This is a genomic window from Archaeoglobus sulfaticallidus PM70-1, from assembly GCF_000385565.1.
Taxonomy (GTDB): Archaea; Halobacteriota; Archaeoglobi; order Archaeoglobales; family Archaeoglobaceae; genus Archaeoglobus_A; species Archaeoglobus_A sulfaticallidus.
In genome coordinates this window covers 1,579,372-1,810,057 of sequence record NC_021169.1, presented here as the reverse complement: position 1 = coordinate 1,810,057, position 230,686 = coordinate 1,579,372, and the positions used below count along the sequence as shown (strand labels likewise).

The 230,686-nt window shown below is 43.0% G+C and carries 233 protein-coding genes, 3 tRNA genes, 1 other RNA gene and 5 pseudogenes (2 of these 242 running past the window's edge); 108 read left to right on the top strand and 134 right to left on the bottom strand.

All coding sequences use genetic code 11. The features are described from left to right. From ASULF_RS09735 to ASULF_RS09705, 7 genes are all read right to left on the bottom strand, one after another. Positions 1-162: the beginning of a metallophosphoesterase family protein gene (locus tag ASULF_RS09735; protein ID WP_015591562.1), read on the bottom strand. Its footprint begins 510 nt before the window's first position; 162 of the gene's 672 nt are visible here — the first part of the coding sequence; it begins with the start codon at positions 160-162; the stop codon falls past the left edge of the window. A 37-nt stretch (positions 163-199) separates the two neighbouring features. Beyond that, positions 200-544, bottom strand: coding sequence for a dihydroneopterin aldolase family protein (locus ASULF_RS09730; RefSeq protein WP_048098214.1), 345 nt, complete (start codon positions 542-544; stop codon positions 200-202). Next, positions 522-1,160, bottom strand: coding sequence for a CDP-diacylglycerol--serine O-phosphatidyltransferase (pssA, locus tag ASULF_RS09725; RefSeq protein ID WP_015591560.1), 639 nt, complete (start codon positions 1,158-1,160; stop codon positions 522-524). Before pssA ends, ASULF_RS09730 begins: the two co-directional genes overlap by 23 nt. A gap of 8 nt (positions 1,161-1,168) precedes the next feature. Then, the gene (locus ASULF_RS09720; RefSeq protein WP_015591559.1) at positions 1,169-1,984 is read right to left on the bottom strand and encodes a shikimate kinase; all 816 of its coding nucleotides are present in this window, start codon (positions 1,982-1,984) and stop codon (positions 1,169-1,171) included. A gap of 11 nt (positions 1,985-1,995) precedes the next feature. After that, complete coding sequence (locus ASULF_RS09715; RefSeq protein WP_015591558.1) at positions 1,996-2,766, bottom strand: NAD+ synthase; 771 nt, start codon at positions 2,764-2,766, stop codon at positions 1,996-1,998. Beyond that, entirely contained in the window at positions 2,767-3,681 is a 915-nt protein-coding gene (gene argF / locus ASULF_RS09710; RefSeq protein ID WP_015591557.1) for an ornithine carbamoyltransferase, read from the bottom strand. Between the two features lie 159 nt (positions 3,682-3,840). After that, on the bottom strand, positions 3,841-5,214 hold the full coding sequence (locus ASULF_RS09705; protein ID WP_015591556.1) for a cobyrinate a,c-diamide synthase: 1,374 nt from the start codon (positions 5,212-5,214) through the stop codon (positions 3,841-3,843). A gap of 170 nt (positions 5,215-5,384) precedes the next feature. Here ASULF_RS09705 and ASULF_RS09700 point away from each other — a divergent pair, with 170 nt between their 5' ends. The 4 genes from ASULF_RS09700 (at position 5,385) to ASULF_RS09685 (ending at position 7,659) form a co-directional block, all read left to right on the top strand. Then, positions 5,385-5,600, top strand: a complete 216-nt coding sequence (locus ASULF_RS09700) for a TRAM domain-containing protein (RefSeq protein WP_015591555.1) — start codon at positions 5,385-5,387, stop codon at positions 5,598-5,600. 137 nt (positions 5,601-5,737) lie between these two features. Beyond that, positions 5,738-6,208 carry an Lrp/AsnC family transcriptional regulator gene (locus tag ASULF_RS09695; protein WP_015591554.1) on the top strand — a complete coding sequence of 157 codons (471 nt, stop codon included), beginning with the start codon at positions 5,738-5,740 and terminating at the stop codon, positions 6,206-6,208. 223 nt (positions 6,209-6,431) lie between these two features. After that, positions 6,432-6,743, top strand: coding sequence for an H/ACA ribonucleoprotein complex subunit GAR1 (locus ASULF_RS09690; RefSeq protein WP_081623021.1), 312 nt, complete (start codon positions 6,432-6,434; stop codon positions 6,741-6,743). Then, entirely contained in the window at positions 6,670-7,659 is a 990-nt protein-coding gene (locus ASULF_RS09685) for a transcription initiation factor IIB (RefSeq protein ID WP_015591553.1), read from the top strand. Before ASULF_RS09690 ends, ASULF_RS09685 begins: the two co-directional genes overlap by 74 nt. On the opposite strand, the gene ASULF_RS12355 is transcribed toward ASULF_RS09685, so the two are convergent. The 4 genes from ASULF_RS12355 to ASULF_RS09670 all read right to left on the bottom strand — a co-directional run bounded on the left by ASULF_RS12355 (position 7,656) and on the right by ASULF_RS09670 (position 9,939). Beyond that, positions 7,656-7,784 (bottom strand): hypothetical protein, encoded by a 129-nt coding sequence (locus ASULF_RS12355; RefSeq protein WP_269077382.1) that lies wholly within the window; start codon positions 7,782-7,784, stop codon positions 7,656-7,658. The two genes, ASULF_RS09685 and ASULF_RS12355, sit on opposite strands and share 4 nt — an antisense overlap. After that, the gene (locus ASULF_RS09680; RefSeq protein ID WP_015591552.1) at positions 7,777-8,436 is read right to left on the bottom strand and encodes a cytochrome c biogenesis protein; all 660 of its coding nucleotides are present in this window, start codon (positions 8,434-8,436) and stop codon (positions 7,777-7,779) included. The genes ASULF_RS12355 and ASULF_RS09680 overlap by 8 nt, the downstream gene beginning before the upstream one ends. A gap of 101 nt (positions 8,437-8,537) precedes the next feature. Then, complete coding sequence (locus tag ASULF_RS09675) at positions 8,538-9,686, bottom strand: radical SAM protein (RefSeq protein ID WP_015591551.1); 1,149 nt, start codon at positions 9,684-9,686, stop codon at positions 8,538-8,540. 7 nt (positions 9,687-9,693) lie between these two features. Next, positions 9,694-9,939, bottom strand: a complete 246-nt coding sequence (locus ASULF_RS09670) for a hypothetical protein (protein WP_015591550.1) — start codon at positions 9,937-9,939, stop codon at positions 9,694-9,696. Positions 9,940-9,989: 50 nt separating this feature from the next. Here ASULF_RS09670 and ffs point away from each other — a divergent pair. The 3 genes from ffs to ASULF_RS09660 all read left to right on the top strand — a co-directional run bounded on the left by ffs (position 9,990) and on the right by ASULF_RS09660 (position 12,127). After that, an RNA gene (gene ffs, locus ASULF_RS11605) (signal recognition particle sRNA) lies at positions 9,990-10,302 on the top strand. 102 nt (positions 10,303-10,404) lie between these two features. Further along, positions 10,405-11,223, top strand: a complete 819-nt coding sequence (locus ASULF_RS09665; RefSeq protein ID WP_015591549.1) for an EamA family transporter — start codon at positions 10,405-10,407, stop codon at positions 11,221-11,223. Between the two features lie 40 nt (positions 11,224-11,263). Continuing rightward, entirely contained in the window at positions 11,264-12,127 is an 864-nt protein-coding gene (locus ASULF_RS09660; RefSeq protein WP_015591548.1) for a DMT family transporter, read from the top strand. A 144-nt stretch (positions 12,128-12,271) separates the two neighbouring features. On the opposite strand, the gene ASULF_RS09655 is transcribed toward ASULF_RS09660, so the two are convergent. Genes ASULF_RS09655 through ASULF_RS09645 form a run of 3 tightly spaced genes read right to left on the bottom strand, consistent with a single transcriptional unit; the run spans position 12,272 to position 16,134 of the window. Further along, positions 12,272-12,838, bottom strand: a complete 567-nt coding sequence (locus ASULF_RS09655; RefSeq protein ID WP_015591547.1) for a class II aldolase/adducin family protein — start codon at positions 12,836-12,838, stop codon at positions 12,272-12,274. After that, the gene (trmY, locus tag ASULF_RS09650) at positions 12,831-13,427 is read right to left on the bottom strand and encodes a tRNA (pseudouridine(54)-N(1))-methyltransferase TrmY (RefSeq protein ID WP_015591546.1); all 597 of its coding nucleotides are present in this window, start codon (positions 13,425-13,427) and stop codon (positions 12,831-12,833) included. Before trmY ends, ASULF_RS09655 begins: the two co-directional genes overlap by 8 nt. A 37-nt stretch (positions 13,428-13,464) precedes the next feature. After that, on the bottom strand, positions 13,465-16,134 hold the full coding sequence (locus tag ASULF_RS09645; protein WP_015591545.1) for an oligosaccharyl transferase, archaeosortase A system-associated: 2,670 nt from the start codon (positions 16,132-16,134) through the stop codon (positions 13,465-13,467). A 350-nt stretch (positions 16,135-16,484) separates the two neighbouring features. On the opposite strand from ASULF_RS09645, the gene argC reads away from it, so the two are divergent. Next, entirely contained in the window at positions 16,485-17,486 is a 1,002-nt protein-coding gene (gene argC, locus ASULF_RS09640; protein WP_015591544.1) for an N-acetyl-gamma-glutamyl-phosphate reductase, read from the top strand. Positions 17,487-17,587: 101 nt separating this feature from the next. Continuing rightward, positions 17,588-19,108, top strand: a complete 1,521-nt coding sequence (gene lysS / locus ASULF_RS09635) for a lysine--tRNA ligase (RefSeq protein WP_015591543.1) — start codon at positions 17,588-17,590, stop codon at positions 19,106-19,108. 58 nt (positions 19,109-19,166) lie between these two features. Here lysS and rbcL read toward each other — a convergent pair whose 3' ends face one another. Beyond that, entirely contained in the window at positions 19,167-20,411 is a 1,245-nt protein-coding gene (rbcL, locus tag ASULF_RS09630; protein ID WP_015591542.1) for a type III ribulose-bisphosphate carboxylase, read from the bottom strand. A gap of 157 nt (positions 20,412-20,568) precedes the next feature. On the opposite strand from rbcL, the gene glmU (ASULF_RS09625) reads away from it, so the two are divergent. The 5 genes from glmU (ASULF_RS09625) to ASULF_RS09605 all read left to right on the top strand — a co-directional run bounded on the left by glmU (ASULF_RS09625) (position 20,569) and on the right by ASULF_RS09605 (position 25,870). Next, positions 20,569-21,777: a bifunctional sugar-1-phosphate nucleotidylyltransferase/acetyltransferase gene (gene glmU, locus ASULF_RS09625; protein ID WP_015591541.1), complete on the top strand. Its 1,209-nt coding sequence runs from the start codon at positions 20,569-20,571 to the stop codon at positions 21,775-21,777. Next, positions 21,778-22,938, top strand: coding sequence for a bifunctional sugar-1-phosphate nucleotidylyltransferase/acetyltransferase (gene glmU / locus ASULF_RS09620; RefSeq protein ID WP_015591540.1), 1,161 nt, complete (start codon positions 21,778-21,780; stop codon positions 22,936-22,938). It begins immediately after the preceding gene. A 1-nt stretch (position 22,939) separates the two neighbouring features. Further along, positions 22,940-24,676, top strand: coding sequence for a glutamine--fructose-6-phosphate transaminase (isomerizing) (gene glmS / locus ASULF_RS09615; RefSeq protein WP_015591539.1), 1,737 nt, complete (start codon positions 22,940-22,942; stop codon positions 24,674-24,676). A gap of 19 nt (positions 24,677-24,695) precedes the next feature. Then, entirely contained in the window at positions 24,696-25,187 is a 492-nt protein-coding gene (gene mobB, locus ASULF_RS09610; RefSeq protein ID WP_015591538.1) for a molybdopterin-guanine dinucleotide biosynthesis protein B, read from the top strand. Between the two features lie 107 nt (positions 25,188-25,294). Beyond that, positions 25,295-25,870 (top strand): TIGR00288 family NYN domain-containing protein, encoded by a 576-nt coding sequence (locus ASULF_RS09605; RefSeq protein ID WP_015591537.1) that lies wholly within the window; start codon positions 25,295-25,297, stop codon positions 25,868-25,870. Here ASULF_RS09605 and ASULF_RS09600 read toward each other — a convergent pair. Next, positions 25,863-26,273 (bottom strand): arsenate reductase ArsC, encoded by a 411-nt coding sequence (locus tag ASULF_RS09600; protein WP_015591536.1) that lies wholly within the window; start codon positions 26,271-26,273, stop codon positions 25,863-25,865. The genes ASULF_RS09605 and ASULF_RS09600 overlap by 8 nt on opposite strands. A gap of 68 nt (positions 26,274-26,341) precedes the next feature. Then, on the bottom strand, positions 26,342-27,091 hold the full coding sequence (locus ASULF_RS09595; RefSeq protein WP_015591535.1) for a slipin family protein: 750 nt from the start codon (positions 27,089-27,091) through the stop codon (positions 26,342-26,344). Positions 27,092-27,177: 86 nt separating this feature from the next. Between ASULF_RS09595 and ASULF_RS09590 the strand changes: the two genes are divergently transcribed. Then, on the top strand, positions 27,178-28,389 hold the full coding sequence (locus ASULF_RS09590) for a hypothetical protein (RefSeq protein ID WP_015591534.1): 1,212 nt from the start codon (positions 27,178-27,180) through the stop codon (positions 28,387-28,389). 7 nt (positions 28,390-28,396) lie between these two features. On the opposite strand, the gene ASULF_RS09585 is transcribed toward ASULF_RS09590, so the two are convergent. The 3 genes from ASULF_RS09585 to ASULF_RS09575 are packed head-to-tail and all read right to left on the bottom strand — an operon-like array spanning position 28,397 to position 30,699. Further along, complete coding sequence (locus tag ASULF_RS09585) at positions 28,397-30,088, bottom strand: MutS-related protein (RefSeq protein WP_015591533.1); 1,692 nt, start codon at positions 30,086-30,088, stop codon at positions 28,397-28,399. A 2-nt stretch (positions 30,089-30,090) separates the two neighbouring features. After that, positions 30,091-30,372, bottom strand: coding sequence for a hypothetical protein (locus ASULF_RS09580; protein ID WP_015591532.1), 282 nt, complete (start codon positions 30,370-30,372; stop codon positions 30,091-30,093). Between the two features lie 21 nt (positions 30,373-30,393). Further along, entirely contained in the window at positions 30,394-30,699 is a 306-nt protein-coding gene (locus ASULF_RS09575; RefSeq protein WP_015591531.1) for a hypothetical protein, read from the bottom strand. A 139-nt stretch (positions 30,700-30,838) separates the two neighbouring features. Here ASULF_RS09575 and ASULF_RS09570 point away from each other — a divergent pair, with 139 nt between their 5' ends. Beyond that, positions 30,839-32,005, top strand: coding sequence for a geranylgeranyl reductase family protein (locus ASULF_RS09570; RefSeq protein ID WP_015591530.1), 1,167 nt, complete (start codon positions 30,839-30,841; stop codon positions 32,003-32,005). Between the two features lie 8 nt (positions 32,006-32,013). On the opposite strand, the gene ASULF_RS09565 is transcribed toward ASULF_RS09570, so the two are convergent. The 7 genes from ASULF_RS09565 to ASULF_RS09535 all read right to left on the bottom strand — a co-directional run bounded on the left by ASULF_RS09565 (position 32,014) and on the right by ASULF_RS09535 (position 37,635). Beyond that, positions 32,014-32,712, bottom strand: coding sequence for an MBL fold metallo-hydrolase (locus ASULF_RS09565; protein ID WP_015591529.1), 699 nt, complete (start codon positions 32,710-32,712; stop codon positions 32,014-32,016). 137 nt (positions 32,713-32,849) lie between these two features. Continuing rightward, positions 32,850-33,794 carry a methenyltetrahydromethanopterin cyclohydrolase gene (gene mch, locus ASULF_RS09560; RefSeq protein ID WP_015591528.1) on the bottom strand — a complete coding sequence of 315 codons (945 nt, stop codon included), beginning with the start codon at positions 33,792-33,794 and terminating at the stop codon, positions 32,850-32,852. 73 nt (positions 33,795-33,867) lie between these two features. After that, on the bottom strand, positions 33,868-34,272 hold the full coding sequence (locus ASULF_RS09555) for a hypothetical protein (protein ID WP_015591527.1): 405 nt from the start codon (positions 34,270-34,272) through the stop codon (positions 33,868-33,870). A gap of 61 nt (positions 34,273-34,333) precedes the next feature. Continuing rightward, positions 34,334-35,107, bottom strand: coding sequence for an NAD-dependent protein deacetylase (gene cobB / locus ASULF_RS09550; RefSeq protein ID WP_015591526.1), 774 nt, complete (start codon positions 35,105-35,107; stop codon positions 34,334-34,336). Between the two features lie 79 nt (positions 35,108-35,186). Further along, positions 35,187-36,116: an MBL fold metallo-hydrolase gene (locus tag ASULF_RS09545; protein WP_015591525.1), complete on the bottom strand. Its 930-nt coding sequence runs from the start codon at positions 36,114-36,116 to the stop codon at positions 35,187-35,189. 96 nt (positions 36,117-36,212) lie between these two features. Further along, the gene (locus ASULF_RS09540) at positions 36,213-36,410 is read right to left on the bottom strand and encodes a hypothetical protein (RefSeq protein WP_015591524.1); all 198 of its coding nucleotides are present in this window, start codon (positions 36,408-36,410) and stop codon (positions 36,213-36,215) included. A gap of 16 nt (positions 36,411-36,426) precedes the next feature. Then, positions 36,427-37,635, bottom strand: coding sequence for an ArsA family ATPase (locus ASULF_RS09535; protein WP_015591523.1), 1,209 nt, complete (start codon positions 37,633-37,635; stop codon positions 36,427-36,429). A gap of 307 nt (positions 37,636-37,942) precedes the next feature. On the opposite strand from ASULF_RS09535, the gene ASULF_RS09530 reads away from it, so the two are divergent. The 3 genes from ASULF_RS09530 (at position 37,943) to thsB (ending at position 42,478) form a co-directional block, all read left to right on the top strand. Next, on the top strand, positions 37,943-39,214 hold the full coding sequence (locus ASULF_RS09530; protein ID WP_144060538.1) for an RNA-guided endonuclease InsQ/TnpB family protein: 1,272 nt from the start codon (positions 37,943-37,945) through the stop codon (positions 39,212-39,214). 8 nt (positions 39,215-39,222) lie between these two features. Next, the gene (locus ASULF_RS09525; RefSeq protein WP_015591521.1) at positions 39,223-40,728 is read left to right on the top strand and encodes a Na+/H+ antiporter; all 1,506 of its coding nucleotides are present in this window, start codon (positions 39,223-39,225) and stop codon (positions 40,726-40,728) included. A 91-nt stretch (positions 40,729-40,819) separates the two neighbouring features. Beyond that, positions 40,820-42,478 carry a thermosome subunit beta gene (gene thsB, locus ASULF_RS09520; protein WP_015591520.1) on the top strand — a complete coding sequence of 553 codons (1,659 nt, stop codon included), beginning with the start codon at positions 40,820-40,822 and terminating at the stop codon, positions 42,476-42,478. 20 nt (positions 42,479-42,498) lie between these two features. On the opposite strand, the gene ASULF_RS09515 is transcribed toward thsB, so the two are convergent. Both ASULF_RS09515 and ASULF_RS09510 read right to left on the bottom strand, forming a co-directional pair. After that, positions 42,499-43,383 carry a carbohydrate kinase family protein gene (locus ASULF_RS09515; RefSeq protein ID WP_015591519.1) on the bottom strand — a complete coding sequence of 295 codons (885 nt, stop codon included), beginning with the start codon at positions 43,381-43,383 and terminating at the stop codon, positions 42,499-42,501. 369 nt (positions 43,384-43,752) lie between these two features. Next, on the bottom strand, positions 43,753-44,922 hold the full coding sequence (locus ASULF_RS09510) for a tubulin/FtsZ family protein (protein WP_015591518.1): 1,170 nt from the start codon (positions 44,920-44,922) through the stop codon (positions 43,753-43,755). A 118-nt stretch (positions 44,923-45,040) separates the two neighbouring features. Here ASULF_RS09510 and ASULF_RS09505 point away from each other — a divergent pair, with 118 nt between their 5' ends. The 3 genes and pseudogenes from ASULF_RS09505 to ASULF_RS09495 all read left to right on the top strand — a co-directional run bounded on the left by ASULF_RS09505 (position 45,041) and on the right by ASULF_RS09495 (position 46,664). Next, positions 45,041-45,541, top strand: coding sequence for an amino acid-binding ACT domain protein (locus ASULF_RS09505; protein ID WP_236609682.1), 501 nt, complete (start codon positions 45,041-45,043; stop codon positions 45,539-45,541). 209 nt (positions 45,542-45,750) lie between these two features. Beyond that, positions 45,751-46,341, top strand: a pseudogene (locus ASULF_RS09500) (hypothetical protein); the annotation flags it as partial. Positions 46,342-46,409: 68 nt separating this feature from the next. Further along, on the top strand, positions 46,410-46,664 hold the full coding sequence (locus ASULF_RS09495) for a winged helix-turn-helix domain-containing protein (protein WP_015591514.1): 255 nt from the start codon (positions 46,410-46,412) through the stop codon (positions 46,662-46,664). Between the two features lie 599 nt (positions 46,665-47,263). Here ASULF_RS09495 and ASULF_RS12350 read toward each other — a convergent pair. After that, positions 47,264-47,386 carry a hypothetical protein gene (locus tag ASULF_RS12350; RefSeq protein WP_269077381.1) on the bottom strand — a complete coding sequence of 41 codons (123 nt, stop codon included), beginning with the start codon at positions 47,384-47,386 and terminating at the stop codon, positions 47,264-47,266. A 303-nt stretch (positions 47,387-47,689) separates the two neighbouring features. Continuing rightward, positions 47,690-48,309 (bottom strand): annotated as a pseudogene (locus tag ASULF_RS11600) (IS6 family transposase). Between the two features lie 723 nt (positions 48,310-49,032). Between ASULF_RS11600 and ASULF_RS12485 the strand changes: the two are divergent. From ASULF_RS12485 to ASULF_RS09465, 6 genes and pseudogenes are all read left to right on the top strand, one after another. Further along, a pseudogene (locus ASULF_RS12485) lies at positions 49,033-49,341 on the top strand (hypothetical protein); the annotation flags it as partial. A 114-nt stretch (positions 49,342-49,455) separates the two neighbouring features. Further along, on the top strand, positions 49,456-51,654 hold the full coding sequence (locus ASULF_RS09485) for a PKD domain-containing protein (protein WP_048098211.1): 2,199 nt from the start codon (positions 49,456-49,458) through the stop codon (positions 51,652-51,654). Between the two features lie 39 nt (positions 51,655-51,693). Next, complete coding sequence (locus ASULF_RS09480) at positions 51,694-53,598, top strand: Ig-like domain-containing protein (protein WP_015591511.1); 1,905 nt, start codon at positions 51,694-51,696, stop codon at positions 53,596-53,598. 80 nt (positions 53,599-53,678) lie between these two features. Then, positions 53,679-54,389: a hypothetical protein gene (locus tag ASULF_RS09475; protein ID WP_015591510.1), complete on the top strand. Its 711-nt coding sequence runs from the start codon at positions 53,679-53,681 to the stop codon at positions 54,387-54,389. 286 nt (positions 54,390-54,675) lie between these two features. Continuing rightward, complete coding sequence (locus ASULF_RS09470; protein ID WP_015591509.1) at positions 54,676-54,903, top strand: hypothetical protein; 228 nt, start codon at positions 54,676-54,678, stop codon at positions 54,901-54,903. Beyond that, positions 54,890-55,087 (top strand): hypothetical protein, encoded by a 198-nt coding sequence (locus ASULF_RS09465; protein ID WP_015591508.1) that lies wholly within the window; start codon positions 54,890-54,892, stop codon positions 55,085-55,087. The genes ASULF_RS09470 and ASULF_RS09465 overlap by 14 nt, the downstream gene beginning before the upstream one ends. A gap of 179 nt (positions 55,088-55,266) precedes the next feature. Here the strand turns inward: ASULF_RS09465 and ASULF_RS09460 are convergent, their stop codons facing one another. From ASULF_RS09460 to gyrB, 7 genes are all read right to left on the bottom strand, one after another. Continuing rightward, positions 55,267-56,277 carry a TAXI family TRAP transporter solute-binding subunit gene (locus ASULF_RS09460; protein WP_015591507.1) on the bottom strand — a complete coding sequence of 337 codons (1,011 nt, stop codon included), beginning with the start codon at positions 56,275-56,277 and terminating at the stop codon, positions 55,267-55,269. A gap of 6 nt (positions 56,278-56,283) precedes the next feature. After that, entirely contained in the window at positions 56,284-58,326 is a 2,043-nt protein-coding gene (locus tag ASULF_RS09455; RefSeq protein WP_015591506.1) for a TRAP transporter permease, read from the bottom strand. Further along, on the bottom strand, positions 58,316-58,807 hold the full coding sequence (locus ASULF_RS09450) for a DUF1850 domain-containing protein (protein WP_015591505.1): 492 nt from the start codon (positions 58,805-58,807) through the stop codon (positions 58,316-58,318). Before ASULF_RS09450 ends, ASULF_RS09455 begins: the two co-directional genes overlap by 11 nt. Before the next feature lie 170 nt (positions 58,808-58,977). Beyond that, entirely contained in the window at positions 58,978-59,844 is an 867-nt protein-coding gene (locus ASULF_RS09445) for a peptidoglycan DD-metalloendopeptidase family protein (protein WP_048098209.1), read from the bottom strand. A gap of 71 nt (positions 59,845-59,915) precedes the next feature. Then, complete coding sequence (locus ASULF_RS09440) at positions 59,916-60,731, bottom strand: MBL fold metallo-hydrolase (protein WP_015591503.1); 816 nt, start codon at positions 60,729-60,731, stop codon at positions 59,916-59,918. 73 nt (positions 60,732-60,804) lie between these two features. Beyond that, positions 60,805-63,138, bottom strand: coding sequence for a DNA gyrase subunit A (gene gyrA / locus ASULF_RS09435; protein ID WP_015591502.1), 2,334 nt, complete (start codon positions 63,136-63,138; stop codon positions 60,805-60,807). A 13-nt stretch (positions 63,139-63,151) separates the two neighbouring features. Then, complete coding sequence (gene gyrB, locus ASULF_RS09430; RefSeq protein WP_015591501.1) at positions 63,152-65,026, bottom strand: DNA topoisomerase (ATP-hydrolyzing) subunit B; 1,875 nt, start codon at positions 65,024-65,026, stop codon at positions 63,152-63,154. A gap of 309 nt (positions 65,027-65,335) precedes the next feature. Here gyrB and ASULF_RS09425 point away from each other — a divergent pair, with 309 nt between their 5' ends. Further along, the gene (locus ASULF_RS09425) at positions 65,336-67,027 is read left to right on the top strand and encodes a long-chain-fatty-acid--CoA ligase (RefSeq protein WP_015591500.1); all 1,692 of its coding nucleotides are present in this window, start codon (positions 65,336-65,338) and stop codon (positions 67,025-67,027) included. Between the two features lie 65 nt (positions 67,028-67,092). Here the strand turns inward: ASULF_RS09425 and ASULF_RS09420 are convergent, their stop codons facing one another. From ASULF_RS09420 to ASULF_RS09410, 3 genes are read right to left on the bottom strand one after another with little or no spacing between them, the layout of a single operon-like run. Continuing rightward, positions 67,093-67,665: a pyruvate kinase alpha/beta domain-containing protein gene (locus ASULF_RS09420; RefSeq protein ID WP_015591499.1), complete on the bottom strand. Its 573-nt coding sequence runs from the start codon at positions 67,663-67,665 to the stop codon at positions 67,093-67,095. Next, the gene (locus ASULF_RS09415) at positions 67,655-67,969 is read right to left on the bottom strand and encodes a TIGR00304 family membrane protein (protein ID WP_015591498.1); all 315 of its coding nucleotides are present in this window, start codon (positions 67,967-67,969) and stop codon (positions 67,655-67,657) included. The genes ASULF_RS09420 and ASULF_RS09415 overlap by 11 nt, the downstream gene beginning before the upstream one ends. Positions 67,970-67,982: 13 nt before the next feature. Next, on the bottom strand, positions 67,983-68,183 hold the full coding sequence (locus ASULF_RS09410; RefSeq protein ID WP_048098208.1) for a TIGR00304 family membrane protein: 201 nt from the start codon (positions 68,181-68,183) through the stop codon (positions 67,983-67,985). A gap of 101 nt (positions 68,184-68,284) precedes the next feature. On the opposite strand from ASULF_RS09410, the gene ASULF_RS09405 reads away from it, so the two are divergent. Genes ASULF_RS09405 through ASULF_RS09395 form a run of 3 tightly spaced genes read left to right on the top strand, consistent with a single transcriptional unit; the run spans position 68,285 to position 70,189 of the window. Continuing rightward, positions 68,285-68,662: a hypothetical protein gene (locus ASULF_RS09405; RefSeq protein ID WP_015591496.1), complete on the top strand. Its 378-nt coding sequence runs from the start codon at positions 68,285-68,287 to the stop codon at positions 68,660-68,662. Position 68,663: 1 nt separating this feature from the next. After that, positions 68,664-69,950: an NfeD family protein gene (locus ASULF_RS09400; protein WP_015591495.1), complete on the top strand. Its 1,287-nt coding sequence runs from the start codon at positions 68,664-68,666 to the stop codon at positions 69,948-69,950. Between the two features lie 5 nt (positions 69,951-69,955). Next, complete coding sequence (locus ASULF_RS09395) at positions 69,956-70,189, top strand: DUF357 domain-containing protein (protein WP_015591494.1); 234 nt, start codon at positions 69,956-69,958, stop codon at positions 70,187-70,189. A gap of 46 nt (positions 70,190-70,235) precedes the next feature. Here ASULF_RS09395 and ASULF_RS09390 read toward each other — a convergent pair whose 3' ends face one another. After that, complete coding sequence (locus ASULF_RS09390; protein ID WP_015591493.1) at positions 70,236-70,871, bottom strand: phosphatase domain-containing putative toxin; 636 nt, start codon at positions 70,869-70,871, stop codon at positions 70,236-70,238. Between the two features lie 124 nt (positions 70,872-70,995). Between ASULF_RS09390 and ASULF_RS09385 the strand changes: the two genes are divergently transcribed. The 5 genes from ASULF_RS09385 to cysC all read left to right on the top strand — a co-directional run bounded on the left by ASULF_RS09385 (position 70,996) and on the right by cysC (position 75,613). Then, entirely contained in the window at positions 70,996-71,226 is a 231-nt protein-coding gene (locus tag ASULF_RS09385; RefSeq protein ID WP_015591492.1) for a ribbon-helix-helix domain-containing protein, read from the top strand. Between the two features lie 135 nt (positions 71,227-71,361). Continuing rightward, positions 71,362-72,768 (top strand): RNA-guided endonuclease InsQ/TnpB family protein, encoded by a 1,407-nt coding sequence (locus ASULF_RS09380; RefSeq protein WP_015591491.1) that lies wholly within the window; start codon positions 71,362-71,364, stop codon positions 72,766-72,768. Between the two features lie 6 nt (positions 72,769-72,774). Further along, the gene (locus ASULF_RS09375; protein WP_015591490.1) at positions 72,775-73,725 is read left to right on the top strand and encodes a DHH family phosphoesterase; all 951 of its coding nucleotides are present in this window, start codon (positions 72,775-72,777) and stop codon (positions 73,723-73,725) included. Further along, positions 73,707-75,068 carry an alkaline phosphatase family protein gene (locus ASULF_RS09370; RefSeq protein WP_015591489.1) on the top strand — a complete coding sequence of 454 codons (1,362 nt, stop codon included), beginning with the start codon at positions 73,707-73,709 and terminating at the stop codon, positions 75,066-75,068. The genes ASULF_RS09375 and ASULF_RS09370 overlap by 19 nt, the downstream gene beginning before the upstream one ends. Next, positions 75,065-75,613 carry an adenylyl-sulfate kinase gene (gene cysC / locus ASULF_RS09365; protein WP_015591488.1) on the top strand — a complete coding sequence of 183 codons (549 nt, stop codon included), beginning with the start codon at positions 75,065-75,067 and terminating at the stop codon, positions 75,611-75,613. Before ASULF_RS09370 ends, cysC begins: the two co-directional genes overlap by 4 nt. Positions 75,614-75,775: 162 nt before the next feature. Here cysC and ASULF_RS09360 read toward each other — a convergent pair whose 3' ends face one another. Both ASULF_RS09360 and ASULF_RS09355 read right to left on the bottom strand, forming a co-directional pair. Further along, a complete protein-coding gene (locus ASULF_RS09360; RefSeq protein WP_015591487.1) occupies positions 75,776-77,131 on the bottom strand; it encodes a hypothetical protein in 1,356 nt (451 codons plus the stop codon). 6 nt (positions 77,132-77,137) lie between these two features. After that, on the bottom strand, positions 77,138-77,737 hold the full coding sequence (locus ASULF_RS09355; RefSeq protein WP_015591486.1) for a hypothetical protein: 600 nt from the start codon (positions 77,735-77,737) through the stop codon (positions 77,138-77,140). 1,033 nt (positions 77,738-78,770) lie between these two features. Between ASULF_RS09355 and ASULF_RS12070 the strand changes: the two genes are divergently transcribed. Beyond that, a complete protein-coding gene (locus ASULF_RS12070; RefSeq protein WP_015591485.1) occupies positions 78,771-78,929 on the top strand; it encodes a hypothetical protein in 159 nt (52 codons plus the stop codon). A 350-nt stretch (positions 78,930-79,279) separates the two neighbouring features. Here ASULF_RS12070 and ASULF_RS09345 read toward each other — a convergent pair whose 3' ends face one another. The 7 genes from ASULF_RS09345 to ASULF_RS09315 all read right to left on the bottom strand — a co-directional run bounded on the left by ASULF_RS09345 (position 79,280) and on the right by ASULF_RS09315 (position 84,780). Further along, positions 79,280-79,630 carry a prefoldin subunit beta gene (locus ASULF_RS09345; protein ID WP_015591483.1) on the bottom strand — a complete coding sequence of 117 codons (351 nt, stop codon included), beginning with the start codon at positions 79,628-79,630 and terminating at the stop codon, positions 79,280-79,282. Between the two features lie 11 nt (positions 79,631-79,641). Further along, positions 79,642-79,890, bottom strand: coding sequence for a KEOPS complex subunit Pcc1 (locus ASULF_RS09340; RefSeq protein WP_015591482.1), 249 nt, complete (start codon positions 79,888-79,890; stop codon positions 79,642-79,644). A gap of 4 nt (positions 79,891-79,894) precedes the next feature. Then, positions 79,895-80,368 carry a Brix domain-containing protein gene (locus ASULF_RS09335; RefSeq protein WP_015591481.1) on the bottom strand — a complete coding sequence of 158 codons (474 nt, stop codon included), beginning with the start codon at positions 80,366-80,368 and terminating at the stop codon, positions 79,895-79,897. A gap of 422 nt (positions 80,369-80,790) precedes the next feature. Beyond that, the gene (locus ASULF_RS09330) at positions 80,791-82,863 is read right to left on the bottom strand and encodes a phytoene desaturase family protein (protein WP_015591480.1); all 2,073 of its coding nucleotides are present in this window, start codon (positions 82,861-82,863) and stop codon (positions 80,791-80,793) included. 212 nt (positions 82,864-83,075) lie between these two features. Next, positions 83,076-83,870 carry an SPL family radical SAM protein gene (locus ASULF_RS09325; RefSeq protein ID WP_015591478.1) on the bottom strand — a complete coding sequence of 265 codons (795 nt, stop codon included), beginning with the start codon at positions 83,868-83,870 and terminating at the stop codon, positions 83,076-83,078. Further along, entirely contained in the window at positions 83,809-84,228 is a 420-nt protein-coding gene (locus ASULF_RS09320; protein WP_015591477.1) for a hypothetical protein, read from the bottom strand. The genes ASULF_RS09325 and ASULF_RS09320 overlap by 62 nt, the downstream gene beginning before the upstream one ends. Positions 84,229-84,528: 300 nt before the next feature. Next, on the bottom strand, positions 84,529-84,780 hold the full coding sequence (locus ASULF_RS09315) for a hypothetical protein (protein ID WP_144060536.1): 252 nt from the start codon (positions 84,778-84,780) through the stop codon (positions 84,529-84,531). A gap of 394 nt (positions 84,781-85,174) precedes the next feature. On the opposite strand from ASULF_RS09315, the gene ASULF_RS09310 reads away from it, so the two are divergent. From ASULF_RS09310 to ASULF_RS09290, 5 genes are all read left to right on the top strand, one after another. Then, a complete protein-coding gene (locus ASULF_RS09310; RefSeq protein ID WP_015591475.1) occupies positions 85,175-85,363 on the top strand; it encodes a hypothetical protein in 189 nt (62 codons plus the stop codon). A 124-nt stretch (positions 85,364-85,487) separates the two neighbouring features. Then, positions 85,488-86,240 (top strand): transposase, encoded by a 753-nt coding sequence (locus ASULF_RS09305; RefSeq protein ID WP_015591474.1) that lies wholly within the window; start codon positions 85,488-85,490, stop codon positions 86,238-86,240. A 160-nt stretch (positions 86,241-86,400) separates the two neighbouring features. Then, positions 86,401-86,754: a hypothetical protein gene (locus ASULF_RS09300; protein WP_015591473.1), complete on the top strand. Its 354-nt coding sequence runs from the start codon at positions 86,401-86,403 to the stop codon at positions 86,752-86,754. Between the two features lie 21 nt (positions 86,755-86,775). Beyond that, entirely contained in the window at positions 86,776-87,738 is a 963-nt protein-coding gene (locus tag ASULF_RS09295) for a daunorubicin resistance protein DrrA family ABC transporter ATP-binding protein (RefSeq protein WP_015591472.1), read from the top strand. A gap of 6 nt (positions 87,739-87,744) precedes the next feature. Beyond that, positions 87,745-88,530, top strand: coding sequence for an ABC transporter permease (locus ASULF_RS09290; RefSeq protein WP_015591471.1), 786 nt, complete (start codon positions 87,745-87,747; stop codon positions 88,528-88,530). Here ASULF_RS09290 and ASULF_RS09285 read toward each other — a convergent pair. From ASULF_RS09285 to rplJ, 7 genes are all read right to left on the bottom strand, one after another. Next, the gene (locus ASULF_RS09285) at positions 88,495-89,847 is read right to left on the bottom strand and encodes an AIR synthase-related protein (protein WP_015591470.1); all 1,353 of its coding nucleotides are present in this window, start codon (positions 89,845-89,847) and stop codon (positions 88,495-88,497) included. The two genes, ASULF_RS09290 and ASULF_RS09285, sit on opposite strands and share 36 nt — an antisense overlap. A gap of 4 nt (positions 89,848-89,851) precedes the next feature. After that, a complete protein-coding gene (gene rlmB / locus ASULF_RS09280) occupies positions 89,852-90,544 on the bottom strand; it encodes a 23S rRNA (guanosine(2251)-2'-O)-methyltransferase RlmB (RefSeq protein WP_015591469.1) in 693 nt (230 codons plus the stop codon). Between the two features lie 18 nt (positions 90,545-90,562). Continuing rightward, positions 90,563-91,000 (bottom strand): NUDIX hydrolase, encoded by a 438-nt coding sequence (locus ASULF_RS09275; RefSeq protein ID WP_015591468.1) that lies wholly within the window; start codon positions 90,998-91,000, stop codon positions 90,563-90,565. Next, on the bottom strand, positions 90,997-91,638 hold the full coding sequence (locus ASULF_RS09270) for an NAAT family transporter (protein ID WP_015591467.1): 642 nt from the start codon (positions 91,636-91,638) through the stop codon (positions 90,997-90,999). The genes ASULF_RS09275 and ASULF_RS09270 overlap by 4 nt, the downstream gene beginning before the upstream one ends. A 4-nt stretch (positions 91,639-91,642) precedes the next feature. After that, entirely contained in the window at positions 91,643-92,611 is a 969-nt protein-coding gene (locus tag ASULF_RS09265; RefSeq protein ID WP_015591466.1) for a methionine synthase, read from the bottom strand. A 31-nt stretch (positions 92,612-92,642) separates the two neighbouring features. Then, positions 92,643-93,203, bottom strand: coding sequence for an MFS transporter (locus tag ASULF_RS09260; RefSeq protein WP_015591465.1), 561 nt, complete (start codon positions 93,201-93,203; stop codon positions 92,643-92,645). Between the two features lie 118 nt (positions 93,204-93,321). Continuing rightward, positions 93,322-93,846, bottom strand: coding sequence for a 50S ribosomal protein L16 (gene rplJ / locus ASULF_RS09255; RefSeq protein ID WP_015591464.1), 525 nt, complete (start codon positions 93,844-93,846; stop codon positions 93,322-93,324). A 206-nt stretch (positions 93,847-94,052) separates the two neighbouring features. Here rplJ and ASULF_RS12345 point away from each other — a divergent pair, with 206 nt between their 5' ends. From ASULF_RS12345 to ASULF_RS09240, 4 genes are all read left to right on the top strand, one after another. Continuing rightward, entirely contained in the window at positions 94,053-94,187 is a 135-nt protein-coding gene (locus tag ASULF_RS12345) for a hypothetical protein (RefSeq protein ID WP_015591463.1), read from the top strand. Then, positions 94,165-95,493, top strand: coding sequence for an RNA-guided endonuclease InsQ/TnpB family protein (locus tag ASULF_RS09250; protein ID WP_015591462.1), 1,329 nt, complete (start codon positions 94,165-94,167; stop codon positions 95,491-95,493). The genes ASULF_RS12345 and ASULF_RS09250 overlap by 23 nt, the downstream gene beginning before the upstream one ends. Positions 95,494-95,585: 92 nt before the next feature. Further along, positions 95,586-96,584, top strand: coding sequence for a rod shape-determining protein (locus ASULF_RS09245; protein ID WP_015591461.1), 999 nt, complete (start codon positions 95,586-95,588; stop codon positions 96,582-96,584). A 44-nt stretch (positions 96,585-96,628) separates the two neighbouring features. Continuing rightward, the gene (locus tag ASULF_RS09240; protein WP_015591460.1) at positions 96,629-97,147 is read left to right on the top strand and encodes a hypothetical protein; all 519 of its coding nucleotides are present in this window, start codon (positions 96,629-96,631) and stop codon (positions 97,145-97,147) included. A 4-nt stretch (positions 97,148-97,151) separates the two neighbouring features. On the opposite strand, the gene ASULF_RS09235 is transcribed toward ASULF_RS09240, so the two are convergent. The 3 genes from ASULF_RS09235 to ASULF_RS09225 form a co-directional block, all read right to left on the bottom strand. Continuing rightward, entirely contained in the window at positions 97,152-98,084 is a 933-nt protein-coding gene (locus ASULF_RS09235) for a DUF1152 domain-containing protein (protein WP_015591459.1), read from the bottom strand. A 9-nt stretch (positions 98,085-98,093) separates the two neighbouring features. Continuing rightward, on the bottom strand, positions 98,094-98,600 hold the full coding sequence (locus ASULF_RS09230) for a 3-isopropylmalate dehydratase small subunit (protein ID WP_048098205.1): 507 nt from the start codon (positions 98,598-98,600) through the stop codon (positions 98,094-98,096). Positions 98,601-98,804: 204 nt separating this feature from the next. After that, on the bottom strand, positions 98,805-99,224 hold the full coding sequence (locus ASULF_RS09225; RefSeq protein ID WP_015591457.1) for a secondary thiamine-phosphate synthase enzyme YjbQ: 420 nt from the start codon (positions 99,222-99,224) through the stop codon (positions 98,805-98,807). 211 nt (positions 99,225-99,435) lie between these two features. On the opposite strand from ASULF_RS09225, the gene ASULF_RS09220 reads away from it, so the two are divergent. Genes ASULF_RS09220 through ASULF_RS09205 form a run of 4 tightly spaced genes read left to right on the top strand, consistent with a single transcriptional unit; the run spans position 99,436 to position 101,889 of the window. After that, the gene (locus ASULF_RS09220) at positions 99,436-99,609 is read left to right on the top strand and encodes a ribbon-helix-helix domain-containing protein (RefSeq protein WP_048098204.1); all 174 of its coding nucleotides are present in this window, start codon (positions 99,436-99,438) and stop codon (positions 99,607-99,609) included. Positions 99,610-99,623: 14 nt separating this feature from the next. After that, positions 99,624-100,790 carry a cell division protein FtsZ gene (gene ftsZ / locus ASULF_RS09215; protein ID WP_015591456.1) on the top strand — a complete coding sequence of 389 codons (1,167 nt, stop codon included), beginning with the start codon at positions 99,624-99,626 and terminating at the stop codon, positions 100,788-100,790. Between the two features lie 43 nt (positions 100,791-100,833). Further along, a complete protein-coding gene (locus ASULF_RS09210; RefSeq protein ID WP_015591455.1) occupies positions 100,834-101,127 on the top strand; it encodes an MTH1187 family thiamine-binding protein in 294 nt (97 codons plus the stop codon). Between the two features lie 21 nt (positions 101,128-101,148). Beyond that, a complete protein-coding gene (locus ASULF_RS09205) occupies positions 101,149-101,889 on the top strand; it encodes an alpha/beta fold hydrolase (protein ID WP_015591454.1) in 741 nt (246 codons plus the stop codon). 21 nt (positions 101,890-101,910) lie between these two features. On the opposite strand, the gene ASULF_RS09200 is transcribed toward ASULF_RS09205, so the two are convergent. The 3 genes from ASULF_RS09200 to radA all read right to left on the bottom strand — a co-directional run bounded on the left by ASULF_RS09200 (position 101,911) and on the right by radA (position 104,179). Beyond that, positions 101,911-102,270 carry a hypothetical protein gene (locus ASULF_RS09200; protein ID WP_015591453.1) on the bottom strand — a complete coding sequence of 120 codons (360 nt, stop codon included), beginning with the start codon at positions 102,268-102,270 and terminating at the stop codon, positions 101,911-101,913. Further along, positions 102,267-103,118: an RAD55 family ATPase gene (locus ASULF_RS09195; protein ID WP_236609681.1), complete on the bottom strand. Its 852-nt coding sequence runs from the start codon at positions 103,116-103,118 to the stop codon at positions 102,267-102,269. Before ASULF_RS09195 ends, ASULF_RS09200 begins: the two co-directional genes overlap by 4 nt. A gap of 65 nt (positions 103,119-103,183) precedes the next feature. Further along, a complete protein-coding gene (gene radA, locus ASULF_RS09190) occupies positions 103,184-104,179 on the bottom strand; it encodes a DNA repair and recombination protein RadA (RefSeq protein WP_015591451.1) in 996 nt (331 codons plus the stop codon). 75 nt (positions 104,180-104,254) lie between these two features. On the opposite strand from radA, the gene ASULF_RS09185 reads away from it, so the two are divergent. The 12 genes from ASULF_RS09185 (at position 104,255) to ASULF_RS09130 (ending at position 112,575) form a co-directional block, all read left to right on the top strand. Beyond that, on the top strand, positions 104,255-104,536 hold the full coding sequence (locus ASULF_RS09185) for a hypothetical protein (protein WP_015591450.1): 282 nt from the start codon (positions 104,255-104,257) through the stop codon (positions 104,534-104,536). A gap of 487 nt (positions 104,537-105,023) precedes the next feature. Beyond that, positions 105,024-105,596: an Lrp/AsnC family transcriptional regulator gene (locus tag ASULF_RS09180; protein WP_015591449.1), complete on the top strand. Its 573-nt coding sequence runs from the start codon at positions 105,024-105,026 to the stop codon at positions 105,594-105,596. Positions 105,597-105,637: 41 nt separating this feature from the next. After that, on the top strand, positions 105,638-106,201 hold the full coding sequence (gene pgsA, locus ASULF_RS09175; protein ID WP_015591448.1) for an archaetidylinositol phosphate synthase: 564 nt from the start codon (positions 105,638-105,640) through the stop codon (positions 106,199-106,201). 42 nt (positions 106,202-106,243) lie between these two features. Beyond that, positions 106,244-106,555: a hypothetical protein gene (locus ASULF_RS09170; RefSeq protein ID WP_015591447.1), complete on the top strand. Its 312-nt coding sequence runs from the start codon at positions 106,244-106,246 to the stop codon at positions 106,553-106,555. A 19-nt stretch (positions 106,556-106,574) separates the two neighbouring features. Then, positions 106,575-107,390: a tRNA pseudouridine(38-40) synthase TruA gene (truA, locus tag ASULF_RS09165; RefSeq protein ID WP_015591446.1), complete on the top strand. Its 816-nt coding sequence runs from the start codon at positions 106,575-106,577 to the stop codon at positions 107,388-107,390. Positions 107,391-107,414: 24 nt separating this feature from the next. Continuing rightward, positions 107,415-108,209 carry an MBL fold metallo-hydrolase gene (locus ASULF_RS09160; protein WP_015591445.1) on the top strand — a complete coding sequence of 265 codons (795 nt, stop codon included), beginning with the start codon at positions 107,415-107,417 and terminating at the stop codon, positions 108,207-108,209. A gap of 80 nt (positions 108,210-108,289) precedes the next feature. Next, a complete protein-coding gene (locus tag ASULF_RS09155) occupies positions 108,290-108,787 on the top strand; it encodes an Lrp/AsnC family transcriptional regulator (RefSeq protein WP_015591444.1) in 498 nt (165 codons plus the stop codon). A 30-nt stretch (positions 108,788-108,817) separates the two neighbouring features. Further along, on the top strand, positions 108,818-109,981 hold the full coding sequence (locus ASULF_RS09150) for an aminotransferase class I/II-fold pyridoxal phosphate-dependent enzyme (protein ID WP_015591443.1): 1,164 nt from the start codon (positions 108,818-108,820) through the stop codon (positions 109,979-109,981). A 169-nt stretch (positions 109,982-110,150) separates the two neighbouring features. After that, entirely contained in the window at positions 110,151-110,792 is a 642-nt protein-coding gene (locus ASULF_RS09145; protein ID WP_015591442.1) for an energy-coupling factor ABC transporter permease, read from the top strand. 25 nt (positions 110,793-110,817) lie between these two features. After that, positions 110,818-111,093: a PDGLE domain-containing protein gene (locus tag ASULF_RS12230; protein WP_015591441.1), complete on the top strand. Its 276-nt coding sequence runs from the start codon at positions 110,818-110,820 to the stop codon at positions 111,091-111,093. A 13-nt stretch (positions 111,094-111,106) separates the two neighbouring features. Next, a complete protein-coding gene (gene cbiQ / locus ASULF_RS09135; protein ID WP_015591440.1) occupies positions 111,107-111,868 on the top strand; it encodes a cobalt ECF transporter T component CbiQ in 762 nt (253 codons plus the stop codon). After that, complete coding sequence (locus tag ASULF_RS09130; protein ID WP_236609680.1) at positions 111,859-112,575, top strand: energy-coupling factor ABC transporter ATP-binding protein; 717 nt, start codon at positions 111,859-111,861, stop codon at positions 112,573-112,575. The genes cbiQ and ASULF_RS09130 overlap by 10 nt, the downstream gene beginning before the upstream one ends. A gap of 40 nt (positions 112,576-112,615) precedes the next feature. On the opposite strand, the gene ASULF_RS11435 is transcribed toward ASULF_RS09130, so the two are convergent. The 4 genes from ASULF_RS11435 to hisG form a co-directional block, all read right to left on the bottom strand. Beyond that, a complete protein-coding gene (locus ASULF_RS11435) occupies positions 112,616-113,230 on the bottom strand; it encodes a 3'-5' exonuclease (RefSeq protein WP_015591438.1) in 615 nt (204 codons plus the stop codon). A 9-nt stretch (positions 113,231-113,239) separates the two neighbouring features. Beyond that, entirely contained in the window at positions 113,240-115,051 is a 1,812-nt protein-coding gene (locus ASULF_RS09120) for a DUF294 nucleotidyltransferase-like domain-containing protein (protein ID WP_015591437.1), read from the bottom strand. 5 nt (positions 115,052-115,056) lie between these two features. Continuing rightward, a complete protein-coding gene (locus tag ASULF_RS09115) occupies positions 115,057-116,121 on the bottom strand; it encodes an acyl-CoA dehydrogenase family protein (RefSeq protein ID WP_015591436.1) in 1,065 nt (354 codons plus the stop codon). A gap of 547 nt (positions 116,122-116,668) precedes the next feature. Beyond that, on the bottom strand, positions 116,669-117,598 hold the full coding sequence (gene hisG, locus ASULF_RS09110; RefSeq protein WP_015591435.1) for an ATP phosphoribosyltransferase: 930 nt from the start codon (positions 117,596-117,598) through the stop codon (positions 116,669-116,671). 131 nt (positions 117,599-117,729) lie between these two features. On the opposite strand from hisG, the gene ASULF_RS09105 reads away from it, so the two are divergent. The 5 genes from ASULF_RS09105 (at position 117,730) to ASULF_RS12105 (ending at position 132,606) form a co-directional block, all read left to right on the top strand. After that, positions 117,730-119,901: a S8 family serine peptidase gene (locus ASULF_RS09105; RefSeq protein ID WP_015591434.1), complete on the top strand. Its 2,172-nt coding sequence runs from the start codon at positions 117,730-117,732 to the stop codon at positions 119,899-119,901. A 225-nt stretch (positions 119,902-120,126) separates the two neighbouring features. After that, the gene (locus tag ASULF_RS09100; RefSeq protein ID WP_015591433.1) at positions 120,127-127,215 is read left to right on the top strand and encodes a CARDB domain-containing protein; all 7,089 of its coding nucleotides are present in this window, start codon (positions 120,127-120,129) and stop codon (positions 127,213-127,215) included. A gap of 4 nt (positions 127,216-127,219) precedes the next feature. Then, positions 127,220-128,035, top strand: coding sequence for a hypothetical protein (locus ASULF_RS09095; protein ID WP_015591432.1), 816 nt, complete (start codon positions 127,220-127,222; stop codon positions 128,033-128,035). A gap of 21 nt (positions 128,036-128,056) precedes the next feature. Then, a complete protein-coding gene (locus ASULF_RS12065; RefSeq protein ID WP_015591431.1) occupies positions 128,057-131,563 on the top strand; it encodes a PGF-CTERM sorting domain-containing protein in 3,507 nt (1,168 codons plus the stop codon). A gap of 56 nt (positions 131,564-131,619) precedes the next feature. Next, positions 131,620-132,606, top strand: a complete 987-nt coding sequence (locus ASULF_RS12105) for a hypothetical protein (RefSeq protein ID WP_179943721.1) — start codon at positions 131,620-131,622, stop codon at positions 132,604-132,606. Position 132,607: 1 nt separating this feature from the next. Here ASULF_RS12105 and ASULF_RS09080 read toward each other — a convergent pair whose 3' ends face one another. The 4 genes from ASULF_RS09080 to ASULF_RS09070 form a co-directional block, all read right to left on the bottom strand. Beyond that, positions 132,608-133,582 carry a transposase gene (locus ASULF_RS09080; RefSeq protein ID WP_052312095.1) on the bottom strand — a complete coding sequence of 325 codons (975 nt, stop codon included), beginning with the start codon at positions 133,580-133,582 and terminating at the stop codon, positions 132,608-132,610. Positions 133,583-133,590: 8 nt separating this feature from the next. Continuing rightward, positions 133,591-133,998, bottom strand: a complete 408-nt coding sequence (locus tag ASULF_RS12225; RefSeq protein ID WP_052312094.1) for a hypothetical protein — start codon at positions 133,996-133,998, stop codon at positions 133,591-133,593. A 223-nt stretch (positions 133,999-134,221) separates the two neighbouring features. After that, complete coding sequence (locus tag ASULF_RS09075) at positions 134,222-134,569, bottom strand: response regulator (protein ID WP_015591429.1); 348 nt, start codon at positions 134,567-134,569, stop codon at positions 134,222-134,224. Positions 134,570-134,686: 117 nt separating this feature from the next. Beyond that, on the bottom strand, positions 134,687-134,947 hold the full coding sequence (locus ASULF_RS09070; protein ID WP_015591428.1) for a UPF0147 family protein: 261 nt from the start codon (positions 134,945-134,947) through the stop codon (positions 134,687-134,689). Positions 134,948-135,003: 56 nt separating this feature from the next. Between ASULF_RS09070 and ASULF_RS09065 the strand changes: the two genes are divergently transcribed. Continuing rightward, positions 135,004-135,387 (top strand): Sjogren's syndrome/scleroderma autoantigen 1 family protein, encoded by a 384-nt coding sequence (locus ASULF_RS09065; protein WP_015591427.1) that lies wholly within the window; start codon positions 135,004-135,006, stop codon positions 135,385-135,387. Here ASULF_RS09065 and ASULF_RS09060 read toward each other — a convergent pair. The 7 genes from ASULF_RS09060 to ASULF_RS09030 all read right to left on the bottom strand — a co-directional run bounded on the left by ASULF_RS09060 (position 135,384) and on the right by ASULF_RS09030 (position 144,092). Continuing rightward, positions 135,384-136,574: an LUD domain-containing protein gene (locus ASULF_RS09060; RefSeq protein ID WP_015591426.1), complete on the bottom strand. Its 1,191-nt coding sequence runs from the start codon at positions 136,572-136,574 to the stop codon at positions 135,384-135,386. The two genes, ASULF_RS09065 and ASULF_RS09060, sit on opposite strands and share 4 nt — an antisense overlap. A 44-nt stretch (positions 136,575-136,618) precedes the next feature. Continuing rightward, positions 136,619-137,332 (bottom strand): ABC transporter ATP-binding protein, encoded by a 714-nt coding sequence (locus ASULF_RS09055; protein WP_015591425.1) that lies wholly within the window; start codon positions 137,330-137,332, stop codon positions 136,619-136,621. A gap of 11 nt (positions 137,333-137,343) precedes the next feature. Then, on the bottom strand, positions 137,344-138,078 hold the full coding sequence (locus ASULF_RS09050) for an ABC transporter ATP-binding protein (RefSeq protein ID WP_015591424.1): 735 nt from the start codon (positions 138,076-138,078) through the stop codon (positions 137,344-137,346). A gap of 13 nt (positions 138,079-138,091) precedes the next feature. Continuing rightward, positions 138,092-139,081, bottom strand: coding sequence for a branched-chain amino acid ABC transporter permease (locus ASULF_RS09045; protein ID WP_015591423.1), 990 nt, complete (start codon positions 139,079-139,081; stop codon positions 138,092-138,094). Next, the gene (locus ASULF_RS09040; RefSeq protein WP_015591422.1) at positions 139,078-139,974 is read right to left on the bottom strand and encodes a branched-chain amino acid ABC transporter permease; all 897 of its coding nucleotides are present in this window, start codon (positions 139,972-139,974) and stop codon (positions 139,078-139,080) included. The genes ASULF_RS09045 and ASULF_RS09040 overlap by 4 nt, the downstream gene beginning before the upstream one ends. A 39-nt stretch (positions 139,975-140,013) precedes the next feature. Next, positions 140,014-141,348, bottom strand: a complete 1,335-nt coding sequence (locus ASULF_RS09035) for an amino acid ABC transporter substrate-binding protein (protein ID WP_015591421.1) — start codon at positions 141,346-141,348, stop codon at positions 140,014-140,016. Positions 141,349-142,247: 899 nt separating this feature from the next. After that, positions 142,248-144,092 carry an aldehyde ferredoxin oxidoreductase family protein gene (locus ASULF_RS09030; RefSeq protein ID WP_015591420.1) on the bottom strand — a complete coding sequence of 615 codons (1,845 nt, stop codon included), beginning with the start codon at positions 144,090-144,092 and terminating at the stop codon, positions 142,248-142,250. Positions 144,093-144,238: 146 nt separating this feature from the next. Here ASULF_RS09030 and tatC point away from each other — a divergent pair, with 146 nt between their 5' ends. The 3 genes and pseudogenes from tatC to ASULF_RS09015 all read left to right on the top strand — a co-directional run bounded on the left by tatC (position 144,239) and on the right by ASULF_RS09015 (position 146,567). Next, positions 144,239-144,976: a twin-arginine translocase subunit TatC gene (gene tatC / locus ASULF_RS09025; protein WP_015591419.1), complete on the top strand. Its 738-nt coding sequence runs from the start codon at positions 144,239-144,241 to the stop codon at positions 144,974-144,976. A 552-nt stretch (positions 144,977-145,528) separates the two neighbouring features. Continuing rightward, positions 145,529-146,422, top strand: a pseudogene (locus tag ASULF_RS11590) (DDE-type integrase/transposase/recombinase). 71 nt (positions 146,423-146,493) lie between these two features. After that, positions 146,494-146,567, top strand: a tRNA-Thr gene (locus ASULF_RS09015). A 27-nt stretch (positions 146,568-146,594) separates the two neighbouring features. Here the strand turns inward: ASULF_RS09015 and ASULF_RS09010 are convergent. Then, positions 146,595-149,252 (bottom strand): UPF0182 family membrane protein, encoded by a 2,658-nt coding sequence (locus ASULF_RS09010; protein ID WP_015591418.1) that lies wholly within the window; start codon positions 149,250-149,252, stop codon positions 146,595-146,597. A 110-nt stretch (positions 149,253-149,362) separates the two neighbouring features. On the opposite strand from ASULF_RS09010, the gene endA reads away from it, so the two are divergent. Both endA and ASULF_RS09000 read left to right on the top strand, forming a co-directional pair. Further along, positions 149,363-150,310 carry a tRNA-intron lyase gene (gene endA, locus ASULF_RS09005; protein ID WP_015591417.1) on the top strand — a complete coding sequence of 316 codons (948 nt, stop codon included), beginning with the start codon at positions 149,363-149,365 and terminating at the stop codon, positions 150,308-150,310. Positions 150,311-150,389: 79 nt separating this feature from the next. Then, positions 150,390-151,661, top strand: coding sequence for a tryptophan--tRNA ligase (locus ASULF_RS09000; protein ID WP_015591416.1), 1,272 nt, complete (start codon positions 150,390-150,392; stop codon positions 151,659-151,661). A gap of 7 nt (positions 151,662-151,668) precedes the next feature. On the opposite strand, the gene ASULF_RS08995 is transcribed toward ASULF_RS09000, so the two are convergent. Further along, complete coding sequence (locus ASULF_RS08995) at positions 151,669-152,007, bottom strand: CGGC domain-containing protein (protein WP_015591415.1); 339 nt, start codon at positions 152,005-152,007, stop codon at positions 151,669-151,671. A 341-nt stretch (positions 152,008-152,348) separates the two neighbouring features. On the opposite strand from ASULF_RS08995, the gene ASULF_RS08990 reads away from it, so the two are divergent. Next, complete coding sequence (locus ASULF_RS08990; protein WP_015591414.1) at positions 152,349-153,200, top strand: DNA integrity scanning protein DisA nucleotide-binding domain protein; 852 nt, start codon at positions 152,349-152,351, stop codon at positions 153,198-153,200. Between the two features lie 119 nt (positions 153,201-153,319). Next, complete coding sequence (gene yciH, locus ASULF_RS08985; protein ID WP_015591413.1) at positions 153,320-153,628, top strand: stress response translation initiation inhibitor YciH; 309 nt, start codon at positions 153,320-153,322, stop codon at positions 153,626-153,628. Between the two features lie 18 nt (positions 153,629-153,646). On the opposite strand, the gene ASULF_RS08980 is transcribed toward yciH, so the two are convergent. Genes ASULF_RS08980 through ASULF_RS08965 form a run of 4 tightly spaced genes read right to left on the bottom strand, consistent with a single transcriptional unit; the run spans position 153,647 to position 158,019 of the window. Continuing rightward, positions 153,647-154,852, bottom strand: coding sequence for a TraB/GumN family protein (locus tag ASULF_RS08980; RefSeq protein WP_015591412.1), 1,206 nt, complete (start codon positions 154,850-154,852; stop codon positions 153,647-153,649). Positions 154,853-154,854: 2 nt separating this feature from the next. Next, a complete protein-coding gene (locus ASULF_RS08975) occupies positions 154,855-155,928 on the bottom strand; it encodes a CBS domain-containing protein (RefSeq protein ID WP_015591411.1) in 1,074 nt (357 codons plus the stop codon). A gap of 58 nt (positions 155,929-155,986) precedes the next feature. After that, entirely contained in the window at positions 155,987-156,778 is a 792-nt protein-coding gene (locus ASULF_RS08970) for an MBL fold metallo-hydrolase (RefSeq protein ID WP_015591410.1), read from the bottom strand. Positions 156,779-156,783: 5 nt separating this feature from the next. Beyond that, positions 156,784-158,019, bottom strand: coding sequence for an ATP-binding protein (locus ASULF_RS08965; protein WP_015591409.1), 1,236 nt, complete (start codon positions 158,017-158,019; stop codon positions 156,784-156,786). Between the two features lie 318 nt (positions 158,020-158,337). Between ASULF_RS08965 and ASULF_RS08960 the strand changes: the two genes are divergently transcribed. Together ASULF_RS08960 and ASULF_RS08955 are read left to right on the top strand one after the other, a co-directional pair. Further along, complete coding sequence (locus ASULF_RS08960; RefSeq protein WP_015591408.1) at positions 158,338-159,234, top strand: hypothetical protein; 897 nt, start codon at positions 158,338-158,340, stop codon at positions 159,232-159,234. A 192-nt stretch (positions 159,235-159,426) separates the two neighbouring features. Continuing rightward, on the top strand, positions 159,427-160,476 hold the full coding sequence (locus ASULF_RS08955) for a (Fe-S)-binding protein (protein WP_048098386.1): 1,050 nt from the start codon (positions 159,427-159,429) through the stop codon (positions 160,474-160,476). A gap of 143 nt (positions 160,477-160,619) precedes the next feature. Here ASULF_RS08955 and ASULF_RS08950 read toward each other — a convergent pair whose 3' ends face one another. After that, positions 160,620-161,567, bottom strand: a complete 948-nt coding sequence (locus ASULF_RS08950) for an FtsZ/tubulin family protein (RefSeq protein ID WP_015591406.1) — start codon at positions 161,565-161,567, stop codon at positions 160,620-160,622. Between the two features lie 130 nt (positions 161,568-161,697). Between ASULF_RS08950 and ASULF_RS08945 the strand changes: the two genes are divergently transcribed. The 3 genes from ASULF_RS08945 (at position 161,698) to ASULF_RS08935 (ending at position 162,878) form a co-directional block, all read left to right on the top strand. Next, a tRNA-Glu gene (locus ASULF_RS08945) sits at positions 161,698-161,772 on the top strand. Between the two features lie 137 nt (positions 161,773-161,909). Next, entirely contained in the window at positions 161,910-162,317 is a 408-nt protein-coding gene (locus tag ASULF_RS08940) for a DUF61 family protein (RefSeq protein ID WP_015591405.1), read from the top strand. 21 nt (positions 162,318-162,338) lie between these two features. Beyond that, positions 162,339-162,878 carry a DUF445 domain-containing protein gene (locus ASULF_RS08935; protein WP_015591404.1) on the top strand — a complete coding sequence of 180 codons (540 nt, stop codon included), beginning with the start codon at positions 162,339-162,341 and terminating at the stop codon, positions 162,876-162,878. A 52-nt stretch (positions 162,879-162,930) separates the two neighbouring features. Here the strand turns inward: ASULF_RS08935 and ASULF_RS08930 are convergent, their stop codons facing one another. From ASULF_RS08930 to ASULF_RS12055, 5 genes are all read right to left on the bottom strand, one after another. Further along, on the bottom strand, positions 162,931-163,599 hold the full coding sequence (locus tag ASULF_RS08930) for a PrsW family intramembrane metalloprotease (protein ID WP_015591403.1): 669 nt from the start codon (positions 163,597-163,599) through the stop codon (positions 162,931-162,933). Between the two features lie 43 nt (positions 163,600-163,642). Continuing rightward, complete coding sequence (gene ccsA, locus ASULF_RS08925) at positions 163,643-165,382, bottom strand: cytochrome c biogenesis protein CcsA (RefSeq protein WP_015591402.1); 1,740 nt, start codon at positions 165,380-165,382, stop codon at positions 163,643-163,645. A gap of 9 nt (positions 165,383-165,391) precedes the next feature. After that, complete coding sequence (locus tag ASULF_RS08920) at positions 165,392-165,757, bottom strand: cytochrome c maturation protein CcmE domain-containing protein (RefSeq protein WP_015591401.1); 366 nt, start codon at positions 165,755-165,757, stop codon at positions 165,392-165,394. Between the two features lie 103 nt (positions 165,758-165,860). After that, positions 165,861-166,244: a type II toxin-antitoxin system VapC family toxin gene (locus ASULF_RS08915; protein ID WP_015591400.1), complete on the bottom strand. Its 384-nt coding sequence runs from the start codon at positions 166,242-166,244 to the stop codon at positions 165,861-165,863. Next, positions 166,241-166,405 (bottom strand): hypothetical protein, encoded by a 165-nt coding sequence (locus ASULF_RS12055; RefSeq protein ID WP_015591399.1) that lies wholly within the window; start codon positions 166,403-166,405, stop codon positions 166,241-166,243. The genes ASULF_RS08915 and ASULF_RS12055 overlap by 4 nt, the downstream gene beginning before the upstream one ends. Before the next feature lie 116 nt (positions 166,406-166,521). On the opposite strand from ASULF_RS12055, the gene ASULF_RS12445 reads away from it, so the two are divergent. Next, entirely contained in the window at positions 166,522-166,689 is a 168-nt protein-coding gene (locus ASULF_RS12445; protein WP_394295718.1) for a type II toxin-antitoxin system CcdA family antitoxin, read from the top strand. Here ASULF_RS12445 and ASULF_RS08910 read toward each other — a convergent pair. Continuing rightward, positions 166,671-166,754: transfer RNA gene (locus tag ASULF_RS08910), tRNA-Leu, on the bottom strand. The genes ASULF_RS12445 and ASULF_RS08910 overlap by 19 nt on opposite strands. A 246-nt stretch (positions 166,755-167,000) precedes the next feature. On the opposite strand from ASULF_RS08910, the gene ASULF_RS08905 reads away from it, so the two are divergent. Next, positions 167,001-167,357, top strand: a complete 357-nt coding sequence (locus tag ASULF_RS08905; protein WP_015591398.1) for a YlbF family regulator — start codon at positions 167,001-167,003, stop codon at positions 167,355-167,357. A 78-nt stretch (positions 167,358-167,435) separates the two neighbouring features. Here the strand turns inward: ASULF_RS08905 and samp2 are convergent, their stop codons facing one another. The 31 genes from samp2 to ASULF_RS08750 form a co-directional block, all read right to left on the bottom strand. Further along, on the bottom strand, positions 167,436-167,648 hold the full coding sequence (gene samp2, locus ASULF_RS08900) for a ubiquitin-like small modifier protein SAMP2 (RefSeq protein WP_015591397.1): 213 nt from the start codon (positions 167,646-167,648) through the stop codon (positions 167,436-167,438). A gap of 2 nt (positions 167,649-167,650) precedes the next feature. Then, the gene (locus ASULF_RS12050; protein WP_169336404.1) at positions 167,651-167,824 is read right to left on the bottom strand and encodes a hypothetical protein; all 174 of its coding nucleotides are present in this window, start codon (positions 167,822-167,824) and stop codon (positions 167,651-167,653) included. A 112-nt stretch (positions 167,825-167,936) separates the two neighbouring features. Further along, positions 167,937-168,371 (bottom strand): YkgJ family cysteine cluster protein, encoded by a 435-nt coding sequence (locus ASULF_RS08890; RefSeq protein WP_015591395.1) that lies wholly within the window; start codon positions 168,369-168,371, stop codon positions 167,937-167,939. Positions 168,372-168,437: 66 nt separating this feature from the next. After that, positions 168,438-169,178 (bottom strand): UPF0280 family protein, encoded by a 741-nt coding sequence (locus ASULF_RS08885; RefSeq protein WP_015591394.1) that lies wholly within the window; start codon positions 169,176-169,178, stop codon positions 168,438-168,440. Between the two features lie 7 nt (positions 169,179-169,185). Continuing rightward, positions 169,186-169,575, bottom strand: coding sequence for a 4Fe-4S binding protein (locus ASULF_RS08880; RefSeq protein WP_015591393.1), 390 nt, complete (start codon positions 169,573-169,575; stop codon positions 169,186-169,188). Positions 169,576-169,579: 4 nt separating this feature from the next. Next, on the bottom strand, positions 169,580-171,067 hold the full coding sequence (locus tag ASULF_RS08875; RefSeq protein ID WP_048098201.1) for a homocysteine biosynthesis protein: 1,488 nt from the start codon (positions 171,065-171,067) through the stop codon (positions 169,580-169,582). Between the two features lie 95 nt (positions 171,068-171,162). Then, positions 171,163-172,053, bottom strand: a complete 891-nt coding sequence (locus ASULF_RS08870; RefSeq protein WP_015591391.1) for a CoB--CoM heterodisulfide reductase iron-sulfur subunit B family protein — start codon at positions 172,051-172,053, stop codon at positions 171,163-171,165. Positions 172,054-172,058: 5 nt separating this feature from the next. After that, complete coding sequence (locus tag ASULF_RS08865; RefSeq protein WP_015591390.1) at positions 172,059-172,586, bottom strand: 4Fe-4S dicluster domain-containing protein; 528 nt, start codon at positions 172,584-172,586, stop codon at positions 172,059-172,061. Positions 172,587-172,598: 12 nt separating this feature from the next. Further along, positions 172,599-173,435, bottom strand: a complete 837-nt coding sequence (locus tag ASULF_RS08860; protein WP_015591389.1) for an FAD/NAD(P)-binding protein — start codon at positions 173,433-173,435, stop codon at positions 172,599-172,601. Further along, positions 173,432-174,391 (bottom strand): 4Fe-4S dicluster domain-containing protein, encoded by a 960-nt coding sequence (locus tag ASULF_RS08855; protein WP_015591388.1) that lies wholly within the window; start codon positions 174,389-174,391, stop codon positions 173,432-173,434. Before ASULF_RS08855 ends, ASULF_RS08860 begins: the two co-directional genes overlap by 4 nt. A 5-nt stretch (positions 174,392-174,396) precedes the next feature. Further along, complete coding sequence (locus tag ASULF_RS08850) at positions 174,397-175,341, bottom strand: 4Fe-4S dicluster domain-containing protein (protein ID WP_015591387.1); 945 nt, start codon at positions 175,339-175,341, stop codon at positions 174,397-174,399. A 4-nt stretch (positions 175,342-175,345) separates the two neighbouring features. After that, the gene (locus tag ASULF_RS08845; protein WP_015591386.1) at positions 175,346-175,759 is read right to left on the bottom strand and encodes a hydrogenase iron-sulfur subunit; all 414 of its coding nucleotides are present in this window, start codon (positions 175,757-175,759) and stop codon (positions 175,346-175,348) included. 4 nt (positions 175,760-175,763) lie between these two features. Then, positions 175,764-178,748, bottom strand: coding sequence for a CoB--CoM heterodisulfide reductase iron-sulfur subunit A family protein (locus ASULF_RS08840; protein WP_015591385.1), 2,985 nt, complete (start codon positions 178,746-178,748; stop codon positions 175,764-175,766). 2 nt (positions 178,749-178,750) lie between these two features. Beyond that, entirely contained in the window at positions 178,751-179,662 is a 912-nt protein-coding gene (locus tag ASULF_RS08835; RefSeq protein WP_015591384.1) for a hydrogenase iron-sulfur subunit, read from the bottom strand. Between the two features lie 97 nt (positions 179,663-179,759). After that, entirely contained in the window at positions 179,760-180,404 is a 645-nt protein-coding gene (locus ASULF_RS08830; protein WP_015591383.1) for an eight-cysteine-cluster domain-containing protein, read from the bottom strand. A gap of 49 nt (positions 180,405-180,453) precedes the next feature. Then, positions 180,454-181,701, bottom strand: a complete 1,248-nt coding sequence (gene cbpB, locus ASULF_RS08825; protein WP_015591382.1) for a peptide-modifying radical SAM enzyme CbpB — start codon at positions 181,699-181,701, stop codon at positions 180,454-180,456. A 655-nt stretch (positions 181,702-182,356) separates the two neighbouring features. After that, the gene (locus ASULF_RS08820; protein WP_169336403.1) at positions 182,357-183,382 is read right to left on the bottom strand and encodes a HEAT repeat domain-containing protein; all 1,026 of its coding nucleotides are present in this window, start codon (positions 183,380-183,382) and stop codon (positions 182,357-182,359) included. Positions 183,383-183,396: 14 nt separating this feature from the next. Continuing rightward, positions 183,397-184,806: an NADH-quinone oxidoreductase subunit N gene (locus ASULF_RS08815; RefSeq protein ID WP_015591380.1), complete on the bottom strand. Its 1,410-nt coding sequence runs from the start codon at positions 184,804-184,806 to the stop codon at positions 183,397-183,399. Further along, a complete protein-coding gene (locus tag ASULF_RS08810; RefSeq protein WP_015591379.1) occupies positions 184,806-186,278 on the bottom strand; it encodes a complex I subunit 4 family protein in 1,473 nt (490 codons plus the stop codon). Before ASULF_RS08810 ends, ASULF_RS08815 begins: the two co-directional genes overlap by 1 nt. 15 nt (positions 186,279-186,293) lie before the next feature. After that, positions 186,294-188,072, bottom strand: a complete 1,779-nt coding sequence (locus tag ASULF_RS08805; protein WP_015591378.1) for a Na(+)/H(+) antiporter subunit D — start codon at positions 188,070-188,072, stop codon at positions 186,294-186,296. Further along, positions 188,065-188,322, bottom strand: a complete 258-nt coding sequence (locus ASULF_RS08800) for a hypothetical protein (RefSeq protein WP_015591377.1) — start codon at positions 188,320-188,322, stop codon at positions 188,065-188,067. Before ASULF_RS08800 ends, ASULF_RS08805 begins: the two co-directional genes overlap by 8 nt. Positions 188,323-188,324: 2 nt before the next feature. After that, entirely contained in the window at positions 188,325-189,776 is a 1,452-nt protein-coding gene (locus tag ASULF_RS08795; protein ID WP_015591376.1) for a monovalent cation/H+ antiporter subunit D family protein, read from the bottom strand. Positions 189,777-189,784: 8 nt separating this feature from the next. Beyond that, the gene (nuoK, locus tag ASULF_RS08790) at positions 189,785-190,087 is read right to left on the bottom strand and encodes an NADH-quinone oxidoreductase subunit NuoK (RefSeq protein ID WP_015591375.1); all 303 of its coding nucleotides are present in this window, start codon (positions 190,085-190,087) and stop codon (positions 189,785-189,787) included. Between the two features lie 2 nt (positions 190,088-190,089). Continuing rightward, a complete protein-coding gene (locus ASULF_RS08785; RefSeq protein WP_015591374.1) occupies positions 190,090-190,569 on the bottom strand; it encodes an NADH-quinone oxidoreductase subunit J family protein in 480 nt (159 codons plus the stop codon). A 1-nt stretch (position 190,570) separates the two neighbouring features. Further along, positions 190,571-190,963: a NuoI/complex I 23 kDa subunit family protein gene (locus ASULF_RS08780; protein WP_052312092.1), complete on the bottom strand. Its 393-nt coding sequence runs from the start codon at positions 190,961-190,963 to the stop codon at positions 190,571-190,573. A 6-nt stretch (positions 190,964-190,969) separates the two neighbouring features. Then, complete coding sequence (nuoH, locus tag ASULF_RS08775; RefSeq protein WP_015591372.1) at positions 190,970-191,944, bottom strand: NADH-quinone oxidoreductase subunit NuoH; 975 nt, start codon at positions 191,942-191,944, stop codon at positions 190,970-190,972. Continuing rightward, positions 191,941-193,044, bottom strand: coding sequence for an NADH-quinone oxidoreductase subunit D (locus tag ASULF_RS08770; protein ID WP_015591371.1), 1,104 nt, complete (start codon positions 193,042-193,044; stop codon positions 191,941-191,943). The genes nuoH and ASULF_RS08770 overlap by 4 nt, the downstream gene beginning before the upstream one ends. After that, positions 193,041-193,508: an NADH-quinone oxidoreductase subunit C gene (locus tag ASULF_RS08765; protein ID WP_015591370.1), complete on the bottom strand. Its 468-nt coding sequence runs from the start codon at positions 193,506-193,508 to the stop codon at positions 193,041-193,043. Before ASULF_RS08765 ends, ASULF_RS08770 begins: the two co-directional genes overlap by 4 nt. Further along, positions 193,480-193,971 (bottom strand): NADH-quinone oxidoreductase subunit B, encoded by a 492-nt coding sequence (locus tag ASULF_RS08760; RefSeq protein ID WP_048098381.1) that lies wholly within the window; start codon positions 193,969-193,971, stop codon positions 193,480-193,482. Before ASULF_RS08760 ends, ASULF_RS08765 begins: the two co-directional genes overlap by 29 nt. Before the next feature lie 8 nt (positions 193,972-193,979). Beyond that, on the bottom strand, positions 193,980-194,333 hold the full coding sequence (locus ASULF_RS08755) for an NADH-quinone oxidoreductase subunit A (RefSeq protein ID WP_015591368.1): 354 nt from the start codon (positions 194,331-194,333) through the stop codon (positions 193,980-193,982). Positions 194,334-194,700: 367 nt separating this feature from the next. Continuing rightward, entirely contained in the window at positions 194,701-195,516 is an 816-nt protein-coding gene (locus tag ASULF_RS08750; protein ID WP_015591367.1) for an amidohydrolase family protein, read from the bottom strand. Positions 195,517-195,892: 376 nt separating this feature from the next. Between ASULF_RS08750 and ASULF_RS11765 the strand changes: the two are divergent. From ASULF_RS11765 to ASULF_RS08735, 5 genes and pseudogenes are all read left to right on the top strand, one after another. Further along, positions 195,893-195,984 (top strand): annotated as a pseudogene (locus ASULF_RS11765) (IS5-like element ISArve1 family transposase); the annotation flags it as partial. 52 nt (positions 195,985-196,036) lie between these two features. Beyond that, positions 196,037-196,549 carry a GNAT family N-acetyltransferase gene (locus tag ASULF_RS11420; RefSeq protein ID WP_015591366.1) on the top strand — a complete coding sequence of 171 codons (513 nt, stop codon included), beginning with the start codon at positions 196,037-196,039 and terminating at the stop codon, positions 196,547-196,549. A gap of 246 nt (positions 196,550-196,795) precedes the next feature. Then, positions 196,796-197,050: a hypothetical protein gene (locus tag ASULF_RS12440; RefSeq protein ID WP_394295717.1), complete on the top strand. Its 255-nt coding sequence runs from the start codon at positions 196,796-196,798 to the stop codon at positions 197,048-197,050. A 126-nt stretch (positions 197,051-197,176) separates the two neighbouring features. After that, positions 197,177-198,283 carry a BMP family ABC transporter substrate-binding protein gene (locus tag ASULF_RS08740; protein ID WP_015591365.1) on the top strand — a complete coding sequence of 369 codons (1,107 nt, stop codon included), beginning with the start codon at positions 197,177-197,179 and terminating at the stop codon, positions 198,281-198,283. A gap of 30 nt (positions 198,284-198,313) precedes the next feature. Next, the gene (locus ASULF_RS08735; protein ID WP_015591364.1) at positions 198,314-198,622 is read left to right on the top strand and encodes a ribonuclease P protein component 4; all 309 of its coding nucleotides are present in this window, start codon (positions 198,314-198,316) and stop codon (positions 198,620-198,622) included. A gap of 53 nt (positions 198,623-198,675) precedes the next feature. Here the strand turns inward: ASULF_RS08735 and ASULF_RS08730 are convergent, their stop codons facing one another. Beyond that, entirely contained in the window at positions 198,676-199,149 is a 474-nt protein-coding gene (locus tag ASULF_RS08730) for a DUF1947 domain-containing protein (RefSeq protein WP_015591363.1), read from the bottom strand. A 95-nt stretch (positions 199,150-199,244) separates the two neighbouring features. Here ASULF_RS08730 and ASULF_RS08725 point away from each other — a divergent pair, with 95 nt between their 5' ends. From ASULF_RS08725 to ASULF_RS08700, 6 genes are all read left to right on the top strand, one after another. After that, on the top strand, positions 199,245-199,478 hold the full coding sequence (locus ASULF_RS08725; RefSeq protein WP_015591362.1) for an LSm family protein: 234 nt from the start codon (positions 199,245-199,247) through the stop codon (positions 199,476-199,478). A 20-nt stretch (positions 199,479-199,498) separates the two neighbouring features. Beyond that, positions 199,499-199,678, top strand: a complete 180-nt coding sequence (locus tag ASULF_RS08720; protein ID WP_015591361.1) for a 50S ribosomal protein L37e — start codon at positions 199,499-199,501, stop codon at positions 199,676-199,678. Positions 199,679-199,718: 40 nt separating this feature from the next. Beyond that, positions 199,719-201,080 carry an amidophosphoribosyltransferase gene (purF, locus tag ASULF_RS08715; RefSeq protein WP_015591360.1) on the top strand — a complete coding sequence of 454 codons (1,362 nt, stop codon included), beginning with the start codon at positions 199,719-199,721 and terminating at the stop codon, positions 201,078-201,080. A 75-nt stretch (positions 201,081-201,155) separates the two neighbouring features. Beyond that, entirely contained in the window at positions 201,156-202,487 is a 1,332-nt protein-coding gene (locus ASULF_RS08710; protein WP_015591359.1) for an ATPase domain-containing protein, read from the top strand. A 10-nt stretch (positions 202,488-202,497) separates the two neighbouring features. Beyond that, on the top strand, positions 202,498-202,803 hold the full coding sequence (locus ASULF_RS08705; RefSeq protein WP_015591358.1) for a DUF3227 domain-containing protein: 306 nt from the start codon (positions 202,498-202,500) through the stop codon (positions 202,801-202,803). 1 nt (position 202,804) lies between these two features. Then, the gene (locus tag ASULF_RS08700) at positions 202,805-203,470 is read left to right on the top strand and encodes a hypothetical protein (protein WP_015591357.1); all 666 of its coding nucleotides are present in this window, start codon (positions 202,805-202,807) and stop codon (positions 203,468-203,470) included. A 62-nt stretch (positions 203,471-203,532) separates the two neighbouring features. On the opposite strand, the gene ASULF_RS08695 is transcribed toward ASULF_RS08700, so the two are convergent. From ASULF_RS08695 to ASULF_RS08685, 3 genes are read right to left on the bottom strand one after another with little or no spacing between them, the layout of a single operon-like run. Beyond that, complete coding sequence (locus tag ASULF_RS08695; RefSeq protein WP_015591356.1) at positions 203,533-204,243, bottom strand: branched-chain amino acid ABC transporter ATP-binding protein; 711 nt, start codon at positions 204,241-204,243, stop codon at positions 203,533-203,535. Next, positions 204,221-204,997, bottom strand: coding sequence for an ABC transporter ATP-binding protein (locus ASULF_RS08690; protein ID WP_015591355.1), 777 nt, complete (start codon positions 204,995-204,997; stop codon positions 204,221-204,223). Before ASULF_RS08690 ends, ASULF_RS08695 begins: the two co-directional genes overlap by 23 nt. Further along, positions 204,978-206,279 carry an ABC transporter substrate-binding protein gene (locus ASULF_RS08685; protein WP_015591354.1) on the bottom strand — a complete coding sequence of 434 codons (1,302 nt, stop codon included), beginning with the start codon at positions 206,277-206,279 and terminating at the stop codon, positions 204,978-204,980. The genes ASULF_RS08690 and ASULF_RS08685 overlap by 20 nt, the downstream gene beginning before the upstream one ends. 51 nt (positions 206,280-206,330) lie before the next feature. Between ASULF_RS08685 and ASULF_RS08680 the strand changes: the two genes are divergently transcribed. Together ASULF_RS08680 and ASULF_RS08675 are read left to right on the top strand one after the other, a co-directional pair. Continuing rightward, positions 206,331-207,251 (top strand): branched-chain amino acid ABC transporter permease, encoded by a 921-nt coding sequence (locus ASULF_RS08680; protein WP_015591353.1) that lies wholly within the window; start codon positions 206,331-206,333, stop codon positions 207,249-207,251. After that, positions 207,227-208,282 (top strand): branched-chain amino acid ABC transporter permease, encoded by a 1,056-nt coding sequence (locus ASULF_RS08675; protein WP_015591352.1) that lies wholly within the window; start codon positions 207,227-207,229, stop codon positions 208,280-208,282. The genes ASULF_RS08680 and ASULF_RS08675 overlap by 25 nt, the downstream gene beginning before the upstream one ends. Positions 208,283-208,340: 58 nt before the next feature. On the opposite strand, the gene ASULF_RS08670 is transcribed toward ASULF_RS08675, so the two are convergent. Next, positions 208,341-208,490, bottom strand: a complete 150-nt coding sequence (locus tag ASULF_RS08670; protein WP_015591351.1) for a 50S ribosomal protein L40e — start codon at positions 208,488-208,490, stop codon at positions 208,341-208,343. Between the two features lie 138 nt (positions 208,491-208,628). On the opposite strand from ASULF_RS08670, the gene ASULF_RS08665 reads away from it, so the two are divergent. The 3 genes from ASULF_RS08665 (at position 208,629) to ASULF_RS08655 (ending at position 212,949) form a co-directional block, all read left to right on the top strand. Continuing rightward, entirely contained in the window at positions 208,629-209,555 is a 927-nt protein-coding gene (locus tag ASULF_RS08665; protein ID WP_144060530.1) for an MBL fold metallo-hydrolase, read from the top strand. A gap of 410 nt (positions 209,556-209,965) precedes the next feature. Beyond that, on the top strand, positions 209,966-211,180 hold the full coding sequence (locus tag ASULF_RS08660) for a hypothetical protein (RefSeq protein ID WP_015591349.1): 1,215 nt from the start codon (positions 209,966-209,968) through the stop codon (positions 211,178-211,180). A 5-nt stretch (positions 211,181-211,185) separates the two neighbouring features. Then, a complete protein-coding gene (locus ASULF_RS08655) occupies positions 211,186-212,949 on the top strand; it encodes a hypothetical protein (RefSeq protein WP_015591348.1) in 1,764 nt (587 codons plus the stop codon). On the opposite strand, the gene ASULF_RS11760 is transcribed toward ASULF_RS08655, so the two are convergent. Next, positions 212,921-213,130 carry a DUF5658 family protein gene (locus ASULF_RS11760; RefSeq protein WP_236609678.1) on the bottom strand — a complete coding sequence of 70 codons (210 nt, stop codon included), beginning with the start codon at positions 213,128-213,130 and terminating at the stop codon, positions 212,921-212,923. The two genes, ASULF_RS08655 and ASULF_RS11760, sit on opposite strands and share 29 nt — an antisense overlap. Positions 213,131-213,359: 229 nt before the next feature. Between ASULF_RS11760 and ASULF_RS08650 the strand changes: the two genes are divergently transcribed. After that, a complete protein-coding gene (locus ASULF_RS08650) occupies positions 213,360-214,085 on the top strand; it encodes an aldo-keto reductase family protein (protein WP_015591346.1) in 726 nt (241 codons plus the stop codon). Here ASULF_RS08650 and ASULF_RS08645 read toward each other — a convergent pair. From ASULF_RS08645 to purS, 5 genes are all read right to left on the bottom strand, one after another. Further along, a complete protein-coding gene (locus ASULF_RS08645; protein WP_015591345.1) occupies positions 214,057-215,202 on the bottom strand; it encodes a M20 family metallopeptidase in 1,146 nt (381 codons plus the stop codon). The genes ASULF_RS08650 and ASULF_RS08645 overlap by 29 nt on opposite strands. 58 nt (positions 215,203-215,260) lie before the next feature. Next, positions 215,261-216,085, bottom strand: a complete 825-nt coding sequence (locus tag ASULF_RS08640; RefSeq protein WP_015591344.1) for a sulfite exporter TauE/SafE family protein — start codon at positions 216,083-216,085, stop codon at positions 215,261-215,263. 114 nt (positions 216,086-216,199) lie between these two features. Further along, on the bottom strand, positions 216,200-217,015 hold the full coding sequence (gene purQ / locus ASULF_RS08635) for a phosphoribosylformylglycinamidine synthase subunit PurQ (protein ID WP_015591343.1): 816 nt from the start codon (positions 217,013-217,015) through the stop codon (positions 216,200-216,202). Positions 217,016-217,025: 10 nt separating this feature from the next. Next, positions 217,026-219,362, bottom strand: a complete 2,337-nt coding sequence (purL, locus tag ASULF_RS08630) for a phosphoribosylformylglycinamidine synthase subunit PurL (RefSeq protein WP_015591342.1) — start codon at positions 219,360-219,362, stop codon at positions 217,026-217,028. An 11-nt stretch (positions 219,363-219,373) separates the two neighbouring features. Continuing rightward, complete coding sequence (purS, locus tag ASULF_RS08625; protein ID WP_015591341.1) at positions 219,374-219,616, bottom strand: phosphoribosylformylglycinamidine synthase subunit PurS; 243 nt, start codon at positions 219,614-219,616, stop codon at positions 219,374-219,376. A gap of 222 nt (positions 219,617-219,838) precedes the next feature. Here purS and ASULF_RS08620 point away from each other — a divergent pair, with 222 nt between their 5' ends. The 8 genes from ASULF_RS08620 to purM form a co-directional block, all read left to right on the top strand. Continuing rightward, entirely contained in the window at positions 219,839-221,341 is a 1,503-nt protein-coding gene (locus tag ASULF_RS08620) for an AMP phosphorylase (protein ID WP_144060528.1), read from the top strand. A gap of 10 nt (positions 221,342-221,351) precedes the next feature. Continuing rightward, positions 221,352-222,875: an AMP phosphorylase gene (locus ASULF_RS08615; protein ID WP_015591339.1), complete on the top strand. Its 1,524-nt coding sequence runs from the start codon at positions 221,352-221,354 to the stop codon at positions 222,873-222,875. Next, a complete protein-coding gene (locus ASULF_RS08610) occupies positions 222,876-223,994 on the top strand; it encodes a citrate/2-methylcitrate synthase (protein WP_015591338.1) in 1,119 nt (372 codons plus the stop codon). Between the two features lie 126 nt (positions 223,995-224,120). Next, positions 224,121-225,290 (top strand): LL-diaminopimelate aminotransferase, encoded by a 1,170-nt coding sequence (locus ASULF_RS08605; RefSeq protein WP_015591337.1) that lies wholly within the window; start codon positions 224,121-224,123, stop codon positions 225,288-225,290. Positions 225,291-225,315: 25 nt separating this feature from the next. Then, on the top strand, positions 225,316-226,575 hold the full coding sequence (gene lysA, locus ASULF_RS08600) for a diaminopimelate decarboxylase (protein WP_015591336.1): 1,260 nt from the start codon (positions 225,316-225,318) through the stop codon (positions 226,573-226,575). A gap of 153 nt (positions 226,576-226,728) precedes the next feature. Then, on the top strand, positions 226,729-228,333 hold the full coding sequence (locus tag ASULF_RS11415; RefSeq protein ID WP_015591335.1) for a sensor histidine kinase: 1,605 nt from the start codon (positions 226,729-226,731) through the stop codon (positions 228,331-228,333). A gap of 140 nt (positions 228,334-228,473) precedes the next feature. Continuing rightward, the gene (locus ASULF_RS08590; RefSeq protein ID WP_015591334.1) at positions 228,474-229,694 is read left to right on the top strand and encodes an ornithine cyclodeaminase; all 1,221 of its coding nucleotides are present in this window, start codon (positions 228,474-228,476) and stop codon (positions 229,692-229,694) included. 15 nt (positions 229,695-229,709) lie between these two features. Further along, positions 229,710-230,686: the 5' portion of a phosphoribosylformylglycinamidine cyclo-ligase gene (gene purM / locus ASULF_RS08585; protein ID WP_015591333.1), read on the top strand. 10 nt of this gene lie beyond the right edge of the window; only the first 977 of its 987 coding nucleotides appear in the window; its start codon is at positions 229,710-229,712; its stop codon lies off the right edge, out of view.

Sequence of the window (230,686 nt, the reverse complement as noted above, 5' to 3'; positions counted from 1 at the left end):
TATTCTTTCCTTCCTGAATATTTCCACAACCTCATTGAAGTATGGGTAGTAGCCTACAACATCTCCAGCACAGATTATCTCATCACAGCCCTCAAGCCTTTCTAATACCCTCTCGAGAGCTACCAGATTGGAGTGAATGTCAGAGATTATCCCTATTTTCATGTGCTTTGGGTAGGGAGTAGGGTATAAAAGGGTTGAGTTAGATCAATCTCATCATTGGATACTTTTTCTCATCGTCCCAGTAGAGTTCGGCTCTCGCTAGGGTCTCGCCAACCTTGACAGTAACCCTTGCTCTGATCAACTCTCCACTCAGCGAGATGTAGCCAAATGAGGACACCATTTCTTTCAGCCTCTCCCTGTCAATTTTCACCTCAGCACTCACCACGAAGGGCTGAAGCCTCATACAACTTTCCATGGCCATTTCGAGAATTCTCGCATTCTCAAGACTGACTGGAGCACCCACAAACTGGTGGAACAGAGCTCCAAGCTTTATTCCAGCCTCAAAACAGGCAATTTTCTCTTCATTTACCACATCCTTCACCATATCCCCTCCTTAGTACTGGAGAAAAGAGGTACAGAACCATCAACGCCAGAAGTATGTATGCAGACTCCGGGATAAAAAATACGGAAACCATAACAACAGCAACCACACCGAGAACGATCTTATCCCTTACCTTGGGGTACCTAATATCGGATATCATCAATAAGGACAGCAAAACAGAGACGAATGCTATTGCCACAGCATTGAAGTCTATCAGCACCATAGCGCCAACGATTAAAGCGGAAGCTGTGATGGGAAATCCAACAAACTCATCCTTTATTTTCAGCAGATTGAACCTGGCAAGCCTGATCATCCCGCATATCAGGAACAGCCCTGAGATGCTGAAGTAGTACCACTCGTCCCCCAGAGAGATTATAATCAGGGCTGGAAGAACACCAAAGGAGATCATATCTGCGAGGGAGTCGAGGTTTTCCCCAAGCAAGCTCGTTTCAAGCCTCGCAACAGCACCGTCCACACCATCCATAATTGCAGAGGCTACCAGAAAGAGGGCTGATGCCCTTACATCCGTAAAGACGAAGTATATGCCAAGGATGCCGAATAGTGCGTTCAGGGCTGAAAAAATGTCCGCTATACGGATGTAGTTCAAGGCTCCAAACATGAAACCACCTATATTTTCACTGCCGGATCTGATGGTTCTGATATAGTCCTAGTCCTTATTATTTTTCCATAGCTCCTCCAGCTCTCTGCAAGTTCATCGATGTCCTTCTTTGGCCCGAATGCTATGTAGGACGGCCCATTTCCTGACAGCCCTGCTGGAATGCCTATATCTCTCGCATCCATCACCGGTTTTAACGGGTAATTCAGCACTTTGCAGTAGTGAAGGGAGTTATACAGCATTGCTAGCATGTAGTTGCCACTCTTAGCCTCCTCTATCGCTTTATCAACTATCTCAGCGTTTTTTCTGACACTTTCAACATCAACCTTTCTTTTTTTGCTGTCGGACAGGAGGATTAGAACATCTTGGTGTATACTCTCTCTTTTGATTATTTTTCTGTTAAAGTTATCTGTTATTACGATCCCGCCAAGTAGAGAGGCTGAAGCATCGTCGAAAGCCCCGGTATAGCTGATCTTGCTTTTCAACGCTATATCTGCATTCTCATTCAGAATTTTCAACGCATCGAGTTCCCATCCTCTGAACTTATAGATCGCAAGCAGGAGGGAGTTTAGAATCGCACTGCTGCTACCCAACCCGCTCTTTTTTGGTATGCTGCTCTCTACGACAACCCTTGCTTTAACACCAAACCTGTAAAGTACATTCTGAATTAACTGAGACTTTATTTTTCTATCTTTCTCGAGTATCTCTACATCTCTGCTCTCCTCCAGCAATACCTTTGTTCTCAGATCCACTCCAAAAGCACATCCGATTCCCCTAGCTACCGCGTTGACGATGGTTCCCGCCGCGTAGCTTTCCGCTGAGATCATGTAGTTGCCCGTTAATCTAGGAGGTCTCTTAAACTGACTGCCATTGGTAGGCTCCTCTTGTGCTCACTTCTGGCAATCATATCTCTAACTTTGTCAACACTGTCCTTTCCAAATTCCTCAATGGCCTTCTCGATCTCTCCTCTCTCTATTCTTTTGAGTATCGCATCCAGCACTTTATAGCTTATGCCCATCTCATCCTCATCCGTCTGCCCTACCCACAGCCCGGCAGAAGGTTTCTTTTTGATAACTCTTTCCGGAACGCCGAGATGCTCAGCAAGCATGAAAACTTCTGTCTTGTACAGATCCCCTATCGGCAGGAAATCGCATCCACCATCCCCATACTTTGTGAAATAGCCAACCATCAGCTCTGACTTGTTACCAGTTCCAGCAACAATCCTGTTGAGGCAGTTCGCATAGTAGTAGTTCAGAACCATCCTTATCCTCGGCTTGAGGTTAGCTAGAGCAATGTCTCTATCACAGGAAGAGATCCCTTTGAACTTCTGCAGAATATCGGAGATCTCAACAATCTTGTACTTTATTCCAGCTTTCTTGCAAACTTCAATCGCATCTTCTACATCTTCCTCTCTGGTAACCCCTTTCTCTGGCATTATCAATCCGAGAACATTCTCTCCACCCAGCGCTTTAGAGCAGAGAAAAGCCACACAGGCACTGTCAACTCCACCGCTAACTCCGAGAACAACCCCTTCGGCATTTGCGGATCTAACATAGTCTCTTATGAATTCCACTATCCTCTTTTCAACTTTCTCCATGCTCATACCCATCTAAAATTTTTCAGATATCAGGGTTAAAAGTATTGCCTTCTGAGCATGCAGTCTATTCTCCGCCTGATCATAGACGACAGAATTTGAGCTCTCGATAACCTCATCCGTTATCTCCTCACCCCTGTGAGCTGGCAGGCAGTGCAAGACGATGACATCCTCGTTCGCATAGCTCAGCAGGTTGGTGTTTACCTGATAGTCGGCAAAAACCTTAAGTCTCTTTTCTCTCTCAGCTTCCTGACCCATGGATGCCCAGACATCCGTGTATATAACATCTGCATCCTTAACAGCCTCTTCAGGCTCTCTGACATACTCGATACTTCCTCCGAGTTCGAGAGCCTTCTCAAGGATGCTCTGATCTGGTTCGTATCCTGCTGGTGTGGAATAGACCATCTTTATGCCCATTATCGCCGATGCAAGGATCAGAGAGTTGCACACGTTGTTTCCGTCTCCAACCCATACGAGCTTTATTTTGCTGAGAGATCTCTTATACTCTCTGATCGTCATTAAATCTGCCAGAATCTGACATGGATGCTCAAGATTACTCAGACCATTTATCACAGGTACGGAAGAATGCCTTGCAAGCTCCTCGATAATTTTATGGTTTCTCGCTCTTATCATGATTGCATGAACGTATCTCGAGAGAACCCTTGCGGTATCCTTTATCGGTTCTCCTCTTCCAAGCTGTAGATCATTCCAGTTCAGGTATAATGCATGTCCACCCATATCTGACATTGCTACTTCAAAAGAGACCCTTGTCCTTGTTGATGGAAGCTCAAAGATCATAGCCAGGCTTTTGTTCTTCAAGTAATCCGCAACAATCCCCTTGTATCTCTCCGATTTTAACCTGTCAGCGAGATCGAGGATTTTCTCAATTTCCTCCCTGCTCAAATCGGATATCGACACGAGGTGCTTCATGGCTAATTGATTGGGTGGAGAAAAGTTAAATAACTTTTTCCTTAATTTTCCACTTCGTTATCAAAATGGAGAATAATAAATTTTATATAAGATTGAATTGATACTCCATATCAAAAACTGAAGCTGTAGAGGATAATCAGTTAGAGATCAAAAATGTTTTTAAAATACAGTGTTTTTGGTTTTTATAGCAGATGCAATTTTAAACACGAATTTCGGATAGCTCAGAACATTCAAATGTTGGTAACAGGCAAGGGTGGATTTTTTGATTACACCATCAAACTCACCGTTTATCCCCTTACCCCTCAGGACTTTAAATGCGAAATCCAGCTTCCTTGAAGGTATAACCCTGGAGTAATGGAATTCGTGTCCCTTTATCTGATCTCCACGATCAAAAGCAAAAGTATCTTTTGCTACCTCACAAACAGTATAGCCGAGAGCATGGAATTTTCTGTTCATTTCTGTTTTGAAAGTTAGAAAACCAACCATTTCGTATTCTCCATCTGTTATTATGCTTTCTCCCAAGTACATCAGCCCCCCGCACTCTGCATAGACTGGATTGTTGTCATCACAAAACTCGTAAATATCTTTCCTGAGCGAATCATTTTTTTCAAGCTCTTCCACAAAGACTTCAGGAAAACCACCACCGATATACAGGAAATCGATTTCTGGAAGCTTTTTGTCGTTCAGAGAATCTATATATTTCAGCTCAATACCTCTGGCACTGAGAGCATCAAGGTTATCCTCATAGTAAAATGAAAAGGGCTTATCTTGGATTACTCCAGCCACTCCGACTCTTTTTTCCGCTGGAATGAAAAGTGGGTTTGGCTTCACATCTTCCAGGCTTTCAGCATTACAGCTGATCTCGATAATCCTATCCACATCGACATTCTTTTCCACGATATCAGCAAGTCTGTCAAAGAGCATCTCGTACTCCTGCCTTTCATGAGCTGGGATTAAGCCGAGATGTCTGTATGGCATGTCGATGTTCTCTCTTGGAATTGCTCCGATAACTCTAACTCCTGAAAGCTTTTCTACTGCCAGAACAACTCTTTTCAGGTGTCTAGGATTTCCTATTCTGTTCAGTATGACTCCTTCGATATTGACATACTTATCGAATTCTTTGTATCCGTATATCATCGCAGCAGCTGTTCTTGACATCCTTTCAACATCTGCAACGAGTATAACAGGACTTCTCAGAATTTTGGCGATATGAGCTGTACTGCCACGTTCATCTATGGCATCATGGGAATCAAACAATCCGGTTTTTCCCTCGATTATCGCAATGTCAGCACCTTTACAGTTCCTTTCAAAGGTCTCAATTATGCTGTAAGAATCCATCATGAAACTGTCGATGTTTCTCGATTTTCTGCCTGTAGCTATGTTGTGAAAGCCAGGGTCTATAAAATCCGGACCAACTTTGAATGGCTGGACTTTGTAACCTCTGTTTGTTAAAGCCCTCATAAGCCCAATTGAAATCATCGTTTTTCCGACCTTGCTCTTTATCCCGGCTATGACGATCCTTGGAATGTCCATCTGAGTTGGATTCTGTAGCTAAGTAGAAATATTTTTCCCATAAACCCTGCGATTCAGTCTGTTTGAGCCTAATTTTATAATTTTTCGGCCTAAATCGCCAGATGTTGAGGGAAACATTTAAATAATCTGAGAATAGACTTTTACGAACCAGAAAATTGGAGGGAATTTGTTTGAATAAATTTGAGTTTGGAATGGAAAGAAATCCGCCAGTAAATGTTGGCGATATTAGAACCGTAACCGTTGAAGCGATCGGTGAGAAGGGAGACGGAATTGCAAGAATCAGCGGATATGTTGTGTTCGTGCCAAATGTTGAGGTTGATCAGGAAGTAACCGTTAGGATAACAAAAGTACTGAACAAGTACTGTTTTGCCGAAGTAGTTGAATAGTCACTTCGGAAAAAAATTTCAATTTTTTGAGAAATCTGCACAAATATTAAATATTTTTAATTTTGTACATTTATCTAGGCAATATTTGGTTAGGTTAGGCCACTAAAATTAAAAAATTGTAATAAAGGGGATAGGTTATGGCCGAGAAACTCGATGATACGGATATAAAGATCCTGATAGAGTTGCAGGAAGACGCGAGAAAAAGTCTCAGAGAGATTGCTGAAAAACTTGGAGTTGCGGAGGGGACAGTTTACAACAGGATTAATAAGTTAAAGCGAATGGGCATAATAAAGAAGTTCATCCCGGTAATAGACCACTCAAAGCTTGGATTCAACATTATAGCGGTCATAGGTGTAACTGCAGAGGGTGGCTATCTTGTAGCGATAGAGGAAGAAATTGCAAAAGAACCACATGTGACTGCAGTTTATGATGTAACCGGCGAATTCGACATGATTCTGGTAGCGAAATTCATGGATAGGGAATCACTCAACAGATTCGTCAAAAAGGTTGCCGGAATGGAGCATGTTGTCAAAACATACACCATGGTTGTGCTGAATGTCGTTAAAGAAACACATGGCGTGGACATCAGCGAACTCATGAGTGAATAATCCGTACATTTTCTCGAACTTCGATCTCAAAAACTACCCAGACAGCTATAGGAATTTAAAATAATTGATTGTTTAAGTTCAGTTTTGATCTGAAAGTCACTACCCCGTCATTTTAATCTATTTTCAAACACACTGTTAACAGAAAAGTTTATTAATGAGAAAAGCTTAAATATTAGATTACAGAAGATAAAAAGTTTTCGCAAATCTTAAATTGAGGGGGATTATGCTGAAAGAAGCTGGAAAGGTCAGCCATGTCACAAAGAGGTTCGTCGTGGTTAAGGCGAACCCCAACAAGCTTCCAAAAATTGGATCACAGCTGGTTACAAGAAAACTCGAAATCGTTGGTAGAGTTTATGACATAATAGGTCCGGTCAAATCCCCGTTCCTGCTGATAAAACCCAAAAAGGGTCTAAATCTGGAAAAATTAGCAGATGAAATGTTATTTGTTAAAGGTGAGGATAATGGCAGAAATAGAAAAGGTAAAAGAAGTAGAAAGGAAAGAGCTAGAAAAAGAAGTAGAAAGGAAAGAAATTGAGAGGGAGGAGAGTCTCGACATCTGCCCTGAGTGTGGCAGCCCGAGATTGATCCGAGATTACAGAAGGGGAGAATTCATCTGTCAGGATTGCGGACTTGTTATTGACGATACTTACATTGATGCCGGTCCAGAATGGAGAGCATTTGATAGCGAGCAGAAAGAGAGAAGGAGTAGGGTAGGAGCCCCAGTAACATACACTATCCACGATAAAGGTTTGTCGACGATAATTGACTGGAGCAACAAAGATTTCTATGGTAAATCCATATCAGTCAGAAACAGGGCACAGCTTTTCAGGCTAAGAAAGTGGCAGAGGAGAATAAGGATCAGCAACGCTACGGAGAGAAATCTGGCTTTTGCATTGAGCGAGCTTGACAGAATGGCTTCTGCTCTCGGCTTGCCGAAGCCAGTTAGGGAGACGGCTGCTGTTGTTTACAGGAAGGCTGTTGATAAGAACCTGATAAGGGGCAGGAGCATAGAAGGTGTTGTTGCCGCAGCACTCTACGCTGCATGCAGACAGGCAGGAGTGCCAAGAACGCTCGACGAGATAGCAACATACTCGAGAGTTGACAGGAAGGAGATAGGCAGGACATACAGGTTCATAGCAAGAGAGCTTGGGTTGAAGCTGATGCCGACAAGCCCCACAGACTATGTCCCGAGATTCTGTGCAGCGTTAAATCTTAGCGGAGACATTCAGAAGAAAGCAATTGAGATAATCAAGAAGGCGGAAGAGAAAGAGCTTACATCGGGAAGGGGTCCAACTGGAGTAGCCGCTGCAGCCATATACATCGCATCAATTCTTGGTGGAGAAAGGAGAACTCAGAGAGAGGTTGCCGAGGTTGCTGGAGTTACTGAGGTAACGATCAGAAATAGATACAAGGAGCTTGCAGAAAAACTGGGGATAGAGATAATCCTTTAATTCTCAGCTTTGGATTCAATTAGTTTCTCCAATTTTTTCAGCTTCATGTATGTTAAAGAGAACAGTATCAGCCATGAGACCATAACAACCACAACGGCTATAAAAACGCTTGTGAAGTCATTCAAAGCTTTCACCTCCCGTAGATTCAAAATTCATCCTTTCTGCTTTACTCTCAATGAACATGTAGGCTATATACATAAGTATGAATCCGAGAAGCATTATGGTGAGGGTCATCCCAACATTTATACCGATTCTGAGTTCGCTTGTGGTGGGATGTAGCGAAAATCCTATTTTTGATGATAAATAAGACAGGGGAACTGTGGCATATCCAAAGATCGCGAGAACTGCTGAGTTCCTCGCTTTAGCTTCAATGTCATCAATTGAACTCCTCAGTGCGAAGTATCCTGCATAGACGAACCACAGTATCAGCACAGCGGTTTCTCTTGGATCCCAGTTCCAGTATGAGTTCCATGCTACCTTCGCCCATACGGATCCGCTGATGAGTGCGGATGTTATTAGAAATATTCCTGCCTTTGCGGATGTCACTGCATAAATATCGTACCTGATATCGTTTTTAGTCAGATAGATAATCGAGAAAATCAGCGTTGTTGTGAATGCGATGAATGAAGTTATCGCAGAGGGCAGATGGAAGAATATTATTCTGTAGTTGTTTGATAGTTGAGGCGTTGGTGATTCGGGCAGCATGAGCAGAGCATTATACGACCCGATGAGCATCAGTATAAGTGCTATGAGGAATGTAATCAGTACTCTTTTCATCGTGGCAACTGTACGGTTGTTATTATATGAAATTTTCCCTAGATTGGATGTTCTCGAATTATTTTTACTTTAAAGTATCTGACGGTGGTGGTTAGTCTCATTCAAACGACCTCTCCATAGAATATGCCGTCCTTATCCGCAGTTATTCTGAATTTAACATGATCGCCAACTCTTTTGTCGCATCTGATGGTTACAACCCTGTCCCTGACCGCAACCATCCTTTCACCAAACAGCCTCCCATTGGCAACAATTCTGCCAGAGTGCATCTCTCCCTTTTTTATCGGATGCGGGATTCTGCTTCTCTTATCCATTCCAAAATCTTCTGGCTTGAGTATCAGCTTTACACCATATTCTTCTTCCCACTTCCTGAGCCTGTCGTAGAACTCCTTAAAGGTCATGACTTTCTTCAGCTTCCTTCCGTACTTGTATGGTATGTACTTCTGGATTCCGAGAGGTGGAAATCTCTTGCCCGCATTTATCTCCAGCGCGAACTCTATGATCTTCTCGATATCTCTATCATTGATCCCCGGAACCCATACCGGGGCTATCAGGAGGTCTGCCTTGCTGTTTGCAATCATCTCGGCGTTTCTCGTCACCCTCTCTACAGGATACTTGATGCCTGACAGCCTGCTTGCGGTATCTCTGTCGAGGGAGCTTAATGAGAGGTTGAACCTCGTTACATATTCCTCGAGGGCAGATATCTTGCTCTCATTAAGCAGGATTCCGTTGGTTTGCATTGATATTATGCTAACACCCTTTATCTTTGAGATCTTCGATAGTAGATCTTCCATATATGGATAGAGCAGAGGTTCACCCTGACCATCGATGTGCACTTCAACTCCTTCCCCCTTGAACTCAACAACCTGCTTCAGCACCTCCACCAGATAGTCCGGATCCACAATGTAGTCCGTAGCTCTGGTTTTACTCTTCTTTCCTTCATCAACGCTGCAGAAGATACATCTCAGATTGCATCCGGTGATGGGCCTTACCTGAATTAAATTTGTACCCCTGTCGATCAAGCCAAAGCTTGAACTTCCCAAAAGAGGAATTCCACTCTCTTTCGTAACAAAAACGAGTTCTCTTTTTGTGATGTGGTTCAAAACCTTTCTTGGCTCACCAAAAGAGATTATGTACTCCTTATCTTTTCTCTTTATCAATCGCTCATAAGCTTTGATGGGTATTCTAACCTCAACTATTCCCCTCAACAAAAAAACCTTGTCTCCTCTTTCCTCGTACTCCTTCAGCATCATTTTCTACCTATCTCACACCCATTCTTGTCAGTTCCTGAGAGATTTCTTTCCCGTATTCCGTTATGGAGACATTATCCCCATTAATTGACAAAATTCCGTCAGCCTCCAGATCCTTAATCAGGGACTTTGCAATATTTTCCGGAACTCTCAGGTGCTTGGATATTGCTCTGATTGAGCTATCCTTCTTGTTCAAAATTTTAAGAATTCTGACCATGTTGTTGTTTGAGATTATCTTTCCAAGAGTTTCCTTCATATCTCAGATTTTATCGCAAAAGCTTAATATACCTGTCGGAGAGAGATATACGGTGGGATAGGCTGGGGGGTTCGGCGTCCCCTGTGACCCGAAACCGTCGATATGCGGGAGCCGAAGCCGAGGGAAGGTTCGTGGAGCGGAAAGCTGGACTCTCCTCCCCCTTGCAGAGTCTCCGTCCCGTCGGGCCGGCGGTTACTGCTGGGCTTTCTGGAGGGAATGTCCGCAGTATTCGCCGGAGGAACCGACTCAGGCCCGGAAGGGAGCAGGTCAACTCCGGACGATCGGCGCTGGCGGGGTAGCGGAGAGGAGAGGGTGAGGAGAGAGGCTTTCCGCAAAGCGAATCGACCCGAGGCGTTCCCACCTCATTTTGTTTTACTAACCACTTACTTGCCATGTTAGCTAATTGGCCAATTAGCTAACATTTCTCAAGATAGTTATTTTAACTGCAGTTTATCAAGCAAGGCTATGCAAAACGAAAGGCTTGGAGTACTGTCGGTAATCGCCGGAGCGATCATGATGGGTTCCCTCGTGATCTTCGTCAGGAACATAAACCTCAACGCAGTTCAGACATCATTCTTCAGATTCTTTTTCGGGTTCCTTTTCCTGCTGATCTTTTCAGTGTTATCTAGGAGGAAAATATCGTTCGAGAGGCCAAAAATGCTGCTTATCATGTCCCTGCTTAGCATTATGGTTGTGAACTTCTATATCGCATCGATCCAGCTAATCCCCGCCGGAACCGCTGCGTTGCTGCTTTACATGGCCCCGGTTTATGTTCTTCCCATTGCATACCTGAGCGGGGAGGTTATAAGCAGGAAGATATTCGTATCCATCCCGCTCAGCATCTCAGGACTCTACCTCATGCTCTCTCCGACTGGAGTTCTGAATGCGGGGATAATATTCGGATTGATCTCTGGATTCGTTTACGCATTATACTTCATGGTTATAAAGAGGATTAGAGATTACATGCAATCAATCGAGCTAACAACAGCCTATCTAGGTATATCTTCACTGATTTTGGCTCCATCTCTTGTGATCTACCCGATTGGTGAGGTAAATCTGATGTGGCTTATCGGTTTAGGCCTGATACCAACCGCTTTAGCGTTCACACTATTCAACTTCGGACTGAAATACTGCAAGCTTTCTGAGGGGCCAGTGTTTGCCCTTATCGAACCAATATCTGCTTCACTGTTTGGGCTGATGCTTTTTGGGGAGACATTTACACCCATCGAGATTACGGGTATGATACTTGTTTTAGCGGGGGTTGCGATAGCCTTGAAGGCCTGAATTGATAAAAAATTAATACCGAGCCTTGCACCGATCAAAAATGCAGGATAGGAAGGTAATAGCAATCATATCAATGACTGTCCTTTTCTGGGGATGGGCGTTTCTTGCAATTAAGGTAGCTGTCAAAGAGGTTGATGCATACAGCCTGACATTCTACAGATTTACAATAGCAAATGTTTTCCTGACAGCATATCTATTGCTGAAGAAAGCCGTTCCTGCAAAGGAGGACATACCACGAATTTTCGCATTAGGGTTTTTTGGCGTTACCGCATATCATGTTCTGCTGAACTTTGGCGAGATGTACATCTCTTCGGGACTTGCAAGCCTTATAATTGCCTTAGCCCCTGTATTTGTTTTCTTTTTCTCTATTTCGTTTCTTGGAGAAGATTTCACTATTAAAAAGTTTCTTGGATCCATCATAGCTTTATCAGGAGTCTTTCTCGTGATTCTTGATACATCAGACTTAAGCTTCTCGATGAATGAATCGATGGTGGGGGTTGCAGCCGTTTTTGTTTCAGCACTTTCTGCAACCTTTTACATCGTCTACGGCAAGGTTCTGTTTGAGAAATATGAACCACTAACGCTTACAGCATATGCCATAATTTTCGCAACAGTACCACTTCTCTTACTCATCCCGTTTGGGGTCATCAACTTTGAGTTCAATTTTTCAGCAGAAACAGCATACTCGATACTATTCCTCGGAATTTTCGCCACATTCCTTGGATACACCGGGTGGTACTATGTTCTTGATAAAATGCAGGCATCCCAGGCAAGCATTTTCTTACAGGCGATTCCTGTGGTTGCGGTTTTCTCAGCATGGTTTCTTCTTGGAGAGAAAATAACATTGCTGACAGTTCTCGGGACAATCTTTGTGGTCGTGGGGGTTTACTTCGTGAACAGATAAGGATTTTGTGGCTGAAACTAATAGCTCAGCGGATTGAGCATGGATTCAGCATTGTAATCTTGCTCTGGACAAACATAGATTTTTGAATTGGATTGTGAAAGATTGTCCAAAGATTGCAGTCAATCACAATTCACACTTGCAAACTCACAGACCCACCAGTCTAGCCAGATACAACACCTGACACGAATGCTCTATGTACTCAATAACATTAAACACCTCTCTGAAAGTTTTTCCCGCACAGTATATCCCGTGCCCCTTGACCACAGCAAACCCTTTCTTCGCAATCCCATCTGAGACCATTTCAGCATACTCTTCTGTCATGAAACTGGCATCTATAACCTCAATCTCACCAAGAAACAGCTTTCCTTCCAGATCAACAGGAACTATCTTATCATAAATCAGCGATAGAACAACATTGTAAGTCCCATGACAGTGCAGAATAACACTGTAATCGCTCTTTTGATACGCTTTTATGTGAAGTAGAGCATCAGATGATGCTGAAAGTGCCTTTAGCTTCTCTGCATCAGCATCAATTCTTACCTTAACAAACGATTCTTTGGTTAAATCATATAAGTTAACCCCTGTCTTGGTTATGAAAACATAATCGCCGTCTTTAAAGCTCAGGTTTCCACTCGCACCATCTATCAATCCCCTTTCATACAGCTTCCTGCCATACAGTGCTGCCTCTTCAAACACAGCTTCTTCAAACACGGCAACCACCTCTAATGCTAAATCTGTCCAGTATGTTGTGCAGTATAACAACACACTGATCGGCCTGAAGTGATATGGGAGATACCGATACCACACCATCTGCCCTCTTTAAAATTTCATCTTCCATATTCTCGCTAACGCCAAGATGGTCTCCCAGAACGAAAGCATAATCCCTTTCCTCTGCAACCTTGTGGAAGTCTTCTCCATCTTCTCTCAGATACAAAATCCTGTAACCTTCCAGCTCATCGAGTATTTCACCTATACCCTTCCTCGAAACATAAACTCCTGGACTGCCCTCCAACCACTCATCCGTAGCTTTAGCTTTCAATGCTTTCCTGATCAATCCAGCAACATTCCTTTCATCGGGAGACATATACTTTATGCTGTCTCCCTTAAACTTCAGACTTTTTTGTGGCCCTCCGAGCAAAACAGCTATTGCAGTGCTGTCCTTTCTCACACCATGAGAGACCAGAAGGGACTGGGCTATGAACCTGCATATAACATCCATTCTCCCTGCTCCGGGCAGATCGTTTAGGCTGAACTCTGAGGTTCTTGCTTTATTGCCAATTATAATAAAAACCCTTTTCATGATCTTTCCACAACAAAAAGAAAGTAATAAGTTAGATTTAAATCAGATCCAGAGTTATTATCTTCCCATTCTCAACATCCTCGTCACTGAGAGTCAGCGTTTTTGTTACATTTCCTGACTGTATTGTGTACTCCGAGGCTTTAACAGGATACTTCGTATTTTGGGCATATGGTAGAACAATTTCATAATGCCCATTCTCAACTTTTGCTTTCTGGATGTATTCAAATGTCCTGTTCTGATTTGTTGTGATATTGGCTTTAACTATGACCTCGCTACCACTCGCCTTTCCAGTCACTTTGACTCCCTTAACATACTCAAACACTTTTACATATCCTGTGGAAGTGACAGCCACGGGATGATCGGCATGGTTTGAGTTGTAGATGATCCTGTAGAGCGCTTCATAGGTCAGCTGATTTTTCGCCTCGAACTCGCTTTCGTAAACCATTCTGTAGTTTTGTAGACCACTACCATCCAGTATGTGAAGCCGGGCCTCCATTGTCTTGAAGTAGTTTTCACTTGGAACATTCATCGTTGCTATAACATTGGACCCAGCAGGAATGTTTAGAGTTGATAGAGATATTCCTATCTGCCCGTTCGGTGTTACGTAAACATAGCCCGGAGCCACATAGTATATTCTGTTCGCTTTCTCCAAGCTACCTTCAGCCCATACTGCCATCGCATAGAACTTTCCAGTAGCCATCTCAACATCACTGACAACATACTTGACATCGAGTTCGTCGGCAATCTTGTTTGCATAGCTCTCATTGAATGCTGTGAAGAAGGGTGCTGCTCCGGGAACGTTGTTGTATTTATTGCCAATTCCTTGCTGGAATGGATTTGCCACGGGAATTCTGTGTGCTATTGCTGTAATCCAGTGCCCGTAATCCCACCAGCTGATTATGCTGTAAACACCATCTGGATATGGGTATCTGTCTGATAGCTTATATCCCTCTGGTGGCTTGTACATTTCGTAGTAGAATTTATCGTAAAGTTCCTTTTCGGGCGTGTTATCTTTCATCCAGACAAGAGCATCGTACCACTGCTTGTTTATACCGCCTGCAGAATATTTCGAGTAGAGATTTGCATCGGAAAGCGTTGGGTAAAACAGCGCTAAAGCCGGGGCAACTATCAGAATTATAGAGATTACGGAAATAGCAGTTACTTTCTTTCCGCTTAGGAGGCCCCTTATCTTATCGACATGCAGCTCAAACGAGTTCGGGAAGTTGATCAGAATGTCTATAACAGCCGGAGCCAATGCTAAAAGGGCTAGGACATATATGTTCATAGTTGTCATGTAGTTGTAAACCAAAATGGCCAATGCAATTACCCATAGTGATGCGTGTATGACAATCCTTGTTGAGTACTTTTTATCTAAGAAGCCTGAGTATATCTTGATTATAGCATCCAAAAAGACCGCTGCGAATAAAGCCGATACTGCTCCAAAATAATATGCGAATCTGTTCTGCCCAGCTAAGGCTGCAAACATTGCCAGACCCCAGACGAGGATTAACAGATATTTGCTGTCCCTCTGCTTTATCAGGAGGTATGCAACATACAGCATTCCCGGCATGGCAAAGAAGAAGGTTATGCTGAAATGTCTCCATGCAGGGGTTAGGCTGGGTTCACCATACATCGAGAAGAATGGCTGAATCTCTGCAACAGTCAAAGCTCCTCCTTTCGGCTGAACGACTCCAACAATTCTGGTCAGGAGTTTGAGGAAATCTGGGGAGATTATTGCTACCCCACCAATAAACAGAACCACGATTACAACAATACTCAATGGGAATGCGTAGCTATCCTTAAGCCCAACTTTGTTGAAATGCCCCCTATTTTTGAGAATTTCTATACCACGGAATAAAAGAACTATTATTGCTGCTGCTAGTAAAACTATGAGCTGGAATGGAGAATATCTTGTCGTGCTAAACGATGGATACTTGAAAGCGAATGGCAGATATATTAAAGCCCCAACCAGAAAGACGATTGCCGAGATGTATGTGATCTTCTTCAGATCGACATCCAGATATGTCGATGTCAGATGTGCCAGAAATACATATCCCAGAATAATTAGAGCGATTATGAAGCCCGGTGCCCATGCTAGCAAATAAAGCCCGAGACATAAACCCGCAATAACAGGGTAAATGAAATGCTTCCTGACATCCTCAAATCTCTTTAAGGCAAATGCAAAGCAGGCAAGAGTGGAGAGCTGCCAGAAGACCTCCCATATATGGTGATCGTTGAAGCTCAGAACGCTTCTGGCCATTAACTGCCCCGGTATCAGAACTACCAGCAATGCCGATGCTGCACCAACCCTCTTATTGAAAATCGATGATCCGAGTATGTAAGCGGGTACAGCAAGTAATGATCCGGCTATAGCTGGGATGAACGCAATGGTTGTTCTAACTTCTGCCAAAGTTGCGGCTCCAGTGATCTTCACGGCTAAAACACTCAGATACACAAGGAATGGTCCAAAGTGTGTATATGTGCCATGAGGGTAATTTGTGAAAGCATCAAACCATATTCTGCCGGAGTTATGGAGAGCAGAATCGATAAGCCTGAAATAATACCAGGGGTCATTTCCACTCAGCCTTGCCCCATCCATCCACGAGACGAAAACCGAGTTCCAGGGATTTATAATTCTGATATATAGTCCGATGATGATTGCGGCAATAACAACAAACCATTGCCAGTAATCTTTTAATTTTGACATGAGGAAACGCTTCTATTGAAGGATTATAAATTTTTTGTGTTAAAAAACCAGAGCCCTGCTAACTTGTTGTTGATAAAATGAAGAATAAAAAATTATCTGGTTTGTACCTTTGTTTGCTGATCTTTGACTTGAAAAATTTGGTTGTACCTTCTATCGAATTTTTTCCAATTTCATTCACCATACTTTGGCAATTCAGGAATCGTCCATTTAAAGAGAGCTAGCCAAATTATAATTCATGGCTATCTCATAATTTTGAGCTTGATCGTGTAGAATGATTTCAATTTTCATAGCACAACTCTAACGAAGCCAAAATCAGAAAGAAATTTAAATAATCTGAATAATCTGCCAGTATGATTAAAGTCGGAGTAGTTGGTGGGAGCGGATACACTGGATCAGAACTCCTCAGATTGCTCGTAAACCATCCTGAAGTTGAAGTGAAAGTTGTAACTTCCAGAAAATATGAGGGAAAGAAAATATGGTCGCTCCATAAATTCTTGAAGGGTTTTTTCGATCTCGAATTTAAATCCCCAGATATTAGATATTTTGATGACTGTGATTTAGTTTTTCTTGCTGTACCTCATGGCGAGGCAATGAGATACGCCCCAGAATTTTTGGATGCAGGATTGAAGGTCATAGACCTGTCTGCCGATTACAGGCTCGATAAAAAAACTTTTGAAGAGGTCTATGAGAAAGAGCATATCGGATACAGAGAGGCTGTTTATGGATTGCCAGAGATTCACAGGGATGAGATAAAAAAAGCCGATCTTGTCGCAAACCCCGGATGCTACCCCACTGGAGCGATACTGGCTGTCGCACCACTTGCAGAAAAGGAGCTCATCGACAGAGTGGTTTTCGACTCAAAAAGTGGTATAACCGGAGCAGGTGTGAGCCCTACAGATTTCACACACTACCCAAACCTGCATGAGGCTATCGTTCCATACAAGGTAACGAATCACAGACACTACTGGGAGATGGTACAGGAACTTGGGAGATTTCAGGGAGACATAAAAATTTCCTTCACACCACAGGTGTTTCCGGGTTCCAGAGGGATACTGACCAATGCCCATACATTCCTGAGAGGAGAACTTGAGCTCGAAGAGGTAGCAGAAATATATGAGAGATTCTATGATGGCTGCCCGTTCATCAGACTTCAGGATTCGATAAGGCTCAGCTATGTGAGGGGCAGCAACTTCTGTGACATTGCATTCTTTGTTGGAACAGATAGGGTTGTAGTCTCTTCAGCCATAGACAACCTCGTCAAAGGTGCCAGCGGACAGGCAATTCAGAACATGAACATAATGTTCGGTTTGGATGAGAGAGCGGGACTCTACTTCCCACCTCTGTTCCCTTGATTTTTTGTCTATTTTTACTGTCCATTCCTGCTGGTTCTTATTCACGAAACACCGAAATCCTTCAGCAAAATATTTATGCCCTCCAAAACTGAATCTGCCCTATGACCCTCCCAAAGCTCGTAAAGGATTACATTGACAAGCTGAAAGGACTCAGAGAATTAGGTAAAGATCCATTTAAGATAAAGAAGTTTGATAGAACCGCAAATGCTGATGAGATCGTTAAAAAATTCTCAAATCTGAATCCGGGAGATGAAACAGACTTCAATGTTAGAATTGCTGGTAGATTGATGTCAAAAAGAAAGCATGGTGGAGTTATTTTTGCTGATTTAAAAGATTCATCTGGAAGAATCCAGCTTGTGTTCAGGAAAGATTTCACAAATGAGTTTAAAGAACTCAAATTGGTTGAGAGGGGAGATATTCTCGGTGTTGATGGATTCGTTATCAAAACCAGAAGAGGAGAGGTTAGCGTTCTCGTTAAAGAATGGACCGTACTGTCAAAGATTCTAAGACCCCTGCCGGATAAGTGGCACGGGCTTGAAGATATAGAGACCAGATACAGGCAGAGATATCTCGACTTCATCATGAACGAAGAGAGCAGAGAGACCTTCTTCCTGATCAACAAAGTGATACACCTCATCAGAAATTACTTGAACGATAACGGGTTCATAGAAGTATATACTCCAATACTTCAGCCTGTATATGGTGGAGCTTTTGCGAGGCCTTTCGAGACATACCATCACTTCCTCGAGGAGAAGATGTACCTCAGAATAGCTCCAGAATTGTACCTCAAGAGGTTGCTCGTTGGTGGTTTTGAGAAGGTGTATGAGTTCGCTCCGTGCTTCAGGAATGAGGATGTCGACCCTCTGCACAATCCAGAGTTCATTCAGCTTGAGTTTTACTGGGCTTACATCGAACTCAGTCAGCTCATGGACTTTCTCGAGAAAATGTTCGAGGAGGTTGTTTTGAAAGCTACTGGAAAGACTGAAATCGAGTACCAGGGCAAGATTGTGAACTTTAAGAGACCATGGAAGAAGATGAGAATGGTCGATGCAATAAAGGAGTTCGGAGGAATAGATGTAGAGAAGATGAGCGATGATGAGCTGTTTAACCATGCAAAAGAACTTGGAATAGAGGAAGAAAGGAGAGGCGAGATAATAGAGAAGCTGTTCGACTACTATGCCAAGGACAAGATCGTCAACCCAACCTTCATCACACACTTCCCGGTGGATATCTCCCCGTTGGCAAAGAAAGCAGATGGCTATGCAGACAGAATGGAGCTGTACATAGCAGGAATGGAGGTTGCTAACGGTTTTTCCGAGCTGAATAACCCGATTGAGCAGTACATGAGGTTTAAAGAAGAGGAAGAGTTGCGAAAGAGGAGCGATAAGAAGGGTCTGGAGACGATGCCGATGGACAAGGACTACATCAGGGCTCTGGAATATGCGATGCCTCCTGCAAGCGGTGTTGGAATTGGTCTGGGAAGGCTTTTCATGATACTGGGAAACAAAAGAACGCTGAGAGAGGTGATTGCATTCCCAACACTTGCTAAAGAACCTGATTTCGAGGTTATACCTGAGATCTATCCAGAGGTTCTTGAGTGGTATGGTCGAACAGAGCGATAATTTTGAGAATAAATAGTTTTTAAATAAAAAATTAATTTATTTTTTGCTTATGATCCAGCTACTTGGGTGAAACTCTACCCCATCTCTCAAGTGCCCTTGCAAGCTCGCTGTGCGATTTCGCGTAATCTTCAAGATCCACCCCTTCAAGTACTGCAGATATCGCTTGCCTTAAAGCCATAGCTCCCTTCTCACTGCCGTCCGGGTGCCCATGGACTCCTCCACCAGCCTGTATTATCACATCAACACCGAACAGCTCAATTATATCCGGAATCAGCCCCGGATGCAGACCACCTGAAGACACCGGAAAGACCGGCTTGAAGTTGTGCCAGCTCTTCCTGCAAACATCTCTGAGTTCCATCACTTCCGCTTTGTCTCCCGCCATCTTGCCAACACCGGTACCGACATGCATGTGATCCACTCCAGCCATTCTGGCGAGCTTTGTTAGAACCTTCAGAGAGATTCCATGCTCCTCATTCCTCGTAAACGCACCATGCATAGCTCTGTGTGCATGGATGGCCAGTCCAAGCTCTTCACACTTATTTCTCACAGTCTGAACTGCAGAGAATCCGGCTGTCAGTATATCTACCATAACGAATTCATTTCCGTAATCTGCTACAAGTTCAGCCCGTCTTTCCATCTCACGGGCTTCAGCAGTTATGTTTATCAGGTATCCCTTTTTCTCTCCAGTTTCATTTTCCGCTCTCTCTCTGGCTTTCATAACCTTCGCCAGCCTCTTTTCGAACCTTATGAATGGCTGGCTGGTCAGATTCTCATCATCCTTCAGGATGTCTATTCCGCCAACCCAGGATCTGTATCCAACTTCAGCATACTCATCGGCATCGAAACCAACCTTCGGTTTTGGAACTGTGGCTGTCAGCGGTCGATCATGCACCCTCATTATATTTCTAACACCATCGATTCCAAAGTTAGGTCCTTTAAAGTGCTTTGCAAAGCTGGCTGGCACCTCAAAATCCTCAAACCTCAACCCCTTTATCGCCCTCATCCCGAATATGTTGCCCGCAACCGAGCTGAGAAACTGAGGGATGTTACCTTCCTCGAACAGATCTGTTTTGTACGCTACAGCAATTCTCTCCCCATCAATTCTGAACACTTTTGCCATCAACCACTTTATCCTGTCAGGAAGCCTCGAAAGAGTAGTCCATGTCCCCACAGAGCTTTCAGAAGCAACTCTGCCAGATGATTCCTCAATTGGCAGATCGGATTTTACCTTAAAATAGCACACTATCTCATCTTCCGGCTTGTAGCTGAGATCCACAAAATCGGTATACCATTCAAAACCCATATGTTAAGCTATCCAAGGTTAAATAAAAATCTTTTTGGTTAAGTTTGGTCAAAATCTGGTCAACTCAGCCTTGTGGGTTTTATGGTTTTTAACTAAACCAAAAAATTACACAAAGTTAAACAAAATATTTTTATTTTCAAAATAACATATCTCTACTGTGCAAGCAGTCATTCTTTCAGCTGGAGAAGGAACAAGAATGCGTCCACTCACATATACAAGACCAAAGGTTATGATTGAAGTTGCCAACAAACCCATTCTCGCCCACTTGATCGAGGAGTTGAAGAAAGTTGGTGTGGATGAGGTTATCCTCGTCGTAGGATATTATCAGGAAAAAGTAAGAGAATACTTTGGAAAAACATGGAATGGTGTTAGGTTAAAGTATTCTACCCAGACAAAACAGCTTGGAACTGCTGATGCGTTGAGATCTGCAGAGCATTACATAGAAGATGACTTTCTGATGTTAAATGGGGATACTATAGTGGATGCAGAAGATCTAAAGAGGATTATCGAAAACGAGATGACAATTGGAGTTAACACTGTAGATGATCCAGAAAATTACGGCGTTGTTGTCGTGAAAGATGGTTTTGTTGAGGAGATTATAGAAAAACCCGAAAAACCAGTAGCGAACACGATAAACGCTGGAATATACCACTTCACAAGAGATATCTTCGATTATATCCGAATCACCCCAAAATCTGTGAGAGGGGAGTATGAGATCACGGATACTATAAATTTGGCTATAAAAGATGGTGTCAGGTTTAGCACAGCCAAGATTTCGGGCTGGATTGACGCCAGCTATCCATGGGATCTGCTAAAAATCAACGAACTCATGCTTTCGAACATAGATACAGAAATAGACGGGGTTGTTGAAAAGAATGTGACAATAAAGGGGAATGTTGTTATTGGTGAAGGGAGCATAATCAAGGCCGGAACATACATAGAAGGGCCGGTAGTGATCGGGAAAAATTGCGAGATCGGGCCCAACTGCTACATCAGAGCACATACATCAATAGGCAATGGCTGTAAGATCGGTGCGGCAGTTGAGGTGAAGAACTCCATAGTCATGAACGGCACGAAGATCCCACATCACAACTACATTGGCGATTCCGTTATTGGTGAGAACTGCAACTTCGGTGCGGGAACGAAGGTCGCAAATCTGAAGCTTGATGAGAAGGAAATAGAAGTTTACACGAAGGACAAAAGAATAAAAACCGGAAGAAAGAAACTTGGGGCAATAATTGGAGATAATGTAAAAACCGGCATCAACGCATCGATAAATGCCGGGGCCATGATCGGAAACAACTGCTTTATAGCTCCAAATGCATATGTTGATGGATGGATTGATCCATATACGAGGGTGTTTTAAATGCAGGCCGTGATATTAGCTGCAGGTGAGGGGCAGAGGCTTCGCCCATTTACAGCCAAAAAGCCAAAACCAATGATAGAAATATCTGGAAAGCCCATTCTGGAGCATTTAATTGAAGAGGTTAGAAAAGCTGGAATTAGAGACATTGTCCTCGTTGTTGGCTACAGAAGAGAGAGAATCATGGATTATTTTGGGAGTGGCAGGGATTTTGATGTGGACATAGAGTATGTTATTCAGGAACAGCAGTTAGGTACTGCAAATGCTTTGAAATCTGCTGAAAGTCTTGTAGAGAACGAATTCATCGTCATTGGAGGAGACAACATAATTGACCATGAAACAATAAAAAATGTGAAAAAAAGGTGTTTCTCTATTGCATATTCAATATCGGAAGATTGCTCCAAATACGGAGCTATAACTTTTAAAAACGGATTTGTGAAGGAAATAGTTGAAAAGCCAGAAGAGAAGTTGAGCTACACCGTTAATACAGGACTGTACTGCCTGTCTACTGATGTTTTTAGATATATTGATGAAGAGAGAGATCTTGTGAATGTAATTAACAGCATGATCTCAGATGGGTATGAATTCAAGGCTATTGAGGCGAGGCTCTGGCAGGACATCGTTTATCCATGGGATATCCTTAGGTTGAATTCCACGAAAATGCCTGATGGAAAAGTTATCGCAGGAAAGGTTGAAAAGAATGTAACCGTAAAAGGGAATGTCATTATTGGTGAAGGGAGCATAATAAAGGCTGGAACATACATAGAGGGACCGGTGATTATAGGTGAAAACTGTGAAATTGGGCCCAATACTGTCTTGAAACCATACACGACCATAGGAGACAATGTCAGCATAGAAGCCCTCACGATAATCTCTAACAGCATCATAGGCGATAATTGCATGATTGGGTCTGGAGCAAATATAAAAGACTCAGTCATAGATAGATTTACAGAGATTGGATGCAATTTCACAGTATTGGGTGGGGAAGGTATCATAGAGATTGATGGAATCCTCAAAGCAAATGCTGGCGCTTTTATCGGTGAAAACTGCAGAATAGGAAACAATATCGTCGTTAAGCCATTAACGGTGATAGGTAATGAATGCATGATAGAAGATATGAAAGTCCTAAGCGGAGTTATCCCAGATAAATCGAGGGTGCTCTGAAATGTGTGGAATTGTAGGTTATATCGGTTTTAGAAGAGCCGATGAGGTTATCATCAAAGCTTTGAAAAGGTTAGAATATAGAGGGTACGATTCATGGGGTATAGCCATTAAAGATAATGGTGGGGTTCTTGTTCATAAAAAAACCGGAGCTATAGGGAAGGTAGAGAAGTTCAGTCTCTCTAACGGCAGGATGGCAATCGGGCACACCAGATGGGCAACACATGGTGAACCGAACGATGTTAATGCCCATCCACATACAGACTGCAGCGAAGCGATAGCCGTTGTGCACAACGGCATAATCACAAACTTTCAGGAACTCAAAGAAGTGCTGACCGCTAAGAACCATGTTTTCAAATCTGAAACCGATACAGAGGTTTTAGCACACCTGATAGAAGAATTTTACGATGGTGATTTGAAGGAAGCTGTTGAGAAAGCGTTGAGTGCTGTTAAAGGCTCATACGCCATAGCGGTAATCCACGCCAACGAAGATAAAATAGTCGTCGCGAGAAATAAAAGCCCGTTGATACTGGGTGTTGGGGATGATGAGCTTTTCGTAGCCTCTGATACTCCAGCGATACTCGACTACACGAACAGAGTTATTTTTCTCGAAGATGGGGAGATTGCAGAGCTTGAAAAGGAAGTTAAAGTATTCAGAAACGGGAAACCAGTTGATAAAGAAGCAGAAATCATACCATGGAGTATCGAGGATGCGGAAAAGGGAGGATATGAACATTTCATGTTGAAAGAAATCCACGAAATTCCCAGAGTCATAGATGATACGCTTTCAGAACATATGGATCGAGAGTTCGATTTAGGTTATGATAAATTCGTTTTCGTGGCATGCGGAACCTCGTACCATGCCGGTTTGATAGCAAAGCATGTGATCGAAAAGGTTGCCAAGCTGCCTGTCAGGGTTGAGATAGCATCCGAATTCAACTACCATCCTCCACCGGAAAGGGCAACATACATTGCAATAACCCAGTCTGGTGAGACTGCCGACACACTCGAAGCTATGAGGCTGGCAAAGAAACTTGGAAACAGGGTCGTCACAATAGCCAATGTTCTCGGAAGCACGGCAACCAGAATTGCCGATGAGACCTTATTCACGAGGGCTGGACCTGAAATAAGTGTAGCTGCGACAAAATCTTTCATTTCTCAGTTAATCGTCATATATGTTCTGGCTTTTAAACTGTCAAACCGCATAGATCTGCTAAATGAGCTGGAAAAGATTTCAGGAGAGGTCAGAAAAATACTGGACAACAAAGAGGATATCGAGGATGTTGCTGAAATCCTGTCCAAGTATCGGAACTTGATGTATGTTGGCAGAGGCATAGCCTACCCTACAGCCATGGAAGGGGCTTTGAAGATGAAGGAGATATCATACATCCACGCCGAAGCATATCCTGCTGGAGAGCTAAAACATGGACCCTTCGCTCTGCTTGGCAAGGATATGCCAGTTATAGCATGTGTCGTGAGGGATGAGACATACGAGATAATGCTGAACAACATAAAAGAGATAAAAGCGAGAGGGAGTTTCGTACTGGCAATCTCAGATGAAAACGATGAGGAGATCGAAAAGTATGTTGATCATGTTGTAAAACTGCCAGCGGTAAATCCTCTGCTAACGCCAATAACACAGTCTGTGGCATTACAACTACTGGCTTACTACACGGCGAAGTTGAGGGGGTGTGAGATAGACAAGCCCAGAAATCTCGCCAAAAGTGTTACTGTTGAGTAAGTTTGAATAGGTGATCTACATGATCATCAGCATTGTAGGCTCTCCAGACTCTGGAAAAACCACACTCATTGAAAAAATGGCCGGATACTTCTTAGAGAGAGGACTGAAAATATGTGTTGTCAAACATCACAGTCATGGGGATTTTGAGTTCGATAAAGAAGGAAAGGACTCATGGAATTTCTATCAAAAAGGTGCTGATGTGGCGATCTCTGCAAAAAACGAATTTGCGATAATTGGGAAAATAAACCAAGAAAAATACAACCTGGATTATTTCTGCGACAAATACCTGAGTGACTATGATCTGATCCTGACAGAGGGGTTTAATATATATGGAAAGGACAGAGTTGTCGTGCTGAACGAGAACGATGACCTAGAAAGGTTCAAGAAAGGAAGAGTTCTCGCAGTTGTTTGCGAGAGAGAAATAAAACCATACAGAACTTTTAGAATAAGTGAGGCCGAAAGGGTGGCAGAGTTAATTTTTAACACATATTTCAATACCCACAAGGACTGAATTATTCCAAAGGATTTATCAAACATCAGTTCCTCCTGTCTTTACCTTCACAAATTTTTTAAGCATTCAGGAAAAGTTTGATTAATATCTCCAGCAGAGGTATACCTATGGCGATAAGAAAAACAATAAGTCTTAGCAAGCTTCAGAAGATAAGAAACTACATTTCATCGAGAAAAGATGATAGGAAGAAAGTAGGCTTGCTGATAGACGGGCCAAACATGCTCAGAAAGGAATTCAATATAAACCTCCACGAGATACGGCAGATTATTGAAGAATACGGCAATATAAAGGTTGCTAGGGTATTCCTGAATCAGTATGCTGGAGACAAGCTTGTGGAGGCCATCGAAAATCAGGGTTTTGAACCTATAATAACCTCTGGAGATGTGGATGTCAGAATGGCTGTTGAAGCCATGGAGTTGATATACAACGACTCAATCGATGCACTCGCTCTCGTAACAAGGGACGCGGATTTCAAAGCAGTTCTCAAAAAAGCGATGGAAATGGGTAAAGAGACGATAATAATCGGAGCCGAACCAGGATTCTCAGCAGCACTGAAAAATTCAGCAGACATAGCAATAATTCTCAATCAGGATGATTTTGACGAAGTTGAAGAAGATAATAATTATTCAAAAGAAATCGAGCATAAAAATAAAGAAAAAGTAGAATACGCTGATTCTACCTGATTCTGCCACCAAAATATTCAATTATCCACTTTCTTATCTCATCCCTTACTTTCCTGAACGCATCCAGGTTGTTGCTCTTTGCTGGATCGGTGAAGCTTTTATGAACTATCTTCTTTCCAGGAAAAAACGGGCAATTTTCCTTAGCATCATCGCATACGGTAACAACAAGATCGAACTTCATTCCTCTGAACTCCTCAACGCTTTTTGACTTCTGACTGGAGATGTCTATTCCTATCTCCCGCATAACCTTTACAGCATTCGGATTTACAGTCTTTGGCTTTATTCCAGCGCTGTATACTTCGAATCTATCACCATACAAAGCTCTCAGCAACCCCTCGGCCATCTGAGATCTTGCCGAGTTCTCTGTACAGAGGAACAGCACTTTCTTCTTCATTCTTCTCATCTTAGCTTAGCCCTGTTCCGCTTTAGATCATCCAATTTTATTATCTAACTCTGATCCAACTCTACAAGTCAATCCTTTTTCAGCCTGAAGTACTCAAGAACCTCTATCGGTATCGGGAACACTATCTTTGTAGCCGGATCGTTTGTCGTCTCGCTTATTGTCTGCAAAATTCTCAGCATCATCGCTCCTTTACTTTCCATCATCACATCTGCAGCTTCCTTCAATTTCTTGGCAGCCTGGAACTCTCCATCAGCCCTTATAATCTTAGCCCTCCTCTCTCTTTCAGCTTCAGCCTGCATAGCCATCGCTCTCTGCATTTCTTTTGGAAGCTCGACATCCTTTATCTCCACAGCGGAAACTTTTATTCCCCACGGATTCGTTGCCTCATCTATTATCCGCTGCAGTTGCACATTCAACTTCTCTCTATTGGACAGGAGATCATCAAGCTCAGCCTGTCCGATGACGCTTCTCAGCGTTGTCTGTGCGATTTGAGATGTAGCAAACCTGTAATCAAAGACTTCCGTAACAGCCTTTTCCGGATCCAGAACCCTGTAGTAAACCACAGCGTTAACCTTAACAGTCACATTATCTCTTGTTACTACTTCCTGCGATGGGACATCATATGTGTAAGTCCTTAAATCAACGAGCATCATATTTTCAAGAATAGGTATGACGAAAAATAGCCCCGGACCTCTAGCACCGATAAGTCTGCCAAGCCTGAAAATTACACCCCTCTCGTACTCCCTCACGACCCTTATCCCTGACAGGAGAAAGAGCAGAACCACTATTGCTATTCCAATTACCACCAAATCAACCATAAAATGATTTAAATCGAATTATATATAAAGATTTCCTTAAGTATTTTTTCCGATGGATTTTTATCTTAAGAATATAACGAGTTTTGATGAAGCGGGTAGCTCTGGCAATGTTCATGCTGCTCATGGTGGTAAAAGCAAATGCCGTTATCGTTGAGCTCAACAAGTACGAGTTCCTTCAGGGGGAGAACATTACACTCAAGATATATACTTCCGGAAATGCAAGCCTGAGCATCGTTAACGATACAACCGTTCTGAGCATGAACATCGAGAAATCCAAAACTCTGGAGATCCCGACTTCTAAGCTCTCTCCCGGAATCTATAAACTATACATTGCCGATAGGACAAGCGAGTTTCTGAAGGATATAAAGATCAAATCGTTTAAAGCTCATGCAGATGTAAGCATAAAATCAAAAATTTCTGGAAAAGTGGTTGTTTTGGGAGAGACAAATATTCCAAATGGATACAAGCTAAAGATAAGACTTAACAGCGTGGAGAAAGAGGTGGAGGTAAATGATGGAAAGTTTGAGGTGAGTTTTGATGTTCCAGAAGGGATATACAACCTGAAGGTTATTTTTGGCTCGCTCGTGCTTAACGAGACGAAGGTCTATGTCGAAAAATTCAAGATCGAGTCTGTTAAAGCCCCATCAGAAATTTATGTGGGTGAGCCAATTACCATCATTATCAAAACGAACGCTGAGTTCTTCACAAGAGTTGTACTCCAAAACGAGAGCTATATGCTGGAGAAAACTGCGAGATTTAGCTCTCTAACTGGAGAAATCGAGTTCGATGATTTATGGCTTAAACCGGGAGACTACAGCATCTCGATTGCCGTGAACAACAGCAAGAATTCTGATTATCTGAAATTGCCCCTAGAGGTTCAGAAGTCGTTTTTGGATGTGAAGGTTGAAAGCTTTGACGGTAAAAAGGCTAAACTTGTGATATTTGCTCCATCCAATCACAGAATCTGGGTTATTGGCTACGAAACAAAAAAGATCGTGATGGGCGAAGATAGAAAGAGAGTTGTTGATATCGCTGCAAACAACAGCATAAATGTTGTGGATCAGATGAATCTTGCAGAAAGAGACATGCTGAAAAAGCTGGAAAGCAATGATTTCGAGTCACTGCCACACCTTACAATAAATCCAAAAGAGAAGTCAAATGAGAAGACTTCTGAGATGTCAGAGACTTCAAAAAGCGATACCAAGGGTTTGCCGGGACTGTTCGCTGGCAGTATAACCATTGCAGTTATTGGCGGGATTCTTGTAGCACTGTTCTTCATTTTAAGAAGGGAGGTGTGATGGCAGCTTACTCCTGAAAGACCTTTCGCACCATCTCAACGATCTTTTTCTCCTCTCCCTTGCTCATCAGGTATATTCTCTCGACAATTAGCTCAGGAGTGCTCCTCCCTATAGCTCCAAACTTCGGCTGCCTGTCAACTATCAGATTGAGCTCATCATCCAGCCCCTTTGCGTATATCCCATCAACCCTGACGAAATCCAGCTCAAGCTCATGACCTAAATGCGAGACCACAACCGTGTAGAACCTTTTCTCGTACGCTACCTTAAGCAAGGCAGAAAGTATTTTCACACCCGCTCCGGGCTCGGTTATAGCCTCGAATTCGTCAAGGAGTATCAGTTTCCTCCCTTTGCCCTTTAAGGCATTTATCAAACTTTTCAAAGCTGTTTCAAATGCTCCAGCACCGTACACGGATTTCTTTTTCTTGAAAAAGAAGATCTCATCCAGAACATTCACCACAGCCTGCTCAGCCGGAACAGGAAAACCCATCTGAGCCAGCACTTGTATCTGGACAATGAGCATTAGCAGCGATGTCTTTCCACCGCTGTTAGCTCCCGTAAGCACGACAACACCCTTTGCCAAATCTTCTGAGAAATTTTCGATTGTATCGAACCCTACGAAGTAGGTTACTGGCTGTGGATCCCTGATGAAAAGATTTCTCGCCTCTCTGAAGTAAATGCAGTTTCCGATTTGCGGAAAGATGAATTCACCGAGGTAGCTTCTGATGGCTCTGGCGATATCCAGCTCATAAACAATCTCAAATTCCTCCTTTAACTTGGGCAGAATGTGTTTTATCTTTCTCATTATGTCTCTCGCCAGCATATATCTTTCAACAGTCAATTCTCGCTCAAGCTCCTGCTTCACTCTCTCAAGCTCATCAAAATTGATCTCCGGCATTACCTTTCTGACAAAAAACTCAGCACGAAAACCAAATTTTTCAGCGATCTCCTGCTCAGCTTTTAAAACTTCTTCAAAAATCGCATCCTCAATTATCGAAAAGACATCAAAGCTCCCCTTCTGCATGAACTCAAGAATATCCCTGCCACTGAGCACGATCTTCTCCTTCTCGAGCCTTTTCTCTATGCTCTCCTTGATCTCACCAAGCTTTTTATGGACGAACTCTTCAAACTCTTTTATCCTGTTTTCTTTCCCGACTATCTCTTCATATCGATCAATTTCTCTTAAAATCTCTGGAGCTACGCTGTTTATACTTATAGAGTTCATTATTTTCTCGACTGCAAGTAAGGTATCTCTTTTTGAGTACAGCTCTTCAACAAAAACCTCTGGAGCTATTTCCTCAGCAGAGACTTCCTGTATTTCAATTCTGTTAAATCTACCCCCATCAGGTGATAGAACTAATGGGTAATCCCCCACAACATTAACATCACATAACCCGAGTGATATAGCTTTTTCAGGTTCCTCTGTAAAAACAACTCTATCGTTGAGCCGCTTTAGCCTGAAGTTCAGTGGATCGAACTTATGTAGCTCAACAGAGTTTATTTTCTCAAAAATTTTTTTAAAATAATTCTGTCTCTTGAGAATTTCGTTCTTGTCTGCTACTGGCTTGAAAAGACTCAAAAAGTCCCTAGACTCTTCGAAGATTAGTCTGTCCCGAATCTCAGATAAGATTGCTCTGTATATTTCTTTTGCATCTCTACTCAACTTACATTGCCTTGTGTTGAAATCAAAGTCCACAAACATGCTCAAACATCCAGAACTATTCTGAAGTTGCTACCATCAGCAAATATCTCCTTAACCCTCTTTCCAACTTCCAGCCTTATTCTCTCGTTCAGCCTCTCAGAAGGGAGTCCGAGCTTGTTGAATATGAAACTCATAAGAAGGTTGCTGCTCGTGAACAGCATGAAGGCCAGTCCCTGGCTGAGAAAGATCTCGAAGTTCTCCTCCCCCATCAGGTTCTGATAGCCCCTGTCTTTAAGCCACTCCCCAAACTCATCGACCGTGAACTCTATGGTTTTGATACCCATGCAAACACCTCCTATCTCTTCCTATCTCCTCCGCAACAAAAACCTCTTGAATCCAAAGGATGTCAGGGTTTTCAGCCATGAGTCCATTATCTGGCAGGCCACATCATCGCAGAAGCTGAATCTCTCATAGGTCAGGCAGGCTAACTCCTCATTTTCGTAGTAGAGAGCAATATACTCATCCTTCATCAGGTGCAGTGTGTACGGCGGGTCGAAGATTATTACCTTCCTGCCCTCGCATACAGATTTCTCCCTGAGAGCTTTTTTGATGTGCTCAAAAGAGTCCATTATCTTTTTCAGCATCTCTTTCCTATCGAGACAATCACTCATTTAAGATTGGCAGGGCTTTATCATTACTTGAATTTTTCTCTTTGAAATCTGAAAAATTTATATTTTGATGCAATAAGCAAATGAACACAAAAATCAACACTAACACCAGATTTAAAAATTGAACAATGATATCTACATCATGCCCGCTCAAAATCACGATGTCTGTGTTGCCGGTGTTGGTATAGCTGGAGCTTTTCTGCTCAGGAGCCTGAAGGATTTGGATGTAATTGGCATAGATAAGAGACAGAAACTCGGCTATCCGGTTGAATGTGGAGAGATAGTTCCAACAAAAGATGAAATGAAAATCCTTCTTCCGGATCTGGAAGATTACTCTCTGTTTGACATTCCCCGAAAATACGAGAGCAATCGGACAAAATATATGTCCTTTATCACTCCGGATGGAAGGGAGATAACAGTCGATTTTGAGATGCATGTTGTTGAGAGAGATGAGATGATCACGGATATTGCTGAGAAGAGTGGACACAGCATCATGAAAGGAGAGAGAATTATAAGGTACAATCCATCTAAAAACGAGGTTGAGCTTTTTGGTGGCAAAAGGATAAAGGCTGAGGTTGTTGCGGGATGTGATGGAGCCAACTCAAGAATTTCTTCAGCTCTGGGGTTTAAGAGATTCACCGTCCCGGCAAAGCAGTATGTCATGGAGGGCGTTGAGTGCGATGAGGATGTGGTTTACATGTATGTTGGCAAAAGGATATGCCCCGGTGGTTACGCGTGGATAATTCCTAAAGGAGATGGCTTGGCGAATGTTGGTGTTGGATTCGTTAGAGCCAAAGGGGAGAAGGGAGACAACGCAAAAAAGGCTCTTGAAAGGTTTGTCAGGGAGTATCCTCACTCATCGAAGTTCCTCAGGAACTCCAAAGTTGTGAGTGAGATCGGTGCAGTTGTGCCTGTAGATCTCCCACTGGAAAAAGCTGTTCATGGGCGAACAATTCTCCTCGGAGATGCTGCAGGGATGGTGATAAGCCATGTTGGGGCAGGAATTCCAACATCCATGCTGGCAGGAGATTTCGCCGGAAAGATTATAAACGAGTGTTTTGACCGCAACGACTTTTCAAGGCTTGAGAAATTCGATGAAATGTGGAAGATGGCGATGCTGAAGGCTATGCTGGACAGCTACTACATAAAGAGCTTGTGGGATCGCATTTCCGACAGCGATTCGAGGCTATCCAGGTATATGAGGCTGATAAGCGAAAAGGATATGTGGAAGATCCTGCACAGCAAGGTTCCTTTAAAGCTCAGGGTCGCTTCAGCATTTATTCCTTTTCTGAATATGCTGTTCAGGTAGCAGGAAGCTCAGACTACGAATTCGTCGCCATCTCTTGCTACCTCAATCCTTTCATCATCCAGATACTCGAGTATGGTGTCAATCTGCTCCATCGCATTTGGGTAGATATGGGTCAGCAGGATCTTTTCAGCCGTGCATGAGTCAAGGACTTCTTTGAAATTTTCAGGAGTCGTGTGATCGACTGCCTTGAAGCCAAATGGCAGGGACATCTCGTGGATCAGAACCTTACATTCCCTACCGACAACTTCTTTCATGGCTCTCGTGTCCCCGCTTATCAGAACCTCGGAGTCTATTAGGTAAGCTGTGCTTTTTATCGAGTGCTTGGTTGCTATGGCCTCAACCTCGAACCCATCAACCTCAAATTTCTCGTTTTCAACCTCCATCAACTCAAAGGAGAGTTTCTTTCTTAGATAAGGATAGCTCTCAAAAAGAGATTCGATGTGGTTTATTGTGCCTGCTGGGCCTATTATTTTGGGCCTCTCCTCAATCCCGCTGAGCCATCTCGATTTCAGGATGGCCAGAACATCTCCATTGTGATCGAGGTGGTTGTGAGTCAAGAGAATCGCTGAGAGGTTGTTTGTTAGCTTTCCGATCCTTAGAAGGCTTCCAATCCCTACATCAACCGCTATCCTGTCATCAATCAGCACACAGCTCTGACATCGCCCATCAGCCACAGCAGTTCCTGTGCCAACGGTTACGAGCTTCATGCTCGTGGTTGATTATTTTTTGGCTATTAAGGTTTCCTGATGTTCTCTAGGTAGGTAGTGGCAGGGATGAACACTTCCAGTAACAGAGCGCGAGGACAAAGCTATGCGCTAATAAATTGAAAAATAAAATAACAAAATCAAAGCTGGATATTGTAGGATTTGAACAGAACCTCAGCATTCAGCTTTCCATGGACATAGGTCTTTCCGGTAGAGAGATCGTTCACGGCAATCTGTGCCGGAGCAAAGAGGTTTGGATCTATCTTGTAGAAGTCGAAGTTGGCGTCCTTGAATATCTCGTAGAACGGCTTTCCATAATCCTTTGAGGTGTTGGATGGTACATTCTTCAGGATCTCATCGTATTCCTTGACTGTGAGGAAAACGCTTCCATAGTACATCATGCTGTCATTGGTTGAACCCATTGCCTTTAGGTCATCTCCAACGATGGGCGCTATCGGGCACCTGCCAGCACCGCTGACGATGAGCTTTGGATCATATCCGATCTCCGTCATCTTGTATATCGCGGTCTCGACGATTCTACCTGAGATCTGAACGCTTCCAACAATTGAGGCTGTTGGAGCAACTACAGCATACACATTCTCGGGATCGACATCACACTCTTTGGCTATGAATTCCATTACCTCTTCATTCGGCAGTTTTGAAGCCTCAAGAGCTATTACGGCATATTCGGAGTCATCTTGATATTCTATTTTCTCGTAAGTCTTCTTTGGCTTGAGAGCCAAAGCTCTTGCTGGCCCACTCCCCATGGCAAAGTACTTCCCAACGCTGATAGCCCACCCTGCTTTCTGGCTTCCAAGGCATGCCACTGCAGGATGATCTGTGTATTCAGTTATGAACGCAAATGGTACATCGTTTATCGTATCCGTGACTATCTCTATCTCGGCAAGTCCACCCATGCAGATCTGCGTGTAGAGTATTCCTGCCTCGTAACCACCGGGTACATTAACACCGCAATCTATTACTGTCGCTCCGTTCTCGAGCTTCTTTGACTCGATCCTCAGTTCTTCTTCGAAATCGAGCATGTCCTCAACAATATCCATGGCCATTTCGTTTATGCTAACCATACTATCACCACTACGGATAAGAGCCATTATAGTACTTCAATATTTTGTTTTTAATCGGGCATCTGATCGAGATCTACTCGAACATCTGCTGTGTGAAAACCATCTTGATGAAAATAAAGCCCACGATTATGCTTATGGAGAACATTATCAGAAAGTTGTCTATCGGCGGGAAGGATTTGTAGATTGATATCACACCATTGACTATGCACAGTCCGATGAATGTGAAAAGCGACGCAAGCAGAGCTGAGCTAACGAACAGGTAGGGTATCTCAACCCCCCTGTGCTCGAGAAAGGCTGTGAAGAAGATGAACGCTATTGTGAATGCAAGCAGGATGTATGATAATCTGAAGTATATCTGGAATGTTGTGAGGATTTCATACAATCCATAGCCCCAGAAAAAGATTATGAAACCCGAGAGGAGAGAAAGTGCGATGTTTATGTAGAATCTTCTTGTAATTTCCCCGCCACCGAATCTCATGCATCTTCATTAAACTTTCACTTTTAAAATATTTTTGATGGTAATATCTTATGATGCTATCTCAGATTTGATCAAGCTCCAGTTCTTTCATTATACCTTCAAACGCCTTGACAGCTGATAACCTCAGGGATATATCAGAGTATGGTGTGAGTGGAGTCTCGTCAGGGTTTATCTCGATAATTTTACCCCCACTCCTCTTGGTCATCATCGGTACTGATGCTGCTGGCTGAACGACCGCTGAAGTACCAACAACCAGTATCAGATCGCTTTTTTCTGCAAGATCGAACGATCTCATCAGTACATCTGGATCAAGCCTTTCACCAAACCAGACCACTGCGGGGCGAAGAAGTCCACTGCATTCAGGGCATTTCGGAAGCTCTTCCGGTATTCTGGATAGATCTACGAGGTCAGACGGTAAGGCAATTTGAATACATCCGTTCCAGCATTTGACTTCTTTCAGCTTTCCGTGGAGATGTGTTACATTCCTGCTTCCTGCCCTCTCATGTAAGTCATCCACATTCTGGGTTATTACATGCTTTATGTAGCCCGTGTCTTCCAGCTTGGCTATTGCTCTATGGGCGTAATTGGGCTCCCTGCTGAAAACCAGGTTCATCCTCCAGGCATACCATTCCCACACAAGAGCAGGATTTCGCCTGAAAGCTTCCGGAGTTGCGAGTTCTTCTGGTCTGTACTTGTTCCACAGCCCATCCTTGCCCCTGAAGGTGGGTATACCGCTTTCTGCTGAGATTCCCGCTCCGGTAAGCACTATTGCATGCTTGGATTCCTTGAGCATGTCCACTACTTCGTTGAATGCTTCATCGAATGCTTCAGGCATAGAGCTATTTGTTACAACTTTTTCTTATAATTTTTTCAGTCAGTTGGCTGTAGTTGGTTGACTGTTGGCTGGCTGCTGGTTAGCTGTTAGCTAACTTTTCTTCGCTCAATACTGCAAAATCTTTTAAAATTGAACTCCTGAACCTCTGCAAAAGCTCTTCAGAGGGTTTGCCGTGGTAGAATATAACATGCTCGGGATTGCAGTGCTCGATCATGTCAATCAGCCCGTTGAAGTCAAGATGGTCGCTTATCACAATCCTTGGGATCCTGTAGAACCTCTGGGCGGTCAGGATGTATTTCCTACCACTATGGCTGTACAGATTTCTTGGAGATACGAGCTTAACATCTCCCTCGTTTGACACATCTATGTCAAACGCCTTGCAAAGCTTTGTGATCTTATCCTCTCCTGAAACAGAGTAGCCATTCTCCGAAAGAATTTTTGCTGTCCTCTGAGCCTTTCCTATTGGATAGACTCCAAGCACGGAGTTCTTAGCTTCATTTATGAGCTTATCGATCTCTTCCTCGAATGTAAAGTCCGGCTTTCCATAGGTTGCTTCGGTTATCAGCACATCACATCTGGGAAGCTTTCTATAATCCTTGACATCTCCGGTAATGAGAATTCTGGATTCTGATTCTATCAGGAAGGCTGAGGAGCCGAAGATGTGCTCGGTGGGATATGTTTTAATCCTTAAGCCGTTGAGTTTGATCTCTTTACCGATTTCAAAGGTTCTCCCGATGAATCTCTTACCGTTCAGAACGGAAAGCATTCTGGCAGTCTCCTGAGATGCGATGGCGTTTGGATTATCGAGATTGTACTGTCCGTAGTGGTCTGAATGGGCATGGGTTATGAGGTTGATATAGCTGGATCCCTTGCCGGCATATGTGTCGATGTGGACATCAAAAACCTCTCCAAAATTGAATCTGAGGCTTATATGAGGTTTGGCACCTTTCCCTGACTTTCTTCTGTATGGAAAAAATCCATAATGATCAAGAAAATAAATGGAATCCATCAACAATCACTTCTTCTGTTTGAAGCATGTCATACAGTCCTTACACTTCTCCCGCATCTTCATTGAAGGTCGCTGTATCTCTGAATTAAAAAAATTTTATTCGATATCTATTTTTTTCAGTTCTTTCTTTTTCGTGGTCATTTTTTCCTCAATTCTATCGATCCTTTCAATCTTGTATTCGATACCCTTCTTAAAAGCCATCAGCAGTTCCTTGTATGACTGAAGCAGGTGTTTCATAACCTCTTCTGGAAGGATTTCATCAATATCCGGAACTTTTATCTTTATTTCCTTCATTTTACCACCTTTTTGTCTATTTAAACTTAATTCTTATTTCACCGCTCATAAATTTTGCTGAAACAGGCTCCTTTAAGGCGAGAGACTGGGGCAGATATATAATCCTCTTCCACTGCCCGGCAACAACTATCAGTTCCTCGCCCCTCTTCAAAAGCTTTATATCTTCCTTTTTAACGAAAGGAGCTTTTATCGACAGGTAGAAGTCTCCATTTTCTGAGAATATTTCCATGGGCTTCATCTCTGTGAAAACCTGCGATGGGTCTGAATCGTAGAGTTCGTCCGCTATCTCATCAAGCAAGCTTCCAACAACCTCTTCCGACTTGAACTTGAGCATGAACTTCTTTACTGGAAATCTTTCGTATATCTCTTTCAGGTACTCCTTCTGAATCTCTATCCACTTCTTGAAGTAATCTCCAGCCTCTTCCGGGATGTACTTATTTATGATCACGGCATCAACCCTGTATCCGAACAGGTTGAGATATGTGAACGCTCTTTCTGACTCCCTGATAACCATTTTCTCCGGGTTCATTACGATTCTGACACTCGTTTGAGGACTCTCAAGTATTTCCTTGAGCCTTCCAATTCTCATATAGAGATCCTGTATCTTATCGAGAACCTCTTCTGATGGCAGCGGAACATCCAAGACTGGCTCGGCAATTGGCTTAACGATTTTCAGAAGCCTTCTCTCGATTCCGAAGAACCTGTTCATGTACCACTTCGCGATCTCCGGAACGCTGAGCAACCTCAAGGTCTCTCCGGTTGGAGCGCAGTCGAGGATTATTACTTCATAAGTTCCTTTCTCGTAATTGTCCAGAAGGTGCAGCAGGCTCGCGAGCTCATCGAATCCGGGGAATATGGCAAGCTCCTCAGCAACAACATCATCTATTCCCTGTGACTGGAAAAAGATCTTCAGATACTCTTTTATGGTCTCCCAGTGCTTTTCAAGCTCGTATTCAATATTGACTTCCATTGCAAAGAGGTTGTCCCTCACTTTCGTGGGCTCAGGGCCGAGTTCAATGCCGAATGAGTCGGAAAGGCTGTGGGCCGGGTCTGTGGATATTATGAGTGTTTTCTTTCCAAGCTTTGATGTCTTTATTGCTGTTGCTGAGGCAACTGTGGTTTTACCAACACCACCCTTTCCTGTGAAGAGAATAATCCTCGTTTTTGGCTTATCTTTTGAATCGGATTTATCTTTGGTTTCTCCAGAAAGAATTTTTTTGATCATCTTGTATGCTTGTATAAATCGGATTAAAAAGCTAACCCCTGAAATGTTATTAAATTGTCAGTATAATTTTTACAAAAAGTCGCTAAGAAAGCTCCCCGCTTTCAGAGGCTGTCCGATAATTACTGAGAATAATAATTCATCCCGTTTATTTTTAAATTGCAGGCCTGAACGACTTCCTTTTTCACACAAATTTGAATTGCTGGACAGCCACTTTATCAGGGAATGAAATAGGGGAGGCGGGTAGGCACTTTCACTTTCACACCACTCCCCAGACTTAAATACTCCAAAGTCCAAACATAATATGCTCATGAAGGTCAGAAGGGTAAACAAATTCCGTCTGAGACCGACAAAAAAGCAAGAGAAAGTACTCTTCTCTCTCTGCGAGATGTCTGCCGTTCTATGGAACAGGGTAAACTACAAGCGAAGACAGTCTTTCTTCGCTGGCGAAATTGATTGGAATACAGAAGAAGAATACAACGAGTTCAAGCGAATACTGGGCTCAGCCACCACTCAACAGATAATCAGGAAGAACGATGAGGCATGGAGGAGCTTCCTTAAGCTTCTGAGGCTCAAGCAACAGGATAAGCTCCCAAAACACGTACACAAGGTTTCCCCACCACGCTACTGGAAGAATCGCAGAACTGGAAAAAAGAAATTAATGACCATCATCCGGAATGATTGCTATCGCATAGAGGAGGTGAGAGGAAAGAAGTGGTTAATCCTGCCTAAAGGTTTGAAGATTAGGATAACCGGTTGTGTAAAGTGGAGAGGGAAACAAGGCAGGCTGGAGATTCATTATGACGATTTAACGGGTCGGTGGTATGCCCTTCAGTCTGTTGAGGTTGAAGTTGAAGAAGTCAGATCAACCAAGAGGGCGTACGCCGACCTCGGCGTGATCAACATCATAACAGCTTGTATCGAAGGCGAAAGACAACCCATCGCTTTCAGCGGGAAACCGTTGTTAGCAGACTGGTGGTACTGGTCTAAGAAGATAGCCAGGTGTCAGTCCCACCTCAAGCAAGTGAACAACAAAAACACCTCGAAACGACTCAAAAGGCTGTACCGCAAGAGAAAACGAAGGTTCAGACACAACATCAACACGATAGTGTATCGCTTTGTTAGGCTCTGCCATGCGAAGAGCGTTGGAGAGATCGTTATCGGAGATATCACACACATCAGAGATAACAACGACAACGGAAGCAAAGTCAACTCCATGATCCACAACTTCTGGTCTTTCGGCTACATAATGGAAAGACTGAGAACAACAGCAGAGAACTTCGGAATTAAGGTTAAACCCGTCGATGAAGCATACACTTCATCAGAATGTCCGTGGTGTCATTCTAAAAACGTTAAGAAGCACAAGAGGCTGTTTAAATGTCTGAACTGCGGCGTTAAGGCTCACAGAGATGTTGTTGGTGTGTTAAATATAGCCCTTCTCCACGGAGAAGGGTTTAACGGGGTGCTGGCTCACCCCTTGCTTCTGAGGGTGGACGACGCACCTGAGAGTAAAAGCTCGATGTGGGTGCGGATGAGCGTGAGACCCTCAGAAGCAAGAATCACCCCACTTTTAGTGAGGTGAGTGTCAACATGGATCTTGCGTTCCAACTTTACGAATTCATCGCTTTGCTCATGATTTCTGTAGCTGTGGCTATAGTGGTTAAGTATGTTAGACTGCCATATACTATTGCGCTTGTGGTTGTTGGCCTTCTGGTAGGTTTGGCGAACATATTCCCCGAAATAAAACTCTCAGAGGATCTCATTTTTCTTTTGATACTTCCTCCTCTGCTGTTTGAGGGAGCATTGAACACTGATCTTGGAGAACTTAGATCGAACTTCAAACCTATCTTGTGTCTGGCAATTGTGGGTGTTTTGGTCTCTGTGGTTGTTACAGGATTCCTTGTCAGATGGCTTCTCAGCATTCCCTTATCAATTGCTCTCTTATTTGGGGCGATGATAACCCCCACAGATCCGGTCTCGGTTCTTGCGACATTCAGGGAGCTTAAAGCTCCAAAGAGACTTTCAACGATAATTGAGGGCGAGAGCATACTGAACGATGGAACTGGCGTGGTGATATTCGGTCTCATACTCGAAATGGTTCGCACAGGTCATTTTAGCCTGGTATCTGGAATGGTTGAGTTCGGTTTCGTGACTGTTGGCGGTATTGTGGTGGGATTCTCCTTTGGCTATACGGCTTACAGGATTTTGAGGTACATCGATGATCATTTGATCGAGATAACGATTACCATAATCCTCGCATACTCCACATATCTTTTCGCTGAAAGCGTTCATGTTAGCGGTGTAATTGCTGTGGTTACCGCTGGTCTGATAATTGGAAACTATGGAAGGCTGTTTTCGATGTCTCCATCGACTAGGATAGCTCTGACAGATTTCTGGGCTCTGTTCGTTTTCATCGTGAACTCCATAGTTTTCCTGCTGATAGGGATAGATGTCAGTGGTGAGAAGATATTCGTTTATTCTATGGAGACTCTGCTCGCAATTCCAGTGGTGATAGCAGGCAGGGCTCTTGCAGTTTATCCCCTGCTAACGCTCACAGATAAGATATCTGAAAGAATTCCTGCCAGATGGAAGCATATAGTATTCTGGGGCGGACTGCATGGTACCATTCCTGTAGCTCTCGCATTATCGCTGTCTGACATCCCCCATAGGGATATGATTGCGAGCATGACATTCGGAGTGGTGCTTTTCTCACTTATAGTTCAGGGACTGAGCTTGGAGTATATAGTCAAGAGGATCTTCAGGAGAGAAGAATCAATCTATGAGGAGCATATAGCCAGACGGATTGCGTTGAAGAGGAGCATCATGGAGATCGAGAGGATGAGAAGAGATGGTGAGATAACAGGAAATGTGGCAGAGAAGATAATCTCAGAGATTAAAGTAGAGCTTGAAGAAATATCTTCAAAGCTCCTCGAAATAGATGTTGCAGAAAGAGATCTTCTTTTGAAGGCTAGAAAGAGAATATTGCACATCCAGAAGAGTGTAATAAGAGATCTGGCTATTAGGGGCACAATAGGGGAAGATGTTGTTAGAAAACTCACAAAAGAGATCGATTCGGAGCTTGATGCGCTTGAATGAGTTGGTGGAATTCAGCTACTTTACCAAACTTACCAAAATATTTATATAGAACAACAAATCCATAAAAAACTACACAATGGAGGTGATGTAAATGGCTACACTACAGGGTCAGCCAGTTTTGATTTTGAGGGAAGGAACGGAGAGAACGAGAGGCAAGGATGCTCAGACTTTGAACATAATGGCTGCGAAGGTTATTGCTGAGGCCGTTAGGAGCACTCTTGGCCCAAGGGGTATGGACAAGATGCTTGTTGACAGTCTGGGTGATGTTGTCATCACGAATGATGGAGTTACAATCCTCAAAGAGATGGATGTTGAGCATCCAGCTGCAAAAATGATCATAGAGGTTGCAAAGACACAGGAGGATGAGGTTGGAGACGGTACAACTACTGCTGTAGTTCTCGCTGGTGAGTTCCTCAAGAAAGCTGAGGAACTGCTCGAACAGGACATTCACTCTGCGATCATCTCAAGCGGTTACAGGCTCGCATCTGAAAAAGCGATGGAGATTCTCAACGAGCTTGCAATCCCGGTAAGCAAGGATGATGATGAGATGCTGAAGAAGATCGCAATGACGGCAATGACCGGAAAGGGTGCTGAAGTTGCCCTTGACAAGCTTGCTGAGATCGCCGTCAGGGCTGTGAAGAGCGTTGCTGAGGAGGTCAATGGAGAGGTCGAGGTTGATGCGGAGTACATCAAAATTGAGAAGAGACAGGGCGGAAGTATCGATGAGACAGAGCTTATAGATGGTGTTGTGCTCGATAAGGAAGTCGTGCATCCATCAATGCCGAAGAAGGTTAAGGATGCCAAGATCCTTCTCATAAACAGTGCTCTTGAAGTCAAGGAGACCGAGACCGATGCTAAGATAAGAATAACCGATCCAGAGATGCTCCAGAAGTTCATCGAGCAGGAAGAGAAGATGCTGAAGGACATGGTTGACAAGATAGTGAATGCTGGTGCTAATGTGGTTATATGCCAGAAGGGTATCGATGATCTTGCACAGTACTACCTGGCAAAGGCCGGAGTGCTTGCAGTAAGGAGGGTCAAGAAGAGCGACATTGAGAAGCTCTCGAAGGCAACTGGTGCGAAGGTGCTTACCGAACTCAGGGATGTTAAGCCAGAGGATCTCGGTGCCGCAGAACTCGTCGAGGAGAGGAAGATCGGCGATGAGAAGATGGTGTTCATAACCGGATGCAAGAATCCAAAGGCCGTGACAATCCTGATAAGGGGAGGCACAGAGCATGTCGTTGAGGAGATTGCAAGAGGAATTGAGGATGCTATAAGGGTCGTCGAGTGTGCACTGGAGGATGGAAAGGTTCTCGCTGGCGGTGGCGCTCCGGAAATTGATGTGTCACTCAAGCTGAAGGAGTGGGCTCCAACCCTTGGTGGCAGGGAGCAGCTTGCGGTTGAGGCTTTCGCCAAGGCTATGGAAATCATTCCAAAGACTCTTGCAGAGAATGCTGGACTTGATCCAATCGATGTGCTTGTTGAACTCAAGAGTGCCCACGAGAAAGGAAACAAGTATGCTGGTGTTAATGTAGAGACCGGCAAGGTTGAGGACATGAAGGAGAATGGAGTAGTTGAGCCACTCAGGGTTAAGACACAGGCAATCGCTTCAGCAACTGAAGTCGCTGTGATGATACTGAGAATCGATGATGTCATTGCTGCCAAGGAACTGAGCAAGGAGAAGGACAAGGGCGAAGGCATGGAAGGCATGGGAGACATGGGAGGAATGGGCGGAATGGGAATGATGTAACATTCCCATTTAATTTATTTTCAATCAGTTATTTTCAGAAACTTATCAAGCTCTGTTCTGTCTGGAAAGTTTCTTGCACCCACCTTCTGGACATTAACCGATGCAACATAGTTTCCGGTTTTCAGACATTTCTCTAAATCATATCCCTTTGTATATGCGTAGATAAAGCCAGCTGCAAAAGCATCTCCTGCTCCGGTTGTGTCTACTGTCTTAACTTCAAACGCTCTCTCAAAAAATCTTTTGTCTCTAGTGTAGGCTGAACTTCCTTCCTTTCCCATCGTAACAACCAGAATCTCGACATATTCTAGAAAGTCCCCTGTGCTGGCGTCTATGGCTTCAAGCTCATCTCTGGACATGAAGACGATATCACAATATTTCAATAACTCCTTCAACCTCTTGAATCCCAGAGAAATATAGGGAAATCCAGGATTGATCATAACACAGCAATTCTCCTTCCTGGCCTTTTTTGCAACGCTCAGATGGAATTCAAAGCTCATCTCAGCAGGAAAAGGATCTAGATAAACATAATCGATCTCTTTAAAGTCTTCAGAGCTTACATCGAGGTTGATAATTCCCGCAGAGTTGGGATGCACGAAAAAGGTTCTCTCACCACTGGGATCAACATATATATCGCACTTTCCAGCATATCGGTGAGAGATGGTGTAAACAACCTCAACTCCAGCACTTCTCATCTCGCTGAGGTAGAATCTGGAATCATCATCCTCTCCCAGTGTTGTGTAAAATCTGCACCTCAATCCGAGTTTTGAAAGTCCGAAGATAACATTCCCGGCAGCTCCTCCGGCAAACCTCTCTGTTTTTCTGACTATCGCATGCCCTCCAGCAGGGGGGTATTTGTCGATCAGGTGAGTGTAATCCACGAGAGCAGGCCCGAATCCGGCAATCATATAGGATTTCTGGTCGATTTGTATTTTAAGTTATTCTTAAGTTATTCTCTGCTATCTCTCTGAAACTTCTTTACCAGCTGGGCATTTGCAGCACCATGCATGAACTCTCCCCGTACTCTCCGGTTTACTGGAATCCTCCACATATTCGGTCTGTACTTCCTATCCTATCAGCCCAGTAAGCGTTACTGGGGTTGCGATAACCATAGCAAGGCATGCATAATGCACAGCTCAAGCACTGAATCAGATAGACTTTGCTGAGGTATGGGGTGAGCATTTCTGAGAGTAACCAATCTTACAAGCAAGGGTACCATAATTTATTGTAATAAATCATTATAAGATTTATGTTGTGAAAAGATTGAAAATTAAAAATTAGAAGAGTGGATCTATATCTTCATCAAAAAGCTCAAGGGTTTTCTCAAGCCTTATCTTCTCGGCATCCTCGACTTCTTCTCGCGCCTCAACTGCAAGCTTCTGGAGCTGTTTTACCCTCGGTATATCGGTAACATTTGCGAGAACAACCAGTGCAGCCACATACTTGGTCTTTCTCGTTGGATAATCTCCTGCTCTAACCTCAACACCTGCAATCTGATCTTCAAGCCACAGTTTTGCCTTCTCTATGCCCTTCCTGTCAAGATGCTCCGGTGGGCCAGCTACGAGAACCAATGCTCTCTCTGCACTTCTTATGTTGCATGGAACAGATAATCTACCAAGCGCAGCCCTCCTGACGAGGGAGGCAATTTTCATAGATTTATCCTCTTCAAAGCTCGCTTCTTCACGGGATTTCTTGAATAGGCTGAACCCAAATTTCTTCTTCTTTTCCGGCTCAGCGGTGGTTGTTGCGTATCCTATAGAGGAGATCCCTCCACCCTTAAAAGTGTTTATAACTTCAGAGCTATCAACAACCATCTCTCCAACCATTCCCTCTTCAATAGGCTCGCCAGCTCTTGCTAAAATGGTCAGTCTCCTGACTATCTCCTCATTTATTCTCGCGAATGACTCCTTCAGGCTTGCCCCTTCGAACTTCCACGCACCGTTATCTACGAGAATGAGGTTATCAACATATTTCAGGAGAGTGATCATGCTTCTTGCAGCGTTTAGCGAGTAAAGCTTGCCCTCTTCGGGGGCGGGAAGAATTCCCACTGCATACACGGGCTCGGCATACATCTCGCTCAGGTATCTTGCCAGTACAGGGGCTCCACCACTTCCAGTTCCACCTCCGAGCCCAGCTATGATCAGGAAAGCATCAACATCATGAGTACCCCTTTCATCGATGGCACTCAGTATCGTTTCTATATCCTCTTGGGCAACCTTTGCTCCAAGCTTGTTATCCGTTCCGACTCCATGTCCTTTAACCAGTGTCTGTCCGATCAGAATTCTATCTTTATGATCGATATGTCTCAATCCTAATAGATCCGTTCTTGCGGAATTTATCGCCAGCACATTGTGTTTGATACCTGCTCCTCTTTGTTTCTCGTTATCCACAAATAAGTCAAGTATCTTACTCCCTGCCTGACCGAATCCAATGGCAAAGAATCTCATTATTTCACCTTCAGCAATCCTTTAGACTAAAAACTATCCGATGATAATATAAGCTTTTGCTATGGCTTTTGTGATCATAGAGTGCAAAAATGTTATATCTTCCCAGATTTATCAGACAATGATGTGGAGCAAGATAGTCGAGAAATTTGAAAGGTATCCTTCTCAGATAGTCGTTGTTAAAGAATTCCTCAGGCTTGGGATATCAATCAGGGATGGCAAGGCCTACTGCGGTAACATTGAACTAATTCCGGCGAAAATTGCAGAAGCTATAAATGTTGACAGAAAGGTGGTTGTGTCTGCCATACAGAACATCGAGGGTGATGAGGAGCTGAGAAAGGTTTTCTCATCGCTAAAGCCAGTAGCGAACATAGCGGATGTTGCCAGGTATTACGGCTATGGTGTGCTTGAGATCTACGCTGAGAGCAAGAAGATCGGGATTGTTTCTGGAATAACATCTATTCTGACCAGAGAGGGTATATCGATAAGATACATTCTTGCAGAAGATCCAGAGCTGAGCGTCGAATCCAAGCTTACTGTGGTAACGGACACAAAAATACCGGGAAGACTTGTGGATGAATTTCTTGATGTTGATGGTGTTGAGAAAGTAGTTATAAGCTGACAGGCTGATTGCAGGCGGATCGCTGGCCGGCAAAAAATCAATAAATTGGTACTGTAACAACAAGGGTGGAAATTTTAAAGGGTGGAGCGTTAACCCTACCCAATGTGGCTTCGCTAAATACCTGCAATAACTTTGACGATCGAATACGATAAAAAGATTTCCCTAACAACCATCGTCCTCATCGTTCTTGCAATAGCAAGAGTGCTGCTAGGGAAGCTGTTTCTGTGATAAATGTGCAAAAGAGGAAGACCCAAGAAGGTTGATCTGGAGAAGGGGGTTACGCTTTTCCTTTTTGCAAGGTTAATGGATAAATCGAACAGGGATGTTGAAGAGCTTTTAGAGCTATTTGAACCTTTATTCGGGATAAAGGTTAGCTACAAAACAATAGAGAGGCTTTATTCAGATGAGGAGGTCAAGCTTGCTCTGCACAACCTCGTTGTTAAAGGAAGAAGGAGTATCTGGGGGCTTTTCAAGAGAGGGGCTGGTTATAGCTTGACTATTACTAAGCACTACAGGAGCAATCTTGAGAAGAAAGGTAAAGACTTCCGCTATGTTTTCAGGATAATTGACCTTAAGACGGGAATGTACGTTGGATTGGGCTACTCAAACAGATCTGAGAAGGGCGCCTTCGAGAAGGCAATAAGAATGCTCAAAGAGATGGGAGTAAAGATCAATTCAATCTCTCTGGATAAGAAAAGGTTTGGATGGTTGATAAGGTAGAAGAGGAGGATAGGAGGAAGATGGCTCTGTTTGCAATTGGGCTGTGGCACAACGTGTTTGCTGTCAGGGTGGTGGGGTAATTTTGTCCCAAAAATCAAATGTTGGAAAAATTTTAAATATCAGCAAAGCCAATTAATGATTATTTATTATGAGACGAACAAGATTTGATATTGTCATAGATATAATAAAAGTGGTTACTCAAAATGGTAGGTGTAATAAAACCAAAATAGTGTATGGTGCCAATTTAAATTTTAAAATTGCAGAAAAGTATCTTGTGTATTTGGTTGATTTGGAGTATTTAGAGCTTGAATTGATAAACGGTAAAACAACCTATAGAGCGACTGAAAAAGGTAAAGATTTGGTAAGGAAATTTTCTGAAATTAGTGAGGATATGAAGCCTTAAAGCTTTAGCTTTTTGAGTAAAAATCCGATTCTAAAATAGTTATTTAAAAAATAAAATTAAAAATTTGTTACTCTCTACAATATCCACCATCACACAGTTCCGCTATTATCTCTGGAATTTTGTATGGGTAGATTACTGATATTATTTCAAGCTCTATCATTCCAGTGTAATTTCCGGCTGGCAATCCCTCCCTCTGGCAAGTGGATTGAAAAATCTACTTGCGTGGAGCTGCATGGGGCAAAAGCCCTCCAAAGGTTGCAACGTGCTTGTTTGCAGTATAATTTGTTCGTCAAGGAATCTCACGTCGAACACGTCCTCAAATGTCTTAGGTACATTCGTGTCTTGTGATGTTGCACCCCACATGTCGTGTGCTGCGAGTGCAATCATAGCATTTCCCATCATTCTTAAGTGTGGGTAAGGTCGGGTGTGTTAAGATCTTCATCACCGCTGCTTTATATTTGGTTTATCAAAGGAGATACTATTAAAGTCTGTTCTGTATGTAAGTACTGTTACAACCACAAAAAAGTTGCAATATTTCTCACTATCGCTCCTCCCAAATCGGTTGCCCAAGCTACAATATACCAACTATATGGTGAATCTCAAACCCTCCAACAAAAAACTCTTGCACCCTTCTTGTAGACTTCATTCCAGATGTCCTCATGCTGGCTTTGGTTAATGTATCCTGAAGCAAGAGCCCTATCGAGCAAATCTTCAAGTGTCATACCTTAGAACATTTGTATTCATTCTTGAGACGAAATACACCCTTAAACTTGTAATCACATTTGGGGCTGTTGAAGGAATTGAAATTTGAGGAGAACTGTTTTTGTTCCACCACCATAAACGGTAAATGGTTCGATTGGTGTGCCATTAACGTCATACACAGGTAGCTTAGCGGAAACAGCTGGGATAATATGATCGCTTGGTTTTCCTCCAATTCTTTAACCAAGTTATATTTAGAGCAGATTGCAACGGAATATATTATCAAATTATATTATCAAATCAGGGGGCATGTCAAGTTAACACTTCTAATAATTATAAAACATTATAAAGCTCTCAATCCAGCTCTGAAGACTCAAAAGAACTATTGAAGGGAAATCTGTTTCAAATCTCTTTGTTCTCTCCTTGAACCTTGAAAAGAATCCTTATACAGCATTTCTTGTTCCAAAGGTTTCATGTTTATAATTTAACCCTAACCTTTGTAGAGCCCATAAATACTAGAATCCTCTATCAACAATGATCTCTGGTTTATTTTCCAGTATTTGAGCATCTCTTAAAAAACATAAGCTTCAAAGCTCCCTCTTCCTTCTGAAGCCCATATGGTAAGACATTCCTTAGTATCGATCAAGGCTGCCCATACAAAAATCTGTTTATTTTCCAGTTTTATTTTTGTTTCATCTATTGCAATAATCCTTCTTTTTCTCTTTACCGGTGGATTTAGGACCGTTTTAAGTTTTGGTAGTAAATTCTAACTGATTCATGGCTTATTTCCTCGAAAAGAGATAGAAATTGACTTGTTTTTCTTAAAGAAAGTGCAAAAAAAGTATGGTGGAGCTGCTAATATTTTCAGTTCTACATTTTTCTTATTGCGACGAAAGACTTTTGCAGCTTTGATGTGATCCACTAATTGACTTAGTTTGGGTTGCATAATTTGTATTTTCTTTATTTATTTTTTGTTATTTTGACACTGCCCAAATCAGAAACTAAGTTCCTAAGATCTGCTTCTAAACATAATTTCATATGTAACTTAGAAAATTAGGTTCCTAAGATCTGCTTCTAAACATAATTTCATATGTAACTTAGAAAATTAGGTTCCTAAGATCTGCTTCTAAACATAATTTCATATGTAACTTAGAAAATTAGGTTCCTAAGATCTGCTTCTAAACATAATTTCATATGTAACTTAGAAAATTAGGTTCCTAAGATCTGCTTCTAAACATAATTTCATATGTAACTTAGAAAATTAGGTTCCTAAGATCTGCTTCTAAACATAATTTCATATGTAACTTAGAAAATTAGGTTCCTAAGATCTGCTTCTAAACATAATTTCATATGTAACTTAGAAAATTAGGTTCCTAAGATCTGCTTCTAAACATAATTTCATATGTAACTTAGAAAATTAGGTTCCTAAGATCTGCTTCTAAACATAATTTCATATGTAACTTAGAAAATTAGGTTCCTAAGATCTGCTTCTAAACATAATTTCATATGTAACTTAGAAAATTAGGTTCCTAAGATCTGCTTCTAAACATAATTTCATATGTAACTTAGAAAATTAGGTTCCTAAGATCTGCTTCTAAACATAATTTCATATGATATATATATTCTAAAATTACTATTAACCGTTAGAGTTGAAAGGAGGTTAGTAAGTATGAGTAATAAAAAATGTAAGGAATTAGCGAAAGCAGCGATTTTAGTGCTTGTATTGCTTGCAGCGACGCACGCAGCAAGCGCTGCGGACATCCAATTATCTAAGGAAACAATACCGTCTGATGCCGTCTATAAGATCGGTGATACGGTTAACTACACGATGACAGTTACTAATCCAAGCGAAGACTACTCATTTACATTAGACGTATTTGATGATCTTCCTAACGCAACTACCGTATTGCTAGAAAATGACTTAACGCTACTACCAGGCGAGAGCAAGACATATTACATATCTTATGTAGTAAACGCGGCTGACATAACAGATGGCAACCACATCTGGAATACCCTTAGGGTGGAGGGCTACAATAATGCTACTCCTGCAGAATATATTTATTCTTCAGTTGGAAAGACTTCAGAAGTTCTAATGCCAGAACCACCGACCTTTGACTTCACCTGGAGTCAGGAGTGCAACCTTACTGTGAGATTCGTTGGCGTGGGAATCGATCCGGATGGATCGATTGTAAATCACACATGGGACTTTGGTGATGGACCAACAATAACAGATTCCGGAGCTCCGGGGGCCATGCTACACCAGTTCCCGGCAGAGGGAACATACACAGTTACACTTAGCGGCTGCGATAACGATGGGCTGTGTACCTCGGTATCAAAAGAGGTAAGGGTAGTGTTTGAGCCATGCGAAAACTGTACATTAAGGCTTTATGGAACATTTGACATGGGAGCTGGAGATCTTGGCTTTAAAGACCCAGAAACAGGACTAAAACCTGAGAACCCACCATATACAGATCCAGTCGCTCCATTCTATCCGCAATCTGGGCAAGCTCCAAAAAAGGACTTCATAACGTTCAACCCGGCAATCATGGATCACAACCAGGGCTATCCGGAGCTAAGCTTCAGGCAATGCGAGAGTTTTGTGCAGGACGGTAATGACGTACAGCAACCAAAGGAGAAGGTATTCAAGAGAATGTGGTATGAAAAGCTATGGTTCAAGGATGAAGACAAGGATGGATGCTGGGACATTGTTATGGTAAGGGATAGCTATACTAAGAAAGTAGAAGTATGTGGCCCAGAAGACTTTGAAGATGTACATGAAATGTTCACGTTGGGCTACACAATCAAAGAGCACAACAACGATCCAGCACTTGGAGACATTTACGGCCCAGCAATTGTTCAGGAGTTTACCTACATGTTCCTTGACACAAACACGATGCCAATCATGATACAGGATGGAAGCAGAGTCCTGATACCAATGGCATCTTGGACAGCTGGAGACGGTATTGACAGCTTTGATGCAGATGGAGATAATAAGAGAGATGCACTGTATGTTGAAAGCGAAAGAACAGTTGGAATAGACATAGACCAAGATGGAAGAAGAAAAGAATCAATGGATAGGGATAGAAAAGAGCTGAGCGGAGATGAAACACTCGTTTTAGTGCTTAAGAACAAGCTACTAGGCCAGGGTGCTAAAGTACAGATGTTTGACCACGTAGTAGAGCTTGTAGAAGTTCTTGGCGACCAAGCAATATTCAATGTGTATGACAACGAAGGAGGAGGAACTCAAAGATCAACCATGAATGTGGCAATTGGAGTTGGAGAGTACAAGCGCTTCTACAGAGCTCTAGAAGATACAAGTGGAACGACATTCTATCTAAAGCTTATAGCAACAGATTCAGAGAAGACTAAGGCGATAGTTGAAATGGGCAGAATGTTTGGCCAGGCTGGAGCAAACATTGGGGCAAACATCGACTGGAACCAGAAGGCATTCATGGTTGATGGAGTGCTCTATGAGATTGCTGGAATAAAGGCCAAGGACAACTGCGTCAAGTACATAGTGATTAGAGAGAAGCTACCTAAGGATGAAATCAAGCTGTACGGTAAGCATCTCGAAGTCTGGGAGCCAAATACAGTCCTGCCAGAGATGCCACCGTTCAACGAAGAACACGAGATCTTTGTTGATGTGCAGCCAACCTGGACAAAGCCAGAATCACAGCAAGACAAGATAGGTGAAAAAGTAGCAAGACCACCGCTTGAGATCAAGTATGTTAAGGAAGATGTTGAAGAGAGATACAAGGGAGAGCTCAAGGAGATATACGATGAGATGAAGATAAGAGAATGTTCAAATCCACATCCTACAAACGATGAATGGTGTAAAGAAAAAGAACGCTGGCTAATTGAATGGTTCTACACCTACCCAGACCAGTACACAGAATTCGTGCTTCCAAGGGGAGAGCTTTATCTGGTAACGCTTTCATGGTATGCACCTGAAGCAAGCTACCACATCTGGGATGGTGAAGAAGAAGACGATGGACCTATTGCACCTATTGCACATGGATTTGTAAACCGCGTCAAGTTCTGGTACGATCCAAGCGATCCAACAGACATCTATGTGAACAGGATTGAAGGCGGTAATTCGACGCCATCGAACCCATATAATCCACATGAGCCATACAACCCATACGACGCAAACAAGAACTACGAGATCGAAATGGACGAACTTTTGAATGCAGTAGCTGACTGGAATAAAGGAGATCTTTCAATGTCTGGTCTGATGGAACTAGTAAACTATTGGTATGCGGGACAAAAGTACTGTGTCTACTGCATATAATTTTTTTATTTTAATTTTAGATAAGGACAGGTGAAAAAAATGAGAAAAACCGTAGTTGGAGCAATTCTGCTCTTGGCAATGATTGCAATAGCTTCTGCATCAGCACAAGACGTATGCAGAGACCTACCAGATGGATCTCTAGCACCGGGCTCAACAGCAACCGTAACGCTAACAGTAACGGTTGACGGTGCAGACTTCTATGCAATAGATGAAGTTCTACCAGCAGGATGGGAGATCGTTGATGCCGGTGGAGGAAATACAGCCGACCCAGGCCACATAAAGTGGATAGCACTACAAAATGCGGAAGATACGACCTACACGTACCAGGTTAGAGTTCCAGAAGGTGCAGCAGAAGGCACTTACACATTCAGCGGAGATTTCCAGATGCAGGGAATGGATAATCCAGCACCAATAAGCTGTGATAGCAGTGTTGAAGTTCAGGTGGAAACAGTTCAGGTACCTCCACCAGAGGGAATGAACGTATGCAGAGACCTACCAGATGGATCTCTAGCACCGGGCTCAACAGCAACCGTAACGCTAACAGTAACGGTTGACGGTGCAGACTTCTATGCAATAGATGAAGTTCTACCAGCAGGATGGGAGATCGTTGATGCCGGTGGAGGAAATACAGCCGACCCAGGCCACATAAAGTGGATAGCACTACAAAATGCGGAAGATACGACCTACACGTACCAGGTTAGAGTTCCAGAAGGTGCAGCAGAAGGCACTTACACATTCAGCGGAGATTTCCAGATGCAGGGAATGGATAATCCAGCACCAATAAGCTGTGATAGCAGTGTTGAAGTTGCAGAAGGTCCACAACCAACCATAGCCCAACCATCAAAAGGTGATATGCTCAGTGGTATGGCTACAATTGTAGAAGTAGATGAAAGTGGAAGAAACATAACCTACAACTTGTTCGAGTACTATCCAGACCTGAACTGCGATGGCAAAGCAAACGATGGCGCTGGCTGGGTAGAAATATACAATGATACAAATGGAGATGATGGATGGAGTGCTGAATGGGACACAGTAACAGTTCCAGATGGGTGCTACATAATCCGTGCAACAATGGGCGATGACGAGGGGCTGACAGGCTCAGATCAGACCAGTGTTATAGCATGCAACCCACCAGAACCAAGCATACCGAATCCGGGAGATGGTGCTAGTGTTGCTGGTACAATTACAATTGAAGCTGTTGATGACAGCGGTCAGAATGATGTAGTTAAGAGTGTATTCGAATATGCGCCAGCAGCAGACACAACTTGGACGCTTATAGGCGAAGATACTGACGGAAGCGATGGATGGAGTGTTGACTGGAACGCAAGTGGAGTGGAAGATGGAGAATACCTGATCAGAGCTACAATGTACGATACCTGCAGCTCTGCAGAAGAAACAATCACGATCACAGTTGTTTCAGGTAGTATTGTTCTACATCCAGGCTGGAATCTGATCTCAGTAGTATGTGGGCTAGACAACTCAAGTGTTGATCATGTGCTTGAAGGCATTGACTATGAAGCAGTAATATCCTACAACGCATGCAATGGAGGATGGGAGAGCGTAACAGATATTGAACCACTCAAAGCTTACTGGATCAAAGTCGAAAGCATGCAAGTCATAACGAACCTTGAGTGTGGGGCATCGGTTCCACCATCAATGCAGCTTTGCGAAGGATGGAACATCATTGGACACCTCTTAAAATCGCCAGCTTCAGCAGAAACCACGTTATTCATGATTGATGAAAGCTATGACAGAATATGGGTATGGAATGCAGAAGAGCAGACCCACGATCTCTACGGCTACAACTGCAATGTCTGGCCATATCCATGTCCACCGCTGGTGTCGGGTGAACATGTTACAACAGAGGACTTCGTAATGCAACCACACGCTGGCTACTGGATACATGTGACGAGTGAAACAACGTTGGAGGCTTTGGAAAGTTAAATTTTGTAGATATTTTTTTTATCTACTACATTATAATATTAAAAAATAAAGAAAATTAAAAACCAAAAAAGGTGGTGAAAATGAGAAAAACAGCGATCTTGCTATTGCTATTTGTATTAATTACATCCCTAGCCACTGCACAGGAATCTCCGCCATCACTTCCAATGCTTCTGCATGGAAGTGTTATAAACAGCGATACAAATGAGCCCGCTCCAGAAGGCACACTTGTAGTTGCCAAAGTAAGTGGAACTGATGTGGTTATTGGACAAGCTGTAGTTGAAAATGGATTCAATGGTGAGCTGGCAACCAAAAGAATGATTGTTGATGAATGCGAAGCTTTCGATCTATATGTAGTCGTTGATGGAACAGAAATAAAAGTTGCTGAAGAAATTCCATGGATCTCTGGGGAGGTTGGGCAGTATGATTTGTATTATTCCCCAGCAACTGAAACAGGTGCTACAGTCACGCCAACATCTGCAGCAGCTACTATAGCTAGTGCAGGAGGTGGAGCTGGTGCTGGAGGTGGTGCAGGAGGTGGCACAACTAGTGGAACTGGCACCACAGCCTCAACACCAAATCCGACAACAGCTGGTGCAGGAGGTGGCACAACTGAAAGTGGAACTGGCGCAACTGGCGAATCTATTGTATCACCAACAGCAAAGCCGACTGCTCCAGCTAAACCGACTACATCAGCTGAAGTACCATCGTGGCAACAGCCAACTTGGACGATTCTTATAGCTGCAATAATACTTGCAACGATTGGAGCGGTAGCATATATAAGGAGAAGATAGCTTCAATTTTTTCTATTTAAATTTAAAAATTTTAGAAGATTATGACGCTTCAGAAGTCCATAGTAATGTCCAGAACGCTGTAACTAATTACTTAAACGATCTCCACATCGGCGAGGACGTAGTTTACAGTGATCTGGCTAAAGTGATTTTGCAAGTTGAAGGCGTTGACGACATTGTAAGCTTAGAAGCAACAGGGGACTACCACAATCAACGCTTTTGGAGAGTCGATAGCAATTGCAGAAACTGAAAAAGCTCAGGCTGGAAATGTAACGGTAACGGTGGTCTAATGAAAACTAAGATCGCAAAAGTCATTTGGGCTACATCCTGGATTTGTGTCTGGCTTACAGCCTTCTATCACTACAAAACAGTAGGAGAATACTTTGTCAGCGAGAATATGCTCAGTAAGATACCACTTGCATACGTGGCTGTCGAGAGCTGGTTTTTGCTAACCGTAATCGTGTTGATGTGGTTATCCTGGAAGCTAATCGAGTTGATTTCGGATGTCGGCCGATAGAATGATAAAACTTCTTTCAACAGCTTTTCGCAAGGATCCGGACTCGAACAACTACAAAATCATAGCAATAATAGCGAGCGGATTCGACGAGCTTGAGAGGGTGCTTGAGGATGTTAGAAAAGCTCATTTCGTCGAAACAGCTCAAGGAAATCACTTGACTATATCGCTAAGCTGTTTAACATAACCCGACAGCAAGGAGAATCCGATGAAGACTTGAGAGCAAGATTATTCGTTGAATTCAAGAAATATCTCCGCTGCGGAACGAAAGACGACATAAGGATATAAAATGGGAGGTGAATTTACACCTATGGTGTTACATCACCAATTAATTGAAACACAAAATAAAAAAGAAAAAATTTTTCTTTACTCAATCAAACCCTTTTCTTTATAGTACTTCTCAGCACCCGGATGCAGTGGTATTGGCATACCATCGAGTGCTGTTTCAAGGGTTATGTCCTCAGCCCTCTTGTGGGCAGCTTCAAGAACATCTTTGTGCTCGAAGATGGCTTTTGTGACTTCATAAACAACATCTTCGCTGACATCGGCATTTGTAGCGAGCATTGCGAGGACTGAAACTGTCTTGACATCCTGATCTACACCCTTATATGTGCCTGCTGGTATTGTAACCTGTACATAGAACGGATAATCTGCCTTGAGCTTTTCGTAGATCTCATCTGGAACCTCTACTATCGCGACATCTCTCACGGCAGATATGTCTGTTACTGCTGAGGTTGGTACTCCAGCCACTATAAATCCAGCATCGATTGTCTTGTCCTTGAGGGCATCAGAAACCTCCTTGAAATTCAGGTATCTTATATCCGTGTTTGACTCATCAATGCCAGCAGCCTTCAGTATCTGCATCGCATCAACAGCCGTTCCTGATCCCGGAGCACCGACAGCAACTCTCTTTCCTTTTAGATCATATATTGTCTTTATGTTGTTCTCCTTCAGCGTTACGATCTGTATTATTTCTGGATAGAGGGTTGCTACACCTCTTATCTTGTCGATCTTAGCATCCTTGAACATTTCAAGTCCGTTGTATGCATAGTATGCTACATCATTCTGCAGCAATCCGAATTCAGCCTCCAGATTTCCTATCTTCCTCGCATTAACAACAGAAGCTCCGGATGTTACTGCAGTGGCTTTCACGCCCTTGGCGTACTGGTTAATTGCCTGAGCCATTGCACCTCCAATTGGGTAATATGTGCCAGCAGATCCACCAGTGACTATCGTTACCTCAACAGCCTTGGCCTCCTCTACAGTTGGAGTTGCTGTTGGTGTAGGTGTTGGAGTCGCTTTTTTCTCTTCCTCCTGGGCACATCCTGCCAGCAGTAACGCTGACAGGATCAGAATCAATAGTACTTTCCACCTCATAATTTATCACCTTTTAATAAAAATACCATACTGGTTTAAAAAAATTGCTGTAAAAATCAAAAAACCGATAATTTTGGTATAACCGTTTGGAATAAGCAGTAATATTCCCGCAATCAGCATTGCGAGTCTCATCTCTCTACTCAGCTTCTTGATCAGGCATCCGATAGTTGTGGCGTTTATGGCCATTATTCCGAACATAATGCTTAGGATCAGAAGTATCAGGTTCAGAATGCTTTCGAGATCCCTCACACCAATCAGCAGTATTGCTGGAGAGAATATGAATAGGTATGGAACTAGGTACTTGCCTATCCCTATTTTGACAGCGTTTATTCCAGTCTTCCAGGGATCGGATTTGGCTATGGCTGATCCAGCATAAGCTGCTAAGGCTACCGGGGGTGTTAGGTCTGCAGCAACTCCAAAGTAGAACACGAACATGTGTGCTGGCAGAACGAGTTCAGGATAGGCTGTTAGGAAATCTCTGACACTCATGCCATACCCATGAGCCATGAATGTTATGATTGCTGGGGCGGCAATTGTGCTTGTTATGATGTAGTTTGCGGTGGTTGGAACCCCCATTCCGAGAATTAGCGATACGAACATCGTTATTACGAGTATTATTAGAATGTATCCCTGAGATACTGATATTGCCGATGACGCGAGTTTGAATCCCAGGCCAGTCAGGGTAACAACTCCAACGATTATTCCAGCTGATGCACAGGCCATTGCTACGGTTACAGCACTTCTTCCACCATGCTCTAAAGCTGAGAGTATCGTTTTTATTATATTTCTCAAAATCTCATTTCCGGTAAGCTTTTCTCCTTCTGGGGCCCTCTTGTTTCTTATTATCGGTTCGAGGATTATTATTGCTATAACTGAGAATATCGAATATACGGCAGCCAGAATTGGCGTGTAACCGTTTACGAGCATGTATATGATTATAAAGAGAGGAACGAGATAGAACCAGCCTTCTTTTAAAACCTGTAATGGACTCTTAAGCTCACTCCTGGGAATCCCTCTCAGATTCTCCTTTCTCGCCTCAAAATCAACCGCCGAGAAGACTCCGAAGAAGTAAAGGAAGGCTGGAATTATTGCAGCATATACGATGTGGATGTATGGAATCCCTACGAATTCTGCCATAACGAACGCTGCAGCACCCATTATCGGTGGCATTATCTGCCCACCCGTAGAAGCGGCAGGCTCAACAGCCCCGGCAAATTCAGGCTTGTATCCAACCTTTTTCATCAGCGGTATCGTGAAAGCTCCTGTTGTTACGGTGTTGGCCACTGAACTTCCGGATATGGTTCCCATCAGGGCGGAAGACACCACAGCAGCTTTTGCCGGACCACCAACCATCCAGCCTGTAAAAGCGTAAGCCAGATCTATAAAGAACTTTCCAGCCCCGGATTTCTCTAGGAATGCACCGAATATGACGAATAGAACCACGAAGCTCGATGATACGGCAAGAGGCGTTCCAAATATTCCCTCCTTGGTGAAGTAGAGGTGCTCGAGTACTTCTTTCCATGTATATTCGGGATGAGAAAGCACACCAGGAAGGTTTGCACCATATTTGGCATAGAATATGAAAACGAGAGCAATAACTACAAGTGCTGGATTTACAACCCTTCTTGTTGCTTCAAGAACGAATATGACTGCAAGCCCGGCTATGATGTAGTCGAAGGTCGAATATCCAATTGCAGCCTTGAACAGCAGTTCTCTATAGTTCATGGCAAGATAGATTGCCAGATAGAATCCTATTCCAGCGAGTATGAAGTCGTAGAATGGAATTTTGTTGCTATTCTTGTTTTTTCGCATGGGGAACACAAGGAAGGCAAGCGCAACAGCAAAAGCGAGATGAACCGATTTAACGATATCGTACTGCAGAATTCCAGTGTATGAACCGTTTATTATGTGAAACGATGAGAATAATATCGCGATAATCGAAACTATAATCGCGTGTTTGCCTTTCAACTCTCTCTCATGAAGAAACTTTTTCTCCAGTTCGGTTACATCTATGTTCTCGTTTATGTCATCATTTATGTCATTTCTCACTCAAACACCCCCTAAACATTCCGTAAATTTTGTTTTCTCTGACGATGTCAATCCTTAACCTGTTTCCGAATTCTGTCAGATTGATCGAATAATTTTCAGTTTCGAGACTGTACTTGTTCAAGGGATATCCTAAAATTTCGATAGCTTTTAGATACCTGATAATGCGGTATTCAAACCACTCTTCGCCCTTGTATGTTGTTATTGAAAAGTTTTTCTCCGTGCTTGGGAGACCCCACCCAGCTGTTTTTGTCAGGGTTTTGAATAGTATAAAACTGTTTCCTTCAACCCTGTAGAAGTCAATTTCCCTTGTAAGCTCAACTGAATGGATAAAGGAGATGGATAATGTTTCATTATCTTTGATCGGAAAAAAACACTCCTTATTTTCTCCAGTTATGTGCAGATATACTGATTTAGGCATATACTGGGAGATTAGTAATGGTGAGATTACTATTATGAATAGCAGTAGCAGATATTTCCGCATGATCCGGGATTGAGTTGAGGGATTTTTAATTTTCTGGTTATGGTCTTACCAATTTTACAAGAATGACCATAATTTTAGTTTTGAACCTGGTTTAAATTGGTCTCTTAATCCAGTAGGTTTGTCGTGTAGGCCGTGGGAAAAATGTGAGTAAAATGTGGGCAAAAGGAAAGCTAAAGTTTCGCCATTCCCATGATATGGTAAACAATCTTTGCCAGATCTCCAACATCTATCCTGCCATTGTTGTTGAAGTCAGCAGACAGATCAGGCTTGACCTTTTTCATCACCATTCCAGCAACATGCATGGCATCCTCAAAATCAACTTTGCCATTATCGTTGAAATCTCCTTTAATGGTAAAATCACTCTTGTGCGGTATCTCCTGATCCCCACTGGTAGACGAGAACTTTACAACATCACCCCATGGATGGGTTACGGTGTTATACCCGAAATCGTTCTTAACCTGCGAGTGGTTCCATATCTGGAGAAGTAAAGCCTTTGACTGGTTGCTGAAGAAGTCGAATGGTCTGTAATAGTAGTAGCTGCCATTTTCCCTGCCAGCTACAAGAAACTCCATAAAGCCACCATGGAAGTTGGGCTCTGGATACCAGTCGGCAACATATCCTATTACATCACCCTGTTTGACTATATCGCCCTCACTCAGGTTCAGTCCGACAGTTACGATGTGCCTGTATGCAACAGCATAGTTTTCACCATACCTTATCCAGATCTCTCCTCCTTTTCCAGGCTCGGAAGCATTTTCGAAGTACTCCCATGGAAGGAAATAGGTAACGGTTCCATTACATGGAGCATAAATCGGATCACGTGATCTGTTGGCAAAGAATATTGCCATCTCCTGATTCAGAAAGCCACCACCCTCATCTATGCCAAAAGGTCCACAGGCATAGATGTCCGTTGACAGGTTTAGGGGATTCGTTTTGTTCCATATGAACTCGAGAACAGGAGGTGAATCAGTATTCGGATACACCGGATAGGCATCTGATGGCATGGTTAGGAACACCAATACAAAAGCAACCAGCATCACCTTCAAATGCCGGAACATAAAGCTAATCTTTTTTAAAGTTTATTAATTTTTTGTTATGATTTTTACACCTATTGCTGCAGTGTATCGAAACGCTCTATGTGCTTTCTGACCATCACTCTCTCGAAATGCTTGAAAACTTCGACTGGATCGGGAAGCTTCCTGTAGATCAAGCCCTTTCCTATCATGTTTTCAGGATCAATCCCTTTACTCAGCATATCTCGAATTTTGCTCTCTCTATCTAGCAGCCTCTTCAAGTATTCTTCAAGCTTTGATTTGATATCCTCGCCAGTAACAACCCCCTTATGCCCGGAAACTGCCATCTCAATCCCTCTCCTATCGACGATTTTCAACACAGTATGGATGGATTCGATGAAATCATTCACATCACAGTCCAGACACCCATACCAAGGCCCGAAGGAGGTCAGATCGATATCCCCCAGATATATCATTTCACCATCTATCAGAAAGCAGCAGTGCCCCGCTGAATGTCCTGGGGTGTGGATGACCTCCACTTCAGTATCTCCAAAATTGAGTACATCCCCGACTCTAAAAGTAAAGTCCACCTTCGTAAACTCGAAATTTATGAATATCTTTACAAGCTTATCTGACAGCCCGTATCTTTTTTTGAACTCTTCATATGACTCCACAGCTTCTGCATCGAGTTCATGCACACCGATTTTTGCTCTGAACAGGTGGTTGTTGGTGATGTGGTCCTCATGCCAGTGGGAGTTGAGTACAAAATCTGGCTTGAGCTTTATCACTTCATCTCCCGCTCCGGTATCAATCAGACAGGTTTTTCTGTCCTTTATATACACGCAATTACAGAAGGGATATTTTCCTCCATTTTTCTCTATTAGATATACATGTTTACTTAACCTATGCATGTAAACAATTTAATCCTAAATTCTAAAAGTTTACCGTTTTAGAAAAGTTAAATAAAAGTTAAATCAAAAAAAATTAGATCAAGACAGCACATTTAATACCTTTCTTGCTCACTGAAACCCCGGCAGAATTTCTTGAATATACCGGTATCTCGTCCACCGATATTTTTATTGCATATCCATCCTCGCTCATCGTTAGAAGCTCCTCTCCACCTTTCACGAATTCAGCGAACACTACATGTCCGTTTTTGGATGTGATTCTTATGTTTCTGACTCCTTTTGCACCTCTTCTCGTTAGCCTGTACTCCTCTACTGGAGTCCTCTTTCCGAAACCCTTCTCTGTCAGGGTCAGGAGGTAACCATCACCGTCTGCGAAGGTTAAACCAGCTATGGAATCTCCTTTCTGCATGTTTATTGCCCTAACGCCCTTGGCCGTTCTGCTGTATCTCGGGACATTGCTCACAGGGATCTTTGCTGTAAGTCCCATCTTCGTGGAGATCAGGATAATATCTCCCTTCAGTAATCTGACAAAGGCTGAATTGCATGAAACACCACCTCTCTTCGCATTCTCGAACTCGGACAGCTTCGTTCTCTTTATGTATCCATCTTCTGTTAGGATGACTACCTCTCCATCGAAATCTGGAACAGATACAACAGATACGACTTTCTCTCCCTCAGATAGCGATATGAAATTCTTCAGGTGGATTCCTTTCCCGTTCCTATCCTGCTTTGGTATCTCGTAGGCATTAATCCAGTACGCCTTGCTTTTCGTGAAGAAGAGCAGCTTGTGGTGGGTGTTGCAAACCGAGACTATCTCGGGATAGTCGTTCTGTCTGAGGGACACTCCTATCACACCCACCCCACCCCTTCTTTGAGTTCTGAATGTTTCGATGTCCATCCTCTTCACATACCCCTCTGAGGTGATGACGATTATGTTATCCTCCTGAGTTACGAGGTCCTCAAAGGATATCTCCTCCAGCTCTGATACGATTTTCGTTCTTCTCTCATCACCGTATTTCTCTATAATTTCTTTTAGCTCTTTGATGATTATGTCGTCAATTCTCCTTTCGGAAGAGATTATGTCCTTGAAATCCTTTATTTTGTCTTTCAGTTCGCTGTATTCTCTTGTCAGAGTTTCCATCTCAAGGGCTGTCAGCCTCTGCAGTCTCATCTGCAGGATTGAGTTGGCCTGAACCTCAGACAGCTCAAACCTCTCCATCAGCGATTTTTTAGCTGTATCTGGAGATTCAGAGGATTTGATAATGCTTATGACCTCATCGATGTTTCTCAATGCTATCATGAGCCCCTCAAGGATGTGGTATCTCTCTTCAGCTTTTTTCAGGAGATACTGCGTTCTTCTGTAGATAACATTCCTTCTGTGGTTGACGAACTCTGAAATCAACTCCTTCAGGTTCAGTATCTTTGGTGTTCCGTTAACGATGGCCAGATTTATAACACCGAAGGTAGTTTGAAGCTGAGTGTATGCGTAGAGCTTGTTCACAACCGTATCAAAATCCCCACGCCTCAGCTCGATTACAACTCTTATGCCCTCCCTGTCCGACTCATCTCTTACGAACTTAACCTCTTCAAGCTTGCCATCCCTAACGAGTTCGGCAATCTTCTCCACAAGTTTGGCTTTGTTGACCTGATACGGTATCTCCTTTATTATGATCGCATTGCCCTCGAACTCAACTCTCCCTCTCACGATGAGCTTGCCCTTTCCGGTCTCGTAAACATCCTTTATGCCATCCTTTCCGACTATTATCCCGCCAGTCGGGAAATCAGGGCCCTTAACGATCTTCATGAGATCCTTGATGCTGATCAGTGGGTTCTCTATGTAGGCTATAATGGCCCTGCAGATCTCAGATATGTTGTGAGGTGGCATGTTCGTTGCCATTCCAACCGCAATGCCACTTGAACCATTGATCAGCAGGTTTGGTATCTTTGCTGGAAGGGCTGAAGGCTCTTCGAGTGTTGAGTCGAAGTTCGGGACGAAGTCAACGGTATCCTTGTCGATATCCTCCAGCAACTCTTCCGCTATCTTGGTCAGCCTCGCCTCAGTATATCGCATCGCAGCGGGAACATCTCCATCTATTGATCCGAAGTTTCCCTGCCCGTCTATCAGCGGGTACCTCATGCTGAAGTCCTGGGCCATTCTCACAAGAGCATCGTAAACTGCGGAGTCTCCATGCGGGTGGTACTTACCGAGAACATCACCAACTATTCTCGCCGACTTCCTGTGAGGTCTGTTGCTCGTGAGATTCATCTCATACATCGCGTAGAGGATCCTCCTCTGGACGGGCTTCAGACCATCCCGCACATCAGGAATCGCTCTTCCAATGATTACGCTCATTGCATAATCGATATAGGAAGTCTTCAATTCCTCGCTAATGTCCCTTATTAACTCCATAAAATCACCTTAACTAAATGTCAAGATTTCTAACACTCTTGGCATTTTCAATTATGAACTGCCTTCTCGCTTCCACATCCTCGCCCATTAAAATTGAAAACAGTTCTTCTGCTTGAAGCGCCTCTTCTATCGTAACCTGAAGCAGAATTCTCGTTTTCGGGTTCATGGTGGTCTCCCATAGCTGCTCGGGATTCATCTCTCCAAGACCCTTGTATCTCTGCACTTCAGCATTACCAATCCTTTTCAGCAAATCCTCCAGCTCCTTTTCGGAGTAGGCATAGTACAGCTTGTTCTTCTTCTTTATTCTGTACAGAGGTGGCTGGGCAATATACAGGTAGCCATTCTCTATGAGCGGCCTCATGTGCCTGTAGAAGAAGGTCAGCAGAAGGGTTCTTATGTGCGAGCCATCGACATCGGCATCGGTCATTATGATTATTCTCTTGTACCTCGCTTTGGTTATGTCGAAGTCGCTGCCGATTCCCGCACCTATTGCGGATGCTATCGCCCTGATCTCCTCATTCTTCAAAGCTTTGGATAGTCCAGCCTTCTCGACATTCAGAATCTTTCCTCTAAGCGGCAAAATCGCCTGAAAGGTTCTGTCTCTTGCCTGCTTTGCAGAACCTCCTGCAGATTCTCCCTCTACGATGTATAGCTCCCTCTCCTCGACATTCTTTGATGAGCAGTCCGCCAGTTTGCCCGGGAGTGTTATTGCTATATCGTTCTTTCTTTTTACAAGCTCTCTCGCCCTTTTAGCAGCTTGCCTAGCTTTCAACGCCAGCAGGCATTTCTCTATTATTGCATTCGCCGAGTTCGGATGCTCCTCAAGCCACCTCAGCATTTCACTGTAAACTGCTGACTCTACGGCAGTCTTCACCTCTGAATTGGTTAGCTTGGTCTTCGTCTGACCCTCAAACTGAGGTTCCAGGATTTTGACAGATATTATTGCTGTTAAGCCTTCTCTGATATCCTGTCCACTCAGAGGTTGATACTTTTTCACGAATCTTTTTCCATACTCGTTTATAGCCCTCGTCAGCCCGGATCTGAATCCAATTACATGAGTGCCCCCTTCAATCGTGTGAATGTTGTTTGCAAAGGCCAGAATGTTCTCGAAATCTGTATTGGTGAACTGTATGGCAATCTCGATCTGAATATTTTCTTTCTCAGTCTCAAAATAAATAACATCGTGAATCGGATGCTTGTTTTTGTTTATGATCGCAATATATTCGGAAATACCTTTCTCGGAGTAGAAAACCTCATTTTTTCCACTTCTTTCATCATATAGCTCAATTCTGATCCCTTTTGTCAGAAAAGCCAGTTCTTTAAGTCTTTTTGATACTATATCGTATCTGAACTCTGTAACCTCAAAGATCTCCTCATCAGGCTTGAATCTTATGGTTGTTCCGCTGGAATCGGTTTCCCCTATAACCTCAACATCTCCCTCTGGCACACCCCTTCTGTACCTCTGATAAAAGATCCTACCGTTTCTCTTGACCCATACCTCTAGCCACTCCGAGAGAGCGTTTACGACACTCAATCCAACGCCATGTAACCCTCCAGAGACCTTATACGCCTTTTTATCGAACTTTCCTCCAGCATGAAGCTTTGTCAGAACGAGTTCTAAGGCTGTTTTCCCGCTGCTGTGCCTTTCCGTTGGAATCCCTCTACCATCATCTTCAACACTCGCAGAACCATCGGTATGAAGCGTGACCTTTATATTCTTGCAGTAGCCCGCTAAAGCCTCGTCTATGGAGTTATCTACGATCTCCCACAGAAGATGATGCAGACCTCTTATCCCAACTCCCCCTATATACATCCCCGGTCTCTTTCTCACTGCCTCAAGATCTGACAGTATCGCGATATCCTTGGCTGAATACTCTGATCGCTCCATGCAATCACCTCAAAAATTTCCGATTATTATTAAACAATTTGATCTTGTTTCAGAACTGATTGGAGTTGTTATCGGAACACAAAGGAACTCCAACCCATCATAGAATGCAGATTTCCAGTTATATTGCCAATCAAAATCCATATACAGCGCTTTACAGGTTTCTATCACAAATTCTTTTAGATAACATTGCACATAAACTTTTCTATTATCAGCAAGAAGTGCTGGAAGACTTCAAGAGGATTTCAAAAACGGTGGAATCAGAATGATCGAATCAGAAAATTATTTATTGTGATTAATAGGATAGATATTATGGAAAATGTTGTTGGGAAGAACATACGAGAAGTTTCTGGTGAGGAAATAGACAGGTTCTGGACGAAAAGCTATGATGAGGGCGTCAGGCCGAGCATAGAGTATCCTGAGATCCCTCTGTATGAGCTGCTGGAGAACTCTGCAAGCAAATATCCGGAAAATGTGGCCCTCGACTTTATAGGCAAGGCAATCAAATACAGAGAGCTGGATGATATTGCCAACAGGGTTGCAAGCTTTTTGTACGAGAACGGATACGAGAAGAGCAGGGTTATCCTTGGATGTCCGAACACTCCACATTATGTTGCAACATATTATGGTATCCTTAAGGCAGGCTCCATAGTTGTCCAGTGCAATCCAATGTATACCGAGAGAGAGCTGAGACATATTGCGGAAAATAGCGAATCGAAAATCATGTTCGCCTTTGAGCCCATGTTCCCGAGGCTTAAGGCATTGCTGGATGAGGGTTTGCTTGTGGATGTGGTCATTTGCAAGATAGAGGATTACCTCAAGTTCCCGCTCAACTTTCTTTATTCTTTGAAGAAACAGAAGGTCAGCATCGATAGGAAGGTGATGTACTGGAAGGATGTTATGAAATACCCACCAACAGATAAGCGGGTGAATGTAAATCCGAAAGAAGATGTAGCGGTCTTCCAGTACACTGGAGGGACTACAGGCCTTCCAAAGGCGGTTATGCTCACACACTTTAACTTGGTAGCAAACATTTATCAGCTTATGGAGTGGCTGCCAGAGGTGAATGAAAACGATGTTATCATGGGTGCTCTGCCCTACTTCCACTCATATGGTATGACAACGAGCATGAATTTGCCCATCGCAGTTGGTGCAAAGATCGTTCTTATACCCGATCCCAGAGACCTGAAAAGGGTTCTTGAGTCGATCCAGAAGCACAGAGTAACGCTTTACTGTGGAGTGCCCACGATGTACAATGCGATAAACAACTACCCGGAGGTAAACAAGTACGATCTGAGCTCGATAAGGGCGTGTGTGAGTGGTGCAGCTCCTTTGCCGCTTGAGGTAAAGAGAAAGTTTGAGGAACTCACAGGTGGAAAGCTCGTTGAAGGTTATGGATTAAGTGAGACATCTCCTGTTACCCATGCGAATCCAATAAATGGAGTCAACAAGGAGGGAAGCATCGGCTTACCAATTCCCGATACCATCGCGGTGGTTGTTGATTCTGAGGGTAACATCCTTCCGATCGGAGAGACTGGAGAACTGGCAATAAAAGGACCCCAGGTTATGAAAGGATATTACAAGATGGAAGAAGAAACGAAGAACACGCTAATCAATGGATGGCTGCTAACTGGAGACATAGCCAAGATAGATGAGGATGGATACTTCTACATCGTTGACAGGAAGAAGGATATGATCATCGCTGGAGGGTACAACATATATCCAAGAGAGGTTGAAGAAGTTTTGTACGAGCATCCAGATATTGTTGAGGCGGCTGTTATTGGTGTTCCCGATCCGAAGAGAGGTGAAACCGTAAAGGCATTCGTTGTGCTGCGAGAGGGAGCGAATGTTACTGCTGAAGATATTGAGAAGTTCTGCAGACAGCATCTCGCAGCATACAAGGTTCCGAGGATCATAGAGTTCAAGAAAGAGCTTCCGAAATCGAATGTTGGCAAGGTTTTGAGGAGAGTCCTCAAGGAAGAGGAGATGAAAAAGAAGGATTAAATAAGTAAAGAATCAAAAACATTTTTAGAATTTATTTTTTAATCTTCGGGTTCATCTGAGATTCGTTATCTCTTTTCCCTCGGAATGCAGATTATTTCCTTTATCTGCATGTCGAAGAAGTTGTTCATGTGTGCCGGACGGATAACAACCGCTGTGTCAGCACCTCTGGCTCTTCCACCTACAGCTATGACCTCTTCAATCGGTATCGCTCCGCTGTCTGCAGCCATTATGGTTATTTCAACGCAAACCTTAAGTCCGTGCCCGAACAGAGATCTCAGAGCCTCTGCTATAGCCTCAGTCCTTGAAGCACCTCCCAGCTTTCTGGATATGCTTCTCTCCAGACCTGAAAGAATGTGCGATTGCCTTACAAGTATTGCCTTCTCTCTTATTCTCTCCTCGGTGCTTTTATCCATTGAGTCTTCTCCTTCTCTGTAGAACCCGCGATGATATGTTACAACTACGGGCTTTATGTTCTTCCCCTCAACCAATTCTATCAGCTTTAAAGCGGTCTCTCCGGTCGAAGATGCAACCACAATGTACCTTATTCCAAGCTCTTCAGCCCTTTTTACAGCAAGCTCGAGTGTTCGTTCTGTATTCTGCTTTCCGGGTTTCTCGAAGTACCATATTTCAGACAGCAAACCACCCCCTTATGGTTATCAGAAATAGGAACATCATGAATATTGCCAGAATAGCAAGATACAATGCCATTCTCGAGTCCCCAAAAATTATCGGTATCGGTCCTATCATAACGATTCCAGCAGATTTTACCTCTCTTCTCGGTTCGGTATCCATCTTTTTAGCATCAACTTTCCTGTAATCTATTTCTTCCATCTCTTCATCCCAATCCCTCCATTCTTCATAATCTGGTGGCCGGGAGATTAAACCGAAGAATATAAGCAGGATTCCTGTCAGGATTATCAGCATAGCGATTATGCCAAGCATGCTATCTCCTCCATCACCTTCTCATCAGAGCGAACATCATCACGAAAAAGAACAATCCCAAGATAAGTGCCAGGCTAGCAGACTCTGGAGAGCTGCCAAAAACTATCGGTATTGGCCCTATCAGGATAATCCCTCCTACATTTGCATGAGTGGAGAGTGACAGCATAGCCAGACCGATCATGATTAACCCAAAACCGAAAATGATGTAGTCCATTCGCATGGTTACTTGTTGTCGGCTTAGATATTAATGTTTGTTGGAACTGTTTTTGGGAGGGGGTGGGGAAGATTTAAATGTGAACTGTTTAACAAAAATCAATGGTCTCAAGATTGGGAATCTTGCTGGTTTTGCTGGCTGTGGGTATATCTTTGGGATGTATATCTAATCAGGAGAATATTTATCCAGTTACCCCGAAAACAACTCCCAGTATCGTGGTTATAAAAAAGAACGACTCCTGGATAATGAATGTCGTTCAACCACATCCCATGTGCCATGAGATGAAGTATGTTGGAAAAAAGGTCACGAAAGACGAGATTGTGCTGTACTTCACTTACACGGCAAAAAAGAATTGTGAGAGTGATAGGATCGCTTATTACAATCACAGCGAGAACCTTGGCGTCCTTGGGGAGGGTGTTTATAAAGCGATAGTCGAGGTGAATGGCAAAGAAATTAAAAGAATCGTATTTAAGGTGTAGTATGGAGAATGGCATGAAAAATGTGATATGCTATGTATCCATACCTTTACTGTCTAGGCTTTTAATACTGTTACTGATCTTCTCCGCCTCTGGTGTAGCAACCGCAACTATTGTTGAGGTTAACATCGATGGGGAGATAAATGAGGGAACCGTCGTCTATGTTGAGAATGCATTCGACATGGCTGAAAATATCCAAGCTGATGCTGTTCTTGTTGTTATCAATACTCCTGGGGGGCTGGTCTCGTCAACGGAGAAAATTGTAAGTATGATTCTGACGAGCGATATTCCTGTTATCACCTATGTTTATCCTCAGGGAGCATTTTCAGCCTCTGCCGGATCTTTTATCCTGCTGTCAGGAGAAGTCTCAGCGATGTGCAACGGGACATCTGTCGGGGCAGCAACTCCAGTCACAGTTGGGTTCGGGAAGGTGGAGAACAAGACCATAAACTACATTGCCAGTTATGCGAGAAGCATAGCTGAAAAAAGGGGGAGACCGGCAGACATAGCAGAGAAGTTTGTAACGGAAAGCCTGAGCCTTACATCTAGGGAGGCATATAAAAAGGGAGTTATAGATCTTGTTACAGATTCAAAGGAAGATTTAATAAGAAAAATCAATGAAAAGGGATTGCTTGATGTTAAACTCGATTATGAAATTGTTACAGCTGAAAAGCCCGTTCAGGCAAAGATATTTGGATTTATATCCAATCCTCAGGTTGCAACGATACTCTTTCTGGTTGGTCTGTATGGACTGATATTCGGTTTAACCTCTCCGGGCATACTTCCGGAAACCATAGGGGCGATAAGCCTCGTTCTATCGTTAGTTGGATTCGGAGCGATCGGAATAAACGCCCTAGGGATACTACTGATAGCCCTGGGCGTACTGTTCCTCATCGCAGAACTGGCAACGCCTACCTATGGAGTCCTTGGGTCAGCATCGGTAATATGTATAACTCTGGGAGCCATTATGCTGATTGATGAGCCGTTAATGCCCTCGAACTTTTACAGTTCTTTCAGAATGCTCATTGCAGGAATTGGAATAGGGATGGGTGCTTTAGTGACATTTATGCTAATGAAGTTAGTTCAGCTAAGGAAGGAAAAGAAGAAGGTTGGTGGGGAGGCTTTGATTGGCAAGAGGGGTAAAGTTATGGAGTTTTCAGATGGAAGCGGTCTGGCAAAAATAGATGGGGAGATATGGAAGATAGAAAGTGATGACGAATTAAGGGAAGGAGATGAAGTTATTGTTACAGGGAGAGATGGACTGATACTGTCTGTTAAAAGAATAAAGTGAGCAGCATGAATGTGGAAGAAGAGCTTAGGAAGGAAACTGAGAAGTGGAAGGCTAAAATCGAGGAGAAAATGAAGAATGTAAGCGGAGATGAGGATTTTCTAAGGAACATTCGAGCTTACATATTAGACTCTACCTATTTTTTGGAAAAGGGGGATCTGGTAAGGGCTTTTGAGTGTATAGTATGGGCTTGGGCGTGGCTTGAGATAGGGGAGATTGTTGGCAAGTTGAAGATTGGCTGAAATCGGTTAATTGATTTTAAAAAGCAATTTTAAAAACAGAACCTGATTACAGATGGCAGATGGATTTTGTCATCTTCCTTCCGATATCCCCCTTAAATGAAAGAACTATCTCCCCACTATCTGTTTTGAGAATCATTTCGGTTTCATCTTCATAAACGCAAACCTTGAAGTGGTGTATGCACTCTTCGAACATCGAATAGTCCCTTTTAACGATGATTTTCCCGCTACATCCATCTTCGTAATAGGATTTCGTTCTTAAAAACCTCTCAAAATCCTTTAGAGCTTCTACCTGCTCGGAAAGTTCAATATAGCTGTTGAAAATGGCTTTCAGCCTTCGGATTACCTCATCTGTGCACATATTGAACTTGTATATCAAATATGCTCCTAAAATACAGCCGGTCTTGCCTTTTCCGAACTGACAGTGAACCGCCACCGGCCCATCGACATTGTCTATGAATTCAACAGCCTCGACCATCTGATCCAAATAGGGAGCTTTAAAATTCTTCAAAGGGATGTGATGGTACTGGAAGTATCTTATCTCATCATACATAAGGGGTTTTTCAGTTAGGGTTAGAATTCCTTTGAAACCCATATCCTTGAGCTGTATCAGTGCTTCCCTGTCTGGTAGTCCCATTCCAGCAAGTTTGCCATCGATAATCACTCGGAAGTTATTGAGAGGCATATCGATGAAACTCCGTGGTATTTAATAAATTTTTCTCAGTTTTTCTGGTTGAGGTTTCTACTGAAACTGCTTTTTCCAGCAAAAGATTTTAATTACATTTAATTAAACATAGCTGGGTGATGTTATGAGCGATGAGGGGAGAAAGTATACCACGGTTTCGATTCCAAAGCCTTTATATGACAAGATAAAGAGTAGAATCGAGGGTACGGGTTTCACTTCGGTTTCAGATTATGTAACCTATGTTCTGAGGGAGGTTCTCGCAAGCCTGGAGGAAGAGGATAAAGAAGAGGTTTTCAGCGAGGAGGAAGAGGAGAAAGTTAAGGAGAGGTTGAGGGCTCTGGGTTATCTCGATTAATTAATAATTTTTATCTTCCCGTTGCTTGCAAGACCCCTTGCGAAGCGAGGGGATACGCAAGGAGAGGTGGGCGGGTTGATATATCCTTTTCACTTTCACACTACTCTCAACATCTATATGCCCAAACGCAGACGTATGTATGTGCAGGAAAACCGATGCATAGTCATTCAGCCCAGACTAACCAGGGAGCAGGAGATAGTCATCGGCAACCTCTGCTACAACGCGGGCAAGGTGTGGAATGTTGTCAACCACCACCTCATAAACGGAAACCTCAAGTTCAACGTTTACGACATCTACAACAAACTCAAAGACAACTTCTTCGTCAGGAACATTCACTCAAGGTCAGCCCAAATCCTCATGGGTCAGCTCGTTGAGGGCTGGGAAAAGTATTTCGACTACCTGAAGAATCCTGAGAATTACAGTTCTCCCGTAAGAAGGCCAGGATTCATGGATAAGAAGAAGCCCCATCGTACTATCGTTTACGACAAAACAGGTTTCAAGGTGCTCGGGAGTAAGATCAGGTTATCCATACCAAAACAACTGAGAGAATACTTGAAAGAGGAGTACGGCTACGATAAGAAGTACTTGTGGATTGATACTGGTATTGACTTAACTGGTTACGATGTAAGAAACATCCAGATAACTCCTCTCAAGTACTCTGGCAGGATATTCTACCAAATAGGAATCGTTTACTCTGTAGAGCAAGAGCAAACCCAACAACCAGAAAAAGAGATGTTGATGAGCATCGACTTCAACACTTCCAACTTCGCTGTTATCGTTATCGAGGGCCATCCTGTGTCATACATCATCGATGGCAGAGGTCTAATGTCCCTTCTAAGAAAATACCTCAAGAAAATCTCCAGATTGCAGTCTAAAAGAGACAACCTGAACGAGGGCTTACCACACCACAAACTCGACGAAAGAATTGCCAAGCTCTGGAAGCGGGTGAGAAATTTGCTGAGAGATTTCTCTCACCGTGTATCAAACCTGATTGTGGAGCTTGCCAAGAAGTTCAGGGTAACAAGGATCGTTGTAGGAAATGTTCACTCATCCAAGAACAAGGAAAGCAAGTTGCCCGACCTCGTAAACCAGATGTTCTCTTTACTCCCTCATGGTAAAGTAGTAAAGCACCTCAAGTACAAGTTTGGGGATATCGTAGAAGTAAGCGAGGAGTATACATCCGGTGTGGACTCTGTTAAGCACGAGTATCCCTCAAGAGAGTACTACGAACCTCGAAAAAGGGTAAAGAGGGGTCTGTTCAAATCCGTGATCGGTATCATCAACGCAGATGTCAACTCCGCAAGAAACATCCTGAAAAAGTACCTGTACGAGATTGGCCAGACGGATCATGGGTTTTTGAGGGATATGGCGTCTGGCCTCAAACAAATAATCAGGTTAAGAGTCTTCCACAGGCTGAGAGGTAGCTCCGAGTCTGTCCCCGTTCTGGGACAGATAGGAGTAGCAAGGGGTTGTGTCCCCCTTGGGATGGTAAGGGGCTTAGCTCAAACCCATCCCGAAGCCCCTTGTGTGAGCGAGGGGTGATTCACTATGTCGGCTTTAATCATCCACCACTGGGATACAGATGGTGTTGCATCTGCAGCCTTGGTTGTGAAAGCTTTAGATGAAACATCGGATTTCAGGAACTTGGTTCCTCCTATAGGGAAATTCAGACTTGATGAACGCATAAAAAAATACATGGCAAATGCAGAAAAACTGTTCATTCTTGATTTGAATCTTCCAGATGAGGTGGAAGCTCTGGACAGGGATGCTGTGTTCATCGACCACCACATTCAGCCGAAAATAAAGAACTCACGAATCAGGCAGATAAATCCCGTTCTTGATGGTAAAACCTCACCTTCAACTACTTTCGTTGTGTCGGAGTATTATAATCTCTGGAACGCCTGGAGCGCGCTGGGTGCAATTGGAGATGTTGGTAGGAGAGCTTTTGAAATCCAGAGGGTTATAGAACTATTGAAAAAAGAGGGAATAACCAGAAATGAGGCGGAAAAGATTGTGGAGCTTATCGACTCCAATTATATCGTGATGGACAGAAATAAGGTTGAAGATGCTGTAAAGGTATTGCTTGAGAAATCGCTGACTGAGTTGCTGGAATTTGAACCATGGCTGAACAATCTCGAGGCAATAGAGAGCGAGATTGACAATGTGCTGTCGAATGTGGTGGTTGAAGATGGTCTCGCTCTCGCTGAATTCTCCAGTGACTTCAACATAATTTCAAAGGTTGCCAGAAAGCTCGTCTGGGAGTTGGGATATAATGGGGCTGTAGCCGTTAACAGAAACTTCCATGGAAAAGCCCAGCTTTACTTCAGAGTATCTCCCGATATGGCCGAAAGGGTAAAAATGGATGAAATAATTTCCAGCCTTAAGGATTTTAACGCTGGTGGAAAGAAGGATGTTTTTGGGTGTGTTTGCGAAAGAGATAGGTTGAATGATGTGTTGGAAATTCTGATGGGGTGCCTGAAATGCGTAAGGTTTTCGTGATCGGTTTGGATTCTGCTCCACCCGAGTTGCTGTTCCACGAGTTTATCAACGATCTGCCCAACATAAGGAAACTACTCGAGAACTCTATATACGGGGCGATGAAAAGCTGCATACCAGCCATAACGATCCCTGCTTGGATGGTCATGGCTACCGGAAAAACTCCGGGAGAAATGGGACTGTATGGTTTCAGACATCGCAAGGGAAACAGCTACAGCGATATATGGATAGCCCACAGCTTGATGGTCAAGGAAAAAGCAGTATGGGATTATCTTGGGGAGAAGGGATACAAATCAGTTCTGGTGGGAGTCCCTCCTTCCTATCCTCCAAAGAAGATCAATGGATGGCTTGTTAGCTGCTTCATAACTCCGGACTCATCTGTCAGTTACACCTACCCTCAAAACCTCAAGGCCGAGGTTGAGAAGGTTGTTGGAGATTACATATTCGATGTGGTCTTCAGAAAGGATGAGCGAGATGAAGTTAAGGACAAAATCTGGGAGATGACAGAAAAGAGATTTGAGCTTGTGAGGCATTTAATCGAAACAAAGGACTGGAACTACTTTGAGTTTGTGGAGATAGGGCTTGACAGGATTCATCATGCATTCTGGAAGTACTTCGATGAGAACCATCACCTGCATGAGCCGGATAGCAAGTACAGGAATGTGATCCCTGATTACTACAAACTGCTGGACAAGGAAATAGGAAAAACGCTGAAACTGCTGGATGAGGATACTGCTGTGATGATAGTCTCAGATCATGGCATAAAAAGGATGAAAGGCTGTTTTGCCGTAAATCAATGGCTGATCGATGAGGGGTTGCTTAAGGCAGAGTACGAGTATGGAAATGTAAAAAGGCTCGAAGAGCTGAAAACAAGCTGGAGCGATACCATAGCATGGGCATGGGGTGGATACTACGCAAGGATCTTTCTGAACATCAAGGGCAGGGAGAAAAATGGAGTTATCAGGCTTTCAGAGTATGACAGGTTCAGGGATGAGATTGCTGATATGGTGAAATCCATAAAGGGGCCGGATGGAGAGAGATGGGACACAAAGGTATTTTACCCAGAGGATATATATCCGGTTGCAAAGGGTGATAAGCCAGATATGATGGTTTACTTTGACGATCTGTACTGGAGGTCTGCCGGTACAGTAGGTCATGATTCTCTGTACCTGCCAGAAAACGATACCGGCCCGGATGATGCTGTCCATTCTGAGTATGGAGTATTCACCCTACATATACCTGATATCGATAGCAAGATGGTGGAGTGCTCTATTTACGATTTCGCCCCAACTGTGCTATCCCTTTTTGGAATAAAGCATGACCTGAGGGGGAGAAGTCTGATATGAGCTTCGTTATATGGCTAACCGGTCCGAGTGGGGCTGGTAAGACTACACTTGCGATGGCACTGGCTGAGAAGTTGCAGGAGATGGGTTGTCAGGCTGAAGTTCTGGATGGTGATGGAATTAGATCGAGGCTTTATCCTGATCTGGGCTTCAGCAAGCAGGAGAGGGAGATGCACAACCGGGTTGTCACTGAAATGGCCAAGCTACTGGCCAAGAATGGAGTTATAACTATAGTATCTGTAATAGCTCCGTATAGAGCCTGGAGGGAGTACGCGAGGAAAGAAATTGGGAGCTTTGTTGAAGTGTATCTCAGATGCCCGCTTGAGGTTAGGATTGAACGGGATCCCAAGGGTTTGTATGCGAAAGCTCTGAAGGGAGAGGTTAAGGAGCTAACAGGCTTGGATGGTGAATACGAGGAGCCTGAAAGTCCTGAGCTGATACTTGATACTGACAGGATGAGCGTTGAGGAGGAGGTTGAGGAGGTTTTAAAAAAGATTAAGGACTTGGGGCTACTGGATCAAATTACACAGAAGTCTGGAGTGGTGTGAATCCTGCAATGTGTTCTAGTATAAAGCTCTCCAAAAGGTTTTGTTGGGTGGAAGAAATTAGCGATACCTCCATATCTTGCTCTTTCAGATCTTTTTCTTGCTCACACTCTCCTATATTTTCCGTAGTCCAAAGATAGCAAAATAGTAATTAAAAATTACCTCTTAAGTGTCTCCTTTAAGCGCATCCTTCAGGAATACAAAGTAGGAGGCTGCAACACCAAGACTCATTATAGCCATCGACGGCTCTACGAAGTACTGCAACCAGAAGTTGTCGTAGGGGTTGGGCACATACGGTAGCGGCGGGTTGGCGAGCATGTAAAGATTTACAGCAGCGATTGATCCGAGCATGCCGATAGTTGCAGTCCATCCGGCTATAGCAGCGAACCTCGACTTGCTGACGATGGCTAAGTAAACCAGCAGAAGAGTGACACCCCAGATCGCAAGGAGTATGTGCCAGTGACCTATGTTGTAAGCAAGCTCTGCCCAGTCCCAGCTCTCAGCCCGAAACTCGGGGTTAAAGAATTTGGGCTTTCTGAGACTTATCGCAACTATCGCTCCCGGAACGGCTACGAAAGCCCAGACCCAGAGGTTTCCCAGCCTCAATCCCCAGCTCAAAGCTCCCTTTGGGCTTGCAGCTTCAGGTCTCTCGGTTCTGAAGGACAACATTAGGGTGCCGAAGATCAGAGCCAAAGCTGCAGGTGTGATTATGAGGTGAGCAATCTTTCCGGCAAACCACACGGAGTAGGATGCGAGAGCCATTACAGTCTCGCCGAATATCACGGCATATACTGCCATCTGCGTCAATCTACTCTGTCTGACCCCAACTGCCTTCACGGCAACTACGAAGGCTAAAGCGAGAGATAAAGCAACCATCGCATGCAGATGCCCGGTCATAGCTCTCCAGACTGTGCTCTCCTCAGCCAGATCGGGATTGAACCTGCTCTGGATCTTTGCTATGAGGAACTCGTGGGCGAGATTGCTGTCTATAAAGCTGCTGCCAACCCACCCGCCTATTACCGCACCGCCGAGCAGGAGCAGTCCTGCAACCAGCACAGCCCAGTCGAGTTTTTCGGATGGCTTGAACCTGAAAAGCAGCAGCAAAGCGCTGGAGAAAATAACTGCTAAACCTGCTATGAACAGCCCGTGCCAGAAGAACGTGTGATCGATGTAAGCGTAAACTATACTGCCTGCTACGACCATCAGCACACCAGTCAGCATCAGCAGCAGAATATCGGTTTCCATGCGATAGATCTTAACGAGGGCTGCGATGGTTGCATAGATAAGCACTGCAAAGACCGCATGGTAGATATGGGCAATCCTCGTAAGGTACAGCTCTGCCTGATCGATGTCGGGGTTTATTATCTCCGCCACACCATTCGCGTATCTCGATCCAGGCAAATCCTCTGGAAGACCGATAGACTTCCGCAGATCTTTGAACGGTGGAGAGAGGAGTACACCAAAACCCACAAGCAGCACTGCGAGTGTGAAGGCGATAACCATGTGGTATCTCGCTTCCATAATCCCTCACTCGAGCCCGAGGCCTCTACTCACATAAAGCCCTGCAGCCATAACGAACGCTGAGAGGAACAGCAGCGGGTGGAGGATGAACACTACCGTTTCAAATGGCAGCAGCGGTTTCCCTGCCATCAGCGTAGCCAAGGCTAATCCACCTATCGAGATCAGCAGACCGCCGATGCTGACGAAAATTGACGATGCAGGAGCGAGGCGCTTGACAGCGAAAACAAGAGGCAGAAAGACTATGATGAGTCCCGATACCGAGTGCAGCAGAACCCTTGATATCTTCACCAATCCTTCGCTGCCCGCCGCCATCAGGACAAGCGCCACGATCACAAACGCGAAGTAGTACCTCCAAGCTTTGCTCTTGCTCGCAATTATGCCTGCTGCAAGCAATCCCGGATATATCGATCCGAGGTACGGTGTTACCGCAAGCTGCAGAGCGTTGAGTCCCATTACAGCCAGAGCTATTGAGATTACCAAAAACGACGCCGCAGCTATCGTCCACAGCAGAGCTGAGATCTGCTTTGTTCTTGAGTACAGCAAAACTGCCACAGCTGTAAAAGCGAGACCGGAAACGACAGTAACCCACTCTTCAACCGGAAACATACTATCACTAGTTAAAGTTCTTCGTGATTAGATATTATCATTTCCCCGAAGATTTTAGGGTGCTGTCAAAACTTATCGGATATAAGGTCACTTTCTTCCAAACCCTCAATAAAATTAACTAAGACAGACAGATCCATATTTTTATTCTTCATCTCCATCAAAGTGTAACTCAGAAATAACAAAATTGAGAGATTAAATCAAGAAAATAATCCATAAAAATAGAAAAATTTAAAAATAGAATTACATCGTTTCTTTTTATGATTCTGAGGAGTGTAGTGGAGAAAATAAACAGTGGGGATATGACAGAAGATGATTTCTGGATAGTGGCTTTGGAATGCTAAAATTGTATCAGAAAAAGCTACCGGATTATTCAGGAGAAAAGAGAAGCATGATGCTTATTTAATCGACTATTATAAAGTTGAGACAATTAAGTTCTTCTTCGGATTTCCTCTAATTCTCTTTTATGTATTTCTCAGAGATCACAAAAAAGTTGAAAGACATTCTCAACCTTAGGTACTAAAGACATTCTCAAACTACGAAGATTTCAGGAAAAGACTCCATACTAAAAGTTAGAATCAACAATACAATAATAGAGGAATGTTTAAGGAAAAGTGGATGAAATCTACAGACTGGATACAACAGTAGCAACGGTAGATTTAAACAGACTAAGACACGGAAAGAAGACAAAAGATTTTCGATGCAGAGTTCTGCTACGATTCTGTTAGAGGCGTTGAGGTAGGATACTTTGTCTGCACTCTGCTCTATCTGACCAATTTCTCGGTTGTCGACATTAAAATTTATCCGAAGAACAAGAAGAAGGAGATTTGGGTAGAAAGGGTAATATCGAATTTGGGAACTGAAAGTGGCAAGATAGAGGTTGTTATAGCAGATGCTAGTTTTTTCGCCTACGACAACGTTTTGTTACCTTTAAACTACAGAATAATTCCAGTAATCTAGGTGAAAAGAAACGTAGATAGAGGAATTCGCAGAAATAAGGAACAGGATAGAGCTCTTCTTCAAAGTAGCAAAAGCAATGTTCGAATTAGGAGATTTACACGTTTACTACTGCAAGTACGCTATTACATATATTAGGATGATATTTTATGCTACACAGTTATTCTGCCAGTTCTGCTTGAAGAATGGGATAAATATAGAGAGGTTCGTTGAGAGGGTTAGGAGGAGAAGGGTCTGATAGCGAACACATTGTTGGAAACTTTCAATTTCTATGAAAAATTGTCTGGATGGTTATTTAATTTTATAGATAGATTGAAAGAAAGAGACCTCTATTTCGTTTAAAAAATGTTCTACTTCAGGTATCTCAGCTTCAGGAAGATTTCAGTGATTTTCCTAACTTTATTCCTTTGTATATCAAAACAAGCCCGGCAGTTATCCCAATCGTGCTAACGATCAGGTTATATGGATATGTCAGAAAAAATATCGATATCGCAATTAAAAAAATAGTTGAAAATATTCCGAAATGGAAAAGTGCGAAAGCTATTATTACATCGAACTCTCTCGACATCTCGCTGCCTGTCCAATCTGCTACCCGGCCTGAGGCCCGAGCATTGATTGAATCTTTTTCTGCAGTTCGACAAATCTCTCTCTGAGCTTCTCTTCCTGCCTCTGCAGGGTTTTTATTCTGATCTCCAGAGTCTCCTTCTTCTCCTCAAGCTCCTTTAGCATCTCTTCCTTGCTTGTTTTTACGAGTATATTACCAACTGTTTTGTAAACAGTAGTATCTTCCTTTTTTTTCAGCTCTTCCAGCGCCATTTCAGCTTCTTTCAGTCCAGCATCAACCTGTGCTTTCTGAGCAACCACAACCTGAAGCTGCTGTTGGATCTGCTGAAGCTGAGCAACCATATTCTGTACCTGGGGTGGAAGTTCAACACTCATCTCGAACACCTCTACTCTACTTCATCGATTACATTCAATATTTCATTACATATTCTTATAAGCCGTAACCACGAATTCAGGCTGGCTCTAAATGAAGTTAGATCTTCTGCTTCGATTTTTAAGATTAAAGACCCTCCCTTTAAATAAATCTTTGCCTCGCTTCTTATCCCTCTACCCCCCTCAACTTTCAGCGCATTAAATATCAGTTCTGCCTTCTTGTAATTCTCAATCTTGAACTCGAAATCACCTTTATAGTTCAATCTTTCACCTCATGGATCTCATGACAATAAGCTTGCCCACGAGCCTGCCACTGTAGTTGAAAAGCATGTGGTATTTATTCCTGTCTTTCTTTACAAGAATCTCTTTCTTTAATGCTCCCATGGCCTTGAACTTTTTCTTCATCTTTTTCCCGGCAAAACTTACTGGAACAGCATCAAATATTAAAGGATCGAACCACACATCCCCGCTAAAGAAGACAGGGGAGTTATCCATCTTAACTTTTTCTATCTTCCCGGGATTGAATCTCATTGAAAAAACTTCCCGTCCATTTTTTATGATCCTGAGGATAGATGGATTTCCTTTTATCTCTTCTAGTATCGCAACATCAGGGGACAGAGAATAGACCTTTTCAAGACTCTTTTTTCCCCTTGAAATGTACTTCCAGTTCATGAATTTTGCGAGAAATTTGGCAAGCGTTCTGGTTTTCCTCCCCGGCTTTCTTGAGGTTGTGAGGATCACATGGATTTACTGGATGTATGGAGATTTTAAGTTTGTGTAGTTGTAGGTTTGTGTAGTTGCGTTCATTGTTGTAGGCAGTAAGCAAAAATTTGGTGAACTTGGAAATCCTATGACTTCCAAAGTACTTGATACTAAGGAGGTTTAATTCTCAAAGCAATCAGGAAGAGCTCTTCATTCTGCATAAAAGTGTTTTTCAACTTAAAATCCCACACAATATTGTAGAGGTCTATATGTGATGTGAACTACCCCCGTATGAGGTCTTGCAAGCAAGGGTGATAAAACAAATAACAAATTTCGGTTATTTCCGGTAGATGAAATTTTTTATTTTCACTTGCGTATTTGCTAGGGAGCGTTTTACTGGGCTAAATTTTCAACTATACATACAGGAAATCAAAGAGGAGAATCTATTGCGAGTAGGTCATTCATTGCTTAACCTCCCAGTTACATATATCGTTTGCACAGATCATTCCTGATATTACCACTGCTTCTATTCCACCACCCGGGAAAGTTGAAGCACTTGCCAGATACAAGCCCCTTATTGGGGTTTTAAAGTACGGTCTCTTGGTGTCAATCGATTGATCAAAAGCGTAGATTGCTCCTTCCGGCATAGAGGTGTATCTCTCGAACGTCTTTGGTGTTGCTGCATCCTGAACGATTATACGCTTGCTTAAATCCGGAATGACTTTTTCAGCCTTCTTGATCAACATTTCGGCAAATTCCTTCTTCTTCTGCAAATACTCTTCTGTTCCTCTCTCTGGAAAATCGTGATAGTTGGCGAGAGTCAGTATTGTAACGCTCGCTTTACCATTTGGCGCTAAGCTTGAGTCAGCATTCGAGTTTATCACAACATAATATCCATCATCCAAATCTACGACAATCGTTGGATATTCAGTTAGGTCTGCATCAACTCCTAAGAACACCGCAAAGCAGGAAGGAGACATCTTCAGGGTTTTTAAGTATTCAATGAATCTCGCATCCAAGTGCTTCTCTCCAACGAGTTCTAAGAAAGTGGTTTTTGCGTTTGCATTTGCCACAACAATCGAAGCTCTAAAAACTTTGTCTCCAACCTTTATACCCTCAACCTTTCCGTTCCCGATCAGTATCTTATCTGCTTTATGCCTAAGCAAGACTTTACCACCGTGCCCCTCAATAACCTCCTTCAAGCTGTTTGCAAACCTTTGAGCTCCTCCTCTTGGAAAGTACCCCCCATGGATGTAGTATGAAACTACAGCAGTAAGTGCGTTGCTTGCAGGAGTTTTATCTGCTTCTGTTCCTATATAGCCTAACAAAGCGCCAAGTAAAGTCTTTAAATCCTCATTTTTGAAGTATTCATCGAGTTTTTGCCTGAATGTTTTGTTCATCCAGTCGTAAAAGTGTGGATGCTCCTTAGGATAATCCAAGAGCTTTTTAGCTCCAAAAACCTTGACGATTAGTTCAGCTGGCAAGGGAATGCCATAAGCTTCAGCGTCTTTGTAACACTCCTCATAGGCTTTTTTAGCTTCATCGAAGAAGGCGTAAATGTTCTCTTTTTCTTCTGGAAACATATCTGAAAGCTTTCTCATGAATTCCTCCAGGTTTTGTACTTCTACTTCCTCGTCTTTGAAGACGTATCTTATTGTATTTCTCACAAACAAATCTTCTCTTTTTAACCCAAGCTCTCTGAGAAGATAGGCGATAGGACCTTTTTCCCATAAACCGCTTACATCTGAGACACCAGCATTAAAGACAAAATCCCTCCTTTTAAAGGATGAGCAGTAGCCTCCAACCTGATAATGTTGCTCCAAAACTAAAACCTTGTATCCTCTTTTTGAGAGTAAAGCACCGCAGGTTAAGCCAGCAATGCCAGAGCCAACGATGATGACATCGTATTCGTTTTCTCCTTTTAGCTTTTGAGTTACCTCAACGCTCCAATCATATTTCTTGAATTCCTTTGAAGCAAAGTAAGCGGGTGCTTTCAAGGGAAAAACAATTGAAAACGCTATACCAAGAGCAATTAAAGTGTTTGAAAGTATTATGGTAAAGGGTATGTCGAGAAGTAAAAATATGGTTGCGTTTGCTATGAAGATTACTGCCCAGACCCCAGTAATTATGTTGTTGATGGCCAGAAATGATTTCTCCTTCCAGTAGATTTCAGGATAATCCCTTTTCGAAACCTGAAGGGTGTAAGGTTGTTTGATGATTAGAGAAAATAATGCCATTAGAAACAAAGTAAAGTAACCGAGAAAACCGCTTTTCTCAACAAATATGTTCAGGTTGAAGATAAATGTAGCAGTAGTGGCTATGCTGAAGTAGAGAAGAGAGGTAACATCCATCAGATTGAAATCTCTTCTGCAGATTTGAGGGATTATAAGCAGTAAAATAATAACTAAGGGAATGACTACGCCCAACATGTTTCCCATTCCACATAATACCCAGTAAACAACCCATGGAACAAAAGAAATAAGTATATAGAGCATACCGGGTATTTTTCTATTGTTTTTCACATTTCCCTTCATTTTCTACACCTTTCTGGTTTGCTTTATATTGTTTTAATGCTTAAATCCTCTTCAACTTTTCACCCTCTTTTATCTTCTCTTTCATCCTTTTCTTCCATTCTTCATACTTCAAAACTCATTTCTCTTCAAGCAATTCAACCAAAGCAGAAAGTATATCATCCAATAGCTCAATCTCTTCTTTCAACTCCTTAATTTCTTTTTTCTTTGTCATTTTATTTCACCACCATAAGCTTTGGATAATGAACACAAATACCTTTAACAAAAATTTCAGCCTTCTTTATAGCATTTATTACTTCTTTCACATACTTTTCAGCTTTGGTTTTATCAGAAAGTATTTCATAGCTTTCTGGATAATTTTGCTTTAGCCATTCTCTAAACTCCTTACCAGAAGCCTTTAGATTCAGAAACTCAAACCAGTAAAAATTCGTAAAACTTTTCGTTTCTTCTATTAAATGTTCTATATCAGTCAAATGAGGAATTATCGGAGAAATAAATGCGTAATTTCTAACCCCGTTTTCACGAAGTTCTTTAAATGCTTCTATTCTTCTCTTATTACTCGAAGAAAACGGTTCAACTTTCTTTTTAATCGCACCTTCAAAGCTGTTAATTGTGAGACCAACTTCTATATCGTTAAACTTCTTAAACAAGTCTATATCCCTTAAAACTAAATCGGATTTTGTTAGAATAGATAGTTTTATTCTTTTATCCATATTTTTCAAAACATTCCTCGTTAACCTAAACTCCTTTTCAATTGGCTGGTAAGGATCGCTAACACTACTCATATAAACGGAACCGTTAACTACCTGCTTTTTAACAAGATCTGCCATATTTTCTTTAACAACTACCCAAGATCCCCACTTTCCGTGATTATACCATCTGCACATGAACTTGGCATAACAGTACTTACATGCGTGCTGGCAGCCAATATATTGATTTACAACCCATTTAGCTCCAGGAATTTTGGTTGGAGCAAAGGCTTTCTTGGCTTTTATCTTGACAATCTTCATCTTCACACCTTGCCACACGGAAGATTGCAAAACATATCAAATATACGCCACCAACTACGCTAATAGCCTTCCATGTCCTCCAGTTCCCAGTAAATACGTCGTACAAATTCTCGATTATTACAGGAATAAGACATAAAGCACATACCAGCAAAATAAGATTTGCTTTTCTTTCTTCACCACCTTTATACAATCTTCTCATCAGTGAACCCAAAAACCCTCCACCGAAAAATCCAGTTCCTATTACAGCAGGAAATCTCCAGTCAAGTATGCCTGTTGCTGAGTACATGGTTAAAAGAGTAAGAGTGAAACCTACGAGTCCAAATAAAATACCAAATTTGATATCTCTCAGCCAATTCATTTTTTTCACTCATTGACATTTTCTATTATTCAAAAGTTTCCAGTAAACCAATCGATTGAGCATGTTTGAAGGTTATAGCTCCGAGAGAACCGACCATACATCCTGTAGTAAATACGAACAATGTAGATTTCTTAGGATCTCCAATCCATTTTAGAGGAACTGTTTTTATCTTTCATTCCTTTCTACCTCCTCTTATTAGTAATCACAAATTAAATTTTCAAGCCTTGCTGTAAGCACGAATTTAATTATTTCTTGAAGCTTATTCATTTTAACCCTTTAACATATTTTTCAACAACCTTTTTATTTTTGATTGCTTTCATTATGTTTCTTTTCTTTTTTATAGGCTGTATAGGTTATCAACATCCTGCTTATAAACGCTGCAAGAAACATTATTATGCTGTTTGTGATAGCAACAACAACAGAAGCTAGGAATATCGTAGCTAAGGTACCAAGAGCGAGAATATCTTCAGGAGTTGGCTTTTTTGTGAATTTGTTTGTCTTTAAATCATAGACTACAACTATCAGCCAAAGAACTCCGAAGATCAACATCATCTGCCAATACATATCGACACGATTCTTCAGGAATCCAACGACACCTAAAATAAAGTATCCAACCCCTATCGCAACCCAGAGCCATAGCGGTGGATTTTATAGTTTCATTTTCTTTTCACCTCGTCATTGTTAAATTTCGACATTGATAAAAATAAAAATACTGTACCGCTTGATAAGAAACTTATTCCGAGAGCTTACTGCTTTAGTATTAAGATAGGGCTTCCCTTTATAAGCTTTCCGAATAAAATCAAATAACAACTCTTACAACTCCATATTTTTATCTCTCTATTCCAGAAGAGTGTCTGCAAGAAATAAAACTCAAAAACAATCAAAATCAAAAAAGAAGTCAAATAAATCGAAAAAGTTTAAAAACAGAAGCACCAAATTCCTTTTCATGATTACGGATGAGATAAGGGAGAAAATAAACAGAGGAGAAATCTACGAAGAAGAATTGAGAATTCTCGTTTACAGCTTCGCTCAAACAATAAGCATAACTGCAAGAAAGCTGTTCAAAAGAAAAGAGATTGAAGATGATACCTTCATTGACTACTTCAAAGTTGAGACAATAAGGCTTATGGAATGATTCCAGCCTTCTTCTACCTCTATTTAAGCTTTGATGAGAAATTGAGAGAAATTCTCGATCTAAAGCTGAAACGATAACAGACTATGCAGAATACCACAAAAAGAGGAAAAATCTCTCTTATCACATGGACAGAATGATATTCAGGAATCTGAAGGTTAAAGAAGGTGAGATATACGTTCTCGATACTTTTATCGTTCCAGTTGATTTGAACAAACGTAGAAATGGAAAGAAGATAGCTCAGGAATTTGATGCTGAGTTCGTCTTCGATTCGTTAAAGGGAACAACAGTCGGCTATATAGTTGCTGTTTTAATAAATCTCTCCAATCTAAGCCTGGTTGATGTTAGAATCTTCTCAAAGAAAACTTCAAAGGTTAAAGCGGATGAAATGGTGATATCGAATCTGGGAACTCTAAACGGTAAAATAAAGGCCGTAATAGCGGATGCAGGATTTAGCTGCTACAAAGTGTATGAGATGTCAATGTCGTACAGAATAATACCGATTGTTAAACCCAAAAATAACCTGAAGAAACTTGAAAGGGTTATTAAGGCTATGCTAGTCAACTTTGACTGGCTAAATTCGAGGTATTCAAGCGTTTTTGATGATCTGGTTAAAGATTTGAATGAGATAATAAAAACGACCCTTCAAGCAATCAACGATTACGAGGATTTTGCTGAGATGAGGGCTGAGATTGAGATTCTATTTAAAGCGACAAAAGCTCTTTTTGGATTGAAGGATTTGCACATCTATTACAGAGATCTGGCGATTCCAAGGGTTACTATGTGTCTGTACGCTGGATCTCTGTTTATGCAGTTCTGCATTGAGAATGGACTTAAAGCTGACGTTATCATAGAGCATTTGAGAGGGAGAAGGTTGTAAATCATAGGGCACTTTTCTGGAGTTGTTTATTTTTGATTTGGAGTTGTTAAATGCTGGATTTGTTAAAATAGAGAGATCGGATAAAGGGAGGTCCTATAAAGATATGTCCGTAAATTTAAATCAGAAAGCTTTTTAACTTAGCTCTCATAATTTCACTGAAATGTCACGGGTTGAGGAACTCGGCTACACCACGACTCCCGAAACAACCGATCTGGCAAATCAGATTATGTTCTGTCTTGTGAACAAGTACTCAATCGAGGAGATAATGGATATTACGAGAAAAAATAGCTCGAAGAACATATACATAATGGTCAGCAAGAGAAATCCCGAGAAGGTGAGCCTTTTTGTCGATCATAATGGAAATCTGAGCTACTGTTGTGATGATCCACTGTTAATTCCAATACCAAAAAAGTTTGCAGTTCTCGAGCCAGATAAAGACTATTTCGAGATAACACTTAAGGCTAACATCTGCTTGGCTTTGATGAGAGCTTCTGAAAAGGATCTGCACAGATAGCGATAGTGATGGATGACATCGATGGATGACATAATTGTCGTGGATAGCATCGGAAAACGGTTTGGCAATCTTTATGCCCTTAAAGGAGTTTCTTTCAGGGTTGAACGAGGAGAGATTTTTGGTCTTCTGGGCCCAAACGGGGCTGGAAAGACAACTTTGATAAAGATCCTCTCGACACTCCTGAAGCCGAGTGAGGGTAAAGCGTTTGTTGCCGGATACAGTATAACTGATGAACCATCCAGAGTAAGGCAGAACATCGGAATAGTCTTTCAGGAGCCGACTCTAGATCTTGAACTTACAGCAAGGGAGAACTTGGACTTTCATGGAAGGATCTATGGAATGGACGGACAACTGAGGAAAGAACGGATTGATGAAGTTCTCTCTCTTGTGGGGCTGTTAGATAAGGCTGATGAGCTTGTTAAGAAGTTCAGCGGTGGCATGCAGAGGAGGCTTGAGATAGCGAGAGGTCTGATGCACTCACCTCAGGTGCTATTCTTGGATGAGCCGACCCTCGGGCTCGATGTTCAGACGAGGAGGAATATTTGGGAATATATTGAGAGCATGGAAAATGTCACGATAATCCTTACAACTCACTATATAGAAGAGGCCGAAAGGCTGTGCGATAGAGTGGCGATCATCGATCACGGCAGAATCATTGCCCTCGATACGGTGGAGAGTCTGAGGAGCTTGGTCGGAAGGGACTCAATTGAAGTATATACCAGAGATGGAGAAAAGCTGATCGCAGCACTGGCCGAATACGATGAATCTGTTTTTAAAACAGATTATGGCGTGCTGATAAGTGCCAACGAGGGAGAGAAGTTAATTCCGAAGATCGTTACGCTTGCAAATGAAAATGGTGTTGCCATCAACTCAATAAGTCTCAAAAAATCGAGCCTCGAGGATGTCTTCATCAGGCTGACTGGTAGGACGATACGGGGTGGAGGATCAGATATTAGCAGATTTGTTATTGCAAGGAGAAGGTGATTGAATTTGACAATCGGAATGGAAGTCAAGATTAGAAAGGAGCTGAACGGGGTATACACGCTCTGGCTCAGGGATCTGAAGAGGTACGTAAGGGCGAGGAGCAGGATTATTGGATCACTTGGGATGCCGGTGTTTTTCTTAGCTTTTCTTGGCATGGGATTTAGAAGGGCTAACATCCCCTCACTGGAGGGAATGAACTATATCGATTTCCTGGCCCCGGGAATAATCGCGATGGTTATACTTTTTACAGGAACCTTTTCAGGAGTTTCTATTGTCTGGGACAGGCAGTTCGGTTTTTTGAGGGAGATAATGGTCTCTCCGATAAGCAGGACAGCGATATCCATCGGCAGAAATTTTGGTGGGGCGACAACAGCCATAATTCAGGGGTTGATGATGTTTGCATTAAGTCTGCTTATCGGTTTCAGACCGAACATTTATGGCATCGCTTTAGCCCTGGTTTTCATGTTTCTGATAGCGGTATCTTTTACAGGATTGGGAATAATAATATCTACCTTAATGGAGGACATTCACGGATTCCAGCTTGTTATAAACTTCTTTGTTTTTCCCGTCTTCTTTTTATCCGGTGCTCTTTATCCCCTGGACGAACTGCCAGCATATGTCAGGCTGGTATCCTATTTCGATCCCTTAACTTATGGAGTAGATGGTTTGAGGTACAGCCTGACGGGTTTTAATGAATTCAATCCTGCTTTGGATCTGATTGTGCTGATAGCTTTCTCAATTTTCGCAATATTGTTCTCAGCGATCAGATTCAGCAGAACTGAGGTTGAGTAATTTGCTCCTGATTTTCTCGACAATTCTCTTCTTTTTATTTATGGCGTGCTCTACAGCTTTATCCACTTTCTCCCTCATCTCTTCAAAGTCTGGTGGAGTCTGTTCCCCTACAACCTTTTTCAGCGGAGTATAGGCTGATTCTCTGAACCTTGGCTTCAGTGGTCTCTTCTCAGCAGTATCGTCAATCACGAAAGCTCCCTCGCCATCCTCTACCCACCCAACCTCGTGGATGTTAACGAACTTCCTGACAGCTTTCTTAACCTCATCAGCAACATCTGGAGGGCAGATAACCATCAGAGAGTCTATTGAAACTCCCATAAAGTCTATCTCCAGCTTTTCGAGCATCTTCAAGACTTTGGGATTGACAGCTTTCCTGACCTTCTCATAATCGAAAACTATAGCCTTCTTCGATACCGCAGAAATCTCTTCAGCATCTCCCCTTATCCCGCCGTTCGTAACATCGCTCATTGAATGAATCTTCCCGACAAGATTTTCTTTGAAGATGGATTCACATGCGAGCAGGAAGTCGATGTTGAGGCTTTCCTCGATAACCTCGTGCATACCATAGTATATTGCGGTGGTTACAACAGTCCCCCCTCCTGCACCCTCTGTAAGCAGGATCACATCTCCCTTCCTCGCATTTTTTCTGGGGGTTATGTGTTCCGATATACCAACACATCCGACACCACCTGTCATCCTCTCTCCGATAACCATATCCCCGCCAATCCTCAGTGTGCTTCCGCTGACGAGCGGAACATTGATTAAATCGCAGACGGCCGTTATTCCTGCGATATGGTCGAATATCTTGGAGACATCTCCATCATCTGCAACATGTATGTCTGAGAAGACAGCTAAAGGCCTAGCACCCATGACATAGACATCCCTCATTGCCGCACGGGTAACATGGAATCCTGCAATGAAAGGATATTCGCTGAGCCTCGAATGGATGCCATCTATAGCGATTGAGATGTAAAAGTCTTTGTATTTCATAACCCCGGCATCATCTAGGTCTTTGGTTGATAGAACTGCCGAGCTATCCCCAATAACTTCGGCGATCTTCCTGTGAACATAAAAGTCTCCTCTACCTCTTGAACCAACACCGAACTCACCCATCTTAACTCCTGAACGGTAGTACTCGAGGATGTAGTTGCTCTTTGAATCAGCATTTTTAACTTCCAGAATAACAGCTTCAGCCCACTTCAGAGCTTTGTCTGTATCCCATCCTTTTATTTCAGCAATTCTCTCTGCAAGAACTTTTTTAACTCTATCCTCATCCATTCGCTTTATCATTCTCCTAACAAAACCCTCAAGATCCATGAGATCACCCGAACTTTCCACCCTGTCTCAACGATTCGTAGATAAGGATTGATGTCGCGTTGGATAAATTTAATGAATTCACTTTGCCAAACCCTCTGATTTTCAGAACCCCATCACAAACCTTCAAAACTGGTTTGGACACTCCCTTATCCTCTTCTCCTATCACAAAAGCAATGGGTGGGGTTAGATCAAACTGAGATATATCTTCTCCAAAGTTCTCTGCTGAATATACTTCAATCCCCGCATTTTTGATTTTTTTCACGGCATTAACGGGGTTCTCTCTCGCAATGGGTATGTGGAAAACCGCTCCTGTGGAGACCTTTGCAACAGTTTCGTTGATTCCAGCACTCCTACGCTTTCTTATAACCACTCCGGCACAGGAGAAGAATTCTGCCGTTCTGATAACCGCTCCGAGGTTGTTCGGGTCTTTAACCCCATCTAATATAACTATGGGTGAACTTTTAAGCAATGCTCTCTCTATTATGTGATCCAGTGAAGCGTACGGGACTGGAGAGACCTCAGCCTTGATTGGATGCTCACCTTTGATTACAGATTTTTTTACAGGAACACCCCTCTTTTTACAGAGCGAAATAACCTCTTTTATTCTTGCACTGGCTTTTTCTGGGTTGTAATATATCTTGTTGACCCTATCAGCCTTCAGGGCCTCGATTATCGAGTTGATGTCTGAGATTATCATAATACTGACTATATCTATTTATTTTAGATAAACTGTTCTGTCTTTATGCTTTAAGTTTTTCATCAACTTTTTGACAAAGTCAACAACCTTCTCTGAGCTATCTATGCTGTTTATGTCGAACCATCTAACCTCAAGAGCATCACTTCCGGCCTTTGGTTCTCCACCCTTAATCTCTGAAAAGAAATCGATTATCACATAGTGGAACCTTACTTCCCCATTCCCGATTATCTCCTCGCTCACACAGGCAACATCTCCAATCTCTATCTCAAGCCCGGTCTCCTCCTTAACCTCTCTGGCGAGTGCTGACCTGAGAGACTCACCAACCCTAACTAATCCTCCAGGAACAGACCAGTAGCCCTTGTTTGGCTCATTGGCTCTCTTAACCAGCAAAACCTTTCCGTTCTGTATTATAACTGCTCCAACACCAACCATAGGCCTCACTGGATTCTCTCTCATTTTATCCCCTTCATGATCAGTTCGATCTTTCCTTCTAGGCCTGAGAATGTGTACTCAACAGCTATCGCAGCAAGAAATATCGCCATCAGTCTCGCAACTATATCCGAACCACTCTTTCCGAGTACCCTGATAATTTGATTCGTATATATATGTGTTAGTCTGACAATGGCGTATGTCAGCAGAATGCTCAGTATGACCATCAGCTTCATAACTGGAGTCTCAGCGGTTGAGTAAAGCACTATGGCTGCCGTTATTGCTCCGGGGCCAGAGTAGAGTGGCAGGGCTATCGGAAATACAGCCAGCGAATCGACATCAACACTCTCTTTGCTTTTTTCCACATACGCTTCCTTCCTTCTGCTTCCCATCAGGATATCTACAGATACGGCGAAGAGCAGAATGCCACCGGCAATCTTCAAAGAATCCATCGAAATCTTGAAGAAGTAGAGGATGTATCCTCCTGTAACCGTTACAAGCAGTAGCAGGACTGTTGCAAGCAGAACGGCTTTCTTTGAAATCCTGTCCCTGTCTTTTTCATCCAGCATCTCCGTTATGGCTATGAACATAGGTATATTTCCAGGAGGATCAACGATTATGAAGATGGTTGTGAAAGAGGTGATGAAGAAGCTCAGGTAGTCCACTTCATCACCCCTTGAATCTTGATATGGCTTCTGCTGTGTTCTCGAGCAGTTTTACTGCTGATTCCTGTGTTGGGAACCCTCCAAGCCCGCAATCTGGGCCAACATAGGCTATTAGCTCTCCAAAAATGTTGTATGCTTTTTCAATCCTCTCGTATATCTTTTCAGGGCTTTCGAGTTCATCAATGGCCTTGACTATAAGATCTCTGTCTTTCCATGCGTTAACATTGTGCTTAGTATTAAACTCGGCGATCAGCGCATCTATATCGCTTCTCGATATGCCGATCCTCAGCATTTTATCGTATGATTCAAGCTCTTCAGCATCAATGAAGTTCATGACATTTTCATCCTTTGCTGACTCGACCCCGATGACATCTATTGCCTCTATCTCCAGAAATTTTTGATAGTAAAGGGGAGCATGGAGGTGTATCTGAACATCAACGCTGAAATCGAAGTTTTCATAAGCTAATTCCATCTGTTCGGGAGTTGGCTGGAGTTCCGGATTTAAACCTAAGCTCGGATCGTCAATGCTTATGCATGTAACATTTAAGCTGGATTTGATCGCATTCTCAGCAAATCTCGCAATAGATTTGGATATTGCTGAGAGAACATCTTCATAGATGACAGGTCCAAACTCCTTAAGATAGATTTCAAACGGTCCGGTCAGACAGATTCGGATACCGCTACCATAGCTCAACTTCTTCAGACTCTCAAGTTCTGGTATGATCGCATTTTCTTTCTTTATCAGGTACGGACTCTCCTGAAACGCCTCATCTTTCATTAGATCGAGAAACATCTTAACCATATCTCTGAACTGCGGGTAGTTCGGCACCTCAACACCAGACTTAACTTTCATAACAAAAGCCCTCTGACACATTTCCTCGAATTCTCTGCTTGATAGATTTTCTTCAACCCATTCTTTGGTTATGCCCTCTGGTAGTGGAAAGCTACCGATGTCATCGAATTTGAAATCCATAATGGTCATGATATAAATGCCTTATTTAACTTTACCCCCACTTACTTCTTACCTCCTCAACCGTAAAGGCTGTCAGAACCATTCCAAAAATTATCATTATGAAAGAGAACCTGAGCATGATCCTGAATCCGTACACCTGTGCGAGGGTTCCACCTAAGAGCGGGCCTATAACCCATCCCAGATTCCATGCTGTGTTGTAAACACCCATTGCTTCTCCACGATTTTTTATGTCTGAGAAGTCGGCAACCAGTGCTGGAGCTGAGGTTGATGCTGTAGCCCATGCAAACCCCTCCAGAGCATGTATTGGGAAAGCATAGATGTAGTGGTTGATCGTGGAATACAGCAGCATCGTAATCGCGAAAAGGAACTGGGAGAGCAGTATAAGGGGCTTTCTGCCGAATCTGTCAGATACCTTGCCAAGCAGAATGGATACAATTGCTCCAGTTACAGCTCCTGTGGTGAACAGCAAACCAACATGTATTTCTTCAGCTCCAAGCTCTTTTGAAATGTATATCGGGAGTATGGAGTATATCATGCCTGTTGAGATCATTAAAGGCAGTAAGCTGAAACTGAGGGCGTAAATTTTTCTCATAGAGGGTGTTGGTCTAGCCAGGATAATATTATTTTTGCAATTCGCAGAAATCTGTCACAAAAATTCTAAAATTAAAATCCTGAAATCGCCAAAATCAAAGAAAAATTAGGTTGATTCTTCAGACTTTGCCCTTCAGCAGTTCTGCACCCTTTTCAACCACTACCTGAGTTGGAGTTGGTAGCTTGTATCCAGCCCTCTTGAGGGCGTTCTTGCCAACCTCGAAACCTTCAGGGCGAACCCATATGCTCATAACCTTCGTTCCCTTGAACACTCTTGCAGCGTTTCCAACTGGTTTTCCATATGCCATTCTCATTCCCTGTGAAATTCTGTCTGCTCCAGCTCCTACAGCCATTTTGTGCTCCCTGAGTATGTGATGTGGATAGATTCTGAGCTTGAGGTAATAGTTTGAACCTCCGAGCCTTTTAGCAGCATACTTGTTTGCGGTAATTCTTGCGGCCTCTAAAGCTGTATCTCTGATCTGAACATTTTCCTTGGCTACAAGCGTGAGCTGGATTGGGAACTCAGCATTCTTGTTACCCATATCGAACTGTCTGACTCTAATACCTGGAGCACCATCTACATACTGTCTTTTTGTGAGCGGTCTTTCGAGCCTCCTGAACATTCTTGCTGGTTTTCTTGCCATGGTATCACCTTCTCAAGATAGACAATCGTTTTGTATTTAAGCATTTTGGGGTAACTTTTTGCAGTACCGGTTTTCCAGATTATTTCAGCACTCTAAACTTTTTATCTTACCGTTGCTTGCAAGACCCCATGCGTGAGCGTGGGGATACGCAAGGGGAGGTGGGTGGGTAGTTAAGCTTAAATACTATTAGTAAACAATTAGTATATATGCCAGTAATAAGGATAGACAACAACGCTCATGAAATCTTGAAAGAAGTTAGAGATAAACTCAAAAAGAAGGGAATAAACGCTACTTTTTCAGATGCGGTAAGATGGCTGTATGAAAGTGCAAAAGACGATTAAAATACCTGTTTCAGATAAAATAACCCAAGAAAAGCTTGAGAAACTTGACAGATTAACTGCTCGGCTTACTTACGGTGTTCATATATTCCTTGATAAAATCATCGAAAACGATATTACTTCATTAAAAGAGGCTGAGCAATTTAGAAAAGAAATCCAGCAGATAACTGGCTTACCCTCTGCTTTCGCTCAAGCCTGCAGAGATAAAGCTTTGTGGATGTACAAATCTTACAAGAAACTTCACAGGGAGTGGCAGAAAGAGGTTGTTAAACTTGAACGAAAGATTGAGCGATGTATGGATAAGCATAAGCGTAAAAAGCTTGAACACAAACTATATCGATTGAAGAAGAGAGAACCATCCTTACCAACCATTATGGGTAAAATTCCTGTTATGTTTGACTATCGTGTTGGCTCAATCGAGTTCTCTTATTCAGCTAAGGAGTTCAAGCTCTGGATGAGGATTTCAACGCTTGAGAAGGGTAAGAGAATTGACGTCCCGCTACATTCCTATGCTTATGCTGAAAAACACCTTAAAAGTTGGTCGATAAAATCCTTCCAGATTGTTTGGAGGAGCAAGCTTAAGCGATATGAAGTTCATGTTGTGGTTGAAAAGGAGGTGGTAGTTAAGCCTAAAAGATTGGTGGGAATAGATTTGGGTTTAAAAAGGATAATAACTGCATACGAAACTAACGGAGAGGAGAACCGTGTTCTCCTCTTCTCAAAGGAAGAATACAAAGAGTTCTTCATTCGGATGAGAAGATTAAACAACAGAATAGGCAAACTGCAAAGATTGAGAAAATACAGAATTTTAAAGAAGCTAAGGCATAAGAGGAGAAACTATGCAAGGGACTTCCGCAGGAAACTGGCAGTTGAACTTGTAAGACAGTTCAGTAATTGCTTGATTTTCATAGGACATCCCTCCCACGTGAGGGATAAACACTACAAAGGTTCTGGACATCGTAAAAACAGAAAACGCATAAATCACTGGGCTTTTCGTGAATTTGCTGAAATTTTAAAGACTAAGTTGATGGAGAACAACAACATAGCAATAATCGTTAACGAATGGATGTCAACCAAACAGTGTTCTGAATGTGGTTCAAAGAAAACGGAAGTTAACGATAGACACTTTAGATGTCTTGAATGTGGTTATGAGGATGACAGAGACGTTAATGCCGCTAAGAACATCCTTAAGTTTGGTCTAACTAAAGCGCTCCGTAAAGGAGCGGGGGCTGCTGTGAACCAGCCCGAACTACCGATGATAGGGCAGAAGCCCTTGAAGGTAGAAGCTCCGTCCGTAAGGGCGGAGTAGTTCACGTTGCGATTGCGGATGAGCCGGGGGATAGGCCAGTGATAGCTAAGTGATAGCTAAATTTATTAATAATGTTAACTTTCAGGAGAAGCATGAAGCCAGTAGGGTTGGACATTGGCACGAACTACACGAAAACCACAGCAGATGGCAAGGAGGTTCTCACCTTTCCAAGCTTGGTTGTTTTTGGAGAGGAGAGAGACTGGAGCCTTAAAGCGAGTCACAAGGACATCTACATCGGAGATGAAGCTCTCACGATCGTGCAGAACGTAGAGAATGTCGAAATACTCAGACCACTTCATGAAGGAAGGGTTATGCATAAATCGTATCTCGAGCTTGCGAAGCATGCTCTCAAAACGCTGGATGTAAACGATGCGATCATTGCTACAGGCTTGCCTGTAAAATCATCGAGAAAGGAGAGGGAGGATGTTGTTAAGAGTCTCGAAACCGAGCTAAAGGCCAAGGTTCTGCTTTTTCCAGAGCCAGTTGGGACGATGGCACACATGGGTGTTGAGACAGGAGTCTGCATAGACATCGGTTTTGGAACGACAGATATTGTCGTGATAAGCCACATGGAGTATCTAAAGGGGGATACACTTCTAATGGGTGTTGACAGGCTGTATGAGAACCTTGAGGTTACGGTAAGGAATAAGGCTGGAATCAGCTTAACTCCTGAAGAGATGACAATGCTTCTTATGAACGAGAATTTCGAGATTGGAAGGATAAGAGGTGGGAAGAGAATATCCGTATCTCATGGAGACATAATTGAGGATTACAGGGATTTAATGGTATCATGGGCAGAAAGGATAGCCAACAGAGCAAAGATGATAGTGGAAGGATTATCCACAACAATAGTCGATAACATCATACTGACTGGCGGGGGAAGCGCACTTCCGGGAGTGTTTGAGGAGTTCAGGAAGAGCTTTGAGGATGTTGGTACGATCTCAACACCAAAGGATCCGATGAAAGCAAACGCCCTTGGATATTACACGCTGGCCAAGGTCTATTCTGGAGAGACACCTGAAGAAAAGGCTGAAACGCCTGAAGAGCAGAAGGATCAGGGGAAGGAAGAATCTAAAAAGAAGAAGAAATAGGCTTGGCTAAAGATTTATAAAATTTTAAATTAATTTTTGTCTGGATGAGAATTACGATCGATATACCTCCCGATGTGGAGAAGAAATTGCTCGAGAAATGCAACGCTGCGGGAGTTTCGCCATCCGAGTTCATTAACGCATTGGTAGAGTGGTACTTTCTCAGGAGAGATAGAAAGCCGGCGGTCAGTGTTAACGAGTTCGTGAGCAATGCGATGAATATAGCGAAGGAGAGGGGGGTAAAATGCAAGTACAGCGACGGATCATACTGTGCCCTTGAAACTCTCGGGGATTTATTTGAAGACAGAAAGCCAGAACCTTTAAACCCGTATAAATGCCTGTTCTGTGTGGACTACGTTGATAGAAGCAGAAAGAAGGAGATCGAGCTTGAGGATTCGAGAGTTAAGATGAAGATGCATGAAATTGCAATGCTCGCAGCCAGGTATGTCTTTGAGCTTTATGGAGATAAGCTCGGATACCAGCCAGAAGTCTATAAAATCGTCGAGGAGGAAAAGAAAAAGGAAATCTCAAAGGAGGATGTGAAAAAGCTCCTCGATAATTGGTAGCCTCTCAATCCCAAGGAATGTTCTTGTTTTTGACCAGATATTCAAAATCCATCTCCGTGAAGATACCCATCTCATTCAGCCTTTTCCTTGCTACATCTATACTCTCGACATCCAGTACGGTTTTTGCGAGCTTGTTCATTTTGAAAACACCTTCTGTTTTGAAGTAGAAGGTCATGATTGATAGCGGAGAGACCGGAACGCTTCTCTCAGCCCTGACCCTCAAAACTCCAAGCTCCCCCTCATAGGCCCTTAAAGGGATGGAGCTTGCCTCTGTAACGACGTTTTTCGTGAGTTCCATCATCTCTCTGTAGTCCTCATCGCTCATCGATACCGATCCCAGAAACATATTCTCCTTTATGAGGCTTGAGACTTTCATAAGCAGTTCTTCAATTCTGAGTTCTCCATCGCTTCCAAACCCGAAAAAACCTATGAATGAGTTCTCTATCAGAGATAGCGTTGCTAGGGAAATCGCATCAGCCAGTGGACTTCTAACTCCAGATTCGAAACCGGAAGCGAGAACATCTCCTCCGCTATCTATCCCGACCGCTATGGCTATATTGTTCTCATCCATGAAGGCCTTCAGCCCTTCTGCAAGCCTTTTTGGGCCCTTTGTTATGTCCAGAGCGACCACCTTTCCTAGGCACCTTCCAGCCCTTGCAACGGTTGGAATTATCTCTCCTATCCTCGTTTTCTCGGATGCTATGGCTATGGTGTCGTTCACGATCTCGACATTCTCCAGATCCTCTATTGCTCTCGGTCCCGGTTCCGGGTCTATTATATATCTATCCCAGACTATGGTTCCGTGGAGCACTTCGAACCCGAACTCCCGCATGAGGTTCGCTGTGGGGACTGTTGCGACTATATCTCCTCCACCACCCATTCCGAAAACAACAGCCTTCCTCGTGTCGAAGCTTTTGAGCAGCCTGAACAGGTTCATCCAAACACCTTAGCCGATAACCAAATCACCCTCTTTCTTTATGTAATGAACCAGTCCACCAGTATCGATTATCTTCAGCATGAAATCCGGCAGGGGTTTTGCCTCGATCTCGATATTTTTGGTGAGGTTTCTTATGATTCCCTTCCTCAAATCAACTTCAAGCTCATCACCGCTATCTATCTTGTCGGTATCTGCTATAAGGAGCGGAAGGCCAACATTTATCGAGTTTCTGTAGAATATTCTTGCAAAGGATTTTGCAATAACTGCTGAAACTCCTGCAAGTTTTATCACGATAGGTGCGTGCTCTCTGCTGCTTCCCATCCCAAAATTCTTCCCGGCTACAATGAAGTCTCCTTTCTCAACTTTTTTAGCAAAATCTGGATCCGCATCTTCCATAACATGCTTTGCAAGCTCCGGGAGGTTGCTTCTGAGATGGTAGTATCTTCCCGGAGTGATGTGGTCTGTGGAAATATCATCTCCGAACTTCCAAGCTCTGCCCTTCAACATGCTCTGCATTTATAGCGAAGTTCTTTTAAGTTTTTGGTTTTGGCTGGGCTGAAAGCCATTAAAATGATTAGATTGATATATGTGGACTACTAAGCAACTGGTGTTTTAAAGCTGCCATGTACCTTTTCTACAGACTCCAGTTCTAATTGAGTTCGGGTTGTCTTTATTTTGGACTCTATAGTTTTCAGATGTGTTTTTAAATCTGTCCGATCGTCATTTTTCTCCAACAACCTGCAAAATAATCTTCCTTTTTCTTCTCTTGTTATCGAAGTCTAGGACAACCACCTGCTGCCAAGTCCCCAGGAAGTCCTTTCCGTCCTTGAATGGAATTGTAAGGGATGGTTTGAGCAAAGATGCCCTGAGATGGGAGTGGCCGTTAGCATCCCCCCATGTTAGATTGTGGGCATAGTTCCTGTTCTTCGGGATGATTTCCTCAAAAAATTCCCTGATGTCCTTTATAAGGCCGCTTTCGTACTCCATTACCGTTACTCCTGCTGTCGATCCTTGAACGAAAACATTCACGAAACCCTCCTTCCAACCCTCAATAACCTTTCTGATCTCTCTTGTTATGTCGATTATGTCTATATCCTCTCTTCCTGTATCGAAAACCAGTTCGTGGGTCTCGATCTCCATGATCTTTCATCGGTCTGTGTGTAAAAATAATTTGCTATTTTAATATAGAACAATCAAATTATTATTATTTGTAATTTAAATTAACAATCATCATAGTTAAACCAAAATCCTTAAATACGATGGCGTCATACTTCTGTCGGACAGAAGGGTGACGTAAGGCTCACGGTGGTGCGGCGGGAGGAGCACCCCGGTCACCCACAGAGGGTGGAGTATGAAGAAGATATCTTTGAGATTGACGGAACAGCATTATGAAATTCTTGAAGCTTTGGTGGCTGCGGGGGAATATCCCTCGGTTAGCGAAGCGATTAGAGATGCGATCAGGAAGCTAATTACTGAGAAAGCTGAGGTGCTTGAAAGAATCCAGAAGTTTAGCACCTTTACATGATTTGGGGGGTTTGTATGAAGTCTCTTGTAAGTGAAGCCCAGAAGTATTATATGGAAGAGAGAAACAGGAGGATGAGCAGCAATTTCGACATCGAGGAATACGGTCTGCCGAAGATCATTGTGGTAGGGTGTGGAGGTAGTGGTAATAATACGATAACTAGGCTGAAGCAGCTTGGAGTTGAAGGTGTAACCACGATTGCAATAAATACGGATAAGCAGCATTTGTTGAATACTCAGGCGGATAAGAGAGTTTTGATTGGAAGAACGCTCACGAAGGGATTAGGAGCAGGAGGCTATCCTGAAATTGGTAGGAAGGCTGCCGAGCTGGCTAGAGGAACACTTGAAGAGCTTTTGAGCGGGGCAGATCTGGTATTCGTTTGTGCGGGCATGGGGGGCGGCACTGGAACAGGAAGCGCTCCTGTTGTTGCTGAGATTGCGAAGAAGCAGGGAGCGATTGTTATCGGAATGGTTCAGACGCCCTTCAGGGTGGAGAGAGCGAGGATAAAAAAAGCTGAAGAGGGCCTTGAAGAGCTAAGAAAGCAGGCTGATACGGTTGTAGTTCTGGACAACAACAAGCTTCTGGAGTATGTTCCTAATTTGCCGATAGAGCAGGCTTTTAGCGTCATGGATCAGCTTATCTCGGAGACAATAAAAGGAATCTCTGATACTATCACCCAGCCCTCTCTAATGAACATAGACTTTGCGGATGTGAGGGCTGTTATGGGACAGGGCGGAGTTGCGGTGATGCTTGTTGGGGAATCGAGGTCTCAGAACAAGGCAAAGGATGTCGTCAAGGACTGCCTGAATCATCCGCTCCTCGAGGTGGATTACAGAGGGGCGAAAGGGGCTTTGATACACCTGAGTGGTGGCACAGATCTCACAATAAAGGAAGCTGAAGAGATCGTGAACAACCTGACCTTCGAGATTGACGATGCTGCGAATGTCATATGGGGTGCCAGAATATCGAAGGAGATGGAGGGCTGTGTGAGAGTAATGGCTATAATGACTGGAGTGTCATCGCCGAACATAATATCAAGAAATCTGATAGAAGAGGAAGCGAATTTTGAAAATGGAAATGGCAGATCAAAATTCAGAAAAATAGAGAAAATTCAGAGAGCCAAGAAGCTGGAAAAAGTTGTTAGATCCAGAAGGAGTTATTTAAGAGAAATAGATAGGCTTTAGTAAAACCAAAAATTTTTTCTATTTTTTATTTAATTTATTATTCATGATTGTTGAAATCTCTGTTGTGCCCATTGGTGTTGGTGAGTCTCTTAGCAGATATATTGCAAGAGTGATTGATGTAATCAAAAAACAATCTAAAGACTTCAAACTCACGGATATGGGTACGATAATTAAAGTTGACTCGTTCACAGAACTTGGAAAATTGCTCGATCTGATCAGGGAGGAACTCAAAGACTGTCCGAGACTTTATTTTGTTATTAAAGCTGATGAGCGGTTCAAGGATTATGATCTGGATTATAAGGTTGAATCGGTAATTGAGAAGCTCAGAAATGGTTGATTTTTGTGGAGGTGGTTTGACTTGGATGTTAATATAAAAATCCACAGAGCGGATAAAGACCTTCCAGTCCTATATATTCATGGTTCTGGTTCCAATTCAAAGATCTGGAAAAATCAGTTAGAGGCTATTGGCGGATACGCCATCGATCTTCCAGGACATGGAGAGTCTGATGATGCTAATATCGAAACAGTGGAGGATTATGCAAGATATGTTTTAGAAGCAATGGAGGAAAAGGGCTTGGACAGAATGTTCATTGCTGGCCACTCCTTAGGTGGAGCCATAGCCCAAATGGTCTACCTTATCGACAGGAGCAGGGTAATGGGGCTGATACTCGTTGGAACCGGAGCGAGATTGAGGGTGCTGGATGAGATTCTCGAGGGTTTGAAGAATGATTTTGATACTATGGCTAAGAAGCTCGTAAATATGCTGTTTTCAAGGAAATTCTCTGATTCTCGTATAAAGGATGAGGTACTCAAGGATCTCCTGAGTTGTGGAAGCAGGATAACTCACCGGGATTTCAGTGCATGTGACAAGTTTGATCTGCTCAGTGACTACAAAGAAGGTAAAGTCAAGGTTGATGTTCCGGTTTTGTGCATAGTTGGAAGTGACGATATAATGACTCCTGTGAAATATTCTGAATTTTTCAGAAAAACGATAGGTGCTGAGGTTAAGGTAATAGAAGATGCAGGACATATGGTAATGATCGAAAAGCCCGATGAGGTGAATTCCACCATTCTTGAATTTGTGAAGTCAAAATCGTAGGTCAGAGTGGAATAAAAAAGATCAGAAGCTGGATACAAGTTTGCCTATTTTCCTACACATCGTTTTGATATCTATCTCTATTTTATATTTTGAAGCTTCTTCGTCTATCATAACGCCAATAACTGTTGTTTTTGATGCCGGAAATAGTATTATAACAATTTTTCCGAATTTGAACCTGGCTTCATCCAGATCTCTTGAGGATATCTGGTATAGCATTTCCTTTATCTGGTTCTCAAGCCAGTAAAGTGCAGTCAGTACTTCTCTGCTACTCACGTTCGTTTTTGCGCAGAGTATTTCGCCATCTATGCGATACAGTGCACTCATAATAACTCCATCTATCGCCAAAATTTTTTTGAGAATTTTGGACACATCTGAAATCATTTTCCCACTACTCTCTCTATAATATTGGATATTACTTCTTTCGCATTCTTCTGCCCGGAATTTGCTAAAATTTCAAGTCTCCTTAACAGAAATGGATCTATATTCTCTCGGCTAACTCCATGATCTCTGAGAATCTCGTCAAGGTCTATTTTTTCTTCAACGAGTTCTTCTAGGATATCTCCGGTTTCAACAAATAATCCAATCCCTTTTAGGATTTTATAGGGGAATATACCTTCCGCATGCCAGGAGCCTCTGTGTTTTATAATTTTAAGAGTTCTGCTAAACGCCTCTCCATACCCAATGTTTTTCAGGTGAATTGCTGTATCTGACAGAAAGATTGGTATGGATACGGAAGGATCGTCAATCTTCCCATCGAGCGGTTCTTCGACTGTTATAATCGCTGTGCTTATCTCCCTTACTCTCTGGAAGAACCACTTTATATCATTTCTCGATTCGAGGTTGAAAGATGAGATCATCGGTGTGAATGAATCTATAACTATTCTGGTACTAATTCCAGCTTCGGAGACGAGGATGTTTAGAAGATCGTTGTTGACAAAAGAGACATTCTCTGCAAAAAAGCTTTTTACATAAATTTTTCCATTTTCGATATAGTCTGCGATTTCTGTCCATCCCAAGGAACTCATCTGCTTTATTATATCTTCTTTTTCGAGATCGAATGAAATGTATATGCATCTATCTCCTCTCTGAACGCCACTCAGCAGATACTGTATTGAGAATATTGTTTTACCAACACCGCTTGAACCTAAGACAGCTACCACAGAATTCGGGAGGAATCCACCGTCTAACAGTTCATTTAGGCCGATTATACCAGTATCTATCCTTTCCATTATCATTAGCATGTAATAATCAAATATAAAGTTTGTTCTTAGTAGCGGTGTTCATTATTTATTCTTCATTTATCTGTAATTCCTTTTTCCGTTACCTTAAAGATGGCCTCTCCCTCTGGAAGATGTGGAGAGTCAATAAGCCTTGCAACCCTCAACTCTCCCTTGCTCTTTCTGAGGTATATTCTGAATGTGGCCGTATGTGCAACTATATGTCCTCCCACCGGTCTGTTCGGATCTCCAAAAAACGTGTCCGGCTTGGCCTGAACCTGGTTTGTTACGACGATTGCAGCATTGAATATCTCTCCAAACCTCATAAGATCGTGGAGGTGCCTGTTCAGCTTCTGCTGTCTGTCTGCGAGCGTACCCCTGCCAACATACTCTGCCCTGAAATGGGCCATCAGGGAATCGACGATGATCAGTTTGACATTTTTCCCTTCATCTTTCTTTATTTTCTGTGCAAGCTCTTTTGCGTTGTCAACAAGAAGCATTTGATGGTTGGAGTTATAGGCCTGGGCGACATAGATGTTCTTCAGAACCTCGTCAGGATTCAAACCTTTCGCCTCAGCCATCTGCACGATTCTCTCAGGCCTGAATGTGTTTTCGGTATCTATGACCACAACGCACCCTTCCAACCCTCCCTGATCTTTTGGGAGCTGAACATTTACGGCAAGCTGGTGGCATAGCTGGGTTTTACCTGAACCAAATTCTCCGAAAAGTTCTGTTATTGCCTGAGTTTCAACTCCGCCACCGAGAAGTTTGTCGAGTTCTTTGCTGCCTGTGGTGATCTTTCCGACCTTTTTTCTTCTCTCAAGTATTTTTTCTCCACTCTCGAAACCTCCAATCTCTGCCAGCTTTCTTGCAGAGGAGATTATCTTGACAGCAGTTGATTCCCCAACTTCAGCAATGCTGCTTATCTCTCCAGGAGTTGCTACTGCTACAGCTTCAATAGTGTATATTCCGGCTTCTCTTAGCTTTTCGGCTATTGCTGATCCAACACCCGGTATATCCTCGAGATCAACTATTTTGTTATTAGCCTCAGATTCTGATTTTTTCTTCGCCATACAAAATCCCTCTATACACTTGGGTTAGACTCAAATTAAGGTATGATATAAATTAATGTTGTGGGTGGTCTGAAAGTGATGAAAGAAGTATATGTTCATGATGTAGGTATGTTCTTGAGAGAAGCTGTGGAAGAGTTTATCAGACTCCTTCAGGGACTTGGTTATGCTGTGAAGGTGAATAATAGCATCAATTGCAGCATCACTGCTATAAAAAATGGAGATATTGTTAAGATCAGGTTTAAACCAGGTGGAAGAAATGAACTGGGAATTCAAAGAACAATAGTTGAGATAGAATGCAAAAAAGACATCCACGAAAAAATTCAGAAAAAGCTGTACTATCTAAGAGGTGGGGGATAGCTTTTTTAGATTTTGACGCTGAGTTGTTTAAGTGGCCGTTATTGTAAAAAACCAGCTACAAACATGCACATCAACATAAACACGAAACTGTTGACGTGCTTTCAATGACCCCTGATTTTATTGTTGTGGACGGTATTGCTGTGGAGAGAATTCGGAGAGTAATACAAAACCCATAGATCATGTAGTTATTGTTGCTGGAGATAATGTCGTAGAGGTGGATGCAGTCTGTTCGTATTTAAATTCAATCGCTGAAAATATTGATTTTCTAAGGATTGATAGGCAAAGAAGTTTCGAGAATGTGATATTCAAAATAGAAATTTCAGGCGATATCAAATTGGAGAAAGAAATACAGAATATCTATTTTAGGAAGGTTTCTGGAGTAGCTGGACATCTAAGTGCCCTAAGTTTATTGTCTTTTATTTATTTCTTACAAGGTTGTAATCGCTAATTTTTTATAAGCAAATGTAGAAAAGACACTGGTGGTTATATGGTTGGAATCTTTGAACTTGATGAGAAGGATAAGATGATACTTGAAATCCTTGAGAGAAACCCTGAAATTTCGCAGAACGAGATTGCCAAAGAGGTTGGACTGTCGCAGCCGTCAGTAGGAGCGAGAATAAAGAAGATGAGGGAACTTGGAATAATAAATCATGCTTATGGTATAAATCTAAAAAATGCTGGGCTTTATGTATTGAAGGTTGATTTGAAGTGCAGGCAGCCAAGGGATCTGATCAATGTGTTTTCTGGATGTCCTTTCTTCCTCAACGGGTTTATAGTTGCAGGGAACAAAAATCTAACAATGATGTTCATCGGGGAGGATCTTTCAACGCTCGAGGCCATTGTTGACCAGCATATAAGACCGGATCCAAATGTTTACGATATCGATGTTGGCATAGTTGTCAGGGCTGAAAGAGATACAGTGGTTCCGATGAGGATACACATCGAGCCAGCAGATACAGCACCATGTAATTCTAACTGCGATGTGTGTGACTACTGGCAGAACGAACTCTGTCTTGGGTGTCCGATAACGGGACACTATAGAGGGAAGATCTGGAAGTAACTGGAAGTAAAAAATTAATATCTTATCTCATCCCTTTGGTCATGCTCAGTTCGCTAAAGTTGCATATAACCAAGGTTCTCGCACCACTAACTTCTACCATTTACAGACTTGGTGTAAAACCGAACCACCTCACATTTATCGGGTTGCTCGTTGGATTTTCTTCAGCGTATTTAATCTCGATTGGAGAATTAATTCTTGGTGGGATTTTTATAATTTTAAGTGGATTATTTGATATGCTCGATGGAGCTTTAGCGAGAAATCAAACCCTGAAAACGGATTTTGGGGGATATATAGATTCTGTTTCGGATAGATATGTTGATGTGGCAATTTTCATAGCTCTTGGCATATACGGTGTTAACTGGGTATATGTGGCGTTTGCGATGAGTGGGGCACTTCTTGTCAGTTATACAAGAGCAAGAGCTGAGAACATAATTGAAAAATGCGATGTTGGGATTGCCGAGCGAGGGGAGCGGTTAATCATAATCTTCGCTGGTCTGATTCTCGGTAATCCAGAACTTGCAGTGCTGATTGTGGCGTTGCTGTCTCACTTTACTGCCATTCAGAGGGTATATCACACTTACAAAGAGACTGTCAAAAGAGGTTAAGATTTATATATTTAAACTGAAAACTAAGCTGGGGGGAACTTCATGGATGTTCAGATGAAAAAATCCCTTTTATGGGATGCCTTTGATGAGTTGAGAAAAACATGGGGTGTTGATGAGAGGATCCTTGAAAATCTTGATTACGGTGAAGAAGAAACTGTGGATGGAATTCCCCAAAGCTGGGCTGAAAAGCTGTATGAGATAAAGAACAAATATCAGCTGGATGACATTGATTTCCTCTTCATAGTTGGAGCGGCAATAGGATACTATCAGGGTCAGAAGAATGTTAAGGATGTTCTGAGAAGGAAGATATCCACGGTAAATGAATTCGTGTCATCTCTGATTCCCAATAAATAACTTAGAAAGAAGGTTCAGTATGAGGGTTGCCTATAAATTCGCCTATTTCGGGGATAACTTTCATGGATCGCAGTATCAGCCCAATCTGAGGACTGTTGAGGGTGAGCTGTTCAAAGCCTTCAGCGAACTGGGAATAGATGCTGGGGTGGCGAGATACAGATGCTCGAGCAGAACTGACGCTGGAGTTCACGCTCTGGGCAATGTTTTTGCAATCGATGTCGATGCGAAAAAGTATCTGCCGAGAATAATCAACTCCAAGCTTCCTGAAGATATAACGATATGGGCATGGGCTAAGGTCAGCGATGACTTCGATCCCCGAAGGGATGCAACCTCAAGGGTCTACTCATATGTTATGTTGAAGTCCGATATAGATGTCTCGCTGATGAGGAAGGCTGCGTGCATAATAGAGGGAACTCATGATTTCTCGAACTTTACGAAGAGGTTCGCTGAATCTTCGAGCAACATCAGAACCATAAAGAGCGTTGAGGTTAGGCTTGACGATCGCTTCATAACCATAGAAATTGAAGGTAATGCATTTACATGGAACATGGTCAGGAATCTTGCCACAGCACTAGAAATGATTGGCAGAGGGGTCAGGGATGTTGAGTGGATGAAATCTATGCTCGATCCGGAAAACTACTTTGAGCGAATGGAACCCTCTCCAGCATATGGCCTGCTGCTCAAGGACGTTAAATACTCCGATATCGAGTTTGAGATCGATGAATATGCCTTTAACATGTTCAAGAGGAAGCTTGAGCAGAAGATAAGATTTTATGGTACTCAGTTCAAGGTTTTCTCGATTATGGATGACTTTCTGGATGATCTCACCGAGTAGGTGGCTCACTGAATAGGTGGAACTGTGCTGATTGCTGAGAAGCACGACGATGTGCTTGCAGTTAAGTGCGGAACTGAGGTTGGTGGCAAGGTTCTCTACTGGACTCACTTTTATGTTTACAGAAATCTTCTGATAGACTGTGGATGCCCGAACACAGCTAGAGAAGTCGTGGACCTGGTGAAGAACTTGGATGTTGAGATAGCACTCATAACCCATTACCACGAAGATCATGTTGGGGCGATTAATAATCTAAAGGAGATTGGAATTAAGGTGTATGCTCCTGAGAAATCCATCAGCATTCTCAAATCTCCTCCTGAAATTCCTGATTACAGAAAATTGGTGTGGGGTCAGCCAGTAGCTGCAGATTGTGAGCCGTTGGACAGCAAAATGGAGTTTGGAGATACTGTTGTGGAAGTTGTGGAAACTCCTGGGCATACATTTGACCATGTTTCTATCCTCATCGATGACTTTCTTTTCTCCGGAGACCTCATAATATCCACCAATCAGATGATCTGCCTGAGGGAAGAGGAGTTTGGCGACACTATAACCTCTTTGGAGAGAATCCTCAAAAAGGATTTTGAGTACTACTTTGGAGGAGTGGGTATAGCAGAAAGAGAGTATGCGGTGAAATATGCTGAATATGTGTCTGACTTGAGAGATAGGGTTAAAGAGCTTTTTGATGCTGGTAAGAGCATAGAGGAAATAGTTGCCGAAGTTTTTCCAGAACCACCACCGAATGTTCTTATGATGGAGGCGGTCAGCCAGAAGGAGTGGTCGAGAGAGAATCTTGTCAGATCTCTGCTTGGACTGCCGAGGTAGTAGGTTAGTAGGTTAGATAGAGCGAGCAGCAACCAACATTTTAAATAATCCTTCCTGTTTTTTTCAAATCAGGTGATTGGATGCATGAAGCTGATAAGAAGGTGGAGGTGCTGAAACTCCTTGAAGACAATGCAAGATATTCTGTGGATGAGATAGCCGATATAACTGGCCTGAGCCGTGAAGATGTAGAAAAGATAATATCCGAATGCGAGAATGAGAAATCGATTCTAAAATACAAGACTATAATCGACTGGGAAAAGCTTGGTGAGGAGTTTGTGGTGGCTTTAATCGATGTTAGGGTTAACCTCACGAGAGAGAAAAATTACGATGATATTGCAAGAAGAATTGCCAAGTTTCCTGAGGTACATGCTGTAAGGCTGGTTAGCGGAGAGTATGACTTTCAGATCGTTGTTAAAGGCAAATCCTTGAAGGATGTGTCATTCTTCGTTTCAGAAAAGGTATCAACCCTGCCTGAGGTCAGGGATACGAACACACATTTTGTGCTCAAATCGTATAAGGAAGAGGGAGTTCTGCTTTTCAGTGATGAAGAGGATAGGAGGCTTGCGATAGTTCCGTAGCGATAATTCCGTGAAATCGGGAGGATTTGAATGGAGAAAATGAAGGAAAAAAAGAAGGTGAATGAAAAGCTACTTGAAATAAAGCCATCCGGGATCAGGAGATTTTTTGACCTCATTATTGGAAGGGAAGATGTTATAAGCCTTGGAGTAGGAGAACCTGATTTCCCAACTCCTTGGAGGATAAGAGAGGAAATGATCTATTCTCTCGAGAAGGGAATAACATCCTATACATCAAACTATGGCCTTGAAGAATTGAGGGTTGAAATCGCTAAGTATTACAGAAAATTCGGTCTCGATGCCAACCCGGACAACATCGTTGTAACTTCTGGTGTTAGCGAAGGATTTGATCTGAGTTTGAGGGCTACCGTAAACCCCGGTGATTTTGTTCTGATCCCTGAGCCATCGTATGTTTCCTATCAGCCACTGGCAATTCTTTGCGGAGGGAATGTTGTTACAATATCTATTCCTCCACCTTCAAGGCTGACATACGAAGAAATAACTACCGCATCAAGAATGATAGACCCGAAAATTCTGATTCTGAACTATCCATCGAATCCAACTGGGGTTAGCTACAGCAAGAAAGAGCTAGAGGAGATAGCTGATGCGGTAGTAGAGATGGATATGATTGTAATATCTGATGAAATCTACTCTGAACTCACTTATAAATTCCCTCACACATCTATTGCTGGACTTAATGGAATGGAGGATAGAGTAGTGGTTTTGAACGGGTTCTCAAAGTCTTTTGCTATGACCGGGCTCAGAATTGGGTATGTTATCGCTCCGGATGAGATACTCGATGCAGTCCTCAAGATCCATCAGTACTCCATGCTATGCGCCCCGATAACCTCTCAGATTGGAGCTATTGAAGCTCTGAGGAATGGTGAGAGCGAGCTTGATGAGATGAGAGCGGAATATATGAGGAGAAGAAACTTCTTTGTCAGAAAGCTGAATGAAGTTTTAGAAACTCACATGCCAGAAGGGGCATTTTACGCTTTCCCGAGCATAAAAGACACCGGCCTGTCGAGCGAAGAATTTGCAGAGAGGCTTTTGCTGGAAAAGAATGTTGCTGTAGTTCCGGGAAACGCTTTTGGGGAGAGCGGAGAGGGATATATCAGATGTGCCTATGCGGTTAGCATGGATAAGTTGAGAGAGGCTGCAGATCGCATCTCTGAGTTTGTGAATAGTCTGAGGTAAATCGGATAGTTTGTAGCTTTCGGCTTTTTCACAATTTTCAATTGTTGCTGGGAATTCTACCCATACTTGTATCTGAACACCTTTCTTGTTTTACTGTATCTAACATAAACCAAAAGACTTATTAACAAGTAACACCACACAAAGTGTTGGTAATACGGAGGTGAGATCGTTGCATATACCTGATGGCTTCCTTGATCTGAGTATAGCCGGTGTTTTTTATGTTTTGACTGGGATAGTGTTTGTCATATCTTTGATAAAGGCTAAGGATGAACTTGATGAAAAGAGGGTTCCTGTTGTTGGGATGGTTGCTTCAGCCATTTTTGCAGCACAGATGCTAAACTGGCCCATTCCAGGAGGTACATCAGCGCACTTCGTGGGTGGTGCACTGGCTGGCGTAATTCTCGGTCCGTATGCTGGATTTCTTGCAATGGCTTCAGTGCTGATCATTCAGACGCTGGTTTTTGCTGATGGTGGTATAACGGCCCTGGGAGCGAACATATGGAACATGGGTGTTGTTGCAGTCTTTGTTGGATACTATGTGTTCAAGCTGCTGGAAAAGAAGAACCCGTATCTTGCAGCAGCAGTAGCCGGGTGGCTTGGCATAACGCTTGCAGCAATATTTGCTGGGATTGAAATTGGGCTGTCAAGTACGTTCAAGTATTCGATTGCTGTGACCGTTCCAGTAATGGGGATGTGGCATGGTATCCTTGGCATTATTGAGGGAGTAATAACTGCTGGTGTTGTTGCATACATATATTCCACAAGGCCGGACATCCTTTTCACGGAGAGCAAATCGAAAGTAGGTGCGTGAAGAAATAAAGTAAGGGGTGTAGTATATGTCAAAAAAGTTCTGGATCCTGCTTGGTATTCTTCTGTTTCTGTCTCCAGTATTTGCATATCTCGCAGACCTCGTCAACTACTCCGAACCCCTTGAGAATGTTGCTGAGCATCTTGGAGCTGAGGAGCATCAGGATTATGAAGGAATACTTCCGGACTACTCCGTACCAGGCTTGGACATGTTCTCTGGGACCTTGATCTCCGGAGTTATCGGTGCATTGATTACTCTTGCAGTTGCATATGGCATAGCGAAAGTCGTTGCTTCGAGAGAGTAGCAAGAGAATAGTCATGATCGAGTTAATCGAAAAGACGGCAAAGGAGGCCTCAGCATTTTTTAATAATTTTTTTAGCTCTGAGAGGACGGTATATAAGAACGGATTCTTGCAGAGAGTGGATCCCAGAATTAAAATTGCCGGAATTTTTTTGCTGATTGTGCTTACAACGACAACATTTGATGTGGATAAGCTCTTGGCTGTATTTTTTGTAGTGGTGTTATTTTTGATTCTGTCCAAAATAGAGGTTATGCTCTTTTTGAAGAGGGTATGGCTTTTTCCGCTGTTTTCTTTCATTATTGTGATGCCCCACATGTTCGGTTACAGCGGCATCAACTGGGATGGTTTCGTTTATGCTGCAGTCTTTACTTTCAGGGTTTTAATTGCCGTTGCTTTGCTTTCACTCTTAATTCTCACAACGCCTTTCTCCGACATAGTTTCAGCCTTCAGGTCCTACAGACTCCCTGAAACTTTCGTATCGATCATCGTGGTGACATACAGATACATCCACCTGACCTTCTCCGAGCTTTTCAGGATAATTCTTGCAAGAGAGAGCAGGAGATTTCGGAAGATGGGGTTCTCCGAGATATGGAGAAATGGTGGCAACGCGATGGGTGTGTTCTTCATAAGGGTCTTTGAGAGGTCTGAGAGACTCCATCTCGCATCGATGGCGAGAGGGGGTTACAGATACAAGCCGTATGTTAAACCTTACAAGTTAGGCTCAATCGAAGGATTTTTTATTCTCGTGATCTCCATAGCCCTCTGGTGGTGCATCTGAGAGAGGTAGTGGTTTCAGCAGAGAATGTATCATATGAGTATCCAGATGGGACTTTAGCCGTAAAGGATTTCTCGGCTGAGATACGAGATGGGGAAAGGATAGTTCTGCTTGGGCCAAATGGGTGTGGAAAGTCCACACTGATCATGCTTCTGTCGGGGCTGGTTAAGCCCAAGACAGGAAAAATCAGGATTTTTGGAGTTGAACCAAACAGAAATAATGCCGAGTTTTTGAGAAGGAACATCGGTGTGGTTTTCCAGAATCCAGATGATTTCCTTTTCAACCCAACAGTCCTCGAAGAGCTTCTTTATACGCCTTCTCAGCTCAACATTCCTTACGATGAAGCTGTCGAGCTTGCCAGAACCCATGCACGAAAGTTTGGAATTGATTATCTCCTTGAGAAACCACCATTCCGGTTGAGCGGTGGGGAGAAAAAGAAAGTGTCAATCGTATGTGCCCTGATGCTGGATCCAAAAATTCTTTTCCTGGATGAACCTACTGCAAATGTTGATGGAAAGACGAGGCGGAAGATTGTGGAAATCCTGCAAAAAAGAAATTCTACGCTGATCGTTGCCACTCATGAGCTCGACATTGTGCCGAAAATAGCAGATCGGATCATTCTGATTGGCATGGATAAAAAAGTGAAAGCTGATGGAAGTCTTGAGATACTTGAGGATCATGGGCTTCTGGAGTCTGCAGGAGTGATATGAGAAACTCGGGAATCAGCCTCAAAACATCAACAAGACAAAATTAAAAAATAAAGTCAATTCTCGTAGCCTTTGAGGACTCCATAATGGAGAGAATTCTTTCCACAGAATTCATCCCGTATTTGAGCATCTTGAGAAGCTGGATCTGGAATATCTGGGCTGTCAGGAAAGCATCTGTCAAGGCATGATGCCTGAACCTCCCGCTGAGGTTGTATGATTTCAGGAGAACATCGAGAGTCAGATCCATATTGCCCTTTCTCTCTCCCAGCCTCTCACAGAGCCACTTCTCCACTATCGCTATGTCTATGTACTTGTTGTTCAGGTTCATGTTCTCGTTTTTGAAATATTTCTTGAGAAAGCTGAAATCTATCTCAACTGCATGTCCAACAATTATAGTATCCCTTAGGAGGTCGAACAGGTATTTTGAAACCTCGGAAAATTTTGGTGCGTTCTCTATCGTGCTGGGATCGATCCCATGGATCCTCATCGACTTCAGTTTGTATCTCTTTGGCTTTATGTATGTATGAAAGCTCTCACTGCTCAGTATCTTCGTCCCTTGCATTGGCACTACGGCTATAGATAGGATTTCATCTCTCTTTACATTCAATCCGGTGGTCTCGAGATCGATAACCGAAAATCTTGCTGATCTGAGGTTCATGATCCTCACCTATAGTCCATACACCTTGTATCTTCCTTTTATGAACTTCTGGAATGAGGAAACAATCTTTAAAGCCTCTCTCAAAACAAAGCTCTCGATCTTGTCGATCTCATCGATTTTTATTATGTTGTCTCCTTCAAATCCAGCTGAAAATGAAATCGACTGGTGTCTCAATCTCAACTCCTGCAGGAACTCGTAAGCCTCAAGCAGATCATCCTTTCTATCGCCAATAGCTGAGATCTCAGATAATCTCTCAATTCTCTCTTTGGTGTTAGTTATCTTTACAATTCCATTTTCAAGTGCCAGCACCCTGACACCGTTCGCTATTGGATATATTCCGAACTTTTTAATATCCAGTCCCTTATCCAGCCCTTTGATCCCGAAAATTCCGATCGGGGGCTCAATTGTGGTTGCGTCAAGGGCGAGGAACCTTATTGCCTGAGAGGTTATGTTATCCTTTATGAACTCCAGAAGCTCAGTGTAGAGGCTGGTATCTCCATGAATCGGCCTCAGATCGAGAAAGACCGAAAGGTATCTTATATTTTCTCCGGTTAATGCGTTAAACCACCTCTTGAAGTTATCCTTCCACTCATCAATGGTTAGATTCCATTTGGGGTTTGAGGCCATGTAGTTGGCCGTGCATTTTGGAATGCCTATTTCATCAAGCCTGTCGTTGACTCTTTTCGCGAACTCGAGCACCTCCTTCTTATCGCCATCGTAAATTATCATGTTGTCCTGATCAGTCGCAATGATCTGCTCCTTTCTTCCAGAACTTCCCATGTGGATCCAGACATAATCTGGCAGGTCGAATTCCTTTTCGGTCATCACGAGCACCCTGTGGACTGCTGAATCATAGACGGAGGTAATCATTCTGCTGAGCTCGTAGAAGTGGAAACCCTTCAACGCCAGAGCAGCAACAGCTTTTCTAACTCCACTCAGGTAAGATTTCAGCTCTTCAATGCTGCTGGCCTTCTGTATTCCCCTGTACAGGGAGATGAGTGAGGATGCTGGCTCCAGTTGTGACAGGATATCCTTGCTCGTTATGACTCCAATGGCCTTCGAATCCTTGTTCACAACAATCAGATGATTTATTCCCTTGTTCAGCAAGGTCAGATAAGCTTCAAAGACAGGCTTCTCGCTATCAATATAAATCGCTGGAGAGACCATGTGCCTCTCAACAGGATCTTTTTTGTCTCCATAAACCAGAACCTTCTTCAGATCGCTGTCGGTGAGAACCCCGACGGGTTTTCCATTCTCAACAACAACGATCGATCCAACCCTGTTGTTTATCATCGTCTTTGCAGCATCCTCCACTACAGTGTCTCTGCTACAAACAACAGGATCTTTACGGATCAGCTTCTCGACGCTCATCAGATATATCTCTTCTTGCAGTGTACCTTCAGTCTCTCTGACGAGGTTCGTGAAGGATCTGAACCTCTTGTTGATGAATGTTGTGAAGAAAGCTGAGAACTTCGGGTTTTTCTCGAAAATCTCGTTGAACGCATCCTTCTTGATCTCGTAGCATATCAGATCTTCCATTGCGATAGCGGTTAGCGATAACGGGTTTCCTGTTATTGCAGAAATTATTCCGAATATCTCACCCCTTGTAACAACATCTATGAGCGTATCGTCATCATACAGCCCGACAGAACCCTGAAAGACGACATAGACATACTTTGAGTGCTTACCTTTTTTGAAAACAACCTCTCCCTTTTCATATGCCTCAACATCCAGGTTTGCGACCAGATAGTCAAGCTCTTTTTCAGATAAAAATGAGAATGGCTTTATCTTCCTGAGGAACTCCTTTGGTGGTGCGGCCATATTTATCAGAAGCTCCTTGACAGGATTACCTTCATGATCTCAGAAGTACCCTCAGCTATATCAAGAATCTTGGCATCTCTGTATGCTCTCTCTACAGGAGAGCCGGACATCACTCCATGCCCTCCATAGACCTCTATCGCCACATCTGCACACCTCTTCGCAACCTCGGCAGCCTTCAGCTTGCATACAGCTCCAAGCACTGTGGTTGACCCCTCTATCTCTCCATCGGCTACCATTGCTGAGTATTTTATCAGTTTGTCTAACGCTTCGATATCTGCGAAAATGTCTGCGAGCATCCACTGCATTCCCTGAAAGTCCATCAACTTCTTGCCGAAGGCATCTCTCCCTTTGGCGTATTTTACTGCAAGCTCGAAGCATCTTTTCGCAATCCCGAGACCTATCGCTGAAAAAGGAATTCTGTTGACTGCTAAGGTAGCCAGAGCCACCTTCATACCCTTGCCAGTCCCGCCGAGGATGCTGTCTTCGCTAACGAAAACATCCTTGAACTCGACTGAAGAAAGTCCGCTCCCTCGAAATCCAGAGGGGTTGAGCTTTCTTGTTGTTATGCCATCGTCTCTATCCACGATAAATGCAGTGATCTTCCCATCAACCTTGGCAAAAACAATGAATATCTTCGCAAAAGCGGCATTAGTTATCAAGGTTTTTCTTCCGTTAATCAGATAGCCCCCTTCAACTTTCTCTGCCACTGTTTTCATCGATGCGACATCGCTCCCCCCTGATGGCTCGGTTATCGCTATGGTTCCGACATCTGATTCAACCAGCCTTTTCATGTATTCTTTCTGATCTTCGCTGCCGAAGAGTCTTAAGGCATCAACTGCCATGTTGTGAACAACTGTAACATGTGCCACCCCAGCACTGACCTTTGCAAGCTCTTCAGCAATCAGCGAGGCTTTTGAGTAGCTTTCCAGACCAAAATCTTTACTTGCTAATGCTGACATCAAACCGTTTTCGAATAAGGCTTTCAGAACCTCTTCAGGCATCTCGTTTTTTGCATCAATCTCAGCAGATCTTTTCTGGATGAGGGAGATAACCTCCTGCAGGTTTTTCATATTATCACCATTAACTCAGTTAATTTTCGAATATTAAATTTTTTTCAATCATTTATTTTGCAGAATTGTTTGGTTGGTATCGGGTTGCTGGAAACCTATGAAAAACTTATTAATCATTAGTATCAAATATCTAATAACCCCTATCGGGGAGGGAGCGGAGTATGCGTGGCAGATGATGATGCTTCCCGCAAGCATAGGGGTACATGCATCTTGCATCCACGCATCTAGGTCCCCGGATGAGAGAGCTCAGCTTTCAATGATTTCGGGTCAACCCATGCGTGGTACATCCCGGCCCGGGTCATCTGCTGGAGGCTGCAATAGCAAAGCTATGAACTGCAGTGTTAAGTGCCGGGAACAGCTTTTAGCATAAGGCAAAAATAAAAAAGGTTGGTTAGTTAACTCGCCATCAAGGCTATCCAGGACAGTGCGAACAGCAACAATGCCAGATATATTATCGCATCCATGTGACAACTTCAGAATAAAAAAATAAAAAATTTTCTGTCCGGCTTGGGTTAAACTCCTGGGTTAAATTCTATTGACTAATTTCTCACTCTCCAAAGGATATTACTGGCTGTGTGGCTATTCTCTTGCCTCCCATCTCTCTGATAACGGGCTTGAGGAACTTAACCTTCGATCTGTCGATAATTATGTGTATTGCCACGCCGCCTTTAGCGAGCTTTGATACGGTTGGATCAAAACCCTCGCTGGTGAGGAACTCAAGTATCTTGGGTATGTCGTTCTCATCCGGGACATTGAACAGGAAGCTAACGAGATTTCTTGAATCGAGCACCTCTTTTATGTCTGTTATCAGATTTTCCATCAGTTTTCTCTTGTGCGGATTGCTGTATGATTCTTTATTTGCTATGAAAACGGAATAAACAGGATCTTTAACGACATCTATTATTCTGCATCCGTTCTCTCTCAAAGTTGTCCCGAATTCGGTTATTTCCAAAATTAAATCTGCTTCTGGATCTGGGGGAAGAATTGATGCCTCTGTTTTGCCAATGGGATCAAAAACAATAGCATTCAATCCCTTCTCCTCGCAATATTTTTTAGCCAGATCTGGGAACTCGGATGCGAACATAAGCTCTTTATCTCCGGCAACCTCTTTCAGATCTTCAATTGTTTTTACTCCCGGATACATTTCTTCTGATACTGCAACAACAAGTTTTGTCGGTCTGAAAGGTAACCTCTCCACAACAACAACCTTCTCATTCAGCTTTTCATATCTAAGCATGGAGTTCTCGAGAATATCCTCTCCGGTAAAACCACCATCTCCTCTACCCCTCATAATGTAGAATGGCATGATTTGGGGCCTGACCTGCTTTAAAATGATCTCGGGATGGTCAACACTGATGTGATAACCTCTTTCGCTCTTCTTCAGCTTATATCCTGCCTCGATCATCGCATCCCATACTGGCTTCTCCAGATGTCCATCCGGGAAGTATATTTTCACTCCGTTCTTTCGCTCGAACATCCTTATGCTGAAAATGGTCTCATAATAAAATTCTTTTGCAGGCTTGAATGTACTTGAAATGACTGGTTAACACTGGTATCTATTCAGGTATTCAAAATAGTTATATACTGTTTGGGAGGAAGCGTTTAAAGATGGAGTGTAGAATTTTTGTAAAAGCTCTGGCAATTGTGCTGATAGTTTTTATTCTCTTTCCTTCAGCCTTGGGGGAGAATGTTATTGTATTACTCGATAAAAATCCTAAAGCTAAAATGAAGGGTCACACGATACTGTCGGAAATACCAGTTAAGGGGAAAAGGGACCTATGGCTGGTCAATGGTGTTGCCATAAATGCGTCTCCTGAAGTTATTGACGAGTTAAAGATGAAAGGTTTTAGGGTGGTACCTGATTATATTGTTAGACTGCCCGACTTCGAAGTGAATACAAACGATGTTACTGGTAGCAATGCTTTCGATATACAGTCCAGCATACAGGCCACATCAAACATCGCATGGGGCGTTGATTTCATGGATGCCGAAAAGGTCTGGGGTCTTGGCATAGATGGTGGTGGAATCAAGGTTGCTGTTGTTGATACCGGGATCTATCCACATAAAGATTTTTCAGATAGGATAATAGCATGGAAGGATTTTGTGAACAACAAAAATTATCCCTATGATGATAACGGTCACGGAACTCATGTGGCCGGGACTGTGGCTGGAAATGGGGCAAGCGGAACAATAACGGGTGTGGCTCCGGATGCTTATCTGATGGGTGTTAAGGTTTTTGATAGCAGTGGATCGGCTCCGGTTTCTCGGGTTATAGAGGGACTTCAGTGGGCTTACAGTAATGGTGCGGATGTTATAAGCTATAGTGGTGGAGTTTTGCAAATGGAGTGGTTCTACTACTCGTCATCACTCTCAGCAAGTGAGGTTGAGGAGTACAACATCAGCGTTGAGCCTCATCTGTTTGAGGAAGCTTACAAGCCAGCTTTCATAACACTCAATATTTGGTCGTCTGACCTAAATAATCTGAGCTTCACCCTATACGATCCGAATGGTAATGAAGTTCAGGGAATTGAAATTAACTGGACTCAGACGAATGATATGGTTTATGGGTTCTACAACGATGATAAACCTTTGATAAACGGAAACTGGACTTTAAAAGTTGAATCTCTTAAAAATACAGAAAACTACATCTGGTATTCCGGAAATGGGAACAATTTGGATAACACTCTTAGCAGAGATTTTGACCTTAGGAACATTACAAAAGCGACACTCAGGTTTAAAACATACTATGACATTGATGAAGGATGGGATTATGGTTATGTCGAGGTTGTGTGCAACAACACAACTTATGTGCTCGCAGAATACACAGGCTATTCCAAGCCATATGTTGAGGAGATCAATCTGAGCAAGTTTGCTGGAAACAACATAACGCTAGTATTCAGATACGTTACCGATTCCAGTGTTGTTTATCCGGGCTGGTATATCGATGACATAGAGATTCCTGAAATAGGATTTTACGATGATGTCGAAAAGGGTAGCACTGGATGGAATGCGAGCGGATGGAGCATTGTAGAAGAAGGGGTTATACCATATTATGTTAAGGTTTATGTAGGATACGAGAGTGACGGAACGAGCTTGGCGGATAAGGCTGTTGATGCCATCGTGAGAAATGGAACAGCGGTTGTCATTGCTGCTGGGAATAGCGGATCATATGGTTTCAGAACCATAAACTCGCCGGGAACATCCTACTCTGCCATAACTATTGGAGCCATAGACAGCAGTGCCAGGATAGCTGATTTCAGCTCAAGAGGTCCTGTAGGCTTTGGAAGCAACATTACAATTAAGCCGGATTTCGTTGCTCCCGGGTATAATATTGTATCAACATGTCTCTGGGGCTACTGTTACATGAGCGGAACCTCGATGGCGACACCCCACATCAGTGGAGTGATAGCATTGATGCTCCAGGTTAATCCCAAGCTGACACCTGAAGAAATCAGAAACATACTCAAAAACGCATCAATTGATCTTGGAGATGCCGGGCCAGATAATGTGTATGGCTTCGGGATGGTCAATGCATTCTGGGCGGTAACGAACAGCACTGTGAAGGGAGATATAAACCTGGACGGGAATGTGGATATAGCGGATATAACCAACATGGCATATCTTCTTGTTGGCAAGGTTAAAGCCGATGGCATTCACTACTACAACGGAGACCTCAACAGAAACGGTAGGATAGATATCGGTGACCTTGCGAAGCTGTGGTACACTCTTAATGAAAGATTTGAGTTAGGTGGGGTTACAGGTCAATCAAGTAACAATTAAAACCAGATATTATTTTATTATTTTATTGATTAGTTTTAAGTAAAATTGTTTTTGATTATTTACGCATTTCTGCCCTATTCTGAATGATTTTCGATTTAATATCTTCAAATGTTTCGATTTTCAGATATTTCAGGTTTTTTCTCAGTATTTATTCTTTGGTGATACGATACCAAAAGCTTAAAATATTTTATTTAGAATCGAATTATTGTATGGGAGGTTTCTAAAATGAAATCACATGAAAAAAATAGAGATGTTCTTCGCAGAGCAATTACCATAGAAAAGTTATCAATTGCCACTATTCTTCTGGTTTTCATTGTATTAGGGACATCCAGTGCATCAGATATCTCTGTGGGATCTGCAACGATTGACTGGGGTGATACTGCTGAGATACCAGTAATGGTAGGAAATATAACCAACGCTACAGGCATAGATTTGGAGCTAACATTTGATCCTACTGTTGTAGTGGCTACAGGGCTAAAGAACTCCACCTTTGTTGCATTTAACCTCAGCGCAATTGACAACAAAAATGGAAGTATCAGGGTTGTGATGGTGCTGTCGAATTATCCAACGATTGTTCAGCCAACGGAAATAGCTAGGATATATTTCAGGGGAATAGATGCAGGAACAAGCGACCTTAATATAACTATGGCAGAATACAGTGGTCAGGATTTCAACACGAGCTATTTTGACAATGTTGTTAATGGTTCAATTACAGTGAATAAGGTTAATAAGACAGCGTTTTTCAATGTTGCGGGAAATGCAAAAGTGCTTTGGAATGCCAGCTACAGCAATATTTCTGTATGGGATACTTCAGTTCTTGAAGATCTAAACGGAGATGGGGCAAAAGACTTTGTTTTTGCCATACACACTTATGATCCTAATGAGGGTGGCATGGTTTACAAAGTGGTGGCTTTGAATGGTGTGGATGGCAGCGAGTTGTGGAATGTTCCTCTGGCGAGTCATGAAATAAGTCATATTACTGCAGATGACCTAAATGGAGATGGATTGAAGGATATTGTCATATTCTGCGGTGATGCAATCTTTGCTGTGAGAAATGATGGATCACTTCTTGTAACTTACATTAATTCAAGTCTTAGTATATCCCACTGGAACTACGGGATAACCGATGTAGATAATGACGGATTCAAGGAGATTATAGTTGGAGCAACGGATTCTGACTGGTTCAGCTCCTATGTGGTGAATGGCTATGTGGTGGCTATTGACTTCGGGTTCAACAACGTTCTATGGGTAAGATCCTTTGTGGAAGAGTGGCCAAATGTTATATCAGGTAATGCAGCAAGTGAGGGAGATTTGGATAAGAATGCGGTGATGATTGTTACCACAGCCCAGAACGAAATAGCGGGATATGATTTCTCGTATTATTCATGGGGATACGATTTTGACAACAATGGGAGAAAGGATGTCCTTCTGAAGTATTCTCAGGGAGGAAAATATGTACTTGAAGCGATAAACGGCAGCAGTGGAGAAACATTCTGGACAAGGACTTTCGATTACGAGCCGAATGTTTATTCACCTGTGGACGACAAGGATGGTGATGGAATAGAGGATGTTCTGGTAAGCTTAGATGGACCATATACGGTAATCCTCAGTGGTGGTAATAATGGAAATGAACTGTTTAATGTCTCCCAAAAACTAATAACTCCCTGTCTAGATGCCGATCTGGATGGAGCCTGTGAGTTCCTCACATATGACAAGAGTTCTGTATACGTGAGGGACAACACAGGAAACGCTGAATGGAACTATGAGCTTGGAGACTTTGAGGAAGTTACGGTTGCGAAAGGAAGCATAGTGGTTTATGGAAACAATTATGACTGGAAGAATCACACTGGTAACTTCAAACTTGTCAAATTAGAAGTCAACGGAAACGAACTCTGGAACTTATCAAGAGATTATGTTAGCAATGCTGGATTAGATCTATTCTGTGTGGGTGATCTCACGGGAGATGGTGTCTTGGATTATGTAGTGAGACCGTACTATGGTGTTGGTTACGCTCTGGCTGTAAATGGTGCTGATGGAAGTATAATCTGGGAGAAAAATACTGTGTTCTATATCTTCTTAGGGGACTTTGATGGGGACGGAAAGGGCGACCTGTTCAATGTGACAGAGTTTGCGGGCTTCGATTCCGACAAGTACCTGAGTGGAATTGTGTTAACGGGAGATAATCTGGCCTATATATTCAATGTCAGCAGCAGTGATCAGTTTATGCTGATACAACCATTCTACTCATATGATGGAATGGGGTATGATGTAAATGGAGATGGTGCTAAGGACTTAATTGCCGTGCTGAACCCCTATGAACCCAACTCATCGATATATGTCATCACAGTTAAGCAACCACCTGCACCCAAGCCGGATCTAACTGTCAGCATTGAGTGTGTCGACCATCTTAATATAAACGAACAGCTACAAATCAACCTCACGGTTAAGAACATCGGTTCTGCTAACTCTAATTCAACAACCCTTGATCTGTATGTGAGTGGCACGAGAGTTCAGACATTCAATGTACCGCAACTGGCACCTAATGCAGAAGCCAAGTTCAGCTACAGCTACACTTTCACATCAGAGGGGTTGCATGAAATCAAGGCTGTTGTGGATCCTGGAAATGCGAACGATGAACTGAACGAGTTGAACAACTTTAGTATTGCCTACGTTTATGTCATAAAACCAAAACCGGATCTAGTAGGTATACTGCATGTCTATGACGAATTCGGTAACGAGACGATGTATATCAAAAAGCACAAAGCAGGGGATAGCTATGGTGGAACAACATACAGCTATCCTTTTGTAGTGGTGAATTCAACATTTGAGATAAGAAATCTGATTCCTGGTGTAACTGTGGACAAAACATTCGATCTGTCTGCCACCTACAAAGGCCACAGCTACAGTACCAGCATTGGTCAGGAGGAGCTAAATGATCTGAATGCTGATGGAGTCCTCAATCTGAGTGATACGGCAGTTGTGGATGCATCGAGCATCGATGTCGGTTGCTACACGTTCAACATAACAGTTGATTCAAATAATGATATTGAGGAGATTAATGAAGGCAACAACAATGCTACGAGAACACTTTGCATTTCTCAGCCTGATCTTGTACCAATCGTGTTAGCACCAGACCTCATAAACCCCGGAACGGCAAACTTTGAGATTGTTGTTGTAAATATTGGAGATGTCTGGGCAAAACAGACCAATGCATCGCTATACATAAACAACAACTTGGTGAATACGTATTCAATACCATTGTTAAAGCCTGGGGAGTTCTGGAACATCTCTGTTAACTACAACTTCCCTGCGGGAATACACAACATAACTCTGGTTGCAGACTCCGATGATGTTGAGGCAGAACTTAATGAGGGCAATAACACATTCACAAAGATGCTTACAGCAGCCATTCTTGAGGTTAATGGCACCGTGATACCAAACACAACCTCTGCAATGCTGGGAGATACTGTTAATGTCAGCATTGAGCTAAACTCCTCGCTTGAGATTGATAGTGTCAATCTGTATTTAATATATAACTACAAAGCCTTCTACTTCGTCTCAGCATCCTCAGATTACAACCTCAACTACTACAACATGTGGGGCTGGCCATACAGGGCGATCAGAATTACTGGTGACAATATAAACGCAAGCGGTAAGTTCCTGCTTGCAAATCTGACTTTCAGGGTAAAGACGGACAAGTATGTATTCTCATGGTTTAACCTGACTGGAAACTTAATATCCACAAACAATCTCTACATGAAAGTTGTTCCTGAGAATGCGAGTGTTGTTGTGTCAAAGGTTACCGACATTCAACCTTATATCTATGGTTACTACAGCTACTATGTGGTTGGCGATGAGGCTAACTTCGATGTTATAGTCAGAAATCTCAGAAAAACGGAGGTCGACAGCTATGTGCTGAATGTTTCAGTGTATAATGAGAATGGCTTGCAGGAAGTTCTGTTTAACAAGACTATGCAAACATTATTGAAAGGGCCAGCACTGACAGGATATGGCTGGAATGTGACAAAAATAACTTGGAATACAACAGGTTATCTTGGTGGAAAATATTGGATTGTTGCAAAGGTTTCTGGTGATACGATAACTGCGAACAATGTGTATACAACACACCCAATCACACTGAAAGAATTCCATCTCGATGCATGGAGGATGTACTATCCACGGAAAGTGATGATGGGCAGGGAGTTCTGGATAGGTAGCTATGTTAATGTAACTGCTCCGGGTAAGGTGAACGCTACCATAAAGGTTCCTGATGGTTTACTGGTGTGGAATGGAACTGGATGGAACGATACTGCCAAAATTGAGAGGTTCCTCTGGGGCGGAAAGTGGAACTGGTTTGGATTCAGACTGAAAGCAGTCAAAGTTGGAGAGTACGGAAATGGAACTACCAAGGAGATCAACATAACATTTACTGGCAGAGATAAGGTTGATGAGATCAACTCGAGTTCAGCGGTAGATCAGGTTCCAGATTACAAGCTGATTGTCTGGGTGCCGACCATCAAACTGAGATCTTACAATACAACCATACTGAGCGACACATCAAATGAAATGACCTTCAAGACAATAGACACCAGTAATGTTACAACATTCAGCCAGAAAATATCTCTCGTTGTGCTTGCAGGACAGGAGGGAAGAGTGCTTAGAGGACTTGATTATCTTGTCCAGTATCCCTACGGTTGTGTTGAACAGACCACAAGCAGGCTGCTTGGTGCACTGCATACCGACTGGTACTACAGAACGAAAGGATATCCGGATGTTTACGATTCAGCAAGAGTCAATAAGTCCATAATGATGGGTGTACAAAGCCTTGCCAAAGGAGGTGTCAGAGGACAGCACGACAATGGATCATGGAGTATGTGGGGCTGGAACCCCAAGGGAGATGGGTTCTACACAATGTATGCAAGCTATGGACTTGGAAGGGTTGCGGAAGACGATGTGTTTGGATACCTTGTCAAAAACAATCTCACAACAACCCATGTGTACAGCTCGAGTGTGAACAAGGGTAAGTTCAACTTCAACGACACAATCTATTGGTTCGCTCAGGCGGCGAATAGGAATGAAACAACAGGGGCAATATGGTGGGAGCCATGGCAGGGTACACACTGGTTCTTCCAGGGTCATTTGCCTGTAACATCATGGATCATGGTTTCACACTACCAGCTTATCAATGAAGGTTTGATAAACAGTTCAGCCAAACAGGTTGCCAATCAGACGATGGCAAACGTGACGAAGTATCTTGTGAGCGTTCAGAACTCAGACGGTGGATGGAACCAGTGGGGAGCCAAGGACGATCCGGCCAAGCCATCGGATGCGATCTCAACTGCACTGAGTGTATGGGGTCTTAAGCTGTATGGTACACCATCTGACGAGGTTAACAGAAGCCAGATAGAGAACGCAATTGAGAAGGGCGTAGCATGGTTGCTGAATAATACTTACTCTGCAGCTCCAGACAAGGTTTACTGGCACCATCCACTGGCAAGCCCGTGGTGGGACAATTATGGCAGGAAGAGTGAAGCTACAGCTTACGCAATAATAGCACTCAACGAGAGCAGAAGTATGAACAATTTGAACTTCACAGTTCTGGACTCCAACAATGCAACGATTGCTAAGGCGGTGAATTATCTTGTAAGTGTTTACAGAGGTCATGGTAGCTTTGGATACACAGCATCAACTCAGGCTGCTTTACATGCTCTGACACTGTTGCAGGTTGTTCCGATGAATGAGACCACTGTTACGATAAACATAGACAACGGAGCGGTTGTGAAGGATGTCACAGTTAATTCAACAAATCCAAAAGTCATTATAGTGCTGACACCCGATGAGTTAAATGCTGTGAACAGCAACGGAACTTCAGAGAATACAAACAGGAGGATTCATACTGTTAATGTGACGAGAGTAAGTGGTGACAGTCTGGTCATAGTCTCAGTTGAAAATGAGCAGACGGTCGCTCAGACAGACTTGATCTACGGTACGGATTATGTAGGACACAAGATTCTTGAGGTGGGTAGTGGAAGTGGAACTGTAAAAATCGCATCAATGGAGGTACAGCAGCAGAACGAGTTAACAATCCTGCCAACGCTTCCAGACAACATGGTAGAAGGCAAGTCGTATGAGGTGACGGTCAGGGTTGACAACAACAATGCCACAGCTTTGCTGTCTCCAGTTATTACTGTTCCGCTGGGAACCATGAACTTTGATAGTTCAGTTACTCCGAGGTGGTTTGACAGTGCTCTTGGATGGAACAACTTTATAGATGGCAAGAACTTTGAGTATGATTCTGTCAACAACACGCTCAAGTTCTATCCGGATCAGGTGCCGGGCACGGGCTACATAGATATCCGCTTTAATGTAACTCCGAGTGCCGGAGATACAACCTTGGAGGTCAAGATGTTCCCGATGTACAATGAGGAGAACCAATACATTGCCAATACTACGAAGTATGTCAAGGGCTATGGCAACATAAGTCTGAAGATCTTCAACGCATCTGGAGCTGCACTGGATGCGAGTGTTACACTTGATGGAGCTGCAAAGACGAGCAAGATTCAGGCAATAGAGGGATCGCACAAGATAAGGATCTCCAAGAGTGGATATGTGCCAGTTGAGTTCGATGTATCGCTGAACCCAGGTGACAATGTTACCTACTCGGTTGCACTATACAAACCAGAAGAGCTTACACAGCCAAAAGTCGTGTTTGCAGAAGCTACAGAGTTCAACGACATGAACACAATCATGTCCGTGTCCAAGGATCTGTCGATAACTCCAAATGCATCAGTTAAAGCCAGCAAGGAGTACATGCTAAGCCTGGGCGGTGTTGGAAAGAAAAAGATTGCAATACCAATGCCTAAGTTTGAGAGAGGCAATCTGTGGGCGTGGATCAACGACAGCGTAACTGTGGAGGTTAACGGACAGGCAGTTCAGCCGGAGGAAGTTACCATTGGCAACGAGAAAGTGCTTATACTTGATGTGGATGGGAGTGCTACCGTTAATGTGACATTTGAGGGTAGAAAGCTTGGTGATGTAGACGGCGACTCAGGGGTTACTGACTGGGACTCATGGGTTGTGCTGAGATACAACTACGAGAAGACTCTCGAGAACATGGGCATACAGGTACAGCGCCACCCAGATACGTCATACATGTGGTCGAAGAGTTCAGTCTACGGTGATGTAGACGGCGACTCAGGGGTTACTGACTGGGACTCATGGGTTGTGCTGAGATACAACTACGAGAAGACTCTCGAGAACATGGGCATACAGGTACAGCGCCACCCAGATACAGCGGATCTCTGGGGAGGTTAGATAGTTGAATGTGAGAAAAATTTTTTATCTAATTTTTTTTTGCTTACTAGCTGTTCATCTCGTAAGTGGGAGTCAGATAAATGTAAAAACGAAGGTAGAGAATAGTTATGTAGTCGTTGGTGTGTCTTTAGAGAACTTTACGGGAAAACTTGCGTTAGGCTCATTTCTTATCAAATATGATCCAAATCATGTAGAATTCGTAGAGTACGACAAAACTCTGAATGGTTATATCTATGCGATATTCGATGAGTACAAAGAGGTAGGTATTATTAAGATGTCTTTGTACAATGTTAGCCCCCAAATTTTGCGCAATCCCACTTTATTTTCACTCGTTTTTGAGTGTAAGGAGGGTAGTTTTTCAGATGAATGGGTGAATGTAACGGCTCTAGAATTGCGAGATTATAATGGGAATGTGATTAGTACTGGGTACAAATATATCTCAATGGAGAATAATATAACTATTCAGAAAAATGTCCATCCAGAACAATCCTCAAAGCCTAAGACTGAAATTACTGTTGAGCAGAATAGTAATTTTGGTGGATATGCTGATAATACTCAGAAAAATAACTCCGAAAACAAGGTTACAGTCAACAGTACCGTGGTCAAACATGAAAAGAGTGTAGAAACAAATTTAAATAACTCTAATTCTAAAACCAATATAATTCCTGAAAGTTCTGAGCAAAAGGTTACATCAACATTGGAGAATAGTGGAGAAAGTGGTGGATTTGCCGAAAAATATTTTATTGGGGGTTTTCAGGTTTATTTGTTCGCATTAAGTTTAATAATAGCAATGGTTATATATAGGAGGAAAATATGGTAAATAAGTTAGGGAGGTAAGAATATGATTTTTAGAAAGGATAAGAGCGAAAGATTGTCACTAAAAATACTTCTGAGTACAGCGTTGGTCATAGCCTTGATTTATCCAGCAATTGGAGCTAATCTCATCGTTGGTAGCGTGACACAAACAAAAACTGATGGACAGCTCGATACAATGGAAGTAACAATATCTCTCGATAACTATTCTGGAAAACTGGCGCAGGCATCGTTCTGGATTAAATTTGATCAGAACATGGTGAGTTACGAGGGGATTAATCAGACCCTTTCAGGTGCTGGATACTCATATACTCTGTTTGACAGTTCTGCAAATGGTCTGTTGAAAATAACTGTAAGCAGTACAAACCCTCCACAGTTAACAAACCCCATTCTTGTAGGAATTTACTTTAAAGAAAAAGTAAACGACGGATCATTTACATGGATCAACATAACGCAGGTAGATTCTCTGAAAGATTTCGATACTGGTGATATCCCCTATCAGATAACAAACGGAACCTTCACGACCCTCGACGAAAAACCACCGACAATAACCTTCAACAGGGCGAACTACTCAACAATCGGAGGCCCAGTTATTGATGTTAAGGCGAACCTCTTTGATCTGAGCGGTATAAACACGACGCTGGTTAAGGTTTACATAAACGGCACAGAACTCACTACGGGCTATACTGTAACACAGATCGACTCCCAGAACTATCAAGTAAGTATCACCCCGAACATAACTCAGCTTGGTTACACGCTCCCAACCAGCATCGCAATAAAAGTTGTGGCAGCGGACAGTATGGGTAATGCAAACACATCCTCCGTTATTGTCACTGTATCTGAGATGGGATTCTTCAACCCATCTCCTGCGGATGGCAGCTATATAAACGCAAATGCGACGACAATATCTGTAAGATATTCTTTGATAGATCCCTCAACGATAAAGATGTTTGTTGATGGAAATAATGTTACCTCTTCGATTACAGTTGATCAAAACACTTCAACAATTACATATCAAGCTACAAATCTTGCGGAAGGAGCACATACAGTTAAAATAAACGGAACAGGAACGGATAACAGCGGACATAGTCTTACCTGGAGCTTTACTGTAGATACAGTAAAACCACAGATCGCAAGCTTTACCATCTCAGATAGTGATGGGGATGGATTTATTGAGAGAAATGAAGTTCTAACAGCAAGCTGGAATGTTGCAGATACGAACTTTGACAGAGTTGTCTTGCTATATGGCACAACTGAGATATACACGAGTAACTCCAACCAGTCGACAAAGCAGTTCACTCTTGATAGTTACGGAAACAAGATCAAGATCAGAGTATATGATAAGGCTGGTAACTTTGTGGACTCAGCAGAATACTATGTTTATAACAACTATGTGGCTTATGCAGTTAGATCCCAGGCAAAAGAGGTAATGGGTCTCAACATAACGAAGCTCGCAATTCTGGATCTGCTTGATAAGAATATTGTTAGCTACACGCTGTACGGTGCTACTGGCTTCACACTTCCGCTGAACCAGGTGGAAAAGACGATAGTACCCGGGAGCAAAACCAATTATACCGTCTATATAGATAACAATGCAAACAAAACGATTACAAGCTTCCCGAGCACAGCAATTGTATACGACGAAAATACAATGCTCGACTTCTATGTCAAAGCTCCTGCAAAAGGGTTGATAATGGTTATGAAGATTAACGACACGAAAGCGAAGGATCTGGCCAACGATCTTGTCAGCAGCTTATCTCTAAGCTCATTGAGCCTTGACAATCTGCCAGAACTCATGGAATATGCATACATTTTCGACGAAAATGGTTGGGTCCAAGCTAAATATGTAAACAACCAGTTTACAAAGATTGGAACGACAAGAGGGACATTCACACTTCAGGCTAACATAAAGGATATAATCAACTCACATGCGGTTGATATCACCAATGGATTCAGGTTGAGCAACTATGACAGCAAATATGCAACTTCCGGCTACACCACAAGACCGGAACTCAGCTCTGGATTCTATGTGTTGCTGGTGATCGGAATCGACAATGATGTTACAGCACTGGACTGTGTGGTGCCTATTGTAACAGTTAACGGAACCCTTGCAAATAACAAGCCGACGATGGATACTTCTGTTGTTGCAGGTGGAAAGGTAAAGATCTCATTTAATCAGCAGATTAAGGCAGTTTCAGCAGTTGCAATAAAGGATGTTAAATATGATGCAGCCGTTAGAATGGACATCACACAGGGGCTGCTGAACATCGCGAACATAACGCTCAACTATGGTGGCAAAGCCTTGAAGGAGATCATACTGCTCAACAAGCATACAAACATCTGGATACCGGAGAGGATGGTTAAGGCGGCGTACACTTCATCTAACGAACTCGAACTCGACACATCAGGACTGGAGACTGGAACTTACAGAGTTTATGTTGTTGCACTGGATAACGATTACAAGGTATTCTATATTGGAGAATTGCTTTTGACTGTAACCACAGATACTGAAAAACCAAAAGTGTATCTGGATGTCTCATTTAGCGGAAATAATGCTAATGTTTCCTACTCTGCCTCGGATACAAATGAACTGGACACTCTGAAAGTGTATCTGACATATCCAAATGGAACAAAAGTTAGCGTTGTGGATCTATCAAATATCGGAAAGGAAAGCTATTCGGGAACCTTTACAGTGCCAATGACACAGAGTGGTGCTTATACTGTCAGTGCAGAGACCACAGATATTGCGGGCAACTTGGCCACAGATTCGATCAAATTCAGCAAGCCAGTTATTGTTCCACCAAATGTAACCCAGCCGGCAATAGATGTTCCTGATACGAAAGTAGAGGTTGAGGGTGGAACTGGTGGAGCCAATGTGAGTGTTGTTACGAAAGCTTCCAATGATCCACAGGATGTTGGGGTTACAGTAGCCCTAACTGCCAAGAAACCAGTTAAATATGTCAAGGCAGAGATGAAGATTGTAAACGGGAGTGTCAGGAAGGTGTACCTGTATGTCAAGTACACAGATGCAGAGATTGCAGGATTGGACGAAAACAGCCTAACTTTATTCTACTGGAATGCTGCAAACGCCACATGGGTTGATCTGAAAGCTTATGTTGGGAAGTGGATCGATGCGACGCACTATGTTTACAGCTATGAGCACAACAAGAATGCCAACTACATCAAGGTCGCACTGAGCAACCTCAGTGTATTCGCACTTGGTGGTGCAAAGCCAGCTCCAGCCCCGGCACCAGTGGTTGGTAGAATCGGTGCTGGAGGTGGATATGTTGTTACTCCAGCCCCAACTCCAACCAAGCCACCGGTTACCCCAACTCCAACCAAGCCACCGGTTACCCCAACTCCAACCAAGCCACCGGTTACCCCAACTCCAACCAAGCCACCGGTTACCCCAACTCCAACCAAGCCACCGGTTACCCCAACTCCAAAGCCATGGTGGTCTATACCTGGATTTAAGATAGTCTATGCGATCGCTGGATTGCTTGCAGTGGCTTATCTGTTGAGAAGGAGAAAGTAATGGATAGGAGGATTTAATTGAAGTACTTGAAATATTTCATTCCTCTTTTTTTTATTTTGGTTGCAGCTAATGCAGCTAATGCAATAGAGATCACAGTTACACCCTCAAAAGTTGTTGGTGGTAATTACTACATCGTCAAAGGAGATGCTGAGAAAATAACTGTAACAGGATCACCCAATCAGGTTGTTCAGGTGAGCCTCACATGTAAGTTCACAGTATCTGCGAGTTCTGGGAAATATGATTATAAAATAGACAGTTTTCCTATACCGTTGGATGTTGATTCGGTATCGGTTAAAGCGTACAGGGTTAATAACCTGCGACTCAAGACAGTTTTTTTCATTTTTCCTGTCTATGTACCTACAAGTGGCCCGAAAGTTGCAGATTCAGCAGGATATGCTACAGTCTCGATAAATCAGAGGATATCTAAGGGAAGTTACGATATAGAGATATTCGGAGACACTAACTATACTCAGGTTACTATCGAGGCCACAGTTAAATCCACAATAGCTCTTGATAGCAGTGGAAAATATGAGTTGGTGTATGATACCTCCAAAATACCAATTGGGGAGTTGCACATTGTTGCTGACGATAAGTCGTTCAAGGCATTTGTTGTTGGAAGCAGCAGTGAAATCCCTGAACCAACACCAACATCCACACCAACCCCAACTCCTGTGCCAACTACTCCAACCCCAACCCCAACATCCAATCCTGAACCTACCCCAACCCCAACCAAACCACCAGCTACATCAATTCCAACTACTCCAACCCCAACCCCAACATCCACTCCTGAACCAACACCAACATCCACACCAACCCCAACACCCGTGCCAACCACTCCAACACCCACTCCTGAACCTACCCCAACCCCAACATCCACTCCTGAACCAACACCAACATCCACACCAACCCCAACACCCGTGCCAACCACTCCAACACCCACTCCTGAACCTACCCCAACCCCAGTCCTGTATGTGCCTGGATTCACTCACACACTGTTGATTATAGCAGCCATAGTTTCAATAAAGCTAATATCCAGAAAGTGAATCACCCCTCGCTCACGCAAGGGGTTTCGGGATGGGTTTGAGCTAAGCCCCTTACCACCCCAAGGGGGACACAACCCCTTACTACTCCTATCTGTCCCAGCACGGCAGATTCGGAGCTACCTCTCAGCCTGTGGAAGACTCTTAACCTGATTATTTGTTTGAGGCCAGACGCCATATCCTTCAAAACATGATCCGTCTGGCCAATCTCGTACAGGTACTTTTTCAGGATGTTTCTTGCTGAGTTGACATCTGCGTTGATGATACCAATCACGGACTTGAACCTCTTTACCCTTTTTCGAGGTTCGTAGTACTCTCTTGAGGGGTACTCGTACTTGACAGAGTCCACACCAGAGGTATACTCCTCACTTACTTCTACGACATCCCCAAACTTGTACTTGAGGTGTCTTACCACCTTCCCGTGAGGAAGCAGGGAGAACATCTGGTTTACGAGGTCGGGCAACTTGCTTTCCTTGTTCTTGGATGAGTGAACATTCCCAACGATGATCCTTGTCACCTGTCTCCTGGCAAGCTCCACAATCAGGTTTGATACACGGTGAGAGAAATCTCTCAGCAAATTTCTCACCCGCTTCCAGAGCTTGGCAATTCTTTCGTTGAGTTTGTGGTGTGGTAAGCCCTCTTTCAGGTTGTCTCTTCTAGACTGCAATCTGGAGATTTTCTTGAGGTATTTTCTTAGAAGGGACATTAGACCTCTGCCATCGATGATGTATGATGTGGGGTGGTCCTCGATAACGATGACTGCAAAGTTGGAGGTGTTGAAGTCGATGCTCATCAACCTCTCTTTTTCTGGTTGTTGGGTTTGCTCTTGCTCCACTGAATATATGATCCCCATCTGGTAGAATATCCTGCCAGAGTACTTGAGAGGTGTGATCTGGATGTTTCTTACATCATACTGAGTTAAGTCGATACCAGTATCAATCCACAAGTACTTCTTGTCAAAACCGTACTCCTCTTTCAAGTATTCTCTCAGTTGTTTTGTATGGATAACCTGATCTTACTCCCGAGCACCTTGAAACCTGTTTTGTCGTAGATAATGGTATGATGTGCCCTCCTCTTATCCATGAATCCTGGCCTTCTTACGGGAGAACTGTAATTCTCAGGATTCTTCAGGTAGTCGAAATACTTTTCCCAGCCCTCAACGAGCTGACCCATGAGGATCTGGGCTGACCTTGAGTGAATGTTTCTGACGAAGAAGTTGTTTCTGAGTTTGCTGTAGATATCGTAAACGTTGAACTTGAGATTTCCGTTTATGAGGTGGTAGTTGACGACATTCCACACCTTGCCAGCGTTGTAGCAGAGGTTACCGATGACTATCTCCTGCTCCCTGGTTAGTCTGGGCTGAATGACTATGCATCGGTTTTCCTGCACATGCATACGTCTGCGTTTGAGGATATATATGTTGAGAGTGGTGTGAAAGTGAACAGGAGTATCAACCCGCCCACCTCCCCTTGCGTATCCCCTCCCTCGCGGAAGGAGTCTTGCAAGCAACGGGAAGATAAAAACCTAAACTTTAAATCCTGAAAATGACAAGTTCTATACGGGCTTGCAAAACCGGCGGGGCTGAGCAGTGATGCTCCGTGCGCTCTGCAAGCCCACATCACAAATACTTTCTCATTCTTTCGCTTAATCTCTCTCTTGTAATCGGTTTTTCGAGTACCTCTAAAGCTCCGGCATTGACCAGCTCCTTTCCTTTCCCTTTAGCATATGCTGTAACTCCAATTATTTTTGCATTGGGGTCTATCTTTAAGATCATCTCTGAAGCTTTAATGCCATCCATTTCAGGCATAACAACATCCATCAGTACCAGATCTGGCTTGTAAACCTTGTACAGTGCTATAGCCTCTTTTCCATTTTCAGCCTCATATACCTTATACTCTTTTGAGAGCATACTCTTCAGAATGGATCTAACAAGAGGGTCATCGTCTACAATCAGGACTCTCTTCATGAGATTTGAGTACATCTCAAATTATTTAAGATTTGTTCGTTTTCCGACTTGTGTTAAAAATCTAAAAAGTATTGATAATATATTAATAATAATAAGCAATAACTTTAGCTAATCTCTCTATTCGTCGACTGAAATCCTCTCGAGCTGGCTGGAAACATTCCATATCAATGTTCTCACATGCATTGGCAGATTTGGGTCTGAAGCTACCTCTTCAAGCTGAGATATTGCTGAGGATGCTCTAACAGCTAGAGATTCCTCACCATGAATCAAATCTTCCTTAATTTCATTCGCAAGCTTTCTAATATTCCTCGGAACTGAATCATCGAATATTATTCTGTCGAGGACATCTAACACTTCCTGTGGTACTGTTTTTGCCATAGGCATCACCCCTCTGAAAACTGAAATTTTTTATTACCGTTCAACAACTTAACATCATGGAAGATAAAAAAATTTCGGAGTCGGTAAAATTACTATATAAAGGGGCTAAAATGCTCCCATATCACTGTCCTGAATGCAACTCACCACTTTTTAAAAAGGATGATAAAATGTTTTGTCCGTATTGCAAGAAAGAAGCTGTATTTGAAAAAGATGTTGAGAATACTATAATGGGTGCTGAGGTTATCCCTGAAGCCTCTACAACAAAGATTGAAAATCGGGAGAATCAGGCTTTAGGTATGAATCACAAGAGCATTCTCGAAGAGAAACTTAATTATGTGCTTGAATATATGAAAAAAGCGAAAACAATAGATGAAATAGAAAGACTGACAAATTTGGCAGATAAGCTCGTGACTCTGATTGAGAAAATTGGTAAAAGCTAGCCTTCCATAATCTGATAGTACAGGCTCAGAAATTCCAGATATACTGCTCTTGTTATCCACTTTGCGTGAGATAGCAAGAAGTTGTATATTTCGCTACCTTCTCTGGCATTGCTTATCATCTTCGGTATGTCTATCTCAAGGGGACAGTTTTTCTTGCACCTCTTACACGAAAGACAGAGCTTCAGATTGGATTTTCCTTCATAGAATGCTGAATATAATGCAAATCTTCCTCCTTTGAACTCTTCACCAAAAACTCTGTATGCGGGACAGTTAATAACGCAGTTTCCGCAACCTATGCAATGAAAAAGCTCCTTGTATCCATTTTCGATCAGATATTTCCTTTTGTTGTCTATTAAAATAACTGTACACTCTTTTGGATTGTGGATCCCTTTAATAAGCTTTTTTTCAATATCTGCTGTTTTACTGACACCGCTAATGATTTCTATGAATGATGGTACGATGTTTCCAGTAGCGTAAAATGTCTGTATTTTTGCCGAATTAATAGCCTCCTCTATATTTGGATAGAACTTGTCTATTCCGGCAACTATGATCCACTTTTCTGGCCTATTTGCAACCTCAAAAATGTTGCCCTCATTATGCAGGACTAAAATGGAACCTTCAGCAGTTATCGCATTTGCACCACTTATTCCTATCTTTGATTTTTGTATACTTTCCTTCACATCCTTAAGCAAAAATTTGATAATCTCTTTAGGACCATTCAATCGGACACCATATTTTTTATCAAGGATACTTGAAATTTGGTTTAAGGACAGATGAACTGCTGGTCCTGTAGGATGAGATGGGTTCTCGTTGAGCAGTTGTATCAGCCTATCTCCGATATCGGTTTCCACAACTTCTATTCCATCTGCTTCTAACTCTTTAACAAGGTTGATCTCCTTTGTTATGTTTGATTTTGATTTAACCACTAACCTCTCTTTACCTATCTCTTTTTTTATAATTTCAATCGCTTTAGAACTATCTTCAGCAAAAAACACATTGAACCCATTCTCTTTTAAACTCTTTATAGCTGCATCCATGAGTTTCTTGTTGCCCACTGATCTTTCCCTAACATCCTTCAGTCTCTTCAGTCTGTTATCGAGATCTCCTATTTTTGGAAGATTCTGTCTCTGCCTCCTTTTCACTTCCTCGAATGCTTTCTTCATCGAAAGCAATTGAATGTCGTTCATTGTCGTGAAATCCACTTTAAGATTAAATATCTTGTTGAAAAAAATTAAACACCGAGATAGATTCTTTTTATTTCCTCAGAATCCTTGATCTCGTCTATCGTCCCTCCGAGAACGATCCTGCCCTCGTTGAGGACATACGCATAATCTGATATTTCCAGAGAGGCAAAGACATTCTGTTCCACGAGCAGTATCGTCAGCCCCTCATCTTTTAGTTTATGGATTGTGTCGAACATCTGCATCACGAGTTTTGGAGCCAGTCCCTGGCTTGGTTCATCTAAAAGAATTATCTCTGGATTTGTCATTAAGGCTCTTGCTATCGCCACCATCTGCTGCTCTCCACCACTGAGTGTTCCTGCAAGTTGCTCAGACCTCTCTTTGAGCCTCGGAAAAAGCGAATATATCAGTTCCAGTGATTCGTTCATTTTCTCCATTGCCCTATCGCTGTAGGCCCCAAGTATCAGATTTTCTCTGACAGTCATGTTTGGGAACAGATGTCTACCTTCGAGAACCATTGTTAATCCATTCTCAACTTTCTTGTGCGGTGGCATAAGTGTTACATCCTCATCCTTGAAGAAGATCTTACCGTTCCACGGTCTAACCAGTCCAAAAATCGTTTTCAGCAGAGTAGATTTTCCTGCTCCGTTTGGTCCCAGGACGGTGGTTATGCTGCCTTTACTCACTTCAATCTCAGCGCCCCAGAGCACCTGCATAGTGCCGTATCCGGATTCGAGAGCTTCAACCCTGAGAATTTTATCCATAAAAACACCCCTCAACTCTCCAACTTTTTGCCAAGATAGACTTCCACAACTCTCGGATCGTTTAGAACCTTGATCGTTTCCCCTTCAAGCAGTTTTGAGCCCTGATGCATGACTATAACTCTTTCCGCAAACTTCGTTATCGCATGCATCAAATGCTCTACCATAGAGACTATCGATATATCTTCTTCCTCTCTAATCCTTTTGAGCAAGTTGATCAGCCTGTCAATATCTGATGGATTCATTCCTGCCATGACCTCATCTAAAAGCAGAAGCTTTGGCTTCATTGCTAACGCTCTGGCAACCTCCATCAACCTTTTTTCCAGAGGAGTTAGCTTGCCTGCTGGGGCATCCCTCTTATCATATAATCCAACCACTTTCAGGTAGTCATCTGCAATGGCTAACGCCTCATCAACAGAAGCTTTTGCATACCCAAACATCGCCCCAACAGCTACATTCTCCCTCACTGTAGCGGAGTTGAACGGTCGTGGTATCTGGAAGGTTCTCGCTATGCCGAGGTGGGCTCTGGTGTGGATTGGGAGGTTTGTTATATCCTGCCCCTCAAAGAAAATCTTTCCCTCATCTGGGATGTAAACCCCATTGATGAGATTGTACAGTGTTGTCTTTCCACTTCCGTTTGGGCCAACTATTCCTATTGCCTCGCCCTTCTCGATTGAGAAGCTGACCTTGTTTACTGCTACAAGTCCACCAAATCTTTTTGTGACATTCTCAAGCTTTAAGATTTCCATAATCTCTACCTCTCTACCTCAGATATTTTCTTGCAGTTTCACTCGACAACCTGTTCTTGATACTGCCAACAACACCATCCGGGAATGCGACAATTATGACAATCAGCAGTGGTGCTAGAATCAGCAGCTGGAATCCAGGTAGAATTATTGACAGGTAGTATTTCAGTATTCCGTAAATCAATCCTCCAACAATCGGGCCAAGCAATGTGCCAGCCCCTCCGAGCATGACTATGACTATAGCCTCTACAGTGTAGGTTATCAGAAACACATCTGATGGGAACACATATGTCATCTTGAGCGTCCATGCGGTAGCACCAATCAATCCCGCAAAGGATGCACTTGTTATGAATGCCATGATCTTATACTTCGTTACATTTATTCCCATAACCTTCGCCGCATCTTCATCCTCTCTAACTGCCATCAATGCATACCCCATTTTTCTGTTCAGGATCATTACAGTTACAATTGCTGCAAGGATTGCTATGATGAACACGAGGACATCTGAGACGAATGTTGAGATGTAGTTCGCCATCTCCCTGCCAAACATCTTTCTCATGTCTCCTGAGATGATTATCCCCTCCGAGCCACCCCAGAGCTTTGCACCCTCGATGAAATATCTGAAACCCTCGTTGACACCTATGGTGGCAATTGCGAAGTAGGCTCCCCTCAACCTCAGCGCAACGGCACCAACTGCAAGGCTGAGAATCGAGGACATTATTATCGCAAGGATCAGGCCAAGTATAATGATCCCGAAGCCCATTCCTGGAGAGGCAAAGGTATCGAAAGCTAGAGCCATTCCATATGCACCCAAAGCAAGAAATGCCACATAGCCGAAGTCAACATATCCTGTCAGCCCGAGGAATATGTTGAAAGCCTGTCCCAGAGTTATGTAGAACATTATGAAAGCCACTGGCTGCCACATTCCTGGGGTTGAGATTCCTATGAGAAAGAGCACAGCATAGATCAGCATCACTGGAAGTAGAGAGCTGTATTTTTCAATCATTTGCTATCCCCTCCGAACAGACCTGTTGGCTTTATCAGCAGTATAACCAGCAGAAGCGTGAAAGCAACAAACCTTGTCAGGCTGAACGGCTCAACACCCGGTATAAGTCCGAGAATTGTGTATGAGCCATTCTCTATCAGTCCGAATAAGAATCCTGCAAAGAAGGCCCCCCATGGAGAGCCAAGCCCACCAAGCACTGCTATTACGAAAGCCTTCAGCGTGTACTCATGGCCCATGTATGGGTTTATTCCCACAGGAACGAACAGCGTTACCAGAACACCACTTGCGACTGTGAGAGCTATTCCTATTGCAAAGCTCAGGGCGTAGATCCACCTCACATTTATCCCGCATGTCGCAGCACCTTCAGCATCTTCAACAACAGCTCTGACAGCCTTTCCGAGCTTGGTCTTCTGGAACCAGAGATACAGCAGGTACGCTATAATTATGCTCGAAATGAATGCAAGTATCTTTGAGTATGGAATTAGGATTATCCCAATATCTACATCACCTATGTTCCATGAGTATCCTCTGTGATCTGGCCCCCAGATGAACTTCGCAACTTCTTCAAGCAGAATACCTATTGCGAATGTCGCCAGCAAAGTTGACAGTTCTGGAGCGTTTAAGAGCCTTCGTATGACCGTGTAGAATATCACAAAACCTAAAGCCAGTCCAAGCACTATCGCTACCGGGATCGAGCCTATCGGTGCCAGGCCGAACAGTGTGAACATCCAGAATGCTGTGAATGCTCCGACCATTATGAACGGTCCATGACCGACATTGACGATTCTGAGCACGCCAAATATCAGGCTCAGACCCATTGTGGATAGGCCATACACTGAACCGAGGATAGCTCCATAAATTAGATTCCCAGCTAACTGCTCTAAAAACACCATCTTTCCACTCCTAAAAAATTAAAAAAATTTATAAAATTATCACTCTTTAACAGCTTTCTTACCTTCAGCTTTTTCTTCCCAAGTCGGGATAGGGTAGTATGGATCCGCATTTGCGGCAGCTTTAGGCCAGACAATCTTCTTCTCTCCGCCCTGCCACTGGAATATGACCATCTTGTGTCCTATCTGCTTTCCAGTCGCTGGATCGATCTTCCACTCACCGAAGAAGGTCATGAAGTGCAGGTTGTTCATTGTCTCCCTGACCTTGTCAGTGTCGAGGCTGTTGGCAGACTCAATTGCTTTGACATATGCAAGAACTGCAGCAGCTGCTTCAGCAGCATGGTAGCTTGGAGTCACATCCTTTCCGGCGAACTCATGGAACAGCTCGAGGAATTCATCCTGTGTTGGTCCGAAGTACTCCAATCCGGCTTCCTTAGCAGACTCTGGGCTGTACTTGACTCCAACCTCCCACTGTCCGGGACCGCATATACCCTCAGCGTTGTTGCCCAAAGCTTCATAGAATGCTGGCAGTGCTGGGGCGACGAGTATCGATATTGCTTTTGCATCAAGCTTCAGATCAGCCATCTGGCTCGCAAGCAGCTGGCCATCTGCGAAGTGTCCACCGCCGATTATTATGTCTGGATTAGCGGCCTTAACTTCCTGCAGCAATGGCGTTAGATCCTGTGGGTTTGGCGGATAGGTCTTGTCTATCACAACTTCAAATCCAAGTTCCTCGGCATGCTTTTTGGCTCCGGCAAAAACAGCCTTTGAGAACTCGCTGTCTTCATAGACCATCGCTATTTTCTTGGCATCTGGATCGATAGCCTTTATCATGTCGATGAAGGCCGTCTGGTACTCGCTGGCCGGGCTTAATGTCTGCACAACATAGGCATAACCCTGATCGAATATTCTGTCACTTGCACCACCGTGGCTCATGTAGAGCACACCATGCTTGTCAGCTATGGGTGCTCCGGCAAGAGTCAGTCCGGAGCTGTATGGGGCTAACAGGAAGTTGGCCTTATCTGAGGTTATAAGCCTTTCAACCAAACTCTGAACGGCCTCCTTTTTAGACTCATCATCGTAATACTTGAACTCCAATTTTAGTTTCTTTCCACCAACACTAACTCCGCCATGGACATCGTTAACCCATTTTATGGCGGCCTGAATACCCCATAAGGACATCTGTCCTTCTTTGGAATATTTACCACTCATGCTGAGTGTTCCACCAATTAGAATGCTCTCTGGCAGAGTTTCAGTGTTTTCAGCTTTTGCTTCCTGGGTTGGTGTTGGTTTAGCCTGCTCCTGCTGTTGGGCACATCCAATCAATAGAGCCCCAATCAAAAGAGCCACTAAAATCCCGATTTTAATTTTTTGCATCCTCTAACCCCCAAATCATAGTTTTTAATAATTTTAAAAACATCGCAAATAAAAACATTTCGGTTTGTTAATCTTTTATCAGTTTCTATCATCTGCTATTTAGGGGCTATCTAACTGTTTTTAAAAATTGTTATGAAACTTTATTAATAATTTATTTTTTGAGATCTAGGTTTTTCGATCTCGTCCTTGATATGCTTTACGAGCATCGTTTATCTTCCCGTTGCTTGCAAGACCCCGTGCGTGATAGTATTTCACAAAGTAACAAGCGTTGAAGTTGTGTTAACACTTACTATTAGGTGAGAATATTCATATTCCTTCCTGTAATTGTTATACTTTTAATCCTCGCGCCATTCGGCTCGATTCACTGTAGATTGTTAAAGTCGTTAGAATGCTAGAAAGTACAGTCGTACTCCTTACAATGATTCAAGTTTTAAGGTGCACCACAAACCTGCTCTCACTTTCAACAGGGCATAAATGAATATATAAAGTACTGGCAGTGTGATCACGTAAATAAACCCTTCCAAACTTCAACAGAACACATGTGAACGGTCTCGTAGAAAGAGACGCCAAGTTTATAGCTTAAATACTCAATGCGGTTACCAGCTATAAGCAAACGAACCCGTTACATCTCTTCTCGCTCCCGAAATAGTTACCTTCAAAATCTTGAATTTCCTGGCTCTGAGACCCATCACAACAGTATCTTCACTTTTTAGATTTTTTGTTTGTTGTTTTTATTTTTGCAATTCAATCTTTACAATGATGTATTTATAAATCAAGTCTTAAAGTACTCCAGTGATAAGAACAGAATACATGAGATAAGCACTGTAGGCAGAAGTTGTTCGATACTCTCAAGTCAAGAACTGCATGGATGAAACAATTAACTTTAAATATAAAAAATTTTAAATTAAATTATCTAATCCTAATCGTTGTAGTGTAGACTTTAATGGCTCTCCTGTTTTCTCATTCCAACCCATTAGCCTGTAGTATTCCCTGACCATCCACTTAACATGCTTTCTAACATCCTTGTCTTTTCCCGGCCCCTTTGGAGGTGGTTCAAGAAATCTGGGGCCAACATCGTATATGTCATCTTCTGGTCTTAATCCAAGCCTCAGATTAACAATCCTTTCTAAATTTATCACCTTCTCTCCGATTATAAGTGCTTCATCTCTTGAAACGGTAAATCCTGTTGCTGCCTCAACAACCATTGCTTCGAATTCTAAAGCACTTGGAACACCCCAGTCAGCAAACCAACAAATTCCAATGCTATCAACCCAGTTCTTCTTCAATTGCGTATCTCTTACTGCTTTCGGCTTTAGCCTCCAGTCAAAGGGATCCTGATATGAATCATAGCCGATATCTGGTTCTGTTGCCCAAGCATCAACTCCTGGAGCAGGCCAGCTGTAGCCACCACCAATCAGCTGACCAAGAAGAATCGCCCATGTAACTCTCCAGTCATGCAGATTTATTCCAGTACCTTTCACATGGATTGCAATGTTTTCAGCACCTATAGCTTCAGCAGCTCTTTTTGGACCCAAAGAAAGCAAGTAACCTATAAATCCTTCCTTATTCGCCGCCTTCTTCATAAGTTCTTCAACAAGTTTTGGATCACCCCACTTAAGTTCCATGCCATCGAGATCTTCCTTGCTCACTATGCCTCTCTCATACGCTTCAATGAGCATGGCTATTGTTGAGCCTATTGTGCTGGTTTCAAATCCTAACCTGTCTGCTAACTCAATCAGGTAAAATGTAGCTCCAGGATCGTAAACGCCAAGAAGAGACGAGACTCCCTCTAAATTTTCTCCTCCCCCTGCGGGAGTAGCTACAAATCCTTTGTAAGGCCCTTCAGTTATCTCAACTTCATAAGAACATGCAATCGGGCAGCTAAAGCATGCTTTAGGTTTATATTTGAACTTAGACATGCCTACAGCAAATTCTGGAGGACTGACATCGGTAAAGTTTTTGGCAGACAGCAAGTAACTTTCTTTAGTATATTTGTATTCGGACTGCGGAAGACCTCCTTTTGCGAGAGCATTGACTACATCGCTTTTCCAGAGGTTTTCTCGCCACATCTTCGCAACTTCTTTTAGTTTTTCCTCATCTCTGATTTGCACGTCCTGGGTTCCGTAGACAGCTATTGCTTTGAGGTTTTTTGATCCCATTATTGCTCCCATTCCAGAATGTGCAAATGAATGATGCTTGTCGTTCCATATGCCAGCTCCGCAGCACATATTTTCTCCCGCTGGGCCAATTGCTGCCACACTTGCTTTATCCTCGCCCACATCTTTTTTGATCAGATCTTCAGTTTCGTGGGTATCTTTTCCCCAAAATTTCGAAGCATTTCTTATTTCAGTTTCTTTGTCTTGGATCCACAGATACACTGGACTTTCAGCTTTTCCTGTTATTATTATTCCGTCAAATCCAGCTTTCTTTAAATTTGGACCGAAATATCCGTGGGTGTGTGATGCCCCCGTAGTATAGCCCGTGTCTGCATTGATTGAGACTGCTGTTGTGTTATTGCCGCACGGAACGGGCAAACCTGTGAGAGGTCCCGTCATGAATATTAAAGGATTGGCTGGATCGAACGGAGAAATATTTTCATCCAAACAATTAAAGAGATACCATAAGCCCAGTCCTTTTCCGCCTATAAAGCTCTTAAGAACACTTTCGTCTGGTAGGGGCTCGAACCACACTTCATCTCTGCTTAGGTCTACTCTCAAAATTTTTCCAACATAGCCATACCACATACATCGCACTCCCATCCACTAATCACTATCATCACTAATAATTATAGTTTGATAAATACTTAAAAATTTCGGGAAAACACACTAATCAATCTTGCCAACGCGCAGGCTTAGCTAAGTTTATATAGTTCTGCGAAATCCTCTCTTCGATGGCTGATTTTACAGCTACAGAAATGGCAGAGATACTGTTGATGATAAGAAACAGGTTCATGAGGCTGGTTGCAATCATAGCAGTGACATGGGCTTTGACATACATGTTCATCGCAGATACTATAATATCCAAAATAAAAACCGATCTTCTGCCAGAAGGGGCCAACCTGATCTATACTGCTCCACTTGAGGGTCTCATTCTCAAGCTGAAGATAAGTCTGTACATCGGCATAATTGCCGGGACGCCATATCTGGTTTATCTGATATATAAAGCCCTGAAAACAAGAACTGAGCTTCTCGAGAACATCAACCTAACGAAAAGCTCTGCGATCAAATATCTTATTGTGGCAATCATGCTGTTCACCTTGGGCATAGCTTACGGATACATGATAATGCTGCCGATTTTCATGCAATTCCTCTACAGCAGTGCAGCATCTCAGGGTGTGCTTGCCACATACTCCCTCGCAGAGTTCATAAACTTCATAATCTTGATGCTTGCCGTATTCGGTCTAGTTTTTCAAATGCCACTGATAATGCTGTTCCTCGTTGGAAACGATCTTGTAGAGTACAGAACAATAACCTATTACAGAAAACACTTTTATGTTGCTTTCTTCATTATCGGGGCAGCGATAACCCCTCCAGATGTGTTCACACAGGCGATGGTCGCCTTCCCGATGATCCTGTTCTTCGAGATCAGCATATTGTTTATAAGGATCGTTTATAGAAATAGTTTATAAGGATCGTTTATAGAAATAAAATAAATAGATAAAGAGTAAGTGGTCCAAGATCGTTTTTGTCGTAAAAAGAGATGGTAGAAAAGAGAAATTCAGCAAAGAGAAGATCATAAGAACCTTTGACACTCTCCACACTTTTAGTGAGGAAATTCTTGCTTCTGAGGGTTTCACAACCATCTACACCCACATCGGGCTTCTGCCCTCAGGTGCATCGTCCGCCCTCAGAAGCAAGGGGTGTGCCAGGCCAACGCATTCTTTTCTAGAGTTCTATATCGTATTAGAGTCAAGAGATAAGTCAGGAGAAAAAACAGGTCTTAATAAACTGTTCTTTGATTACCTCAAGAATAAGATGAAAATTTATATTTTAGTCTGTAGTCAAGTCTGTAGCCAAGACAGGAGAATATGCGGTAAGAAGCCAAGATTTGCTCCTTGCAAGTAGCCAAGTCAGTAGCCTTGTCAAGAGAAAATTACATCTTGGCGAAAAGTCCATAGATTTATCATGAGATTTCTCCTGTGTTTTCCCGAAATTATTTCTTCACTTCAACAAACCCCTGTGTGAAACTCGATGAAAAAGCGATAAAATGGATAATCCGAGAAAAAAAGAAAGGTACACCGACCAAACTGATAGCAAAAATAGAGAATATCACACCACAGAGAATAAATCAGATCTACAAACAATACAAGGAAACAGGAGGGATACTAAAGCTAAAGAAACCAGGAAGATCAAAGAAAGAACTATCCAACAATGAAATAAAAGCTATAAAGAAGCATACGAAGAATATAGGTGCAATGCAGCAGTTCTCCAAACAATTTAGAAAAAAGGCTATAACATAAGCAAGAACAAAATACATGAAGTGTTAAGGATGAACGGCTATGCTAAGGAAGAAAAAGCCAAAAAGAAGAGAAACAAGGATACGCTACGAAAGAGAACATTCCATGAGTTTGAGGTATACAGACTGGTTCTATTATAATGCAAGGATAATAGCCTATTTAGATGATGCTTCCCGTTTAATTGTTGGCTATGGTGTATTCGACAATGCAACCTCTGAAAATGCTATAAAAGTTTCTGAAGGAAGCCATAGAAAATTATGGCAAGCCTGAGTCAATATTAACTGACAGAGGATCTCAATTCTACGCTTCTCCAGGAGAGAATAAAGCTAAAGGAATCTCTAAGTTTGGAAAATTCTTGCAGAGAACGGAATTAAACATATAGTTGGTAGAGTAAACATTCCCAGACAAACGGAAAGATTGAGAAGTTCTACGGGACTCTTAAGGCAAAGATAAGGTATTTCGATATCATAGATGAGTTTGTGGAGTGATATAACCAAAAAACCTCATATGGGCCCTAATTTGGAGGATTTAGAGACACCTTATCAGGCGTTTCTGAGAAAGCTTCCTGCTGAAAGGATATTGGGTTACTGCTGGAGGTGGTTTGATGGCGGAAAATAATTTTAGGAAACTACAGGCAAAATTGATTAGCGAAATTCTTATATTCAATCCGGGAGTTAAAAATCTTTGACGCCGTCGTAGCTCAGCTGGCCAGAGCGGGTGACTTGTAATCACCAGGTCGCGGGTTCGAGTCCCGCCGACGGCTTAGATTGTGATTTTCAAACTTTACAAACTACTTATTTGAACTCTCGTTGTATGCAGAACCCATCTTCTTGAGAGCTTCTCCAAGCTTCTCTATGTACTCTCCAAAACCGCTCCAGTTTCCTTTCCTTATCTCTTCCATTGCATTCTGGTACAGCTGAATGGATGTCTTTATCAGGGTCTGCAGATCTTGGGTTTCGTAGCTCTCTTCCTGCAGTTGTCCGAAAACGAGCTTGAGCGAGCCCTCGAGGCTAGAGGTCATGGCGATTTTGTTTCCATAGGCTATCACTACCCCTCTTAGCTCAGGTATTTGTGCGTTCTCGGCCCTCAGATATACTGGCTCCACATAGATTATCGAGCTATCTATCGGAATCACGAGAAGATTGCCTCTTATTATCCTCGATCCGGTCTGGCCCCACAGTGTGAATATCTTGGATATCTCGGGATCCTGATCTATTCTGGCTTCGATCTGCATTGGGCCGTAAACGAGTGTGCCCTTTGGAAACTCGTACAGCAGGATCTCACCATAATTCTCCTTATCGCATCTTCCTGCCATCCAGGCGATGATGTTGTTCCTGTCCTTGGGTGTGAACGGGAGCATAAGGATGAACTCGGTTCTGTTTCCTATATTCATCATAACATAGTACGGCTCCATTTTGATCTCAAACTGGTCGAACATCTCTGTTGGGATATCCCATACATCCTCCTTGTTGTAGAATGTTCTTGGGTCATCCATATGATATATGGAGTATATGATCGCCTGAATCTTGAAGAGGTCTGCCGGATATCTCATGTGCTCTTTCTCTTCTTCACTCATCTCAGATGATGGGATAAATAGCTCCGGAAATGCCTTCATGAGTGTTTTTACGACTGGCTCATCGTCAACAACATAGAACTTGAGGGAGCCGTTGTACGCATCGATGTACACCTTTACAGAGTTCCTGATGTAGTTGAAGAATCCGTAGTTGTTGAATCCAGCAGAATACGGAAATCTATCCAGTACGGTGTAGGCATCAACAATCCAGTAGAGTTTTTTATCTATCACCACGATGTATGGGTCGGTATCGTACTTCAGAAATGGTGCCACGCTCTGAACCCTGTCCAATATGTTTCTGTGTATCAGTATCCTGCTTTCCGGAGTGAGGTATGTTGTGAGGAGGAGGTTAACATCACCGTACCTTATGCTGAAGAGCAATTTTTTAAGGTAGCTGTCTATTTTTACTCCACCAGTGCCGTTGTATGTTGTAAAAACATTTCTCTCTCCGGAAGGATAGTCGAACTCTTTCTGTTTCGTTTTTACTATTACATAATCGTTTGTTAGCTCTCCGAAGTAAATCTCCGGCCTGTCAACCTCAATCTCTCCCTTTGGCGGGATATCGTACACTATGAAATCTGGCTTACCCTCTTCGGAGACAACATTAACGGGTGAGGCTATGATTCCATATCCGTGTGTGTATATCAGATGCCTGTTGACCCATGTCTGCGCGTTTGTCTGGAGAAGGTCTGTTGAGAGCTCTCTTGCGGAAATCATTATCTGTGTGTAGTTTCCGTTTATGTAGTATCTGTCTATGTCAACATCGTTGATGTAGTAATAGGTTCTAATCTGCTGAAGCTGACGGTACACCTCCAGCAAAGGACGGTGATCCCAGAGCCTTATGTTGTTTATGATACCCTTGTTTCTCTCGATATCCTGGATCGTTAGAGTTTTTCCCACGGGAAACAGTTTCTTGTTGACATCCAGCCCGTAGGCCATCCTCGTGAAGTTTATGCTGTACTCGATGTACTTTTCCTCCAGAGAAATCTCGTTTGGCTCAACTCTCACTTTCTGAAAGGCAAATGCAAAGACCATTGCTAAGAAGAATATGGCTATCACTATCAGAAAGAGCGTTGGAAGCATCTCCAGCTGTCTTTTGACTCCGTAATATATAGCAAAGATCGATGCCAAAAATGATATGAACGAGATCAGGAGCAGGGAGGGTATCCTGACGTACACATCCGTGTATCCCGCTCCACTCAGAACACCTCCCTGAGCGTTTAGCAAATCAAATCTTCCTATGTATGCATAGATCCCAACAATGAAGAGGATTACAGCTATTAGAGCACTTATGTGTATATACCCGAGGTTCGGAAACAGCTCTTTAAACTCCTCAAAACTCTTAACCCATCTGAAGATGAAAAAGTAGTACACTACCGATATGAGAAAGCAGAAAATGACTATTGCCAGTATGGTGTACAGTATATCTTTCAGAAAAGGAAGTTTGAATACATAGAACGACACATCAATCCCAAATATTGGGTCTGATATGCCAAAATTCTCTGCATTCTGGAAAAAAACGAATTTAATCCAATCTCTCGCGAGAACATATCCTATAAACAGAGAAAGCAGGAAGAGGATCCATAAGGGTACTTTTAAAGGCTCTCCTAGGAACTCTTCACTTGCTTTATGCATCGCAAACCTATTAATAGCAAATATCAGAAAGCTTAGTGTGAAAAAGAACCCGAAAAGCTCGAGTCTGTAGATTATGGTCTTTACGAAATATGTTCCAAGATCGAGCGACTTAAACCACAGGTATTCTGTGTACAGGTATACTCCGGTACTCGACAGGATTATCAGTATGAGAATCGTTAGAAGGGCCCCCAGCACTTTCCTGTCAAGAGGAGCGGATATCTCAAGCCTTTCCTGTGCCACATTAGGGAATTATTTTGAGAACTATTTTATTTTTTTGGTTACTTTTTATTCTCTTACTTGGAGAGGATTTAATAACTCATTTCGCATTATGGCTGTAAAAGGTGGTCTTGATGGAAGTGAACATCATCGATGGAAACTTCATCTGCGATCGATACAGAAAACTTCTCAGGAGAAACTTCGGTAAGGATGTGGGTGATAAGCTTGAGCTACATCCAGTTGAAGTAGGATACCTGTTATTGAAAGGTATTGTAACACTTAAGGATGGCGATAAAACCATAAGCTTTGCTGAGTTTATTGAAAAATTCTCAGAGAAAGAAGGTTTCCTTCCGTACTTTTTTGTTTACTGTGATCTGAGGGATAGGGGGAGAAAAGCAGCTCCAGTTGAAAACTACATTGTCGCCAACAACATTTACCTTCCGGTCTCTGAGAGAAAAAAGGTTTTCCTTAAAGATTTGAACGAATTTTTTGATGAGCATGGAGCGTTCATTCTTGCTGTGGTGGATGAGGAGAGCGAGATAACTTACTATCGCGTTTACAAGCCCAAGATGGCTGGGAAAACGAAGGGGATAGACAAAAAAATAGAGGGCTACTTTGCCGGAGACAGGGTTTTAACGGATGATCTCGAAATCTTCAGCAGGTTCTTCTTTGGGAGTGAAAAGGATGGTATGGTTGCGTTATCGATTCTGGAGTCGCTCTACATGATAGAAGAAGGTATTCTAACACTTAATCTAAGCTTGAACGAGTTCAGGGCTAAGGCAGAGGCTATTGAAAGCAACTTTTTGGAGAGGTATGAGGTTTACAGGGATTTGAGAGAGAAGGGTCTGGTGGTTAAGACGGGATTTAAATTCGGAGCTGATTTCAGGGTTTATGAGGAGATAGAAGATGTAAGCCAGCTCCCACATAGCAAATACCTCGTATCGATAGTCTCGAATGATGGACTCAATCTGCAGGACATCTCGAGAGCTGTTAGACTTGCTCACAGCGTCAGGAAGAAAATGGTATTCACATTTAAGGATGGGGGTTGGACATACCTGTGTCTCGAGAGGGTTAAGGTATAGGTGTATAGAATAACTGAGAATAACTGCGAGAATCAAGGGAATCAAAAAGCTATTATACACACCGCTCGTTGCCCAGATTATGGAAAAGAACATCGTGACGCCATGGGAAGTCGAGGGAGTTGTTGATTACCAGAGACTGATGGATGAATTCGGAATCCAGCCGATGGCGGAACTCGTTGATAAAATCCCAAATCCAAACCATCTGATACGGAGAGGAATCATTTTTGGTCATAGAAATTACGAGAGGATTATAGATTCTATCAAAAATAAAGAACCCTGGGCAGTGATGTCCGGTTTCATGCCGTCTGGATACCCTCATTTCGGGCATAAAATGACGATGGATGAGATAATCTGGCATCAAAAAATGGGTGGTATGGCTTTTGTCGGAATTGCCGATCTGGAGGCAAATGTTGTCAGAGGTTTATCAAAGGAGAAATGCAAGGAGATTGGACTGCTTTATGTTAAAAGCATAATAGCTCTTGGTTTGGAGAAGGAGTCCTTAATCTATTTCCAGTCCGCGAATCAAACAGTAAAGGATTTGGCCTTTGAGCTATCCGCGGAGGTTAACTTCAGCGAGTTGAAAGCGATATATGGCTTCCTCCCGGAAACAAGTCTGGCAAAGATGTTCGTTACCTGTGTTCAGGCTTCAGACATCCTTCATCCTCAGCTTGAGTTTTATGGTGGGCCAAAGCCTGTAGTTGTCCCGGTTGGAGCGGATCAGGATCCTCATCTCAGGCTTACGAGGGATCTGGCAGATAGAATCAGTATTTTCTCATTCGAGAGAATTGAGAACGGTGTGAGGGTAAGAAGCAGGAAAGGTGAAGAGCATCTGAAAAAGCTTGAAGCTCTGGATTTTGAAATGAAGGTTTATGAGGCTCATGTTGATGTTTTTGGGGATCATGTGGAGATCGAAAAGCAGGTCAGAAAAATTGAGGTGGAAAGTGGAGGTTTTGCGTTCATTCAACCATCTTCGACCTACCACAAGTTCATAACGGGGTTGACAGGAGGTAAGATGAGTTCAAGCAAGCCTGAAAGCTTCATTTCTCTTATGGAAAGACCAGATACTGCTGAGAAGAAGATAATGAGGGCTGTTACCGGTGGGAGGGCTACTGCAGAGGAGCAGAGGAGATATGGTGGAAGGCCAGAGATATGCACGGTCTTTGAGTTCTACAGCTACCACCTCGTTGAAGATGATAAGGAACTTGCAGAGATTGAAAGCGAGTGCAGGAATGGAAAAATCCTGTGCGGAAGTTGCAAGAAAAGATGTGCACAGATTGTGAGAGAGTTTCTGAAAAGCTTTCAGGAAAAAATGGATGAAGTGGAGCTTGAGGAGTACAACATTGTAATCTAATTGACTTTTACTGATAGTTGTGAGTTCCCATTACAACTTTGATGCCTGTTTTTTCCTCTATTGCTTTCTTGGCATCTTCTGGAGACATGTACGGGCATCCGGGCTTTGCCATGCATGAGCTCATGTATATAACATCTGGCTTTATTTCTGAAAGCTTCATCGCCATTCCTATGTTTGGCACCAATGTTTTACCGGGGCATTCGCATCTCACGAAGGCTATTATTGCTGAGGGCTCGTCAAATTCACCCTCACCGAGTGCTGCAGCCTTCAGACACCTCCACTCTCCCGGACAGCCATATGTGGCGTCCATGTATGCCCCACAACCAACGACAAACACTTTCTTCATATCTCTCACCACTGTAGTGTGCGGCAGATGTGAATATAACCTTTTTCTTCCAGAATTCCGGTTTTGAGCCTGGAATGGTTCTAGTTTTGATAGATCAGTCTTTTTAACCTAAAAATAATCTGAAAAAATATATTGGTGCTAAGTTTTTGTAGATCATGAACTGCTGATGTTTGATGAAGTTTATTCACTTGATATTATTTTTTGTAGATGATATTGTCAAGATACAGTGCTTTAATTTTGCTTTAATAGCTTTGATTTAACTGACTGGAAAAACCACCGTTGGTGCAAGTTTGGCCAGGGTAACGCAAAATTAAAATTTCAATAAATCGTTTTAGTATTTGATGTTCGAACTGCTGCTCGAAAAAGCGGTTGAAATCGCAAAAAAACTGAATGAGGATCACATCTTTGTCATATCGCATGAATTCTATGATATTGATGATTTTAATGGAGTGAAGATATACAACATTCCAAAGAAATTTTCCAACTATCTCGAATCCATGCTGTTCTCCTTTGAGAAAGACTATGATGCCGAGAAGGTCCTTGGAAGTCTGATCGAGAAATCCCTGATCGCTCAGAACATTCTCGAGTATGTTTCATCCCTGTCATTCCTCAAGAACATCCCGTTGAGTGAGAACTGCATAATGCTGATCGATCTCGAATCGTATAAAGGCCTGATCGTGTCGAATCAGAAGAAGAGCAGGGTGAATAAGGCAATTCAGGAATGCAGCGATAGGATAAATCCAGAGGTGCTGAAGGCGATAATCAACATAGCAATAAGCGTATCCCTGAAAGGTAGGGAAGGTAGAAAAATTGGAACGGCATTCGTGATCGGTGATGTTAAGGAGGTCATGAAGAGATCGAAGCAGATGATAATAAACCCCTTTGAGGGACATCCTGTTGAAGTTAGAAACATTAAGGATCCATACATCTGGGAGAGCATAATGGAGTTCGCCCAGCTCGATGGTGTTTTCATTGTGGATGAGGAAGGCACGATAATCTCTGCCGGGAGGTATTTAGATGTCTCGGCCACGAACCTCGACCTCAGACCGGGTCTGGGAACGAGGCACCTGGCATGTGCAGCAATATCGCAAGAGACTGAAGCGATATCGGTGGTTGTTTCTGAGAGCGGTGGGGACATAACGATATTCAAGGATGGAAAGGAACTGCTGAGGATCAGTGGGATACTTTTCTGAGGTAAGGTTTTTATCCTCTTGATTGTATTGTGATTTACACTCTGATGGGGTGGGGAGATGCAATACCGAAAATTTAAAATTTTGGAAAAGAAAAACGATAACGGGGGTATTAGCAAAAAATGAGCTCGGAAATATGCAGCATATGTGGGTTGCCGAAAGATTTGTGTGTGTGTGAAGAGGTTGCCAAGGAGCAACAGCAGATCGTGATAAAAACAACGAAGAGGAGATACGGGAAAGAGGTTACTGTTATTGAGGGCATCGATACCGGGGAGATAAACATCGAGGAGCTGGCGAAGTATCTGAAATCAAAGCTTGCATGTGGTGGAACTGTAAAAAATAAGGTTATAGAACTGCAGGGCAATCATGTCGGGAGGGTTAGAGAACTCCTGATAAAGAAGGGATTCAACCCGGAGAGAATTAAAAGTTGATTTGATATTTTTGTAAAATCAAAAATGGATCATACTTGCAATCCTATTTTTCAGTATCTCCGTTATATCGATTCCAGTCAGGTTAAGCACAGCATATATGCCAATGAATGTTCCGATCATACTGCCGAGGTTTGTCAGCGCTGCAACCAGCAATACTCTGAAAAATTTGTTGTCAAGCAGGTCTCTTATGGATCTTGCTTCAGATAGCTTTTCAAGGTCCTTGGAGGTGGGTTTTCTTACCCATGCCTCCACAATTCCTGAGATCCACCCAGCCGCTATTGCCGGGTTAAGTGATGTGAGCCATGCAAACAGGAATGCAGATAGGATAGATAATGGACTGCCCCTTGCCAGCAACGCTCCCAGTGCTGAAAGAATGCCGTTGATCAGGAACCAGTAAATGAAAGCTTTCAGAATGAGTTCGGTATTCAGCGAGAGCAGAACGGAGATGAAAATTATGGCAACGAATGCGAAGATCGAGTAACCAATAGTCTTTGCCAGATTGAACCTTGACTGCTTAACCTCCAGCAAAGCATCTAAATCTGGGATCTCTCCACCCTTGAGTTTCTCTTTTATTCCATTAACATGCCCAGCACCAACAACAGCAACTATTTTGTTGTATCTTTTAGAAAACTGAAGGAGCTTTCCGGCCATGTATGTGTCTCTCTCCTTAATCAGAGCATTTACGGCATTGGGGGATATCTTCTCGAATTCTGACACCATTGCCGTTATTATATCCTCTTTTAGTAACTCATCAACCTCAATTTCTTCCTTATGGAAGAGAGAAACTATCAGACTGACGAACAATTTTACCTTCTCAATGAAAGACAGACTGCTCCAGAACCTCTTGAATGTTATGGATATATCCCTGTCTATCAGTAAAATATCTGCACCAACCTCTTTTGCAACCTCTATAGCTTTCAGCATCTCCTCTCCAGGAGTTACACCGTATTTCTCACCAACCTTTCTCTGGAAGTATGATAACAAAAGCTGGAACAGAAGTAGATGGGTCTCGCCCCTCTTTATAACATCAACTATCGATATCTCCTGAGCTTTTTTATGCACCAATGCAAAAAATCTTTTCTCATCAAGCTCTATGGCAACAGCATCTGGCTTTTCTGATAGAATCGTCTCTTTAACCTGTTCGATAGATTTTTTAGATACATGGGCTGTGCCAACGAGGATTATTCTCTCATCGATATTCTCACGAATATTTTCATCGTTCAAACCTATACCTCCCTGCTTTTGGTTCCAAGAATTTCAAGTGTTCTGATCAGATCTGTTCTTGAGACGATTCCCACGAGCTTGCCATTCTCGACTACGGGCAGTCTGCCAATATTCCTTTCGTTCATAAGCTGCAGAGCCTCTATAGCATTTGCTGATGGGCTGATCATTAAGACATCTCTGCTCATCAACTTTTCAACCTCATCGTCTGGACTGGCATTCATTATGTCTTTGAGTGTTATTATTCCAACGATGTCGCCATCATCCACAACAGGATAACCGAGATGTTTGTACCTCAGCATCATGTCAAGAACCTCGCTAACCTTCATTGCTGGCGTGACTGTTATCGGGCTGGGAGTCATTATCTCTCTGACCGTTACATTCTTCAGTATGTTTTCCACAATGACAGACTTCTCTTCCTCACTAGCTCCCATGTATATGAAAAAAGCTATGAGGATCAGCCATGGATTGAAGAAAAGCCCGAGAATACCAATCAGGAAGGCAAGAATCTTTCCAACCTCTGCTGCTATTTTTGTTGCCTTTAAAAATCCCGTTTTCCTGGCAATTAAAGCTCTCAATATTCTGCCACCGTCCAGAGGGAAAGCTGGAATGAGGTTGAAGAATGCGAGGGCGAAATTGTATATCGAAAATGTCAGGAAGAGCTCGGAGATTATATCTATTTTTGAGAGGTAAATTATTAAAGAAACAGAAGCCAAGAAGATGCTCATCAATGGTCCGGCCACAGCTATTTTGATTTCACTTCTTGGCTCTTCCGGTATTTTCTCAAGCAGCGCAACTCCGCCAAAAATGAACAGAATTATTCCTTTCACTTTGACTCCCATTCTCTTTCCGATCAGTGAGTGGGATAGTTCATGCAGCAGTACTGCCAGAAACAGGGATATCGCGGAGATTACTGAGAGAATAGCTCGGATATTACTTGAATACTTTAAACCATAAAACCCGAATGGATGGGGTGTGATGTACAGTGCATAGCTGAAGATTATCAGAACTATGAAAAGTGTGAAATGGACATAGATATCTATTCCCGCAATTCTGCCGATTCGAATCGATTGCTTCATAGCTTAAGTTTCTGTTCAAGTGATATAAAAATTGGGTGCTGATTGGTACTGACAATCATCAGTCTATGAACCACTCCAGTGTTCTTGCCTCGACAACTCTGTCTCTTTCCCGATCAAAATAAAAGGTCTCAAAATCGTAGCCTAAGGGATAGACTTTTATGGCCTCACTATGGGGGGGATAGAAGTGTCCGATGTGTGTGAAGACGGTTTTTCTTGCGCCAATCTCATCGGCCAGCTTCATGGCAGTCTCCGCATTCATGTGCTTTCTCAGTTTGAAGTTCTCTGGGGCTATTGCATCAACTATAAACAGATCTGGATTCTTGAAAACCTCTATCGTATTTTCTGACAAATTCTTGTTCGTATCTCCGGATATGACAATCTTGTAACCCCTCCACTCGGCAACAACGCCATGAGCCCTCCTCATTGGTGGGTGATTTACATCGGCGAGAGTGAATTTGATTCCGGCTATCTCAAATGGTTTATATGGCTCAACCTCGATTTTTCTGTATTTGAGGAACTTCATGTAGTTGCCAATATCCTCGTGAACCTCTTTTGATGTGTAGACCTTGACATTGTCCTGAACTCTGTAGAACTCTCCAAAACCAGCAAAATGGTCGAAATGACAGTGCGTCCAGATAACAGCCTCAATCTCCTCAACATTGGCTCGCATTAGCTGCATCCTTAAATCCGGAGATGTGTCTATGAGTATATTCTTTCCCTTGTTCTGGATCAGTATTGAGAATCTGAGCCTCTGCCAGCCGTTTTTTCTGGCATCCTCACAGGTTCTGCAATGACAGTTCAGGATCGGTGTACCAGGAGAGTCTCCAGTACCGAGGAGCGTGATTTTCATACAACTCAGTATGATGTCTTGAGGTTTAATCTTTCTCTTACCTCACCAATTGCCTCGACAAGCAGCTTTTGGTCGAGCCCCTCCATGTTCATCATGAGAGAGTTAAGGACAGCCTCCCTTATAACCAGCTTTATGTCCGCTCCTGTGAAGCCATCAGTTAGTTTGACAAGCTCGTCGATGTCGAATTCACCCTTTATGCGGGACAAAGATAGTTCAAAAATTCTTCTCCTTATAATTTCAGGCGGTTCTGGAAACTCTATTATCTTGTCAAACCTCCTCCAGACTGCAGTGTCGAGCAAACTCGGATGATTCGTCGCGGCTATCAGTATAACTCCATCCTCTACTAGGTTTATCTCGTCAATCGACTTTAACAGCGTGTTCACAGCTCTCTTTACTGCTGCATGCTCATCGCTCGTCCTCGTTTTTGCAACATAATCGAACTCATCTATAAAGAGTATGCAGGGACTGAGCCTTTTGGCGATCTCGAACACCTTCTCAATGTTCTTTGATGTCTCGCCCAGATACTGGCTCGTTATCATAGAGAGCTTGACCTCCACCAGAGGAAGGTGAAGCCTTTTGCTCAGGGCTCTCGCAGTTGTGGTTTTTCCAGTTCCTGGAGGTCCAATGAACATCAGTTTCCCGACTTCAAGAACTCCTATCTCTTTTAGATAATCTCTTCTCTCTAGGGCAACCTCGATTTTGTCGAACTCCCGTATTTGCTCATCTGTCAGGGCTATGGATGCGAAGTCGATCTTTATATCTTCAGGAGAGTATATTCTCACAAGTCCGAGCATCTCTGCAGTCTGTTCGTTCTTTTCCAGTTCGGCAATTATTGTCTTCAACCACTCCCTGTCTCCGTATTTTGGCTTGTTGAATCTTTTTGCCTCCTCGTAAGATACACCAAGCGAATCATAGTTTTGATAGTAGTATGCGAGCACGGGATTCTTCTTTATCTGCTCCAATCCTCTCTTCGCAAACCACTGAATTGCCAAATCAAAGGATGTAATCTTGAACTGTTTGCTGAACTCGTTAAAGTCGATAAACGGAAGGCTTTTTATGGAGTCAATATTCTTTGAAACCTTTTTTGCTGTATCCATTTTAACAACTAACGGTCTGGATATCCCGCTCTTTCCATAAAAGATCTTTCTTATCTCTTTTGGTATATCGTCTTCGGTTAGCTCCTCATACCTGTTGTACACCTCTGCCGTTAGTAAAAGCTCAATGACCTTTGTTTCTTCCATGAAAACACTCTCCATCTTCTTTGTAAATCTGAGTTTAAGTTTAATTCCAGAAAAATCTGGCTCTCATCTTTTAAATTTTTTGCTGTTGAACATGCGTACGGGAGCGAATTTCTCAGAATAATTTATAACTTTCTCGGAAATTTCCATCAGGCTTCGCTCATTAGGATTTGTTCGTGGCAAGGCTTGAAATTTTATGCTGGATATTTTCTATTTTGCTATCTCAATTTTTGGCTGTGAAGTTAGATCTTTATAACTGCAATTACATAGTATCCTCAGTTGAAAGAAAAAGTTTATTTTCCTTCTCGTTTCGCTCTTCTCATGGTAAAGAAGATGGAATCAAAAGGTGCGAGAATACTTGCTTTGATGTTGGCCTTAATAATGATCGGCTCAGTTCTTGCCTATTCAGCCAAGCAAATGGCTGGAAGCCCTAAAAGAGAGTTAAAGTATGAGCTTCCCGATAATTTTAAGGGTTATGTTTCAAGTATCCCAGATGGGGCAGGAGAGGTAATCTATCTGAACTTTAACTCTGCAGATGAACAGCTATCGAGCTATCTAAAAAATATTCTGTCTTCTAACATGAATTACAAATTCTTCTCGCATATCCGCTTCTCCCACGATGTCGAAAAAGCCCTTATTGCCATGTACCCTTCAGCATTCCCAGATTTGCTGTTTCTGATCAATGTCAACAAGACAAAGGTCTTTTTCACCCATGAATCTGTGGAGAGTTATGGAGATTACAGTATCGAGTTGAACAAGGGTGTTGCGCTGGTTGACCAGATAAGTCCATGCGTTTTTGGCACTGTAAACATAGTTTCAAAGACCTTGGATGTGGTATCCACAAAGAATGGTAGCCTGAACGATTCAGTTGGAAGTTACATCCAGAAACTGCCGGATGATGATTACAACCTCGTACTGATGTTCAGGGGTGAAGCGGCAAAAAGCCTCACGAAAACACCAGATCTAATGGATTTCTACCTTTCAGCCTACAGAATCAATAAAACAGCCAACATGTATGAGAAAGTTGTGATCATTAATTTTCTGAAAAATGCCTTCTTTGTTGAGTCAAACAAAACTGAATATTACAATTACACCAACTATGGTGAAGGGCTGAGCATGGCTGTTATGATGGACACGAATTTCACAAAGCTCCTTAGCGCTGAACCAGAAATGAGGATAATTGAGATCAAGCCTGTGGAGGTAAATGAAACGAAGTAATCCAATTTAATTAATATTAATATAATATCAATAATAATTTATATTTTATTTTTGGGTTTTGTGTTTGGTCTTGAAGCTCTACTGTGTGTTTTGATCCAAACATCCGGCAGATGGAATATTTTTGGTTGGATGTATATTCTCAAAAAATTTGAAATCCCAAAGGTTATAAACTCCCTTGAGCATGAAAATCTGATGTTATCTGTGTGTATGCAGTGCGGGACATGTTCTGCAAGCTGCACATCGAGGCAATCCTTCAATCTGAGAAAGCTTATACTTAACCTGAACCTTACAGGTAACGATCTAAGCGATAGCATTTGGGACTGCACGACCTGTCTGACATGCCAGACGAGGTGCCCAAGAGGGATACCGCTGACGGAAATTATAGTAGATTCAAGAAAAGAGTTCGTAGAAACTGGAAGGATTCCATCTGAGATCAGAGATATGCTGGATTCGATTTACAAGCATAAGAATCCGTTTGGCGAGGGTAAATACAAGAGAAAAAAATTCATTGAGGACATTAAGAAAAAGTTTGATGTTTCCGATATTTCAGAATATTACTGGTTTATTGGATGTGTCAGTTCCTACGAGAGCAGGAGCATGGAGGTTGTTGAAAAAACTGCGAGAATTTTCAAGGATATTGGAATCGATTTCAGTGTTGATGCAGATGAGGGTTGTTGCGGAAATGAGGCAATGGTTCTCGGAGAGGAGGGTCTTTTTGAGTTGCTTAAAGAAGAGAATGAAATGTTCTTTAAAGAAAGGGGTGTAGAGAAGGTCATAGCATCATCCCCACACTGCTACAATGCTTTCAAGAAATACTATGGGTTGGAAGTCTTAACTCCTGTTGAGGTTATATATAAGGCCATTAAAGAAGGAACTCTCGAGTTCAAGTACGATGTTGATGCTAGGGTAACATATCACGACCCATGCTATCTGGGTAGATACAATGGAATCTATGATGCTCCCAGAGAGGTTATAAAATCGGTTTACAATGTGGAATTTGTTGAAATGCAGAGGATCAGAGAGAACAGCTACTGTTGTGGTGGAGGGAGTGGAAACTTCTTGAGAGAAAGCAGGGCTAATGTTCAGAGAGTCAGAGAAGCTTTATCCACAAATGCTGATATACTCGTGGTTTCCTGCCCCATATGTCTAATAATGCTCGAGGATGCTGTGAAAACTCTAAACTCCGATCTTGCCGTCATGGATGTTGTTGAACTTGTACATCTGGCAATGTATGGATATTAAAAGGCAAGTTTATTTTTCCTCGGCTTAATGGTGGATAACTTCTATCAACAACTTCACCTTTCCCATTCTATCTCTTGAGCATATACTGATGTTGAATTAATCCGCTGGAGTATTGGGGTTGGAGATTTGTACTCAGCGAACTATCAGAACTTCAACCCACTCATGCCCGAGAAAAGAACCATTGCTTTGAGGTATTTGGAGTGAGGTACAGGGTAATCGCCATACCTCAGTTCGACTCCTGAAACTACCTTGTCTATCATCTGAAGGCTGGTGAACATACCGTCCATTGTAATATCTTCCGGATCCCCACCAAAAAGCAGTAAAGCTGTTTTCGCCGAACTGATATCGCATCTTGCACTGAGATTATCATTTATGGCCTTTTTCATAATATTTACCATTTTTTCCGTTTTTTTTGCGTGGTCTTCTTTTTTGGCAAACCTCCTGAGAAAACTCACTCTCTCAAGAAAGCTTCTGTTAACAGGCTCTTCTGCATAACCTATTGCTGACAGCCCTTTCATAAAGGAGTTGAACACATCGCTCGTATCAACAACGACCTCTCCAGCAATCTTCTTTTTCAGATCAATCTCTCCAACCAAAGATAGCATGTTCAGGGAGTTCAGAATCATTTCCTGATATCCATCTTTCTCTTCAAACAGCAGGACAAATTTGGAGCTGTTTGAGATGATCTTTAACCTCTTTCTGAGTTCGTGGTAGTCGGAGATTGTGTCAAGAGGAGGAATCAGCAGAAGGTTTATTACGGGATCATCTGAGAGAGACATGAGTTCCTCGCCAATTTTTACTGTAAGGTCAAATCCATATTCATCATCGATATGGCTTACAATCATGAATGCCTCATAAAACTCATGTTTCGAGAATATTGCTGTCAGTATGCTTCTCGCCGCCTCTGGGTCGTCTTGCCAAGCAAGAAATCTGTTGTCTGCAGGAAGCTTCAAGCTCCCAAGCTGCGAGCTCTCGCCACAAACAGCATAGGTCTTGAACAGGTTTACCTTATTCACTCTTGCCCCTTTCGCATGCAGCATATCGGATATCGAGGCTCCCTTTTTGCCGATGCCGATCGTGAGCAACCTCATTGCAACTATTCTTCATAAATGAAAATATAACAATTTCCGGTGCCGGTATGTGATTATCGTTCAATTAAACATGACAGAGATATTTGCATCGAAAAAGATATAAATCGGAGTTGAAAGAAAGCTTATACACGCTCCGGTGGTGTAGCCCGGCCAATCATACGGGACTCTCGATTCCGTGACCCGGGTTCAAATCCCGGCCGGAGCACTATTATGTTTATTTGTTTTTAGGTCAGCTAACATAGCCGGATATCGTCTTAAGCCGGACTTATTTTTGGCTCAATGTGAAACATTAGATTTCAAAAACAAAAGTTAAATAAGGTCCGATGATCACTGTGTAATGTCATGATGTCTGAAAGAGCTCTTGCCAAGATGATTGAAGCAATGAACAAACATATGCCTGCCAGAAGAAAAACCCTGAAAGAAATGCTTAATGAGGACGAACCCTCTATTAAGGCGAGAGATGGAAATGAGTACATAATAGAGAAAGATGAACTTAAGTTCATTTCTGAGTATGTGGATGAGCTTGACTGGGACAAGTTCAACATCCCAATAATCCTTGAGATGAACGATCTCCATGGTGAGACAGTTGTCTTCATCCGCGATAAACTTCATCAGGAGTTCATGAGAAAGGCCTTTGGATTCGACAGATACGTCAGGGATGTTATGATGATCTATCTCTATGAGATGAGAAAGGTTAGAAGAGCACTGAGGACAGCATCACAGGTGGTATTCAAGGTGAGCTTTAGGTAGCTTAATAGCTTAAAGATGGGTATGGACTATTATCTGCTCATATTTCCTCCATTAATCGGAGCATTCGTTGGCTTTATAACGAATGTTGTTGCAGTTGAGCTTCTTTTTCACCCTAAAAAACCAATAAACATTTTTGGAATAAGGATCCAGGGCTTGGTTCCTGCAAGGAGCAAGGAGATTATAGAGCGGTTTATGGACTCTCTTTCTGATATACTCAACGAGGGGGACTTTGAATTCATAATCAACAGGGCGATAGAGAGAGCTTACGATGAAAAGTTGAAAAGCAAAATAAGCTTCTCAGTTCTGAACTTTAAAATAGATGAATGGGTCTCCAAGACCATACTTCCTTGGGTGAAGGATTTTCTGACCAAAAGTATTTCAGAGAATGTGGATGTCAGGGAGTTTGTCCTGAGAAAGGCTGAAGAGATAAGCGATGAGGAGATCGAAATCTTATTCAAAAAATTCGCAAAAAAGGAGCTGAGGTTTATAGAACTCTCTGGTCTGGTTTTGGGATTCGTGATCGGAATAATTCAATCAATCTTTTTCTATTTTGCGGGTTGATTTTTTTGTGGGTTAAATGGCCAATTACGGCTGAATTTCTTATGGATCTGATTCAATCTATGCCGTACTTGGCCATATCCTCTTTGGTTCCAAGATACACGAGGAATCCTATTATCCCTATGTTTATGAGCAGCAAAAGGAGAATCAGGAGCAGGTACAGCATATTGTCTGAGGACATGAAGATCAGGAAGTTCCACAGGAAATGCATGAACATCGCTAACAGGAGAAAAGGTATTATGCTCCGAACATAACCCTCAGCTTTCAAGCCATATCCAACACCCACTATGGCGCTCCAAGCTCCATGAGCGAATGGTGTTAGAATAATTCTTATGAGAGTTACCTGAATCCCAAAGCCCAGCCCATATAGAAGGTTTTCCGTGGCTGCAAAACCCAGCCCCGCGGTAACTCCGTAAACAACTCCATCCATCAGCCCATCCATCTGTTTTGAATCATATGGTATCCTGATGGCCAGAGCTTTGGATGGCTCCTCAATGCTTGCTGAAATCAATGCGATAAATAAGGCAGCTTGGGGAAATATATAGCTGGCCAGCCTCTCCAGAAACATGGCTATGCCGACTGAGACTATTGCGCCGTAAAAGAAGGTAATGGCTATGTACTTTGCTGGTTCAGGCTCATATTTATCTTTGTGGTAAAAATACCACACCAGCGCTATGGCCGGGACATAAGATATCAGAATCAGGAAGTACAATGTGTCCGGCATCCGAATCAACTGGTTGTTTAACATATTTAAAGGTATTTTTGGGTTAGAGATTAAGCATGCTGATACGCAAAAATCTGTAAAAGCTTCCAATCAAAGTGAGAGCCATTCCTATCCACAGCAGAGATGCTAACCTGTTGATATGTACTTCCAGCTGTATACCATCCTTTGATATGCCTGTGGAAACATATATGTCTTCAAGTGGTGTGTTCAGGATGCCAACTGAAGATACGATCCTCTCCATCCGCCAGATTTTGTACTCTATCACTCTTGGCTCCACAAAGCCAACATGTTTTCTATCCTTCAGCACCTCAAACCTGAACTTTATAATAAAGCTATCCCTCCTGTCTTCGCTATCGATCTTGATCAGCCTCAATTCATAACCATCTGCTGTTATTGTTTGATTTTCTGATATTGTAAAGGTGTACTTTTCCGAGGCTTTCCATACACCGATCGATCCCATGAATATCAGCATGATCCCGAGGTGGATGATAATGACATGGCTTGGTTTTCTGAGGTTTACTGCAGAAAACACGAACAAAGCTGAGAATATTGACAGAAGCAGATTGCCAAATAGAAACTGGATGGCTGCAAAAACGATAACTGGCAGGATGTAATATGTGTACCTCCTTATTTTTAACCTGCTGATACAGAAACCCAGGATTACTAGTACTATTGCCTCATACGGGATCATCAGGGACTCGTAGTAGTTCTTGTCAGGCTTCAGGTTTGTGAATAATGTTAGGCATGAACCTACGAGTATTGAAAAGAGCAGCAGGACAGTTAGATAGATGAAAAGGGTTATCAGTCCCTCCATGTTAAAACCGAACTCGAACTTTCTCCCTTCAATTCTGAAGAGGAAGTAAACAGATATTGCAAGCAGTATGAACACGAGCATGAGGAAAGCCTTGCTCTCTGATGAGACTCCAAAGGAGTGTGGCGAGAGGTCTGAAGGCAAGGCCCTTGTAATGTATCCGGCGACTACAACCAGCACGAAAGTTAGTGTTGTAAGCAAGTAAGTCCTGCGTCCTTCTCGCTTTACGGTGTGGATGAGTGCGGTTGAGCTGAGCCATGGAAAGAATGAGGCATTCTCCACAGGGTCCCATCCCCAGAATCCACCCCAGCCGAGCGTTTTGTAAGCCCATAATGCTCCAACGAATATCCCGGCTGATATAGATATCCATGAAAATAGGAGGTACGGGTAAGCCTTTTTTGTCCATTTCTCTCCCAGATATATCCCAGCGATTGCCATGGAGAATGGAATGAGGAATCCGGAGTAGCTCATGAATATCAGCGGAGGGTGTATTGCCATTTCTATAGTTCTGAGCAGAGGGTTCAGTCCAACCCCTTCAAAAGCCTGAGTTCTTGTAAATGGGTTTGATGTTGTTAGTAACAGTAAGGTCAAAAATGCGAAGAAAAAGCTGGAGATTGAAACACTCAACCTTGAAAGTCTGTCACCATTTGATACGGCAAATAGATTCATCAATGAGACGAACAACGCCCAGAGCAGGAGAGCCCCCTCTTTGCCCGCCCAGAAGGCACTTATAGTATAGATCAACGGCAGTCTGGAGTCTGAGTTCATGTAAACATAGAGGTATGTGAAATCTCTTTCGAGAAAATGATACAGCAGAAGCATGCAGGAGAGAAATATTGTTAGGAAGTAAGCATATACCGTGTAGATTGAGATCGATGAGAACGAGCTTCTATTGATGGAGAGATAAAGTGTAATCGATGAGATGATTGAGAGCAGGAATGATATGAGAATTAAGAGGTAGCCAGCATCCATGATCTCACTTTACTGTTTCTTGGCAACATATTCAGTGTGGCACTTTGTCAGCACATTGGCTGCGTAGAATTTTCCATCAATGTAGTCTCCAGTTACAACCACAGCAACATCTTCTTGATTGTGGGTTGTTCCCTCGTATATGACCTCCATAACGGATTTTCCGTCAGTTAGCAGGAAAATTGTTTTACCGTCAACAATTCTTGTTGAGTTCTTAACAATGCTTCCGTTAACCTGAATGTTGTACTGATTGCCTGAATTAACGACTTCTGAGACCGTTTTGTATGGAGAGAGGTTTGTAATTAGCGTGTAGTAAACGAATATGATCGAGATGACCATCACAAATCCGAAAATGAATTTGGATTTGGAGTTACCCATAGCTTAAAACTCTTCCATTTGCTTTTAACTTTTGCTGTGTTTTTGTGTTGAAGGTATTTTTAGCAGCCAGCATGTGTATACCAACTTAGAACCTTGCGTAATATCACCCGACATCAAACAGCTTCAAACCGAATTCAACAAATCTTTCGAAATGCTTTTTGTTAAAAGTTGCTATTGCTGCATTTCTGTTTATACAGATGGCAGCAATCATTGTGTCGAATCTTCCGACCGCATTATCCACTTTTTCAAGCTTGTTCTCAAGTTTTGCAGAGAGTAAAGCGTCTTTCGAAGTAAAATCCAAAATTTTTAGAAATCTGATTTCTTCCGGCAGCAGCTTCCCAATTCTGCTAAAGCCGCAGGCAATTTCATGCAGGTTTATCGAGGTTGTTGCCACATCGTAACCTTCAAGCTTTTTCAAAACCTCTTCGCCCTTTTTAGAGTTTCTGTCGAAAATTTCTATCAGGACATCGGTGTCAAGAACTATCAACAGAAACCCCTCCTCTCGCTCCTCTTTGCGTAAATTTCGTCAAGCATCATTCTTTTCTCGTCTTCAGAAATTTCCACCTTGCTTCTAATCTTCCTGAGAATTTCCGTCCCACTGCCCTCAATGAGTCTTGCGTAGCAGGAATTTGAAATCATCATTTTCATTCCCAAAAAGAACTCCCTTGTTGAGAAACCCCCACTTATGTACCGTTAGGTGGAGTAAACAAATTGGGAGTGGGTAGCAGCACTGAACCTCTACACATCCGTGTGTGTACACATTGATGTGCATTGGAGTTGAAGGGTTATGGCAAAAAAGAATTAATCTCACGATTGATGAAAATCTGTGTAACCGTGCTCGTGAATTGGGGGTTAATTTTTCCACTTTTCTTGGAAATCGCATAATAGAAACGCAGATTCTGGAAATAAGGAGTGCGGGGGGAGGGATTTGAACCCTCGGACCCCTACGGGACTAGACCCTCAATCTAGCGCCTTTTCCTGACTCGGCAACCCCCGCAGATTGAACTTTTAGATGCCCTTAACTCTCGATCATCTGTTTGCAGTATCGAATTATAATCTTTTTGGCTGATACCCAGTCATCAACTCTCTGTTTTTAAATTATTTCGTTGGGTTGGTTACTATCAGGTTGGTTACTAAAATTCTGTCTGGCTGACATGCACTCTGGCGATTCTAGAGACATCAGAAAATTTATATATGCTTTTCTTCAAATTTTCAGAAATTTAAAAAATAGGTGGTGAAGAAATTGAATGAGAATTTGAGGGAGAAGGTAATCGCTCTTTCTGAGGCGATTACAAAAACTGAAGAATATGTGGATTTTTTGGAGAAGGAGGAAGTTTTAAAGGCAGATGAGGAAACTCAAAAACTCTTATTGGACTTCCAGCAGAAGCAGCAGGATTTTATAGCAAAGCAGATGTCTGGTGAGGTTGATCAGGATCTTCTCAATCAACTGTCAGGCTTACAAAATGAATTGAGGTCCAGGGAGAGTCTCACGAACTTTTTGGACTCGTATTCAAGACTTTTGGACCTACTTGGTGAGGTTACGGATTTGATGAGCGAGAAGCTGAATGTAGATATGGCAGATGTATTCAGGCAGAGGTAACCTTTTTTATTTTACTTTTTTACGGCTTTTTCTTGGATTTGCAAAATCGATTCTTGGTTGGATGAGAGGGGATTAAGATTAACCACCGGAAATAACTTTCATTATTTTGATCTCTCCCTCTTCCACGACATCATCTAGCGGAACAGGAGAGCCATCTTTCAGTATGAGAACGGATTCAGGGTTAATAGAAAAAATATTTAAAATATCGAGATATGTTGAGTTTTCTTCAAGAATGAGTTCCTTTTCCTTTGGCTCAAAACCCACAAGGCTTACTTTCACTTTCACTTTCATGGTTACTCCTCATCAGGGAGCAACTCTTTAGCTATTGCCTTTATCCCAACATCTCCTCCTTTCGTTAAAGCCTCAACCTTCAATTCCTCCACGTTTTTCTGAAGGAGTTTTTCATCCCTTGTAGCCTTCTTAGAAGCGCCTTTCCTTCTAAAAAGTCTCCACTTAAAACGTCTCATAGCTATCAACATTATATATTCAACTACTCAGTAATAATACTTTCGGATAGCTCATGATGGATATCCAGCGCCAAAAACAAATTTTGGCGTAATTTCAAAAATCCATTTCCAATCAGCAATTCAGGCACTGAAGCAGATGAACTCTCGTCCTTAATCCGTTGAACAGTTCGATAGCCTCATTAATTCTCTCTTTCAGGCTTTTTGTCGGACTGCCGAAAACGATATTCTTGCAGGACACATCGATGTACACATAGTACTCTTCGTCTCCGTACCAGTATAATGCATCGTCATTCCCTCGGAACCTTATTGTGAAAGGAAACAGCTTGCATACTATTGGTTTTTTATCCTGGATTGAGCATATGTTCCCTATTTGGAATGGACACTTCCCGTTAATCTTTCTCAGGTAGAACTTTCTCTTTTCTTCGACGAGACCCAATTTTTTGAACCTTAGGTACTCGCCGAAAGTGAGCGGAACTCTGTATTCTCTGCAACATTTCCCGCAAGCAGAGCAGTGCCATGAAGAAACCCTTCTCCATGGCACCTTCATATTTTTCAGTAGGCTGGGAAGATGTTAAAAGTTATTGCTTGGTTGATTAACAGTCATGTTGTTTAATCAGCCCTTGGTTATCAGATCTGCATCGAACTCAACCTTCTTGAGCCTTGGCACTCTACCAATCTTGCCTATTATCTCTTCCTTTATCACGAGGATGCCATCGATAAATTCGTCCATCCAGAACCTCTCAAGAACTTCTTTGATCTCACTTTTCCCATAATCCTTACCAATCTCGTTACATATTCTCGTTGCGAAGGCATCGGCAATTGCCGGATTGGATGAGAAAACGGTCACAGCATCAGCATATCCAAAGCTTACTGAATGGCCTATCGTCCCGCTAGATGTGCATATCGAGTATATGCTGTCAGTCATATCGCTGGGATTTAATTCAAAACCAACCTTTAGTTTTTGAGCATATACACCAATTGTTAACCTCTCTTCTCCAAACATTGCTATGTCTCCACCATTATCCACCACTGCAAAATCTGCCCCGGATTTTTTTGCATAATTTACAGCATATCCTGCTATCGTTCCTGCAACGGATGCCATCGGGCCAACATTCGCAAGCCAGGAAGCCTTGAACATCTCCGTGATGATATCGTCGGTAAACTCGAGTTTAGCATCCTTAACCTCATTATATGGCTCGTATGCTATCAGAAAGTAGGGATCTCTGGAGATTTGATCTTCTATTATCCTCCTCGCTTCCAGAATCCCATCTATTACTGGCTGGTAGTATCTCTCATCTTTCAGCAATACGGTTACTATTGTCTCCTTGTGCTTGAACTTGTATCTCTTATACATAAAAAAATTAAATTTTTGATAGTTCTAAAGCTTTCAGTGGACATACTGTAACGCAAACGCCGCATCTCACACATCTCTCTGAATCCGCAGCAACCCTGTAATCATACTCGAGCCTGAAAACCTCTACCGGGCAGATACTTATACATGCCCCGCAGTGGACGCATTTCTCGTCGTCCTTTATTATTTTTTCATATATCTTTGTAACCTTTACACCCTTGCTCTCAATGAACTCTATGATCTCATCTGCCCTGCTGTCATCGACCTCTATTATGAGTTCTCCCTCTCTCGCCCCGACGCTGGCCCTTATTATATTTATCAGCGTCTTCTTCTCGAGAGTTGTCTGGGAGATAACAGGCTCCCTGACAGTTTTTGAGTCAAACTGAAGCAGAATCATCATGTTATCACCTCTTAACTATCAACCTGCTCAGATCCTCGCTGCTGAGCAATCCAAGAACCTTCTTTTTAGCATCTATCACCGGCAGTGCTGAGATGTTGTGCTTCCTCAGCTTATCTGCTGCAAGCTCTATCGGATCGTCTGGATAGACTGTAATCACTTTCCTTGTCATAACCTCGCTGACCCTCTCAACTTTGCCTTTTGCCACAGCCTTCGCTATATCCCATGATGTCACAATTCCCTTGAGTGTGTTAGATTCATCAACCACAGGCAGATGGTTAACTCCCTTGTCGATTATTATCTTTGAAGCCTCGACTATGGTTGTATTCTCCGGGATTGATATCGCCTTTGACATCAGATTCCTGACGACAACGATCTCCTTCTGCCTCATCGGTTTGAAAGTGGCTTTCGTAGGAATTCGCTTTACAGGTGATGTGAGGTAGAACTCTCCTTTCTCAATCCTTTTCTTGAGTTCGATCATTATCTCTCTAGCTATTGAGTAGCTTGAGAGTGGTGAGACCCTGACCTCCTCACCGTTTATTTCCACCTTACCGCTCTTCAGCTCCTCATAGTTGACCTTTCTCACAACGGGACGGTTTCTCCTTGGAATGGCATAATCTATTATTTCTGTCTCGATATCTCTGTCTCTAACTGCCGTGAACCTCGCCATCTCCTCATCAAGCACAGGTATTGGAATCCCTATCCCTATATACATCGTAACACCGTAGCCTGGAAATACAGCAGCCCTCATGTATTTCTTATCCATCTCTTTCAGATTACCCTTGACCATCAGCGTTCCGAAGGGCGGGCTGTGCTGGGTTCCTTCGCCAATAACATATCCTTCAGCCCCGCAGAGGAATATCCTTGTTCCGAGTCCTATCGTTCTGTACTCTGGGTCGTTATTCAGTGGAGAGATCTCCCCCGTGCCTGCAAAGGTTACATTTCCGTAGTTGGGTAGGAGGGTTCCCATGTATGTCCTCAAAATCCTGTTTGAGGAGTTCGTTGCAGCCTTGTATCTCTGATACGCATTTCTTGGATTCACCATCTCTGCCTGATTGAGATCTTCCAAGGCGATCTCGGTTACGATCTCTTTTCTTGGATAGCAGTCCGTTCCGTATGATTCAGCCTTTAACTCGACTTCCTTACCCCTGACAAGATCCTCAATTACATGAGCTCCACCATACTCCATTCCGAGCTTATCGGATATCTGGGTTACTCCCAAGTAAGCATCCACAGCAGCTATGCCGGTGTAAGCCTCCACATCGTTCAGCCATATTCTCTTCATCTTTATGGGTGGATCAGAATGACCGAAGTTCAGGAAAACTCCTGATGAACACATGGCTCCGAAAGTTCCTGTAGTGACGACATCCACCTCTTTAGCCGCTTTCTCTTCACCAAGCTCTTCGACTATCTCTTTCATTTCCTCAGCAGTAACAACGACTGCAGAGCCTTCTGAAATCCTTCTATTTATTTCCTCAATACTTTTACCCGTCACGAGAGTTAGCTTCACACATCCATATATAAATATTGCGAATGAAACACTGTTAACTAATTAAGAATAGTAATTTTCAAAACGGTAAAAAATAAAAATCAAACTTTGTTTTCGAGGATTCTCTTTATAACATCATCCCTCGGGATTGTCGAAATCCTGGCAACCTTGTCCGGGTCCTTTCCGAGGCATATTGCGAGGATCTGGGAGTAATCGAAAACTGGTATCTGGTAATCTATCATACCAGCCTTCTTCATCTCCTCCTGAATATTGTCCATATGCATGAGGCATGTTATGCACGATACCACTATCAGATCTGGATCTACTTCTTCCTTCATGGAGTCAAATTTCATCTTGACGAATTCGAGATTTGCCTTTTTATCTCTCTTGGAGAAACCTCCGGCCCCTCCACAGCACTGCTTTTCCCTCTCGTAGTATGGAATCTCTGCACCAAGGGCCATTACGATCTCCTTAAAGGCCATCGGTCTCTCAGGATCATCGAATCCAACTATCTTGCTCGGTCTCAGAACATGGCACGGGTTTTGCACAACGACTTTCATACCCTCCAGGCTGTACTTCAGACTGTTTTTGATCTTCTCAGGGCCAATAACATTCCTGTAGATGTCGATTATGTGTCTGACATTGCTCTTTCCTTCGTACTTGACTCCTGCTTTTGCAAGATATTTGTTCACAACATCAAGCTTTCCGTTCAGTATCTTGTGCCTGCCTATTTTGAGGGTTGAGTAGCAGCTACCACACTGGGCTATCAGATCAACCCCCAACCTTTCCGCCATGGCGAGATTCCATGCGTTTACAGCTAGGGCAGAGGTTTCATCTACAGAATAGAATGTTCCGAATGCTGGACAGCATGCAGCACCCTCAATATCGACTATATCCAGGCCGAGGGTGGTTAGGGACTCTCTTATCGCTTTCTCAACATCCGGCCTTATTGCAGGCATGTTGCATCCAAGATACAGCCCGTATCTGACCATTTCTATCACTCCTCAACATCTATTCCAAACATGAATCCGTATTCCTTCACGAACTCCATCTCTCTCAGCATTTTCTGGAATCTCTCAAGCCACTCTGGCTTGCTGATGACAGTTGGCGGTAGCTCAGGCAGATCGAGCGACTTTCTCAGGTTGGCAGCGTTGGCTATGTTCTGTGTGTGTCCTCTCATGTATATCTCTCCAAGCACGGTGGGTATGAATGTCTCATCCTCTCTGCACTGCCACCTTCTCACAGCCAGCACGATCTCAAACGGCTCGGCCTCTCTCGGACATCTCTCTTCACACCCACCGCAGGTAACACACATCCATGGAGTTTCATCTTCCAGCAACTTGTCCCTCAATCCGAGCTTGATCATGTGAATCAGCCTTTTAACACTGAGCGGCTCGGCAGCAACGCCAGTGGGGCAGTCTGCGATACATGTCCCGCACTGATAGCATTTGAGGAGATCATGTCCTCCAAGCTCAACGATCTCCTGGATCAGGTTCTTATCCCTCTCTTCATTCAGATTGATCATGATAACACCTCCTTAAGCTTTCTCGAGCAGTGATGAGAGTTCATCATACCTGAAAACCGGCCCATCCTTGCAAACATACTTGCCCTCTATTCTGCATCTTCCGCATTTACCAATTCCACACTTCATCCTTCTTTCAAGGGTTGTGTAAACCTGCTCCTCTTTGAAACCAAGCTCCTTCAGGACATTCAGCGATATCTTGATCATTATCGGCGGACCACATATAACAGCTATCGTGTTCTCAGGATTTGGCTTCAAACGCTTCAGGTTGTCAGGAACGAAGCCCACGAAGTACTTCCAGCCCTCTTCCGGCATGTCTATGGAAAGTTCAACATTGTACCCGTTCTCGATCATCTTCATGAGTTCATCTTTGTAAACCAGATCCTTGGATGTTCTGGCTCCGTAAACTATTGTGAGGTCTCCATAATCCTTCTCGTTGTCCATAACATACTGATACACAGATCTCAGGGGTGTCTGTCCGATACCTCCTCCAACCGTGAGGATGTTCATACCCTTCCATTCCTCTACCGGAAACGGTCTGCCGTGGGGGCCTCTAAGCCCAACAACATCACCCACATCCATCTCATGCAGTTTTGTTGTCACCTTTCCTGTCTTCAAAACGCTGAACTCGATGTCTGGGCGGGTTGGTGAGTTCGCTATCGTGAACCAGCTTTCCCCCCTACCAAAAACGGAAACGAGGCAACCCTGACCGGGTTGGTAATTGAATCTCGGCTCAACCTTCAGTCTGAAAGTTTTAATCGGTCTTGGACCTTTTACCTCATCCTTTATATCGATTATCGTGGCTTTGAATGGTAAATATGGATTTTCTGAGTTGTAAATTTCTGTGCTCATCTGCCCACCTCCTCAAGAACTTCAACAATATCCACTCCCGCAGGACACTCCGAGATGCACCTTCCGCATCCAACGCAGAAGATCTCTCCCTTGTTTTCGAGCATGTAAAGGAACTTGTCATAGAACCTGTTCCTCAGCCTCTGCCACTTCTCATTTCTGGGATTGTGGCTTGAGCTTTCGAGAGTGTACAACGGGAACTGGCAGGAATCCCATGCTCTGTATCTGAAGCCCTCCTTCTCACCCTCATCAAGCATATCAAAGCAGAAGCAGGTTGGACAGAGGAATGTGCAGATCCCACAACCGACACAGTTTATGGAGACTTTCTTCCAGTAATCGCTTTCGAAGTTCTCTTTCAGTCTCCCGGATAGGCCTTCAATGTTGAGCTTTCTCTTGAAGGTGGACTTAACTTCATTCTCCTTCTCTCTGAATTTTTCAATGTCATTTTCATCAGCCTCTTTTAATTCAATGTCGAGGATATCTTTTGCCTTATCGCTGAGTTCGATGAAGTATTTGCCATCTACCTCGGCCACAAAAACATCTGAACCTTCTGAGGAGTAGGGTGAGAATCCAAGGCTTTCACAGAAGCAGTAATCTCCAGCCTTGTTGCATGCAATTGATATCACCAAGCTGTTATCTCTTCTTGCCTTATAATATGGATCGACAAGTCCATCAAGGAACACCTTGTCGAGCAGAGTTATGCCTCTCGCATCGCATGGACTGACAACTATCGCCCTCTTTTCGTTATCTACTGGTACATCCTCAACCCAGTCACTGTACTTTATGAGAATCTCGTTCTGAGGGAGGAAAAACTCCTTTGCTGATTTTTTGGATCTCTTTATCTCTTTTATCTCTTCACCCTCTTTAAAACCATACCCGTCGGGTATGTAAATTCTGTATCCTTTACTTTTGAGCTCGTCAAACAGTGATTTAAAGAAATCACCCTCAAAAATGTACATAATCATCACCTCTCCGGAATTATGTCAAGCTTTGCGAGGAACGGGATGTCTTCTGGAATCCCACCAAAAATCTCGATGATCTCCTTTTCGAGCTTCCTCTCAAGCTTCCTCAGCGGTATATCCATTGGGCAGGCTCTTTCGCACTCACCACAATCCGCACACCTTCCTGCATGGTGTATAACCCTTATCAGATGATAGAACAGGTTGTCACTCGCGTTCACAGTTTTTCCGAGGAATCTCGGGTACATGGCTTTCTCCTCAGCTTTCGTCATTGGTGATACGGCAAGATTTACGGGATCCACAAGGCATTCGGTGCAGTAGCACATCGGACAGGCACTCCTGCAGGCGTAGCACCTTATGCACTTCTCCATCTCCTTCATCCAGTACTCCCATCTCTCCTCTCTCGAGAGTTTCTCGAACTCTTCTATGTCTGAGAAATCCCTCTCCACGGTTTTAATTTCGCCAAAGAGTTCGTCGTATATCACCGGAGTTGGGGCATCACAGTACTTGCAATTGTCGTAGATGAAATCGTCTATGTTCAGAACGGTGTCTCCCGCTACAATCTTATCCCCCTCTATCTTGAAATCAGACCCGACAGCTTCGACGATTTTCCTATAGTTCGCTACACCATCGCATGTAACGCCTATTATGTAAACCCTCTCTCTGTCGATCTTATCCTCCATCATCAGCTTCTTTATCGCTTTAGAGTCGCAGCCCTTTACGACAACTCCCACTTTGTCTCTTTTATTCAGTTCCTGCATGAGGGTTATTGCTGGGTTGTATGAGCTCAACCTCGAAATCGTCACATCTTCAACCTCATCTGGAGACTCTATCACAGTAATCTTCTCTCTCGGCTCGCTCTTCTTCCTTGCAAATACGATAAAAGCATCAACATCCTTTTCCAATAGCTCCGCAATTCTTTTTCTGAGGTTCTCAGCATACTGCTCCATCTTTTCACCTCCTGAACTTCTTTTGCGGGCCAAGTTGCTTGATCTTCTCTGCAAACTTCGTCATCTCCTCAGCGAACTTCTTGCCCTCAGCAGCCGAAGCCCAGATGAGCATAAGCCTCTCACTATCGAATCCAACGAACTCAAGCAGCTCTTTGAGCAAAACGATCCTCTTCTTGGCGTAGTAGTTACCAACATTGTAGTGGCAGTCACCGGGATGGCATCCCGCAACAACAACTCCGTCAACACCCTTCTTGAAAGCGTAGAGTATCATCGCCGGGTTGACCATTCCAGAACACATGACCCTCACGATTCTGATGTTCGGCGTGTACTGTATTCTGCTCGTTCCGGCTAAATCCGCCCCGGCATATGAGCACCAGTTACAGGCAAAAACCAGAATTTTTGGTTCGAAATCCTCCATAAAATCACCTCACAACTGCTATAGCCTCAACCATCGCCTTTATCTGGTCTATTGTGAATCCCTTGACGACTATGGCACTCTTCGGGCATGTGGCATGACATACTCCACATCCTAAGCATACAGCCCTGTTAACCTCAGCTTTCAGTTCCACAACTCCTCTGTTCTCGAACTGCTTTAGCTCAATCGCATTCACCGGACAGGCTTTAACACACAGGCCACAGGCATCGCACCTCTCTCTAACAACGAACGCTTTGCTCGCATCCATGACCATTTTGTCCTTGGTCAGTATGGTCAGGGCCCTTGAAACTGCTGCACAGGCCTGAGATATCGTTTCCTGAATTAGTCTCGGACTGTGGGCTAGTCCGCAGAGATATATTCCTTCGGATGCAAAATCAACCGGCCTGAGCTTTGGATGTGCCTCAAGGAAGAAGCCGTTCTCATTCAGCGGGACCCTGAGCATCTTCGAGATTTCCTCATTATCTTTTCTCGGGATCGTTGCGGAGCTGAGCACTATATACTGCGGGCTGTAGGATATCTCCTCCTCAAGGATTCTGTCAAGGAATATTACCGAATCTCCCTCAACCTTTGGCGGATTGTTTTCATCATATCTGACAAAAACAACTCCCTTCTCTCCTGCAAGGGCATAGTACTTCTCCATGAATCCGTAGGTTCTGATATCTCTGTAGAGTATCAGAACATCTGCATCAGGGTTGAGCTCTTTGATCTTGAGAGCGTTCTTAATTGCGGTCTGACAGCAGATTCTGCTGCAATATGGCCTCTCATCGTTTCTTGAGCCCACACACTGTATCATCACAACGCTTTCAGGAGCCTCTCCCCTTGCGAGCATCTCTTCGAGTTCAACCTGTGTTATGACCTTCGGGTTCTTTCCATACTCATATTCTCTGGGCTTGTATTCTTCTGCACCGGTTGCCACGATGACAACCCCATGCTCAACCTCTTTAACCTCTCCATCCACACTTATTTTCGATCTGAAGTTCCCGACGAAGCCGTCTATGCTCTCGATCCTTGCATTCCTGAAAACGGTTATCTTCGGCTCTTTCTCCACTTTCTCAACAAGCTCTTTCAGAAGCTCCTGTGGGTTCTTGCCATCAATCGTGTAGAAAAGGTGTTTGAGATTACCTCCAAGTTCAGCCTCTTTCTCAACGATGTAGCTCTCGAATCCCTGCTCGGCAAGCTCAAGTGCACATGTCATCCCTGCGAGACCGCCTCCGATTATGAGAGCCTTCTTGTTTATATCAACTTCTACATACGGAAGAGGCTCGAGCAGTCGAGCTTTAGCAACTCCAGATCTGACAAGATCCATCGCCTTCTCCGTTGCCTTCTCAGGCTCCCTCATGTGCACCCAGCTGCAGTGCTCTCTGATGTTCACGAACTCGAACAGGTATGGGTTCAGCCCAGCCTCTCTTAAAGTGTTTCTGAACAGAGCCTCGTGGGTTCTCGGTGTGCATGCAGCCACAACAACTCTGTTTAGGTTGTACCTATTGATGATCTCCTTCATCCTCTCTTGAGTGTCAGCAGAGCATGTGAACAGGTTGTGCTCTGCATAGACAACATTGTCAAGGGTTTTCGCGTATTCGGCAACCTTCTCAACATCAACAACCGATGCTATGTTTATACCGCAGTGACACACGAAAACACCTATCCTTGGAGGCTCACCCGTAACATCCCTTTCTGGCGGATATTCCTTGACTGAAACGAACTTTCCTCTATCTTGGGCTATGAGGCTTGAAGCTCTTGCAGCAACACCGCTTGCCTGTGCAACACTTTCAGGAATATCCTTTGGCTCGCTGAACACTCCTGCAACGAATATTCCCGGCTTGTTTGTTTCTAGTGGCTTGAATGGATCCGTCTTGCAGAACCCGTATTCGTTAAGCTCGATACCGAGAATTTCCGCATACTTCTTAGCCTCTTCTGGAGGCTCGAATCCTGTAGAGAGAACAACCATGTCGTATTCTTCTTCAAATGTCCTTCCATCCTTCTCGTACTTGAGAATCAGATTTCCATTCGGCTTTTGCATTACAACGGAAACTCTACCATACTTGTAAACAACTCCATATTCCTCTTCAGCCCTTTTAGCGTACTCCTCAAAACCCTTGCCGAATGTTCTGAGATCCATCACAAAAATGTGGGTTTCGACATCCGGCATATGCTCTTTCGCTATGATCGCGTGCTTGGTGGCGTATGTGCAGCAAACCGAGGAGCACCATGGATTGGTTTTCTCATCTCTCGAACAAACGCACTGAATGAAGGCTATTCTCTTTGGTTCCTTCCCATCTGCTCTCAAAACATGCCCCTCAAACGGGCCAGTTGCTGAGAGCAATCTCTCAAACTGGATTCCTGTAACGACATTCGGGAATATCCCGTATCCGTATTCTCCTCTCTCCACCGGGTCTGCCAGCTTCCCACCAAGTGTCAGGATGATTGAGCCAACCTTAAGCTCGATTTCCTCTGGCCTCTGGTTGTAGTTGATTGCCTTTGCAACGCAAACATTCTCACATATCCCGCAACCTATGCACTTCTCCTTGTCGATCGCATAGACCTTGGGTACTGCCTGCGGGTATCGGATGTAAATCGACGATCTGAAAGATAAGCCTTCATTGTACTCATCTATCGCATTCACAGGACAGGCTTTTGCACATTCCCCACAACCAGTACATCTGTCCATGTCCACATACAGTGGATTCCTTTTGATTCTAACCGTAAAGTCTCCAGCTTCTCCTTCAACGCTCAGAAGCTCTGAGTTGTTTATTATCTCAATATTTTCATGCCTTCCCACTTCGTTTAACTTTGGAGACAGGATACACATCGCACAGTCGTTTGTTGGAAATGTCTTATCTATCTGCGACATTCTGCCTCCAATTGCTGGAAGTTTCTCAAGCAGGTAAACCTTGAATCCTGATTCCGCCAGATCTAGAGCGGATTGCATTCCGGCAATTCCACCACCAACTACAAGCACAGCACCGCTCATTTTCACACCCCTGAAACGCATTTAAGTTCATCTTTAGTCTCAAAATTAATCATACCTCTTCTTCTCATTTCGAGAATCGTCTTAACAACTTCTCTGCTATCCATTCCGGTTTTTTCTGCCAGCTCTTCGATGCTCGTGTAATCCATAACCCTCAGCAATTTGCCTGCGTTTATTGCGAAGGCTATGCTATCCTCTATGAGTTTGTTCATTCTTTCCACGTCAACTTTTTCTCCGTAAACATTCCCTTCCTCAACAAGAGACCTCTTCTTTGCGGTAAAGCTCCTCAAAACCCTGTCCTCAACAACCTCTTTAACAATCTCGAAATCGAGTTCCGGTTTTCCAAGCTCATTTAGCTTTTCGGAGAATCTGGTGATTTCTTCCTCAGGATTTCCGTAAATGAACATTATTCTGCCTGGATTTTCACCCATCTGCTCGAGCACTTTTTTCATGACATCCACTTTTACCATTGCCTCTTTACTGCCGTATTTGTTGCTGCACTCCTGACATCCAGCAACGATAATGCCCCAAGCTCCCCTCCTGAAAGCCTCAGCCATCATTGTCATGTCTATTCTTCCGCTACACATCATAGATATTATCCCGGCATTCTCGAATTTTTTCTCTTTAATTAGCTCTTTAACAAGCTTTCTGCATGAGAAAACAGCTATCTTCGGGTCTTTCAGATTTCCATTAAAGCTCTCAAGCAATCCATCATCTGTGAACTTCTTGGACTTCATTGAAATTGCTTTGGTTACGCATGAGGCTGAGCATATCCCGCAAACCTTGCATTTTCCTGTGGTAACTGGTATGCCATTTTCAAGCGATAGAGCGTTATGGGGACATAGTGAGACACAGATTCCGCAGCTTATGCATTTCTTTTCGTCGATAATTATTGAACCCTTAGCTGTTTCGGTCATGCAAAACCGTTAAACAATATTCTATAAAAATTTTGGCTTTTAATCCTTGAAAAAACATTTATTTACCCGAATTTTGACGATAATTAATAATTAAAATTCAATTGGGCCATAGTTTGACCCACTGACACTTCTGGTTCACGCACTTGCATCCGTAGCCATACTTTAAGGAGTCATAACAGTCCTTCCACTCACATGTTGTAATTACTGGCTCTTCATATACAGACCTACAGATCTGTGACGAACATCCATCGACCACACAGTCATTATCGTTCTCGCATTTGCCATAGGTTGACCTTCCACAGAATTGACCTTCTATTTTCCAGCAGCTGTACATCTTGCCGCTGAGAAGGAGTATAATGTCCATTGATCCATTCACTACGAAAAGAGCCTTGCTTACATTTTCTATGACTCTGTAGTTGCCATCGTCGATTAGGCTTGTCGTTATGGATATTGGCTCCCTGAAGATGATCTCGATCACGAAGTTGCTCTGTTTTATACCCTCTACTGTACTTTCATCGAACACGCATCTTGCCTGAACATTTATCTTGTGTAACTTGGGAAGCAGCAATTTTTCCGCAGTTCTCTCTTCACTCTCGTTTAAAAGTCTTGGTTTACCATGATCGTATTCAATAATTTTTTCTACTATTCTGCTAGACTCTTCTTCTGCAGGATGTTCTTCTTCAGAAGCACAGCCCAGCATCAAAAGTACGATTACAATCAATAAAAGAAATCTGAGCCTCATAATTAAATTTGGTTAATGTTCAATATAACATTTGTTAGATCTCAAAATTTCATCGAACCCTGTATTTCTCGGTCAGCGAATCTTTCTTCAGCACGAACCATACATCATCCCTCAGAATAACCCTGAAGGTGTGTTTTGCAATCTCCTTGTAGAACTCACAGTAGTAACTTTTGGCATACATTGTACCATCGGTTGAAAGGATCTCGGCAGGACATGGAGCACCGCACAAGTTCCTGAAAACACAATCCCGGCATTCTGGAATGTCCTCAACTTTTCTCTTGGTAACTGCTGCAAAAGCTTTGGAATTTATTATCTTCTCGAAATCATCCCTGAATATGTTGCCCCCACAGAACTCAGTTCCTATGAACTCTCCACACGGATAACAACTTCCATCAGCGGTTATCGAGAAAAATCTCCTTCCTCCTCCGCATGGTGAGATGTCGCACATCAAAACTTTCGCAGATGGAGCAACTAATCCGAGAAGCACATTCGCGAAGTCAGCAACAACTATTCTTTTCCCGCTTTTTGTCAGCTCAATTGCTCTTTCAACAGCCTCTATGAAATTCACTGCAGCCTCTTTCGGATCTGGTCTGAAATCAATAGCCTCCTTCTGGGTTGCTCTGACAGGGTTCATCAGGCACAGGGAGACCTTACCGCTCAGAAAATCGACCATATCTTTTAGATGGTTTTGATTGTATTTTGTTATGGTTGTTACGACATTTAAACCACTGTAGTTATCAAACAGCTCAAGCAACTCAGATATCTTGTCGAAACTACCTTTTCCTCTGAGAAAATCGTTCGTTTCTTTGTGTGGGGAGTCGAGCGATAAGCCAACATTGACTTCAAGCTTCTTTATAAACTCCACATCCTCCTCTTCGAGGAGCAGACCATTGGTTTGAATTCCGAAATTGAGTTTATCGCTGTAGTCTTCAATAATTCGGAATATGTTATCCTTGTTCAATAAAGGCTCGGTTCCATGGAAGACAACTACGCTGTTGCCCAGAAACTCTATAGCCTTCTCTGCAATGTAAGCCAGCTCATCATAGCTCATCTTTTTCCTTCTAGATTTGACTGATGGAGGGATATAGCAATAGGGACATCCAGCGTTGCAGGCATCGGTCGGATTTACATACAGCAAAACCAGGTTCCTCTCGAACCGTAGTTCATTCATTTCTTTTATCAAGTCCTTTCTTATTTTACTGTAAAGTTCTTCTATCTCTTCGCCACCAACTCCCCAGAAATTCGTTTCTGGATCAAACTTGATTGATTTGCCGTTTATTTCAAGAGAATCGAGCATTTTTCCACCTCTTAAATAAAAAAATTAAAATGGAGAATCTTTGCTTTGCATGACATAATGTGTCAGTCCACCGCCTTTGTATTTGCATTCGTATCTGTAGCTCATAATATCACCTAAAGTTTGTTTGATTTGAGATAAAGGTAAATTTAAGTTTTTCGAATTTCGAGCAAAATTTTCCCCGGAATTATTTCCTACCATCGAACAACCTCCAGCGGTAGGGGGTTTGTTGAAGTGGGAAATAATACAGAAAGTTGCTAAGAAAGCTCAAGGATTTAACTGTGAGATGAATTAGGGAGGTTGGAGGGAGTTGGTGGAGAATTAAGTTTAAATTACCTTGCATTCGAACTAAATTGAATACCCGTCCTCCTGTCGGACGACGGGGAACGGGGGGTGCTGGCACACCCCTCGTTTCTGGGGCAGACGACGGGTTGAAGGGTAAAAGCCCGATGCAGGTTGGATGGGGATGAGAGCCTTAGAAGTAAGAATCTCCCGGCTTTAGCCGTGGAGAGTGTCAACAAAGTGCAAATTTCGAGCAAAACATTCTTTTTTTTGAAATACAATTAGGACTCAAAAATAATATATATTGAGGCAAGGTTAGGCAAGACATGCAAGGATTTGATGGGATTTACGATCTGTTTTGCGATAGCGATACTTGCTAAACCTGAATGTTGTGTTTCTGTAGAATTTCTTTAAGCTTTTCCGCTTTTTTACTATCCTTCCTCTCAATAACTTTCACGAAATCTTTTATGTACTCTATGGCGAGATCTCTTACATTCGGGTCTGGATCATCCAAATGTTTTATCAGCAAGTCTATCTGTTTTAACCTTCCTAAAGCAGAAACTGCATGGTATCTAACGGTCCAGTCCTCATCTTCAGCGAGTTTTTTGAGTATAGCTATTGCTTTGTCTCCACCAATATCCGAAATAACTTCTGAAGCCCACTTCTTTATGTTCCAGTCCTCATCTTTAAGTGCAATCTCAAGGGCATCGATTGCTTTATCTCCGAGCAGAATCAGTTCGGCACCCCTCATCAATGCTGAGAGATATAATGCCAACTCTTCGTTATCTTCTAGCTTCAATCCAAGTCTTTCGATGGTTTTAGCAGAGGCTTTCCTTACCTCATAGTTTTCATCCTTCAGGCTATCTAGCAAGGTTTTTTTTACCTCATCATTCAGAATCCCGATTCTACCGATAGACTCTACTGCTCTCTTCCTGACATCTGCATCTGGATCCTTGAGGGATTGTATGAGGTAGTACAGACTCCTTTCATCCCTGATCCTGCCCAGCGCGATTACACTGGCCCTCCTGACATACTTGTCTCCAAAGTTCTGTGCTTCAGCCAGCGGAGCTATCGCCTTCTTATCTCCAAGTCTGCCGAGTATGTATGCGAGGGTTACTTTCTGGAAAATGGATTTACTGTCGATAAAAGCCTGTATTAGCACATCGGTTTTGTCTCTGCATAGTCTTTCCAGTGATTTTGCACTCCTCCACCTAACCTCTCTGTTTTTATCTGCCAGAGTATTGATCAAAGCTGATATGACTTCTGGCTTGTCGAAGTCGCTCAGAGCATCGGCTGCACCCGCTCTGACTTCAGGATCCTCATCTTCGAGCAGCTTGATCAGTCCCTTTACATTTCCCTTAATCCTGAGGCTTTCAACATTTTGATTCCCAAATAACCACATATCAAACTCCTTTCCTATTTCAAAACCAAAACCCTCGCTGAACTCAAGGCCCACTCTGTTACTGGCCCTGCAAGAATTCCCAGTACTACGAGTATCAGAGCCCCTGCAACGATTACTACTGTACATTCTTTATCTTTTTCCCTTATAAACTCTACCATTTTTTCGTGCTTCCAGAACATTCTCATTATAACCTTCGAGTAATAGTACAGAGAGAGAGCAGAGTTCAGAAGGGCTATCAAAGCCAGCCACAGTAGCTTTGCCTCTATTGCAGAGAGAAAGAGAACGAACTTTGAGTAAAACCCAAGGGTTGGTGGTATTCCAGCAAGGGAGAGTAGTATGATGCTCATGGAAATGCCTATGAGCGGTTTCCTCCTCCCAAGACTGTTGAAGCTGTCAGCTTTATCCAATATGTACCCCCCAGCATACGCTACTGTAACGAACGCGCAGGCTGTGGCAATAGCATGAGATAAAACATGCAGAAAAGCTCCAGCCAGAGCCATGTCCATTCCTGAGATTGCGAATATCGCAAAGGCCATCGATATGTATCCAGCATGTGCGATCGAGGAATAGGCAAGCATTCTCTTTATGCTTTCCTGCATCAAAGCGGCAAGGTTGCCCAGGGTCATGGTTATGACTGCTATAACTGCCATCAGGACGTACATCTCCAGCTTAATGGCCAAAGCCATGAGAATCATCACCTTGAACATACCTGCAAAGCCCATCTTCTTTGCAGAGCTGGCAAGCAAAGCGGAGATGGGTGTTGGAGAGCCATGATATGTGTCGGGGGCCCACATGTGGAATGGAACCAGTGCGGATTTGAATCCAAAGCCAGCAACTATCATCACCAGGCCTATCGTCGAGTATGCTGTTGGTTCCATCTCAGCCATTCTGGTGATGCTAGCAATCTCAACACTTCCGGCATACCCGTAAACTATTGAAATTCCGAACAGGAGTAAAGCTGAGGAGAAACCGCCGAAAATGAAGTACTTGAAAGCAGCCTCAACGCTGAATTCAGAGCCCTTCTCAAATCCAGCCAGTGCATAGGTTGCGATGCTCGCAATTTCAAAGGCGATAAAGAGCATTATGAAGTCTGAGGACATCGAAACAACCATCATTCCGAAAGTTGAGAGCAAGATCAGGAAATAGTATTCATCTTCGAATCTGCTCACCGAATTCAGCGAAGATAAGCAAACGAAAAGGGCTACGGTTAAGAACACGAGTGAGAAGAACTGTGAGAATGGCGTGATTCTGAGAGAATAGAACTCGCTTTCAGCATTCCAGTAAATTAAAGTGAAGATTATAGCTATTGTCAGCAAAATCATGCTTGTGAATGCGAAGTATCTCTTCTTTTTGAGGAACAGTCCGGGGAAGATGTAAAAGATTGGGATAATCCCGGTGGCTATCAGGGGTATTAGCGTTAACATCACTTCAGCACCTCCAGCATCGACAATGCGGCATCCTTGAACATATCAAACACCGGAGATGGATGAATACCCAGCACCACCGTAGCCACAACCCAGATCAGCAATGGCAGCAGTTCATGGAAGTAAGCCTCTGAGTATTCCTTTTTCGGAATGCCGAACACTGATCTCTGGAGTGCATAGATGTGGTATATTATGCTGAGCGGTATGCTTGCCAGAGCTATTATTGCAAATAGCGGCATTAATGCTAAAGCTCCTGCAAGCACTGAGAACTCGGCAACAAACCCGGCCATTCCCGGGAAACCCATTGAAGCGAAAAATCCGATGACCATTAAGAAGGAAAACTTGGGCATGCTCTTCATTAGCCCACCAAGCTTCTCAAAAAGTCTACTGCCAACATGGTGCTGGATAACCCCTGCAGATCCGAACATGACAGAGGTGATTATCCCATGTGCGAATAGCTGGAATCCAGCACCGCTCAATGCAAGAACTCTGTATTTAACATCTCCCGCCATCAAAGCTGCAGCCATCCCTAGACTCACGAATCCCATGTGTCCGATGCTCGAAAATGCGATGAGCCTCTTGATATCCTTCTGCGGTAAGGCTGCAAAAGGTGTGTATATTATGCTCACAGCTCCAAAAATTGCTATCAGCAGAACGAAAAATTCTGATGCGTTTGAGCTCATTGGAACCAGGAATCTCAGCAGACCATATCCACCCATCTTAAGCAGAACTCCAGCCAGGAGAATTGATCCGACTGTTGGTGCCTCAACATGTGCATCGGGAAGCCATGTGTGGAACGGCACGGCTGGCATCTTGACAAGGAAGCCAAAGAGCAATGCGAGGAATATGAAATCCTTCCACAGCTGTGGTATTTCAATGCTGGAGTAGTTTTTGAGCAGTGTTAGGATATCAAAGGTAGCTTTTCCGGTGTCAATCCAGTTGAAGTGGTAAATTGCGAAGATCCCTGCGAGCATCACAACGCTCGAAACATGAGTATATATCAGGAACTTGATAGCTGAATAGTCCTTTCTTTCCCCTCCCCAGATCCCTATCACGAAGAACATCGGAATTAACACGATCTCCCAGAATATGTAGAAGAGGAAGAAATCTAAGGAGCAAAAAACTCCGACCAAAGCAAAATCCAGAAGGATAATTAACCCGAAGAACTGATTGGCCTTAAACCTCTCCTCCCAGGCGTAGATCACGCACAGTAATGAGATGAATGTTGTGAGCAGTACCATCGGCATGCTCAGGCCATCAACTCCAACATGGTATGATATTCCAAGTGAGCTAACCCATGAAATGTTCTCCTCGTGGTTAAAGCCGTTATCCATGTTCAGGAGCATCATAACTGAGATCAGAAATGCGATGAAAGCAGATATCAGTGCAACCACTCTGGAAACCTCTCTTTTTGTGGCAAAAGCAGACAGCGATCCAATCAGCAGAACCAGAAGCATGGCTGAGATCAACATGGTACCACAACCATGCTACCACAACCACAGGAGCATCATCAGCACAGCCATCCCAGCGATAAAGATGGAGATGTAGTTCTGCAGGTCTCCCATCTGGATTCTTCTAACCTTCTCAGAGACAAAAATCGTAGCACTGGATATTCCGTTGACAGCACCATCCACCACATGCAGATCAAATGCAATCCACAGATCTGTGAAGTTCAGAATGGCTTTTGGGAATTTGTTGAAGAAAAACCTCTCGAGGAGCAGACCTAAGTTAGCGAGAGGGTTCCTTATAAACCACATGAAGAGCTTCGCACCCTTTCTGTAGAACCAGTCTGTGTCGAGGCTAATTGTTGGCTCTCCAGCCAGCTTACCAAGGAGAAGGAAGAATCCGAGTGCCGTGAATAGCAGAATCTGCATTGTCTCTGAAATGTGCTGTGCTGTGTATGGCTCAAAGTGAACCGGATATGGCAGAATGCTGTAAAGCACATCCGGATAGACTCCGATGAAAATGCAGAGGATTGCAAGAAACAGCATTGCAAGCAACATGTTGGCTGGGGGTTCCTTAGCCCTCAATCCAGAATTCTGGCCGAAGAATGTGAAGTATGGAAGCTTCAGTCCGGTATGCAGGAAGGTTCCTGATGAGGCTAGAGTGAGCATCAGCCAGATGAGCGGAAGATGAGATTCTGCTGAGGCTGAAATGACCATGGATTTGCTTACAAACCCGCTAAACAGCGGGAAGGCTGAAATTGAGAAACCCCCAATCATGTAGAGGGCTAAGGTGATAGGCATGTATCTGTACACCCCTCCAAGTTCTGTGAGCTTTCTTCTGCCTGTGACATGGATCACAGCTCCGGCACCCATGAACAGCAGGGCTTTGTACAGAATATGGCAGAACGCGTGACTCGCTGAACCATTAATTGCCATCTCCGTTCCGATCCCAGCTCCAGCTACCATGTACCCAACCTGGCTTATTATGTGGTATGCCAGCAACCTCCTGATATCGTTCTCAAGAACGGCATATATAACTCCATATACTGCCATTATCGCTCCGAGCCAGATTAAAATCTCCACTCCTGAGAAAGCCCTCAGAAGGACATAAACTGCTGTTTTTGTTGTGTACGCGGTCATGTAAACAGATCCGGTAACGCTTGCTTCCGGATAAGCATCAGAGAGCCATGCGGAAAGCGGTGGGACTGCAGCGTTCAGCATAAAGCTTATCAGGATCAGTACCGAGGCAAGATCTCCATAAATTATCTTATCGAATTCTATCGAGCCGGTGTTCAGGATGTAAAGCACTATTCCTCCAAGCAGTATGACTCCTCCGGCAGCATGAACCATTATGTACCTGAACCCTGCCTGTAAGGCTTTCTTTTTCTCCTGCCACGGATCACTGTTAAGCCAGATCAGGAAAACTGAAGATACTGCCATTATCTCCCAGAAGATGTATAGTGTGAATAGATCTCCAGCAAAAACAACTCCCAGCGAACTTCCTATGTATATGAAGGCTGAAGCAAACTCCAGATTGTTTTTTGAATGCAGTGCATACAGCACCCCAGCGAATGCCATTATCACGAAAACATAGGCAAAGACCATGCTCAGATCATCAACTCTTGACAGAACGAGGTTATAGCCCATGAACTCGTAGGAGTGGTGTATCCCGCTCTCCATCCTGAGAAGGTCCAGGAAGGCTATTACCGGTATTGTTAGCAGATATATGTTTCTTATCTTCCCCTTCAGGAGTGGGACTGCTATTGCTGACAGAATGAATATCAGCGAGGGAGGAAAGAAGGGGTAAAAGAAGTCAGTCATAATAATCTTCCTCTTTCATCAACCATCTGTGCCCGATCCATTTGGAGAAAACTATGATGAAGATGCATGAAATGAAGCCGTAGAACGAGGCAAAACCAGGTATTGCCTGCCAGACAAACTCCACATGTTCTCTTCTGATGAAGAAATCTGATATGAATGTGATGGCAAGCACTATGTAAAAAATCCTTCTCAGCTTCCTTCTATTCTCTCCTTTCTCTACCAGATCGAATAACTTCTCCGATAGATTCATGCTCACACCCCGAGCGTTAGTTTTGCTAAGCTCAGGAAGTAATCTGGATAGAAGAAGATCGCAACTGAAGCGATGGAAGTGATGAGAAGAGGTATGTACACGAATGGCGACGATTCTGATATGCCTGAGATCTTCGGATTGTCTTCGAAGAAAGCCTTGTAAACCACTGGCAGGAAATATCCAGCATTCAAGATTGAGCTTACGAGCAAAACAATCAGCAACGGAATTTGATGCATTTCTATTGTTCCTAAAGCCAGATACCACTTGCTTATGAATCCTGCCCCAGGGGGGAGGCCTATCATCGTGAGCGTTGCGATTGCAAAGGAAATCATCGTGATCGGCATTTTTCTACCAATCCCGGACATCTCGCTTATGTTCTTCAATCCAGAGCTAACATATATTGATCCAGCACAGAAGAAGAGCGTTATCTTGCCGAAGGCATGGCTTGCGATGTGGAATATGCCTCCAATCATTCCACTTGGGGTTAGCAGCAGAGCTCCCAGTATTATGTAAGAAAGCTGGCTTACCGTGCTGTAGGCAAGCCTGAGCTTCAGATTGTCCTGAGATAGCGCAAACAGAGAGGCGACTATTATCGTGATGGAAACGAAGTAGGCGAACAAGACCGAGATGTCGGCAGACAAGTTCTGATACCCTATGATAAAGAATACCCCTCTAAGGATCGAGAATACTCCTGCCTTAACAACTGCCACCGCATGAAGCAAGGCACTGACAGGAGTCGGGGCAATCATTGCAGTGGGGAGCCATGAATGAAAGGGCATAACAGCAGCCTTGGTATAGCCAGCGATGAAGAATATCAGAAGCAGGATTGCGATTTCGGGCTTTATGTTCCCGAAAACACCTCCATAGCTGAAGTCAGTGGTTCCGGTATAAACATATGTCAGAACTATTGCGCTTAACTGCATAACTGATGCACCGAGCAGATACACGAAATACTTCCAGCCAGCGAAGAAAGCTTCCACGCTCTCCTCGTGAACAACAAGAAGGTAGGTTGAAACGGTCAAGATCTCGTAGAAGAGGTAAAGTGTTATGAGGTTTCCGGCAAAGCATATTCCCATTGTGGCTGATAGTGCAATGGCAAAGCACGCGAAATATCTTGTCTGCGAGTGCTCTCTCAAGGATCGCATGTATCCTATCGAGTAGAGGGTGTTGAGAATCCACAACAGTGATGCTGTGGTTGCGAAGAACATTCCAAAAGCATCAACTTTAAGCTTCAGCTCAACGAATCCCGGAATTATCTCGCTGATTTTCAGGACTATGGCATCTCCGTGCAGTATAGCCGGAGCCATTGAGATGACTATTGAGAATTTGATAATGCCAGCAATAACGCTCCAGAACTCTCTCAGGTTGGGCTTTTTGTCGGACAGAATGATGAGCAGGGATGCAACCATCGATACAAGGATTGCAAGAAGAGGTTTGATCGATATTATTTCCATTGTATCACCTAATATCTCAGCTTCCTCAGCAGGCTGGCTTCTGTCGAGTGGTAGGTTCTGAAGATCAGCAGTATTATGCCAAAGCCTATACTCGCTTCTGCTCCAGCAATTGCAAGTGAGAATGTGACGAGTATTTGCCCAGAGATATCACTCAGGTAGTTCGAGAAAGCGATGAGGTTTACGTTGGCTGAGCTCATCATTATCTCGATGCACATCAGAATCCTGATCACATTTCTGCTAACTATGACTCCATAAGCCCCTATCAGCAGCAGAGTGGTTGATAGAAGTATGTAGTTCTCAAGGCTTAGCATGTTCAATCCCTTCTGGCGAGATAGACTGAGGATATCAGGGTTACCAGAAGCAGAATCGCTATCAGTTCAAAGTGCAGCACATATCTCTCGAAAAGCTCGCTTGCTATGATGTATGGCGAACCGTAAATGCCTTTTTTGATGAGCAGGATTTTTGATGTTCCGGCGAGTGGTATTATCGCAAGGGCGAATAATATAATAGAGATCACTTTAAGTGGATTTATGTCTGTTCTGAGCATATCCTTTCCTTCTTCCCTCTTCGTCAGCATTATCGCAAACAGCAAAATCACTGTAACGGCTCCAGCATAGATCAGTGTCTGAACTACCGCCACAAATTCAGCATCCAGCAATATGAACAGTCCTGCCGTGGCTATGAAGAGCAGGGCCATGTATAACGCTGAATTGAAAACCTCTCTGGCATGAACAACCATGATAGCTGAGAAGAGGATTATCGCCCAGAGCACTATCTCTATCGTATTGATCACCTTATCTCTTGGATCTCTCAACTTTTACCAGATCGAAAACCAGAGATGTTCTGGAATCGCTCGCCAGCTCATATTCGTCCGTCATCCGTATCGCCTTTGGCTTTGTGGGACAAACTTCAACGCATATCCCGCAGAACATACACCTTCCGGCAAAGTAGATGTACTCTTCAACGATTCTCTTCTTGTTCTCTTTTCTAGTCTTTATTCGGATGCAGTTGTTCGGGCAGTTTCTCTCGCAGGAAAGGCATGCTGTGCATTTGTCAACATAGTAAACAAGAAATCCTCTGTATCTCGGAGATGGCTTTACCTTCTTATCCGGATACTGCACAGTCACTGGCTTCTTTACAAGATGCTTCAGGGTTACAAACAGTGGCTGGAGCATTAAGGTTCTCATAGCAACCTAATAATAATGCAACCTAACAATTCCAGCAATCACGATGTTGAGTAGGGCTATGGGGATTAGAACTTTCCACCCAAAGTTCAGCATCTGATCTATCCTTATTCTTGCAACTGAAGCCCTGACCCACATAAGGAAGATCATGACAAGAAGGGCTTTAATGATGAGCCACAGCGATGAATCGAATGGTCCGAGCCAGCCTCCAAGGTACAGAATTGCTATGAGCATTGCTGAAAGCACGGAATGAGTGTATTCTCCGAACATGAGCAGGGCGAACTTGACACCGCCATACTCTGTCGTCCATCCTTGGACGATCTCAGATTCGGCTTCAAGCAGATCAAATGGAGGTCTTGCTGACTCCATGAAGGCTGATATGAGGAATGCAGCAAATCCAAGAAATTGTGGCAGGATGAACCATCCATCTCTCTGTGCCTCGACTATATCCGCCAGTCTCAGCGAACCCGATTGCACCAGGATGCCTATTATCGCCAGACCTGCTGGAATTTCGTAGCTTATCATCAAAGCTGCCCCTCTCAACCCTCCGAGCAGGTTGTACTTGTTGTTCGCAGACCATCCAGCCATCATAACAGGAATCACTGAAAGGCTCGCAACGGCGAGTATGAACAGTATTCCTGCGTTGAGATCTGCCACAATGTAGTTCCTGCCGACCGGGATGGCTATGAACGGGATCATGGCCAGAGCGAAGCACAGTACTGGAGCTAAAGAATATGTGATCCTGTCAACTCCTGCAGGAGTTATATCTTCCTTCAGAAACAGCTTTAATCCATCTGCAATGGTTTGCAGAATCCCGAACTTTCCCGCTCTGTTTGGGCCGTATCTGTGCTGTAGCCTTGCTATGATCTTTCTCTCAGCCCAGATGAGAATCAGTACTGAAACTGAGATCATGCCCACGACTATCAGCGCTCCAGCCAGCCCCCTAATCAGCGGGTTCTCAAGCAAATATAAAGCTGAATTCATCTGTCAACCTCCCCGAATACGGGATCGAGACTCCCGATGATGACTATGAGATCCGCTAGGAGAACATCTTTTGATATATGTGGTAGAATGGAGAGGTTGCAGAATGCCGGGCTTCTTATTTTGAGTCTGTATGGTCTTGCACTTCCATCGCTTACCAGATGTACACCAAGCTCACCTCTCGGACTCTCAATTCTTGAATAGACTTCCCCCTCCTTTGGTCTGATGACCTTGGGAACCTTCGCCCTTATACTGCCAGCAGGGATCGAGTCAAGCAGTTGTTCAACTATCTCAGCACTCATCTTCATCTCTTCAATCCACACCGAAACCCTCGAAAGGCAGTCTCCCCTCTTGCCGGTGATTATCTTCCAATCCAGTTCGTGGTAGATGCTGTAAGGCTCATCTTTCCTGACATCCCTTCTCACTCCAGAACCTCTCAGCACAGGGCCTGTAGCACCGAGGTTGATCGCTTTATCTGGACTCAAGACTCCAATACCTTCAGTTCTCGCAATGAATATCTCATTGTCATAAACCAGCCTCTCATAGTCCTCCATCCTGACCTCCAGCTCCTCAAGAAATGTTCTGACATAGTCTGTGAACCCAAGAGGAAGGTCATCTGAAACTCCCCCGATCCTCATGTAGTTATATCCAAGCCTCGCCCCGGTCAGCATCTCGAACATATCGAGAATCTTCTCCCTCTCTCTGAATGTGTACATCATCAGCGTGAAGGGCATGCCGAGGTCGTTCCCTATGCTTCCCAAAGCGAGAAGATGGCTGGCTATTCTTTGAAGCTCCAGAACCATAACTCTGATGTACTCCGCCCGTAAAGGCACCTCTATGCCCATCAGCTCCTCCACAGCCTTCACATAGGCCATGTTATTGGCCATGGAGGCTATGTAATCGAGCTTGTCGGTGAGGGGTATTATCTGGATGTAGTTTCTATTCTCAGCGATCTTCTCAAACCCTCTGTGCAGGTAGCCTATTACCGGCTCAACCCTCACAACCCTCTCACCCTCAAGCTCGACTATGAGCCTCAGCACACCGTGCGTGCTCGGGTGCTGGGGACCGAGGTTGAGGAGAACCGAATCCATGTCTGAAATCATATCCAGTCCCTCTCTTTAAGCTGGAATTCTTTTCTAAGCGGAAAACCCTTGAAGTCCTCTGGGAGAAGTATTCTCTTGAGTTTTGGATGATTCGAGAAGATTACCCCGAACATGTCGAAAGCCTCCCTCTCATGCCAGTCTGCTGAGCCCCAGATATCCGTTACAGAATCGATAACAGGGTCATCTGCGGGAAGTTTTACTCTCGCAGAGATCATAACTCTGTGTATGTAGGACCACGCATGATATACAACCTCGAGATAATCCTTCCTGTCGATTCCAACTATGCATGAGAGGTGATCGAATCCTAGATCTTTTATGAACCTGCAGAATTCATGAAGGCTGTCTCTATCGATCTCAACCCAGATTCTCTTTTCGTTCTGGACAGCTATCTGGAAAGCTCCAGCACTCTCAATCTCTTTCAGGAGAAAATCTAGCCTACTTTTTTCCATTAAATTCTCTGTCATACCTCGTTTTCCCCTCTCGAATCATCCTTCTGAGCTTCACAATTCCATCGAGCAGAGCTTCTGGCCTTGGGGGGCATCCAGGCACATAGACATCTACGGGAATTATCCTGTCAACCCCATCAACGACATTGTACGAATCGAACCATGGCCCTCCACTTATGGCACACTCACCCATCGCAATGACATACTTCGGCTCTGGCATTTGTTCATACAACCTTCTCACGACCGGAGCCATCTTATTCGTAACCCATCCGGAAACGATCATGACATCTGCCTGCCTTGGGGTGGCCCTTGCGAGCATGCCGAACCTCTCAACCCCATCGAATCTCGGCGCGCCCATGGCCATCAGCTCTATGGCACAGCACGCAAGCCCAAAGGTGAAGACCCATGGTGATTTGGATCTTAACCATCTTACCAGCTTGTTTGCATCAACGATATCCTTTAAGCTGTCCAGTCGAATCATGAAGAGCATCATGTTTTCTGCCACTCGAGTATACCTTTGCTCCACTCATATACAAGCCCAACAAAGACGATGAACAGGAAGATCATTCCTGCTACAAATATCTCTGTATTCTTCATCTGCAAGGCCCAGGGGTAGAGGAACAGTATCTCCACGTCGAATATGACGAAGAGAATGGCGTACATGTAGTACTGCAGGCTGTACTGATACCAAGCAGGAGTTATTGGCTCCTCTCCACACTCATAGGTAGTGTACTTCTCCTTCTCAAGCTTCTCTGGCCTCAAAAGTCTGGATACTATGTAGGCTAGGAATGCAAAGGCGATTACTGTTACGCTATATACCATAACTGTAAGGTATTCATCCATCCTTTGCTATCACCTCCAATATTTTAACGATTAATTGTTAATATTAGTTTGATTTAAAAATTTTTCTGCTGGGACATGGTGATTTGAGTGCACTCAGAGAAATGGTAAGATCTCCTAGAACTCGATGGAATGGAGAATAACAGCAAGTGAAGAGGAAAATGAAGTTACTAAGAAAAGATTTAACATGTCTCAGCAATTTTTTAACACCATCCAGAGCAACTTCTTCGGAATAAAATCCGGATTGTACTCCTTAGAGATAATTTCTGGTTTTTGCAATGTCCAAAACTCATCAAACGCCCTTTGCATCCGCTAACTATGGTGGTAATCTGAATCCGCAAACATATAATGAAATCAGAATAACTTCAAATCAATCCACAATCCCTATCCTCTTTGCATTTCTGTAAAACATCTTCTCATAGGTTGTTTCCTTCAGATTAAGCTGTTTCAACTCTTCAACAACTCTTTTGTAATTCATCAGGGGATAATCTGTCCCGAAAAGAACCTTATCGCTCAGTATGCTGTTCATCTGCCTGATAACAACTTCGGGAATGTACTTTGGACTCCAACCGGCTATGTTGAAGTACACATTCTCGTTTCTCCTGACAACAGCCAGAGCCTCCTCATACCAGGGATATCCGAAATGAGCAATAATTATTTTCAAATCTGGAAAATCCACAGCTACATCATCCAGATATAATGGCCTGCAGTACTTTATTTTGCTGCCCTTATGAAACTGGGTGCCTGTGTGGAATAGCAGTGGTAGTCCGTAATCGTTCGCAGCCCTGTATATCTCATACATCTTTGGATCGTTGGGATTTAGCTCATGCAGATGTGGCATGAACTTCAATCCTTTAAAATTAAGCTTCACTATTCTGTCTATCTCTTTTAACGCAACCTTTCCTTTATGGGGATCAACTCCAGCAAAAGGTATCAATCTCCCACCGCTCTCTTCATATGCCCTATACACAGCATCGTTTGATACTTTATAGCTGTATGTTGTTTCTGCATCTACTCCCACCACAACAGCCTTTTCAACTCCAGCTTCGTCCATATCTGCTAGCATTTTCTCTACAGAGATGCTAAAGTCCTTGCCGAAAACTCTTGAGTAGCTATCCACCATGCTCCTAGGGAGGGATTCGATAACCTCCCTCGTCCACAACTGAGCATGAGTATCGACAATCATACTTTTTCTTTAATCTGGAAAGTTATTTATCTTTTTGTACTTCTGAGATTGGAGCGGTATTCGTGGTATTTGTGAGGTTATCAGAAAAGGAGAACTGCCAAACTGCAGTATCTTTTTATTGCTGAGATCTCAATGGGTCTCGAGTTTTAGTAGCTCGACGATCGCGCTGCAGAAGTCTGGTTATGCTATCGTATAGAATCTCGAAAAGTCAAGGATCTAACCAATAATCCGATCTTTGTTTGCAGTATATGAAAATTCTAATAAGATAGATTAAGAAATTTAGAAGTTCTGTTTATATTTATTGCTTTGTCGAACAAAACCTACTCAAAATAATACACAATAAAAATTAAATCCGGATAAAACTTCTAACACTTCCATGCCGAAAATAAACTGGAAAGAGTACAATGAAGGGCTTGTAAAGAGAGGATAATTTTATTCAGCATAGTGTTCATGGAGAACTGGAAAAGAGTTTTCCAAGATGTAAGAAGATTTATAAAGAAGCTATTGAAAATAAAATTTAATGTTCTCTTTAGAAGAAATCACTATCAGAAAAGCTTCCTTAGAAGATTACACTGAAGAAAAATACGAATTTATTTATAACTGGATGAGCCAAGTCGCAGACTACCTATACTTTACTCCAAAGAGGGAGAGAATGGAGAAAGACAGGATTCGATTTCTCGCTTCCTTAGAATCTAACCTTACGGTTGTAGCTGTAACCAATGATGGAAAAGTTGTTGGACAATGCCAGTTATTCAAATCCGATTCGCCAAAACTTTCTCATGTCGCGAAGGTAGGCATTGCTGTCGCCCCCTCCTACTGGAGAAAAGGAATTGGAACAGCCTTGCTACGAAAAATTGAGGAGATAGCAAAATCAGAGGGTATTATCAAGATAGAAGCTGAAGTGATAGCCCCAAACACAGCAGCACTCAATTTATTCAAAAAGAATGGGTATCACCAAGAGGGAAGACGACTGAAGAAATTTAACTTCAAAGGCAGTTTGGTAGATGAAATCGAATTTGGTAAATTCCTTTAAGGAGTGGCTCATTTGGCAAAATTTTCTTGTTCGCGGGATATGTATATTGGGATTTATCTCCGAAATCGGCACAGGGCTCGTAATACCATTTATACCTATCCCTTGGTAGGGAGCTACAAGCTACTCCTGTTTTTAATTGGGAGCTTTTTCACGGCTACTGCCATAGCTCGAACACTATTGAACTATTGAACATTCCTGAAGGTATGATTTCCGATAAATGGGGGATAAAAAGTCAATCATGATAGGATATTTCCTTATGGTTTTGTCTCTTTTTCCCCCTTTATACTACTCCACAATCCAATCTTTTTTATCGGACTTATGACTCTCCTTGGCATTGCAAACGGAATAGTTACACCTCCCATCTTTTCGATTATTAGCCGATGTGCACCACAAGGAAAGATGGGTGAGGCGATAGGAAGTTATGAGATGTTCGCATCTTTTGGTTTTGCCTGCGATCTTATTTTATCTACATTCTTTATCTACATTCCCTTGTTATGGTAAAATAGTTTGATAGGTTCAGACATAACAGATGTGAGTTCGGAGTACCCGATCTTGCATGGATAGAACATGTAAATGACGAGTGTGAGAAAGGGTAAAATTTATTTTTTACAACTTGAATTCAGGAACATGAGGCGAACCATTCTTGTGGCAATGGTACTTGCTCTTCTGCTGATTGGATGTGCAGAAGAGCAGAAAGAGGCAAAACCCAGCCCCACTCCAGCAGAAGAAAAACTCAAGGTTGCTTTTGTGTATGTTAGCCCCATCGGTGATGCTGGCTGGAGCTATGCTCACGATCTCGGCAGGAAGTTCATTGAGGAGCATTATCCTGTGGAGACGAAGTACAGCGAGGCTGTACCTGAGGGCCCAGATGCTGAGAGAGTTATAAGAGAATATGCCGAACAGGGTTATGATATAATCTTCACGACCTCATTCGGCTACATGGATCCGACTATCACGGTCGCGAAGGACTTCCCGAACACGGTTTTCATGCACTGCAGTGGATACAAGACGGCAAAGAATGTTGGAACCTATTTTGGAAGAATGTATCAGGCGAGATATCTGAGCGGTCTTGTTGCCGGTAGCATGACCAAGACCAACAAGATAGGATATGTTGCAGCACATCCGATTCCTGAAGTTATCAGAGGAATTAATGCCTTTGCACTGGGTGTTAAGAAAGTAAATCCGGATGCCAAGGTTATAGTTGTCTGGACTGGAACATGGTACGATCCTGCAAAGGAGAAGGAGGCTGCAATAAGCCTTCTCGATCAGGGATGTGATGTTATTGCTCAGCATCAGGATTCTCCCGGACCACAGCAGGCTGCTGAAGAAAGGGGTGTTTACTCCATAGGCTATAACAGCGATATGTCCAAGTTTGCACCAAATGCACATCTAACAGCCCCGATATGGAACTGGAGTGTAATATACAGCTATGTTGTTGAGAATGTGATGGCTGGAACCTGGAAGAGTGAGGAGATCTGGTGGGGAATCGACAAGGGTGTGGTTGATCTAGCACCATTCAACAAGGTTGTGCCGGAGGATGTCAGGAAGATCGTTGAGCAGGAGAAAGAGAAGTATCTGAAGGGAGAGGTGCCTGAGCAGTATCCATTTGTTGGGCCAATCATCGATCAGAATGGAAATGTTGTCAAGGCTGAAGGAGAGGCAATGACCGACGAAGAACTGCTTTCAATGAACTTCTTTGTGGATAATGTTGTTGGAGAGATCCCACAGAAGTAAATTTTTTATTTTTTAATTTTTCTGATTGAAATGCTCAAGAGAGATAAGAAGTTGGAGAAAAAAATCGCGAGAGAGAGAATAGTTCTCCTGATGGAAAGAGCTTTTAAAACAGACGATTCTGATCTGTCGAGGAGATATGTTGAGCTGGCAATGAAAATCTCCAGCAAGTACAGGGTTAGAATTCCGAAAGAATACAGAAACACCTTCTGCAGAAAGTGTTACACTCCATTCAAGTCTGAAAATGTGAAGATCAGGCTTTTGAGGGGAGTTAAGACGATAGAGTGCCTGGTTTGTGGGTATAAAAAGAGGATACCGTACAAGCTCCGGGACATATCATAATGGCTTTTTCTATCGGTAAAGAGTCAACGAGGAGTTTGAAAATCCCTCCCTCCTTATTTTTTTTCAGAAAAGAATGTATTCCATATTCTGTCTTTCAGATGGTGTATGTTTTTCACAGCCTTGCCTTTTTTGCCAATCATCTCCTTACCATCGACGAGGGCAATTCCAACGGCTATCGGTGAATCCTTTCCCTCAACGGTCACAAAAACAAAGTCTCCTTTATTAATCTCCTCATCAGCGTAAACGATTCCGGGTTTCATTATGTCTGCTCCATTCATAACAAACGGCAAAGCTCCATTATCCACAACAACTTTTCTCCCTTCTGGCTTATTTTTAAGCAAAGCCAGAATTGTTGGATAAATCTCCCCATCATGCTCGAATAGAAGTGGATCATCGTTAACGAGGTACACTTTCCTGCCATCGATCTCAACCAGATCTATATCTCCTTCGATCTCGATGGAATACTTTTCAGCAATAAGATTCTTTATCCTTTTGGCCTTCTTTTTTCTCAACCTTTGCCTCTTCATTGTCTCACCCTCTATGTAGTTTGCGAACTAACGATATTTTTAAATACTCCTTCATATATGCAACTTAAAAGCCTTTTTAACTGGAGGAAGGGAGAATGGCAAACAGACCACTGGATGTGCTTAACAAATCACTACAAACATCTGTAATTGTTAGGTTGAAGGGTGGAAGGGAATTCAGGGGAATCCTGGATGGATATGATATTCACATGAATTTGGTGCTGATGGATGCGGAAGAGATTCAGGGAGGAGAGATCGTCAGGAAACTCGGAAGTGTTGTGATTAGAGGAGATACGGTAGTTTTTGTATCTCCATCGAAATTTGAAAGGTAGCTGAAAAGGGGGTATTTTGAATGTCGAAGGGTACAGCATCAATGGGTAAGAGAGGCAGGAAAATCGTTCACATAAAGTGCAGGAGATGTGGAAAGGTATCTTTCCATAGAAGAAAGGGATACTGTGCATCATGCGGATTTGGAAGAAGCAAGAGGCTCAGAAGCTACTCATGGGTGAGGAAGAAGAAATCGAGAAACTAAATCTAAAAACTTTTTAACCTCACAGCCAACTTAGATTTGAATGTGCGGCATAGTTGGTGTCTTCTGTAACGATGTGGATCTGACACCTCATATTACATATTATGCACTTTTTTCTCTTCAGCACAGAGGTCAGGAATCCGCTGGAATGGCCGTTTCAGGCGTTGGGGTGAACCTCTACAAGGACATGGGTCTGGTCAGCGAAGTCTTCAGTAACAAGATCCTGTCGATGCTGAAGGGGAATTCTTCAATAGGCCATGTCAGGTATTCAACTACCGGACAGTCAAGGATCGAAAACGCTCAACCACTGGCTGTGAAGTCAAGATATGGCAGTATAGCTGTAGCACATAATGGTAATCTCGTCAACTACAGAGAGCTGAGAAAGGAATTGGAAATTGACGGAAAAGTGTTTCATACCGATTCAGACACAGAAGTAATTGTTTACCTCCTTTCCTCGTATCTTCTAGATAATGATCTTGAAACAGCCCTTTCCATGCTGACAAAGAAACTCATGGGCTCATTTACTCTCACACTATTGCTGAACGATATGGTTGTTGGATACAGAGACCCAATGGGGTTTAAACCCCTCTGTGTTGGAGAAGGGGAGTTTGGATACATAATCGCGTCAGAATCATGTGCCATAGACTCCGTTGGAGCAGAACTGATAAGAGATGTAAGGCCAGGAGAAGCAGTGATAATCGAAGACGGCGATTTGAGATTTGAAAAGATCGCTGGGAGTGACAAAAAATGCGTCTGCGTCTTTGAATACATCTATTTTGCGAGACCCGACTCAGTAATAGATGGCAGGAATGTTTACAGGGTCAGGTACAACATCGGCAGAACTCTGGCAAAAGAAAGCCCGGCTGAAGTTGATCTTGTGTCTCCGGTCCCTGACAGCGGAACAACATCTTCAATTGGTTATGCTCATGAATCCGGGAAACCATATCTTGAGGCTCTGATCAAAAACAGGTATGTTGGCAGGACATTCATAATTCCCGGGCAGGAGAATAGAGAGCTCTCAGTCAAGCTCAAGATGAATGTTTTGAGGGATAATGTCAATGGCAAAAGGGTTTTGCTAATAGATGACAGCATTGTTAGGGGAACAACTTCGAGAAAGATCGTAGAGCTCGTCAGAAAGGCTGGAGCGAAAGAGATCCATTTCAGAGTCGGGAGTCCACCAATTGTATCCCCATGCTATTTTGGTATTGACATGTCAACGAGAGAGGAGCTTATAGCATCTGAAAAAAGTGTTGAGGATATAAGAAGAGATATAATGGCTGATTCTCTGGCGTATCTCAGCTTAGAGGGGCTGTTAGATTCCGTTGGTATTAGACGGGAAGATCTGTGTTTGGCCTGTTTGACCTCTAGGTATCCCGTCCCAGTTGAATGTGCTATGAAGTGCTGAATGTTTGGATGATTGTGATGAATATCATCTTATTCAATTCAAAAGGTTTTTAAGTTTTTGAATTAATTGAGATACATGTCCTTTGGATATTTTAAAAACAAGATTATAGAAGGAGATTTTCCTGAAGGATCTATTATCATGATCGCAGGAGAACCGGGAACGGGAAAAACCATACTGGTATCATCGATAGCTCATGAGGAGATAAAGGAGGGTAAAAAGGTACTTTTTGTCTCGTTTAATGAAACAAAACAGGATTTCTTTAAATATACTAAAAAACTTGGTTTCGAACTGGAAAATGAGAATTTCAGATATATGGATCTATTTACCGCTGGCAGAGATGTTGTGGACACGCAGCTTAGTTTTATATTCAGTGAAATAGAAAAATTCAATCCCAATATCATTGTTATAGATTCAATAACAGCGATTTTGAGTGTGCTGGCGAAAGAGAACATTAGAACTTTTCTTCACACAAGTCTTGGAAGATTTGTAAAAAAGAAGGGTGCAACAGCGTTTATAATAGCTGAAAAGCCGATTGGAAGCGAGGAATTCGGCTATGGAGTAGAAGAATTTGTAGTGGACGGTCTGATAATACTGAGGTACCTGAAACATGATGAGCACTATAGAAGGATTCTGGAAGTACCCAAGATGAGAGGTTTAAAGATAAAGAAGCCACAATACGAGTACACGATAACAGACAAGGGCATATTTTTCTTCGATATACCTGAGTTGAACAGGATTGGAGAAGCCAGTTTTGAGAGAGTATCTACCGGGATAAAAGAGCTTGATGAGCTTGTTGGTGGTGGATTCTACAGGGGGTCAATCACGGTCTTCATAGGGAATACCGGTACTGGAAAGACAACCTTCGGACTGCATTTTACCTACAACAATGCACTGAATGGAAAAAAGGCATTGTTCATAACATTTGAAGAAAGTGAAGAAAACATATTAAGAGCCATGAGGAACTACGGTATGGATTATTCCGCCGTCAAGGAAAATATGATAATAAAAGACATGATCCCTGAGGCTTACAGCCCCGTAACCTTTTTTGCCAGGATATACGATTTGATAGAATCCTTCAAGCCAGAAGTCTTGTTCATAGACAGTTTTTCCTCTCTTAATGAGCATATGGAGGAGGTTGAACTCTCTAAAATGGTGAGATACATTCAGTTAACGGTTAAGAGACTTGGAATAACGTTATGCACGACTCTTAATCTTGAAGGTAATCTGAGAAAAATACCTCAGACTGGCCTGAGCACACTGTCGGACAACATCGTACTTCTATGGTATGAACTTGAAAACGATTCTGTCCATAGGAAGCTGCTGATATTGAAATCAAGAAGTACCGACCACTCCAGAAAAATCCATTCGTATGAGATAACCGATGACGGGATTAGAATAATCGGGTGAGGTGGTGTAAATGATAGAGTACTCGTCGCCCAGAGATCTTGTCATAACTGCTGTTAAAAATGCAATTAAAAAAACGGATCCAACTCTGCTGAAGATACTGGAAGTCCACCTTGAAAGCAGAGAAGGTAAGGGATTGGATATGGCTTATGAAAATCCGGAAAAGTTTGTAGATAGTATGAGAGACTTATTCGGTGAGTACAGCGGAAGATTTTTTGAACTACTATTAATTCAGGAAGTAAAAGAACTAGTGGGGTTCAAAGAACAGCCGAATAGCCTGAAAGAGGCGATAGAAATACTGAAAACATATGTTCTGTAGTATGAACCCTTTGCAGATTTTTGCCATTTCGAGTTTAAAAAATTCTCCATCTCTGATAGAGGTCGAAACTGGGGTAGAGGAAGGTATTTTTATTAAAAAGTATCTCGAGGTTGTTAGGGATGAATATGAGCATGTATTCCTGATATCTTTTTTCGATGCGGACAAATTTCTTCTTACCCAAATTGGTGAATTAATATCTAAAGAAAATATAATATCTGTATTTGGCAGGCATGAGGATAAGAGTATCGAGGGATCAGCTCCAATAATAACAGGCTATATTGGAAATTTCTTGAAAAAAGTGGAAGGGAGAACTCTTGCAGTAGTTACAGGATTGTGTTTTTACTATACTATGGTGGGTGAAGAAAATCTCGTCGGGATATATCCCAGAATTTCAGGTCTCGATAGGTATAAGGCAGATCTCGATGTGCTTACTGTGATGAATGTTGAGATGTTCTCTGAAAAGGTGATTGGCATCCTCAGGAGCTTTTCGTACAATATATTAAGGCTGGGTATTGAGGAAAGAGATGACGAGTTTCTGAGGTACGCTATTTTACTTAGATCTGCCTTTCCTGAAGAGAATCTAAAGAAATGGTATTACAAAATCGAACACGACGAGGTTGTGTTTTTTAACTCAAAAAGTGGCTGTGGAGGACTCACCCAGCTGTGATTGAAAGCTCGAGATTATGATGGAAATCTCAAATAATGCAGGAAAAAATAAAAATATTTAAATTAATCCAATAACCCCATGCACATTCTCTCGAACTTTTCGTGTTCCAGCAGTTCTCTTGCTTTCCCATCAAACGCGACCCTGCCGCTTATAAGCAAGTATGCTTTCTCGCTAATCTCCAAAGCCCTTTTGACATTCTGCTCAACCAGTGCGATCGTAAGCCTGAAGTCATCCCTAAGTTCTAGTATTTTGTTGAAGATGATCTCTGCAAACTTTGGAGATAGCTGTGCTGTAGGCTCATCCAGCATTAAGAGCTCTGATTTTCTGATCAGGGCTGTAGCTATAGCAAGAAACTGCCTCTCTCCACCACTAAGCGTTCCAGCTTTTCTGTTTAGGTAGTCTTTTAGCTCCGGAAAAGCGTTTAAGGCTATCTCTCTTCTTTCTTCGTATTCACCGTCATCGAGTGTGTATCCAGCAATTTTCAGGTTCTCCTCTACTGTCAGGTTCGTGAACACATTGTCTACTTGAGGAAGATATGCTATGCCAAGCTTGGTTCTGTCATGTGGAGGAGTGTATGTGATATCGTCATCCTTGTAGATGACCTTCCCTGAGTAAATGTTCGTTAGTCCGAATAGAGTCTTCAGCAGCGTGCTCTTTCCACTCCCGTTCGGGCCTACTATTGTTGTGATCTGGTTCTTTTTTACCTCTGCATTTATATCAAATAGGACCTGAACCTCCTTATATCCAGCATTAAGTTCTTCCGCCCGTATCACCCAAATACACCTCTATCACTTCTCTGTTGCTCATTATATCCTCTTCAACACCTTCTGCAATCACACTACCGTTTGCCATCACATATATGTAGTCAACATATGGCAAAACGAGATCCAGCCTGTGCTCCACTATGAGGAATGTGTAACCTCTGGCTTTCAACTCCTTTATCCTGTCCAGTATGGACTTTGCAAGAACTGGGTTAACTCCAGCTACTGGTTCATCCATTATTATCAGTTTTGCATCGGTCATCATTGCCCTGCCAATCTCTAAAAGCTTTAGCTGCCCCCCGCTCAGCTGATACGCCAGGTTGTCCCACAGGTGGTCTATCTTCAGGAACTTCAGCACATCGAATGCTCTCTCCACAAGGTCTTCCTCATACTTCTTCCATCCTGGGAGTAGACTGCCAACTACGCTCTCTCCTGGGTTGTAGTCTGCTATCAGCAGGTTCTCCAGTACCGTCAGCTTCTTCAGCGGCTGTGGTATCTGAAAAGTCCTCACTATGCCGTTCTGATATATCTCATGGGGCGGCTTATTCGTTATTTCTAATCCTTCAAAATAAACATGACCTTCATCGGCCTTGTAAAAGCCCGAAACGGTGTTTATGAATGTGGTTTTCCCGCTTCCGTTCGGGCCAATAATGAGCGTTACTCTATTGTCCTTTACTCTTATATTCACACCATTAAGGGCTGTTAGCCCGTCAAAAAATTTAAAAAGATTTTTAGTATATAGGAGATCACTTCCATTCGACTTCATTCTTCTCAGACTTCCATATTCCTTTCAGTACCCACTGACAGTCCTCAACACCCCAGATTGCGTAGTTACCAGAAGCTCTGTCGTTCCACTCGTTGAGCTTGATGAATCCGCTTACTGGGGTAACTCCATATGCTCCCTTGCTGTACTCTTCAGTAACCTTTGGTATAACCTCTGCAACTGCATCCGGATCGAACTTGCCTTCCTTGTCATAAACCTGTGCGAATGAAAGGGCTAGCACCCATGCAGCATCGTATGCATCGAGACCATACTGGTAGGTCGTTCTGCCATACTTGCCATAGTATGTCTTGTTGAGCTGCTCGTAGCTGTCTCCCTTGGACTCGAACAGTGTGGAGTACATCTTTACGGCGTTAACCCTGTCACACATCTCAGTGATCTTTCTACTGTAGGCATTACCATCACACCCGATCCACATAACTTTCAGCAGAATTGAGTCCTCTGGAATCTGGGACAGCATTGTGTATGTTTCCTCATAGCTGAAAGCAACAACAGCAATTTTTTCTGTGCCGTACTTATCAGCAAGATTCTTGATACCATCTTCAATTGCGTTTATGTACTGTGAGAAGTCTGCTGGTGGTGGATCTGGATATTCGACAACCTTTGCAACCTCAATACCGTATTCCTCAAACAACGGCTTTGCAGCATCGGCCAAACCCTTACCCCAGGCGTTGCCGACATATGTTATAACAACGCCCTTAATTCCAAGCTCCTGAACCTCCTTGGCTATTGCCTTGGTCTGGAATGTATCCGGTGCGACGAATCTGAATATGAACTTCTTCTCCTCAGGCTTTGTAATACCGAGGAGCTGTGGTATCGCCGTTGATGAAGGTGATATTATTATTATCTTATTAGCGGTAACATAATCTGCGATGTTCTTGACCTCACCACTACCCATTGGGCCAATTATAAGCCTCACTCCCTTTCCATGCAATGCCTGAACCTTATCCAGAGCGACTTTTGGATCAACTCTCGTATCTTCAACATATACCTTTACCCTGTATGGCTTACCTTTCTCCTCAAAGTACTTGTTGATCTCATCTTTGGCTATTTCTACCGTAGCTTTTATATCTTCACCATATGTTGTAAGCGGTCCAGATAGGTCAACAAGCACACCAATTGGAATTTCAACCTCTTTCACTTCTGGAGTGTTCTCTGCAGTCGGTGTTTTCTCAGCAGGTGTCGGGACTGGCTTCTCTGCCTGCTGGGCGCAAGCCATCAGCAACGCTGCGATGGCTATTACCAAAACTAATTTTCTGAGTGACATGTGGTATCAAATAACCTAAAACTTTAAAAACTTTTGGTTAAATTGCGGTTTATGTCAGTAATGGAAGGAGCGATAATCTACTCAAATTTACTTGTACTGCTTAGCATAGGACTGACAATGACCTATATCACAACAGCTGTGCCAAATTTCGCCCAAGGGTCTTTTGCAGTCTTTGGGAGCTATGTAGCTCTAACGCTTTTCAGACTTTACGGAATACACCCGTATGCGTCGATTCCAATCACATTTGTAGCTGGTGGCTTGCTGGGGCTGGTGATATATATTGGTGTGTTGAAACCACTGATCCGTAGGGGAGCGGAGGTTGTCATACTAATGATTGCGACTCTTGCTGTAGATTTAATATTACTGGGGGTAATTGGAGCCTATTCTGATTATTTGGGTGTTATAACTAAAAAATCGGCTAAAAAGTTTATATTTACTCCGTATGATTTCTCTATTGGATCTATGAGCGGTATATTTTTCGTATCTATTGCTGTCATTGCTTTAATCTTATTCGGTTTGTATTTGCTTCTTTTCAAGACCAAATTTGGAGTTGCGATGAGGGCTTCAATGGAGAATCCTTCTCTGGCTGAGATAATGGGTGTGAATGTCGAGACAACGAGGCTGACTTCATGGATACTTTCTGCAGCCCTCGCTTCTCTGGCTGGAGCTTTGCTGCCATTCAGGCAGGAGATAGTCCCAATGACTGGTGGGATAATAATCGTCTCAATCTTTGCATCGAGCATCGTTGGAGGACTGGGGAGCATATTCGGTGCACTGATTGGAGGCTATGTTGTTGGTATGTCAGAATCCTTTGTGACATTCGAACTCTCAAAGGTATTTGGCACAGGTGTGCTGGTATATAGCAGAGTTGTCTCGTTGATAGTTCTGATAATAATGCTGATTCTGGCACCTAAAGGAATAATGTCCATAAAATGGAGGAGGTTGAAATGGCTCAGGAGTTTCTTATCCTGAACATAATCATCTGGATTGGTCTGTATCTCATAGTTGGTTTGAGTCTCAACATAGAATATGGATTTGGGGGAATTCCCAACTTCGGAAGAGCTTTAGCAGTGCTGATTGGGGCTATAGCTGTTGGTGGTGTGGTAAACAGAATCCTGATGGTGATTCTTGGTGTAAGCGGACAGATAATAGATGCGAGCGGTGTGGTCAAAACTGCCTTCAACGACATAATAGCCCAGAATCCGGCGGTTGGAATTGCGATCCTTGTTTTCTCTCTGATCCTTGCGGGATTTCTTGGGGCCGTAACTGGTGCCATATTCATACTGCCAAGTGCAAAGCTGTCTGAAGATTATCTGGCGATTACGCTTTTGGCGTTGAGTGAATCGGCTTTTCTTATAAGCTACTACCATCCGGATATAATCGGAGGCTACTATGGGGTTACTTTCCCCAATGTGCTCAACTTCATTCCCGGAGAACAGAGACTCTTTGCCTTTGCCTTTATAATAATCCTGATCGCGATACTGGTTTACATTCTAGTGAGCAGAATGCTTGCATCTCCGTATGGAAGGCTGCTGAAAGCAATGAGGGAGAACGAGGCTGTGGTTGAAACATACGGTAAGGATATAATGATGCTAAGAATCAAGACGGTTGCAGTTGGTTCTGGAATCGCCGCTTTGGCTGGAGCATTGTATTCAATGTTCTCGGTGAATGTCATAGCAACGAACTTCAGTAGGGTTGAATGGACTTTCTATCCGATCCTCATGATTCTGCTTGGTGGTCTTGGTAACACTAGGGGTGTATTTATAGGGGTGGCTTCTTTTGTCATAGCAAGAATATTTCTGATAACATATAAATTCGAGATTGTGAGCACTCTGGGACTTCCTTTCGATCCGGTATGGCTTGAGTACATTCTCTTTGGTTTTGTGATGCTGGTCATTCTCGTCTATCGTCCAGAGGGAATTCTGAAAGAGAAGCCGATACTGACAGAACCGATAAAGAAGGTCGTGAAGAAAAGAAACATAAAATCCAAACTTGATATTTAATCAATTTTTATAAAATTTTTTAGAATTAAAAGGATTTAAAAAGCTGGAATTTATTTGATTACTTACCTCTCCTCTCCTTGGACTTCGGCCTGAGTCCTTTGTAACCACACTTTCTGCATGTGGTGGCCTTTATTGGATTTCTGGCGTTACACTTCATACATATCTTGACATTGAATAACCTTGCCTCAGCTTCCGGAAATCTTGCCATTTCTCATCACCCTTGTTCTTTATATCTGCAAAGAAATCACAATGGCTATTTAAGTATTTTGTTGAAGGCGTTTTTATGGGGACATCTAGGGCAGAACCTGCTAAAAAAGTTTTAATATTGTCTGATAAAGGTATTATCATGAAGATTCTTGAGGTCAGCGATGAACTATATCTGATCGATCTGCCTCACGAAAGAAAGGGTTTCAGGAAGTTCATCAGCACATGGGTCTTCAAAAGCAATAAAAAAGCCTTTCTTGTGGATGTCGGTACAACTAAAACCGTAAAACTCCTTGTTGAAGCTCTTAAGTATCTTGGGGTTGAAGATGTGGAGTTCATCTTGCTGACTCACATTCACATAGATCACGCTGGTGGGCTTGGAAGTTTTCTGGAGTACTATCCGAATGCTAAAGTTGTTGTACATGATAAGGGTAAAAAACATCTCATAAATCCCGAAAGGCTTTGGGAAGGAAGCTTAAAGGTCCTTGGAGATATCGCAAGAATGTACGGAGGAATCAAGCCGGTTCCCGAGAAAAATATATATGAAGGCGATGTTGAATTTGAGGGAACTGAGGTTGAGGTAATCGCAACCCCCGGACACGCGCCCCACCACAACTGCTATATCTATGACAGGTACATCTTCGTTGGAGAGGCCATAGGAGTTCATCACTACCTCAAAACATGGGATTTCTACCTACGGCCAGCCACACCACCTAAATTCGTGTACGAGGTTGCTAGGGAGTCAATAGAGAAAATACATGACAGTGGTAACTTTACAGCCTGTTTTGGGCATTTTGGATATGAAGAGGATAGCAGAAAGATGGCCGAACTGGCGATGGATCAGATGGATCTGTGGGTTGAAGTTGTTCAGGAGATTGCTTGCAAGAAAGGTTACAGGGATGAAAAGGAAATAATAGAACTTTCAAGAGAAGAGCTGACGAAAAAAGACAATCTCTTCTCGAAGATATCGTACCTTGATGAAGACATTATGGACAGAGAGGATTACTTCGTGAACAATACCCTCTCTGGAATCGTGGGTTATGTGAAGGAGAGATTCTGTCCGGATTAGCCGGATTGGCCATTTTACAAAATGTCGCTACGAAAGCCCTCTGATTCACGGTACTTCACAAAGTAACAAGCGTTGAAGTTGTGTTAACACTTACTATTAGGTGAGAATATTCATATTCCTTCCTGTAATTGTTAACTTTTAATCCTCGCGCCATTCGTCTCGATTCACTGTAGATTGTTAAAATCGTTAGATGCTAGAAAGTACAGTCGTACTCCTCCTTACAACGATTCAAGTTTTAAGGTGCACCACAAACCTGCTCTCACTTTCAACAGGGCATAAATGAATATATAAAGTACTGGCAGTGTGATCACGTAAATAAACTCTTCCAAACTTCAACAGAACAAATGCAGACTCGTCTTTCAACCTAATTCGCAAATTTTATTTTAGGTTTCCGTTAATCATCAAATGCCATGATAGACTACTATTCAGCCGGAAAATGGGAGGAATTCGTCGTTACGAAAATCACTCCCATAAGAGATTATGCAGTGGCGCTACTAAACTTTTGGAAATTTTTGAAGGACTTGGACGGTAAAGATACGTCATACGTCCTCAAAAAATATCCAAAGTTTGACGTGGTGTTTTTAGGTGGTGTTAACGAAAAGAAGTATAAAGAAAACAGTTTTGCAAAGGCTATTAAAGATATGTTCGGAGCGGAAATTGCTGATTTAAACTCATACCAAGCATTCGTCTTACAAGGTTTAGAACCAGCAGTTCCAATAATGGTTCATAAAACACAAATTGTAGGGTGGATAGAGCTAATAAAAGATGTTGCAGAATTAATTATTAAAAAAGCTGATATAAATTCAAATCAGAAAGAGGTGGTTGTATCAAAGGATGAATACATAGAGCAACCAGATAAGGTGTTTAAGGGGTTGCAGAATCTTTTACAACACTGCTTAAACGTCTGTGTCGGCTATGACAAATATATGACTTTTATTTGGAACATCAGAAAGATTACGAGAAAATATTTAGAGTTAGCATTTCCAGAAACTAAAAACGGAGAAAAATTCCAATTTTTAAGGGATTTTCTTGGATTGACCGAAATTTTTGCTCCAGAGGTTGAGGATGAAAAACTAAGAAGAGATTACACGATTTATGGATTTCCCAACGTGTATTCCGATTTTGACGTTAGCGATTGGTATGCTGATACAATCAATCCCGATGAATATCGGGAAGTGGATAAGTTGATGGTTGTTTTAAAGGAGAAAGTAAATACACTTGGTGGACTTTTACTTTGGTTGAATAGACTTATTTGGCTTTTGTTTGACTATTCATACTACTATTACTATTCATATCCTTTAAAAGACGTTGTTGAAAACCTCCCAAACCCACGAAGGGAGTACTTAGACGTATGTAGAAAAGAGTTAGAAAGATTAAATTGGAGTTGGAAAGATAACGAATATCTATATAATATTAAAATCTATGATGGCAGTTATTCACGCAAACATGCATATTACAATCTAAGGATATACCTAATTGATAAAGATTTGATAAAGGACGAAAAAGGAGTAGTAGTTTCAAGACTGTTTGGATTCCTCGACCAAATGTCACCAGCGTTGTTTTTGGGGACTTACGAGCTTGTATTAAAAGACGATGCCACATTTATGTTAGTCAAAAGAGAGTGAAAATTATGGAAATCGAAAAAGAATACAAAGCCGTACATGAGAAAGTATTGGAGAGGAAAAGAAGAGAAATAGAAGAGGCAAAATCAAGCGGAGAAATAAAATCCAAAGCCAAAAAACAGAAAAACCCAAACAAAAATCAGAAACAAGACGTTTTGAGTTGGGGGTACGAGGAAAAGCTTTTACTTCCATCACAGATTTTAGTAAAACATTCACACAACCTCAAGCTAATCGAACTCGATAGGTCTATAACCTCAAAAAGAGAGATAAAGGCTGAATTAAAAATTCCAAAAATAGAATTGCTGAATTCTCCAAAAATCAAATTACTCGACTTAAAAATGGATTTAGCATTTAATGATAGAAAGGAAGAACTGGATATATTAGTTCCTGATTCCATTACTCTTGACGAAGCTTCATTAATCCTCAAAAGTTTTGACACAACAGTTAAAATGGCGAAAGATTACGAAGAAGTTCCAACAATTGAAAAAGAACTTGTTCAAACAAGTGAAGAACACTTAGATTTCAGTGCTATATCAGCAGAAAACGAACCCTCCGGTGGTAGTGAAGAAATTAAAGAAGAAACACCAGATATTGTGGATCTCGTATTCGGTGTATCTAATAGCAGATTGTCATCAAAAGGACCCAAAATAGTGCTGTACAGAGAATTAGAAAAGGACAGCACAATTGGCAGCTTTGAAACCCTCTGCATAATGATTTACAGAGAAAAAACAGGAGGCTATCTAAGATTCAAACCAATAAAAGAGCTGGATGAGTTCAACGTAATGGAAATTGGGAAGTGGATGGAAGTTCATGGGAGTTTATTTACGATAGATTTAGACTGTAACAAAAAGAAAGTCAGAGAATGGTTCACTCAGAATAATTTAAGAGAACCTATAAGAAGAGCTATTATAGGTGATGTCGGCTTTATTATTTTCAAAACGCGTGACGCGGAGCTGTATGAGCACTGCAAAAAAGTGCTGGAAAAATTAGAAAAAGAAATCGAGCATCCCTTGAACATCATGTACGTTGAGCCAAGACGGTTGTCATTCGAGGAAAAGAAAGAGCTTTCAAGTTTGGTTTGGGGATGTCTCAACTTGAACTCAATCCCATCCGTTTTTGTGGAAGAGAAAGGAGTAGAAAGACCCTATGGCGCTACTTTCGACGACATCTTCAACAAATATGCTCGAAGAGAATTCGAAGAAAGACTGGAGAAGCTGGAGGGAAGCGCATACAGTATGGCAACCAAACCACACGAAGGCGAATCGCCAGAACACAAGCAGATGAAATGGTTCGTAGTGAAATGCCTGACCAAGGAGCTGATAAAGAAGGGAATAATAAAACCCGAAAATCCGAGGAAACCAAAGAAATACGAAATTGATAAAATAATAAAAACGGAAGAAGACACCAGAGAGTTTCTAGGTGGTGTAATCGCCGACGTAATGGATACAAGTAGCAACGAAGTTTACGAGGTAGAAACGCTGTTCGCTCAGGATACTGAAGGAAAAACCGTGGAAGAAAAGATCATTTACACGATTGAAAAATACAAAGAACTAACGAATGTCAGAAAAATAAACATAATTATGGACAATTTCACGTTTTTAAGACATTTTAAAACGCTGATTGACATCAAAGAGAACGAGCCAGAAGAGATAAGAGAAAAAGTGGAATTCTATACTCTTGACTTGGAAAAAGAAAAATTAGTTCCTCTTAAAGAGATCAAAAGGAAATTAAGGAACATACATATCACAATAAAAGCAGGTTGGCTGTATTGAACAGCGGGGGAAACAGCGATAGAAGAACAACGACAAATGCTGTTCTTCTAGCCCATATCTGACTTCCTTTTCTTATCGCCATTATCTGTAGAACAAGTATTAAAGCACTAGGAATTTTCAGTGTGATGTAAGCTGGCAGGTTGAATGAAATCAACCATCTCATCAGTGGGTTTACCTCCACAGCTCCACGTTTTAAAAACCACACTGTTGTGAGGCAATCACAGGTCTGACCAAAAATGATTGTGAAACAGGCTCAGGAAGCTTCTGAGGGTGGATGATGCACCTGAGATTAGAAGCTCGATGTGGGTGTAGATGGGTGTGAAACCCTCAGAAGCAAGAATCTCCCCACTAAAGTTGGGAGAGTGTCAAAAACCCAAAGAATTATATCTTATTAGAGTAAATTTAACAGGATGATCCCGGTAGTCAGCGTGGATGGCAAGGAGCTACCAGTTTTGATCCACGGAATTTCCCCTTTCATGGGGGCTGGGCAGTTTGGTAGCAGGGCTGAGGAGTATCACAGGAGATTCTACAGTAACCCCGGCTTGATTTCTCAGTTTTTCATATATTTCTCATCGAAGTGTTACCCGTGCATTCATATAGCTCCTTATCCTCCAATAATTGAGGCTGTTGAACTGACTGCAGAGGTCAGGAGCATAAATGTTATTGCGACAGTTGAGGATGAAAGCGAAATTGAGCTTATAATTAACTTTGATCCGATAATAGTATTTCTGCATGCATCAGTAACGGATCAGCTTGATATCGAGAAAATACGATCTTTTGCAGAATCCTGCCATGATCTGGGTATAATTCCGGGAATAGCCACCCACAAACCGGGTTATGTTCTGCCAAAGATCGATGAAATCGAACTCGTGAGGGCATATATGGTTCCGATCAACCCAATTGGGCTGTACATGGAACCCTCATATGACACTGCACTCCTAGCAATAGAGAATTCAAAGAATTCCGGAAAATACATTTTTGGAATAAAAACCCTTGCTGCCGGGAGGATAAATCCCTACAAAGGATTCCCATTTGCTTTCAAGTACTCTGATTCGATAATAGTTGGTTTCACCGAACTGGATCAGATCGATGAGGCATGCAGGATTGTTAAGAAAATATTTGAATTCTCTCGATAATCCTCTCGATAACTTTTGAACATGTGTATAACTCTTCTATCACAACGCATTCGTTGTCTGAGTGTAGCCCGTAACCTCTCGGGCCATAATAGAAAGCGGGAACTCCATACTTCCTGACATGCCTGGTATCTCCAACACCCAGACTGCACACGGCTACAGGCCTCATGCCGAAGTCTTTTATGGAATCCCTCAGGATTTTGAGAAACTCTATATCCTTTTCAGTGTTGGTACCATCTATCAGGATGCCGAATGGCTGGAGAACTCCGTTTATCCTGAACTCTGCATGCTCGCTGTATATTGCATCTCTAATTTCGTCTCTGCCGATCCAGGGTGCAAACCTTATATCTGCGGAGATCGTGCATTCAGGAGCAACAACATTTCTTTTGACACCTCCTTTAATCACTGCAGGATTGAAAATTGCATGTGAGATTCCTCTGACCTCGAATTCAAAACCCAGTCCTTTGAAGAAACTTTCAAAATTTGCATAGTCTCCTTTAAGCGATGAGATCTTTTTTGTGGTTTCGATTATGTACTCTGAAGCTCTGTATATGGCTCCCTTTCTGGAATCCTTGCTTGCGGTATGACCGGACTCCCCTTTTATGGTTATGTCTGCTGAGACAACTGAAGCCTGCAAGGCCCCAACTCTGTCTGCACCAAATGGCTCCCCTACCAGAACAAAATCGGCTCTCTCCTTCTCGAAAACATATCCCAGTCCATTGATGCCCCCTACCTCCTCATCGCATGTGAATGCAAGCTTCAATCCAACATCCGCTTTCGAGTTAAGGGCTGCATGAATATATACGGCCATACATCCCTTGGCATCGCATGATCCCCTGCCATACAGTTTCCCATCAACTATAACCGGATTTAGTAGGGCATCATGTGATGGAACCGTATCCATATGGGTTGTGAGCATGAACTCTGGCTCCCCTCTCTGAATCTCCACGATTAGGTTTGGTTTTCCCTCAACCTTCTCAACAATCCTCGTTTTGTACTCGGAGAAAATATTCTCGAGGAATTCCACAACTGCTGTAGTATATCCTGGAGGGTTTCTTGAATCGATTTTGATGAGTTCCTGAGTTAGCTTCAGCGGATCTGTTAGATTTGCTGAAGGCATGATACAATTAGCTGAGAATAAAATTTAATTCTTCCTGTTTTTTTGCTTACTTCTTTACCTATAGGAAAAACTGGAGGATGTATTTTATCGCTAAAACAATGATCAGGACTGAAAGTCCAATTCTAATTACTCTCTCGGGCATGAACTTCTGCATTCCGGCTCCAACATACATCCCGAAAAACCCACCAATGCCTATCGACAGCCCCTGAATCCAGTTCGGAGAGTACCCGAGAATTGAGTAGTATGCGACTCCAGCAATGGAGGAAATGAATGTAGCGAAAAGCGTAGCTCCAGCAGTGGTGTATATGGGAAGGCCGAAGACTGATACAAGAATGGGAGCAATCATAGCCCCTCCACCAACACCGTAAGCCCCACCAACAATCCCGATCAGGAAGGCAATAAGGAAAACCTTCAATACAGAAAAGCTGTATGTTCTGTTTGAGAACTCATAGACAACTTCTCTAATACTAACTTTTACTATTCTGGCTACTCTCACCTCTCTCCTTTCAGACTTTTTTGTGTAGAGGAGTCTTAGGCCAAGATAGAGCAGAACAACCCCTACAAAAAGCTTGAAGTTCTTCGGATCTGGAAGGTATGTCACCCTTATCAAAGCCCCTATGAATATTCCAGGCAAGGTGCCAAAAGCAATAACTAACGCCAGTGGTTTGAGAAACCTCCCTTCTCTAATGTATCTGTAAACCCCACTTGGAATCGCGACGATGTTGTAAACGAAGTTCGTTGAGCTAACAGCAGGACTGGAGAATCCAAGGACGCTGATCTGGAATGGAAGTATGAGAAACGCTCCCGACACTCCTGCCTGGGATGTGAATGATGAGATGAGAAAAGCGAATAATGTTACAAGAATGAAGTTTGATAGATCCATACTGGTTCTAACATTCCAAACTTAAGTTTTTTTCCTGAAACTACTTCAGATTTCAGTTATGTTTGCAGCTAACATTGCAAATCTTAGCCACAAAGGACAATAAAAGAGAAAAGATCATAACTTTTCAATGTAATCCACCATGTTCTTGAAGATTATCCATCCATCTCCATGTCCTTCTGGACTCCACTCGCAGTCAAGGTAGCTCCACTCGTGCATAACCCTCTCCGGATGTGGCATCAGCCCGAGAACATTTCCCTTTGCGTTGCAGATCCCAGCAATATTGTATATGCTTCCGTTTGGATTCCAGGGATAGCCAGCATAGTCTCCGTTCTCGTCAACATACCTGAAAACGATCTGATCGTTCTCAACCAGCCTATCTATGTAAATCCCCTCCATGCCCTTCGGGAAAACAACCTTTCCCTCCGCATGGGCAACGGGATATACAACAACCCTGTTATCTAGGCCCTTCGTGAACATACACTTCCCCCTGTTTTCGTGCCTGAGGTAGCTCATCCTGCACTCAAACCTGTTGGAGTTGTTGATTGCGAGCACAATCTCCGGCTTCTCTGACAGCTTATCCTCAAAGCCCGGTAGTGCACCGAGTTCAACCAGGACCTGAAATCCGTTACATATACCCAGAATAGGAAAATCGTTGTTTATGAATTCCTCAAGATCTCTCTTCAAAACGCTCTTCATTCTTGCTGAAAAAATCGCTCCGGCTCTGACGTAATCTCCGGCAGAGAACCCACCAGGGATGACAATCCCCGTGTAGTCCGTTATCTTCCTCTTCTCGCTCTCCTTTATCATGTCGCTGTAGAATTGCTTTAGATGCACAGCCTCGGCAAAAGCTCCAGCGGCCTTCAAAGCTTTAACTGTTTCATCCTCGCAGTTGGTTCCCTCAATCCTCAGAACAGCTATTCTTGGCTCCATAAAAACCACCTCAGACCACATACCTCGACAGACCATTTCTCCACAGCTCTTCCGCCTCGCTAACGCCCATCTCGAACGCAATGTTGCTATCGTTGAATGATATGCTATCTTTTGATACGCAGCCTATCTCAAAAGCTCTGCAACCTCTTTCCATGAGGAAAGCGATGAACCCCTGTGCATCCTCTTCTGGTAGCTCAACAATCCATCTGGTGTTCGATTCGGAGAACAGCTTGACATGGGCATCTCCAGCAATTCCCCTGAGATCGATCTCAGCTCCAAGACCTTTTCCGAAGCACATCTCAGCTATTGCGATAGCTAAACCACCACCTGAGATGTCGTGGCATGCAAGAACTTTGAACTCCTTAAAGGATTCAAGCATGGCATCGCTGTATGTTTTAAGCCTTTCAGGGCTCGTTCTTGGAACGAGATAGCTTTTCTGTCCAGTAACTGCCGAATAAACGCTCCCACCAAACTCCGCTTCTGTCTCTCCGACAAGCACTATTGAGCTTCCGACCCTCTTGAAGTATGAGGTTATAGCATTCCTTATGTCTTCTATAATACCTATGCCCAGCAGTGTTGGAGTTGGTGCCACAGCAGAATGGGGTGTTTCGTTGTAGAAGCTCACATTACCGCTAACACACGGCAGGTTAATACCTCTAGCCATCCAGCCCATCGCCTTAACACTTTCAACGAACTCTCCCATCCTCTCTGGCTTCTCCGGGTTTCCGAAGTTCAGACAGTCAACGAATGAATGGGGCTTTGAGTTCACAGCGATAAGGTTCCTGATCATCTCATCGAATGAGCTTGCAGTACCCCAGAATGGATCAATCTTGGTCATCCAGGGGTTGACATCTGCTGTTATTGCCAGACCCCTCCACGATTCAGTTGGTTTGATTATTGCTGAGTCTCCATGGGTCTCCCTGTTAATTCTCCCCTGCAGCGGTCTTAAAATCGTGGATGCTCTGACCTGATGATCGTACTGCCTGATAACCCATTCCCTGCTCGCCACATTCGGGTGCTGGAGCATATCCTTGAAAACTCTCAGGTAGTCTTTTGGCGGATTTATCCTTTCCTCTCCCTTAACCTCAACTTTCTTCGGCAGGTAACTCCTGCAGTATTCCGGGCCGGATGTTACGAACTCTATGTCCATGTCGTAAACCTTGAAGTCTTTGTAGTAAACCTCAAGCGTCTTCTCAGCCTTAACCTCTCCAACGACGGTTGCCGGCACATCCCACTTCTCGAAGACGTACAGCACCTCATCAACCATCTCTGGCTTGGCGGTGATCATCATCCTCTCCTGACTCTCTGAAACCCATATCTCCCAGGGAGCCATATCCGGCTCTTTTAGCGGCACCCTGTCCAGAAACACTCTCGCTCCGAAACCAGCAGCCAGAGCCATCTCTCCTACAGCACAGCTAAGCCCTCCACCGCCGAGATCTTTCATCCCCGTGATCAACTTCTTTTCTATTACCTCCAAACATGCATGAATCAGGGGTTCCTTGATTATCGGATTACCAAGCTGTACAGCCCCTCTCGACTCCTCTTCGCTTGTTTCTTTAAGCTCCGCTGAGGCAAAAGTTACACCATGTATTCCATCTCTCCCAGTCAGACCTCCGGCGAGGATGAATATGTCATCCTCTCCTCCAGCCCTGCTTGGCACAATATTCGATTTCTTCGCAATTCCTATGCATCCAACATTGACGAGGCAGTTTGTGAGATAGCTATTATCAAAGAATATCATTCCGGAGACAGTTGGTATTCCAACCCTGTTCCCGTAATCTCTTATTCCTGCAACAACTCCGGATAGCAGATATAACGGATGCTTCGTCCCCTTAGGCAAAACTGAATGCGGAAAGTCCGGTTTTCCGAAAAAGAGGGGGTCAATCAATGCTACTGGCTTAGCCCCCATGCATACAACATCTCTCAAGATCCCACCTATGCCTGTTGCCGCACCGCCGTAAGGCTCTATGGCTGAAGGATGGTTGTGGGATTCGAAGGCAACAACATAAGCGTGATCTTCATCGAACTCAACAACACCGGCATCCTCCTTTATTGCTGAGATGACATATTCAGACTCGATGTTGAAGATGAATTGTTTCAAGTAATATTTTGAACTCTTGTAACAGCAGTGCTCACTCCACGCCTGTCCCAGAGCTTGAAGCTCAATATCGTACGGATTTCTGCCTTTTGCGATGAAATATTCTTTTATTCTTCGCATTTCGTCAACGCTCAGCGATAAACCGAGTTCATCGCTGATAGCTTTCAGCATTTCATCATCTGAGTTTATAATGTCTATCTGATATAGTGGAAAAGGCACATCCACTTTCTTCAGAACCTTTTCAATCATAATCTCCACCATCAGGATATCCAGTTTATTGAATATCTCTGGATTACTGGGTTTGCGAGAAGTTTCTCACACATTTGTTTGATCTCTTTTTCAGCCTCCTCTCTACTCTTTGCATCAATCTCAATTCTGAAAACCTTTCTCGTTGACACATTTTTTACATTATCAAATCCAAGCAGTTTTAAAGCCTTCTTTGTTGACTCACCTTCGGGATCGGCGACCCCCTCCTTCAGTTCTATGTAAACATCCGCAATCATGGTATTCCTTGGAGGTAAAATGTATAAAAAGGTTAAGATTGATAGAAATTATTCAAAAGTTTAATATTTTTAAAAATTTTTTAGAATATCGCTCTAAATAGACAAATCCTGAAGTTTTATCGGATAGAAATTGAAAAATTTTTAACTTGTATGTATATTTACCCTATGTATTTTAACATAGGCTACAAAAAGATTTAAATGTCTGCTATGCTAATAGGATACATGCTTCTCGTGAAGGTAATCCCTTATTCCATAGGCAAAGCAGTTATAATGAATAAAGATGACTCGTATGAGCTTGGATTGATTGAAGGAGATAGAATCAGACTTTGCAAAGGAAAGAGCGTTTGTGTAGCAGAGGTAAACATTACATCTGGCATGGTAGCTTCCGGGGAGATACTGATCCCGAAAGAGCTTGCAGATTTGATTGGTGTTGTGGATGGAGATGAAATTGAGATCTATCCTGTAAAGAAGCCAGAATCCGTTATATATATACGGAAAAAAATGGAGGGGTATAAGCTATCCCTCGACGAGATAAGATCGATAATTAACGATACCGTTTCCGGTTCTCTCAGCAATATCGAGCTAACAGCCTTTATCCTTTCAAATTTCGTTAATGGGATGGACTTCGACGAGATCGAGTGGATGACCAGGGCGATGATAGAGACTGGAGAGACAATAACCTTTGAAAGGGGGATAGTTGTTGACAAGCACAGCATCGGAGGTGTTCCGGGGAACAAAACGGCATTGCTTTTAGTCCCGATCGTTGCCTCCTCTGGCCTACTGATCCCAAAAACAGCATCAAGAGCGATAACATCAGCAACGGGAACTGCAGACACCTTTGAGGTGCTGGCAGATGTTAATCTGACTGTTGATGAGATTAAGGAAATAACCGAGAGGGTTGGCGGGGTTATTGCTTGGAGCGCTTCAGCCAACTTGGCTCCAGCAGATGACAGACTCATAGAGATTCAGTACAACCTCCAGATCAGTCCCATACCTCACTTCATAACGAGCATAATGTCAAGGAAATCTGCTGTTGGTGCAAAGCATGTTGTTGTTGACATCCCTGTTGGAGAGTATGCGAAGGTTACATCGCTTGATGTTGGTAAGGAGTTGGCACACAAATTCTCAGAGCTTGGCAGGAGGTTTGGACTCAATGTCACCAGCGTTATAACCAATGCCAGGCAGCCAGTAGGCAGAGCAATAGGCCCTGCCTTAGAAGCTAAAGAAGCCCTCAAGACCCTCGAGGAAAGAAAGGGCTCTTCAAGCCTGATAGAAAAATCTCTCGGCCTGGCAGGAATACTGCTCGAAATGAGCGGTAAAACCAGCAATGGCTATGAATATGCCAAGGAAATATTCAACTCAGGAAAGGCATACGAAAAGCTCAAAGAAATCATTCTTGCTCAGGGTGGAGAGATTACCAAGGCTGATGATGTTCCCATTGGAGATAAGGTTTACACGCTCAAGGCTACTAAAGAGGGAGCGGTAACGCATGTAAGGAACGATGTGATCGTAAAAATAGCCAGAACAGCAGGAGCTCCCAAAGACAAGGGAGCGGGAGTGTATCTCCATAAGAAGAGGGGAGAGGTAGTAAAGGTTGGTGATCCAATAATCACCATCTATGCTGAGAAGGAATGGAAGCTGGATAATGCGATAGATGTTGCACTGCAGGAAAAGCCAGTGGAGATTTCTGGCATGATATTTGAGACCTATCCATCATATATATGAGGTGTTCTGTATGAAACTGAAGGTTAAGCTGATCCCGTTTTATGTTAATGACAGGATAATTGCGATTTCAGAAAATGATGCGAAAGAGATAGGTGTTAGGGGTGGAGATAGAGTAAGAGTCTCCTGTGGAAGAAAGAGAGTTATTGCGGAAGTTAAGGTTATATCTGGGCTGGTTGAACAGAATGAGTGCGGTTTGACGAAGTATCTCATGGAGTTACTTGAGATAGAAGAGGAGGCTGTTGTTGAGATTTTTCCAGTTCCCAAGCCAGAATCCTTTAACTATATAAGAAAGAAGATTTTTGGTCACAAGCTGACAAAGGATGAGATATATGCGATTATTAAAGATACTGTTGATGGTTCTCTGAACGAAGTGGAGCTAACAGCCTTTGTCGCATCGAACATGCTGAGGAGCATGGACTTCGACGAGATCGAGTGGATGACCAGGGCGATGATAGAGACTGGAGAGACAATAACCTTTGAAAGGGGGATAGTTGTTGACAAGCACAGCATCGGAGGTGTTCCGGGGAACAAAATAACTCTTCTGATAGTCCCGATCGTTGCCTCCTCTGGCCTACTGATCCCAAAAACAGCATCAAGAGCGATAACATCAGCAACGGGAACTGCAGACACCTTTGAGGTGCTGGCAGATGTTAATCTGACTGTTGATGAGATTAAGGAAATAACCGAGAGGGTTGGCAGGGTTATCGCATGGGGGGGAGCAACAGAGATAGCCCCTGCTGACGACATAATCATCAGGGTGGAGCATCCGCTCTCAATCGATCCGAAACCGCAGCTTCTCGCGAGCGTTATGGCCAAGAAGGGGTCTGTAGGGGCCAAACATGTTGTGATCGACATCCCTGTTGGGAAGGGGAGCAAGGTTCCTGGGGTTGAGAAAGGAAGGGAGCTGGCAAACGATTTTGTGGAACTCGGCAGAAGGCTGGGGTTGAATGTCAGATGTGCGCTATCCTATGGAGGACAGCCAGTAGGCAGAGCAATAGGCCCTGCCTTAGAAGCTAAAGAAGCCCTCAAGACCCTCGAGGAAAGAAAGGGCTCTTCAAGCCTGATAGAAAAATCTCTCGGCCTGGCAGGAATACTGCTCGAAATGAGCGGTAAAACCAGCAATGGCTATGAATATGCCAAGGAAATATTCAACTCAGGAAAGGCATACGAAAAGCTCAAAGAAATCATTCTTGCTCAGGGTGGAGAGATTACCAAGGCTGATGATGTTCCCATTGGAGATAAGGTTTACACGCTCAAGGCTACTAAAGAGGGAGCTGTTGAAGAGGTTTACAACAAGAACATCGTAAAAATAGCCAGAACAGCAGGAGCTCCCAAAGACAAGGGAGCGGGAGTGTATCTCCATAAGAAGAGGGGAGAGGTAGTAAAGGTTGGTGATCCAATAATCACCATCTATGCTGAGAAGGAATGGAAGCTGGATAATGCGATAGATGTTGCACTGCAGGAAAAGCCAGTAGAGATAACGGGGATGATACTTGACGCTTACCCATCATATAAGTATATAGGAGGTAGATAGATGAGTGGGCTGGAGGATGTAGTTGCATGCGAGACATCGATCTGCAGGATCGCGGTGGAAGAGGATAGAGGTGTTTTGGAGTATAGAGGATATGATATTCATGAACTTGCCAAGAACTCCTCGTATGAGGAAGTAGCCTTTCTCCTTCTGTTCGGAGATTTACCGAGCAAAAGCGAATTTGAAAGCTTTAAAGAAGAGCTTGCGATGAAACGAGAGCTTCCACCACAGATAATTGGATTGCTAACGCATTTGCCCCCATTTACACACCCAATGGTTGTTTTGAGAACAGCTATATCTTATCTCGGATCGATGGACAAACACATTCAGTACAAGAGCCACGAGAGATCGATTGAGAAGTCGATAAGTCTGATAGCCAAGTTTCCAACAATAGTTGCATACTTCCACAGAATCAGAACCGGACAGAACCTGATACATCCGAGAGAGGACCTAAGTCATGCCGAAAACTTTCTGTATATGCTTCATGGAGAGGAACCAACAGAAACGATGGCGAAGAGTCTGGATCTCGACTTCATTCTTCATGCTGAGCATGAGCTCAACGCATCAACATTTGCTGCGAGGATAGCAGCCTCAACGCTCGCTGACATGTATGCCTGCATAGTTGCAGCCACTGGAACTCTCCTCGGCCCGTTGCATGGGGGAGCGAGTCAGAAGGTCATGGAAATGCTGAGGGAGGTTGCCGTACCATGGAGGGCTGAGAGTTATGTGCGAGAAAAGCTGGAAAACGGTGAGAGGATAATGGGTTTCGGTCACAGGGTTTACAGGAAGGTAATGGATCCGAGGACGATAGAGCTCAAGATTCTGGCGAAGAAACTGGCCGATGAGAAAAATCCAAAGTGGTATCAGATCAGTGAAGCGATTGAGGAGGCTGTGTATAAATATAAAGGGTTGCTACCGAATGTCGACTTCTATTCGGCAAGCGTTTATGCAAATCTCGGAATCCCTGATGATCTTTTTGTGAACATATTCGCCATCGGCAGGATTTCTGGATGGTGTGCTCATGTCATCGAGCAGTACGAAAATAACAGGCTGATAAGACCAAGAGCAGAGTATGTCGGATCTCAACAGAGGAGGTACGTACCTCTCAGCGATAGGGAATGAGATTTCTTTAGTATTCAACCAATATTGCTAAATTTTCTTTAAAATTTATTCTCATTTTCTGAGTAAAAGAGGGCAATAGGATTTAGAGTCAGAAAAATTTTTTAATAGGTTGTTATACGATGATGTATGGCTGAGAGGTTTGAGTTTTCTGAAAGGCTTAACGCGATGCCACCATACCTTTTTGCCGAAATAGACAGAATGAAGGCTGAAAAGATTAAGGAAGGTGTCGATGTAATAGACTTTGGTGTTGGGGATCCCGATTTGCCAACTCCTGATCATATTGTTAATGCTCTGTGCGAATCAGCGAGAAAAGAAGAGAACCAGAAGTATCCATCCTATGAGGGAATGCTGAGCTTCAGGGAGGCTGTTGCCGAATACTATATGCGCAGAAAAGGTGTAAAGCTCGATCCTGAGAAAGAAGTTGTGTCCCTTATAGGCTCGAAAGAGGGCATAGCCCACCTTCCGCTGGCTTTTGTGAACAGAGGAGATTATACCTTAGTTCCAGATCCCGGGTATCCGGTGTACCACGGAGCGACCCTTCTGGCGGATGGAAAGCCATATCATATGATACTTGAGGAGGAGAGAGGTTTCACACCGGATTTCGATAAGATTCCGGAAGATGTTGTTAGAAATGCGAAGATAATGTTCCTGAACTACCCGAACAATCCGACGAGTGCTGTATGTGATAAGGAATTCATAAAAAGCGCTATCGATTTCTGCTACGACAACAACATAATTTTGGCCCATGATGCGGCATACACGGACATATACTTCGAGGAACGCCCCTTGAGCTTTCTCGAAATCGATTCAGCATTTGATGTTGTCGTTGAGTTCAATTCTCTGTCTAAAACCTATAACATGACCGGATGGAGGATAGGGTTTGCTGTTGGGAATGAAACAGCCTTGCAGGGCCTGCTAAAGGTTAAGACGAATGTCGATAGCGGTGTCTTTCAGGCCGTGCAGGAAGCTGGCATAGCTGCTTTACTCGGAAGTGATGATGTAATTGAAAGAAATAACGAGATATACCGGGAGAGGAGAGATAAGCTTGTGAATGGCCTGGAAAAAGCGGGACTTAAGGTTTTCGTTCCGAAAGCTACATTCTATGTGTGGTGCAAAGTGCCTGATGGTTACGGAAGCATGGATTTTGCCAAGAAGCTGCTGAACGATGCTGGAATACTCGTCACTCCCGGAATAGGATTTGGGGAAGGGGGAGAGGGATTCGTCAGGTTCGCTCTCACAAGAAATGTTTCGGTTATAGAAAAAGCCGTTGAAAGGCTTGAAGGATTCGAATTCTGATGTTGGAAAAGCATGAGGGATGTGTATGTTTGGAGAAGATGACGGCATGCTTACAGTTGATGGAGTAAGAATAGATGAGATCGTGCAGAAAACCGGAACGCCAGTGTATGTTACATCCTACGGCAAGCTGATGGAGAACCTCAGGGCGTATAAGTCCGCCTTTCCCAATCAGAGGTTGCTCTATGCTGTTAAAGCCAATTACAATCTGGCCATACTCAAGATAATCCAGAAAGAGGGTTTTGGAGCAGATGTTTTCAGCATGGGGGAGCTGTATCTCGCCCTTTTAGCTGGATTCAAGCCTGAGAGTATTCTGTTCAACGGAAACAGCAAATCTGATGAGGAGATCCTCGCCGGGATAAGGGCTGGGGTTAAGTTCAGTGTTGATAGCCTTGATGAGCTCTACACGATATCCGACATGGCTATTAAGGAAGGCAAGGAGGTTGAGATTGCATTCAGAGTGAATCCCGATGTCTCTCCTGAAACCCATCCAAAGATAGCAACGGGGCTTAAAAAATCGAAATTCGGAATACCCTGGGAGCAGACTGTTGAAGCCTACCGCATAGCCTACGAACTGCCAAATGTGATACCCAAAGGCATACACTGTCATATTGGAAGCCAGATTCTCTCGGCAAGTCCGTTCATTGAGGCAATCAACAGGCTTTTTGATGTCTCTGCCGAGATACAGAAGATCGGGATTGAGCTTGAGTTCATGGATATCGGTGGTGGACTGGGGATAGATTATGAAGGGACGGGCTCTCTCAGCAAAGAGGATTTCTCAAAAGAGATACTGTCTGTCTTTGAAAAGAGGAGGGATGAGATCAATCCAGAACTGGAATTGTGGCTTGAACCGGGAAGAAGCATTGTTGGCGACACAACGGTTCTGATAACGAGGGTTAATTCGGTAAAAAGAGCCTACAAAAACTTCGTGGCTGTGGATGCTGGATTCAACACGCTCATTCGACCAGCGATGTATAACGCGTATCACAGGGTTAGCGTTGCCAACAAACTCAATAGAAAGAACGAGGAGGTCTACACGATAGCCGGGCCGATATGTGAGAGCGGCGACATTCTCGCAGAGGATAGAAAGCTGCCGGTAGTTGAGAAGGGAGATCTGATTGCCGTGTATGACGCAGGGGCTTATGGGTTTGTCATGAGCAGTCAGTACAACGGTAGACCGAGATGTGCGGAAGTGCTCGCCAAGGATGGTGAATTCTACATCATAAGGGAAAGAGAGGATATTGCAGACATAGTTGGAAAGCAGAAGATTCCTGAGCTTCTTTTTTGAATTTATTTCTATTGCTTTTGTGATTCTGGCTAAAGATCTGTGTGATACCATCTCTTCATGATTTCAAAAATTTGATATTTGAACTGCAAGACTTCTATGCACCTGATGATAATGATAAAGTTTTTAAGATGAATGTAATGTCAGAATGTTAAAATGAAAATGATTAAACAGGTATTGGCAAAGACCAAAACAATAAGGATAAAAACCTGGATTTTTGGATTAATCTTTCTTACGATAATATTATCCAGCATGTATGCTTTTCACAGTTATGTAATAAACGAATACGAGAGATTTGAGGTTAATGAGTTCCATAAGGATGTCGAGTTAGTAATGAACTTCTTGGACTCTCAAATAGGGTATCTTGAAAGGCTTAACACTGATTGGGCTTACTGGGATGATACATACTATTTTATTGAAAATAAAAGCAAAGATTATATAGAATCCAATCTCGTAAATGAGACATTTATCGAACAAAAACTCAATTTAATTGTTTTTATAAATCGCAATAAAAGTATAGTCTATGCAAAAGCTTTTGACTTTGAGAAAAATAGGGTGATCCCGGTTCCAGAACTGAGCCCGTATCTCGATTATTTGGCCAATGAGAGTAGTGGCTTCCTCAAAATTGATGGGGAAGTACTCATGTTTTCATCAAAACGAATTATCAAAAGTGATGGGAGTGGAGATCCAAGAGGGTGGCTTGTGATGGGTAGATTCGTTAATGATTCCTTCTTTAGAGCTTTGGGAATGCCCATCGGTATTAATATTTACATTGACAGATCCGATCATAATCAGACTATATCCATTCAGGATGGAAAGCTCATAACATACAGGCCAATCAAGGATGTTACAGGAAAAAACCTCTTCTTTTTGGTTTTTGAGAAGAAATCAAATCTTGAAGAGAGAAAAGCGGAGTTTCACGAGTATTTTAGCGCAGTATTCTTTATTGGAATTGCCTTTCTTGGGATCGGATCGGCGATATATCACATATCCATTAACGAGAGGATAATACGCCTGAACAGAGAACTTGATGAGCTTGCAAAGAAGGGAGATATATCAGGGAGGGTAACAGTTGACGGAGAAGATGGGATCGCAGAGCTTGCAAGGAACATAAATCTCGTTCTTGAGAGTGTAGAGAACTATCAGAAGAGCATCGAGAACGCCAGAGACATTCTGGCAACATCAAACAAAATCCTCAGGCATGATATGCTTAACAACTTAACAGTACTGAGAGGTTTGTTTGAACTGATTGAAGATGATAGAAGAGAGATCGGTTTCAGGGCGATAGACAGATCATTGAATCTTATAGATGAAATGAGAGACATGGAGCAGAGCGTAAACATTGATAAGTTACAGGTATATGACCTGAAGGATGTCATCGAAAGCATCGCATCTGGATACGATATTGAGGTTAATGTAAACTGTACATGTAAGGTAATTGCGGATCCCGCAATTTACTCGGTCTTCGATAATCTGATAAGGAATGCGATACAGCATGGAAAAACTGACAGAGTGGATATCACTTGCAGGAAACTGAACGGTTTCTGTGAGGTTAGAGTTGCCGATTATGGTACTGGAATCCCGGATGAAATAAAAAACATGATCTTCGAAGAAGGGTTCAAGTATGGCGAGAAGGCTGGTACTGGACTCGGTATGTATATTGTCAAAAAACTTATGGAGAGATATGGTGGAAGCGTTGCAGTTGAGGATAACAAACCTAAGGGGACCACTTTCGTTCTGAAGTTCAGGTGTGTGGAGTGATTTGAGGTTTAACGAGAAAGCTGGAAAGGTACGGTTCTGGATTGCGTTAATGGTGTTAACTCTAGACTAATTTTTTTAGATTAACTTTATCAACAGTAAGGTTTGGTAACGCAATAAGGACGCAGTAGGGGGCGATATAATTGGAGAATGTAAAGGAATTGGAGTTTGAGGGTCACCTGATAGATTCTATGATATTTCCCAAGGTTCTCGATACGATACTCGATCTTGACGGAGAGTTCGAGATACTGGAGTTCAGAATAGGAAAGAAAAAGACGGATACTAGCTATGCAAGGATAATGGTTATGGGAAAAGACCCTGGGCATTTGCAGAGGATACTTCAAGAGTTGCACAAGCTGGGAGCGAAAATCCCTGATGCTGAGGAGGTGGAAGTGGCTCCCGCCCCGGATGATAAAGTCCTACCAGAGAACTTCTATGTCACAACAAACCATCCAACATATATTAACTACAGGGGTAAGTGGCTGGAGGTAGAGGACATCAGCATGGACAGGCTGATAGCGGTGAGGAATGGCCGAGCTGAATGCGTTGCGATAGATGAGGTGAAGAAGGGCGATTTAATAGTGGTTGGTGAGAAAGGTGTTAGGGTAATCCCACCAGAGAGGCCGAGGCAGTACTCTCATTTTCAGTTCATGGGTGGAACTGTCAGCAGTGAAAGGCCGAATGAGGAACTCGTTGAAGCTGTTGCCAGAGAGATCCTCGCAATAAAGAGCAATGGCGGTAAGATTGCCGTTGTTGCTGGCCCTGCAGTAGATCATACCGGGGCGAGAGATGCTCTGGCTGGGATGATAAGGGATGGCTACATAGATCTGCTTCTGTCGGGCAACGCGTTGGCTGTCCACGACATCGAGATCTCGCTCTTCGGCACATCACTCGGCATGAACCTCGAAACCGGTAAGCCGGTGCCGGGGGGGAACAGACACCATCTGAGAACGATAAGCAAGATAATATCTCTTGGAGGGATCAGGAAGGCTGTTGAGAGCGGAGTTCTGAAGGATGGAATAATGTATGAGTGCATAAAGAATAATGTGCCTTTCATTCTGGCTGGATCGATAAGAGATGATGGACCTTTGCCAGAGGTTATAACCGATGTTATCGTTGCGAAGAAGGAGATAAAGAAGGCTCTGAGAGGCATAAACATGGTATTGATGCTCTCAACGATGCTTCACAGCATAGCGGTTGGGAATTTGCTGCCCTCAACTGTAAAAACAATATGTGTGGATATAAATCCAGCAACCGTTACAAAGCTCATAGACCGAGGGACAGCTCAGGCGATAGGTATTGTCACCGATGTAGGGTTATTTGTGCCTTTGCTGTATGAGAAGCTGAGGAGTTTGAGAGAGTGAGGGGCTGAGGATATTATGGATGAGATGACCTATTCAAAAGCAGGTGTGGACATTCTGGAAGAAGAGAAAGCAATAAAATCTCTTGCGAAGAAGATAAAGTTCGTAAGGGAGGGTTTTGGCAGGCCAATTCTCACGGGGCATTATGCTGGGGTTGTAGACCTCGGCGATTTTGGTATAGCGATAACAACAGATGGAGTGGGCTCAAAAATTATAGTTGCCGAAAAGATAAGGAAGTTCGACACTGTTGGTATAGACTGCGTTGCGATGAATGTCAACGATCTGATTGCGATAGGGGCAGAGCCATTGGCCTTTGTTGACTACATTGCGATCCAGAAACCAGATCCGGAGATAATGGAAGAGATAGCGATTGGGCTGGAGGAGGGTTGCAGGATTGCGAACATAACTCTGGTTGGAGGGGAGACCGCAACCCTGCCAGAGATTATCAATGGCTTTGATCTGGCAGGAACTGCGATAGGATGGGTTAAAAAGGACAGGATCATTACAGGAGAGAGCATTCAGGATGGGGATTTGATCATCGGTCTGCCAAGCAGCGGAATTCACAGCAATGGACTAACCCTCGCGAGGAAGGCAGTAGAAAGTGCTGGATACAGTTATTTCGACGAATTTGAAGGAAAGACAATCGGAGAGGAGCTTTTAACTCCAACGAGAATTTATTCCGAGCTTGTTGGATTGTGGGATAAATATGAAATTCACGGAATGGCTCACATAACAGGTAGCGGGCTGCTGAAGCTCAGAAGGTTGAAGGAGATGAAGTATGTGATAGACAACCCACTCCCTCCTCAGAAAATATTCAGATTCATACAGAAGGCTGGAAATGTTAGCGAGAGGGAGATGTACAGGACCTTCAACATGGGAATGGGCTTTGCCGTGATAGCGAGCGAAGATGTGGCCAAGGATATTGCTAAAGAGCTTGACTGCAGGATCGTTGGGAGAGTTGAAGAAGGGAATGGAATTTTTGTTAAAGACCTGAG

Coding starts and splice junctions, on each gene's coding strand:
- ASULF_RS09730 (WP_048098214.1), bottom strand. CDS start 544: ATGGTGAAGGATGTGGTAAATGAAGAGAAAATTGCCTGTTTTGAGGCT.
- pssA (WP_015591560.1), bottom strand. CDS start 1,160: ATGTTTGGAGCCTTGAACTACATCCGTATAGCGGACATTTTTTCAGCC.
- ASULF_RS09720 (WP_015591559.1), bottom strand. CDS start 1,984: ATGATCTCAGCGGAAAGCTACGCGGCGGGAACCATCGTCAACGCGGTA.
- ASULF_RS09715 (WP_015591558.1), bottom strand. CDS start 2,766: ATGGGTATGAGCATGGAGAAAGTTGAAAAGAGGATAGTGGAATTCATA.
- argF (WP_015591557.1), bottom strand. CDS start 3,681: ATGAAGCACCTCGTGTCGATATCCGATTTGAGCAGGGAGGAAATTGAG.
- ASULF_RS09705 (WP_015591556.1), bottom strand. CDS start 5,214: ATGGACATTCCAAGGATCGTCATAGCCGGGATAAAGAGCAAGGTCGGA.
- ASULF_RS09695 (WP_015591554.1), top strand. CDS start 5,738: ATGGCCGAGAAACTCGATGATACGGATATAAAGATCCTGATAGAGTTG.
- ASULF_RS09690 (WP_081623021.1), top strand. CDS start 6,432: ATGCTGAAAGAAGCTGGAAAGGTCAGCCATGTCACAAAGAGGTTCGTC.
- ASULF_RS09685 (WP_015591553.1), top strand. CDS start 6,670: ATGGCAGAAATAGAAAAGGTAAAAGAAGTAGAAAGGAAAGAGCTAGAA.
- ASULF_RS09680 (WP_015591552.1), bottom strand. CDS start 8,436: ATGAAAAGAGTACTGATTACATTCCTCATAGCACTTATACTGATGCTC.
- ASULF_RS09675 (WP_015591551.1), bottom strand. CDS start 9,686: ATGATGCTGAAGGAGTACGAGGAAAGAGGAGACAAGGTTTTTTTGTTG.
- ASULF_RS09670 (WP_015591550.1), bottom strand. CDS start 9,939: ATGAAGGAAACTCTTGGAAAGATAATCTCAAACAACAACATGGTCAGA.
- ASULF_RS09665 (WP_015591549.1), top strand. CDS start 10,405: ATGCAAAACGAAAGGCTTGGAGTACTGTCGGTAATCGCCGGAGCGATC.
- ASULF_RS09660 (WP_015591548.1), top strand. CDS start 11,264: ATGCAGGATAGGAAGGTAATAGCAATCATATCAATGACTGTCCTTTTC.
- trmY (WP_015591546.1), bottom strand. CDS start 13,427: ATGAAAAGGGTTTTTATTATAATTGGCAATAAAGCAAGAACCTCAGAG.
- ASULF_RS09645 (WP_015591545.1), bottom strand. CDS start 16,134: ATGTCAAAATTAAAAGATTACTGGCAATGGTTTGTTGTTATTGCCGCA.
- argC (WP_015591544.1), top strand. CDS start 16,485: ATGATTAAAGTCGGAGTAGTTGGTGGGAGCGGATACACTGGATCAGAA.
- lysS (WP_015591543.1), top strand. CDS start 17,588: ATGACCCTCCCAAAGCTCGTAAAGGATTACATTGACAAGCTGAAAGGA.
- rbcL (WP_015591542.1), bottom strand. CDS start 20,411: ATGGGTTTTGAATGGTATACCGATTTTGTGGATCTCAGCTACAAGCCG.
- glmU (WP_015591540.1), top strand. CDS start 21,778: ATGCAGGCCGTGATATTAGCTGCAGGTGAGGGGCAGAGGCTTCGCCCA.
- glmS (WP_015591539.1), top strand. CDS start 22,940: ATGTGTGGAATTGTAGGTTATATCGGTTTTAGAAGAGCCGATGAGGTT.
- mobB (WP_015591538.1), top strand. CDS start 24,696: ATGATCATCAGCATTGTAGGCTCTCCAGACTCTGGAAAAACCACACTC.
- ASULF_RS09605 (WP_015591537.1), top strand. CDS start 25,295: ATGGCGATAAGAAAAACAATAAGTCTTAGCAAGCTTCAGAAGATAAGA.
- ASULF_RS09600 (WP_015591536.1), bottom strand. CDS start 26,273: ATGAGAAGAATGAAGAAGAAAGTGCTGTTCCTCTGTACAGAGAACTCG.
- ASULF_RS09595 (WP_015591535.1), bottom strand. CDS start 27,091: ATGGTTGATTTGGTGGTAATTGGAATAGCAATAGTGGTTCTGCTCTTT.
- ASULF_RS09590 (WP_015591534.1), top strand. CDS start 27,178: ATGAAGCGGGTAGCTCTGGCAATGTTCATGCTGCTCATGGTGGTAAAA.
- ASULF_RS09585 (WP_015591533.1), bottom strand. CDS start 30,088: ATGTTTGTGGACTTTGATTTCAACACAAGGCAATGTAAGTTGAGTAGA.
- ASULF_RS09580 (WP_015591532.1), bottom strand. CDS start 30,372: ATGGGTATCAAAACCATAGAGTTCACGGTCGATGAGTTTGGGGAGTGG.
- ASULF_RS09575 (WP_015591531.1), bottom strand. CDS start 30,699: ATGAGTGATTGTCTCGATAGGAAAGAGATGCTGAAAAAGATAATGGAC.
- ASULF_RS09570 (WP_015591530.1), top strand. CDS start 30,839: ATGCCCGCTCAAAATCACGATGTCTGTGTTGCCGGTGTTGGTATAGCT.
- ASULF_RS09565 (WP_015591529.1), bottom strand. CDS start 32,712: ATGAAGCTCGTAACCGTTGGCACAGGAACTGCTGTGGCTGATGGGCGA.
- mch (WP_015591528.1), bottom strand. CDS start 33,794: ATGGTTAGCATAAACGAAATGGCCATGGATATTGTTGAGGACATGCTC.
- ASULF_RS09555 (WP_015591527.1), bottom strand. CDS start 34,272: ATGAGATTCGGTGGCGGGGAAATTACAAGAAGATTCTACATAAACATC.
- cobB (WP_015591526.1), bottom strand. CDS start 35,107: ATGCCTGAAGCATTCGATGAAGCATTCAACGAAGTAGTGGACATGCTC.
- ASULF_RS09545 (WP_015591525.1), bottom strand. CDS start 36,116: ATGGATTCCATTTATTTTCTTGATCATTATGGATTTTTTCCATACAGA.
- ASULF_RS09540 (WP_015591524.1), bottom strand. CDS start 36,410: ATGAAGGAAATAAAGATAAAAGTTCCGGATATTGATGAAATCCTTCCA.
- ASULF_RS09535 (WP_015591523.1), bottom strand. CDS start 37,635: ATGATCAAAAAAATTCTTTCTGGAGAAACCAAAGATAAATCCGATTCA.
- ASULF_RS09530 (WP_144060538.1), top strand. CDS start 37,943: ATGAAGGTCAGAAGGGTAAACAAATTCCGTCTGAGACCGACAAAAAAG.
- ASULF_RS09525 (WP_015591521.1), top strand. CDS start 39,223: ATGGATCTTGCGTTCCAACTTTACGAATTCATCGCTTTGCTCATGATT.
- thsB (WP_015591520.1), top strand. CDS start 40,820: ATGGCTACACTACAGGGTCAGCCAGTTTTGATTTTGAGGGAAGGAACG.
- ASULF_RS09515 (WP_015591519.1), bottom strand. CDS start 43,383: ATGATTGCCGGATTCGGGCCTGCTCTCGTGGATTACACTCACCTGATC.
- ASULF_RS09510 (WP_015591518.1), bottom strand. CDS start 44,922: ATGAGATTCTTTGCCATTGGATTCGGTCAGGCAGGGAGTAAGATACTT.
- ASULF_RS09505 (WP_236609682.1), top strand. CDS start 45,041: ATGATGTGGAGCAAGATAGTCGAGAAATTTGAAAGGTATCCTTCTCAG.
- ASULF_RS09495 (WP_015591514.1), top strand. CDS start 46,410: ATGAGACGAACAAGATTTGATATTGTCATAGATATAATAAAAGTGGTT.
- ASULF_RS12350 (WP_269077381.1), bottom strand. CDS start 47,386: ATGACACTTGAAGATTTGCTCGATAGGGCTCTTGCTTCAGGATACATT.
- ASULF_RS09485 (WP_048098211.1), top strand. CDS start 49,456: ATGCCAGAACCACCGACCTTTGACTTCACCTGGAGTCAGGAGTGCAAC.
- ASULF_RS09480 (WP_015591511.1), top strand. CDS start 51,694: ATGAGAAAAACCGTAGTTGGAGCAATTCTGCTCTTGGCAATGATTGCA.
- ASULF_RS09475 (WP_015591510.1), top strand. CDS start 53,679: ATGAGAAAAACAGCGATCTTGCTATTGCTATTTGTATTAATTACATCC.
- ASULF_RS09470 (WP_015591509.1), top strand. CDS start 54,676: ATGAAAACTAAGATCGCAAAAGTCATTTGGGCTACATCCTGGATTTGT.
- ASULF_RS09465 (WP_015591508.1), top strand. CDS start 54,890: ATGTCGGCCGATAGAATGATAAAACTTCTTTCAACAGCTTTTCGCAAG.
- ASULF_RS09460 (WP_015591507.1), bottom strand. CDS start 56,277: ATGAGGTGGAAAGTACTATTGATTCTGATCCTGTCAGCGTTACTGCTG.
- ASULF_RS09450 (WP_015591505.1), bottom strand. CDS start 58,807: ATGCGGAAATATCTGCTACTGCTATTCATAATAGTAATCTCACCATTA.
- ASULF_RS09445 (WP_048098209.1), bottom strand. CDS start 59,844: ATGCTGGTTGCTTTTGTATTGGTGTTCCTAACCATGCCATCAGATGCC.
- ASULF_RS09440 (WP_015591503.1), bottom strand. CDS start 60,731: ATGCATAGGTTAAGTAAACATGTATATCTAATAGAGAAAAATGGAGGA.
- gyrA (WP_015591502.1), bottom strand. CDS start 63,138: ATGGAGTTAATAAGGGACATTAGCGAGGAATTGAAGACTTCCTATATC.
- gyrB (WP_015591501.1), bottom strand. CDS start 65,026: ATGGAGCGATCAGAGTATTCAGCCAAGGATATCGCGATACTGTCAGAT.
- ASULF_RS09425 (WP_015591500.1), top strand. CDS start 65,336: ATGGAAAATGTTGTTGGGAAGAACATACGAGAAGTTTCTGGTGAGGAA.
- ASULF_RS09415 (WP_015591498.1), bottom strand. CDS start 67,969: ATGCTTGGCATAATCGCTATGCTGATAATCCTGACAGGAATCCTGCTT.
- ASULF_RS09410 (WP_048098208.1), bottom strand. CDS start 68,183: ATGGACTACATCATTTTCGGTTTTGGGTTAATCATGATCGGTCTGGCT.
- ASULF_RS09405 (WP_015591496.1), top strand. CDS start 68,285: ATGGTCTCAAGATTGGGAATCTTGCTGGTTTTGCTGGCTGTGGGTATA.
- ASULF_RS09400 (WP_015591495.1), top strand. CDS start 68,664: ATGGAGAATGGCATGAAAAATGTGATATGCTATGTATCCATACCTTTA.
- ASULF_RS09395 (WP_015591494.1), top strand. CDS start 69,956: ATGAATGTGGAAGAAGAGCTTAGGAAGGAAACTGAGAAGTGGAAGGCT.
- ASULF_RS09390 (WP_015591493.1), bottom strand. CDS start 70,871: ATGCCTCTCAATAACTTCCGAGTGATTATCGATGGCAAACTTGCTGGA.
- ASULF_RS09385 (WP_015591492.1), top strand. CDS start 70,996: ATGAGCGATGAGGGGAGAAAGTATACCACGGTTTCGATTCCAAAGCCT.
- ASULF_RS09380 (WP_015591491.1), top strand. CDS start 71,362: ATGTATGTGCAGGAAAACCGATGCATAGTCATTCAGCCCAGACTAACC.
- ASULF_RS09375 (WP_015591490.1), top strand. CDS start 72,775: ATGTCGGCTTTAATCATCCACCACTGGGATACAGATGGTGTTGCATCT.
- ASULF_RS09370 (WP_015591489.1), top strand. CDS start 73,707: ATGCGTAAGGTTTTCGTGATCGGTTTGGATTCTGCTCCACCCGAGTTG.
- cysC (WP_015591488.1), top strand. CDS start 75,065: ATGAGCTTCGTTATATGGCTAACCGGTCCGAGTGGGGCTGGTAAGACT.
- ASULF_RS09360 (WP_015591487.1), bottom strand. CDS start 77,131: ATGGAAGCGAGATACCACATGGTTATCGCCTTCACACTCGCAGTGCTG.
- ASULF_RS09355 (WP_015591486.1), bottom strand. CDS start 77,737: ATGTTTCCGGTTGAAGAGTGGGTTACTGTCGTTTCCGGTCTCGCTTTT.
- ASULF_RS12070 (WP_015591485.1), top strand. CDS start 78,771: ATGTTCGAATTAGGAGATTTACACGTTTACTACTGCAAGTACGCTATT.
- ASULF_RS09345 (WP_015591483.1), bottom strand. CDS start 79,630: ATGAGTGTTGAACTTCCACCCCAGGTACAGAATATGGTTGCTCAGCTT.
- ASULF_RS09330 (WP_015591480.1), bottom strand. CDS start 82,863: ATGAAGGGAAATGTGAAAAACAATAGAAAAATACCCGGTATGCTCTAT.
- ASULF_RS09325 (WP_015591478.1), bottom strand. CDS start 83,870: ATGAAGATTGTCAAGATAAAAGCCAAGAAAGCCTTTGCTCCAACCAAA.
- ASULF_RS09320 (WP_015591477.1), bottom strand. CDS start 84,228: ATGAATTGGCTGAGAGATATCAAATTTGGTATTTTATTTGGACTCGTA.
- ASULF_RS09315 (WP_144060536.1), bottom strand. CDS start 84,780: ATGATGTTGATCTTCGGAGTTCTTTGGCTGATAGTTGTAGTCTATGAT.
- ASULF_RS09310 (WP_015591475.1), top strand. CDS start 85,175: ATGATTACGGATGAGATAAGGGAGAAAATAAACAGAGGAGAAATCTAC.
- ASULF_RS09305 (WP_015591474.1), top strand. CDS start 85,488: ATGGACAGAATGATATTCAGGAATCTGAAGGTTAAAGAAGGTGAGATA.
- ASULF_RS09300 (WP_015591473.1), top strand. CDS start 86,401: ATGTCACGGGTTGAGGAACTCGGCTACACCACGACTCCCGAAACAACC.
- ASULF_RS09295 (WP_015591472.1), top strand. CDS start 86,776: ATGGATGACATAATTGTCGTGGATAGCATCGGAAAACGGTTTGGCAAT.
- ASULF_RS09285 (WP_015591470.1), bottom strand. CDS start 89,847: ATGGATCTTGAGGGTTTTGTTAGGAGAATGATAAAGCGAATGGATGAG.
- rlmB (WP_015591469.1), bottom strand. CDS start 90,544: ATGATAATCTCAGACATCAACTCGATAATCGAGGCCCTGAAGGCTGAT.
- ASULF_RS09275 (WP_015591468.1), bottom strand. CDS start 91,000: ATGAGAGAGAATCCAGTGAGGCCTATGGTTGGTGTTGGAGCAGTTATA.
- ASULF_RS09265 (WP_015591466.1), bottom strand. CDS start 92,611: ATGGATTTCAAATTCGATGACATCGGTAGCTTTCCACTACCAGAGGGC.
- ASULF_RS09260 (WP_015591465.1), bottom strand. CDS start 93,203: ATGAGAAAAATTTACGCCCTCAGTTTCAGCTTACTGCCTTTAATGATC.
- rplJ (WP_015591464.1), bottom strand. CDS start 93,846: ATGGCAAGAAAACCAGCAAGAATGTTCAGGAGGCTCGAAAGACCGCTC.
- ASULF_RS12345 (WP_015591463.1), top strand. CDS start 94,053: ATGCCAGTAATAAGGATAGACAACAACGCTCATGAAATCTTGAAAGAA.
- ASULF_RS09250 (WP_015591462.1), top strand. CDS start 94,165: ATGAAAGTGCAAAAGACGATTAAAATACCTGTTTCAGATAAAATAACC.
- ASULF_RS09245 (WP_015591461.1), top strand. CDS start 95,586: ATGAAGCCAGTAGGGTTGGACATTGGCACGAACTACACGAAAACCACA.
- ASULF_RS09240 (WP_015591460.1), top strand. CDS start 96,629: ATGAGAATTACGATCGATATACCTCCCGATGTGGAGAAGAAATTGCTC.
- ASULF_RS09235 (WP_015591459.1), bottom strand. CDS start 98,084: ATGAACCTGTTCAGGCTGCTCAAAAGCTTCGACACGAGGAAGGCTGTT.
- ASULF_RS09230 (WP_048098205.1), bottom strand. CDS start 98,600: ATGCAGAGCATGTTGAAGGGCAGAGCTTGGAAGTTCGGAGATGATATT.
- ASULF_RS09225 (WP_015591457.1), bottom strand. CDS start 99,224: ATGGAGATCGAGACCCACGAACTGGTTTTCGATACAGGAAGAGAGGAT.
- ASULF_RS09220 (WP_048098204.1), top strand. CDS start 99,436: ATGAAGAAGATATCTTTGAGATTGACGGAACAGCATTATGAAATTCTT.
- ftsZ (WP_015591456.1), top strand. CDS start 99,624: ATGAAGTCTCTTGTAAGTGAAGCCCAGAAGTATTATATGGAAGAGAGA.
- ASULF_RS09210 (WP_015591455.1), top strand. CDS start 100,834: ATGATTGTTGAAATCTCTGTTGTGCCCATTGGTGTTGGTGAGTCTCTT.
- ASULF_RS09200 (WP_015591453.1), bottom strand. CDS start 102,270: ATGATTTCAGATGTGTCCAAAATTCTCAAAAAAATTTTGGCGATAGAT.
- ASULF_RS09195 (WP_236609681.1), bottom strand. CDS start 103,118: ATGGAAAGGATAGATACTGGTATAATCGGCCTAAATGAACTGTTAGAC.
- radA (WP_015591451.1), bottom strand. CDS start 104,179: ATGGCGAAGAAAAAATCAGAATCTGAGGCTAATAACAAAATAGTTGAT.
- ASULF_RS09180 (WP_015591449.1), top strand. CDS start 105,024: ATGGTTGGAATCTTTGAACTTGATGAGAAGGATAAGATGATACTTGAA.
- pgsA (WP_015591448.1), top strand. CDS start 105,638: ATGCTCAGTTCGCTAAAGTTGCATATAACCAAGGTTCTCGCACCACTA.
- ASULF_RS09170 (WP_015591447.1), top strand. CDS start 106,244: ATGGATGTTCAGATGAAAAAATCCCTTTTATGGGATGCCTTTGATGAG.
- truA (WP_015591446.1), top strand. CDS start 106,575: ATGAGGGTTGCCTATAAATTCGCCTATTTCGGGGATAACTTTCATGGA.
- ASULF_RS09155 (WP_015591444.1), top strand. CDS start 108,290: ATGCATGAAGCTGATAAGAAGGTGGAGGTGCTGAAACTCCTTGAAGAC.
- ASULF_RS09150 (WP_015591443.1), top strand. CDS start 108,818: ATGGAGAAAATGAAGGAAAAAAAGAAGGTGAATGAAAAGCTACTTGAA.
- ASULF_RS12230 (WP_015591441.1), top strand. CDS start 110,818: ATGTCAAAAAAGTTCTGGATCCTGCTTGGTATTCTTCTGTTTCTGTCT.
- cbiQ (WP_015591440.1), top strand. CDS start 111,107: ATGATCGAGTTAATCGAAAAGACGGCAAAGGAGGCCTCAGCATTTTTT.
- ASULF_RS11435 (WP_015591438.1), bottom strand. CDS start 113,230: ATGAACCTCAGATCAGCAAGATTTTCGGTTATCGATCTCGAGACCACC.
- ASULF_RS09120 (WP_015591437.1), bottom strand. CDS start 115,051: ATGGCCGCACCACCAAAGGAGTTCCTCAGGAAGATAAAGCCATTCTCA.
- ASULF_RS09115 (WP_015591436.1), bottom strand. CDS start 116,121: ATGAAAAACCTGCAGGAGGTTATCTCCCTCATCCAGAAAAGATCTGCT.
- hisG (WP_015591435.1), bottom strand. CDS start 117,598: ATGTTCGAGCGAAAGAACGGAGTGAAAATATACTTCCCGGATGGACAT.
- ASULF_RS09105 (WP_015591434.1), top strand. CDS start 117,730: ATGGAGTGTAGAATTTTTGTAAAAGCTCTGGCAATTGTGCTGATAGTT.
- ASULF_RS09100 (WP_015591433.1), top strand. CDS start 120,127: ATGAAATCACATGAAAAAAATAGAGATGTTCTTCGCAGAGCAATTACC.
- ASULF_RS12065 (WP_015591431.1), top strand. CDS start 128,057: ATGATTTTTAGAAAGGATAAGAGCGAAAGATTGTCACTAAAAATACTT.
- ASULF_RS12225 (WP_052312094.1), bottom strand. CDS start 133,998: ATGCATGTGCAGGAAAACCGATGCATAGTCATTCAGCCCAGACTAACC.
- ASULF_RS09075 (WP_015591429.1), bottom strand. CDS start 134,569: ATGAAGAGAGTCCTGATTGTAGACGATGACCCTCTTGTTAGATCCATT.
- ASULF_RS09070 (WP_015591428.1), bottom strand. CDS start 134,947: ATGGCAAAAACAGTACCACAGGAAGTGTTAGATGTCCTCGACAGAATA.
- ASULF_RS09065 (WP_015591427.1), top strand. CDS start 135,004: ATGGAAGATAAAAAAATTTCGGAGTCGGTAAAATTACTATATAAAGGG.
- ASULF_RS09060 (WP_015591426.1), bottom strand. CDS start 136,574: ATGAACGACATTCAATTGCTTTCGATGAAGAAAGCATTCGAGGAAGTG.
- ASULF_RS09055 (WP_015591425.1), bottom strand. CDS start 137,332: ATGGATAAAATTCTCAGGGTTGAAGCTCTCGAATCCGGATACGGCACT.
- ASULF_RS09050 (WP_015591424.1), bottom strand. CDS start 138,078: ATGGAAATCTTAAAGCTTGAGAATGTCACAAAAAGATTTGGTGGACTT.
- ASULF_RS09045 (WP_015591423.1), bottom strand. CDS start 139,081: ATGATTGAAAAATACAGCTCTCTACTTCCAGTGATGCTGATCTATGCT.
- ASULF_RS09040 (WP_015591422.1), bottom strand. CDS start 139,974: ATGGTGTTTTTAGAGCAGTTAGCTGGGAATCTAATTTATGGAGCTATC.
- ASULF_RS09035 (WP_015591421.1), bottom strand. CDS start 141,348: ATGCAAAAAATTAAAATCGGGATTTTAGTGGCTCTTTTGATTGGGGCT.
- ASULF_RS09030 (WP_015591420.1), bottom strand. CDS start 144,092: ATGTGGTATGGCTATGTTGGAAAAATTTTGAGAGTAGACCTAAGCAGA.
- tatC (WP_015591419.1), top strand. CDS start 144,239: ATGGCTGATTTTACAGCTACAGAAATGGCAGAGATACTGTTGATGATA.
- endA (WP_015591417.1), top strand. CDS start 149,363: ATGGAAGTGAACATCATCGATGGAAACTTCATCTGCGATCGATACAGA.
- ASULF_RS09000 (WP_015591416.1), top strand. CDS start 150,390: ATGGAAAAGAACATCGTGACGCCATGGGAAGTCGAGGGAGTTGTTGAT.
- ASULF_RS08995 (WP_015591415.1), bottom strand. CDS start 152,007: ATGAAGAAAGTGTTTGTCGTTGGTTGTGGGGCATACATGGACGCCACA.
- ASULF_RS08990 (WP_015591414.1), top strand. CDS start 152,349: ATGTTCGAACTGCTGCTCGAAAAAGCGGTTGAAATCGCAAAAAAACTG.
- yciH (WP_015591413.1), top strand. CDS start 153,320: ATGAGCTCGGAAATATGCAGCATATGTGGGTTGCCGAAAGATTTGTGT.
- ASULF_RS08975 (WP_015591411.1), bottom strand. CDS start 155,928: ATGAAGCAATCGATTCGAATCGGCAGAATTGCGGGAATAGATATCTAT.
- ASULF_RS08970 (WP_015591410.1), bottom strand. CDS start 156,778: ATGAAAATCACGCTCCTCGGTACTGGAGACTCTCCTGGTACACCGATC.
- ASULF_RS08965 (WP_015591409.1), bottom strand. CDS start 158,019: ATGGAAGAAACAAAGGTCATTGAGCTTTTACTAACGGCAGAGGTGTAC.
- ASULF_RS08960 (WP_015591408.1), top strand. CDS start 158,338: ATGGTAAAGAAGATGGAATCAAAAGGTGCGAGAATACTTGCTTTGATG.
- ASULF_RS08955 (WP_048098386.1), top strand. CDS start 159,427: ATGTTATCTGTGTGTATGCAGTGCGGGACATGTTCTGCAAGCTGCACA.
- ASULF_RS08950 (WP_015591406.1), bottom strand. CDS start 161,567: ATGAGGTTGCTCACGATCGGCATCGGCAAAAAGGGAGCCTCGATATCC.
- ASULF_RS08940 (WP_015591405.1), top strand. CDS start 161,910: ATGATGTCTGAAAGAGCTCTTGCCAAGATGATTGAAGCAATGAACAAA.
- ASULF_RS08935 (WP_015591404.1), top strand. CDS start 162,339: ATGGACTATTATCTGCTCATATTTCCTCCATTAATCGGAGCATTCGTT.
- ASULF_RS08930 (WP_015591403.1), bottom strand. CDS start 163,599: ATGCCGGACACATTGTACTTCCTGATTCTGATATCTTATGTCCCGGCC.
- ccsA (WP_015591402.1), bottom strand. CDS start 165,382: ATGGATGCTGGCTACCTCTTAATTCTCATATCATTCCTGCTCTCAATC.
- ASULF_RS08920 (WP_015591401.1), bottom strand. CDS start 165,757: ATGGGTAACTCCAAATCCAAATTCATTTTCGGATTTGTGATGGTCATC.
- ASULF_RS12055 (WP_015591399.1), bottom strand. CDS start 166,405: ATGAAAATGATGATTTCAAATTCCTGCTACGCAAGACTCATTGAGGGC.
- ASULF_RS12445 (WP_394295718.1), top strand. CDS start 166,522: ATGTGCATTGGAGTTGAAGGGTTATGGCAAAAAAGAATTAATCTCACG.
- samp2 (WP_015591397.1), bottom strand. CDS start 167,648: ATGAAAGTGAAAGTGAAAGTAAGCCTTGTGGGTTTTGAGCCAAAGGAA.
- ASULF_RS12050 (WP_169336404.1), bottom strand. CDS start 167,824: ATGAGACGTTTTAAGTGGAGACTTTTTAGAAGGAAAGGCGCTTCTAAG.
- ASULF_RS08890 (WP_015591395.1), bottom strand. CDS start 168,371: ATGAAGGTGCCATGGAGAAGGGTTTCTTCATGGCACTGCTCTGCTTGC.
- ASULF_RS08885 (WP_015591394.1), bottom strand. CDS start 169,178: ATGTATAAGAGATACAAGTTCAAGCACAAGGAGACAATAGTAACCGTA.
- ASULF_RS08880 (WP_015591393.1), bottom strand. CDS start 169,575: ATGATGATTCTGCTTCAGTTTGACTCAAAAACTGTCAGGGAGCCTGTT.
- ASULF_RS08870 (WP_015591391.1), bottom strand. CDS start 172,053: ATGGTCAGATACGGGCTGTATCTTGGATGCAACATGCCTGCAATAAGG.
- ASULF_RS08865 (WP_015591390.1), bottom strand. CDS start 172,586: ATGATCAATCTGAATGAAGAGAGGGATAAGAACCTGATCCAGGAGATC.
- ASULF_RS08860 (WP_015591389.1), bottom strand. CDS start 173,435: ATGAGCACAGAAATTTACAACTCAGAAAATCCATATTTACCATTCAAA.
- ASULF_RS08855 (WP_015591388.1), bottom strand. CDS start 174,391: ATGTACATTTTTGAGGGTGATTTCTTTAAATCACTGTTTGACGAGCTC.
- ASULF_RS08850 (WP_015591387.1), bottom strand. CDS start 175,341: ATGGAGCAGTATGCTGAGAACCTCAGAAAAAGAATTGCGGAGCTATTG.
- ASULF_RS08845 (WP_015591386.1), bottom strand. CDS start 175,759: ATGGAGGATTTCGAACCAAAAATTCTGGTTTTTGCCTGTAACTGGTGC.
- ASULF_RS08840 (WP_015591385.1), bottom strand. CDS start 178,748: ATGAGCGGTGCTGTGCTTGTAGTTGGTGGTGGAATTGCCGGAATGCAA.
- ASULF_RS08835 (WP_015591384.1), bottom strand. CDS start 179,662: ATGACCGAAACAGCTAAGGGTTCAATAATTATCGACGAAAAGAAATGC.
- ASULF_RS08830 (WP_015591383.1), bottom strand. CDS start 180,404: ATGAGGCTCAGATTTCTTTTATTGATTGTAATCGTACTTTTGATGCTG.
- cbpB (WP_015591382.1), bottom strand. CDS start 181,701: ATGCTCGATTCTCTTGAAATAAACGGCAAATCAATCAAGTTTGATCCA.
- ASULF_RS08820 (WP_169336403.1), bottom strand. CDS start 183,382: ATGTGGTTATTTGGGAATCAAAATGTTGAAAGCCTCAGGATTAAGGGA.
- ASULF_RS08815 (WP_015591380.1), bottom strand. CDS start 184,806: ATGTTAACGCTAATACCCCTGATAGCCACCGGGATTATCCCAATCTTT.
- ASULF_RS08810 (WP_015591379.1), bottom strand. CDS start 186,278: ATGTTGATCTCAGCCATGCTTCTGGTTCTGCTGATTGGATCGCTGTCT.
- ASULF_RS08805 (WP_015591378.1), bottom strand. CDS start 188,072: ATGACTGACTTCTTTTACCCCTTCTTTCCTCCCTCGCTGATATTCATT.
- ASULF_RS08800 (WP_015591377.1), bottom strand. CDS start 188,322: ATGAATCTATCGGAGAAGTTATTCGATCTGGTAGAGAAAGGAGAGAAT.
- ASULF_RS08795 (WP_015591376.1), bottom strand. CDS start 189,776: ATGGAAATAATATCGATCAAACCTCTTCTTGCAATCCTTGTATCGATG.
- nuoK (WP_015591375.1), bottom strand. CDS start 190,087: ATGCTAAGCCTTGAGAACTACATACTTCTATCAACCACTCTGCTGCTG.
- ASULF_RS08780 (WP_052312092.1), bottom strand. CDS start 190,963: ATGAGAACCTTAATGCTCCAGCCACTGTTTGTAACCCTGAAGCATCTT.
- nuoH (WP_015591372.1), bottom strand. CDS start 191,944: ATGAATTCAGCTTTATATTTGCTTGAGAACCCGCTGATTAGGGGGCTG.
- ASULF_RS08770 (WP_015591371.1), bottom strand. CDS start 193,044: ATGATTTCAGACATGGATTCGGTTCTCCTCAACCTCGGTCCCCAGCAC.
- ASULF_RS08765 (WP_015591370.1), bottom strand. CDS start 193,508: ATGACAGAGAATTTAATGGAAAAAAGTAGGCTAGATTTTCTCCTGAAA.
- ASULF_RS08760 (WP_048098381.1), bottom strand. CDS start 193,971: ATGATTCGACTGGACAGCTTAAAGGATATCGTTGATGCAAACAAGCTG.
- ASULF_RS08755 (WP_015591368.1), bottom strand. CDS start 194,333: ATGGATGAATACCTTACAGTTATGGTATATAGCGTAACAGTAATCGCC.
- ASULF_RS08750 (WP_015591367.1), bottom strand. CDS start 195,516: ATGATTGTCGATACTCATGCTCAGTTGTGGACGAGGGAGGTTATCGAA.
- ASULF_RS11420 (WP_015591366.1), top strand. CDS start 196,037: ATGTTCTCTTTAGAAGAAATCACTATCAGAAAAGCTTCCTTAGAAGAT.
- ASULF_RS08740 (WP_015591365.1), top strand. CDS start 197,177: ATGAGGCGAACCATTCTTGTGGCAATGGTACTTGCTCTTCTGCTGATT.
- ASULF_RS08735 (WP_015591364.1), top strand. CDS start 198,314: ATGCTCAAGAGAGATAAGAAGTTGGAGAAAAAAATCGCGAGAGAGAGA.
- ASULF_RS08730 (WP_015591363.1), bottom strand. CDS start 199,149: ATGAAGAGGCAAAGGTTGAGAAAAAAGAAGGCCAAAAGGATAAAGAAT.
- ASULF_RS08725 (WP_015591362.1), top strand. CDS start 199,245: ATGGCAAACAGACCACTGGATGTGCTTAACAAATCACTACAAACATCT.
- ASULF_RS08720 (WP_015591361.1), top strand. CDS start 199,499: ATGTCGAAGGGTACAGCATCAATGGGTAAGAGAGGCAGGAAAATCGTT.
- purF (WP_015591360.1), top strand. CDS start 199,719: ATGTGCGGCATAGTTGGTGTCTTCTGTAACGATGTGGATCTGACACCT.
- ASULF_RS08710 (WP_015591359.1), top strand. CDS start 201,156: ATGTCCTTTGGATATTTTAAAAACAAGATTATAGAAGGAGATTTTCCT.
- ASULF_RS08705 (WP_015591358.1), top strand. CDS start 202,498: ATGATAGAGTACTCGTCGCCCAGAGATCTTGTCATAACTGCTGTTAAA.
- ASULF_RS08700 (WP_015591357.1), top strand. CDS start 202,805: ATGAACCCTTTGCAGATTTTTGCCATTTCGAGTTTAAAAAATTCTCCA.
- ASULF_RS08690 (WP_015591355.1), bottom strand. CDS start 204,997: ATGAAGTCGAATGGAAGTGATCTCCTATATACTAAAAATCTTTTTAAA.
- ASULF_RS08685 (WP_015591354.1), bottom strand. CDS start 206,279: ATGTCACTCAGAAAATTAGTTTTGGTAATAGCCATCGCAGCGTTGCTG.
- ASULF_RS08680 (WP_015591353.1), top strand. CDS start 206,331: ATGTCAGTAATGGAAGGAGCGATAATCTACTCAAATTTACTTGTACTG.
- ASULF_RS08675 (WP_015591352.1), top strand. CDS start 207,227: ATGGCTCAGGAGTTTCTTATCCTGAACATAATCATCTGGATTGGTCTG.
- ASULF_RS08670 (WP_015591351.1), bottom strand. CDS start 208,490: ATGGCAAGATTTCCGGAAGCTGAGGCAAGGTTATTCAATGTCAAGATA.
- ASULF_RS08665 (WP_144060530.1), top strand. CDS start 208,629: ATGAAGATTCTTGAGGTCAGCGATGAACTATATCTGATCGATCTGCCT.
- ASULF_RS08660 (WP_015591349.1), top strand. CDS start 209,966: ATGATAGACTACTATTCAGCCGGAAAATGGGAGGAATTCGTCGTTACG.
- ASULF_RS08655 (WP_015591348.1), top strand. CDS start 211,186: ATGGAAATCGAAAAAGAATACAAAGCCGTACATGAGAAAGTATTGGAG.
- ASULF_RS08650 (WP_015591346.1), top strand. CDS start 213,360: ATGATCCCGGTAGTCAGCGTGGATGGCAAGGAGCTACCAGTTTTGATC.
- ASULF_RS08645 (WP_015591345.1), bottom strand. CDS start 215,202: ATGCCTTCAGCAAATCTAACAGATCCGCTGAAGCTAACTCAGGAACTC.
- ASULF_RS08640 (WP_015591344.1), bottom strand. CDS start 216,085: ATGGATCTATCAAACTTCATTCTTGTAACATTATTCGCTTTTCTCATC.
- purQ (WP_015591343.1), bottom strand. CDS start 217,015: ATGGAGCCAAGAATAGCTGTTCTGAGGATTGAGGGAACCAACTGCGAG.
- purL (WP_015591342.1), bottom strand. CDS start 219,362: ATGATTGAAAAGGTTCTGAAGAAAGTGGATGTGCCTTTTCCACTATAT.
- purS (WP_015591341.1), bottom strand. CDS start 219,616: ATGATTGCGGATGTTTACATAGAACTGAAGGAGGGGGTCGCCGATCCC.
- ASULF_RS08620 (WP_144060528.1), top strand. CDS start 219,839: ATGCTTCTCGTGAAGGTAATCCCTTATTCCATAGGCAAAGCAGTTATA.
- ASULF_RS08615 (WP_015591339.1), top strand. CDS start 221,352: ATGAAACTGAAGGTTAAGCTGATCCCGTTTTATGTTAATGACAGGATA.
- ASULF_RS08610 (WP_015591338.1), top strand. CDS start 222,876: ATGAGTGGGCTGGAGGATGTAGTTGCATGCGAGACATCGATCTGCAGG.
- ASULF_RS08605 (WP_015591337.1), top strand. CDS start 224,121: ATGGCTGAGAGGTTTGAGTTTTCTGAAAGGCTTAACGCGATGCCACCA.
- lysA (WP_015591336.1), top strand. CDS start 225,316: ATGTTTGGAGAAGATGACGGCATGCTTACAGTTGATGGAGTAAGAATA.
- ASULF_RS11415 (WP_015591335.1), top strand. CDS start 226,729: ATGAAAATGATTAAACAGGTATTGGCAAAGACCAAAACAATAAGGATA.